Below are 230,686 nucleotides of genomic sequence, written 5' to 3'. Positions count from 1 at the left end.
CCCCGTTGAGGAGCCGCCCGCCCGCCTCGTATCGTGTCGATCATGGGTGCGGCGCCGGTCGCCTCCTGGCCGCCGGGCGTCGGCCGGTGACGAAGGGGGAAGCCGACGTGATCTCGCTCGTCGTGCCGGCCGCCTGTGCCCGGCCGGTCATCGGCGTGCCGCCGGCACGTCTGTCCTCCGCGCGGGTGACGCGCTGGACTCCCGTTGCCGCTGGGTGAGTTATCGTATGCGGGGGGTTAAAACAAACCGCATGTCCTGTTCTTTTGAGGTGGGAGGAGAGGGGTCCCGGGATGGCGAGGCAGTTACGCGCTGAACAGACCCGCGCCACGATCATCACGGCCGCCGCCGACCTGTTCGACCAACGCGGCTACGAGTCCACCAGCCTGAGCGACATCGTCGCACACGCGAAGGTCACCAAGGGCGCCCTGTACTTCCACTTCGCCGCCAAGGAGGACCTGGCCCACGCCATCCTGCAGCTCCAGTCCAGAGCCGCGCAACGGGTCGTGGCCGACGCCGAGAGCCGCGGCGGCTCCTCCCTGGAGGCCCTGATGCGGACCACGTTCGGGATCGCCCGGCTCGCCGTGGAGGATCCCGTGCCGCGTGCCGGACTCCGCCTCGCCACCGCGGACATCGCCGTACGGCCGCCGCTGCGGCATCCGTTCACCGAGTGGCTCGACTTCGCCACCCGCAAGTTCACCGGAGCCGTCAGAGAAGCCGATCTGCACGGCGATGTGGACGTCGGCGTCGTCGCCCACTCCCTCGTGTGCTTCTTCATCGGCACCCGGGTCGCCGGCCGCTCGCTCGAACCGGTCGGACGGCTGCCGCGCCGGGTCGCCGAGATGTGGCACCTCGTGATCCGGGGCCTCGTCCCGGTGCACCGGCGCCCCCGCTACGTCACCCTCGCCACGCAGCTGGAGCGGGAGGTCCGCACCGCCTGACGCCCGCGATACGGTGACGGGCATGCCCGACACCCCGTTCGCACCCGTGATCCTCGGCAACGAACCCGGCTCGTTCCCGCACAGTGTGCTGGCCGAGCGGCACCCCGCGATCATCGGGCAGGTGCGGGACGCCTTCCCGTACGGCCCCGGGCAGCACCGGGCGCTGGACGAGCTGCTGAGGAGCTGCACCGAAGGGACGATCGAGCCGCTTCCCGCCGACGCCCCGGACCGTGACCGGTGGCACGGCTGGGGCCTGGCCGGCCACACCGGGCGCCCCTGGTTCGACGCACCCTGGCTGTGGTCGGAGAGCTACTTCTACCGCCGGCTGCTCGACGCCGTCGGCTGGTTCGGCCCGGGCCCCTGGCAGGGCGTCGACCCGTTCCGCCCCTTCAAGCGCGCCGAACTCGACGCCCCCGAGACCGACGAGGAACTGGCCGCCCTGGACGGCCTGCGCGACCTGCCGGAGCAGGAGCGGGCGAAGGCCCTGCTGCACGGCTCGCTGTGGGGCAACCGCGCCGATCTCGGCTTCCGGCTCTCCGCCGCGGGCGCCGAGGCCCGGGAGGCGTCCCCCGGGCTGGTCGCCGACGACAGCGACGTCCTGTGGTCGCTGCTGCCGCCCGACGAGACGGGCACGCTCGTGCTCGTCGCCGACAACGCGGGCCGTGAACTCGTCCCCGACCTGCTGCTGATCGCCCACCTCCTCGCCGGCGGCCGGACCGCGCGGGCCGTCCTGCACGTCAAGCCGTACCCGTACTACGTCTCCGACGCCACCACCGCCGACGTGGTCGACGCTCTGCGCCGGCTGCGCACGGCCGGCGGCGCGGCCGCCGAGCACGCGCGCGTGCTCTGGTCGGCCATGGCCGACGGCCGGCTCGCCGTCCGCGCGCACCCGTTCTCCTGCGCCCCGCTGCCGTACGCCGACATGCCCGACGACCTGCGCGCCGAGTTCGCGGCGGCCACCCTGACCATCGTCAAGGGCGACCTCAACTACCGCCGCCTGGTGGGCGACCGGCGGTGGCCGCCGACCACGCCCTTCCGCCGGACGACCGCGTACTTCCCCGGACCGGTCGCCGCGCTGCGCACCCTCAAGTCCGACGTGATCACCGGCCTGTCCGCGGCCACCGAGGCCGCGCTGGTGGCGGCCGGGGAACAGAGCTGGCGGACCAGCGGCACGCACGCCCTGATCCAGGCCGACCCGTCAGGCCAGGTGCACCCGGAGTGACTTGACGCCGTTGATGAAGTTCGACACCAGCCGTCCGGCCGGTCCGGCGAGGCGCGGCGGCTCCGGCAGGACACGCAGCACCTCCTCGTGCAGCAGCCGCAGTTGCAGCCGTGCGAAGTGGGTGCCCAGACAGACGTGCGGGCCGTCGCCGAACGAGACGTGCGGATTGGGGGAGCGGGTGAGGTCGAGCCGCTCCGGCGCGGCGAAGACGCGCTCGTCCCGGTTGGCCGAGGCGTGGAACACCACCACCTTGTCACCCGCCCGGATCCGCCGGCCCGCCAGCTCGGTGTCCCGCACGGCCGTCCGGCGGAACGTCAGCACCGGCGGATGCCAGCGCAGCAGCTCGTCCCCCGCGGACGCGAGCCCGGCCTTTTTGGCGCGGAGCGTCTCGTACGCCTCCGGATGCTCCGCCAGCGCCAGCAGGCCGCCCGGGGCCGCGCCGCGCACGGTGTCGTTGCCCGCCACCGTCAGCAGGAAGAAGAACATCTCCAGCTCGGCACCGGCGAGTTCCGCCTCGTGGCCGAGGGACGTCATGATGTCGTCGGCGGGACACCGGCGCTTGAACGCGGCCAGCTGCCCGGCGTAGTCGAACATGTCCCGCAGCATCGCCGGAGACCGCGGATCGACCGGCCTGCCCGCCCCGTCCCGCACCGGCGGCCCCGCCTCGTCCGGGTCCTGGTAGCCGATGACCCGCTGGGTCCAGCGCAGCAGCAGCCGCCGGTCGCTCTCCGGGACGCCCAGCAGGTCCGCCAGGTTCAGCAGGGCGTACTCGTCGGTGACGGCGGACACCAGATCGACCGTGCCGTCGCCCTCCCGCGCCTGCGCCAGGGCGCCCGCGAGCAGCGCCCGCGCCCGCTCCCGGGCGACGGCCGCGAAGCGCTCGACACGGCCCGGCGTGAAGGCACGGCTCACCAGCCGGCGCAGACGGCCGTGGCCCGGGGGGTCCTGATTGAGCATCATCCGGCGGATGAACGGCAGGTCCTCCGGATCGGGGTCACGGATCTGGGTCGCACCGGCGTACGAGGAGTACGTTCCGGCGTCCTTCAGCACCCGCACGACGTCCACGTGCCGGGTCACCGCCCAGAACCCGGGCCCGGCCGGCCAGCCCAGCACCTCGGGCTCCTCCTGCCAGGCCACCGGATGGTGGTCGCGCAGCACGCGGTAGTCGTCGTACGGCACCCCGGCGGCGTACCGGCGCGGATCGAAGACGTCCGGCACCGGCGGCGCCTCGCGCACGCTCACGCCGGCTCGCCCCGGGCCGCCCCCGGGGCGGCGTCCGTCCCGTCCGCGTCGTCCGCCCGCAGGAAGTCCTCGACGGTACGGACCAGCTCCAGCGGGGTCTCGTCCATCGCGTAGTGGCCGGCGCCGGGCAGTACGGCGAGCCGGGCCCGCGGGTACCAGGACATCCAGGTCTGCCGCATGACCTCCGGCGACAGCGCCGGGTCGAGCTCGCCGGCCACGGCGAGCGCCGGCACCTCGCTGCCCTCGACGTCGGTGCTGAAGTCGTCCCCCGCCCAGGAGTCCAGCCAGGCCCGGAACGCCTTGGCGTCGCTGCGCTCCAGCGAGCGGTCGACCATCCGGTCCAGCCAGGCGGCGGGCCGGCGGCCCCCGGTGGTGAAGTCGATGATCGTGCGCCGGTTCTCCGCCCGGTGCGCCGCGTCCGCGAACAGCACCGCCTGCTCGCCGGCCAACGGCATGCCCGACGCGGGCACGGGCGAGACGCCGGCGATCCGGCGCAGCCGGTGCGGGGCCACGGTGAGCAGCCGCTGGGCCACCGCGCCGCCCATCGAGTGCCCGATCACCGAGAACCGCGCCCAGCCGAGCCGGTCCGCCAGCTCCACCAGGTCCACGGCCGCCTCGGCCGTCGTGTACGAGCCCGTGGCGTCCCGGGCCTCGCCGTATCCGCGCAGGTCGACCAGCGCATAGCTGAAGGAGGTGCGGTCGAGGTCCGGCAGGACGGCCGCGAAGGCGGACCGGTCGGCGAACCAGCCGTGCACGGCGAACACCTTGTGGGCGCCGTCGCCGTGCACCTCATGGGGCAGCACGAAGGAGGTCATGCCGCCTACCGTGGCCCGCGCGCGCGGGCACGGCAAGGGCGCCGACGCCACAAGTCACCACCACGGATCCACGTTTCGGGGGCGGTTCACGCGATGGTGTGATCATGTGCCGCCGGGCGGATGCGGGTCCGGAGCCGCGGGTAGAGCCCGGGCCATGACGCAGCCGTTCGAACTCCCGCACTTCTACATGCCGTATCCCGCGCGCCTCAACCCGCACCTGGACGAGGCCCGGGCCCACTCCACCCGGTGGGCCCGCGAGATGGGCATGCTGGAGGGCTCCGGGATCTGGGAGCAGGCCGACCTGGAGGCGCACGACTACGGGCTCCTGTGCTCCTACACCCACCCCGACTGCGACGGCCCCGCTCTCTCGCTGATCACCGACTGGTACGTATGGGTGTTCTTCTTCGACGACCACTTCCTCGACATGTTCAAGCGCACCCCCGACCGCGCCGCCGGAAAGGCGCACCTGGACCGTCTGCCGCTGTTCATGCCGCTCGACCCGTCGACCGCCGTGCCCGAGCCGGAGAACCCCGTCGAGGCGGGCCTGAAGGACCTGTGGGAGCGCACGGTGCCGTCGATGTCGGTGGACTGGCGCCGCCGGTTCTCCGTCGCCACCGAGCACCTGCTCAACGAGTCGATGTGGGAGCTGTCCAACATCCACGAGGGGCGGATCGCCAACCCCGTCGAATACATCGAGATGCGCCGCAAGGTGGGCGGCGCCCCCTGGTCGGCCGGGCTCGTGGAGTACGCGACCGCCGAGGTGCCCGCGTCCGTCGCCGGCACCCGGCCGCTGCGCGTCCTCATGGAGACGTTCGCCGACGCCGTCCACCTGCGCAACGACCTGTTCTCCTACCAGCGCGAGGTCGAGGACGAGGGCGAGAACAGCAACGGCGTGCTGGTCCTGGAGAAGTTCTTCGGCTGCACCACCCAGGAGGCCGCCGACACCGTCAACGACGTCCTCACCTCCCGGCTCCACCAGTTCGAGCACACCGCGCTCACCGAAGTCCCCGCCGTAGCCCTGGAGAAGGGCCTCACACCCGGCGAGGCCGCCGCCGTCGCCGCCTACACCAAGGGTCTGCAGGACTGGCAGTCCGGCGGCCACGAGTGGCACCTGCGCTCCAGCCGCTACATGAACCAGGGCGCCCGGTCCGGCTCGCCCTGGCAGTCGCCGAGCGGCCCCGGCACCTCCGCCGCCGATGTCGGCGCGCTCCTCGCCGCGGCCGCCCGGGACCGGCTGCGCGCCTACTCCCACGTGCCCCACCAGAAGGTCGGACCGTCCCGCATCCCCGATCTGCACATGCCGTACGAGCTGGGTCTCAGCCCCCACCTCGACGGGGCCCGGGGCCGCCTCCTCGACTGGTGCCACCGCATGGGCATCCTCCGGGAGGGTGTCTGGGACGAGGACAAGCTCGCCGCGTACGACCTCGCGCTGTGCTCCGCAGGACTGGACCCGGACGCCACCGCGGAGGCCCTCGACCTCAGCGCCCAGTGGCTCGCCTGGGGCACCTACGGCGACGACTACTACCCGCTGGTGTACGGCCACCGCCGGGACCTCGCCGCCGCCCGGCTGACCACGGCCCGGCTGTCGGAGTGCATGGCCGTCGAGGGTGAGCCGGCCGTCGTCGCCGGCGACGCCATGGAACGCGGACTGATCGACCTGTGGACCCGCACCACGGCCGGGATGACCGCCGGCCAGCGGCGCACCCTCAAGGCCTCCGTGGACGCCATGACCGAGAGCTGGGTCTGGGAGCTCTCCAACCAGCTGCAGAACCGCGTCCCCGACCCGGTCGACTACCTGGAGATGCGGCGCTCCACCTTCGGCTCGGACCTCACCCTCAGCCTGTGCCGGATGGGCCACGGCCCGGCGATCCCGCCCGAGGTGTACGCCAGCGGTCCGGTGCGCTCCCTGGAGAACGCCGCCATCGACTGGGCCTGCCTCGTCAACGACGTCTTCTCCTACCAGAAGGAGATCGAGTACGAGGGCGAGATCCACAACGCCGTCCTGGTCGTGCAGAACTTCTTCGGCGTGGACTACCCGGACGCGCTGCGCGTCGTCCATGACCTGATGACCCAGCGCATGGAGCAGTTCCAGCACGTGATCGCCCATGAACTGCCGGTTCTCTGCGACGACTTCGGACTGTCCGCCGACGCGCGCACGGCCGTGGGCGCCTATGTGCTGGACCTGCAGAACTGGCTGGCCGGGATCCTCCACTGGCACCGGGAGGCCGACCGCTACAAGGCGGCGTGGCTCGGCCGCCGCGCCCACGGCTTCCTGCCGGACCACCCGCCCGTCGCACCGGTCCCGGCACCCGTCGTACCGGCCCGGGCCCCCGCCGTGCCGGTCCTGGCGCGCGGCTGACGGTCGCGGAATCTCCGCGTACGGAATCGGGCCTTCAGGGAACGCCGGTGAGCCCTCGTGAGTCTTGCGGAAGGAGAGACAACGACCGCGGAACACACGGGGGTGTTCGGCCTTGACCGAGATCATCGGGCGGCTCGTCGGAGAGACCACGGCCGACAGGGCGGCGAAGAGGCCCGAGAACAACGAACTCATGCCGTACGTCGCGCCGTTGACGGTGCCGCCGGTGCTGCGGCCCGCCGCGGGCGACGTACGGTGCGAGACCGAGATAGCCCTGCGCCCGGCCCGGGTGCGTCTGCACCCGCAGTTACCGCCGACCCTGATGTGGGGCTACGACGGCCAGGTGCCGGGCCCGACCATCGAGGTACGGCGCGGACAGCGCGTCCGCATCGCCTGGACCAACCGCATCCCGAAGGACGGCGAGTACCCGGTCACCGCCGTGGAGGTGCCGCGGCGCACGGACGGCCGCCCGCAGGCCACCACCGAACCCGGCCGCGAAGGCGTCGAGCCGAACAAGGACGTCGCCGCCCTGCCCGCCTGGGTGGTGACCCATCTGCACGGCGCGCAGACCGGCGGCGGCAACGACGGCTGGACGGACAACGGCGTGGGCCCGGCGACGCCCAGCTGTCGGAGTACCCGAACGACCACCGGGCGGTCCAGTGGTGGTACCACGACCACGCGATGAACATCACCCGGTGGAACGTGATGACGGGCCTGTACGGCACCTACCTCGTCCGTGACGACGAGGAGGACGCCCTCCGGCTGCCCTCCGGGGACCGGGAGATCCCGCTGCTCGTCGCCGACCGGCGGCAGTGACGGCGGTCTGCTGCCGCGCCCCTTGCCGGTCGACTTCGACGGGGAACTTGCCCGTCCTGACCACCGCGCCGGCCGAGCGCTTCGACCTGCTGGCCGACTTCCGCCGGCTGGCCGGCCGTACCCTGCGGCTGGTGAACAAGGGCGCCAACCAGCCCGCGGGAGTGCCCGATCCGGCCGGTGACGTGGCGTATCCGGCCGTGCCGGAGTTCCGTGTCGGGGAGGGCTGCGGGGAGGAGGACACCTTCGAACTGCCCGAGGTGCTCTCCGGGTCCTTCCGCCGCCTCACCCACGACATCCCGCACGCCACCGTCTGATCCTGCTCACCCCGCCCGCCACCAAGGGCGGCGGGGGTCATGCGGAGATCTGGGAGATGGCCGAGGTCGCGGACCGGGAGGGCCTCCGGCTCCCGGCCGACGGCATCGTCCAGATCACCGGACCCGACGGCACCACGAAGACGTACCGGCGCACCGCGCGCACGTTCAACGACGGGCTCGGCTTCACCATCGGCGAGGGCAGCCACGAGCCGTGGAGCTTCCTCGACCTCGCGCCCATCGAGCACCCGATGCACATCCACCTGGCCGACTTCCAGCTGCTCGGCCGATACAAGGACGTCTTCCGGGTGCCGGGGAGCCAGCAGCTGCGGATCATGGGCCGCTTCGACGGCGCGTACGGCCGGTTCATGTACCACTGCCATCTGCTGGAGCACGAGGACATGGGCATGATGCGGCCCTTCGTCGTCATGCCGCCCGAGGCCCTGAAGTTCGACCACGGCGCGGCGCACGGCGGCCACGGCGGAGGCCACAGGGCCTGACACACCGCACGCGACGGACGCGGCCGACGCGGTCCGGCCGGAACACCGGGGCCGGGCGCCGGAGTGGTTCGGCCGGCCGGACGCGACCCTCCCGGCCGTGCCCGGCCGCGGCCGGTCGCGTGCCTCCCGTGCGCACGCGGCGTGCCGAGGTGCCGGAGGGAGCCGGTGGGGGGCGGGATCGCGCCGTGCCGCCCTTCATGGCTACCCTCCGCCACCCTCCGGCCAGTCTCACCCTTTCGTGTCTCGTCGCGGCCCCCCGCCCCGGGTAGAGCACCAGCCGGAGGCGAGCGAACCATGGAACAGACAGCGTTGCGTCCCAAGCCGATGCCCGGTCAGGACCGACGGGACGACGACACCCCCGGCCCCGCCCGCCGCCCGCACGCCGCACGCCGGCGCGGGCGGCGGCTGCGGACCCTGCTGTTCGCCCTGTGCACCGCCACCGTGCTGGTGCTCTCGGGCGTCGGCGTCGGCACGGTCGGCGCCACGGTGATCGGCCTGAGCAGGCTCGCCGAACTGAGACGCCAGGCCCCGCCGTCCGCCCCCGCCGCCAAGACCCCGCCCTCGGCCGCCCCGGACCCCGGCCGGGCCCCGCACGGCATGACCCTCGGTCTGGAGGTCGTCGACGCCGAGAAGCCGGGCGCGCTCGTGGTGGGCGTGCACGTACCCGGATCCGGTTACACGGCGGGCCTGATCCGCGGGGACGTCGTGCTCCAGTTCGGCTCGGCCCGCGTCGACACCGCGGCCGACCTGGTCCGGGCCGTCACCCGGGCCCGCCCCGGAGAGGCGGTGCTCCTCACCGTGCGCCACAGCGAGGGCGGCTACCAGCAGTTGACGGTGACCCCCGCCGTGGCGGTCTGACCGGGCGGGAGCCGCCCCCGGCGTCCGGCCCCGTGAACACCATGAAACCCGCTGGTCACCCTCCGTCGCACGCGTCATCATGGGCCCAGCCGAAGCCCTGCTCCGCGGCCCGCGGTACGCCTGTCCGGGGGACCGGCTCGCGTGGCTCCGCCCGGGCGGGCAGGATGCTGCCCGAGACGCCATCGCCCCGTTTGCCGACCCGCGCCCGGAGGCCCGGATGACCGGTACCACGCCCGCGCCCTTCACCGCCGCCGACCACAGGGCCCGCATGGAGCGCGCCGTGCGCTCCGCCGCCGACGCCGGCCTCGCCGGACTGCTCGTGGCCCCGGGGCCGGACATGGTGTGGCTCACCGGCTACACACCCACCGCGGTCACGGAACGGCTGACCGTACTGGTCCTCGCCCCGGGCCGCGACCCGGTGCTCGTCGTGCCCGCCCTGGAGGCCCCCGACGCCGAGCACGCGGCCGGCGCCGCCGCGCTGACCCTGCGCGACTGGACCGACGGCAAGGACCCCTACGCCGTCACCGCAGGCCTCCTCGACGGCCGCGGCCGGTACGGCATCAGCGACAACGCCTGGGCCATGCACCTGCTGGGCCTCCAGCGGGCCCTGCCGGAGACGTCGTACGCCGCCCTCACCGACGCCCTGCCCATGCTCCGCGCGGTCAAGGACGCGGCCGAGGTGGAACTCCTGGCAGCCGCGGGCGCGGCCGCCGACCAGGCGTTCGAGGCGATCCGCAAGGTTCCCTTCGCCGGCCGCCGCGAGTCCGACGTCGGCCACGACCTCGCCGGCCTGCTGACCCGCTTCGGCCACTCCCAGGTCGACTTCACCATCGTCGGCTCCGGCCCCAACGGCGCCAACCCCCACCACGAGGTCGGCGACCGCGTCATCCGGACCGGCGACATGGTCGTCCTCGACTTCGGCGGACTGAAGGACGGCTACGGCTCCGACACCACGCGCACGGTCCACGTCGGCGAGCCGACCGAGGAGGAGCGCCGGGTCCACGACCTCGTGCGCGCCGCCCAGGAGGCAGGCTTCCGGGCCGTACGCCCGGGCGTGGCCTGCCAGGAGGTCGACCGCGCCGCCCGCGCGGTGATCACCGACGCCGGGTACGGCGCGTACTTCATCCACCGCACCGGGCACGGCATCGGCGTCACCACGCACGAGCCGCCGTACATGATCGAGGGCGAGGAGCTGCCGCTCGTGCCCGGCATGTGCTTCTCCGTGGAGCCCGGCGTCTATCTGCCCGGCCGCTTCGGGGTGCGTATCGAGGACATCGTCACGGTCACCGAGGACGGCGGGCGCCGCCTCAACAACACCACCCGTGAGATGGTCATAGTGGACTGAGAGAACCAGGGAGCCCCATCCTCGACACCCACCGGAACGGCGACGCTCGACCCATGACCCAGGCACCGACCCCCACCGTGGACACCGTCCGCCGACTGGTCCGCTCGCTGCTCAAGGAGGGCGGCGACGGCACCGGCGGACCCGAAGTGCGGCCCGTGACGGAGGACCGCGAGCACACCTGGTGGATCGGCGGCCGCCATGTGCTGCGCCTGGCGCCCGACCGCGAGGCGTCCGTGCGCCGCCGCCGCGAACTGCGGCTGCGCGACCTGGTCCGCCCGCATCTGCCCGTCGCCGTCCCGACCAGCGTCGCACACGGCGACTGGGCGCCCGGTCTCGCCTACACCCTCGACACCAGGGTGCCCGGCGGCACGGCCGACGAGTACGACGTCTCCGCCGTCGGCGAGGCCGATCTCGCCGGGCTGCTCGGCGGGCTGCGCGCGGTCCCCGCCCGCCAGGCCGAGACGCTCGGCGTGCCGCGCACCGCGCCGCGCTCGCTGGAGGCGCTGCGCCGGATGGCCGTGCACGCGGCCGAACGGCTCGCCGCCGCCGACGAGTTCGACGCCGCCCGGCTGCACCAGCTCACCCCGCCCGGCGCGGCCCAGCTCGCCGCGCAGCCCGGCACCGCCGTCCTCACCCACCACGGGCTGACCGGCGCCCACGTGGTGGTCAGCGACGACGGCCGGGTGCGGGGCATCCTGGACTGGACCGCGGCGGCCCTCGGCGACCCCGCCGAGGACATCGCCGGGCTCGCGGTCGCCGTCGGCTCCCCGGCCGCGGTCCGCGCCGCCACCCTCGCCGGCTACGGCGCCCGTCCCTGCCTGCGCGGCCTGTGGCTCGCCCGCTGCGACACCGTCATCCGCCTCACCGACCGCCTGGAGGGCCGCACGGACGGCCCGCTGCCCCTGCTGCGCACCCAGCTCCGGCGCGTGTGGGAGCCGATCCTGCTGGAACGGGTGACCGACTTCAAGGAAGACGACCCGGAGCCGTAGCGGAAGCCGCCCCGGATCCGCGGCGCCCGCCGCCCGGACACCGCCCCCGCGCGGCACCCCGGACACCGCCCACGGCTCCAGGACCGTATGCGGTCGCCGGGTGGCGGCTTCAAGGCCGCACCTGATATCTGGGGGGCCAGGCCGCACCTGGTGTCCGTGGGCGGTTGCAGGGCCGCAACTCCCGGCCGCACGCGGTACCGGACGGCGGTCGTGGGCCGCGGGCGGTACCGGGTGCGGTTTTCCGGGGGATCGCCGGGGTGGTCGGGTCAGGGCTGGGCCAGCACCACGCAGGACTCGCCGGGGACCAGGAGCAGTCCGTCCGCGCCCGGTGCCGTGACCGGGTCCCAGGCGGCCAGGACCTCCACGCGGCCGGTGCCCAGCGGGATCGCCGCCGGCTCCTTGCCGAGGTTCACCGCCACCCGTACGTCCCCGCGCCGGAAGGCCAGCCAGCGGGCCTCCTCGTCGTAGGCCACCTTCGTGTCGGCCAGGTCCGGGTCGGTGAGGTCGGGCTGCGCGCGGCGCAGCGCCACCAGCCGCCGGTACCAGGCCAGCACGCGCGCGTGGGGCTCGCGTTCCGGCTCCGACCAGTCCAGGCAGGACCGCTCCCGGGTCGCCGGGTCCTGCGGGTCCGGCACCTCCTCCTCGGCCCAGCCGTGCGCCGCGAACTCCCGCCGCCTGCCCTGCCGGACCGCCTCGGCCAGCCCGGGGTCGGTGTGGTCGGTGAAGAACTGCCAGGGCGTGCCCGCCGCCCACTCCTCGCCCATGAACAGCATCGGTGTGAACGGCGCGGTCAGCGTCAGCGTGGCCGCGCAGGCCAGCAGACCGGGGGAGAGGTGCGCGGCGAGCCGGTCGCCCTGGGCGCGGTTGCCGACCTGGTCGTGGGTCTGGCTGTAGCCGAGCAGCCGGTGCCCGGCCACGCGCGCGCGGTCCAGCGGCCGGCCGTGACGGCGGCCCCGGAAGCCGGAGTACGTGCCGTCGTGGAAGTAGCCGCCGGTGAGGGTCTTGGTGAGCGCCGCGAACGGCTCCCGCGCGAAGTCGGCGTAGTAGCCCTGGGACTCACCGGTCAGCGTGGTGTGCAGCGCGTGGTGGAAGTCGTCGTTCCACTGCGCGTGCAGCCCGATGCCGTGCTCCGCGCGCGGGGTGATGAACCGCGGGTTGTTCATGTCCGACTCGGCGATCAGGAACAGCGGCCGGCCCACTTCGCCGGCCAGGCCGTCCACGGCCGCTGACAGCTCCTCCAGGAAGTGGCACGCACGCGTGTCGTACAGCGCGTGCACCGCGTCCAGCCGCAGCCCGTCGATCCGGTAGTCCCGCAGCCACGCCAGCGCGCTGCCGAGCAGGAACGCGCGCACCTCGTCCGAACCCGGCGCGTCCAGGTTCACCGCCGATCCCCACGGCGTCCGGTGCGTGTCCGTGAAGTACGGTCCGAACGCGGGCAGATGGTTCCCGGACGGCCCCAAGTGGTTGTGCACGACGTCCAGGACGACACCCAGCCCGAGTCCGTGCGCCCGGTCGACGAAGCGCTTCAGTGCCTCGGGGCCGCCGTACGGCTCGTGCACCGCCCACAGCGACACGCCCTCGTATCCCCAGCCGTGCCGCCCCGGGAAGGGGCACACCGGCATCAACTGCACATGTGTCACTCCCAGTTCCACCAGGTGGTCCAGCCGGTCCGCGGCGGCGTCCAGGGTGCCCTCGCGGGTGTACGTGCCCACGTGCAGTTCGTACAGCACCGCACCCGGCAGCCCGCGCCCCGCCCAGCGGGCGCGCCACTCGTGACGCCCGTGGTCCACGACCGCGCTCAGCCCGTCCGGGCCGTCCGGCTGGCGGCGCGAGCGCGGGTCGGGGCGCACGGGACCGTCGTCCAGCGCGAAACCGTACCGTGCGCCGTGCTCCGCCTCCGCCTCACCCGTCCACCACCCCGCGCGCGCGGGGTCGCGCGCCAACGCGCGCGTCGCGCCCTCGCAATGGAGCGTCACTCGTTCTGCCTGCGGTGCCCACACCTCGAACTGCACGGACGGTTCCCCTTCGTCTGCTCACCGTGATGTCCCGCCCCACCATCGTGCCGCTCCGGACGATCAATCCGCCTTCGAATTCGCCCTTTGACGGCAGGTGTCGCGGAAGTACCCGCACACGGGCACCGGTTCCGCGTTTTCTGGACACCCGGGGTTCACTGCCCGACAATCACCTGCGTGACGTCGTCCTTCGAGTTCTCCACCTATCCCGCGCGCCTGTCCGACGCGGAGCGTGACAAGGCGCTGCGGGTGCTGCGCGACGGCGTCGCCCTGGGCCGGCTCTCGCACGACACGTTCGTGCGCCGGATGGAACTGGCGCTCGCCGCCCGCCGCTCCGACGAACTGGCCGCCCTCGTCGCCGACCTGCCCCAGGAGAACCGCTTCTCCCGCGCGGTCCTCGGCACCGTCGAGGCCGTCTCCGGGTTCACCGTACGGCTGCGCCGCGCCTGGCAGGCCGAGCGGCTGCCCAAGCTGCTGCTGCCGCACCCGGCGCACACCCACCCGCTGCGCATAGGCCGCGATCCCGCGAACGGGCTGCGCCTGAACCACGAGACCGTCTCCCGGGTGCACGCCGAACTCCGCCGGCAGGGCGGGCTGTGGGTGCTCAGGGACCTGGGTTCGACCAACGGCACCACCGTCAACGGCCGCCGGGTGACCGGCGCGGTCGTCGTCCGCGAGGGCGACCAGATCGCCTTCGGCAGGATGGCGTTCCGGCTCTCGGCGAGCTGAGCGCTCCGCGGACCGGTTGCCGGCAAGGGAGCCCGCGGCCGACCCGGTTCGAACAGATGCCCGGTGGTGCGCGAATGCCGTCCCGATCGGGTGAGCGGCACTGCGGAAGGCGGCCCCGCGTGCCGATGCAAGGGCCATGACCCACATCACCAGAACGGCAGCGGCGGCCGGCGCCCTGCTGGCCGCCGCCGGACTCCTGACGGCGGGCCCGGCCCGCGCGGCCTCCCCCGACAACCAGCAGGGCAACTGGCTGTATTTGACGGTCACCCGGGGTGACGCCCGGACCGGCGTCACCCACGGCGCGCTGCTGTTGTGCGACCCGCCCCGGGGGCACGCGCACGCGGCCCAGGCCTGCGGCGAACTGGCGGACGTGCAAGGTGACATCGACCGCATCCCGGCCGCGGACGTCTTCTGTCCGATGATCTTCGCGCCGGTGACGACCCACGCGCGCGGTCGGTGGAACGGCCGGTCGGTCGACTTCACGGAGACGTACACCAGCGTGTGCGTCATGAACGCGCGCACGGGACACGTCTTCGCCCTGGACGGCTGACCGGCGGCCACGACCGGGCGGCCCGCACCGGTCCGGCGCCGGTTCCGCCACCCCGTCAGGACGCCTGCTCCCGCGCCTGATGTGCCGCCACCAGCACCGTCCGCGACTGGTGCTCCACCTGGTGCTCCAACGGCACCCAGCGGGCCCTGAACCGCTGGGCGAACGCGTCGCACCAGGTGGAGACGAGCTGTTCCAGGCGCGGTGCCGCCCGGTCGTCCGCCTCCCGCAGCACCCGGAGCAGCATCGCCGCGGCCCGCAGCGGCAGCCGCCGTCCGAAGGCGTCCACGCTGCCGACGTACGCCATCGTGGTGCCCGCCGGAGCAGTGTGGATCCAGTCCTCGGCCAGGCCCGGAATCAGCTCCAGTGCCCACCGCGCGGCCCGCAGCAGGGGCCCGTCCGCGCCGTCCAGCCGGGGCAGCGCCTCGGCGAGGATCCGCTCCACCTCCCGCGCGTCCCGCAGCAGCCGGGCGGACAGGCGCCGCATGGCCGCCGCCGGTGCCGGGTGCGGTGCGGGGTCGTCCACCAGGTCGCTGGCCCACATCGGCACCTCCACCACGGCCGTCAGACCGCCGTACCGGTGCGCGTGGTACCAGGTGCTGTGCCGGGCGTCGTCCGGCATGCTCGGGTAGGCCACGCCCGTCTCCGGGCCCGGCATCACGTGCACGCCGGGACCGGAGGCCGGCCAGCCCGCCGCGTCCGAGGCCCCCGTCTCCACCGGGATGTGCAGCTCCGCCGCGGACTTGGCGAACGGCTCGGCGAGGCCCGGCACGTCTTTGGTCAGCTGCACCCAGCTGCCGCCGAGGTCGGTGCCGTGCAGGGTCACCTGGAGGTACGGGCGCAACTCGTCGATCACGCCGGTCAGCGCCCGGGTCTCGGGCGGCAGCCGGTCCGGCGGCAGCACCGACGGTGACCACTCCGGCTGCTCGGCGCCCGTCGGCCGGTAGAAGCCGAGGTGGTAGTCGAGGAGGCTGCGCGGCGCGGGGGTCACGTGCAGACTCGCGCCGTCCGGGTCCGCGCACAGCAGGAAGTGCCAGGAGGTGCCCGTCCGCAACTCCCGGTCGACCAGCACACGTTCGGCGAGCGCCCGCAGGGTGGAACCGCCCGTCGGCTCGTTGGCGTGGGCGCCGGCGACCACCAGTACCGCACGGCGGGCGTGGCCCACCGACAGCAGGTGCAGGGGTCTTCCCGCGCGCGAGACGCCCACCTGGCGCAGCGCGCACAGCCCGGGTTCCCGGCCGGCCAATGCCCTCGCCGAGGCCACCAGTTCGGGAACGCTGGGATAGCGCAGCTCCGGCAGTGGACCCACCCCCGACTCGTCCGCCCGGCTTCGCCCTCCCAGTCCCGCACGGGACGGGTGAACTGTCAAGCAGTCGGCGGGGGAGGCTCCCGGGGGCGCCCGGACGCAAGGCCCCGCGGCCGCCCGGGCCACTGCGTGCCACAGACACACTGCTGATGCGGTCCGCGTCCCCCGAGAGCCGCCACCACCACGCCCGGACCGGACTCCCCACCGTCCACGCTCACGGCACCACCGCCCCCCCCACGACCTCGGCGCGACCGACGGACCCGGCACCACCGCACCCGCCTGAGGCCTCCCCGCCGCGCCCGCACACGGAGCCGTCCCCTCCGCACCGGCCTCCACGCGCTGCACGGACCCGGCACCACCGCACCCGCCTGCGGCCTCCCCGCCGCGCCCGCACACGGCCCTGTCCCGCCCGCACCGGCCTCCACGCGGTGCACGAGCGCGGCACCACCGACCCGCGCCTACCCGCCGCCTCGGCGCGGGCGGTGGGCGGCCCGTCTCCTCAGTCGTCCGCGAGCCGCTCCAGCAGCACCGCCGGCTGCCGGTCGAAGAGGTCCGCCACGGGCACATGGCCGGCGAACTCCCGTTCCGGGGCGAGCGCGTCCGTCCAGCGGCCCGGCGGCAGCGTCAGCCGCGTCTCCCGCCAGCCGCCCGCCTCCGCCAGCCGCAGCGACAGCCGGGTCACCGCCGTGACCACCTCGGCCGAGCGCGCGAACGCCAGGCAGTGCCCGGCCGCCGGCCCCTCGGCGTGCAGCGGCTCGTACGACGCCTCCGCGCCGAAGGCCTCCGGGCGCCGGGCGCGCAGCCGCAGCGCCGCCACCGTCAGGGCGTCCTTCTCGCCGGGCGTCTCGGGCGGGAACGCCACAGGACGCCGGTTGTCCGGGTCCACCAGCGCCCGGTACTCACCCTCCGTGCCCTGGTACACGTCCGGCACCCCCGGCATCGTCAGATGGACCAGCGCGGTACCGAGGACGTTGGCCCGCACGTGCGGCTCCAGGGCCTTGCGGAACGCGGCCACGCGCTCGCCCGGCGGCCCGCACGGCCCGGCGGCGACGAAGGCCGCCACCGCCTCCTCGTACGGCGGCTCCTGCTCCGTCCAGCTGGTGTACATGCCCGCCTCGCGCACATGCTTCAGCAGTGCTCCCCGGACACGTTCCTCCTCCGCCGCCCCCAGGCCGAACACCGTCTGCCAGGCCGCCCAGGCCAGCTGCCCGTCCGGCACACCCTCCTCGGCCAGGGTCACCTCGGCGAGCAGCTTCGTCCAGGCGTCCGGGCACTCGGTGAGCACGCCCAGCGCGGCCCGCACATCGGCGCTGCGCTTGGTGTCGTGCGTGGTGACGACCGTGCCGGTGAGCGGCCAGTCGCGCTGCACACGCGCGCAGTACGCGTGGAAGTCCTCCGGGAACACGCCGGGGCTGCCCGGGTCGCCGCCCACCTCGGCCGCCGACAGCAGCGGCACATAGCGGTAGAACGCCGTGTCCTCCACCGACTTGGCCCGCAGCGCCGACGCGGTCTGCGCGAACCGGGTGCGGAACTCCACCCGGTCGGCGTGGTCCGGCGCCGACGCGTCGCCGGGCGGCTCGATCAGCAGCCGGCGCACGATGCCGACGGCCTCGGCCTCCTGCGGCACCACGAAGGCCAGCCGGGCCTCCGCGGCCGCCTCCTCGGTGATCACGGCCGAGGCGTCACCGGACGCGTACGGCCGGTAGACCCGCATCCGGACCAGCAGCTCCTCCACGGCCGTCCGCAGCGCCCAGGGCGCCCGGTCGCGCAGCGAGAGGTCGGGCGAGGCGGCGCACAGCCGGGCGGCCACCCGGGTGAGCCGGTCGGTCTCGGTGGCCAGCTCGTGGGTGAGCACCTTGTACGCGGCCCGCCGGACCGTGGCCTCCCAGTTGCCGCCCCGGTCCGTCTGCGGCGCGGCGAACGCCCGGTACCTCCCCAGCAGTTCGTACGCCCCCGTCCGGTCCGTGAACAGGCCGTCGACGTGCCGCAGGGCGTCGTACCCCGTGGTGCCCGCGACGGGCCAGGAGGCCGGCAGCCGCTCGCCGTCGGCGAGGATCTTCTCCACCACCGTCCAGCGCCCGCCGGTCGCCTCGTGCAGCCGCGCGAGATAGCCGTCGGGGTCGGCGAGGCCGTCCGGATGGTCGATGCGCAGCCCGTCGATCACGCCGTCCGCCAGCAGCCGCAGGATCGTGCCGTGGGTGGCGTCGAACACCGCGGGATCCTCCACCCGCACCCCGATCAGCTCCGAGATGCTGAAGAACCGCCGGTAGTTCAGCTCGGTGCGGGCCAGCCGCCACCACACCGGGCGGTACCACTGGGCGTCCAGCAGTTCCGGCAGCGGCAGGTGCCCGGTGCCCGCGCGGAGCGGGAAGGCGTGGTCGTGGTAGCGCAGCACATCGCCGTCGACCACCAGGTGGGCCCGCTCCGAGCCGATCGGGCCGCCGAGGACCGGCAGCAGGATCCGGCCGCCCTGCGCCTCCCAGTCGATGTCGAACCAGCGCGCGTACGGCGACCCGGGGCCCTCGCGCAGCACCTCCCACAGGGCCGCGTTGTGCCGGGGCGCCAGCGCCATGTGGTTCGGCACGAGGTCCACCACGAGGCCGAGACCGTGCTCCCGGGCGGTGCGCGCGAGCGCGCGCAGCCCCTCCTCACCGCCGAGTTCCCCGCGCACGCGCGAGTGGTCCACCACGTCGTAGCCGTGCGCGGAGCCCGGTACGGCCTCCAGGACCGGGGACAGGTGCAGATGCGAGACGCCGAGCGACGCCAGGTACGGTACGGCCGCTTCGGCGGCGGCGAACGGGAACGCGGGCTGGAGCTGCAGCCGGTAGGTGGCCGTGGGCACCCCCGGTCCGGATCGCGCAGAAGTCATGGGAACCTACGTACCCCGCTCACCGTCTTTCGTGTCATCCACACCTGCCCGGATCGCACACGCGTGTCTACGTTCGAGCGATGGGGACGACGGGGAAGCCGGGCCGGCCGCGCACGGGGGACACCTACCGGCAGGTGATCGGCCTGACCGGGCCGCTGCTGCCGTGCGTGTCGTTCCTGGGGCGGTTGCCGACGGCCACCATCGAGTTCGGCAGCGTGCTGCTCGTCGCCCGCACGAGCGGCTCCCTCGGCACGGCCGGTCTGACCGGCGGCGCGCTCGCGCTCGGACAGGTGGTGTGCGGGCCGCTGGTGGGGCGGCTCGCGGACCGGTACGGCCAGCGGACGGTGGTGCTCGCCTTCTCGCTCGCCAACGCCCTCGCCGTGGCCGCGCTCGTCACCGGCGCGCTCGCCGGGCTGCCGGCGCCCGCCCTGGCCTTCCTGGGCGCCGCCGCGGGGGCCACCGTGCCGCTCGTCGGCGCGCTGGCGCGCACCCGCCTGGTCGCCCTCGCCCGCCGCGCGGGCGCCCCCGAGGAGACGGTCGGCGTAGCGCTCTCCTTCGAGAGCAGCCTGGACGAACTGTCCTTCGTCCTCGGCCCGGCCCTCGTCGGCCTGGCCGCGGTACTCGCCCATCCGGCCTACGCCATGGGCGCCGCGGCGGTGCTGGTGGCGGTCTGCGGCAGCGCCTTCGCCCTGCACCCCACGGCCCGCCTGGCCGCACCCGTGCGGGAAGAGCCCGGCCCGGCCCGGGCCCGGCCCCCCATGCCGCGGTGCGTGCCCGCCCTGCTCACCGCGCCGGCGCTGCAGGGCGCGATGTTCGGCGCCTGCCAGGCCGGCATCGCGGCGCTCACCGCCCGGCTGGGGCAGGAGGACCAGGCCGGGCTCGTGTATGCCGCGATGGGGGTGATGAGCGCCGTGGCGGGGTTCGCCATGGCCGCCGTACCGGACCGCGTCGGCGCCCGCACGCGCTGGCGGCTGGCGACCGGAGCCGCCCTCGCGCTGTCGCTGCCCCTGCTCGGCACGACCGGTCTCACCGGCCTGTACGCCGTCGTCACTGTCCTCGGCAGCGCCTACGCCCCGCACCTGATCACCGTGTTCGGCCTGCTGGAGCGGGCGGTCGCGCCGTCCCGGCTGGCCGAGACGATGGGGGCGGCCACCAGCGCCGTCGTCGGCGGCCAGGCCCTGGCGGTCGCCGTCTGCGGACGCCTCGCCGAGTCCCACGGCCCCGTGGCGGCCTTCGCGGCGGCGAGCACGGTGGCCGGACTCGCCTTCGCCCTCGCCCTGACCGTGCGCCCCACGCCATACCGGGACCACCTCGAACGCGCCCACCACGCGCGCGTGCCCGACGGCCGGCCCGGATAGGGCCTCTCGGCCTGATCGGGCCGGCCCGATCAGGCCGAGAGGCCCTATCCGGACGACAGACCCCGGGGCCGGCCCCGCCGTGGCCGCGCGTGCTCCCGGCGGGGCGGCCGTCCCCGCGTCACGCCGGGCGCTGCAGCACGGTCAGGCTGCGGTCCGGCAGGGTGAGCCGGTCGCCCGCGTCGACCTTCGCGCCCGTCCCCGGCGGCACCCCCTCCGCACGGGCCGTGTCGACGACCACCTGCCACTGCCGGCCGTGGTCGACCGGCACCACGAAGTCCAGCGGTTCGGGCGAGGCGTTGAACATCAGCAGGAAGGAGTCGTCGGACATGCGCTCCCCGCGCGGACCGGGCTCGGAGATGGCGTTGCCGTTCAGGAACACCGTCAGCGCCGAGACCTGTGCGGAGTTCCAGTCGGTCATCTCGCCACCCTCCGGAGTGAACCAGGCGATGTCGGACAGCTCGTCATGGGTGCCCTCCACCGGACGGCCGTGGAAGAAGCGGCGCCGGCGGAAGACGGGGTGGTCGCGCCGCAGCCACACCATCGCGCGCGTGAACTCCAGCAGCTCACTGTCGCCTTCGGACCACCGGATCCACGACAGTTCGTTGTCCTGGCAATAGGCGTTGTTGTTGCCGCGCTGGGTGCGCGCGAACTCGTCGCCGTGACTGATCATCGGCACGCCCTGGGACAGCATCAGCGTGGCGACGAAGTTCCGCATCTGACGGGCGCGCAGCCGCAGCACCTCCGGGTCGTCGCTCTCGCCCTCCGCCCCGCAGTTCCAGGACCGGTTGTGGCTCTCGCCGTCCCGGTTGTCCTCCCCGTTGGCCGTGTTGCGCTTGTCGTTGTACGCGACGAGGTCGTGCAGCGTGAAGCCGTCGTGGCAGGTGACGAAGTTGATGGAGGCGAGCGGCCGGCGGCCGTCGTCCTGGTAGAGGTCGGAGGAGCCGGTCAGCCGGGAGGCGAACTCCGCGAGCGCGCGCGGCTCGCCCCGCCACAGGTCCCGGACCGTGTCGCGGTACTTGCCGTTCCACTCGGTCCACAGCGGCGGGAAGTTGCCCACCTGGTAGCCGCCCTCGCCGACGTCCCAGGGCTCAGCGATCAGCTTCACCTGGGAGACCACCGGGTCCTGCTGCACCAGGTCGAAGAACGACGACAGCCGGTCCACCTCGTGGAACTGCCGGGCCAGGGTGGCCGCGAGGTCGAAGCGGAAGCCGTCGACGTGCATCTCGGTGACCCAGTACCGCAGCGAGTCCATGATCAGCTGGAGCACGTGCGGGGACCGCATGAGCAGCGAGTTGCCGGTGCCCGTGGTGTCCATGTAGTAGCGCGGATCGTCGGTGAGCCGGTAGTACGACGGGTTGTCGATGCCCTTGAAGGACAGCGTCGGGCCGAGGTGGTTGCCCTCCGCCGTGTGGTTGTAGACGACGTCCAGGATGACCTCGATGCCGGCCTCGTGCAGCGCCCGGACCGCCGACTTGAACTCCAGCACCTGCTGGCCGCGGTCGCCCCAGGAGGCGTACGCGTTGTGCGGGGCGAAGAAGCCGATCGTGTTGTAGCCCCAGTAGTTGTTCAGGCCCATGTCGACCAGCCGGTGGTCGTTGACGAACTGGTGCACGGGCATCAGCTCCAGCGCCGTCACCCCGAGCTTGGTCAGGTGTTCGATGACGGCCGGATGGGCGAGCCCCGCGTAGGTGCCGCGCAGCTCCTCGGGCAGCTCCGGGTGACACATGGTCAGGCCCTTGACGTGGGCCTCGTAGATCACCGTGTGGTGGTAGTCGGTGCGCGGCGGACGGTCGTCGCCCCAGTCGAAGTACGGGTTGATCACCACGGAGGTCATGGTGTGCGGCGCCGAGTCCAGGTCGTTGCGCCGCTCGGGCGCGCCGAAGTGGTAGCCGTACACTTCCTCGCCCCACCGGACCTGCCCGCTGACCGCCTTCGCGTACGGGTCCAGCAGCAGCTTCGCCGAGTTGCAGCGCAGTCCGCGGCCGGGGTCGTACGGGCCGTGCACCCGGAACCCGTACCGCTGTCCCGGCATCACCCCCGGCAGGTACGCGTGCCGCACGAACGCGTCGCTCTCGCGCAGTTCCACCGCCGTCTCCGAGCCGTCGTCGTGCAGCAGACACAGCTCTACTCGGTCCGCGGCCTCCGTGAAGACCGCGAAGTTGGTGCCGGCGCCGTCATAGGTGGCGCCGAGCGGATACGCCTCTCCAGGCCAGACCTGCATGGATACGACTCTCCCAGGTGTGCCGTGCGCCGGGGGCCGCGTCGGCCCCGAGTCTTGTCCGAAAGTGACGCAACCTCCCCTGCCTTACGTGCCTCTTACCCACCGACCGGTGCGCACGGCGGTTCTGGTACCCGCCGTGCGCCGAACCAGTGGGGCAGAACGTACTCCCGGGGAGCAGGGGGAGTAGGGGGAAGATGTGCGTGACACAGTCCACCGCCATCTGGGCAAAGTGCTGACCGGCGCGGCCATCGCGGCAGCGGCGACGGCCGCCATGGTCGCGGTCACGCTGCCGGGCACGGCGGGCGCGGACGAGACCGGAGGGGCGGCCGGCGGAACACGGGCCGCGGGGCAGGCCGGACCGGGACAGGACGCGGCACCGCCCGGCGTCGTGGAGGAGGCACCCGCCGAGGAGAAACAGGGCACGGGCCGCGACCCGCTCACCGGCGACGAGGCGCTGCGGGTCGAGAAGATCGCCGCGGCCGGGCAGTTGTCGGTCACGGGCCGGGACGTCGAGGGAGACCGCGGACCGCAGCGGCTGAGCGTCGACCTCGCCGAACCCGAGGCCGCCGAGGCGGACGACCCGGACGCGCCGCGCCGGGCCGACGTGACCTTCTACGACTACCGGAACGACACACTCGTCACCAAGACCGTCAACCTGAGCACGGGGAAGGTCGAGCGGACGGGCACCCAGCGCGGCGTCCAGCCGCCGCCGAGCCGCGCGGAGAACGCCGAGGCGGCCCGGATCCTGATCGCCGCCCCGCTGGGCGCGGGCCTGAAGGCGGACTACAAGGACGCCACCGGCAAGGAACTCACCTCGCCGGACCAGCTGGAGCTGACCGGCGGGATCTACCAGGCCGCTCCGGGCGCCCAGCCCGCGGTGCTCGACGACTGCGGAGTCCACCGGTGCGTGCGGCTGTTCTCCAAGGTCCGCAGCGGACCGTGGATCGACACCAGGGACCTGGTGATCGACCTCAGCACCCGCAAGGCCGCCGCCCTCGACCGCGGCTGACCGGCCGCCGCCCGCCTTCCACATCCGTACCTCCGGCAAGGAGTCATCTCTTCATGCCCGAAAAGAACCTTCCCGGCGGCGCCCGGCCGCGAGCCGTCGGCCGCGCCGCCCGCAAGACCGCGGTCGTCGGACTCTCCCTGGCCGCGCTGGCCGCCGGCGTGACCACCGCCGCGGGTCCGGCCGCGGCCGGACCGCGGACCGCCCCCGCGCCGGCCCCCGGCTGCAGCGCCGCGTACAAGATCGAGCAGAAGCTGACCTCCGGCACGACCTGGCGGATGTGCTGGCGCTACGACAGCAAGGCCGGCCTCGTCCTGGAGAACGTCTCCTACCAGCCCAAGGGCGAGACCAAGCCGATCAAGGTCCTGAACAGCGCCAGGCTCGGTCAGATCCACGTCCCCTACGACGACGGCAAGCACGAGTACTACGACCTGACGGGCCAGAACTTCGCCCAGGAACTGCAGGAGCTGCAGCCCGCCGAGTGCCCCGGCGGCACCATCAAGTCCGTCAAGGTCCCGGACGGGGACCCGAGCCACCCGAACGTCAAGGGCCTGTGCACCACCACCCGTTCGCGGGGCCACGCCTACCGCATGCACGACTTCCAGTCGGACAAGGTGTACCAGCAGCAGGGCAAGGACCTGCTGGTCTACACGGTCAACCAGGTCGGCTGGTACGAGTACATCACCGAGTGGCGCTTCCAGGACGACGGCACCGTCAACATGAACATCGGCGCGACCGGCAGCCTCTCCTGGGACGACTACAACGCCCAGGACGGCCGCGGCTGGCCCATCGGCAAGGGTGCCAGGGACTACGCCACCAGCCACAGCCACAACGTCTTCTGGCGGCTCGACTTCGGCCTCGACGGCTCGTCCAAGGGGAGGGTCGAGCAGTACGACTCGACGGTCAGCGCCCCCGCCGGACGGCAGGAGGGCCCGACCGCGAAGACCACCCGCACCAAGGTCGCCAAGGAGTTCGCGGGCGACTACAAGACCTACCGCTGGTGGCGGATGGTCAGCGCGGCAGGCAAGAACAAGGACGGGCACGCCCGTTCGTACGAGCTGGTCCCCGGGCCCACCACCAAGTACCCGGGCCGCAGCTTCACCAAGCACGACCTGTACGTGACCGAGTACGACAAGTGCGAGCTGTTCGCCAGCTACAACCCGACCTGCACCGGCGGCCACCCGAACTCCGTGGACAAGTGGGTGGGCGGCCAGACCCTCACCCACCCCGTGGTCTGGGTGAACGTGGGCTTCCACCACATCGCCCGGGACGAGGACCAGCAGCCCATGCCCGTGCACTGGCAGGGCTTCTCCATCGCCCCCCGGGACGTCACCGCTATGAATCCGCTCACTCCCAAGGACCTTGCATGGCAGAACGGGCACTGGGAATGGCGTAGTTGAGCCGAGAGGTCGGGAAACCGACCTGTCCATCCGGCTGCACCGCCGACCGCTTGCGGAGTACCCTTCCTTGATCGTTGAGACGGGAACGGCCCGGGGGGCGGAAGGCGGTGCACGGGTGGGCTCGGGAGGGCTGGAGCTGCCTCCTGGTGACGACGGTCACGAGGGGAACTCCACAGACGTCCCGCCCGGCGCGGTGTCCCTGGCCCGGCCGATGGACGCGGGTTCCATCGGTCCGGAGCTGGACTGGGACGCCGACGCCTGGCGCGAGGTGCACACCCGCGCCCAGCGGGCCGGCCGGGCCTATATCTGGCTGAATCTCGTCGAACAGCGGCTGCGCGCGGTCGTGGCCGCCGTGCTGCGGCCCATCTACGAACCCGTGCACGGCGACGAGTGGGTGGTGGCCGCGGCCGGCCCGGCCGGGCAGGAGTGGGTGCAGCGCGCGGTCGCCGTCCGCGAAGTCAGCCGCCGCAAGGGCTACTTGCTCGACCCGGCCGACGACAACGTGCTCAGCTTCCTCACCCTGCCCCAGCTGCGCGAGCTGGTGGTGCAGCACTGGCCCTGCTTCGAACCGTACTTCGACGAGCGCCGGGACCTCGAACTCGCCCTGGACGAGCTGGAGGTGACCCGCAACGTCGTCTCCCGCAACCGGGCCCTGTCGCAGGCGGTGCTCGGCCAGGCCGAGCGGGCCTCCGCCAGGCTGCTGGAGATGCTCGGCGCCGGCGGTGACGTGCCCTCGGCGCGCCGACTGCCCGTCGACGCGGTCGAGGACCTGGTCGGCGACCGGTACGCCGACGTCGTCGCCGTCCACGCCGACCGGGTGCGTCTCATGCGCCAGTTCCCGGCCGAGGACATCTTCGGCGGCGCCCGCCGCCTCGACGCCATCGGCATCGGACTCAACCTGCTGGTGCAGAACTTCTCCGGCCGCCGTCTGGTCCGGCTCGCCGAGTCCGGCTGCCGGGTCCGGCTGCTCTTCCTCAACCCGGCCTCCAGCTCGGTGAAGCGCCGCGAGCGCGAACTCGGGATGAAACGGGGCGAACTGAGCCGTTCGGTCGAGATGAACATCCTGCACATGCGCCGGGTGCGGTCCCGGCTGCGCGACCCGGGCGCCTTTGAGATCCAGGTGTACGACGAGACGCCCCGCTTCACCGCCTATCTGGTGGACGGCGACGGCTCCGACGGGATCGCCGTCGTGCAGTCCTATCTGCGCGGGGCGCGGGGGATGGAGTCGCCGGTCCTGGTGCTGCGCAACGGCAGCCGCCTGGTCAAGTCGGACGATGTGGGGGAAGCCGGGCTCTTCCCGACATACCGTGAGGAATTCGAGCTGGCCTGGGTGGATTCGCGCCCGGTGTCCTGAACGGTCGGCACCGGGAAGCGGAATGCCCTCGTCGGATTGTCAGTGCCGCGTGCGATGGTGGAGGCCACTGGGGGAAAGCACCACCAAGAAGGGGGGCCGCCCATGGGCTGGCACCGGGAGCTGCTGATCGGCTTCGACCTGGAGACGACCGGGACCGATCCGCGGGAGGCGCGCATCGTCACGGGTGCCGTGATCGAGGTCAGGGCCGGTGAGCCCATGGGGCGCCGGGAGTGGCTGGCCGATCCGGGCGTGGAGATCCCGGCCGGCGCGGTCGCGGTCCACGGCATCAGCAACGAACGCGCGGCGGCCGAGGGCCGCCCGGCCGACCAGGTGGCCGACGCCATCGCCGGCGTCCTGGCGTCCTACTGGACGGCGGGTGTCCCGGTCGTCGCCTACAACGCGGCCTTCGACCTCACCCTGCTCTCCGCGGAACTGCGCCGGTACGGCCTGCCGTCCCTCTCCGACCGGCTGGGCGGCGCCCACCCGGCCCCGGTCATCGACCCGTACACCATCGACCGCCGGGTGGACCGCTACCGCCGCGGCAAGCGGAACCTGGAGGCGGTCTGCGCCGAGTACGGCATAGTCCTCGACGCGGCCCACAACGCCACCGCCGACGCCCTCGCCGCCGCGCGGCTCGCGTCCGCGATAGCCGAGCGCCACCCCAAGATCGCGTCCCTGGGTCCGGCGGAGCTTCATCAGCGGCAGATCCGGTGGTACGCCGAGTGGGCGGCGGACTTCCAGGCGTTCCTGAGGCGCAAGGGGGATGCCGAGGCGGTGGTGGACGGCGTGTGGCCCCTGCGGGGGCTGACCGAGAATCAGCCCGCGTGACACGGGCGGCCGTCGTCGGCCGAGCCCGCGCGAACCACGGTCCGCTCCCGGCCGTGGCCGCGTGAACTCCGGGCCGATTCCGGCCGTGGGCGCGTGCACCGCGGGTCGTTCCTGGTGGCGACCGTGTGGACGGGAAACCCTCAGAACGGGTACCACCGCACCTCCTCGTCGCCGTCCCGCAGCGACGCCACCCGGCGGCCGAACTCCGCCAGCGCCTTCGGGTTGCTCGGCGCGTGCTGGCCCACCCATGCGCAGCTGGCCGTCTCCCGGGCGCCCCGCAGCACCGCACAGCCCTCCCACTCCCGGACGTCCCAGCCGTACGCCTCGGTGAAGGACGCGTACGCCTCGGCCGGCAGCCCGTACCGGTCGCGGGAGAGGGCCATCACCACCAGATCGTGCTCGCGCAGGTCGGCGGAGAAGGTCTCCAGGTCGACCAGGACCGGCCCGTCCGGCCCGATGTGCACATTGCGGGGCAGCGCGTCGCCATGGATCGGTCCCGGCGTCAGACGCGGCGTCAGCGCCGCCGCCCGGGCGGCGAAGCCGTCGCGCCGCTCACGGAGATAGGCCGCGTCCGCCGGGTCGATCGCGTCGCCCGCGAGCCGCAGCCAGCGTTCCACACCGCCCAGCAGTTCCCGGGGCGGCAGGGCGAAGGGGGGAGAGGGGAGCGCGTGCACGATCCGCAGCAACCGCGCCAGGTCCCGCGGTTCGGCCGGACGTACCGGGTCGGGCAGCCGGTGCCACACGGTCACCGGGTGCCCCTCGACCAGCCGCGGCTTCGGTTCGGCCGCCCGCACCGCCGGTACGTCCGCCTCGGCCAGCCATCCGGCGATGGCCAGCTCGCGCTCGGCCCGCGCCAGCAGCTCGGCGTCCCGGCCCACCTTCACCACCAGCTCACCGGCGGCGAACACCGCGTTCTCGCCGAGGGCCAGGAGCCGCGCCTCACCGGCCGGTCCGGGCAGCACCTCCGCCGCGGCCAGTACGTCCCGCGCGCGTGCCTCGTCCATCGTCGTGCCTCCGTGCCGTCTTCCCGTGCCGTCTTCAAGCGCCGTCCGCGGACCCGCCGCCGGAGCCGGGCTTGGACCCCGTGCGGCCAGTCTCGCATTCGTACAGGTCGGCCGCCGTGCGCGGTCCCTTGACGGGGCACCGGCCCTTTACGACCATGAACACGCCAACCGGAGCAGGCAAAGGGGCTGATTCCGTGACAGCAGTGGCCGGAGCACGGCCGTCATCGGCCGGGCCGCGACGACCGGCCGGGCGCCGGATCGCCGATCGCGGTGCCTGGTTCCTCGTCCTGCCCGCCCTCGTCCCGATCCTCGTGCTCAGCGTCGGCCCGCTGCTCTACGGCATCCTGCTGGCCTTCACCGACGCCCAGTCCGGCCGGACGGCCGCCACCCGCTGGACCGGCGCCCTCAACTTCCAGGACCTCCTGCACGACACCCTGTTCTGGGAGTCGTTCCGGATCGGACTGGTCTGGGCGGTCGGCGTGACCGTGCCCCAGTTCCTGCTCGCGCTCGGCCTGGCCCTCCTGCTCGACCAGGACCTGAGGCTGCGCGGCCTGGCCCGGGCCCTCGCGATCGTGCCCTGGGCGATGCCCGAGGTCGTCGTCGGCATCATGTGGCGGCTCGTCTACAACCCGGACGCGGGCGTCCTCAACGAGACCCTGCGCGACCTCGGCCTCGGCGACGGACGGGACTGGCTGAGCGGCCTGGCCACCGCGCTGCCCGCGGTGATCGTCGTCGGCGTCTGGGCGGGCCTGCCACAGACCACCGTCGCCCTGCTCGCCGGCCTGCAGAACGTCCCGCGCGAACTTCACGAGGCGGCCGCGGTCGACGGCGCCGGTGCCTGGCGCCGCTTCCGCACGGTCACCTGGCCCGCGCTCAGACCGGTGGCCCTCTCCATCACCGCGCTCAACCTCATCTGGAACCTCAACTCCTTCGCCCTCGTCTATGTGCTCACGAGCGGCGGACCCGGCGGAAAGACCCGGCTGCCGATGCTCTTCGCCTACGAGGAGGCCTTCCGCTACGGCCAGTTCGGCTACGCGGCGGCGATGGGCTGCGTGCTCGTCGCGGTGGTCTCGGTCCTGCTCGCGGTGTTCCTGGCCGGCCGGCTGCGGGGCGGTGACGAGGCATGAGGACCCGCCGCACGGTCCGCGCCGGCCAGTACGCCGCGCTGCTCGCCTATCTGCTCTTCCTGGTCTTCCCGCTCCTGTGGCTGCTGTCCACCGCGCTCAAGTCCCCGCGCGAGCTGGGCAGCCTGCACCCGGACTGGATCCCGCGCCACCCCACCCTGGCCAACGTCCGGCAGGCCTTCGACGAACAGCCGCTGGCCCAGGCCGCCCTCAACTCCCTGCTGGTGGCGCTCGGCACCGCCGTCGTCGCCGTGGCGCTCGCCACCCCGATGGCCTACGTCATGGCCCGGCACCGCGGCCGGCTCGCCCGGGCCGCCACCGGCTGGGTGGTGGTCAGCCAGGCGTTCCCCTTCGTTCTGGTGATCATCCCGCTGTTCCTGGTGCTGAAGAACCTGCGGCTGATCGACTCCCTGCTCGGACTGGTGCTGGTGTACGTCGTGTGGGCGCTGCCGTTCGCGTTGTGGATGCTCACCGGTCATGTCCGGGCGGTGCCGGCCGAGCTGGAGGAGGCGGCGGCCGTCGACGGGGCCGGACGCCTGAGGACCCTCGTGTCGGTGACGGCGCCGCTGCTCGCCCCCGGCATCGCGGCGACGGCCCTGTTCGCCTTCGTCACCGCGTGGAACGAGTTCTTCTTCGCGCTGGTGCTGCTCAAGAGCCCGGACAGACAGACCCTCCCGGTCGTCCTCACCCACTTCATCGGAGCCGAGGGCGTGGCCGACCTCGGCCCGCTGGCCGCGGCCGCGTTCCTCGCCACCCTGCCCTCCGTGGCCGTCTTCGCACTGGTCCAGCGGCGGATCACGGGCGGCCTGGTCGCCGGGGCGGTGAAGAGCTGATGCGGACCCTCGCCAAGGTGCTCGCGGTACTGCTGCTCCTCGCGGGCTGCTCGTCACCCGGCCACCGCGACGGCGGCCCGGTCACCCTGCGCTTCCAGTCCCTGGCCTGGCAGCAGGAGTCCGTCGCCGCCAACAAGGAGCTGGTGCGGGAATGGAACGCCGGCCACCCGGACGTCAAGGTCGAGTACGTGCAGGGAAGCTGGGACAGCGTGCACGACCAGCTGCTCACCTCCTTCGAGGGCGGTGAGGCCCCGGACGTCGTCCACGACGCCTCCGACGACCTCGCCGACTTCGCCTACGGCGGCTACCTCGCCGACCTGACCGGCCTGCTGCCCGCCCGGCTCAGGTCCGACATCCCGCCCGGCAGCTGGCGGACGGCCACCTTCGGGCACGGCGTCTACGGCGTGCCGTTCCTCCAGGAGCCCCGGGTGCTGATCGCGAACGCGGACCTGCTGCGCGCGGCGAAGGTGCGCGTACCGACCCCCCGGCACCCGTGGAGCTGGGCGGAGTTCCGGGAGGTCGCCAAGCGGCTCAGCGGGCCCGGGAGGTACGGGGTGGCCTGGCCGCTGAAGGAGCCCGTCTCCGCCACGCTGAACCTGTCCCTGTCGGCGGGCGGCCGGCTCTTCCACCGGGGCGCGGACGGCAAGGTCACCGTGCGCTTCACCGAGGGCGACGCGGTGGTGCCCCGCACCGTCCACGACCAGGTCGCCGTCGACCACAGCGCCCCCGCCTCGACGCTCGGCAGCGGTGGCTCGGACACCCTGCCCGGCTTCTTCGCCGGCCGGTACGCCATGGTCCCGCTGGGCTTCTCCTATCGCCAGCAGATCGCGCAGCAGGCCCCCGAGGGCTTCCACTGGCAGGTGCTGCCGGCCCCGGCGGGCGCCGAGGGGCTCACCCAGGGCGTCAGCCCGCAGACGCTGTCGGTCTCCGCCGACTGTCCGCACAAGAAGGAGGCCGTCGCGTTCATCGACTTCCTGCTCCGGCCGGAGAACATGGTCCGCCTCGCCCTCGGCGACTGGATGCTGCCCACCGGCACCCAGGCCCTGAAGGACCCGGCCCTGCACGCCGCCGGGAACGGCTGGGCCACCGGCACCGCACTCGCCTCCCGGCTGCGCCCGGCGCCCGCGCAGTCGGTGCGCGGCTACCCGGAATGGAAGGACAAGGTGGCCACCCCGGCCTACCAGGAGTACTACAGCGGCGCGATCGGTCTCCCCGAACTGCGCGGACGCCTCGAACGGGACGGCAATCTCGTCCTGGCCCGCTACCAGCGCTGAGCGGTGTCGCGCCGCGACGGCGCCGGACACCGGTCAATTAATTAGACGATACGTATCGTCTCGTCTAACCTCGGCGTCATGAACCCCGCGACCCGGCCTGCCCATATCGCCATGTTCTCCATCGCCGCCCACGGCCATGTGAACCCCAGCCTGGAAGTGATCCGGGAACTCGTCGCCCGGGGGCACCGGGTCACGTACGCCGTCCCGCCCGTCTTCGCGGACAAGGTGGCGGCCACCGGGGCCCGGCCCGTGCCCTACACCTCGGTCCTGCCGGGACCCGACGCCGACCCGGAGGCCTGGGGGAACACCCTGCTGGACAACGTGGAGCCGTTCCTGGAGGACGCGATCCAGGCGCTGCCCCAGCTCATCGCGGCCTACGCCGACGACACGCCGGACCTCGTCCTGCACGACATCGCCTCCTACCCCGCCCGGGTCCTGGCCCACCGCTGGGGCGTCCCGGCGGTCTCCCTCTCCCCGAACCTCGTCGCCTGGGAGGGCTACGAGGAGGAGGTCGCCGAGCCCATGTGGCGGGAGCCGAAGCGGACCGAGCGCGGCCGGGCCTACTACGCCCGGTTCGCGGCATGGCTCGCGGAGAACGGCATCACCCAGCACCCGGACCCCTTCGCCGGCCGCCCGGAGCGCTCCCTGGTGCTCATCCCGAAGGCACTCCAGCCGAACGCCGACCGGGTGGACGAACGCGTCCACACCTTCGTCGGCGCCTGCCAGGGCGACCGCGCGGACCAGGGGGACTGGCAGCGGCCCGCCGGTGCCGAGAAGGTCGTGCTGGTCTCGCTCGGCTCGGCCTTCACCAAGCAGCCCGCCTTCTACCGCGCCTGTGTGCGCGCCTTCGGGGACCTGCCCGGCTGGCACACGGTGCTGCAGGTCGGCCAACACGTGACCCGCGCCGATCTGGGCGAGGTGCCGGACGACGTCGAGGTGCGCAACTGGGTGCCGCAGCTGGCGATCCTGCGGCAGGCCGACCTGTTCGTCACGCACGCGGGGGCCGGCGGCAGCCAGGAGGGCCTGGCCACCGCGACGCCGATGATCGCCGTACCGCAGGCCGCGGATCAGTTCGGCAACGCCGATGTGCTCCAGGCGCTCGGCGTCGCCCGGCACCTGCCCACCGAGGAGGCCACCGAGGGCCGCCTCCGCGAGGCCGCCCTCGCCCTGGTGGACGACCCCGATGTGGCCCGCCGGCTCAAGGAGATCCAGACGGGGATGGCCCAGGAGGGCGGCACCCGGCGGGCGGCCGACCTCATCGAGGCCGAACTGCCGGGCCGCGACCGGAGTTAGGGGGCTTCGTTTGGATCAGCCCGGGTCCGCGACGCCCGGCCCGGCACTCCCCCAGCCTTCGGCCGGGGGTACCCCCACGCCGCGTTGTCGGACCACCCGAGTACGCCCAGTACGCGGATGGTCCTCCGCCTTGCGATGCTCCCCCACTGCCTGAACGGCGTGGGAGGTACCCCCATCACCGGACGCCGCGGCCTGATCCGACCTGATCCAAACGAAACCCCCTAGGGCCGTCGGAGGCACGTTCCCGTACGACGCGAACGCGCCGAGGGCCCGCCGGTTCCCCGCAGGGAGCCGACGGGCCCTCGGCCGACGGCCGGAATCATACGGGCAGTCGCTCGCCGCGCTCCGGCAGCGGCGTCGCGGCCGGCTCCGGCGCCTCGTCGTGCGTCAGGTCGGGCAGCCGGTGCAGCCACTTCGGCAGGTACCAGTTGCGCTCGCCGAGCAGCGCCATCACCGCCGGCAGCAGCACCCCGCGGATGATGGTCGCGTCGATGAGCACCGCCGCGGCCAGGCCGACGCCCATCTGCTTCATCGACTGCATGGACAGCGTGCCGAAGATGGCGAACACGGCGACCATGATGACCGCGGCGCTGGTGACGACGCCGGCGGTGGTGACCACGCCGTGCCGGATCGCATCCTTCGTCGTGCGTCCGCGCATCCGGGCCTCACGGATCCGGGAGACCACGAACACGTGGTAGTCCATGGACAGTCCGAACAGGATCACGAAGAGGAACAGCGGCAGCCAGGTGACGATCGCGCCCACCCCCTCCGCGCCCACCAGCGAGGCACCCCAGCCGTGCTGGAAGACGGCGACGAGGATGCCGTAGGCGGCGGCCACCGACAGCAGGTTGAGCACGATCGACGTGATCGCGACCGTCAGCGAGCGGAACGACAGCAGCATCAGCAGGAAGGCGAAGACGACCACGAAGGCGAAGACCGGGAGGACCGAGCCCATCAGCTGGTCGTTGAAGTCGTGGTTGCCCGCGACCTGACCGGTGACCGGCGCCTGGACGCCCTCGACCTTGCCGAGCGTGGCCGGCCGGACCTCGTCACGCAGCTTCTGCAGGCTCTTCGTCGCCTCGTCCAGGTCGGAGCCGCCGACCAGCGGCACGGAGACCAGGGCGACGTCCTGCGCTTCGTACAGTTTGATGTCGACCGGGCCGCGCGAGGCGCCCGAGGCGACCGCCTCCTTCTTGAAGCCGGCCAGTGCCCGACGGACCCCGGGGGCGTCGATGTCCTTGGCCTTGACGACGACCTGGGCCGGCTCGCTGCCGCCCGGGAAGGCGTCGTTGAGGTGGTCGTACGTCTGCACGATGGGCAGCGAGTCGCCGAACTCCTGGTCCAGGGTGAGCTGCTGGGTCTTCATGCCGAGGGCGGGGGCGGCGATGGCCAGCAGCGCGCCGGACGCCACGACGACCGAGACCAGCGGCTTGGCCAGCACGCCCCGCAGCACGGCCGTCCAGAACCGGCTGTCCGAGTCCGCGCCCTGCTTGCGGCGCCTGCGCCCCAGGAACGGGAGGCGGCCCTTCTCGACCCGCTCACCGAGCAGCGAGAGCAGGGCGGGGAGCACGGTCACCGAACCGACCATCGCGACCGCCACGACCATCAGCGAGGCCAGACCCATCGCCTCGAACTCGGCGAGGCCGGTGAACAGCATGCCCGCCATCGCCACGCACACCGTGACACCGGAGACGACGATCGCCCGGCCACTGGTGGCGGCGGCGATCCTGAGGGCCGTGCCCGCGTCCCGTCCGGCGGCCCGTTCCTCGCGCTCGCGGCGCAGGTAGAACAGGCAGTAGTCGACGCCGACGGCCATACCGACCAGCAGCATCACGGAGTTGGCGGTGTCGCTCATCGGCTGGAGGTGGCTGACCAGGCCCATCAGGCCCATCGTCGCCATGATCGCGGTGATCGCGAGGGCCACCGGCAGCAGCGCGGCCACCAGCGCGCCGAACGCGATCAGCAGGATGCCGAGCGCCACCGGCACCGCCGAGTACTCGGCCTTCTGGAAGTCGTCCCCGAAGGCGTCCTTGTACTGCTTCTGCATGCTGGCGCCGCCGATCTCCTCGATCCGCAGCGAGTCGTGCTTCTTCTGCACCCCGGCGACGGCGTCCAGCACCGGCTCGATCCGGTCGGCGGCGGTCTCCGCGTCACCGCGCAGCTCGAACTGGACCAGCGCGCTGCGGCCGTCCCGGGAGATGGTGTGCGTGTCGTACGGCGAGGTGACCGCGGTGACCTTCCCGGTGCCCTCGACGGCCTTGACGACCTCGGCGACGGCCGCGCGGAACTCCGTGCCGGTGGCCTTGACGGCGCCGTCCTCCGACTGGACCAGGACGGTCTCCGAGGCCGGCTCCTCGATGCCCGCGTCGTCGATGATCTTGGCGGCGGTGTGCGTCTCGCCCTTGAGCTGGTCGCCCTCGTTCACGTCCGCCCGGCCCGCGGCCGAGCCCAGCCCCATGGCCAGGACGACGAACAGCACCCATATACCGACGGCCGCCCAGCGGTGCCGGGCGCTCCAGCCGCCGGCGCGTGCGGCCAGCCCTCGCACCCGCACCTCTGTGTTCCCCATGACGGGCGTGCCCCCCTCGTGTGCGGTGGCGGCCCCCTGCCGCCACGTCCGCGCTTGTTCGCATTCGACGGTAGGTGCCGGACAAGGGCATCTCGTCGTACTGACCGGTGAAGTGCGCGGCGCCCGGATCATCGCCGGGGAGGACAGTGGCCCCTTACACCTATCGCCGCTTCTCGGGGGTGCGCCTCAGGGGGAGGGGCGCGGGGCGGGCCGGGACCCGGAACGCCGGTGTCCGTTCCGACCGACAGAGATCCGCTTTGTCATTACGAAACTTTGTTGAACAAGTCACAGGCGCGTGTAGAGGTTGCTCCGGGCCGGGCCCATCGGCCAGAGTTTCGCGCAGCCCGCCACGGTGCGGGCGCGGCCGTCGTGCCCGCCCCCACGGGGCACGACGGCCGCTCTAGGGTGGCCGGATGACCACCTATGCGGCGCTGCTGCGCGGAATCAACGTCGGCGGCAGCAAGAAGCTCCCCATGGCCGAACTGCGCACACTCGTGACCGGCCTCGGCCACACCGGTGTCCGCACCCATCTCCAGAGCGGCCAGGCCGTCTTCACCGCCGGCCACGGCGACGAGGAGTCCCTGGCGGCGGAGCTGGCCGCGGCGATCGAGGAGCGCTTCGGCTTCAGCGTGGACGTGCTCGTGCGCGACCACGCGTACCTGAGGAAGGTCGCCGAGGCCTGCCCGTTCCCGGCCGCCGGCCTGGCGCCGAAGCAACTGCACGTCACCTACTTCTCCGCGCCCGTCACCCCCGACCGGTTCGCGGAGATCGACCAGGCCGCCCACCTCCCGGAGGAGTTCCGGCTCGGGGACCGTTGCCTGTACCTGTACGCCCCGGACGGAGTCGGCCGCTCCAAGCTCGCCGAGGCGCTGGCCCGGCCCCGGACGACCAAGGGGCTCATCGCCACGAGCCGGAACTGGAACACCGTGCTCAAGCTGGTCGAGCTGACGGCTCCGGAAGCGTGACGGCCCGGGCTGACGTTGTGACGTCTTCGCCGCCGGCCGGATCGGCGGGCGGTCAAACCCCGTCGTGATGACGGAAGTCGGTGTCCGGTGGCCGCGGGGGAGGCGCCGGCCGTGGGCCCTGCCCCGAGGGCGGGGGGTGACCCGTGAGCACCGAGGAGCGGTGTGCGAGGCTCTCCGTCATGCGCTACGTCATGATCGGGGCCGGAGCGGTCGGGGGCACCGTCGGCGGTCGGCTGGCCCAGGCCGGCCGTGAGGTCGTCCTGGTCGCCCGTGGCCGGCATCTGGCCGCCCTCCACGAGCACGGGCTCCGACTGCGGGTACCCGAGGGCGAGTTGACGCACCGGCTGCCCGTCGTCGACGGGCCGGGCCCGCTCGGCGAGCTGCGCGCCGACGACGTCCTCGTCCTCGCCGTGAAGACCCAGGACACCGTGGCCGCCCTGGAGACCTGGGCCGACGTGCCCGTCGCCGGCGGCGGCACGGCGGCCGAACGGCTGCCGCTCGTCTGTCTGCAGAACGGCGTGGAGAGCGGCCGGCTGGCGCTGCGCCGCTTCCGGCACGTCTACGGCGTCTGCGTCTGGCTGCCCTCGGCCTTCGTGGAACCCGGTGTCGTCTCCGCCGCCGGCGCCCCGCTCACCGGCATCCTCACCCTCGGCCGCGTCCCGCACGGCACCGACGACACCGCCCGCCGGATCGCCGCCGACCTCGCCGACGCGCGCTTCGAGGCGCCCGTCGTGCCCGACGTGGCCCGCTGGCAGTACGCCAAGCTGCTCGCGAACCTCGGCAACGCCCTCGAAGCGGTCAGCGGACCCGTGGCGAGCGACGACGCCCTCGCCCTGCTCGCACGGGTACGGGCCGAGGGCGAGGCCGTACTCGACGCCGCCGGGATCCCGTACGCCGGCCCGGCGGAGGAACGCGCGGCCCGCGGCGACAAGGTCACCCTGGTCCCGCTGGACGGCAGCCCGCGCGGCGGCGGCTCCTCCTGGCAGTCGCTCGTCCGGGGCACCGGCACCATCGAGGCGGACTACCTCAACGGCGAGATCGTCCTGCTGGGCCGGCTGCACGGGGTCCCGACCCCGCTGAACGAACTGCTGCAACACCTCGCCGACCGGTTCGCGCGCGAACGCCGGGAAGCCGGCTCCCTGCCGGTCGCCGAACTGGTCCGGCTGGCCGACGAGGCCGTACGGCAGGGCGGTTGACCCTCCGCCCACCCCGGCGTCGGGAGACCTCCGACACCGGGCACAGCACGAGCACACACACGACGGGGGACACGATGGACGACTTCACGAGCGACGCGGGACAACGGCTGGCCGCACGGTTCGAGGCGGACCGGCCGCACCTCGCGGCCGTGGCGTACCGGCTGCTCGGCTCGGCCGCCGAGGCCGACGACGCGCTGCAGGAGGCCTGGCTGCGCGCCCGGCAGGCGGACATCACGGCCGTCGTCAATCTCACCGGCTGGCTGACCACCGTGGTGACCCGGGTCTGCCTGAACCTGCTGCGCGCCCGCCGCAACCGGCGCGAGGAGTTCCTCGACGCCTACGACACGGGGTACGAGCCCCGGACGGAGGCCGGCACCGAGTCCGGTGACCCCGCCCGCGAGGCGCTGCTGGCCGACCAGGTCGGCGTGGCGCTGCTCGTCGTCCTCGACACGCTGAGCCCGGCCGAGCGGGTCGCCTTCGTGCTGCACGACATGTTCGCGGTGCCCTTCGACGACATCGCCCCGCTGATCGAGAAGACCCCGGCCGCCACCCGGCAGCTGGCCAGCCGCGCCCGCCGCCGGGTGCAGGGCAGGCCCGCCGCGCCCGACGCCGACGCCGGCCGTCGTCACCGGGCCGTCGAGGCGTTCCTGGCCGCGACCCGCGGCGGTGACTTCACGGCACTGGTCGCGCTGCTCGCTCCGGACGTGGTGCTGCACGCCGACGCGCTGGTCGTGCCCACGCCCGAACCGATCACCGTCCACGGGGCCGAGACCGTCGCGCGCGGCGCCATGGCGGCCGTGGCCCGCGCCCGGTTCACCGGACCCGCGCTGCTCGACGGCCGGATCGGCCTGGTCATGGCGCCGGCGGGGCGGCCGCGCGTGCTGCTGGCCTTCGCCTTCGGCGCCGACGACCGGATCACCCGGATCGACATCATGGCGGAGCCGGAACGCCTGCGCGGCACCGAGATCGGCGTCGTGGACACCGGACACGGGCCGGGTGAGGAGCGGGAACCGGACCACGAATCGCGGCGCCGACCGGACCGGGACTCCGTACCACCGGCGCACTAGGGTCGTGGCCATGACGCCCAGCGGCACCGACACGGTCCCGGTCACCGGCACCGGGACTGCCGAAGTCGCCGCTGTCGTCAGGGCGTTGACCGAACGTCCCCGCCTCTTCGACGGGAATGGCCGATAACCGCCCCTGCCGGACTCCGACTTCGCCTCCCGTGTGACACGTGGGCCGTCTCCGGCGCAGAACGGAAAGGCCGCAGCGGTCCGACGTCACAGGGGAACGCCGGACCGCTGCGGCCGATACCACACCACCCTCCCCGGCCGGGCCGGCTCACCGAACCTCGCGCGGATTCCGCGGGGGCGTCCCTAGGGTGAAGCGCGCGGACGGCCGGAGGGGACGGATGAGGGCGACGGGCACACCAGTACGTGAGGCGCGCGTGCCGTGCCTCGCCGCCGACGCGGCCGCCCGTACGCTCCGCACCGGCATCCGGGCGGCGGTCAACGGACACCGCTCACCCGGATGGGTGGCGATTTTCGGCCCTCCTGCCCTTCGCCGGCGAAGCCGCCTGCTCTACGCGGTCCGTCGCCGGGGACAACGGGTCCGCCGGGCCGCACCGGCCGGCCACCGGCGGCCACCCGGCCTCGGTAACGTCAGCGCTCCCAGTGACTTCGGCGCCCGTCGGGCAACTCCCCGCAGGGCGTCCCGAAGCCGTATCCCCCAGCCATCCGACGGCTCCTCCGGCCCGGACTCGAGCCGCCGGCCCAGAAGCGAGGACAGGAATGAGCACCTACCCCTTCGGAGACGTCAACGGCCCCGCCGAACACGGCGGCGGACGGCGGCGGAGCACCTATGCGACCTTGGACCTGGAGGCGCTCATGGACGTCGCCGACCGGCTCACCGAGACGCTGCGCGCCGAGTATCCGCAGCTCGTGAACAGCGGCGAGATCATCCAGGGTGAGCTGGCACAGTCCGCCGAGGACGGGCTGCCGCCCAACCGGGGCCGGATCCGCTCCGCGCTGGAGATCATCGCCATCGCGGCGTCGGCCGGCACCGGCAGCCTCGCCTACACCCGGCACCTCACCACCGCACTCGGCCTGTGAGCGGCCGGAGGCCCGCCACCGCGGGACGCCGCAGCCCCTGAAACCGGGGAAGCGGTCACCGACAGCCGCTGCGGCCGCACCCGCCGGGCCCCGCACGCCCGGCGCCCCGCGGCGGCGGTCCACCGCCACGGGACACACCCGTACGGCGGGCGGTGACGGGCAGCCGGTCACGGTACGACGGGCGGACACGGGCGGTCCGTCACGGTACGACGGGCAGGTAGGGGCAGCCGGTCACGCGCCCAGTGCCGCAAGCGCCGGCCGCCGGGCCCCGTCGTACCGCTCCAGCAGCAGCCGCGCGACCTCAGGTGCCGCACCCAGCACCTCGGCCAGCACATCCGCCCCGGCAGCGCCGCTCGCGATGCGGTCCGGCAGGAAGCCCGGAGCGAGCACATAGGGCGCCACGGCGACCCGCTCGCAGCCGAGCCGCCGCAGTTCGCGCACCGCGTCCTCGGTGCGCGGCAGAGATGCGGAGGCGAACGCGGGCCGCACGGCACACCAACCGGTGTGCCACCACTCCCGCGCGATTCTTGCGATCACCGCGATCGCCTCCGGGTCGGAGGACCCCGCCGAGGCCAGCACGACCCCGGTCGAGGACTTGTCGGCGGGCGTCAACCCCGCTTCGAACAGGCGCCGTTCCAGCGCGGCCAGCAGCAGCGGGGACGGGCCGAGCACATCCGCCTGCCGGATCCGCAGCCGCGCCGGGGCGTCCCGCAGCACGGCCGGGATGTCGGCCTTGGCGTGGAACGCGCGGGTCAGCAGCAGCGGCAGGGCGACGACGTCCCGCACGCCCTCCGCCGCCAGCGACTCCAGGACGCCGTGCACCGACGGGACGTTGAAGTCCAGGAAGCCGGTCTCCACCCGCAGGCCCGGCCGCAGCGACCGCACCCGCTCCACGAGACCGTGCACGGTCGCCGCATGCCGCGGATCACGGCTGCCGTGGGCGATGACGAGAAGGACCGGGCCGCGCATGTCAGCTCACCAGCAGGCCGCGGCTGCGCAGCACCCACCGCTCCAGCGGGCTGAAGATCAGCAGGTCGATGGCGATACCGACGAACAGGATGAGCAGGATCGCCTCGAACACCATGGCCATGTCGCTGGCGGTGCGCCCGTTCTCCAGCAGCTGGCCCAGGCCCACGCCCAGGTCGGGGAACTGGGCGATGATCTCCGCGGCCATCAGCGAACGCCAGGAGAAGGCCCAGCCCTGCTTCATGCCCGCCACATAGCCGGGCAGCGCGGCCGGCAGGGTGACGTGCCAGGTGCCCTTCAGACCGGTCGCGCCCATGGTGCGGCCCGCGCGCAGGAACAGCGGCGGCACCTGGTCCACGCCGGACACCAGACCGTTGGCGATCGACGGTACGGCGCCGAGCAGGATCACCGTGTACATCATCGAGTTGTTCAGGCCGAACCACACCACCGCGGGCGGCACCCACGCCACCGACGGCAGCGACTGCAGACCGGACAGGATCGGGCCGATGGCCGCGCGCACGAACCGCACCCGCCCCACCAGCAGGCCCAGCGGGGTGCCGATCAGCAGCGCGAGGCCGAAGCCGAGCAGACCGCGCGAGACACTGGTCCAGATGTAGCCGAGGAGCTTGCCCTCCACCCAGTCGTTGCGGAAGGCGTCCCAGACCGCCGACGGCGAGGGCAGCTTCGTCGGGTCGTCGACGATCTTCAGGCTGATCAGGCCCTGCCAGACCACCAGCACCACGACGATCGCGGTGATCGGCGGCACGATCTTGTCGACGAGGGTCCTGCGCAGCGGCGTACGTCCCGACTGCGCGGTCTCCAGCGCGTCGAGGCCCGCCTCCACGCTCCCCGTCGTGGGGGCGGTCGTCGTCTCAGTGCTGGCCATGGCGGCGGATCTCCCCACGCAGTACTTCGGTGATCTCGAGGGACAGCTCCGCCACCGGAGCGTCCTCGATGCGGCGCGGCTGCGGAATCTCGACCTCCCACTCGCGGGCCACCCGGCCCGGGCGGGAGGACAGCAGGACGACACGCTGCGCCAGCCGAACCGCCTCGCGCACGTTGTGCGTCACGAACAGCACGGACAGGCCGGTCTCGGCCCAGATCCGGGTCAGCTCGTCGTGCAGCACGTCCCGGGTGATGGCGTCCAGCGCCGCGAACGGCTCGTCCATCAGGAGCAGGCCGCTCTCCTGGGCGAGCGCGCGCGCCAGCGCCACGCGCTGGCGCATACCGCCCGACAGCTCGTGGACGCGCTTGCCGTGCGCGCCCTTGAGCCGGACGAGTTCCAGCAGCTCCTCGGCCTTGTCGCGCCGCTCGGGCTTGGGCACCCCCCGCAGTTTCAGGGCGAGTTCGATGTTCTTGCCCGCGGTCAGCCACGGGAAGAGCGCGTGTTCCTGGAACATCAGGGCGGGCCGGCCGTCGGTGCTGATGGACCCGGCGGTGGGCAGGTCGAGGCCCGCCACCAGGTTCAGCAACGTCGACTTGCCGCAGCCCGAGGCCCCCAGGAGGGTGACGAACTCGCCGGGCGCGACATCGAGGCTGATGTCGTCCAGGACGAGCTGCTGCCCGGCCGGTCCGGTGAAGGACTTCGAGACATGCTCGAGGCGTGCGGCGTACTCGACCGACGGAGCGGCCTTGGTGAGAGTCGGGGCCATGGTCGTCACCTCCTGGGAACTCATCGGGGCTTGGGTCAGCTGGTGCCGAGGCCGGCGGCGTCGACCGGGGTCGCGCCCTGGGACTTGAGGACCTTGTTGAGGATCGTCAGGTCGTAGATGCCCTTGAGGTTCGGCTTCTCCAGCAGACCGGCCTTGACCGCGTGCGCCGCCTCGGTGCCGAGGGTGGCCGCCAGCGGGTCGTCGGTGAACTGGATGGACTTCCAGGCCGGGTCGAGGACGCCGGCCGGCAGCGCCTTCCCGGAGTCCGCCTCCAGCTGCTTGTTCGCCGCCGCCTTCGCCTCGTCCGGGTGGGCGTTGATCCACTTGTTGGCCTCGACCGAGGCCCGCAGCACCGCCTCGACGGCCTTCGGGTGCTCCTTGAGGAAGGCCTGCCGCACGATGATGTTCGTGATCACGAACTTCTTGTCCGGCCACAGCGTGGACTCGTCCAGCAGCACCTTGCCGCCCTCGGCGATCAGCTTGGACGCGGTCGGCTCCGGCACCCAGGCGCCGTCGACCGAACCGGCCTTGAAGGCGTCCGGCGTCACCTTGTTGTCGCTGCGGACGACCGTGACGTCACCCTTGCCGCTCTGCGCGTCCACGTCCCAGCCCTGTTCGGCGGCCCAGTTGAGGAACGCCACGTCCTGCGTGTTGCCCAGCTGGGGGGTGGCGATCCGCTTGCCCTCGACATCCTTGAGGGAGGTGATCTTCTTCGGGTTCACGACCAGCTTCACACCGCCGGACGCCGAACCACCGATGATCTTCAGGCTCTTGCCGTTCGACTTGGTGTAGCCGTTGATCGACGGGGACGGGCCGATCCAGCCGATGTCGATGGAGCCGGAGTTGAGGGCCTCGATCTCGGACGGACCCGCGTTGAAGATCGCGGGCCGGACCTTGGTGGCGCCCAGTTCCTTCTGGAAGAAGCCCTTCTGGACACCGACCAGGGCGGTGCCGTGGGTCAGGTTCCCGAAGTAGCCGATCTTGACGGAGTCGAGGCCGTCGGTCTTCTCGGCCCCGTCGGCGATCTTGGCGGCACCGTCGCTCTTGGCCTCGGAGCCGTAGCCGCAGGCGGCGAGGGTGAGCAGCGGGAGCGCGGCGAGCGCGGCCACGCCGCGGCGGAGCACGGTGGAGCGGTTGGCAGGCACGGGAGGGTTTCCTCTCGTTGGCCCGGCGGTCACGGGTTTCAGGCCGTGGCCGGGAGATCGGCAGGTCTGCGTTTACGGCGGTGGGGGGTGAGGGCGCGCAGGCAGTGCGCGTACGTCAGCACGCACATCGCGCCACTCCGCCCTGCCCGCTGCCGAGCGCACCGCTGCCTACGCGGCCGCCCTCCTTCGCGAACGTGGCGTAAAAGTCCGTGGAGTTCATGCTCAGAAGTCCCATCCGTCGTCTTCGGCCTCGTCCTTGACGGGCTCGGGGGACGCGAACGACTCGCCGACCATGCCCGCGGTGAGCGTGGTGCCGTCGGCGGGATCGATCAGGATGAAGGAGCCCGTGCGGCGCGAGTCGGAGTAGGAGTCGACCGGGAGCGGCTCGGCGGTCCGGATCTTCACCCGGCCGATGTCGTTGGCGACGAGCTGCCCCGGGTGCGGGTGCAGGGAGAGGTCGTCGAGCGTGAGGCGGGACGGGATGTCCCGCACGATCGCCTTGACCGTGCGCGTGCCGTGCTTGAGCAGCACCCGGTGGCCGACGGTGAGCGGGGCGTCGGCGACATGGCAGACGGTCGCCTCCACGTCCTGTGTGGTGGCCGGGGCGTCCTTCGTCGGCACGATCAGGTCACCGCGCGAGACGTCGATGTCGTCCTCCAGCAGGAGCGTCACCGACTGCGCCGTCCACGCGACGTCGACCGGCTCGCCCAGCAGGTCGATGCCCGCGACCCGCGTGGTCCGCCCGGAGGGCAGGACGGTGACCTGCTCGCCGACCCGGAAGGTGCCGGCCGCGATCTGGCCCGCGTAACCCCGGTAGTCCGGGTGCTCGGCGGTCTGCGGCCGGATCACGTACTGCACGGGCAGCCGCGCGTGGCAGTGCGCCAGGTCGTGGCTGACCGGCACGGTCTCCAGGTGCTCCAGCACGGTCGGACCGCCGTACCAGTCCATGTTCGCCGACGGTTCCACCACGTTGTCACCGGCCAGTGCCGAGATCGGGACGGCGGTCACCTCGGGGACGCCCAGCTCGGTCGCGTACGCCGTGAACTCCTCGGCGATGGCGGCGAAGACGTGCTCCTCGTATCCGACGAGGTCCATCTTGTTCACGGCGAGGACGACGTGCGGGACGCGCAGCAGGGCCGCGATGGCCGCGTGCCGGCGGGTCTGCTCGACCACGCCGTTGCGGGCGTCGACCAGGATGACGGTGAGCTCGGCGGTGGAGGCGCCGGTGACCATGTTGCGGGTGTACTGCACATGGCCCGGGGTGTCGGCCAGGATGAACCGGCGCCGGGGAGTGGCGAAGTACCGGTACGCCACGTCGATCGTGATGCCCTGTTCCCGCTCGGCGCGCAGGCCGTCGGTGAGCAGGGCGAGGTCCGGGGCGTCCTGGCCGCGGTTGGCGGAGGCGCGCTCCACGGCCTCCAGCTGGTCGACGAGGACCGACTTGGAGTCGTGCAGCAGCCGCCCGACGAGGGTGGACTTGCCGTCGTCGACGGAGCCGGCGGTGGCGAACCGCAGCAGAGTGGTGGCCGAGAGCGCCTCGGTCGTGGTCGTGCTCATGCTTAGAAGTACCCCTCGCGCTTGCGGTCTTCCATCGCGGCCTCGGAGAGCTTGTCGTCGGCGCGGGTGGCGCCGCGCTCGGTGAGCCGGGACGCGGCGATCTCGGCGATGACCTTCTCGATCGTGTCGGCGTCGGAGTCGACGGCACCGGTGCAGGACATGTCGCCGACGGTGCGGTAGCGCACCTGCCGCTTCTCGACGGTCTCGTCGTCCTTCGCGCCGCCCCACTCGCCGGCGGTCAGCCACATGCCGCTGCGCCGGAACACCTCGCGCTCGTGCGCGTAGTAGATCTGCGGCAGCTCGATGTCCTCACGGGCGATGTACTGCCAGACGTCCAGCTCGGTCCAGTTGGACAGCGGGAAGACGCGGACGTGCTCGCCGGGGGCGTGGCGGCCGTTGTACAGGTTCCACAGCTCGGGGCGCTGACGGCGCGGGTCCCACTGGGAGAACTCGTCGCGCAGCGAGAAGACGCGCTCCTTGGCGCGGGCCTTCTCCTCGTCGCGGCGGCCGCCGCCGAAGACCGCGTCGAACCTCTCGCTCTGGATCTTCTCCGTCAGCGGGAGGGTCTGGAGCGGGTTGCGGGTGCCGTCGGGACGCTCCCTGAGCACACCGCGGTCGATGTAGTCCTGGACGGAGGCCACATGGAGGCGCAGCCCATGTGCGGCGGCCACACGGTCGCGGTACTCAAGAACCTCGGGGAAGTTGTGTCCGGTGTCCACATGCAGCAGGGAGAAGGGCACCGCCGCCGGGGCGAACGCCTTCAGCGCGAGGTGCAGCATGACGATGGAGTCCTTGCCCCCGGAGAACAGGATCACCGGGTTCTCGAACTCGCCCGCCACCTCGCGGAAGATGTGCACCGCCTCCGACTCCAGCGCGTCCAGGTGCGACAGGGCGTACGGGCTCTCCGTGCCGTCCTCCGCCTTGACGACCGTGGTCATGCCAGTCCCCTCTCGCTCAGCAGCGCGTACACCGACGCCGCGGATTCCTGGACCGTCTGGTGCTGCGACTCGATCCGCAGATCGGGCGTCTCCGGCTCCTCGTACGGGTCGTCGACGCCGGTGAGCCCGGTCAGCTCACCCGCGGCCTGCTTGGCGTACAGCCCCTTCACATCGCGCACGCTGCACACCTCGACCGGGGTCGCCACATGGATCTCCAGGTACGGCGTCCCGTTCTCCTCGTGCCGCTTGCGGACCGCGTCCCGGCTGTCCGTGTACGGCGCGATCACCGGCACCAGCGCCTTGACGCCGTTGCGGGCCAGCAGTTCGGCCACGAAGCCGATGCGCTGCACGTTGGTGTGCCGGTCCTCGCGGGAGAAGCCGAGGCCGGCCGAGATGAACTCGCGGATCTCGTCGCCGTCGAGCACCTCGACGCGGTGGCCCTCGGCGCGCAGCCGGTCCGCCAGCCCGTACGCGATGGTGGTCTTGCCGGCGCTCGGCAGACCCGTGAGCCAGACGGTGGCTCCGGTCGTCACGTCGTTCTCCTGAATCTGGTCGTTCGTCATCCGTGCAGCCCGCACTCGGTCTTGGCGCGGCCGGCCCAGCGGCCCGCCCGCGCGTCCTCGCCCTCCAGGACCCTGCGGGTGCACGGGGCGCAGCCGACGGAGGCGTAGCCGTCCATCAGCAGCGGGTTGGTGAGCACGCCGTGTTCGGTGACGTACGCGTCCACGTCGTCCTGGGTCCAGCGGGCGATCGGGGAGATCTTGACCTTCCGCCGCTTCTCGTCCCAGCCGACGACCGGGGTGTTCGCCCGGGTCGGGGACTCGTCGCGGCGCAGGCCCGTCGCCCACGCCCGGTAGTCCTTGAGGCCTTCTTCCAGCGGCCGCACCTTGCGCAGCGCGCAGCACAGGTCCGGGTCTCGGTCGTGCAGCTTCGGGCCGTGCTCCGCGTCCTGCTCGGCGACCGTCTGCCGGGGCGTGAGGGTGATGACGTTGACGTCCATCACGGCCTCCACGGCGTCCCGGGTGCCGATGGTCTCCGGGAAGTGGTAGCCGGTGTCCAGGAAGACGACGTCCACGCCCTTCAGCACCCGCGAGGCGAGGTGGGCGACCACGGCGTCCTCCATGGAGGAGGTGACGCAGAACTTGCTGCCGAAGGTGTCCACCGCCCACTGGAGGATCTCCAGCGCGGAGGCGTCCTCCAGATCGCGGCCCGCCTGCTCGGCGAGCGCCTTCAACTCGTCGGTCGTACGCTCTTCCTGAGCGGTCGTCATATTCGCTCGTCCCCTCCGTCGTCGGCTCGCTTCAGCCCCCGGGCCAGCAGACCCAGGAACTTCAGCTGGAAGGCGCGGTTGCACGCCCCGCACTCCCAGGCGCCGTGGCCCTGCTCGTTCGGACGCAGGTCCTCGTCGCCGCAGTAGGGGCAGTGGAACGGCGCGGCACGCTCGCTCACGACAGCGCCTCCTCGGAGGCACGCGCGGCCCAGGTGGCGAACCGCTCGCCGTCCTCGCGCTCCGCCTGGAAGCGCTTCAGTACCCGCTCGATGTAGTCGGGCAGTTCGTCGGAGGTCACCTTCAGACCGCGCACCTTGCGGCCGAAGGCCGCCTCCAGACCGAGCGCGCCGCCGAGGTGCACCTGGTAGCCCTCGACCTGCCGGCCCTGGTCGTCGAGGACCAGCTGGCCCTTGAGGCCGATGTCCGCGACCTGGATGCGGGCGCAGGCGTTCGGGCAGCCGTTCAGGTTGATGGTGATCGGCTCGTCGAAGTCCGGCAGGCGGCGCTCGAGTTCGTCGATGAGCTGCGATCCGCGCTGCTTGGTCTCCACGATGGCGAGCTTGCAGAACTCGATGCCGGTGCAGGCCATGGTGCCGCGCCGGAAGGAGGACGGCCGGGCGGTGAGGTCCAGCGCCTCCAGACCCTCGACCAGCGCGTCGACCTGGTCCTGCTCGACATCGAGGACGATCATCTTCTGCTCGACCGTGGTGCGGACCCGGCCCGAGCCGTGCGCCTCGGCGAGGTCGGCGACCTTCGTCAGCGTGGCGCCGTCGACCCGGCCGACCCGCGGCGCGAAGCCGACGTAGAAGCGGCCGTCCTGCTGCCGGTGCACACCGATGTGGTCGCGCCACTGCTGGACGGGCTGCTCGGGGGCGGGTCCGTCGATCAGCCTGCGCCCGCCCAGGTACTCGTCCTCCAGCACCTGGCGGAACTTCTCCGGGCCCCAGTCGGCGACCAGGAACTTCAGCCGGGCCCGGTTGCGCAGCCGGCGGTAGCCGTAGTCACGGAAGATGGAGATGACGCCCTCGTAGACGTCCGGGACCTCGTCGATCGGCACCCAGGTGCCCAGCCGCACGCCGAGCTTGGGGTTGGTGGACAGGCCGCCGCCGACCCACACGTCGAAGCCCGGCCCGTGCTCGGGGTGCCGTACGCCGACGAACGCGACGTCGTTGATCTCGTGCACGACGTCGAGCAGCGGCGATCCCGAGATGGCCGTCTTGAACTTGCGCGGGAGGTTCGAGTACGCCGGGTTGTTCAGGACACGGCGCTTCATCTCCTCCAGCGCCGGCGTGGCGTCGATGATCTCGTCCTCGGCGATGCCCGCCACCGGGGAGCCGATCATCACACGCGGGGTGTCACCGCAGGCGGTGACCGTGGACAGGCCGACGGCCTCCAGCCGGTTCCAGATCTCGGGCACGTCCTCGATCCGGATCCAGTGGTACTGGACGTTCTGCCGGTCGGTGATGTCCGCGGTGCCGCGCGCGAACTCCTGCGAGATCTCGCCGATCACCCGCAGCTGTCGGGTGGTCAGCGCCCCGCCGTCGATGCGGACCCGCAGCATGAAGTAGCTGTCGTCCAGCTCCTCCGGCTCCAGGATCGCGGTCTTGCCGCCGTCGATCCCGGGCTTGCGCTGGGTGTAGAGCCCCCACCAGCGCATCCGGCCGCGCAGGTCGTTCGGGTCGATCGAGTCGAACCCGCGCTTGGAGTAGATCGTCTCAATGCGTGTCCGCACATTGAGACCGTCGTCGTCCTTCTTGAACTGCTCGTTGCCGTTGAGGGGCGTGAAGTGGCCGGCGGCCCACTGGCCCTCGCCGCGGTGACGGCTCACCTTGCGGCGGGGCGCGGAGGCAGCGGGGTTCTGCGGGTTGGCGGCCATGGTTCTACGTCCTTCGGGACCGATGGGAATCAGCTCTGACCTGCACAGAAGCGCGCACGCTGGCAGGCGTGCGCGTCATCGCGCAAGAGGAATGGGGTGCGGGGGGCGCGGCGGTGCTGGGGGCGTCAGCTCACCGGACAGATGGCGCTGGACATGCGGCCGAGGTCGACGTGCCGCCGACTCACCAAGGCAATTCCAGTTCCAGACATGACGGAAGCGTGTCACGGCGATCTGGACACAGTCCAGCTTCGTCCATCATGCGGACGCCCTTGTCCCGAAGTGTGGAACAAGGGTGTCGTCGCTCACATGCGGTGCCGGGAGGGTTGTCCCCGGCGGTTCAGGCGGGGTATGCCCCGGGCCACGGCCCGGGCGTCGCCACCTCGGGCTCCGGCTCCACCTTGGTGTCGAACAGGGTGAAGCCGCGCCGCTGGTAGTTGGCCATCGCGTGCTCGCCGTCCTTGCTGCACGTGTGCAGCCACACCCGCTTGGTCGGCGTCAGTCCGGGCCAGCGCTCGGCCAGGTCCCAGGCGCGGGCCGTGCCGTACGACAGCAGGTGGCCGCCGATGCGCCGGCCGCGGAAGGCGGGGACCAGGCCGAAGTAGACGATCTCGACCACCCCCGCGTCCTGCGGCTCCAGCTCGGCATAGCCGGCCGGGGTGCCCCGGTCGTAGGCCACCCAGGTCTCCACACCGGGCCGGTCCAGGAACTCCTGCCACCGCGCGTACGTCCAGCCCAGCCGGTCGGTCCAGCGGATGTCGCCGCCGACCGAGGCGTACAGGAACCGGCTGAACTCGGGGGAGGGCACCTCGGCGCGGACGATCCGGACCTCGCCGTCGGGGGCGGCGGCGGGCAGGAGATCGGCCGGGGAGGTCTGCTCGAGGGACCAGGTGGTGACAGGGACGCTGCTCATGCGGGCCAGGGAACCATCCCGCCGCCCGCTCTGTCGATCGACCGGGTCACGCCCGGGCCCTCAGTCCAGGGAACGGTCGAGATCGGCCAGGGGCAGCGTGAACAGCATGCGGTCCGAGAGGGACCAGACCTCCCCGGTCTCCTCCCGGTAGGAGAGGGAGCCCGCCTCCCGGGCCCAGCAGCGGTCCGAGGCGTCGGCGCCGCAGTGGACCGCCCGGGCGTCCGCGGTGTTCTGCCGCCACAGTCCGCCGTGACCGCCCCCCGCATCCGGCAGCCGTCCCACATACCAGGACGGCCGGTCCGCCCCGGCCCTCCGGTACGACAGCACGCCCCGGATCCCGGACGCCCGCGTCCCGTACGCCTCCACCGCGTCCGCCCGCCCTGCGGCGTCCGTGGCGAGCGGTCCGGGGCGCGCCGGATCGGTGCTGAAGGCGTACCGCCACAGCCGGGCGCGCCGGTCCTCGCCCGGCGCGGTCCACTCCGCGGCGACCAGGCTGCCGGATGCCGTACCGCGGTCCACGGCGAGCGCGCCGGGGCAGGGCGGTCCCGAGGGGGCGCAGCGGCCGGAGGTGAAGCGGTAGGAGCCGACCGCGGGCAGCACGAACCCGTAGCCGTCGGCGGACCAGCCGCCGGGCACCCGGCCGATCGCGGGTGCGTCGACCGTGGTGCGCTGGATGCGGTCGAGGTCGTAGACGTACAGCGCGTCGGCGCTGCCGGCGGTCGTGGTGACCAGCAGCTTGTCCCGGTACCGGACCATGCCGGAGACACCGGAGGCCAGGCCCCGGTAGTCCCGGCCGCCGTCGACCGGCACCACCAGCAGGACCCACCGGTAGTCGAGGTGCGCGGGATCGTCCGCGTCGACGAACGCGACCCGCGCGAGGCCCCGCTCGCCGGGGCGGCCGGTGGTGGTGCTGTGGGTCCAGCCGGCGAGGACCACCCGGTGCGTGCCCGGGACGTCGCCGTCGGCGTCCCCGGAGGCGGTCACCGAGGCGGGCCGCCAGGCGTCGGCGGCGGTGTCGGCCGGATCCCAGCAGTACGCGCGGGCGGCGGCCGGATCGACGGGCAGGGACGCCCGGTCGTCGGCGGAGCAGTCGGCGGCCGCGCGCAGGCTGCGGTCGGCGCTCTGCAGCACGGTGTCCACGCCGACCGGACGGCCCATCGCGCCGGCGAGCCGGTCCAGCGCGCGGGCGGGGGCCATGTGCTCCTGGAGCCGCAGCCGGCCGGTGTCCGCCGGGGAGGTCAGCGGCTTGAGCGCGCCCGGGTCCTCCGTGACCCCGGCCTGGGAGGCGCTGATCAGCGTGGCGGCGGCGGTGAGCGCCAGCGCGGTACCGGCCAGGACGGCGCGCAGTGCCGCGCCCCGTCTGCGCCGGCGGTGTCTGCCGCGATGCTTCATCTCTCCTCCAGAGGGCGGGCCAACTGCGCCTCTCGGTCCGTACGTTGACGCGAGGAACAGGTGGGGCGGCCCGTACGGGATGCTACGGCAGGAACGGGCCGGACAGGGGCAGGTCCCCGCAGACGGGCGGAAGACGTGCGGCCGCGGCCGGGGCGGGCGGGGCGCCCGGGGAACGGGCCGGCCGGGCTCAGGGCGACCCCGTCCGGGCGCCCTGAGCGGCATTCCGTTTCCGGGTCACCGCGGGCGCCGTCGACTGGGGGAGCAGGTCGCGGAAATCATCTGGAAGGATTACTTCAACTTCCGTATCGTCACAGAAACGATACGGCCGATGCTGCAGAAGTTCCCCGAGGTACCGCCGGATTCTCGACATCTCCGCCCGTACGGTCACCGTTCTGGAAGGATCGCCGAACAGGTCCTCGGCCAGCCCCGCAGCCCCGCGCCCGGCGGGGTGTTCGGCGAGCAGGAACAGCAACTCGGCGTGTCGCGGACTGAGTTCCCGGGACCAGGAGCCCGTCGAGGCGGCGACCGTCACCATGCACCGGTCCGGCCGGACGAGATCCAGCACGATCCGGCGCCTGGCCGCGGCGAGCGGTTCGTCGTCCGCGCGCAGCAGCCAGCCACCGGCCAGCGGTTCCACCGCGCACGAGCCGAGCGTGGGCAGCCACCGACGGCCCGGCGCCAGCGACTTGGGCAGCGTCACGCGCCGTACGTACGGCATCCCGGTCACGGCCGCCGCCCAGCCGTTCCGGTCCACCACCACGGCCCGCCCCGCCAACCGGGCCAGCACCGGCGCCGCGACCGTCCGCAGCCGCTCCAGTGAGACCAGGTGCCGTTCCCGCAGCCGGGCCTCGGCCAGCTTGGCCACCGAGTCCACCCAGGCGAGGGTGGCCGGATGCATGGTCTCCAGGGGGCCGCTGACATCCACCACACCGAGCAGCCGGCCGTCCCGCGGATCGGTGATCGGTGCGCCCGAACAGGTCCAGGACGTCTGCGACCGTACGAAGTGCTCGGCCGCGAACACCTGCACGGGCCGCCGGACCACGGCCGGAGTGCCCACCCCATTGGTTCCGACGACGTCTTCCCGCCAGTCCGCGCCGAGTTCGAAGCCGAGGCCGTCGGCCTTGCGCAGCACCGGAGGCGACCCCTCCCGCCACAGCACGCGCCCGTCGGCGTCCGCCACGACCATGATGTGCTGGGCGACGTCGGCGACCGAAAGCAGCCCCTCCCGCAGCACCGGCAGCACGTGCCGCAGCGGTGACTCCTCCCGCCGGCGGCGCACCTCGTCGGAGGGCAACAACCCGGACCTGCGGTCGCGTTCGGGGTCGACACCGCTGCGCAGCATCCGCCCCCACGACTGCTCGATCACCGGCCGGGGCGTGATCCGCGCACGTTGTCCGGCGAGCGTGGCCTCGCGCATCTCGCTCAGTACCCGCGCCGCCTGCGCCGCGTCCACGGCGGCCAGGCGCGCCACTTTCATCGGCGGGTTCCCCACTGCGGTCCTCCCGGAAAGGATGTCGAACACACATGTCAAGCCGTCCGGGCGGCGGTTTCCGGTCCGACTCTCCCTCTCATACTGCCGTTCCGGGCATGGCGGAGGCACAAACTCCGCGCATGTGCCCCCATAAGTTGCAACCCCCTGCAACCCTGGTGAACCGCCGGAAGGTGGCTGAGACTTGACTACGACGCCTCGCGCGTCCGCGGGCTCAACGGGCCCAGACGGTGGGGGTGGTGCCGTGTCGGCGCAGCACCACCCCCTGCCGCAGGCGGATTTCGCCCAGGTGCGCGGCAGGGGATGCGGCCAGGGGGCGCCGGCGTCCGCCGGTCGTCGGCAGCCGACCACGCTCACTCGGCCGACCGCGTTCACTGGGCGGAGCCGCCGGTCGGCAAAGCCGCCCTTGAGCGGTCCCTCGCGTCCGGTGTCAGAACTCCGGCCGTGCCCGGTCCACCACCGGCCCCAGGTCCAGGCCGGCCGGCAGGGTGCCGAAGGACGCGCCGTGATCACCGCCCAGACGGGAGGCGCAGAACGCGTCGGCGACCTCCGACGGCGCGTGCCGCACCAGCAAGGAGCCCTGCAGCGCCAGCGCCAGCCGCTCCACCAGCCGCCGCGCCCGCCCCTCGATACCGTCCAGGTCGGCGAGTTGCGTGAACAGGTCCTTCACCGCCCGGTCCAGCCGGTGGTCGGCGCCGTGCGCCCGGCCGATCTCGGTGAGACAGGCGTCCAGCGCGCCCGGCTCCCGCTGCAGGGCCCGGAGCACGTCCAGCGCCTGCACGTTCCCGGCACCCTCCCAGATCGAGTTCAGCGGTGACTCCCGCACCAGCCGGGGCAGCCCGGACTCCTCGACGTAGCCGTTGCCGCCCAGGCACTCGGCGGCCTCCACGGCCAGCGGCGCACACCGCTTGGTGATCCAGTACTTGGCGGCCGGCACCGCGAGCCGCAGGAAGGCGCGTTCCTGCTCGCCGTCGTCGTCACAGGCCGCGGCCAGCCGCAGCGCGAGCGCGGTCGCCGCCTCCGACTCCAGCGCGAGGTCGGCGAGGACGTTGCGCATCAGCGGCTTGTCGGCCAGCTTCCCGCCGAAGGCCTCCCGGTACGTGCAGTGGTGCACCGCCTGGGCCACCGCCTGCCGCATCAGTCCCGCCGAGCCGAGCGCGCAGTCCAGCCGGGTCGCGGAGACCATCCCGATGATCGTGCGCACCCCGCGGCCCTCCTCGCCGACCCGGCGCGCCCACGTGCCGTCGAACTCGACCTCGGCGGAGGCGTTGGCGCGGTTGCCCAGCTTGTCCTTCAGCCGCTGGACCAGGAAGACGTTGCGGCCGCCGTCGGGCAGGACCCGCGGGACCAGGAAGCAGGTGAGCCCGCCCGGGGCCTGCGCGAGCACCAGGAACGCGTCCGACATGGGCGCCGAGCAGAACCACTTGTGCCCGGTCAGCAGGTACGTGCCCGCCTCCGCGAGGGGCAGCGCCCGCGTGGTGCCGGCGCGCACGTCGCTACCGCCCTGCTTCTCGGTCATGCCCATCCCGAACAGCGCGCCGGGCTTCTGCCCGGGCGGCCGCAGCTCCCGGTCGTAGACCGTGGAGGCCAGCCGGGGCTCCCACTCGGCGGCCAGCTCCGGATCGGCGCGCAGCGCGGGCACGGCCGCGTGCGTCATCGACAGCGGACAGCAGGTGCCCGCCTCGACCTGGGTCCAGACCAGGAACCCGGCCGCCCGGCGCACATGGCCGGAGGGGCGCGTCCAGGCGCCGGTCAGTCCGGCCGACACACCCTTGCCGAGCAGCCGGTGCCAGGCCGGATGGAACTCGACCTCGTCGATCCGGTGGCCGTACCGGTCGTGGCTGCGCAGCCGCGGCGGGTGCTCGTCCGCCTGCACCGCCCACTCGTGCAGCTGCTCCGAACCCGCGGCCCGGCCGAGCGCGGACAGCTCCGCGCGGACCTCGTCCAGGACGTCGGCGCCGGTGTACCGGTCGACGGCCTCGGCGAGGGCGTGGTCGGCGGTGAAGACGTCGTAGCCGACCAGCGGGGGCGGCTGGTTCGTCACGGTGTGGGTGGGGGTGCCTGCCATGATGGGGAACCTACCCGGGAAGGCGGTGGTGATGGCCTCCAGAGTGGCACAGCACCGCCCCGGAGCGCGCCGGATCCGGGGTCCCGGACAGGGCGGGGCCGGGACCCGGGCCCCGCAAGGTGAGGGCGGTCCCGTGCTGCGGATACCTTTGGGTCGTGCAGCCAGCAAGTGAAACCCCCGAGCAGCCGGCCGGCCGGCTCCACCGGGCCAGAGCCCTCTACCGGAACGTCTCCAAGCGCAGGACCGCCTGGCTGTTGCTCAAGGACACCGTCAACTCCTGCATGGAGTACCGCATCCTGGGCCTGGCGGCCGAGGCGGCGTTCTTCACTCTGCTGTCCGTGCCGCCGCTGCTGCTGAGCCTGATCGGACTGCTCGGCTACGTCGACGACTGGACCGGCGCCGACACCATCCACAGCCTGGAGAGCAACCTCCTGGAGGCCTCCCGCACGGTGCTGTCCGACAAGGGCGTCAAGGACATCGCCGAGCCCATCCTGCACGACGTGATGCGGGGCGGCCGGCCCGACGTCATCTCCATCGGCTTCCTGTTCGCGCTGTGGTCGGGCTCGCGCGCGGTGAACGTCTTCATCGACACCATCACCGTCATGTACGGACTCGACGGGGTCCGGGGCATCGTCAAGACCCGGATCATGGCCTTCCTGCTGTTCATCGTGGCGCTGCTGATCGGCTCGGTGGCGCTGCCGCTGATGGTGGCCGGGCCGGACGCGGTGGTCCGGATCGTGCCCTGGTCGGCGACGGTCGTGCAGGTCCTGTACTGGCCGGTCGTGATCGTCCTGTCCATCGTCTTCCTGACGACGCTGTACCACGTCTCGGTGCCGGTCCGCTCTCCCTGGATCGAGGACGTGCCCGGCGCGCTGGTGGCCCTGGCGATGTGGGTCCTCGGCAGCTTCCTGCTCCGCATCTACCTCACGAACACCATCGAGGGCGCCACGATCTACGGCTCCCTCGCCGCCGCCGTCGCCGTGCTGCTGTGGATCGGGGTGTCCGCCTTCGCCGTGCTCGTCGGCGCGGCGGTGAACGCGGCCATCGACCGGGTCTGGCCGGCCGCGGCGACGGCCGCCGCGCGCGAGGCCAATGAGCGGGTGCGGCACGCGCAGGTCGCCGAGTACGTCGCCCGTGCCGCGGCGGCCCGCGAGACCGATCCCGACGACCCCGACATGCCGTCCGAGTTCCCCGAGCGCTGGTCCCGCTTCCTCCCCCCGGAGGATGTGACGGCCCGCCTCCGCACCCACGCGAAAAACCCTCACCACACGCACAGGGCCACCGGCGGCAACGGCAGGAACGAGGGCCAGGGGGGCGGTGGCGGGCGTCCTGGAGGGGACAGCGGAGGCCCCGGGGGCGCCGGCGGAGGTGCCGGGAGCACGGGGAGCGGCGGGGGCCATGGGCGCCACCGGGCCGACGGCGGTGGTGGCGGCGGTGAGGGCGGGGGCGGCTACGGCGGCTACGAGGACAACGGCGGCTTCGGGGACAGCGGCGGCTACGGGGACAGCGGCGGATACGGGGGTGGCGGCGGCTTCGGGGGTGGCGGTAACCATGGGGGTGGCGGCGGCTTCGGGGGCGGTGGCGGCTATGGGAGTTCTGGTGGCTATGGCGGCCACAGTGGCTACGGGGACAGCGGGGGCGCGAGGCATCCGGAGCTGTGAGGGGTACGGCCGACTCGGCTTCCAGGAGAGTCGAAGGGAGCCGAGGAGGAACGTGTCGGCGGTCGCGGCTTCCATAGCACCGGGTGCCGGGGTGGGCGCGGTGCCGGGGCGGCCCGCAGAACGGCACCGCTCGTGCTGACGGCGGCACTCGCCTGACGGCGGGACCGGTGGTGGCTGTGTTCGAGCGACGGCGGCCCGGTGGCGGCCGCGCACGTTCGACGGCGCGCTCGGCTGGCGGTGCGCCCGCTCGACGGCAGCGCTTGCCCGCCGTGCCCTCGCGCGACGTCCGGCCCGGCCGACGGCTTCCCACCTCCACCCACCCTCGGGCCCCTCTCGGCGGCTGTCTCCTTCGCCCTCGGGTCCGTGCGCTCTCGGTGGCTGCCCGCCTTCGCCTTCGGGTCCGTCCCCCCTCGGCGGCCGCCCGTCTCCACCCTCGGTCTGGGCCCCTCGGTAGAGAACGCCTCGGTGTCTGTCGCGGCATACCCGCCACGGCACCCCCGCCCAGTCGGCGCTCGCGCCCGAGCTGGCCGGGGAATGCGGACACCGCCACCGCAGGCACCCCGACCGGCCCGGTCCCGCGTCTCAGCTGACCGCCACCGACGCCCCCGGTCCGGTCCCGCGGCTCGCTTCGCGGCCACCGCCGCCCACCCCGTCCGGTCCCATGCCCGAGCCTGCCGGGAGTGCGTCGCACCCGCGCCGTGGATGTCGCGGGCGACGTAGGCTGGCCCCCGTGTACGCGGAGCGGGCGTCGCGGCTGACCGGCGCGGTCGTGTGGACGAACTCCCCGACCGGCACCGGTACCGGGCCCGTGCTGCCCGACGGCTGCATGGACCTGCTGTGGAGCGAGGGCCGGCTGCTGGTCGCGGGTCCCGACACCCGCCCCTACGTCCCCGAGGGCCAGGCCCGTTCCTGGGCGGGCGTTCGCTTCTTCCCCGGCACCGCGCCCGCCCTGCTCGGCGTGCCGGCGCACGAGCTGCGCGACCTCCGGGTGGAGCTGGCGGACCTCTGGCCCGCGGACCGGGTCCGGCGGCTGTCCGACCGGATCGCGGCGGCCCCCGCCCCGGCAACGGCGCTGGAGGACATCGCCCTGGACCGGGCGGCGGAGGCGGGAGACCCGGACCCGGTGCTGCGCCGGCTGGTTGCGTGCCTGGACGCGGGCCGCGCGGTGTCCGCGACGGCCACCGAACTCGGCCTGGGGGAGCGCCGCTTGCATCGGCTCTGCCTGACCGCGTTCGGCTACGGGCCGAAGACCCTGGCCCGCATCCTGCGCCTGCAGCGGGCCCTGGCCCTGGCCCGCTCCGGGACGCCGTACGCCGAGACGGCGGTCCGCGCGGGCTACGCGGACCAGCCCCATCTGGCGCGGGAGGTGCGGGAGCTGGCCGGAATGCCGCTCCGGGAGCTACTCGCCGGGCGCGGGTAGCGGGGCGAACAGGTCGACCCCGTTGCCGTCGGGGTCGTGCACGGTGGCGTACCGCTGCCCCCAGAAGGCGTCCCACGGCTTGAGCTCCCCGTGGTGGCCGGCGGCCACCAGCTCCTCGTACCGGGCGTCGACCTCGGCGGGGGAGTCGCAGCGGAAGGCGAGCGCGATCCGTCCCGTGCCGGTGGGCGGCTGCCATCCCGGATGGAAGGAGCGGACGGTCTGCTCGGTGTCCAGGGCGAGTACCAGCCCGCCGGGCAACTCGGCCTCGACATGCGGCTGGTCCCCGGCCCCCGGCGGAAAGACCAGCCCGAGACGGCGGTAGAAGGCGAGGGAGGCGGCCAGATCGGAGGTGACCAGGCCGATCACGGCGATGTGTACGGTCATGCGGCAACCGTAGGCAGCCGTGGGTCAGCCGGTCTTGAAGGAATCGGACACCTGCGGCGAACGCCGGCCCGGTTCCGCGCGGCCCGCGCGGCGGCCCGGACGGGACGCCGCGAGGTGCTCCACGAGGACGAAGGTCACGCTGATCAGCAGCGACCAGGCGCCGAACTTCGCCAGCGGCACCGGCTGCCAGCCGGTGAGCTGCTGCGGGTAGCTCCAGGCGCCCGCATAGGTCGCCGCGTTCTCGGCGACCCACAGGAAGAAGCCGATCAGGACGAAGCCGACGGCGAGCGGCATGCGGTAGCGGTGGGCGCCGACGCTGAAGCCCACCCAGGTCCCGGCGGTCGCGGCGGTCATGGCCACGGCGAGCGGCCAGCGCAGGTCCGGTATCCAGTGGTGGGTGAAGAAGTTGAGGTAGACGGCGGCGGCCACCAGGGTCGTGACGGTGGCGCGGTAGCGCGTGTAGCGCAGCCGCATCAGCCGCCGGGCCCGGCAGACGTAACTGGCGACCGCCGCGTACATGAAGCCGCCGTACAACGGCACCCCGGCGATCTTGGTGAGCGCGTCCTCCGGGTAACTCCAGGAGCCCAGGTGCACCTTGACCAGCTCGAACAGCAGTCCCACCACATGGCACACCGCGATCACGGCCGTGTCCCGCCGGGTCTCCCAGCCCGCCCGGCGGGCGACGACGGTGAGCAGTACGCCGTAGACCAGGACCAGGTCGTAGCGGGCCACGGGCAGCGGCGGCAGCAGCCGGGAGGCGCCGATCCCGGCCAGCAGCGCGACGGCGAAGGCGCAGGCACGGGCCTGGACCACCCCGAACCGCACCAGCTGCCCGGCCCAGTGCCGAAGCCCCCTCGTGCCGGACGCCTCCTCGTGACGCATGCCCCCTCCTTCGCGTGACGGCGAGATCCTGATCGTAGAGGCAGAATTGAACACGTTCAAAGCCCTGGCTCGCCCGTGCCCCACCCGCACCGGCAGGCGGGGTGGGGCACGGCCGCCCGTATCCGTACCGGCCCGTCGCCTCGGATGCGGGCGCGAAGAAGGGACGCCCGGCGGAGCCCGCTCCCACGCGGAAGACCGCGTACTGCCCGCGTACTGCCCGTGTGCCGCCGGCGGGCAGGGCTCCGCCACCGGCCCGGCCCGGCCGGCGCGGTAGGGCGGGCGTCGCCCGATGCCGTGTGGGACGCGGCTGACACGCGGCCGCGAGGGAGCCGTCCGGGGCTCAGCCGAAGGTGACCGGACCGTTCGGGGTGGTCACGGTGAAGGAGAGGGCGGCCGGTCCGGTGGTGAGCGTCAGCGCGGTGCCCAGGGCCGCCAGCAGGCGGTGCGCCTCCTCCGGGTCGGGCGCCGAGGCCGACACCGCCAGCAGCGGAGTGACCGGCAGCCCCGAGGCGGCCGGATGCCGGGAGTCGCCCCAGTCGATGAGGAACGGCACCACGCCCGACGCCTCCCCGGGACCGGCGTCGGTCAGCCGCCACCGCAGCAGGGTGCCGTCGGGCCTGCGCCGGCTCATCGGCCGTACCGGACCCGGATCGTGGCCCTGTTCCCGGGCCCGGGCGATCGTCGCGTCGAGGTCGGGCGGGCTGATCGCCCAGGTCGGCACCGCGGGCCCGGCCAGGCGGTCGACGCCGAACGGCCGCGGCCCTGCGTGCTCGGACTGCTCCGGATCGGGCCCGACGATCTCCAGATAGCTCCGGCCGCCGAGACCGACCAGATGGTTGCGCGTACCCAGCCCGACGTGCGCCCCGCCGGGCGCCGGCGTGACCCCGGTCCGCCGCGCGAATTCGGCGACCGTCTCCGCCAAGTCGGGTGTGGCGAGGACGAGATGGTCCAGAAGCGGCGGAATGGCGTTCATCGCGCGAGAGGTTACGGGATCGGACCGGTTCGCGGAACGCCCTGCGGCACTATGGGCGCATGATCCGTGCCGTACGCGCCCTGCCGCTGCTCCTGCTCCTGCCCGCACTGCTCACGGCGTGCGGTGCCGAGAAGGCGGACGCCGGCGGCGGCAGGGCGGCTGCCGGCGGCGGGAAGACGCCGGCCGGGGGCGTCCGGGAGTCGGCGTCCGCCGGTGTGGAGGCCTCCGAACTCGACGGTCGTCTGCGCGCGTTGGGCATCGCGCCGGAACTCGTCTACGTCACCGACGCACCGGGATTCACGCTCGCGCAGCAGTCCGTGGGGGTGAGCGGGGACGACGGCTTCTCCGTCTCGTACTGGGCCGAGAACGGTGCCGTGCTGCACCTCTACGCGGAGCGGGGCAGCGCCGCCGACTGCCCTCCGGGCTATGTGTGCCGGGAGCCGGTGAAGGGCCGCGTGGTGCGGGTCGGCGGTGAGAAGGTGGCGGCCGACGTGGTCCGCGGGGCCGCGGACGCCGTCCACCGCCCCTCGCCGGCCGAGCTCGCCGGCTTCCTGCCGCCGGCTCCTACGGCGACGGCCCCTGTGGTGCGCGGCGACCTCCCCTCGTACGGCGACGGAGCGCCGGACAACGGCGTGGGCGAGGGCGGCTGAGCCGCCGTCCGCCGATGGCCGGACCGTGGGTGCGGCGAGCAGGGTACGGAAGGGGGACGTGTGTTCTACGGGCCCCCTGGGCGCGCCGCCGGCGCCCACCGTGACGTGGTCTTCCCGGCTCACCTGAACGGGCGGCTCATCTGGGCGTCCCGGCTCACCGAGTGACGTTTCTGCGGTGAACCGGTTCCGCCATTGAGGTGAGTAAAGCTCGCGTAGCAGGAAGGTCACGTGAACTCCTAGGGATGCTCTTGTCTTGGCAAAGGGCGCCGAGGCGCGAGGACCACCCGTCCCGCGTCACCCACCCACAGGAGGAGCCGGACCTTGACTTACGGTAAGAAGCTGCGCGAAAGCATCGCCGGGCCCGGGACCACACCGCTGATCGGCGTGTACGACATGTATTCGGCCTCGATCGCGGCCAAGCACTACGACGGGATGTTCGTATCGGGCTTCGGCTTCGCGGCCTCGTACTACGGACTGCCGGACATCGGATTCATCGCCTGGCCCGACATGGTGGCCTTCGTCCAGCGGCTGCGCGGCGCGTTCCCGCACCACCACCTGCTGGTGGACATCGACGACGGGTACGTCGACCCCGAGGTCGCCTGTCACGTCGTCGAGGGGCTGGAACGCATCGGCGCGTCGGGCGTGATCCTGGAGGACCAGAAGCGGCCCCGGCGCTGCGGCCACGCCGACGGCAAGCAGGTGCTGCCGCTGGAGGAGTACCTGGAGAAGCTGCACAAGGTCCTGGAGACCCGTCAGGACCTCGTCGTCGTCGCCCGTACCGACGCGACCGACGAGCACGACATCCTGCACCGGGCCAAGACGCTGGCCGCCACCGACGCCGACGTGGTGCTGGTCGACGGGGTGCGCAGCATCGAATGGATCAAGCGGATCAAGGATGTCGTCGGAGACAAGCCGCTGCTGTTCAACCAGATCGCGGGCGGCAAGTCGCCCCGCCTGTCCCTCGGCGAACTGTCCGGCCTCGGCGTGGACGTCGCCATCTACAGCACCCCCTGTCTGTTCGCCGCGCACGAGGCGATGGACTCCGCGCTCGCCGACCTGAAGGCGGCCGACGGCCGGCTGGCGGAGGTGGACCCCGCGAGCGGCATCGGCGTGAAGGCGTCCACCACCCTGCTGGAGCGCAACATCGCCCGCGGCCGGCTCAGCCCCGAGGGCGTGGGCGTGTGACCGGTGCCGCACCCCGGCTCGGCATCGTCGCCGCGGTCGCCGCGGCGCTCCTCGGCGCCGGTGCCGCACCCGTGGTCGCGAACGGGAGCCTGGTCACCGTGATCGACAACTCGCGGACCGGTACCGACAACTCGGAGCGGGACGCGGTCGTCGAGATCGACCGCTCGGGCAACGCGCAGACCGGCAGCGGCACCGCCGGAAGCGACCACGACGGCAGCGCCGTGGACGTGGTCGAGGCCATCGTCGGCGCCGCCGACCGGGACGAGGAGGACTGAGGGACGACCGGACAGGACGACGGCCGGGCACCCCCTGGGGGAGGTGTCCGGCCGTCACCGTGCCGCGGGCCCACGGTGACGTCAGTCCTCCCCGAGGTCGGGACGGCCGTTCTCGTCGACCTCGACGTCCTCCTTCGGGTCGTGCTCGTCGGCGGGCGAGGCCACGGTGGCGCGCTGCTGTCCGGGAGCCAGGACGTGGCTGGAGGCGTGTGCCGTGCCGTAGGCGGTGACCAGGGCGGCCGCGGCCGCGGCGAGGGTCGCGGCGGTACGCGTGGTGTGCTTCATGCCCGGCGAACGATCCCGTGCGCAGCAGGTCACCGGCAGCCGCCCGAACGCGCCGCCCGCATCACGCAGAAGGAACCGCGCGCTCGGTGAGCAGGCCGCGCGGAGGCCCGGGGACCCGCCGTGACGCCGTCCCGGTCCGGCCCCGGGCACCCTCACCGGCGACACGGCCGCGTACGTCCGGCCCCTCGGCCGCGTCACGTCGAGCCCCGCACCGCCCCGGCCCGGGTCCGGCGCCCGGCGTGCGCCGAATGGCCCACCCCGGAGCCCGTGCACCGGAATACCTCCGGGCCGTGTGGTGCTCTGAAGGGACACTGCACGCGCGCGGCGAAGGGCTGGTGGGCGATGACGGCGGACCAGACGGGCCCCGTGGCGAGAACGCCCCACGGGGCCGTACGCGGCCGGTACGAGCGGGGCATCGCGGTCTTCCGGGGCATCCCGTACGCCGCCCCGCCCTTCGGCCCCCTGCGGTTCCGTCCGCCGGAGCCGCCCGAGCCCTGGGCCGGGGTGCGCGACGCCGGCGCCTTCGGGCCGACCGTGCCGAAACCGCCGTACTCCGAGGCGTTCGCCCAGTACCTGTCCGACCCGGTCGTCCCCGGCGACGACTGCCTCAACCTCAACGTATGGACCCCCGAACCGGGGCCGGGCGCCCGCCTGCCGGTGCTGGTCTGGCTGCACGGCGGCGCGCTGACCAGGGGCTCCTCGGCGGTCCCCGTCTACGACGGCAGCGCCTTCGCGCGCGACGGGGTCGTCTGCGTCTCGGTCAACTACCGGCTGGGCGTGGAGGGCTACGGGCTGTTCCCCGACGCTCCCCCGAACCCCGGCCTGCGGGACCAGCTCGCCGCCCTGCTCTGGGTGTACGAATCCATCGAGGCCTTCGGCGGCGACCCCGGCCGGATCACCCTGTGCGGCCAGTCGGCCGGGGCCATCAGCGCCGGCGTCCTGCTCGCCGCGCCCCGGACCCAGGGGCTGATCCGACGGGCGGTGCTGCAGAGCGGCGCGCCCGAGGTCCTGGACCGCGAGAAGGTACGGCGGATGGTGCGCCGGATGGCCGCCCGGCTGAAGATCCCCGCCACCGCCGAGGCGTTCGCCGCCGTCGACCGCGAACTGCTGCTGCGCACCCAGGCCGAGGCCGGCCGGCTCAGCAGCCCGGTGCTCGGCGGACCCGCGTTCGGCATCGTCGTGGACGGCGACCTCGTACCCGGCGACCCGCTGAAGGCGCTGACCGAAGGCGCCGCCGCCCGGGACGCCGAGCTGCTCCTGGGCTGGACCCGGGACGAGTACCGGCTGTGGCTGGTGCCCGGCGGGCTGCTGGAGCGTGTCGACCGCCTCGGCGCCGTCGCCCTGGCCGGCGCCATGGCGCGCTGTCACGCCGGCCACGACGTACCGCGCGGCTACCGCACCCTGCGCCCGGGCGCCGGGACCGCCGAGATCGTCGGCCAGATGGTCACCGACCACCTGCTGCGGGTGCCCCTGCACCGGCTCGCCGACGCCCGCCCCGGTGCCTCCTACGTGTACGAGTTCGCGTGGCCGTCCGGCCTCCCCGGCCTCGGCGCCTGCCACGCCCTGGAACTGGGGTTCGTCTTCGGCACCGGGGACGCGCCCGAGTCGAAGAAGCTGGCCGGTGAGGACGCCCCGCAGGAGCTGTGCGACGCGATGCACGCCGCCTGGGTGCGGTTCGTGACGACCGGGGACCCCGGCTGGGCGGCATGGGACGCCCGCCGCCCGGTACGGATCTTCGACGACGGCGGTCCGGGCCTCGCGTACGGTCCCCGGGACGCGGAAGTCGCCCTCTGGACGGCCGCGCCCGGCCTCCCGGAACCCCCGCACACCGCCGTGCCCCGCGCCCCCGGCGCCGAACTGGCCGCCGCGATGCGCAGGCTGCGCCGCTCGGTGGGCGCCCTGCGCCGCTGAGCCGGACGGACGCTATCCGACCGCGCCCGCGATCGCGGCGATCGCCTCCGGCCCCACCCGGCAGCACCCCCCGATCAGCCGGGCTCCCGCCTCCCGCCACGCGGCGACCTGCGCGGCGCCGAACGTCGTACGCCCCCGCCAGGCGCGCGCCCCGGCGTCCCAGGTCTCGCCGCTGTTGGGGTAGACCACGACCGGTCTGCCGGTGACCCGTGCCGCGATCTCCACGGCCGGTCCGGCGTCCTGCGGCGCACAGCAGTTCACACCGACCGCGATCACCTCGTCCGCGTCGGCGGCGAGCGCGAAAGCCTCCTCCAGGGGCTGCCCCGCCCGCGTCCGCCCGCCGTCGACCGTGTACGACAGCCAGACCGGCACCCCCAGCCCGCGGACCGCCCGCAGCAGTGCGGTGGCCTCGTCGGCGTCGGGGACGGTCTCCAGTGCCAGCACGTCCGGAGCGGCGGCGGCGAGCGCCTCGATCCGGGGCCGGTGGAACCGCTCCAGCTCGGCCACGCTCAGCCCGTACCGGCCCCGGTACTCGGAGCCGTCCGCGAGCATCGCCCCGTACGGTCCGACCGAGGCCGCCACCCACAGCGGGCGGCCGATGCCCGCACCGGCCGCCCGCCGGGCCGCCGCGCGGGCCAGTTCCACGCTCAGGGCCAGCAGCCGCGCGGCTTCCGCCCGGCCGGTGCCTCGCTTCTCGAAGCCCTCGAACGTGGCCTGGTAGCTGGCCGTGATCGCCACGCTCGCGCCCGCGAGGAAGTAGGCGAGGTGGGCCTCGGTGACGGCCTCGGGCCGCTCGGCGAGCAGCCGTGCCGACCACAGCTCGTCGCTCAGGTCGTGCCCGGCCGACTCCAGTTGGTTGGACAGGCCGCCGTCGAGCACGACCGTCCCGGCGGCGAGGGCGTCGGCGAGGCTGGGGAGGGTGTCGCTGGTCATGTCCTGACGCTAGCCGAAGCGGAGCACGCCGGGTCCCCGCGTGGGAGGTGAGCGCCCGGACGAACCCGGCGCGTCCACCGCCGGCTCGTCGCGGTCGTCACGGACACCCGGGAACTGCTCGTCCGGCGTCTGGTGCCGAGGCGCGGGATGCGGGTGGGATGGACCACCGGGGCGCCGGGACCGTGACCGGGGCGCTCCGGGTTCCGTCAGGAAGGACAGCCACCCGCCGTGATCGAACTGCCCGCCGACGACCGCGCGTCGAGCCCGTACACCGGCTACACCCGCGCCCACTGGGAGGCCGCCGCCGACGCCCTGCTCGCCGCCGTCGAGCCGTACGCCACCCCCGACCGCGCCCTCTACCACCTGCCCGGCGGCCGGCCGAGCCGCTCCGGCCGGCTCTCCGACGGCCTGGAAGGGTACGCCCGCACGCTGCTGCTGGCCGCGTTCCGCCGGGACGAGGCCGCGCTCGGCCGGTACGCCGAGGGCCTCGCGGCCGGCCCCGGCGGTGTCTGGCCGCGGATCACGGACCGCGGCCAGCCGCTGGTCGAGGCCGCCTCCGTCGCGCTCGCCCTGCGGCTGACCCGGCCGCTGCTGTGGGACCGCCTGGACGACACGGTGCGCGGGCGGACCGCCGCCTGGCTGGCGGACGCGCTCACCGCCGAGCCCTGGCCGTGCAACTGGGAGCTGTTCCCGGTCACCGTCGGCGGTTTCCTCGCGGAGATCGGCCACCGCGAGGAGGCCGCCCGCGCGGCGATCGACCGCGGACTGGAGCGGGTCGAGGGCTGGTATTCCAGGATCCGCCACGTGACCATCGACTGCGCCGACGCCTACGCCCTGGGCCGTTTCTGGTCCCAGGTGCTGGGCCAGCCCCTGCACGAGGACGACCACCCGGGTGATGAGATGGCCCTGATCGAGGGCTCGGGCCTGCTCTTCGTCACCGTGCCGGACGCCAAGACCGTCAAGAACCGGATCCACCTCGACCTTCAGCCGCAGGAGCACAGCCGCGACGAGGAGGTCGACCGGCTGCTCGCCCTCGGCGCCACCCTGGTCGACGACCGGCGCAACGCCGACGGCACCGGCTGGGCCGTCCTCGCCGATCCGGAGGGCAACGAGTTCTGTGTGGAGCGCGGCGAGGCCGAGCGCGCGGAGCGGCCGGGCGGCGCCGACGGTTCGGCGGACGCCGAAACGACCGGGGCATAGCGTGGCGGTATGACCGCAGAGCCCGCCCCCCTCTCCTTCGCCGGCCTCCACCACCGTCCGGGGGAGCCGCTGCTCCTGCCCAACGCCTGGGACCACGCCTCGGCCGCCGCCCTCGCCGCCCGGGGCTTCCCGGCGATCGCCACGACGAGCCTGGCGGTGGCGGCGGCCGTCGGCCTGCCCGACGGAGAGGCCGCGACCCGCGAGCACACCGTCCGTCTCGCCCTGACCCTCGGCTCCGGGCCGTACCTCCTTTCGGTGGACGCCGAGGACGGCTTCAGCGACGACCCGGACGACGTCGCCGAGCTGGCCCGGGAGCTGTGGGCCGTCGGCGCCGTCGGCATCAACCTGGAGGACGGCCTGGGCCCGGCCGGCCGGCACGCGGCGAAGATCGCGGCCGTGAAGGCGGCCGTACCCGGCCTGTTCGTCAACGCCCGCACGGACACCCACTGGGCGGGCGACGGCGACGAGAAGGACACGCTGCGCCGGCTCGACGCCTACCAGGAAGCGGGCGCCGACGGGGTGTTCGTGCCGGGCGTGACCGACCCGGAGCGCATCGCGGCCCTCGTCCGGCACACCGACGCTCCCCTCAACGTGCTGTACTCGCCGGCCGGACCCGCGCTCGACCGCCTCGCCGACCTCGGCGTGCGCCGCGTCAGCCTCGGCTCGCTGCTGTACCGGCGGGCGCTCGGCGCGGCCCTGGACGCGGTGGCCGACATCGCCGCCGGGCGCGTCCCGGGCCGCGGTACGACCCCCTCCTACGCCGACGTCCGGGCGCTGGAACGCAGCGTCTCGGTGAGCACGTCGGCGAACTCCACCGGGTGATCCACCGTACCGAGATGCCCGCCCGGGAACGCGACGCGGGCGCTGTCCAGCCGCTCGGCGAGCGCCTCGGCCGTGCGGTGCAGGAGCTGCCCGCGCGAATCGGTGCCGTAGGCGAGGGTGAGCCGGCCCGGGGGCGGGGTGACAGCGGGGACGTACGCGCTGAACGGGCGCAGCACGCGGGCCAGGAAGACGCCGAACGGCGTGGCGGAGCCGCCCTCGGCGGGTGGCCGCCCGGGCCCGTCCAGCTGCTCGATCAGCTCGGCCCGCCGCGCCTCCCCGTCCGGCAGGACCGTGACGCACGGCGGCTCGTGCGCGACCACGTGTGCCAGCCGCCCGGGATACCGGGCCAGCAGGTCCAGCACGGCGACGGCACCGGAGCTGGTGCCGAAGACGTACGCCGACTCGCCCGCGGGCAGCACCGCCTCCAGCACCCGCCGCGCCCCCTCGCTCCAGTCCGCCGGCCGCTGCTCGGGCACCGGCTGCCCGAGCCGGCCGTGCGCGAGGCCCAGCGGGTCGTACGTCACCACGGTGAAGTGCTCCGCCAGCCGTTCGGTCAGTGGTCCGAGGCCCATCGGATGTCCGGACCCGCCCGGCTGGAGCAGCAGCACGGGACCATGGCCCGTCACGTCGTGGTGCAGGGTGTCAGTCATCGCTCTTCCGCTCCCGGGGCCAGTGTTCGAGGGTGATGTGCAGGGCGTCGACCGCCTTGTCCCAGGAGGCCCGTACGTCCCGGTCCGCGCCGAAGCCGCCCGCGCCCTCCAGCACGCAGTAGCCGTGGAACGTGCTGCGCAGCAGACGCACCGCGTCCGTCAGGTCCGGTTCCGTCAGGCCGTACGCGCGCAGCATGCCGTAGGTGATCTCGGCGGTGCGGCGCAGCGCGGGGGAGTCCGCGATCAGGGCCTGGTCGACGCGGATCTGGGTGGCCGCGTACCGGCCCGGATGCTCCAGGGCGTACTCCCGGTAGGCGCCGGCGAACGCCGTGAGCGCCTCCTTGCCCGCGCGGCCGGCCACGGCCGCCGCGATGCGGTCGATCAGCTCGCCGCCCGCGTGCAGCGCCAGCCGGGTGCGCAGGTCCTGGAGGCTGCGGATGTGCGAGTACAGGCTCGCGTCCTTGACCCCGAAGCGGCGGGCCAGCGCGGAGACGCTGAGGTGGTCGAAGCCGACCTCGTCCGCGAGCTCCGCGGCGGCCGCCACCAGCCGCTCGGCACTCAGTCCCGCCCGGGCCACACGCCCACCTCCTTGGATGCCTAGGGGAAATCCTAGAGCATCTAGGAAAGGGCGGGGTGCGTGCGAACGGCCTACGGCGTGGCGGGCGCGGAGAACACGAACGAGAACTCCGCCGGTTCGGCCCGCAGGTGGTACCGGGGCAGTGGGGCCGGACCGCAGGACTGGGAACCGATGCCGTGCTGGCCGTGGTCGAGGTTGACCCAGACCGTGTCGCCCGGCACCAGGTCGGTGCGGTGGGCCGCCGCGTCCAGCTGCTCGGTGGTCCAGCGGCGGGCGGTGAGCCAGAACGCGGGCTCGCCCTCGACGCGCAGACCGCCCAGCTCCGCCCAGCGGACGTCGATGCGGGCGCCGTTCTCCTGCGGACGGACGTACGGCGTCTGCAAGCCCTCCACGGTGGACCGCCACCGGCCGACCACCGACGCCGTCCTGGTGTCCGGATACGCCTCACCCGGACCACCGCCGTACCACTCCACTCCGTCGACCGCCGGCAGTCCGAAGCGGATGCCGAGCCGGGGGAGGGGGACGGTCCAGTCACCCTCCGGGACGGTGCCGACGGTCAGCCGCAGCCGGTCGCCGTCCGACGTCCAGCGGTACACCGCCGACAGCCCCGTCTCCCGGGCGGCGGCCGCCACCCTGGTGCGGACCGTGAGCGCGTCCTCGCCCATCTCCACCGCGTCCAGCCGATGCCGCATCCGGTGCAGGCCCAGCTTGCGCCAGAGCGGGCCGTGGCGGAGGTCGCTCTGCCAGTCGGCGCCGTCGTCGTTGTCCGTGGTGGCCCGCCACACGTCAAGCCGCAGACCGGAGACGGCGACGTCACCGACGGCCCGCAGGGCTCCGGTGCGGGCGTCGAAGACGCCGGGGCCGAGGGTGATCACCCCGTCGCCGGCCACCGGCCGGGCGGTCGCCGTGACGTGCGGCGTGCGGCGCTCCGCCGCCGGGATCTGGCCCCAGGCGACCACATGGCCCTTCGGCGCCCACGGGGTGTCGCCCGCGAGCACGGCACGGACCGTCCAGAGCGCCTCGCCGGCCGGTGCGCCGGGCGGCGGCTCGGGCAGTTCGAGGTCGGCGGACGCGCCGGGTGCCAGCGCCGGCACCGCCAGGGTGCCGGAGTCCGCCGCCTCGCCCTCGACCTCGTACGACCACGTGAAGGCCAGCGCCGACAGGTCCGCGAAGTCGTGCTTGTTGGTGACGCGGACCGTGCCGTCCGTGCCGTCACCCGAGATGCCGACGGGCTCGATCACCTTCTTGTACTCGGTCAGGCCGGGGGAGGGCCGGCGGTCCGGGAAGAGCAGGCCGTCGCAGACGAAGTTGCCGTCGTGCAGCTCCTCGCCGAAGTCACCGCCGTACGCGTAGCCCAGCTCGGGATGGGCGATGCCGTGGTCGATCCACTCCCAGACGAAGCCGCCCTGGAGCCGCTCGTGGGTCTCGAAGAGCCGCTGGTAGTCGGCGAGTCCGCCGGGGCCGTTGCCCATGGCGTGCCCGTACTCGCAGAGGATGAGCGGAAGCTGACGCCGTTTGTGCGTCCCGCCGTCCAGGCGGCGGCCGATCCGCTCGACCTCGGCGTGGCCGGCGTACATGCGGGAGTACACGTCCGTGTCGCGGCAGCCGGGGTCGCCCTCGTAGTGCAGCGGCCGCGAGGGGTCCCGGCCGTGGATCCATCCGGCCATCGCCGTCAGGCCCCGGCCGGTCCCGGCCTCGTTGCCGAGGGACCAGATCACTACCGACGGGTGGTTCTTGTCCCGTTCCACCATGCGGGCCGCGCGGTCGAGCAGGGCCGGGGTCCAGCGGTCGTCGTCGACGGGGTTGTCCCGCCAGCCCTGCTCGGTGAAGCCGTGCGTCTCCAGATCGCACTCGTCGATCACCCACAGGCCCAGCTCGTCGCACAGGCCCAGGAAGGCCGGGTGCGGCGGGTAGTGGGAGGTGCGGACGGCGTTGATGTTGTGCCGCTTCATCAGCAGCACGTCCTCGCGCATGGTGGCGAGGTCGAGCGCCCGGCCCCGCTCGGGGTGCCACTCGTGCCGGTTGACGCCCTTGAAGAGCACCGGGCGGCCGTTCACCTTGATCAGGCCGTCCGACAGCTCCACCGTACGGAAGCCGACGCGCAGCGGCACCCGTTCGCCCTCGGTGGCCAACACGCCGTCGTACAGCCTCGGCGTCTCCGCGGACCACGGCTCGACCGGCACCGTCACCGGCTCGCCGGTCGCGACGTCGATGCCGAGGTCCGGCACGGTCACCCGGCCGGCCACGTCCGAGTCGACCCGCAGGGTGCCCGCACCGGCGGTGTGGTCGTACGAGGCGTGCACGAAGAAGTCCAGGACACCGCCCGCCGGCCGGTGCAGCAGGGTGACGTCCCGGAAGATGCCCGGCAGCCACCACTGGTCCTGGTCCTCCAGGTACGAGCCCGCCGACCACTGGTGCACCCGGACCGCCAGGACGTTGCCGCCCGGCCGCAGCAGATGTCCGACCGCGAACTCGTGCGGCAGCCGGGAGCCCTTGAACTCACCGAGGTCCGTGCCGTTCAGCCAGACCCGGGCGCAGGACTCCACGCCGTCGAAACGGAGCACGGTGCCACCGTCCGCGGGCCAGTCGCCGGGCAGGTCGAAGAGGCGCAGGTGGTCGCCGGTGGGGTTCTCGGTCGGCACCCGGGGCGGGTCCACCGGGAACGGATAGAGGTGGTTGGTGTAGACGGGGGAGCCGTGCCCCTGGAGCACCCAGTGGCCGGGGACCGAGACCTCGGCCCAGCCGCCGGCGTCGTACCCCGGCGTCGCGAAGGAGTCGTCCTCGGCGTCGGCCGTGTCCGACAGCCGGAAGCGCCAGCCGCCGTTCAGGGAGAGGGACATGGCGTCGCAGGACGCGTACCAGGCGCGGGGCGGCAGTGCCCCGGAGCCCGGCGAGACGTCCTCGACGTACTGCGTGGAGGTCCGGAACGACACGGGTCTCATCCCTTCCGTCGTCATGAAGGCGGTGCGGTGCGGCTCCTCGCGGTGGCGGAGCGTCTGGGTGTCCGCCGGCCCGCCGACCGCAGCGCCCCCTCCAGCGCGAACGTCGCCGCGCCGAGGGACACCGGGTCGGTGGGGATGGGCGTGAGGACGATCTCGGTCGCGGCCAGCGGACGGCGCAGCGCGTGCCGGGCGACCGCCCGGCGGACCTCCGCGAGCAGCGGCTCGCCCAGCCGGGCGGCCACCCAGCTGCTGAGGACGACCACTTCCGGGTTGAGGAGGTTGATCAGGTCGGAGATGCCGGCGCCGAGATAACGGGCCGTCTCGCGGACGGTCTTGACGGCGACCGGGTCGTCCTCGGCCACCGCGCGGGCCAGCGCGTCGATGGTGGCGGTCTGGTCCCCGGGGTGCAACAGGGGCGAGCCCGGGCTGAGTTCGCGCAGGTTCTGCATGATGCCGGGCGCCCCGACATACGTCTCCACACAGCCGTGGCCGCCGCAGTGGCACAGCCGCCCGTCCAGCACGAGCGTGGTGTGTCCCCACTCGCCGGCGCTGTTGCTCACGCCCCGGTGCAGCCCGCCGCCGAGGGCCAGGCCGGCGCCGACCCCGGTGCCGAGGTTGACCACCACGGCGTCCCCGCGGCCCCGCGCCGCCCCGAACCACAGCTCCGCCACGACGCAGGCGCGCAGCGGATTGTCCAGGTACAGCGGGTGGGCGATGTGCCCGGCGAGCAGATCGAGCAACGGAACGTCGTGCCAGTCCAGATTGGGCGCGTACTCGGCGACACCGCTGTCCCGGTCCACCTGGCCCGGCACGCTCACCCCGACGCCGAGCACCCGGGCCGCCTCGACGCCGGCCTGCGCGACCACCGAGCCGACCCCGGCGGCGACATGCCCGACCACCTGCTCGGGGAGGCTCTCACCGGGCCGCAGGTCCTCGTCGGCCCGGGCCAGCACGTTCAACGCCAGGTCGAACAGCTCGACATGGACGTAGGTCTCCGCGATGTCCACACCGATCAGCGCGCCGCCCGACGGGTCGACGGCGACCAGCCCGCGGGGGCGGCCTCCGGCCGAGTCCTCGAACCCCACCTCGGTGATCAGGCCCAGGTCCAGCAGCTCGCCGACGAGCGTCGCCACCGTGGCCAGGCTCAGCCCGGTGGCCACCGCCAGCTCCTGACGGGACGTGGGAGACTCGGCGATGATCTGGCGCAGCACCTCGTAGCGGTTCGCGGTGCGGATGTCACGTGATGTGGGCTTCACGCGGCGGCCCCTCCCGTCCGGTACAGACCGGGCCGGGGCGGCACCGGCCCCGGCACGGGCGCCAGGCTAGGGGCCGGAACGGCTTTCGACAAGGGTTGGGAAAGGGGCCGTAGGAAGTCGCTCCCGCGAGCCCGGTCAGTCGCCGAGAAGGTCCCGGACGAAGGCGTTGGTGAACGTGCCCCCGGGATCCAGGGAGCGGACCAGCGCCCGGAAGCCGACGAGCCGGGCGTACCGTCCCCGCAGTACCACCGAGGGGACCGCGTACACCTTCCCCCAGTGCGGGCGCGGGTCGAACGGCTCCAGCACCTCCTCCAGCCGCCGCACCACCGGCCCCACCGCCGCCTCGTCCCGCACCCAGGTGAAGTGCAGCGCGACCGAGTCCCGCCCGTGGGCGGGACTGAGCCACTGCGCGTCCGCGGCGACCGTACGCACCTCGCAGACCTGCAGCACACTCGCGACCGTCTCCCGGACGCCGTCGATCGCGTGCAGCGCGTCGACCGCCGCCGGCCGCGGCAGCAGGTACTCCGACTGGATCTCCTCGCCGCTGCTGGGGGTGAACTCCGCCCGGAAGTGCGGCAGCCGCTCGTGCCACGGCCCCGGCACGCCCAGCTGCTCGGTGCAGTTCCGCTCGGGCATGCCCGGCACCGGGTGCAGCGGCCGGGCCGCGGGCACCGCCCACGGGAAGTCCGTCGCCGGCCGGTCCGTGCGCCGCTTGACCCACACCTGTCCGAACCCCGGCTGCCGCCAGTCGGTGAACAGGCTCACGCTGTACCCCGCGGCCGCGACGGCCCCGAAGTCCAGCCCCGCCAGCGGCAGCCCGGTGTACACCCGCTGTTCCACCTCGTACGCCGGCTCCAGGCCGAGCGTGAGGGCGGTGACGACACCCAGCGCGCCGAGCGAGGTCACGGCACCGCCGAACCGCTCGTCGTCCCGGCCGATCGTCACCGTCGAGCCGTCCGCGACGGTCAGCTCCACCTCCCGGACCGCCGACGCCAGCGGAGCGTTGCCGACGCCCGAGCCGTGCGTGCCGGTCGCCACCGAACCGGCCACCGAGATGTGCGGCAGCGAGGCCATGTTGGGCAGGGCGAGGCCGTGCGCGTGCACGGTGCGGGCCAGCTCGGCGTACCGGACCCCGCCCGCCACCCGGACCGTGCGCGCCGCGGTGTCGACCTCGGCCGTGCGCGGCAGGCCGGCGGTGGACAGCAGGACACCGTCCGGCCCCGGGTCGGCGATCCGGTTGAAGGAGTGCCCGCTGCCCAGCACCCGCACCCGGGCACGGCCCGCCACCAGCGCCGCGAGTTCCTCCGTCGTGCGCGGCCGGTGCATCTCCCGCGCCGTGTACGTGACGGTCCGCGCCCAGTTGGTGAACGTGCCCGCGCCGTCCTCGGTCCCCTCGCCCGCTGCCTCGGTCATCCGTGCGTCCCTTCCGGCGGGTTGCGTGTCCGTTGACCCTCTCATTCCGCGCGGCCTACCGTGGAGAGCGGTTGCTGTCCGCGCGTCACCGAGCCGGAAGGTCCCTTCCTTGAGCGAGCGTCCCCGGGCGTTGTTCGCCATGACGCCCCAGAACGTGCCGCTCGTCTTCCCGCCGGATCTGCTGGCCCGGCTGCACCGGTGCGTAGAAATCGATTCCACTCTGGTGGCGCACGACTTCACCGAGCCCCGCGTCCTCGGAGCCCTCGCCGGCACCGAGATCCTGATCACCGGCTGGGGCTGTCCCCGCCTGGACCCGGACGTCCTGGACGCGGCCCCGCGACTGCGCGCCGTGCTGCACGCGGCCGGCTCGGTCAAGGGACTCACCGGGCCCGGGGTGTGGCAGCGGGGCATCGCCGTCTCCTCGGCCGCCGACGCCAACGCCGTGCCCGTCGCCGAGTACACGCTCGCCATGATCCTGCTGGCCGGCAAGGACGTCTTCGCGCTGCGCGACCGCCTGCGCGACCGGCGCGCCTTCCCCTACGACGGCATCCTCCCCGGCGTCGGCAACCACGGCCGCCGCGTCGGCGTCGTCGGCGCCTCCCGGATCGGACGCCGCCTGATCGGACTGCTCCGCCCCCACGACCTCGCGGTCACACTCGCCGACCCCTACGCGGACGCGGCGGAGGCCGCCCGGCTCGGCGTGGCGCTGCTGCCGCTGGACGAGCTGCTGCGCTCCTCCGACGTCGTCAGCCTGCACGCCCCGCAGACCGCCGAGACCCGCCGTCTCATCGGTGCCCGCGAACTCGCCCTGATGCCCGACGGGGCCGTACTGATCAACACCGCGCGCGGTGCCCTGGTCGACCACGAGGCGCTCGTCGCGGAACTGCGCACCGGGCGGCTGAGCGCCGTACTGGACGTGACCGACCCCGAGCCGCTGCCCGCCGACTCCCCGCTGTACGACCTGCCGAACGCCTTCGTCACCCCGCATCTGGCCGGCTCGCAGGGCAACGAGGTGGCCCGCCTCGGCCGCGTCGTGGTGGAGGAGGCCGAGCGGCTGGCGGCCGGGCACGGCCTGCTGCACGCCGTCGACCACGCGTCCCTGGAACGAACGGCCTGAGCCCCCGGAGCGGGCCCGCGCCCCCCTTTCCGGCCGCACCCGGCGCCGCCGTACCGGCGCCCCTCGCGCGGCGTGCGGGGACCCGGCACGGTTCGCCCGGTGATGGGGGCATACGGTGAGGGTCGTACGCCTGAGCCGGGAGGAGACAGACGGATGGGCAGTCGTACCGCGCTGGTCGAGGATCTGATGGAGCGGTTCCCGCAGGTGCCACGGGAGGCCGTCTTCAAAGAAGACCTGCTGCGGGGCGGTGTCGCCTTCGACAAGTCCGCCCTGAGCGACAACGAGAACGGGGACGTCAAGCCGAAGTCGTACTTCATCTTCTCCTTCGACCACGGCACCCTGCCCGAGCTGGGCGAGGCCGCGCTGCGCCGGCCCCCGGAGGAGATCATCCTGACGGGCGGGCCGTACGACCTGAGGCGCACGGTCGTCTCCGTGCGGGTGAACCCCGCCTCGCCCTACCGGGTCGCCGCCGACGACGAGGGGCTGCTCGGCCTGTACCTCGACGGCACGCGCATCGCCGACGTCGGGGTGCCGCCGATGCCCGAGTACTACCGGCACACCCTCTCCAACGGGAAGTCCGTGATGGAGGTCGCGCCGACCATCCAGTGGGGCTACCTGATCTACCTGACCGTCTTCCGGGTCTGCCAGTACTTCGGCGCCAAGGAGGAGTGCCAGTACTGCGACATCAACCACAACTGGCGCCAGCACAAGGCGGCCGGGCGGCCGTACACCGGCGTCAAGGACGTGGACGAGGTCCTGGAGGCGCTGGAGATCATCGACCGGTACGACACCCAGAAGGCGTCCACCGCCTACACCCTCACCGGCGGCGCGATCACGTCGAAGGTGGCGGGCCGGGACGAGGCCGACTTCTACGGCCACTACGCCAAGGCCATCGAGGAGCGCTTCCCGGGCCGCTGGATCGGCAAGGTCGTGGCGCAGGCGCTGCCCAAGCCGGACGTGCAGCGGTTCAAGGACTACGGCGTGCAGATCTACCACCCCAACTTCGAGGTGTGGGACCGCCGGCTGTTCGAGCTGTACTGCCCCGGCAAGGAGCGGTACGTCGGCCGCGACGAGTGGCACCGCCGGATCCTGGACTCCGCCGACGTGTTCGGCGCGCGCAACGTCATCCCCAACTTCGTGGCGGGCGTGGAGATGGCCGAGCCCTTCGGCTTCACCACCGTCGACGAGGCCATCGCCTCCACCACGGAGGGCCTGCGCTTCTTCATGTCCCACGGCATCACGCCCCGGTTCACCACCTGGTGCCCGGAGCCCACCACCCCGCTCGGCAAGGCCAACCCGCAGGGCGCGCCGCTGGAGTACCACATCCGGCTGCTCCAGGCCTACCGGCAGACGATGGACGACTTCGGCCTGTCCTCCCCGCCCGGCTACGGCCCGCCCGGCCCCGGCCGCGCCGTGTTCTCCGTCAGCTCCTTCATGGACAGCCTTCCCGAGGACGCGCCGGCAAAGGAGCCGGGCGGTGCGGCGGACGGATCCGCGGAGGTGCCGGCGCGGGCGTGATCCGGCCCCGGTGGCCGGCCCGGCGGTGAGCCGAACCGCGTCCGCGTCCGTATCAGAGGCCGGAGTTGCGGGTCCCTCGTCACGCGCGTCCGGGCCGCCACCGTCGGTAACCGGATGTGAACAGGCCGCTTGTCAGTTGTGTCGAGGACGTGAAAGGCTCTGTGCCCTGCCGCGAGGTTCCCGTAACTCCCCTTTTCTCTTTGGTGAGTTGACCTCGCTCGTGGATGCAGGAGTTTCATGTCCGACCTGCCGACCGTCCAGGACGACACCGAGGCGGCGCTGTTCTCGGAGTGCTGGGACGCGGTGCTCTCGTACGCGGACCTGTGCACCTCAGGATCGCTGATGGCCCATCAGCTGGCCACGGAGGCGTTCACCCTCGGCATGCGCGAGGTCCGCGCCGCCGCGAGCACCCATGTGCGCGGCGCCGGCCGCCGCACCGCACGGCTGCCGACGATCCCCGCCCTGCTCACCGCCGTGCGCAACACCGCGGCCGACTGGGAGGCCGGCGGCCGTGGGCACCGGCTCGACCCCGACCTGCGGCTGTGGCTCAACTCCCCGGGAGCCGCCCGGTTCTCCGGACCGCCACTGGAGCGCCCGGTCGCGCTGCGCGGCCTGCGGGACATGCAGGAGGCGGACGCCGCGCTGCTGTGGCTGGCCGAGGTGGAGGCGCTCCCGCTGCCGACCGTGGCCCGCCGGCTCGGCCTGGACCCGGCCGGCGCCGCCGGCGAACTCGACCAGGTCCGCACCCTGTTCCGGGACCGCTGCCACCGCGCCCACCTCGACTCCCCGATGGACGCGCACTGCCGCAGCTACGCCCGCCTGCTGGACGCGGTCACCCGCTCACCCACCGCCGAGACCCCCGACGACCTCTCCCGGCACCTCGCCACCTGCGTGCGGTGCGCCGAGGCGGCCGCCTGCCTGCGCCTGCACGGCGGCGGACTGCCCGCCGCGCTGGCCGGCGGCGTCATCGGCTGGGGCGGCCTCGCCTACCTGGAGCGGCGCCGCCGCGCCACCGAGGTCCGCTTCGGCGCGGGCCGCCCCGATCCCGGCACCGCCGATCCCGAGGAGGGCACCGGCCGCAGCCGGGCACTGCGCGGCGGGCTGCTCGCCACCGCGGTCCTGCTGTCGGCGCTGGCCCTCGGGGTCTCGCTGATGCCGTTCGGCGGCTCCGGCGAAGAGACCGCCGCCGCCCGCGACGACCGGCAGCCGGTCGCCGACCCGGAATTCTCCCGCGCCGCGGCCCGCCCCACCCGGACCGGCTCACCCTCCGCCCGGCCTTCCGCGACCCGCACCGCGCGGACGCCCGCCCGGACACAGCCCGACCCCGAACCCCAGGGCACCTCCTCCGCCACCCACCGCGCCACGCCCACCGGCGCCCCCGCCACCACCGAGCCGGCCGGCTGCCGGGTCGCCTACGACCTGTCGGACCAGTGGCCCGACGGCTTCCAGGCCACCGTCACCGTCACCACCGACCGGGCCCTCACCGGCTGGCAGGTGGCCTGGACCTTCCGCGACGGCCAGCGGGTCGGCCAGATGTGGGACGCCACCGTCCACCAGAACGGCTCCCGCGTCACCGCCACCGCCGCCGACTACGACAGGGACGTCGCCGCCCACGGCACCCTCTCCTTCGGCTTCCTCGGTACCTGGGGGGACGAGAACCGCACCCCGTACGGCTTCACCCTCAACGGAGCGCCCTGCACCCTGGGTTGAGGCCGGAGACGGCGGGCGTCCGGGGCGGGCGGGACGCGCGGAAGGGCACGCGGACGGACACGCGGAAAATATGTTGACCCACGGACCCGGCACCGGGATACAGTTGCCGGGCACGCCGAGGTGGTGTGCGGACGCGCGAGCGAGAACGAGGAGGTGTCGACCGATGGCTGTCACTGTGCTGGGCGCTGCCCTCATCCAGGAACTCATCAAGTCCACCTCCGTGGCCACCGGCTGAACCCACCGCGCACCGAACGCGCCTGCCCGGGGCCACCCTTGTGAAGGGTCTCCCTTGACTTCCACCTCTGCTGTGTCCTCCGCGCTCGCTCCCTACGGCTGGGACGAGTCCTGGGCCGAGGCGTTCGCCCCGCACGCCGCCGACGGGCTGCTGCCCGGCCGGGTGATCCGGGTCGACCGCGGCCAGTGCGACGTCGTCACCGCGGACGGGACCGTCCGCGCGGACACCGAGTACGTCGTGCCCCGTGACCCGATGAAGGTCGTGTGCACGGGGGACTGGGTCGCCGTCGACCCCGAGGGCGATCCGCGGTACGTGCGCACGTATCTGCCGCGCCGCACCGCCTTCGTCCGCTCCACCTCCTCCAAGCGGTCCGACGGGCAGGTCCTCGCCGCCAACGTCGACCACGCCGTCATCGCCGTCTCCCTCGCCGTGGAACTCGACCTCGGCCGCGTGGAACGCTTCCTCGCCCTCGCCTGGGAGTCCGGCGCCCAGCCCGTCGTCGTCCTCACCAAGGCCGACCTCGTGCCCGACCCGGTCACCCTCGCCCACCTCGTGCAGGACGTGGAGTCCAGCGCGCCCGGCGTGCCCGTGCTCACCGTCAGCGCCCTGCACGGCGAGGGACTCGACGTGCTCGTCGCCCTCGTCGGCTCCGGGACGAGCGTGCTGCTCGGCCAGTCCGGCGCGGGCAAGTCCACCCTCGCCAACGCCCTCGTCGGCGCGGACGTCATGGACGTGCGGGCCGCCCGGGACGTCGACGGCAAGGGCCGGCACACCACGACCACCCGCAACCTGCTCGCCCTGCCCTCCGGCGGGGTGCTCATCGACACCCCCGGGCTGCGGGGCGTCGGCCTGTTCGACGCCGAGCACGGGGTCGGGCAGGTGTTCTCCGAGATCGAGGAACTGGCCGGACGGTGCCGGTTCCACGACTGCGCCCACGAGTCCGAGCCGGGCTGCGCGGTCCGCTCCGCCGTCGAGAGCGGCGAGCTTCCGGTCCGGCGGCTGGAGAGCTACCGCAAGCTCGTGCGGGAGAACCAGTGGATCGTGGCCAAGACCGACGCCCGGCTCCGGGCCGAGATCAAGAAGGACTGGAAGCGGAAGGGAGCGGAGGGGAGGGCGGCCATGGAGGCGAAGCGCGGGCGCCGGTAGCGGGCCCGCCCGCCGCCACCGGACGAGGCACACCAGTTCCACGTCCGATTTCCGCTGGCCCGGCACCGCCCCGGCGTCCCACACTGGAACACGTGAAGGACGAAGACAGCAGGTACGAGGCGGTGCGCAGCCGGGACGCGCGGTTCGACGGCGTGTTCTTCTTCGCCGTCGAGACCACCGGCATCTACTGCCGCCCGAGCTGCCCGGCCGTGACACCGAGACGGCACAACGTGCGGTTCTTCGCGACGGCCGCCGCCGCGCAGGGCTCCGGCTTCCGGGCCTGCCGGCGGTGCCGGCCGGACGCCGTACCGGGCTCGGCCGAGTGGAACGTCCGCGCGGACGTCGTCGGCCGGGCCATGCGCCTGATCGCCGACGGCGTCGTGGACCGCGAAGGCGTCGCCGGGCTCGCCACCCGGCTCGGCTACAGCGCCCGGCAGGTGCAGCGGCAGCTCACCGCCGAGCTCGGCGCCGGACCGGTGGCGCTCGCCCGCGCCCAGCGGTCGCACTCCGCGCGCGTGCTGCTCCAGACCACCGAGCTGCCCGTCACCGAGATCGCGTTCGCCTCCGGATTCGCCAGCGTGCGGCAGTTCAACGACACCATCCGGGAGGTGTACGCCGCCACGCCCACCGAGGTGCGGGCCGCCGCCCCCCGCGACCGGGCCGCCCGCCGGGCCGCGCCCGGCGCCGCGATCCCGCTCCGGCTCGCCCACCGCGGCCCCTACCAGGCCGCCCCGGTCTTCGACCAGCTCGCCGAGGAGGCCGTACCGGGTGTCGAAGAGGTGACCGGCGCCCCCGGCGCCCGCACCTACCGGCGCACCCTGCGGCTGCCGTACGGCACCGGGCTCGCCGCCGTCCAGGAACGCACCGGCACCCCGAGCGCGGGCACCGGCACCCACCCCGGCGGCTGGCTCGACGCCCGGCTGCACCTCACCGACCCCAGGGACCTCACCACCGCCGTGCAGCGGCTGCGCCGGCTGTTCGACCTCGACGCCGACCCGTACGCCGTCGACGAGCGGCTCGGCGCCGACCCCCGGCTCGCCCCGCTGGTCGCCGCCCGGCCCGGCCTGCGCTCGCCCGGCGCCGTGGACCCGCTGGAGCCCGCCGTGCACGCCCTCGTGGGACGGGCCGGGGCCGAGCGGCTGGTGCACCGGTACGGCAAGCTCCTCGACGCGCCCCACGGCGGCCTCACCCACCTCTTCCCGGAGCCCGCGGTGCTCGCCGAGGCCGAGCCCGACGGTCCGCTGGGCGCGCTCGCCGCCGCCCTCGCCGACGGCACCGTACGGCTGGATCCCGGCGCCGACCGCGACGACGCCGAGGACGCCCTGCTCGCCCTGCCCGGCATGGACCCGGCCACCGTCGCCACCGTCCGCGTCCGCGCCCTCGGCGATCCGGACGTCGCCCCGCCCGGCGCCGACGTCCCCGACGGCTGGCGGCCCTGGCGGTCGTACGGCCTCCAGCACCTGCGCGTGGCGGGGGAGCCGATCCGATGACCGTCCGCTTCACCCACCTGGACGCCCCCGTCGGGCCGCTGCTGCTCACCGCGGACGCGGACGGCGCGCTCACCTCGCTGTCCGTGCCCGGGCAGAAGGGCGGCCGGACCGTGCAGGACGGCTGGCGGCACGACCCGGGACCGTTCCGCGCGGCCGCCGACCAGCTGGCCGCCTACTTCGCCGGCGAACTGACGCAGTTCCGGCTGCCGCTGCGCGCGTCCGGCACCGAGTTCCGGCAGCGGGTGTGGGCCGCGCTGGACGAGGTGCCGTACGGCGCCACCGCCACCTACGGGGAGATCGCCGCCCGGATCGGCGCGCCCCGTGCGGCCGTTCGCGCCGTCGGCGGGGCGATCGGCGCCAACCCCCTGCTGATCCTGCGCCCTTGCCACCGCGTGATCGGGGCGAACGGGGCGATGACCGGATACGCGGGAGGACTCGACCGGAAAACCCGCCTGCTCACCCTGGAGGGCGCCCTCCCCTGAGACACCCCGGCCCGCCCGGGGTGCCGCGCACCCGCCGTCGGCCGGAGACGACACCGCCCGCCCGAGGTGCCGACCGGCGGCGGACCGCTCGCCCGGAGCGCCGCGGCGCTCGGGTCCGCCTGGCGATGGCGTTGCGCCGAGCGGGTGGACCGGCGTCGCCGTTGCGGCGCAGCGGCTCGGCCGTGTGGCACGGTCACCTCCGACGGCCACGCGGAAGGGGCGGGCACACATGGCCAAGGTCGCACGGAGCCTCGCGGTCCTCCTTCCGGCGCTGCTGCCGGGCCTCACGCTGCCGGCCGTCGCCGAGCCGGCCCCGATGCCCTGGACCGGCAGCTGGGAGACCGCGCCCTCCAGTACCGCCGCCGCGCTGCCCGGCGCCGCCGTACGCAACGTCGTCCACCTCAGCATCGGCGGCACCGCCGTCCGCGTCCGTCTCAGCAACCGGCTGGGCACCAGGCCGTTGCACCTCGGCGCGGTCACCGTCGCGCTGCGCCGGGAGGCCGGCCCCGACGCCGTACCCGGCACCCTGCGCACCGCCACCTTCCACGGCGCCCGGGAGGTGACCGTGCCGCCCGGTGAGGACACGGTCACCGACCCGGTGCCGCTGCGCGTACCGCCCGCCGCCGACCTGCTCGTCACCGTGTACACCCCCGACGACTCCGGGCCCGCCACCCACCACCGCACCGCCCTGCAGACCAGCTACCTGGCCCGGGCCGGCGCCGGCCGGGCGGCCGACGAGGACGGCGGCGCGTACACGGCGACCACCAGCCGCTGGTACTACGTCACCGGCGTCGACGTCCGCGGAGCCGCCGGCGGCAGCGTCGTCGCGTTCGGGGACTCGCTCACCGACGGCAACGGATCCACCCCCGACACCGACCGCCGCTGGCCCGACCGGCTCGCCCGGCTGCTCCGGTACCGGACCGGCGTCCTCAACGCCGGCATCTCCGGAAACCGGCTGCTGCGCGACGGCACCGGGCTGAGGGCACTGGCCCGGCTGGACGCCGACGCCCTCGGCCGGGCCGGGGTACGGGTCCTGGTCGTCTTCGAGGGCATCAACGACATCAAGGGCACCCCGGAGGCCACCGACCCCGCCGCCTTCGCGGACGCGTACCGCACCCTGGTGGCCCGTGCCCACGCCCGCGGCATCCGGGTCGTCGGCGTCACCCTCACCCCGTACGCCGGCTACGCCGCCTGGACCGCGGCCCGCGAGGCGGTACGGCTGCGGGTGAACGCCTTCATCCGGACCGGCGGCGCCTTCGACGCCGTCGCCGACGCGGACGCCGCCGTCCGCGACCCCGCCGCCCCGGCGCGCATCCTGCCCGCCTACGACCCCGGCGACCATCTGCACTTCAACGACACGGGGATGGCCGCCGTGGCCGACACCGTCCACCACGCCCTGACCCGCCACCCGCCCGGCCCCCGGGCCGCCGCACCGCTCATCCCCTCGGCACCGTCCACCACGCCCTGACCCACCGTCCGTCCGGCCCGCCCCGCCCGGCAGGCCGACCCGCTCTGTCGGCGTACCCGCGTATGCGCAGGTCAGTGCGGGTTCTCCCGGGTCACCCAGCCCCGCTCCCAGGCGTGCCAGCCCAGCTGCATCCGGGTCGTCACCCCGGCCAGCTCCATCAGCCGCCGCACCCGGCGCTGCACGGTCCGCAGGCCCACGTCGAGCTGTTTGGCCACGCTCGCGTCGGTCAGCCCCGCCAGCAGCAGCGAGAGCACCTCCAGATCGGTGGCGTCCGGGCCGTCCGGCTGATCCTCGGTCACCCCCGAGGCGCCCAGCCGCAGCGGCAGCGCCTCCCGCCACACCGACTCGAACAGCTCGGCGAGCAGCTCCAGCAGCCCGCTGGCGTGCACCACGAGCGCGGCCGGTTCCGCGCTCTTCGCGGTCAGCGGCACCATCGCCAGCGCGCGGTCGGCCACCACCAGCTTCGTCGGCACCCGGTCCACCACCCGCACCCGCTCGTCCCGGCCGAGCGCCGCCGTCAGCTCGGTCAGCCCGTGCGGCAGGTCCAGCACCGCGCGCTCCACCACCACCCGGTAGCGCACCCCGCGCCCCGCCGCCTGCTCCTCCGCCTCGTTCTCCATGCCGGACACGACCATCGGGTTGCCGGTCACCAGCGCGCACACCTCGTCGGCCGCGCCCAGTTGGAGCTGGAGGAAGCGCTGGGCGACCGCCGGGGCACCGGTCACCACCTCCACCAGGTCGTGCACCGCCGGTTCGGCCGCCGCCGCCCGGTACTCCTCCGCCAGCAGCGCCGCCGCCAGTTCCGCCTTCTCCAGTTCGTGCCGCTGCTGGGTGAGCAGGGCGCCCAGCGCCACTCCGGGCGGCGCCGCCACCCAGCGGCCCGGCCGCGCCGAGGACTGGGCCGCCAGCCCCTGCCGCTCCAGCCGGCGCAGGGCACGCTCGGCGTCCCGCTCGGCCAGCGTCAGGCGCCGCGCCAGATCGGCCACGTCGGCCGCGCCCACGGACACCAGCGCCCGGTACGCCGCCTCGTGCGTCTCGTCCAGCCCTATCGCTGCCAGCATCGCCCCGTGTCCCTCCCCGCGAACAAGCCAACCGGAAGCGGTGCGACGTGGCGGAAAGCGGCCACGGCGCAAACCCGCCGTCAACATCATCGCCGTACCGGTGGCGTGTCTGCCAAGGTGGCTGGCACCGCAAGACGCAGGGCCGTTCACATGATTGACGGCCGCGTCCTGGGAAACACGGCCACGAGCCGGCCGTACGACCGGTGCCGGCCCGGCACGGACCGGTCGCCGAATGCCGTGGCCCGGGCCCGGACGTGTGCGCGCACATGAAGGGGATTCGGGGCCGGGCCACTCCACACGTCGCCGGGCGGTCCTCCCGTGGGGGGTGGGGCCGCCCGGCGGCCAATCACCGTTCCCCGTACGGTCGTTCGAGCCTTCACTCGACACGCCGTGCGGCGGGCTCGATGTACCTGATTTTCCCGATGCCCCGTTTTCATCCGGCCCGTGCGGTGGACAATCAGGGGCATGAGCCAGCAGGGGGGAAGACCCGCCCGTCATGAGGACGAGTGGTGGGGGCAGTTGTACGACGACTCCACCCAGGACACGGGTCCCACGGCGGCGCCCGATTCCCTGGACGACCGGTTCGCCTCGGCGCGGAACGCCGTGGCGGGACGGCCGACGGAAAGCCTTCGGCCGAGGCCCCCGCAACGGGGGGCCGCCGGCGAGCCGCGCACGGAACGGGAAGCCGCCGTACCGCTCCCGGAACGGACGGCCGCCGAACCGCCCCCGGAAGGGGTGGGCGCGCAACAGGAGCCCCCGAAGCCGGTGTCCGCCGGGCCGGCGCCTCCGAGAGCGGCGGTCCCGACGCAACGGACGTCCGAGCCGCCGCCGCCCGCCGCTTTCCCTTCGCGGGCCGAGTTCGATCTCCCGGCCGATCCGGCCCCGCCGGCCGAGCCGCCGCCGCCCGCCGCATTCCCTTCGCGGGCCGAGTTTGATCCCCCGGCCGATCCGGCCCCGCCGGCCGAGCCGCCGCTGCCCGCCGCTTTCCCTTGGCAGGCCGAGTCCGATTCCGCGCCCGAGTTCGATCTCCCGGCCGAGCTCGATCCCGCGACCGATCCGGCCCCGCCGGCCGAGCCGCCGCCGCCCGCCGCATTCCCTTCGCGGGCCGAGTTCGATCCCCTGGCCGCGTTCGCCTCGCCGGCCGAGCCGCCGCTGCCCGCCGCTTTCCCTTGGCAGGCCGAGTCCGATTCCGCGACCGAGTTCGATCTCCCGGCCGAGTTCGATCCCCCGGCCGCGTTCGCCCCGCCGGCCCAGCCGCTTTCGCCCGCCGAGCCCGCTTCTCCCGACGAGGCCCTTGCGCCCGGGCGGGCCGTGTCGCCCGGGCAGCCGCCGGAGGACCCGGCAGCCCTGGTGTCTCCGGCCCCCGCGGTGCCTGTCGAGGCCGCCGAGCCCCCCGTGCCCGGCCGGTACGCCTCCCGGGAGACCGCCGCGCCCGCCGCCTCCTCCGGTGCCGTCGACTACCTCGGTTCCGGGCCCCCCACCTACGACCCCGAGCCCACCGCCCTCCCGCTCGCCGATCCGGACGGGCTCGGTGAGCTGGTCCCGGACACCGTCCTGGACGGCGCCCGGTACGGGGCGTGCACGCTGCGGGCCCTGTCGCTGCGCGGGGACTCGGCCCGCTACCGGGGTGAGCCGCGCCGGGACTCGCTGCTCACCGCGCGGTTCGGGTCGGGGGAGCAGGCGCTGGTGCTGGTCGCCATGGCGACGGGGACGCGCGGCGCCCCGGGCGCGCACCTGGCGGCCGCCGAGGCGTGCCGCTGGATCGCGCGGGCGGTCGGCCGCAGCCATCAGCGGCTGGTGGCGGACATCCGGGCGGCCCGGCGCGGCGACCTGAAATCGGGCCTGCACCGCCTGACCGACCGCAGCCTCGGCAGGCTCCGGGCGAGCGCCGCCGAACAGGGCGTCGCCGCCGAGGGCTACACGGCGAGCCTGCGCTGTCTGCTGCTGCCCGCCGACCCGGACTGCCGTACGCGGGTGTTCTTCGGCGTGGGCGACGGCGGGCTGTTCCGGCTGCGGGACGGCGCCTGGCAGGACATGGAGCCGTACCCGTCGTCCGACGGCGGCGGCGCCCTCATCGACGACCCCGGCTCCCCGGCCGATCGGACCGCCGAGGGCGACCGGCTGACGGCGGACCTCGGCATCCCGGCCCCGCCGAGTCCCTTCGAGCCCGCCCCGGACTCGGAGCCGGATCCGCCCCGTGAGCCGTTCCGGTTCCGCGCCTCGGTAGCCCGGCCGGGTGACGCCCTGGTGATGTGCACGGCAGGCCTGGCCGACCCGCTGCGCGGTGAGCCCGCCCTCTGCGCCTACCTGGCCCGACGCTGGTCCGGCCGTACCCCGCCCGGCCTCGCCGGGTTCCTCGCCGACACCCAGGTGCGGGTGAAGGGCTACGCCGACGACCGTACGGCGGCGGCCGTGTGGGAGGCGTGACGGCGGCCCCTGTGACTGTATGGGTGTATGGCAAAACAGAACGTAGCCGAGCAGTTCGTCGACATCCTCGTCCGCGCCGGGGTCCGCCGCCTCTACGGTGTCGTCGGCGACAGCCTCAACCCGGTCGTGGACGCCGTCCGCCGTAACCCGGCCATCGACTGGATCCACGTCCGCCACGAGGAGACCGCCGCCTTCGCGGCCGGCGCCGAGGCCCAGATCACCGGGAGCCTGGCGGCCTGCGCCGGCTCCTGCGGTCCCGGCAACCTGCACCTGATCAACGGCCTCTACGACGCCCACCGCTCCATGGCCCCGGTGCTCGCGCTCGCCTCGCAGATCCCGTCCAGCGAGATCGGCCTCGGCTACTTCCAGGAGACCCACCCGGACCGGCTGTTCCAGGAGTGCAGCCACTACAGCGAGCTCATCTCCAGCCCGAAGCAGATGCCCCGGCTGCTGCAGACCGCCATCCAGCACGCGGTCGGGCAGCGCGGGGTGAGCGTGGTCTCCCTGCCCGGGGACATCGCAGCCGAGCCCGCCCCGGAGAAGGCCCCGCAGAGCGCGCTCGTCACCTCCCGGCCCACCGTGCGGCCCGGTGACGCCGAGATCGACCGGCTGGTGGAGATGATCAACGGGGCCGGCAAGGTCACCCTGTTCTGCGGCAGCGGAACGGCCGGCGCGCACGCCGAGGTGATGGAGTTCGCGGGCAAGATCAAGTCACCGGTGGGCCATGCCCTGCGCGGCAAGGAGTTCATCCAGTACGACAACGAGTTCGATGTCGGTATGAGCGGGCTGCTCGGCTACGGCGCCGCCTACGAGGCCACCCACGAGTGCGATCTGCTGATCCTGCTCGGCACCGACTTCCCGTACAACGCCTTCCTGCCGGACGACGTGCAGATCGCCCAGGTCGACGTGCGGCCCGAGGTGCTCGGCCGCCGCTCCCGGCTCGACCTCGCGGTGTGGGGCGACGTGCGCGAGACGCTGCGCTGCCTGATCCCGCGGGTGAAGGAGAAGACCAGCCGGCGATTCCTCGACCGGATGCTGAAGAAGCACGCCGACGCGCTGGAGGGCGTGGTCAAGGCGTACACCCGCAAGGTCGACAAGCACATTCCGATCCATCCCGAGTACGTGGCCGCCGTCCTGGACGAAGTGGCCGCCGACGACGCCGTGTTCACCGTGGACACCGGTATGTGCAACGTGTGGGCCGCGCGCTACATCTCGCCCAACGGCCGCCGCCGGATCATCGGTTCGTTCTCGCACGGGTCGATGGCGAACGCGCTGCCGATGGCGATCGGCGCCCAGTTCACCGACCGGCGCCGGCAGGTGGTCTCCATGTCCGGGGACGGCGGATTCGCCATGCTGATGGGCGACTTCCTGACACTCGTGCAGTACGACCTGCCGGTCAAGGTGGTGCTGTTCAACAACTCCTCCCTCAGTATGGTCGAGCTGGAGATGCTGGTCGCGGGCCTGCCCTCGTACGGCACCGCCAACACCAACCCCGACTTCGCCGCCGTCGCCCGGGCCTGCGGCGCCCACGGTGTGCGGGTGGAGAAGCCCAAACAGCTCGCCGGGGCGCTCAAGGAGGCCTTCAGGCACAAGGGGCCCGCCCTGGTGGACATCGTCACCGACCCCAACGCCCTGTCCATCCCGCCGAAGATCAGCGCCGAGATGGTCACCGGGTTCGCCCTGTCGGCCTCCAAGATCGTGCTGGACGGCGGGGTCGGCCGGATGCTGCAGCTGGCCCGCTCGAACCTGCGCAACGTGCCGCGACCGTAGAGCGGAGGGGCGGATTTCGGCCAGTTTCACGGGGCGTGACGGTGGGCCGACCGCCGGTGCCGGAAGGGGCCCGGCCGCCACTGCGGGGCGTCCGTGGCGTCCAGCGGCGTCCGGGGTGCCGGAGGCGCGGTGCGACCCCGCCGCGGCGGCCCGCCGGGGCGGGGTACGGATATGGCCGAACCACCGGGCATCGGGCATACGGCAGGACTGCCCGCGAGCCCGCTGGGCAAGCATCCCCCCGTGAACGTGTTCGACCAGGAGGGGCAAGGACCGGCGGCGTGCGGGCGGGGGTCATGAAGAGGCAGGCACGAGGGGGCGGTCCCTTGACCGTAGGGGCCTTCTCGGCAGCAACGGGGGAAGAGAGCGACACCATCACGGAACACGCGCAGGGGCTCCGGCGCAGTCTGGGCCGGGCCGACCTCAAGGCGGTGCCGGAGGCCCGCCGGGCGTTGCGCGAACTGCTGCGGCACTGGGGCAAACCGGGCCGCTCGGAGATCGCCGAACTGCTCACCAGTGAACTCGTCACCAACGCGCTCGTGCACACCGACGACGACGCCGTCCTCACGGCCGTGGTGGAACCCGGCGGACTGCGCGTTGAGGTACGGGACTTCGTGGCCCGCAGACCCGAGGTGCACGTCCCGGACACGGACGACGACACCCACGGCCGGGGCCTGCTGCTGGTGCAGTCCCTGGCCGACTCCTGGGGCGTGCGGACGCACGGGGTGGGCAAGTCGGTGTGGTTCGAACTGGGCGCCGAGGCGGCATGAGCCAGGTACGGGACGGGGCGTGACCGCACCGGTCACGCCCCGTCCCGTCGCCTTCGTACCGCGGGCGGACGGTCAGCCGAACTGCTGCTCCAGGTCCTTGAGCTTGCGCTCCAGGGAGTCCAGGCGCGGCAGGGCCATGGTGTCGTCCTCGGAGGTGAGGTCGACGGTCACCGGCTCAGTCTTGCCGCGGACCGGCTGAAGGGAGGGCCGAGAGCGGACGGGCAGCTGCTCCGCGGTGGATATGGCAGGCTCCGCGGTTGCCGGGGCGGGGCCGCGCTCCACCGCCTGCACCTCGACCTGTCGTCCCCCGCCCCGGCCGGCGAAGCCGCGGTGGCCCCGGCTGATCGCCTTGAGCTGGGCCCGCTCGACGCGCTGCTGGTCGCGCCGGCGCTGCCGGGTCTCGTCCTTCTGCCGCTTGTCCTCGCGGACCTCCTCGACCGCCTCGTCGAGGCTGCGCACGCCCTCCAGGAGCATCAGCGACCAGGCACGGTAGGTCTCGCGGGGCGCCCGCACCCAGCGGACGATCCTGATCTGCGGCAGCGGCCGGGGCACCAGGCCCTGCTCGCGCAGCGCGGCCCGGCGGGTCTGCTTCAGCGCCCGGTCGAACAGTACGGCCGCCGACAGCGACATCCCGGAGAAGAACTGCGGGGCGCCGGCGTGACCCACGCCACGGGGCGCGTGCACCCAGTTGAACCAGGCCGCCGCGGCGGCGAACAGCCACACGAGTATCCGGGAGCCGAGGGCCGCGTCACCGTGGCTGGCCTCGCGGACCGCGAGGACGGAGCAGAACATCGCCGCGCCGTCCAGGCCGAACGGCACCAGGTACTGCCAGCCGTCGGTCAGCCCGAGGTTCTGTTCGCCGAAGCCGACGAGGCCGTGGAAGGACAGGGCCGCCGCCACCGCCGCACAGCAGAACAGGAGCACATAGGAGGCCGTGCCGTAGATGGCCTCCTTGCGCCTGCGGCGCTCCTCGCTGCGCTCCCACGAGTCGTCCGCGCCCGAGCTCTCCCCGGAGGATCGCTTGCCGCGCGCGAGCACCGCCACCGCCGCCAGCACGCCCAGGAGCAGAACGGCGCCCGGAAGCAGCCAGTTCAGCGATATGTCGGTCAGTCTCATCAGGGGTCCCTTGCATTGGGATAGGGCGTAACGCCCGCCATAGTGGCCCACTCCCGACGGCCCTCAAGGGGTTTCGGGGCAAGAGGCCGCCAAGGAAGGGGGAGAGGGATGCCCAGGACGGCGTTCTGCTCGAACTGCCGCGTGAGGGGCAGGAGTTGAGTTCGAATAAGACTACCCGTACGAGTGGTTCCGCGGAAAGTTCCCGCGACGCGTGAGGAAGGTGTGAATCACCTGTTCGGGAGCCGGTGCGTGCCGGGCGGTCCGGCGGCGGTGATCCTAGTGGACTCCGGGTGTGCGGGCGGCCGTTGTCCGCATCTGACGACCACTCAAGCGGCGGCAGCGGCAGCGAGTTTGGTGATCCGGTCGCCGTCGCACGTACGGGGACACGTCGCGCAGGTGTCCTCCGGGCGAACGGTGTAGAACATGCAGCAGCTCGCCCGGTCCCGGGTGGGCAGCGGCGAACCGTCCGGACCCGTCAGCACCCGGAACCCGGCGGACCCGGTGTACGGCAGGGTCGCCCCCGGCAGCAGCAGCTCCAGCTCCCGCACGGCCCGCGCCGCCTCCCGCTCGCCCAGTATCCCGGCGACGTACCACAGCCCCTCGACCAGCTCGTCGGTCGCCATGCCCCACAGCGCTCGCCCGCGCCGCCGCATCCGGGGCCCGAAGGCCGCGAGCAGCGGCTCCAGGTGCTCGGCCACGGCCGCCCGCACCTCGGCCCGCAGGGCCTCCTCGTCCGGTACGACGACGGCGCCGGGCAGCGCGGCGGCGGGGTCGCCCGGCAGGCAGGCGACGGAGAGGGGCCGGCGCACGGCCATCCGGCCGGCCGTGCGGTCGTAGGAGACGTGCGTCACGGGCAACCGGGGCACGCGGCGGTGCAGGAACCACGGGACGGTGATCAGCAGGCAGGCGGGCCAGGCGTAGCGGTGCAGGCCGAAGCTCGCGACGACGTCCGGGCGGGCCGGCCGGCCGTAGTCCCGCACCACCTGCGCCTCGTCCCAGGCCAGGAAGGCGTCCAGCTCCGCGCCGCCCGCCGCGAGCCCGGCGGCGCCCACCCAGCCCGCGCCCCGGGGTGCCGGGTCGTCCGGGCCCAGCTCCGTCACGGTGAGCCCCGGAAAGGCCGCGCGGAGGCGGTCGTACGCGGCGGTGAGCGGCGAGGCCGCAGCGGGCATGGCGGAACCACCGGTCCTTGGGCGCGTCCGTGATCGCGGACTGGGTTGCAGAGGTAAGCTTTACCTTACCCATTCGTGCAGGAGTTTGAACTGCCGCCCGGTGCGCCTATGGTGCTTGACGGACACCGACAACCCGTCGTCAATGGCCCCAAGTACCGACAAGCCGCCAGGAGGACCCGTGAAGCAGGGCGCGCAGGGCTCCCCGGGCTCCCCGGGCGCGCCGGCCGCCGCCCGGGTGCCGGAGCAGCAGCGTCCGGCGGCCGTCGGCCCGGGCCGGGAACGGGACGCCACCGTGCCCTCCGCGGCGCGCGGTGAGCATACGCACGGGGAGCGGCCGGTTCCGGGGCCGCGGGCCGAGGTGCGGCGTTCCTCGGTGCGCGGGCAGATCCTGGACGCGTTGCGCACGGCACTGGTCACCGGTGACCTGAAGCCGGGCGAGGTCTACTCGGCGCCGGTGCTCGGGGAGCGCTTCGGTGTCTCGGCGACCCCCGTCCGGGAGGCCATGCAGCAGCTCGCGCTGGAGGGCGCCGTCGAGGTCGTGCCCAACCGGGGCTTCCGGGTGATCGAGCGGGGCGCGCGGGAGCTGGCCGAGCTGGCGGAGGTGCGCGCGCTCATCGAGGTGCCGGTGATGCTGCGGCTCGCGCGTACGGTGCCGGCCGAGCGGTGGGCCGAGCTGCGGCCGCTCGCCGAGGAGACGGTGCGCGCGGCGGCCGCGGGCTGCCCGGCGACGTACGCGGAGTCCGACCGCTCCTTCCACCGGGCGGTGCTCGCCCTGTCGGGCAACGCACAGCTGGTCCGGATCGCCGAGGACCTCCATCGCCGGTCCCAGTGGCCACCGGTCCGCCACGGCCGGGCCGGCCTGGTCGCGGACGCGGCCGAACACCTGGCCCTGCTGGACGCGTTGACCGCGGGCGACCTGGAGGTCGTGCGGGAACTGGTGACGGAGCACTTCACGGGCGCGCCCTGAGCGCCTGCGGTTAGGGCCGCCCCCACCGGCCCCCACCCGGCCACGACGTATCCGTGCCGCAAGCCGCCGATGCCCTGAAGCCGGCAGCCCCGCAACTCCCCAGGGGCGCGGGGAACTGCGCGATCAGCCCCCACGGGCCCGCACCCGGCCACGACGTACCCGTGCCGCAAGCCGCCGACGCCCTGAAGCCGGCAGCCCCGCAACTCCCCAGGGGCGCGGGGAACTGCGCGACCAGCCCCCACGGGCCCGCACCCGGCCACGACGTATCCGTGCCGCAAGCCGCCGGTGCCATGAAGCCGACGGCCCCGCAACTCCCCAGGGGCGCGGGGAACTGCGCGATCAGCCCCCACGGGCCCGCACCCGGCCACGACGTATCCGTGCCGCAAGCCGCCGACGCCCTGAAGCCGGCAGCCCCGCAACTCCCCAGGGGCGCGGGGAACTGCGCGACCAGCCCCCACCGGCCCGCACCCGGCCACCACGTGCCCGCGCCCGCACCCGCGCCCGGGCACGGCGCGGCGCACCCGCCCGCTACGCCGTCGCCGCCCCCGGTGTCGGCGGGGTCAGCTGGCGGGCCAGCCAGGTCGGTACGCCCCCCAGCAGCCGGAACAGGCGCCGTGCCTCCTCCCGGAGCCGGGACGCCTCCGGCTCGTCCTCCGTGTCGGCCAGGGACGCCAGCGCCGGGGCCGTACCCACCAGGTAGCCCAACTCCTCCCGGATCCGCAGCGATTCGGCGAAGCCGTGCCGCGCGTCGGCCAGCTCACCGTCCCGCAGCGAGAGTCCGGCCAGATGGCGCCAGGTGAAGGACAGCAGGAGGGGGTCGGCGTGCGCGGCGGCACCCGCGTGGGCGCGGTGGTACGCGGCGCGGGCCGCCTGCGGGGAGCGGGCCAGGTTCTCGGCGATCAGCCCCCGGCGGAAGTCCAGCAGGGCCCTGCCCGGCGCCCCCGGAGGGATCAGCGCCGCCGCCCGCCCGAGCGCGGCCCGCGCCTCGTCGGCGCGGTCCCGGACGCCGTGCAGGGTGGCCGTGTACGCCAGCTGGCCCCGCTCGCAGGCGGCCGCCCCACGCTCCTCGTCGCCGTGCGCGAGGGCCTCCGCCGTCCGCAGCGCGTCCTCCGCCTCCTGCCAGCCCCGCTCGGTGTACAGACACCGTTCGACCAGCAGGGCGGCCCGCTGCAGCGCCGGCGCGGGCCGGTCGGGCGGCAGCAGCGCCGCCGCGTCGGCCCAGCAGGCCCTGCTGCGCAACCGCCATACCGCGGTCTGGACAGGATCGTCATCGGTCGTTCCATTACCAGACATGGCGGTATACGCCACGTTGCCCTCCCCATGCGCGCCATCGAGCTGTTGAGTGGTGGCGGCATTCCAGCACCAATCGCGGGGCGGGGCCAAGAGGATGGGTGAAAAATTTCACAAAGTAGTGGGGCTCGGCCGTGACCTCGTCCGGCCGCCGCGCGCCCCCGCTGACCTCAGCTCATGCGCAGGGCCAGGAAGAAGTCCAGCTTGTCCTCCAGCCGGGAGAGGTCCCGTCCCGTCAACTGCTCGATCCTGCCGACCCGGTAGCGCAACGTGTTGACGTGCAGGTGGAGCCGGGTGGCGCAGCGCGTCCAGGAGCCGTCGCAGTCGAGGAACGCCTCCAGGGTCGGGATCAGCTCGGCCCGGTGCCGGCGGTCGTAGTCCGTCAGCGGATCCAGCAGGCGGGCCGTGAAGGCGCGCCGGACGTCGTCGGGGACGAACGGCAGCAGCAGGACGTGCGAGGCCAGCTCCTGGTGGCCGGCGGCGCAGACCCGGCCGGTGCGGGCGGCGGCGACCCGGCGGGCGTGCCGGGCCTCCTCCAGGGCACCGCGCAGGCCCTCCGCGGAGTGCACGGCCGCGCTGACGCCCAGGGTGAGCCGGCCGTCGTCGTTCAGGCCGGCCGACAGCGGCTCCCGGACCGACTGCAGCAGCGCGTCGGCGAGCAGGCCGGCCTCCGAGCCGTCGTGCTCGGAGGAGACCGCGGGCAGCGGGACCAGGGCGATCGCCTCGTCGCCGGTGTGCGCGACGGCTATCCGGTCGGACGGCTCGGGGCCGGTCGCCAGCGGGTCGACCAGCACTTCCTCCAGCAGGGACTGGGCGACCGGTCCGCCCTCGACCTGCTCGCCCTCCCACTCCACGCGGGCCACCACGACCTGCCAGTGCGGGGCCGCCCCGAGCCCGGGCAGCAGCACCGGCGCCGCCACCCGCAGGCGGGCGGCGATCTCGGCGGGCGCGGCGCCCGTCTGCACCAGTTCCAGCACCTCCTGGGCGAGCCGCCGCCGGACCGTGCGGGCCGCGTCCCGGCGGTCCCGTTCGACGGCGATCAGCTGGGTGACGCCCTGGAGCAGGTCCAGGCGCTCCCCGGGCCAGTCGCCCGCGTCCGCCTCCACGGCCAGCAGCCAGTCCGACAGGACCGACTGGCGCACATCGCGGGGGGCCTGCGGGGCCCGGCCGGAGGAGCGGATCGGGAACAGGGAGTACGTGGTGCCGTTCAGCAGGACCCGGTGCGGGCCGCGACGGCCGGTGCGGGTGGCCGCCAGGTGCTCGGCGGCGAGCCGGGCACAGGTGTCGGCGGGCAGCGCCGGACCCGCCCCCTCGGAGCCGGCGATCAGCCGGCCGGTGGGGGAGAGCACCCAGGCCCGCAGGTCCAGGTCGGAGCCGAGCAGGTCGAGGACCACGTCCGGGCCGCCGCCCGCGGGCCCCGAGGTCATCATCCGCCGGTGCCGGTCCACGACCGCGGCCAGGTCGCCGGCGCGCTCGCCGGAGACCTGCCGGACGACGTGCTCGGTGATCGTCGCGAACGCCACCGACTCGTGCACCGCGAACAGCGGCAGCCGGTGCCGGGCGCAGGCCAGCACCAGGTCGTCCGGCACATCGCCCAGCTCGGCCTCGCCGGCCGCGAGGGCCGCCACCCCGGCCTGCACCAGGATCCGGACGAACGGCTCGGAGTCGTGGGCGTCCCGGCGCCAGGCCAGGCCCGTCAGTACCAGCTCGCCGCCGGAGAGGTAGCGGCTCGGGTCGCGCAGGTCGGTCGTCATGACCCCGCGTACCGAGCGGTCCAGCTCGTCCTCGCCGCCGAGCAGCCGCAGGCCCAGCGCGTCGGTGTCCAGCAGTGCGCGCAGCCGCATCTCGTCGCCGCCGTTCTTTGTCTCGAAACCTACGATGGATCATGGAGGGTGAGGCGGGAGCCAGCCGGAACCGGACGCCCGGGGGCGCGAAGGGCGTTCTCCGGGCTGTTTCCCGCGTTTCCCCAGGAAATCGGAGAGGTTACCGAAGACCTCCGTTCATACGAATCTACAAGATGCCCGCCCTGGCCAGCCAACTCCTTCATGGTTTCGGTGACTGACCCCGCCGGAGGACAGGGCGGTGTACTGAGTCCACTCCGCGTTAACAGGACATGAACGAGCCGGGCCTGCCGCTTACGGATTGGCTCAATCTGCACGACCACCAGACGTAGAAGAGAGCCGGTCATGGACTTCCTTCGCCCCGCCAGCTGGGATGAGGCGCTCGCCGCTAAGGCCGAGCACCCCACCGCTGTGCCGATTGCGGGAGGCACCGACGTGATGGTCGAGATCAACTTCGACCGTCGCCGGCCCGAGTACCTGCTCGACCTCAACCGCGTCGCGGACCTCTACGAGTGGGAGGTCGGCACGGACACCGTGCGGCTGGGGGCGTCCGTCCCGTACTCCAAGATCATGGAAAGTCTCCGTGCCGAGCTGCCGGGCCTGGCGCTCGCCTCGCACACGGTCGCCTCCCCGCAGATCCGCAACCGCGGCGGTGTCGGCGGCAACCTCGGCACGGCCTCGCCCGCCGGCGACGCCCACCCCGCCCTGCTCGCGGCCGGCGCCGAGGTCGAGGTGGCGTCGGCGGCCCGGGGCACCCGGCTGATCCCGATCGACGAGTTCTACACGGGCGTCAAGCGCAACGCGCTCCGCCCCGACGAGCTGATCCGCGCCGTCCACGTCAAGAAGGCCGACGGCCCGCAGCAGTACGCGAAGGTCGGCACCCGCAACGCGATGGTCATCGCCGTGTGCGCCTTCGGTCTCGCCCTGCACCCCGGGACGCGGACCGTGCGCACCGGCATCGGCTCGGCCGCCCCCACCCCGGTGCGGGCCACGGCCGCCGAGGAGTTCCTGGCCGCGGCCCTGGAGGAGGGCGGCTTCTGGGACAACGGAAAGATCATCACCCCGGCGGCCGCCAAGCGGTTCGCCGACCTGTGCGCGGCCGCCTGCAACCCGATCGACGACGTCCGGGGCACCGCGAGCTACCGCCGGCACGCCGTCGGCGTCATGGCCCGCCGGACGCTCACCTGGACCTGGGAGTCGTACCGCGGCGCCCGCCGCACCACCGAGGGAGCTGCGTGATGCGTGTCAACCTCACCGTCAACGGTCGCCCGCAGGAAGCCGACGACGTCTGGGAGGGCGAGTCCCTGCTGTACGTACTGCGGGAGCGCCTCGGTCTGCCGGGCTCCAAGAACGCCTGCGAGCAGGGCGAGTGCGGTTCCTGCACCGTCCGCCTGGACGGCGTCCCGGTCTGCGCCTGCCTGGTCGCGGCCGGCCAGGCCGAGGGCCGCGAGGTCGTGACCGTCGAGGGCCTCGCGGACCACGCCAGGGAGCGCTCCAGGAGCGGCTGCGCCACCGGCGTCCGCGGCACCCCGCTCGACGAGGCCAGGGCATGGCAGGCCGAGGGGCCCGACGCGCAGGCCGCCGAGGGCTCCGGGCTCTCCCCGGTCCAGCAGGCCTTCATCGACGCCGGCGCCGTCCAGTGCGGCTTCTGCACCCCCGGTCTGCTCGTCGCCTCCGACGAGCTGCTGGAGCGCAACCCCGACCCGAGCGACGCCGACATCCGTGAGGCGCTGTCCGGCAACCTGTGCCGCTGCACGGGCTACGAGAAGATCATGGACGCGGTCCGCCTGGCCGCCGCCCGCCGGTCCGAGGGGGTCTGACATGCAGGCCGACGGTGCTCCTACGAAGATCACACAGGGCGCGCGGACCAAGGGCGGCATCGGGGAGTCCACGCTCCGCCCGGACGGCACCCTCAAGGTCACCGGCGAGTTCGCGTACTCGTCCGACATGTGGCACGAGGACATGCTGTGGGGCCAGATCCTGCGCTCCACCGTCGCGCACGCCGAGATCGTCTCGATCGACACCGGCGAGGCCCTCGCGACGCCCGGCGTCCACGCCGTCATGACGTACGACGACCTGCCCACCGACGTGACGCACTACGGCCTGGAGATCCAGGACACCCCGGTCCTCGCGCACGGCAAGGTGCGCCACCACGGCGAGCCGGTCGCCCTCGTCGCCGCCGACCACCCGGAGACGGCCCGCCGCGCCGCCGCGAAGATCAAGGTCGAGTACCGCGAACTCCCGGTGATCACCGACGAGGCCTCCGCGACCGCCCCGGACGCGGTCCTCGTCCACGAGAACCGCCACGACCTCCCGCAGTCTCAACTTCGTTCGACCGGGGGGACCCCCGTCGCCGGGCACGTCCCGCACCCGAACATCGTGCACCGCCAGCCGATCGTCCGCGGCGACGCGGACGAGGCCGCCCGGCGGGCGGACGTGATCGTCAAGGGCGAGTACACCTTCGGCATGCAGGACCAGGCCTTCCTCGGCCCCGAGTCCGGCCTCGCCGTGCCCGAGGAGGACGGCGGCGTCCACCTCTACATCGCCACCCAGTGGCTCCACTCCGACCTGCGCCAGATCGCGCCCGTCCTCGGCCTGCCCGAGGAGAAGGTGCGGATGACGCTGGCCGGCGTCGGCGGCGCGTTCGGCGGCCGCGAGGACCTGTCGATGCAGATCCACGCCTGCCTGCTCGCGCTGCGCACCGGCAAGCCGGTGAAGATCGTCTACAACCGGTTCGAGTCCTTCTTCGGGCACGTCCACCGGCACCCGGCGAAGCTCTCCTACGAGCACGGCGCCACCAGGGACGGCAAACTCACGCACATGAGGTGCCGGATCGTCCTGGACGGCGGCGCCTACGCCTCCGCCTCCCCGGCGGTCGTCGGCAACGCCTCCTCGCTGTCGGTCGGCCCCTACGCGGTGGACCACGTCGACATCGAGGCCCTCGCCCTCTACACCAACAACCCGCCCTGCGGCGCCATGCGCGGCTTCGGCGCGGTCCAGGCGTGCTTCGCCTACGAGGCGCAGATGGACAAGCTGGCGAAGAAGCTGGGCATGGACCCGGTGGAGTTCCGGCGGCTGAACGCGATGGAGCAGGGGACCCTCATGCCGACGGGCCAGCCCGTCGACTCCCCGGCCCCGGTCGCCGAACTCCTGCGCCGGGTCAAGGCGATGCCGCTGCCGCCGGAGCGCCAGTGGGAGTCCAGCGAGGGCCCCGACGTACGCCAGCTGCCCGGCGGTCTGTCCAACACCACGCACGGCGAGGGCGTCGTACGGGGTGTCGGCTACGCGGTCGGCATCAAGAACGTCGGCTTCTCCGAGGGCTTCGACGACTACTCCACCGCCAGGGTGCGCATGGAGGTCGTGGGCGGTGAGCCGGTCGCGACCGTGCACACCGCGATGGCGGAGGTCGGCCAGGGCGGGGTCACCGTCCACGCGCAGATCGCCCGCACCGAACTGGGCGTCACCCGGGTCACGATCAACCCGGCGGACACCCGGGTCGGTTCCGCGGGCTCCACCTCGGCCTCTCGGCAGACGTACGTCACCGGCGGCGCCGTGAAGAACGCCTGCGAGCTGGTCCGCGAGAAGGTCCTGGCGATCGGGCGCCGCAAGTTCGGCTCCCACCACCCGGCCTGGGCCACCGCCGAACTCCTCCTGGAAAGCGGCAAGGTCGTCACCGACGGCGGCGAGATCCTCGCCGACCTCGCCGACGTGCTGGAGGACGAGGCCGTGGAGATCGAGGCGGAGTGGCGGCACCGGCCGACCGAGGCCTTCGACCGGCGCACCGGCCAGGGCAACGGGCACGTCCAGTACTCCTTCGCCGCCCACCGCGCGGTCGTCGAGGTCGACACCGAACTCGGCCTGGTGAAGGTCGTCGAACTGGCCTGCGCCCAGGACGTCGGCAAGGCGCTCAACCCGCTCTCCGTCGTCGGCCAGATCCAGGGCGGTACGACCCAGGGCCTGGGCATGGCGGTGATGGAGGAGATCATCGTCGACCCGAAGACCGCCAAGGTCAGGAACCCGTCCTTCACGGACTACCTGATCCCCACGATCCTCGACACGCCGACCATCCCGGTCGACGTGCTCGAACTCGCCGACGACCACGCCCCGTACGGGCTGCGCGGCGTCGGCGAGGCCCCGACCCTGTCGTCCACCCCGGCCGTCCTCGCGGCGATCCGGGACGCGACCGGGCTGGAGCTCGACCGCACTCCGGTACGGCCCGAGCACCTCACGGGAACCGCGTAACACCACCAAGCTCTCCGGGCGGCGCAGGGAACGTCACACACTCCGCCGCGTCGCCCGGAGGAACCCCCCTTCGAGTTCCGCTCCGCTCGCGGTCCTCGAAGAAGTACCAGGAAATTCGTTCGTCTCGGGCCGTCCCCCGGGTCGTCCATTCCCAAATCCCGCGGCCGTCAGGTCGGCTCGCGGGTGCCCCTGTGAACCTTGGGAGATGGCACCATGACCCAGCAGTCAGTGGAGCCCAGGACCGCAGCCGACGACGCCGGCGATGGCAGCCGCGTCCCGGCCGGGCGGTCCTGGCTCGACCGGTACTTCCACATATCCAGAAGAGGATCCACGGTCGCGCGTGAGGTGCGCGGCGGCATCACCACCTTCATGGCGATGGCCTACATCCTCCTGCTCAACCCCCTCATCCTGTCCGGCAAGGACGCGGCGGGGGACACGCTCGGCCAGAAGGCGCTGATCACCGCGACCGCGTTCGCGGCGGCCTTCACCACCCTGCTGATGGGCTTCGTCGGCAAGGTGCCGCTCGCCCTCGCCGCCGGCCTCTCCGTCTCCGGTGTCCTGTCCTCGCAGGTCGCCCCGGAGATGACCTGGCCGCAGGCCATGGGCATGTGCGTGATGTACGGCGTGGTCATCATGCTGCTGGTCGTCACCGGCCTACGTGAGATGATCATGAACGCGATCCCGCTCGCGCTCAAGCACGGCATCACCATGGGCATCGGCCTGTTCATCGCCCTCATCGGCTTCTACAAGTCCGGCTTCGTGCACCAGGGCAAGGCCACGCCGCTCGCCCTCGGTCCCGCCGGTGAACTCGCCGGCTGGCCGGTGCTGCTCTTCGCCGGCACCCTGCTGCTGATCTTCATGCTGCAGGCCCGGAACGTCCCCGGCGCCATCCTCATCGGCATCGTCTCGGGCACGGTCGTCGCCGCCGTCCTCAACGGGCTCGGCGTCATCGACCCCGAGCAGTGGGCCAACGGCGCTCCGCAACTGCACGGCGGCGCGGTCTCGATGCCCGACTTCTCGCTCTTCGGAGACGTGGAGTTCGGCGGCTGGGGCCAGGTCGGCGCGATGACCGTCGGCATGATCGTCTTCACCCTGGTGCTCGCCGGGTTCTTCGACGCCATGGCCACCATCATCGGCGTCGGCACCGAGGCGAACCTCGCCGACGACAAGGGCCGGATGCCGGGCCTGTCCAAGGCGCTGTTCATCGACGGCGCCGGCGGCGCGATCGGCGGCGTGGCGGGCGGCTCCGGCCAGACCGTGTTCATCGAGTCGGCCACCGGCGTCGGCGAGGGAGCGCGTACGGGCCTGGCCTCCGTCGTGACGGGCCTGTTCTTCGCGGCCTGTCTGTTCTTCACCCCGGTCACCGCGATCGTCCCGCAGGAGGTCGCCTCCGCCGCCCTGGTCGTCATCGGCGCCATGATGCTGATGAACGCCCGGCACGTGGACTGGGCCGACCGCGCGACCGCCATCCCGGTGTTCCTGACCGTCGTCCTGATGCCGTTCACGTACACCATCACCACCGGTGTCGCCGCGGGCGTCATCTCCTACGTCGCCATCAAGGCGGGCCAGGGCAAGGCACGCGAGATCGGCGCCTTCATGTGGGGACTCACGGTCGTGTTCCTCGTGTACTTCGCCCTCCATCCCATCGAGGCCTGGCTGGGCGTGCACTAGCCGCGCCCACGCCGTGTACGAGCTGTGCCGGCCGGCGCCCGGGGACGGGAAGACCGTCCTGGACCGCTGCGGCACAGCGACGAGGATGCCTTCGCCCCGGGCTCACCTGTGGCGGCGTCATCGGCATCCTCGTCACACCGGTCCGGGCGGACGGTCCCGCCCGGCCGGTGTTCGCGGCCGCGCCGGCCGCCGCCGCCCGTGGGGAGGCGGCGGCGGCCGCGCGGATCGCCGAGGGTCCGGCACCGCTGCGGGGCCGGGCCCTCCTCGTGCGCCCCGACGGGTCGTACGACGGCGGCTCCGGCGCCCGCCCCGAGGGCGGGCCGGGCCGGTGGCCGGCGCCGGTGCCGGGAAAAGCGGTTGCCGGACGGGGCCGTCCCCGTGCTTGCATGAGGCCATGGTTTCCCCCGACCGGCTGGCGGCCTTCGCCGCCCTCTCCCTCCTGCTGATCGTGGTGCCCGGCCCCAGCGTCCTGTTCGTGATCGGACGGGCCCTGGCCCACGGCCGCCGCGCCGCGCTGACCACCGTCGTCGGCAACACGCTCGGCGCGTACCTGCTCGTCGTGGCCGTGGCGCTCGGCATCGGTTCGGTCGTCGAGCGCTCGGTCCTCGTCTTCACCGCCCTGAAGCTCGCGGGCGCCGCCTACCTCGTGTACCTCGGCGTCAAGGCGTGGCGGCGGCGCGGCTCGCTGCGGGAGGCGGTCGCCGCATCCGGCGGCCCCGCGCACGGCGGCCTGCGCACCCTCTGGGAGGGCTTCGCGGTCGGCGTGGCCAACCCCAAGACGATGGTGTTCTTCGCCGCCGTGCTGCCCCAGTTCGTGGACCGGGAGCAGGGGCACGTCCCGGCACAGATGCTGCTGCTCGGGATGGTCTTCAACGGCATCGCGGTGATCTGCGACGGCGTCTGGGGACTGGCCGCCTCCGCCGCCCGGGACTGGTTCGCCGGCTCGCCCCGGCGGCTGGCCGCGGTCGGCGGAGCGGGCGGGCTGACGATGATCGGCCTGGGCGTGACGGTCGCCATGACGGGCCGCACGGACTGAAAGGCCGAGCCGCCGGCGCCGGTCAGGGCCGCCTGAGCAGCCGGTTCGCGGCCCGGCCGAACACGAGGCGGGACGTGTGTTCGACCACGCCGTCGAAGGCCCGGGGCAGGAAGCGGACCCGCAGTTCCTCCCGCCACACCACCCGGCTGCGGCCTCCGGGCCCCGGCCGGACCTCGATCTCCGCCCAGCCCTGGATCAGCCGCCCCCGCTTCTCCAGCCGGCACAGGCCGCCCTCGCCGCCGGCCGGCGGGTGCCAGACCGTCACCTCCATGACGTCGTCGAGGGTGAGCGGGCCGACACCGGAGCGGGCCACCAGGCGGGTGCCCTCGCGGGTCGGCGGGGGCGTGAGGACCCTGATCCGGGTCAGCGGGACCGCGTCGGCGTGGCGGGGCCAGTCCGTGAGCCGGCGCCACGCCTCGTCGAGCGGAAGCGGGGCCGTACGTTCCAAAGAGAAGGTGGGCACGGCACGATCGTAGGCAATGGGGCCCGGTCACCGGCGTGTTCGCCACTCCCCGTCGCCCCGCTCGCGTAGCGGGTGTCCATGAGGAGACGTATTCTGAAACAGCCGGTGCGCGGGGCGGCGCCACGGCCCTCCTCCTTCTAGGCTTCCTGCCACGGGCCGGGCATTCCGCCCGCCTCCCGGGGGAGTTGATCCTATGCCGTTGAAGAACTACGGCGTCCTGCTCGCCCGCGCCGTCGACACCCGGCGCGAGGGTGCGAGGGAGACACCGCACTACCAGATCCACCTCACCGACGACCACGGCACCCATTACCGGGCCGCGGTCAATGTGCTCTCGCAGGAGCACCCCTCCGAGCTGCTCTACCTGGTCGCCGACGATTTCCGGCATCCGCTGACCGCCCGTCTGGAGGGGCTGCCGAGCGGCTGGAACACCTTGCCGGCCGGTCCGGGCGGCCCGAACCTGGACTTCGTGCGCGGCAACCTGTTCGACCCGGCGGGGATGCGCACGCTCCCGCCGGACGTCGCGGGCCCCGACAACGACCTCGCCGACCTCCTCGACCACTATGTACGGCGCGCCGTCGACGACCCCGAGGCCCGGGTGTACCTCTTCGGGGCCCGCTTCGGTCCCGAACCCGCGGTCAAGGACAAGGTGTTCGGGTTCCTGCCGGGGAACGGCGTGCACGACATCCACATGAACCAGGGCAACAGTCACCGGTTCCGCGGCGACGACGGCGTCTGGCAGGACGGCGGGCTTCTCCTGCACTTCCCGGGGCAGTCCCGCTGGGTCGGCATCTTCCTGGCCTTCCAGAGCCAGTCCTGGCACACCGACGACACCACCGGGCACACCCTGGACGACGTCGACGGCACCCGGCCCACGCCGACCGCACGGCCCGTGCGGATCGTCGCGGCGCTGGTCAATCCCAAGGGTCCCGCCCCCGAGGCGGAGACGGTGACCCTCCTCAACGCCTCGCCGGACCCGGTGGACCTGACCGGGTGGCGTGTCGTCGGCCGCCTGGGCCTCGGGGCGCCGGTCCCGGCCACGGCCCCGCTCGCGGCCGGTTCCTGCCTCACCGTGCCCCTCGGCACGGACGCCCAACTCGGCAACCACGGCGGCGAGATCACCCTGCTCGACGCGGCCGGCCTGAAGGTGCACGGTGTGTCCTACACCGGTGACGAGGCCGCCCGCGAGGGATGGACGGTGGTGTTCTGAGGGATACGGCGCGCGGTCACGTCAGGGGCGGTACACCTTGCCGGGCTCGGCCTCGCCGGGCGCCAGCAGCTGAGGGACCGTCACGAAGACGTAGCCGCGCGCCTTCAGCGCGTCGATGATGCCGGGCACGGCCGGCACGGTTCCGGCGTAGAGGTCGTGCAGCAGGATGATCCCGTCCCGGGACGACTGGTCGAGGACGCGCTTGGTGATGAGCGCCGAGTCGTCGGTCGTGTAGTCCTTGGCGGTCACGCTCCACAGCACCTCCGCCAGGCCCAGCTCCTTGCAGATCTCGTGCACGTTGGCGTCGGTGCGGCCCTGCGGCGGCCGCATCAGCGTCGGCTTGCGGCCGGTGAGCCGCTCTATCGCGTCGTTGGGCCGCTTCAGCTCCTCGCGTATCTGCGCGTCCGATATGCGGGTGAGGATCTGGTGGTCCCAGGTGTGGCTGGCGACCTCGTGGCCCTCCGCCGCCATCCGCTTGACCAGCTCCGGGTACTTCTCGATGTGCCCCTTGCCGAGCAGGAAGAACGTCGCCGGGACCCTCTTCTCCTTGAGGATGTCGAGCAGGCGCGCCGAGTTCTCGCTGGGCCCCGCGTCGAAGGTGAGCGCGATGCACTTGGCCTCGCGGCAGTCGACGGTGCCGAACCGGGCCGGCGCCCCGTGCGCCGCCTCGGCGCGCGCGGTGCTCGGCGCCGTCGTGTCGACCTGGGCGCAGCCGGAGAGGGCGAGCGTCAGGCAGGCCGCGGCGGACGCGATGGCCCAGCCGCGCAACCTTCGGGCCGTTGCGCGCATCTTCCTGGGCGCGTGCTGCGGCATCGGGAGCGTGTCGGTCAATGGAGGCATGCGGGGACTATACACCGCGTGTATAGTCCGGCAGTTCGAATCCCTCTGAGTGGCCGTGCGGGAGAGCACCATGGAGGGAGGGGGCCCGGACACCCCGGCGGAAGGACCACCCATGCGCTTCCGGGACCGCGCCGAAGCCGGCCGGGCACTCGCCGGACTGCTGAGCGGCCTGCGTGAGCGGGGCGACCTCGCCGGCCCGCTCCTCGTCCTCGCCCTGCCCCGCGGTGGGGTCGCCGTCGCCGAGCCCGTCGCCAGGGCCCTCGGTGCCCCGCTCGACGTGCTCGTCGTCCGCAAGATCGGCGCCCCGCACCACCAGGAGTTCGCCGTCGGCGCGCTCGCCGCGGACGATCCGCCGCTCTTCGACGCCGACAGCCTCGGCCACCTCGGCCTCACCGAGGACTCCCTCGCCGCGGCCGTGGACCGCGAGCGGGAGGAACTGCGCCGCCGCGAGCGGCGCTACCGCGGTGACCGCCCGCCACCGGACCTGAAGGGCCGCACGGTGATCGTGGTCGACGACGGCCTGGCCACCGGCGCCACCGCCCGCGCCGCCCTGCGCCACATCCGGCGCCGCGGACCCGCCCGCCTCGTCCTCGCCGTACCGGTCGGCGCCCCGGACTCCCTGGACTCGCTCGCCACGGAGGCCGACACGGTCGTCTGCCCGCACCGCCCGGCCGCCTTCGCCGCGGTGGGCCAGTGGTACGACGACTTCGAGCAGCTCAGCGACGCCCAGGTGGTCACCGCCCTGCGGAACACCTGACGCCACCACCGCCCATGACATGACGCCGGTCCACCCGTGACCGGAGCGGCCGGCCGCCGACGGGAAGCCGCCGGACACCGGCCGGTGACCGTCCGGCACGGACCCGGGACCGCACGGATGCCAGGCCGCACGGCTGCCGGCCAGGGGCGCCTCTCACCGCTCGGCGGACGCGAAGGCGGCGGCCGGACATGCCCGGTCTCTCGTCATCGGGCACGGCCCCTCGGGCCCTCACGGTGGCTCCCTCTCGGGCCGGAGTGCCGCCGTCCGCTCACCCCGGCCGGCCGCCGAGTCGCTTCCCGTGCCGGGGTTCCTCTGTGCCCACGGCCCCTCGGTCGGTCACAGTCCCGTGCACACCAGTAGTACCGGACCGGTACTCGGAGTAACCTCACAACCATGACGCGCACGGGGGAGCGAGTCGGAACGGCGCGGTTACGGACACCGGCCTGGATCGCGCGCATCGAGACGCCGGACGGGCTGGTCCTCGGCGCGGGCGTACTGCTCGCGCCCGAACGGGTGCTCACCGCAGGCCATGTCGTCAGCCCGGGCCACCCCTACACCGTCCGCCTGGTCGCCGTTCCCGACCTGGGCGCCGTGGCCGCCACCGTCAGCCCCGACGAGCACGTGCCCCAGCGCGAGCACCTCGGCGACCGCGGCGGCGACCTCGCCCTGCTGCGCCTGGCCGCACCGCTGCCCGCCGAACACACCACCCGGCTCTACCGGCTGGCCGCCCCGCACGGCCCCGTCAGCATGTACGGCTTCCCGGCCGGCGACGACGGCGGCCGCTGGCACGGCGCCACGCTGGTCGCCGCCCGCGGCCGGGACAGCCAGGTGCAGCTGCGCCCGGCCACCCCCGGCGAACTCGCCGCCCCCGGCTTCAGCGGCGGCGGTGTCGTCGACCACGCCACCGACCAGGTCATCGGCATCGTCCTCAGCGTCGACGAGGGCCCGGGCTCCGCCTTCAGCTACATGAGCCCCACCGAGACCATCCTCAGCCACCTGCCCCAGGTCGCCGCCTGGACCGACGGCGCCGAGGCCGTCGACCCCCGCCTGCGCACCGGCACCGGCGCCGCCGCCGGCCGGCTCGACGTCCCCTTCGCCACCGAACTCGCCTCCTGGTTCCGCGGCGAGGGCTGGCCCGTCCTCGTCACCGTGGTCCCCGCCCGCGGCGACCGCGCCTGGACCCTGCAGCGGGCCGTCACCCTCGCCGACCGCGAGCTGCGCACCCACCGCAACACCAGCGCCTTCAGCCACGACCCGCCCGAGACCGTGCCCCCCGCGGGCGGCCACGACCTCGCCCTGGACGTCGACGGGCTGACGGCCGCGGAGGTCATGGACCGGATCGCCGAACGCCTCGGCATCCGCGACGACCCCCGGCCCGAACGGCTCGGCACCCTGCGCCTCCCGCTCGCCGCCGTGCTCGTCGCCGTCGACCGTGCGGCCGACCCCGACGCCCTGCTCGGCCTGCTGGACCGGCTCGCCGGACAGGGCGCCCGGCTGCTGCTGGCGTTCCGGCACCCGGGCGAGCGCGCCGCCCGGGCCGCGGAGACCCTCGTACACCGGCCGCTGCGCGACCGCTGGGCCCGGCTGCGCGCCGAACTCGACCGGATCACCGGGGAACTGGGACCGGCGCTCGACGCCCGCCGGGATCGCGTGCTGCCCCGCCCCGGCGCCCGGCCCCTGCTCGACCGGGCCGAAGCCGGGGTCCGGCGCAGCCAGATGCTGCGCGCCTGGCTGGCCCACGCCCCCGACCAGGAGCGCGCACCCGGCCGCGCCGACGCGCTGTTCACCTTCGAGGACGCCGTCGGCCGCCGCCGCCGGCGCCTGGAGGAGGCCATCGGCATGCTCGACGCCCGGCTGCGCCGCCGCGAGGAACTCCTCGGCCGGGTCGGCGCGGAATGGCCGCTGTGCCGGCAACGGGCCGCCGCACAGGGCGACCGGGTCATGGCCGCGTACCGGCTCTACGAGGAAGCCGCGTCGCTGCTGCGGCACACCCCCTGCGACATCGAACGGGCCGAGGCCGCCGTCGAGCGGTTCGTCGGCTTCTGCTCCGGCACCGCGGACGAAGAGGAGGGCGCGTCATGACCTCGTGCGTCCGGCCCGGCTGCGCGGGCCGCATCATGCGCACCGGCTACTGCGACACCTGCGGCCACCGGCACGCCGAGCCGCGCACCGAACCGCCGGCCGGGCCCCCGGCCGGCACCGCCGAGGAGCCCCCCGGCCCGGCGGCCGTGCACGCCGTCGCCGGAGTCGGCGAACTCGACCAGCACGGACTGGTCGTGCTGCCCGAGGTCCCCGTCCCCGACGACGTGCTCGTCGAGGATCCCCGCCTGCTCACCGGCGGCCGCCGCTGCGGCGCCGACGGCTGCAGCATGACCATCGGCGTCGGCTACGGCGGCCAGCCCGCCCGCGCCACCGGCCGCTGCCCCCGCTGCGGCACCCCCTACTCGCTGATGCCCCAACTCGTCACCGGCGAGGTCGTCGCGGACCACTACAAGGTGCTCGGCTGCCTCGCCCACGGCGGCCTCGGCTGGATACACCTCGCCGAGGACACCCGCGCCGACGGCCACCGGGTCGTCCTCAAGGGCCAGATCAACGTCAACGACGCGCTCGCCCGCCGCACCGCCGTGGAGGAGCGCCGCTCCCTCACCGACCTGCACCACCCCGACATCGTCCGCATCATCACCTACGCCGAACACCGCGCGCCGGGCCGCGCCGCCGCCGGTTACCTGGTCATGGACTACATCGGCGGACGCTCCCTGCAACAGCTCTTCGACGCCGACGACGTCGAACGGATCTTCCACGGCCGCCCCCGCCTCGACCACGTCCTCACCTACGGCTGCAAGATCCTCGGCGCCCTGCAGTACATGCACGAACGCGGCCTGCTCTACTGCGACATGAAGCCGTCCAACGTCATCCACTTCGGCCGGGCCGTCAAGGTCATCGACCTCGGCGCCGTCCGCGCCGCCGGCGACCGCACCTCCGCCTACGTCTACACGCCCGGCTTCGCCCCGCCCAAGGACGAGATCGAGCAGCGCGGCTGGCACGTCGACAGCGACCTCTACACCGTCGGCATGACCCTCCAGGCCCTGGCCCGCGGCACCGAACCCGCCCGCGGCCTCGCCCCCGACTCCTTCCGCCGCATCGTGGCCCGTGCCACCCACGCCGAACCCCGGGCCCGCTTCCGCTCGGCCGCCGAGATGTCCCGCCAGCTCTGGGAGGTGCTGAGGGAGTTCCGCTCGCTGCAGTTCGGCGAGCAGCTGCCGGAGGCCTCCACCCGGTTCCGTCCGTCCGGCGCCCGCCTCGACGCGGGCCTCGGCGCGATCCCCGCCCTGGACCACTGGACCGGCCGCCTGGGCGGGCGGCCCCCCGGTCTCGACGTCTCCCCGCCCGCCGCCGCCGAGGTGGCCGGCGCCCTGCCCGAGCCGGTCCCGGACCCCGACGACGGCGCCGCCCTGCTGCTGGACTCCTTCCCGCCCGACGCCCCCGACCGGGTCGCCCGCCAGTGGCCCCGCGAGTCCCGCCTCGGCACCCCCGAGACCGCGCTGTGGCTGTGCCGCGCCTACCTCAGGAAGGGCGAGCGGCAGGCGGCGCAGAGCTGGCTCGCCGAGGCCGAGACCCAGCTCGGCGAACGCGCCGCCGCCCACGACTGGCGCATCGCCTGGCACCGCGGCGTGCTGCACCTCAGCAAGGGCGAGGTGGACCTGGCCGGCGCCCGCTTCGACGCCGTCCACCAGGCCCTGCCCGGCGAGTACGTGCCCAAACTGGCCCTCGGCTACTGCGCCGAACACACCGACGGCACCCGCCCGGGCCGGGCCATGCGGTACTACGAGGCCGTCTGGCGACGGGACTCCGCGCACACCGCCGCCGCCTTCGGCCTGGCCCGCGGCCACCTGGCCCGCGGCGACCGGGATGCCGCCGTCCACGTCCTCGACGAGGTCCCCGCCACCTCCCGGCACCACGACGCCGCCCGCGTCGCGGCCGTACGCATCCGTGCCGGTGTCCTGCACGGCGGCCCGCCCACCCCGGCCGGCCTGCGGGACGCGGCCCGGCGGCTGCCCGAACTGCGCCTGGACGGCGGCGCGGCGGACGGCGAGTCCCGGGCCCGGCTGGTCGCCGAGGTGCGCGACAACGCCCTGCACAGCCGGCCGCCGCAGGGCTGGGGGCCGGACTTCCCGGCCGGTGACCTGCTCGGACCCGGCGACGAGGACAGCCTGCGCACCCGTCTTGAGCACTCCTTCCGGCAGCTGGCCGCGCAGGCCCGCACCGCCGGGGAGCACGGCCGGCTGCTCGACCTGGCCCATGCGGTCCGGCCGATGACCACCTTCTGACCACATCCACGATCCCGGGGGAGAGGCGGCGATGACCGTGGCCGAGGAGACCGAGGTGACCCTCGCGGTCGGCCAGCAGAAGGACCTGCCCGCCGTGCCGGACGCGGCCGGGCGGCACACCGACCGGGAGATGCACGCCATCCTGGAGATCGGGGTCCGCGGCCCGGACGGCGCCGGGCACGCCGGCGCGCCCGCGCCCGGCACCGGGCCCGCGCTCGCCGAGGTGCTGATCGTCGACACCTCCCGCTCGATGCTCCACCCGGCGGCGAAACTGCACGCGGCCAAGGACGCCACCGTCGCGGCGGTCCGGATGCTGCCCGACGGCACCGCCTTCGCCGTGCTCTCCGGGCGGTTCGAGGCCGGCGTGGTCCACCCGGGTCCCGGCCGGCCGGTGCTCGCCGTCGCCGGGCCCGGCGAGCGCGAGGCCGCCGAGCGGGCCGTACGCATCCTGGACGCGGACGGCGGCACCGCCATCGGCGCCTGGCTCGAACTCGCCCGGCGGCTGCTCAAGGACCATCCCGCTCCGGTCAAGCACGTCCTGCTGCTGACCGACGGACGCAATGAGCACGACGACCGCTCCCGCCGGCCGCTGGAGACCGTTCTCGACGCCTGCGCGGGCCAGTTCGTCTGCGACGCCTGGGGGATCGGCGACGACTGGGACGCGGAACTGCTGCTGAACATCACCCGGCGGCTGCACGGCCGGGCCCGGGCCGTCCGCGTGGAGTCGGAACTCACCGCCGCCTACGAGGAGCTGATGACCGGCCTGCTGGGCACGTCGGTGCCCGAGCTGCGGATCAGGCTGACACCCACCCCCGGCACGGTGATCCGGCAGGTCAAGCAGGTGGTGCCGAACGAGCAGGAGCTGCAGCCCGTCCCGGCGGGCCCCGGGGGGCGCGCCGCGGAGTACGTCACCCGTGCCTGGGGCGACGAGGTACGGCACTTCCAGGTCGTCCTGACCGCCGACCCGACCGGCCGGGAGAGGGGCGAGGACCTCCAGCTGGCGGCCGTGGAGATCGTCGTACCCGACGTACGGCGTCCGGTGCGGCTGCCCGCACCGCAGCCCGTCCTGGTGCGCTGGACCGACAACCCGCTCGACGCCTCCCGGCAGTACCCCGGGGTCCGCCGGCACGAGCTGTACCAGCAGGCGAGCGCCGCCGTCGCCAAGGCCTACCGGGCCTGGCTGCGCGGCACGGACGGCCGGGACACGGCGGACCTCGCACTCTCCCGGGCGCTCGCGCTGGCCGCCGAACTGGCCGACACCCAGCTGCTCGGCGCGCTCCGGCGGATCGAGGCCGCTCCGGGCACCGGACGGGTCCGCTCCGGCCTCAAGGACGTCGACTGGCAGCACCTGATCCTCTCCAGCGCCCTGGCGACCCCGCCGGACCAGGCCGCGCCCGCACCGCCGGCACCGGACCAGGGCCGGGCGGGGGCCTCCGCCCGGACCGGTGCCGGTGCCCTCGGGCCGTCCGCGGACGGAACCGCCGGCCCACCCGGGTCCGCCCCGCCCGGTTCCGCCGGGCCGGCCGTCCCCGTCCGTCCCGACGGGCTGGTCGAGTGCCCGGACTGCAAGTGGCTCGGCCCGGCCGACTCCCTCTACTGCGGGGGCGACTGCGGTCGGCCGCTGAGGGAGCCGTCCGCATGAACACCCCCAGCGGCGCGCACCCCGGACAGCTCCCGGGCCACGGTCCTGCCTCCGTGCCGCGCCCGGGAGGCCGTCCCGCGGACCGGCGTGCCCCCGGCCGGTGGTCCCGTCGCCTCGGCGTGCTGCTCGACCGGCTCTCCGGCGCCGGCCCGGGTCCGGGGGAGGGCGGCAGTACGACCGCCCGCGACCTCGCCGTCCGCCACCGCCTGCTGCTGGCCCTGTCGGCCCTGCTCACGCTGTCCCTGTTCGTGTCCTACCAGGGCGTGCACGACGACGTGAACCCGCTGCGCACCTCCAGCGCCCCGGCCGTCCTGTCCCTCGACACCGCGCTGTACGCGCTCGGCCAGGCCCAGCGGGACGCCGGCGCGCCGGCCCCGACCAGCGACTTCCAGAAGCAGATCTCCGTCGCCGCGCAGAGTCTCGCGGCCGCCGCCGCCGACGACGACATCGGCGGACCGGCGGGCCGCCAGGCCCTGCAGACGGTCGCCGGGCTGATCACCGTCTACTCCGTCAAGGTCCAGCAGTCCCAGCTCCAGCCCGACGGAAGCGTGCTGCGCGAGGCCTACCTCAGCTACGCCACCAGCATCCTGACGGAGAAGGGCTCCGGGATACAGGCCCGCCTGACGGCCCTGCAGCGCCAGCAGCGAGCCGCGGTGAACCGGCAGACCTCGTTCGGCCCGCTGCTGTGGTCCGCCTGGAGCGCGACCCTGCTGCTCACTCTCGCCCTCACCGCGGCGCTCCTGGAGACCCAGCGCTTCCTGCGCCACCGCTTCCGGCGCCGCTACAACCGCCAGCTCCTGGCCGCCACGGTCGTGTCGCTCGCCGGCGTCGGCATCGCCGTGCTGTTCACCGTGTGGACCCACCAGGGGATGGCGGACACCCGTACGCTGCTCGACCGCCCGCTGCCCGGGCGGCAGATCCCCGACGCGGGGCGGCGCACCGCCTCGTACCTGGCCGACACCGGCTTCCGCGCGGCGGCGGCGGTGTGGATCCTGATAGGAGGCGTCCTGCTCATGGCACTGGCCGAGACGGGCCTGCGGCGGCACATCGACGACTACCGGTTCAGGCCCCGGTGAGCGCGCACCCCGGCGGCCCCCCGACGGCCGTCCCCGGCACCCGGTCCCGCCCCGCCCGCCGCCTGGCCCGCACCGTCACCGTGGTCGCGAGCTGCCTGGCCCTCCTGGCGGCGGCCGTCGTGGTGGGCGTACGCGCCCTCGGGCAGGAGCCGACCGTCACCCTGCTGGCCAACTGGACCGGCGAGGACGAGCAGCACTTCCGCAGGGCGGTCATCGAGCCGTTCGAGCGGAAGTACCACATCCACGTCGACTACCAGGGCAGCAACGCCGAGAGCCAGGTCCTCGGCGCGGACGTCGAGGCCGGTACACCGCCCGACGTGGTGGTGCTCACCGGCCCCGGCGAACTCGCCGAGTACGCCCGCCAGAAACACCTCGTCGCCCTCGACCAACTGGTGCGCCGAGAGGATTTCGGCACCTCCTGGGCCACACCGCTCGCGGACGGGCACGTGTACTGGTTCCCGCTCAAGGCCGATCTGAAGAGCATCGTCTGGTACCCGGCCGACGTGGGCGGACGGCAGCTCGGCCAGGCGGTGCACCGGCCCGACCGGTGGTGCCTCGGCATGGGCTCCGGCGCCACCAGCGGCTGGCCGGGCACCGACTGGATCGAGGACATCCTGCTCCAGCGGTACGGCCCGGACGTCTACGAGCGGTGGGTGCGCGGCGATCTGTCCTGGCGGTCGAAGCAGGTGAAGGAGGCGTGGACCGTCTGGCGCGACCTGGTCGGCGCCGGCGGCGACCCGGAACTGGTGCGGCGGGCCCTGAAGACGCCGTACCGGTCGGCGTCGGAGCCGGTCGCCGCGACCCCGCGGGGCTGCATGCTGGAGCACCAGGCGTCGTTCATCCGCAACCAGCCCGCCTGGCAGCACGCCGACGGCCGCTACGTGCCCTCCGCCCAGCTGATCTTCGGTGCCCCCGCCCCCCGCGCCTGGGAGGTCTCCGGCGACCTGGTCGCCCTGCTCCACGACACCCCGCAGGCGAAGAAGCTGATCGGGCACCTCGCCTCCGCCGACGCCCAACGCGCCTGGACCGCCGAGGAGTCCGGCTTCTCCGTGCATGCCGGCGTCGAACCCGCCTCCGGAGGCGCCGCGGCCTGGCACCGTTCACTCGCGCTCGCCCTCCGCGACAAGCGGACGCCGCACTGCTTCGACGCCTCCGACTCCATGCCGCCGGCGGTCCGCGACGCGTTCGCCGAGGCGACGATCGAATTCCTCGCCCACCCCGACCACTTGGACGCGCTGCTGCGCTCCCTGGACACGCTCAGCGCCACCCGTGGCCTGACCTGGCTGCCGTCGGTGTGCGACGGTACGTCGTAGATTCTTCAACTTCCCGATGCCTGCGGGCTCGCGGCCGGCCGACGAGGAGTGGGAGCGGGGCGAGCGGAGTAAAATGGGTCAGGTCCTGGGCGATCTGCCGATCACACACCGCGCATCACCGAACATGCGCCGTAATGGAACGAACATCCCCTAGGCAGTAGCGATGAACCCGTCCGTCGATCCAGAGGGCGGCGCATCCCGAGGCCGCCCGCCCGTTCCTCCTCCGCCGCCCACGCGGCCCGTCCGGCCCCCGCCCGATCCGGCGCGGGCCCAGGCTCCCCTCCCGGGCATACCGCAGCCGGCTTCCCGCGCGGGAGCACCCCCTCGCTTCTCCTTCGACGTCACGCGGTACCTGTGCGCCGCGATGCACACCGACATCGGGCTCGCCCGCAAGGCGGTGACCCGCATCGTGCACGAACCGCGCCGCGCCGCGGCGTCCTCACCCGGCGTGGACCTCGGCTGCGTGCTGCGGCACGCGGTCGCCGCTCACGACCGACAGCGGCGACGCGACGTCGCGCTGCTCCTCCTGCTGATCCTCATAGTGGTCACCCTGCCCCTCACCTTCGGCGCCTCCCTGATCCTCGGACTGCTCGCCGGATGGGCGCTCGTGGCCGCCGAGCTGGTGACCGCGCACTACCATGTCGCCGCCCGGCAGCTGAAGCGCGAGAACTTCGATCCCAGGCAGGCCCCCCGGCCCCCGACGGCCAAGGACGCCGCACGGCTCCAGGCGATCGAACTGCGTGACCGTGGCAACGTCGTGATCTCCTCGCGCTACGAACCCTTCGTCGGGCACGGCGTGATCTACAGAACCTGGTCGTTCGCCCTGAACACCGGACGCCCCGAGAGCGGCAAGCACGTCATCCCGTTCACCGTCCACGAACTCAACACCTACCTCTCCGCCCGGGTCGCGGCGCTCAAGCTGCCCGGTATGAGCATCGCCGACGTACTCCTGGTCAACGGAGCCGACCTGCTGACAGGAGTCGACGACCGCACGCGCGCCGAGGTGCTGCCCAACATGGCCGGACCACCCGGGGCGCAGGTCTCGGACGCGCTCCTTCGCGAACTGCGCGAGGACGGCAAGGGCCGGGCACGCCCCTATCTGGCGATCCGGGTCGCCGGGTGGAGCGGCGAACTCGTCAGCACCCTGTTCCTGAGGTGCGCGCTGCTCTCCGACGGTGACACGGCGTTCATCGAGGGGAGCAACTGTCTGCTCGCGCCCGTGCGGAGGAAGTACCAGACCGTGGACAGGCTGCTGGACTCACCCACCTTCCGGCAGTGGTGCCGGATCGTCGGCGAGGCGGGCATACGCACCCCGATCCTGCTGGTCAACGCCCCCTTCGCGGTCCTCGCAGAGCTCTTCGCGCCGCTGATCAGACGCCACCAGCAGGCCCGGCAGGAACGTTGGATCCGGCTGCGCTCCTTCGACTACGGCGCGGAGTTCAGCCTCCGCGAGGAGGCGAGCGACTGGCTCTACTACCGGTACTTCCAGTCGCTGGACCGGGAGTTGTACGCCAAGACGATCGAGCACCGCGTCCTGGACGCCCTCGTGCAGTTCCTCGAGGACCACGACATCGACTCCAGCGACCTGATCCAGCGCCAGACCACCATCTACAACTCCGGTCTCTTCGCGGGCCGCAACATCTCCATCAAGGGCTCCAGCGTGCGTGCCGGAGGTGGCGGCCAGTGGAACAACCCCCAGCCCCTGAAGCAGAAGTGACGCGATGACCGATCACCCACCGCACGGAGCACCGGGACCAGGCCGGCACATCAGCGGTATCCAGGCCGGCCGGGACGTGCGGATCGAGCGGAGCACGGTCGCCCTGGGCCACGCCACCGTGACCGCCGCCATGACGCCGGCCGAGCACGCGGCGGCCGTCGCCGAGCTGCGCACCGCGGTCGACCTGCTGCTGGACGAGCTCCGCCGCGACGAGGAGAGCTACGAGGACGGCGCGGGACTGGTCGAAGCCGCCGAGCAGGTGCGCACGGAACTCTCCCGCGACGAGCCGCGCCGCAACGTCCTCCTGCGCTGGCTCGGCTTCCTCGCCCCCGGCGTCCACATGACCGCCGCGCTCGCCGCGGACGTGACGGCGATCCAGCAGGGCGTAACCGCCTTGTTCTGAACGGCCCACCGCCCGGCCTCGCCGGCCGGGGCCCGGTCGCCCCGGCCGGCCGAGCGACGCGCGGCCGCAGTCGCGGACAGCCACTGTCCGCAAGTGGCGTTAGCGTGCGGGGCATGACCAACAGCAGCGCGCAGCAGAGCAGTTCCCCCGCCGGCGACGCGACGAGCGCGACGGCCGCCCCGGTCCTGGACGTCCGCGCCCTGAACCGCGCCACCCTCGCCCGTCAGCTCCTGCTGCACCGCTCCACGCGGTCCGTCCGGGACGCCGTCGTCCACCTCGTCGGCCTCCAGGCACAGAACACCCGGCCCCCGTACCACGCCCTCGCCGCCCGCCTGGACGGTTTCGCGCCGGAGCAGCTCTCCGCGCTCATGACCCGCAGGGAGGTGGCCCGGATCGTCACCCTGCGCTCCACGATCCACACCCACACCGCCGACGACTGCCTCGCCCTGACGCCCCTGGTCCAGCCGGCCCGCGACCGCGAACTGGGCACCTTCCGCACGGGGCTGACCGGCGTCGACCTGGACCGGCTCGCGGCCGTCGCCCGCGAACTGGTCGAGGCCGCGCCGCGCACCCCGGCCCAGCTGCGCGAGGCGCTGGGGGCCGAGTGGCCGGACGCCGACCCGCGGGCCCTCGCGGTCGCCGCCCGCTGCACGCTGCCGCTCGTCCAGGTGACCCCGCGCGGCCTGTGGGAGGAGAGCGGCCAGGCCGCGCTGACCACCGCCGAGCACTGGCTGGGCCGGCCGGCCGAACCGGCCCCGGAGCCCGAGTCCGTGGTGCTGCGCTATCTGGCCGCCTTCGGCCCCGCCTCCGTGCGGGACATGCAGACCTGGGCCGGCCTCACCCGTCTGCGGGCCGCGTTCGAACGGCTGCGTCCGCGGCTGGTGACCTTCCGCGACCCCGCGGGCGTGGAACTCTTCGACCTCCCCGACGCCCCGCGCCCCGACCCGGACACCCCGGCCCCGCCCCGCTTCCTGCCCGAGTTCGACAACCTGCTGCTCTCCCACGCGGACCGTTCCCGCGTGATACCGCCCGCACTCCACGGCCGCAACTGGCGGGGCAACCAGGCGTACCGCACCCTCCTGGTCGACGGCTTCCTGGCGGGGCTGTGGAAACTCGACGCCGACGCCCTGGTCGTCGAACCGTTCGGCGAGCTGACGAGGGCCCGGCGCGAGGAGGTGACGGCGGAGGGGGAGCGGATGCTGCGCGTGCTGTACCCGGGGGCGTCGTACGACATCCGGTTCGGGGAGGTCGTGCCGCGGTGACCGTGTGAAAGGCCGGAGCCCGGAAGGGGTGCGCGGACACTGGATCGGGGGCGTTGCGGGCCGCTCGTGGTGGCCCGCAACGCCCCCTGGTCGTCACCCGAGGGGTACTCGGGAAATCTTCCGGGTCACGAGTTGACCTGTGTGGTCACCAGGTCCGAGAAGGTGGTCAGCCGGGTGTAGACACCCGGGTAACCGGCCTCCGCGCACCCCTCGCCCCAGGAAGTGATCCCTGCCAGGACGCCCCCGATGAGCAGGGGACCGCCGCTGTCGCCCTGGCAGGTGTCAACGCCACCGGACGTGTATCCGGCGCAAACCATGTCGGACTGGACGAAGTCCGAACCGTAGGAGGAGCGGCAGCTGGAGTCGGACACGACCGGGACGGTCGCGGTCCGCAGCTGGTTGGAGGAGCCGCCGTTCTCCGAGGTGGTGCCCCAGCCGAGGATCCGGGCCGTGCTGCCGGCCGCGTAGACGCCCGTCTGGGAGGAGGAGACGTACTTCGCCGTGGTGTACGGCATCGAGGTCGACAGCGTCAGCACGGCCACGTCGTCGCCGTTCGTGGCGTCCGTGTACTCCGGGTTGATCCAGATCTTGCTGACCCGGCTCACCGTGCCGTTGGTGCCGTTCAGGTACGTCCGGCCACCGACCACGCGGACGCTGCTCGTGCTCTCCCCGACCATGCAGTGGGCGGCCGTCACCACCTTCTTGGGCGCCACCAGGGTGCCGCCGCAGAACTGGTTCTGGGACGCGTCCGTGATCTGCATCATGAACGGGTACGCGGTCGTCGTGGTGGTCGTACCGCCGACGATGGGCTGCGGGGCGGCACTCGCCGTGGGGGAGGCGAGCAGCGCGGTCGCCGCGGCGGCGGCGGTGGCCACCAGGGTCGCGGCGGTCTTTCTGGCACGTCTGGGCCCGAACATGAGTCTCCTCAGTGGAGGTTGCACCGGTGGGGGTCGCGCGGGTGTGGGGGTGTGGCACGGGGGTCGCGGGACCGACCCCCGTGTGCCCGGGCGAGCGGCACGCCCTTTACGCTAGGACCCGGACCCTCGGCTCCCAATGAGGGAACCCCCTAGGGGGTTGGGTGAGGGAAAACCCTCGGTCCGGCTCAGTTAACAAGAGCGGCGCTCAGTGTGCCCGCCGACCTGCCGCCAATCGGACGATGTCCACCCGCGATCGGATCCCCAGCTTGCGGTAGACCCGGGTCAGGGTCGCCTCCACCGTCTTCACGCTGATGAACAGCCGGGCCGCTATCTCCCGGTTGGTGGCACCCTCCATGACCAGCGCGGCGACCTGACGCTCCATCGCGGCGAGCGATTCCAGGGCGTCCAGTGCCGCCGGCGCGGCAGGCGCCGGTTCCGGTTCGGGGGCGGTGAGGACGTCGTCCACCTGGCGCAGCCAGGGCAGCGCCCGGCAGCGGCGGAACAGCCGGGTGGCCTCGTCGACGGCCGCCGAGGCCGCGCTCGCCCGGGCCCCGGGGGTGACCGGCTCCGTGGCGGGAACCCGGCCGTGCTCGGCCCTGCGGACCTCCGCGCGCTCGGCCTCCCGCCAGGGCCGGGCCCCTTCGGCGGTGTGCCCGCACCGCAGCCGGGCCAGCGCGAACGCGGCCCGCGCCTCCTCCAGGCCGTAGCCGAGCTTGCCGAGCCGGTCCTGAGCGGACGTCAGCTGGGCCACGGCGGCCTCCAGGCCCCCCTGGGCGGCGCGCACCAGGGCCTCGGACCGGTCGAGCACGGCGAGGACGCTCTCCCGGCCCAGCCGCAGCGCGTGGTTCCGGCTGACGTCGATGACGTCCTGCGCCTCGGCGGGTTCACCGATCCGGACGAGCGCCTCGGCGAGGTCGCCCTGCCAGCGGCCCCGGGCCGGGTCGGTGATGCCGAGCCCCAGCTCCAGGCTGCGCACCCGGCGCAGCGAGCGCACGGTGCCGGCCGGGTCGCCGGCCACCAGCTGTGCGTACCCGAGCGCGCCCAGCGCCCGGGAGAGGTACATCTGGTCGCCGTCCTCCTCGGCGTGCTCCACCGCCTCCCGGGCGAGTGCCAGCGCCCGGTCCACATCGCCGCCGGAGGCCTCCGCTAGCGAGGTGAGCATCGCCGAGGCGGTCTCGCCGATGCCCGAGTCCCGGGCCAGCCGCAGGCTCTCGCGGGCCAGGTCGAGGGCGCGCCCGCAGTGCCCGGCGCGCAGTTCGGTCTCGGCGAGGCCGCGCAGGAAGTGCACCTCGCTCTCCACCGAGCCGCGCCGGCGGACCTCGCGCAGCAGCGCGGTGACCGTGGTCCGGGCCTCGGCCAGCTGGTCGCCCATGACCAGCCAGCGGAACCGGGCGCTGCCCGCGCCGTTGTGATGCCAGGCCACCCTGGGGTCCTGGGGCTGCCTCAGGGCCCGCTTGATGGTGCGGGGCGCCTCCGGATGGCCCATCAGGGTCTCGGTCTGTGCCTGGAAGGCGAGGGCGAGCAGCTCGGTGCGGCGGTCCGTGCCGCGCGCGGCCAGTTCGGCGGCGTGCGCGGCGGCCGCCCGGGCCTCGGTGAAGTCGCCCTCCACGATCAGCGCCCGCCAGGCCAGCTGGTAGTGGACCAGGGCCAGCAGCCGGGGGTCGTCGCCGGCGTCGGCGAGGGCCTGCGGGAAGACGGCGTCGACCTCGGCCATGGTGTGGCCGGCGGTGTCGATGACGATGATCCAGGCCCGCACCCGGTCGGCGGGCACGGTCGCCAGGGTCAGCACCTCGCGGGCGATGTCCCGGGCCAGATCGACCTCGCCGGCGGTGATCGCGTCCTCGGCGGCGGTCAGCCGGCGCTCCTGCCGGCCCGGGTTGTCGTCGGCGGGGGTGTGCCGGGCGGCGAGCAGCCCCAGCTGGGCGGCGACCGACGGGGCCCCGCGGTCCCGGGCGAGGGCCGCGGCCCCGGCGAGCCGGGCGGCGACCTCCGGATCGGTGCCGGTGGTGGCCAGAGCCAGGTGCCGGGCCCGTTCGATCGGGTCGGAGGCGGCGGTGGACAGCGCCGCGTGCGCGGCCCGCCGTTCGTGCGCGGGCGCCTCCGCGTACAGCGCGGCCGAGATCAGCGGGTGCGCGAACCGTACGGCCGGGGCGTCGGGCTCGGTGGCCAGCAGACCGAGTTCGGCGGCCTGTGCGCACTCGGCCTCGGCGTTGTCCCGGCCGGCCGCGTGCAGCAGCGCCGGGGTGGGGCGGGCGCCGGCGCTGGCCACCAGCAGGGTGCGGCGGGCCTCCACCGAGAGCATGTCCAGGCGGCTGAGGACCAGGGCGCGCAGCGAGGTCGGCACCGGCAGCGGTTCGCCCGGCCGGGGCGGGGTGGGGCTGTCGGCGAGGGCGCGGCCGAGTTCCAGGGCGAACAGCGGGTTGCCGGCGCTGGTGCGGTGGATCTCGCGGACCGTGGAGCGGGGCAGGCCGCCGTGGCCGCGGTGGTCGAGCAGCTCGGCGACCTGGGCGCGGGAGAGCGGGCCCAGCCGGACCGCGAGGGTGCCCGGCGGGCAGGCGCGCAGGTGGCGGTCGTACTCCTGGCTCTCCTGCCCCTCCGTGCGGACCGCGCACAGCAGTTGGACGGGGGTGCCCTCCAGGCGCCGGGCGGCGAAGCCGAGGAGTTCGGCGCTGGCCGGGTCCAGCCACTGCAGGTCGTCGGCGACGACGAGGACCGGGCCGTGGGCGGCGAGCGCGCGCAGCGCGGAGAGCACCGCCAGGCGCAGGGCCAGGCCGTCGCGCTGGAGGCTGGACTCGCCGCGGCCGGTGAGCGCCGACTCCAGGGCGGTGCGCTGGGCGGCGGGCAGGTGCGCGGAGACGTCGTCGAGGACCAGGCCGAGGAGGTCGGCGAGGGCGAGGAACGGCAGGTGGGATTCGGACTCGGTCGCCGAGCAGCGCAACACGGTACGCGCGGTGGCGCCGTATTCCTCGGCCAATGCCCGCAGGACGGTGGATTTCCCTATTCCGGCGGGTCCGTGGAGCAGCACACTGCCCCCGGAGGCGAGTTGCTCACGGGCGCCGGCGAACAGCTCCTCGCGGCCGATGACCAGGTCGGGGCGGCACCTGGCAGGCTCCTGGAAGTCCCGTCGCACGGTCACCGCTCCCCTCGTGTGTCGTGTCCGGACCAAATTCTAGGCAACGATCCTTGAAATTCGGACGGAAGCCGTGGTGAGGGAAATAACAAACGGTCAAGCAGAGGGAAATTCAAAGCGACACCGGATGAATGGGAAGGTTTCCTCACCGCCGCCTGGCTACGGCAGCAGTCCCGCCCCGCGGGCCGCGGTCACCGCCTCCCCTCGTGTGTGCGCGCCCAGCTTCCGCATCGCCGAACGCAGGTATCCCTTGACCGTCTCCGCGCCGATGCCCAGCCGCTCGGCCACCGCCGCGTTGGTGGCACCCGCCGCCACCCAGGACAACACGTCGAGCTCGCGTGGCGCCAGGGTCACGCCCCCGGCTCGTGGCGGCGCGGTCAGCAGCCCGCACGCCGCCAGCAGTTCGGCCCGCACTTCCGGATCACCTATCCGGGGCGCCAGTGCCCGCAGCGCCGCGTGCGCCTCGCGCACCTGTTCCCAGGCGGCACCCCGGCCGGCGGGGGCCGGCTCCGGGCGGGCCGCCGCCAGCAGCCCCCGCGCCTCGTCCCGCACCACCAGCGCCTGCTCCACGTCCCGTGCCACCGCCATCGCCGCGTCCAGCGTGCGGTCGCCGAACGGCTGGGCCGAACGCAGCGCGCCGTACAGCACCCCGCGCACCCGGCGCCGGACCACGACCGGCACCGCGAGCACCGCGTGGATGCCCTCGGCGGCCACCGGCACGTCGTACTCGTGGCTGATCCGCCGCGAACGCGAGTAGTCCGGCACCGCGCACGGCCGGGCCAGTGCCACCGCCTTGCCGCCGAGCCCGTTGCCGGAGGTCACCGCGAGCGAGCGCAGCGCGGCCGTGGTCGTGCCGCTCAGCTCACTGATGCGGATCTGCGGCCGGCCGGACTCCACCAGGCCGCCGAAGGCGACGGGCAGCCCCGTCGCGCGCCGCAGCCGGGCCAGCGCACCCCCGATCTCCACCGCCCCCACCGCGTCTGCCGTCACCCGCTCGTCCCTTCGGTCGTCCACACCCCCGTTCGGGGGTAGTGAGACCTGCATCACGGATTAGACGATGCCAGAGAGCCGCCCGGCAATGGCCGGGAACATGGGAGGACGCTGATGACGACGGCGACGGATGCCTTCAGGAACGCCCGGGACTTCCTGCTGGACCACCGCGAGGACTATGCCACCGCCTACGAGGGCTTCCGCTGGCCCCGGCCCGAGCACTTCAACTGGGCGCTGGACTGGTTCGACGTGATCGCCGACGGCAACGACCGTACGGCGCTGCACATCGTCGAGGAGGACGGCGCCGAGACCCGGCTGTCCTTCGCGGAGCTGTCCGAACGCTCCAACCGGGTCGCCCGGTGGCTGCGCGACCGCGGGGTCGCCGCCGAGGACCGCGTCCTGGTCATGCTCGGCAACCAGGCCGAGCTCTGGGAGACCGCGCTGGCCGCGATGAAGCTGCGCGCGGTGGTCATCCCGGCCACCCCGCTGCTCGGCCCGGCGGACCTGCGCGACCGGGTGGACCGGGGCCGGGTGAAGCATGTGATCGCCCGCGCGGAGGACACCGCCAAGTTCGCCGACGTGCCCGGCGCCTACACCCGGATCTCCGTCGGCGGCCTGCCGGAGGAGGGCTGGGAGCCGTACGAGGACGCCTACGCGGCGCCCGCCGACTTCGTCCCGGACGGCCCGACCCTGGCCGACGACCCGCTGATGCTCTACTTCACCTCGGGGACGACCGCCCGCCCCAAGCTGGTCGAGCACACCCACACCTCGTACCCGATCGGCCATCTGGCCACCATGTACTGGATCGGCCTCAGGCCGGGCGACGTGCACCTGAACATCTCCTCGCCCGGCTGGGCCAAGCACGCCTGGTCCAACCTGTTCGCCCCGTGGAACGCGGGGGCGACCGTCTTCCTGTTCAACTACACCCGCTTCGACGCGTCCCGGCTGATGGCCGAGATGGACCGGGCCGGGGTCACCACCTTCTGCGCGCCGCCGACCGTGTGGCGGATGCTCATCCAGGCCGACCTCACCCGGCTCCAGTCCCCGCCCCGCGAGGTCGTGGCCGCCGGCGAGCCGCTCAACCCCGAGGTCATCGAGCAGGTCCGGCGGGCCTGGGGCAGGACCGTCCGGGACGGCTTCGGCCAGACCGAGACCGCCGTGCAGGTCTCCAACAGCCCCGGTCAGCCGCTGAAGACCGGCTCCATGGGCCGCCCCAGCCCCGGATTCCGGGTGGAACTCCTGGACCCGGTGTCCGGCGCGCCCGGCGTCACCGAGGGCGAGATCGCCCTCGACCTCGCCGAACGCCCGGTCGGCCTGATGACCGGCTATCACGGCGACCCCGACCGTACGGCGGAGGCCATGGCCGGCGGCTACTACCGCACGGGGGACATCGCGACCAGGGACGAAGAGGGCTATCTGACCTATATCGGCCGAAGTGACGATGTGTTCAAGGCCTCCGACTACAAGGTGAGCCCGTTCGAGCTGGAGAGCGTGCTGCTGGAGCACGAGGCGGTGGCCGAGGCCGCCGTCGTGCCCGCCCCGGACGAGCTGCGGCTCGCCGTGCCCAAGGCCTACGTCGTCCTCGCCGAGGGCTGGGAGCCCGGCCCCGGCACCGCGAAGGCCATCTTCGAGCACTCCCGCGAGACACTCGCCCCCTACAAGCGCATCCGCCGGCTGGAGTTCGGCGCCCTGCCCAAGACCGTGTCCGGCAAGATCCGCCGCATCGAGCTGCGCGAGGCCACGGCCGCCGGCTCGCGGAACGAGTACCGCGAGGAGGACTTCCGGTGACCGCACAGCCGTCGTACAGCCACGGGACGGGAGCCACCGCGCTCCTCGGGGACACCATCGGCGCCAACCTGGACCGGGCCGTCGCGGCCTGGCCGGACCGTGAGGCGCTCGTCGACGTGCCGTCCGGACGACGCTGGACGTACGCGGAGTTCGCCGCCGACGTCGACCGGCTGGCGTGCGCGCTGCTCGCGAGCGGCGTGGCCCAGGGCGACCGGGTGGGCATCTGGGCGGTCAACTGCGCCGAGTGGGTGCTCGTGCAGTACGCCACCGCCCGCGTCGGCGCCGTCATGGTCAACATCAATCCGGCCTACCGCACCCACGAGGTGGAGTTCGTCCTCAACCAGGCGGGCATCTCCCTGCTGTTCGCCTCCCTCGGCCACAAGTCGAGCGACTACCGGGCGATGGTCGAGGAGGTGCGCGGCAGCTGCCCGGAGCTGAAGGAGACCGTCTACATCGGGGATCCGGGGTGGGCGGCGTTCACCGCGCGCGGTGCGGACACCCCGCGGGACGAACTGCGGGCCCGTGAGGCGTCGTTGTCCTGCGACGACCCCATCAACATCCAGTACACCTCGGGCACCACCGGCTTCCCCAAGGGCGCCACCCTCTCCCACCACAACATCCTCAACAACGGCTATTTCGTGGGAGAGCTGATCTCCTACACCGAGCAGGACCGGATCTGCCTGCCGGTGCCCTTCTACCACTGCTTCGGCATGGTGATGGGCAACCTGGCGGCCACCTCGCACGGCGCCTGCATGGTCGTCCCGGCCCCGTCCTTCGAGCCGAGGGCCACCCTGGAGGCGGTGCAACGGGAACGCTGCACCTCCCTGTACGGCGTCCCGACGATGTTCATCGCCGAGCTGAACCTCCCGGACTTCGCCTCCTACGACCTCTCCACCCTGCGCACCGGCATCATGGCGGGCTCGCCCTGCCCGGTGGAGGTGATGAAGCGGGTGGTCGCCGAGATGCACATGGAGGAGGTCTCCATCTGCTACGGCATGACGGAGACCTCACCGGTGTCGCTCCAGACGCGCATCGACGACGACCTGGAGCACCGCACGGGCACGGTCGGCCGCGTGCTGCCGCACATCGAGGTCAAGGTGGTCGACCCGGCCACCGGCGTCACCCGGGCCCGCGGTGACGCGGGCGAGCTGTGCACGCGCGGGTACAGCGTGATGCTCGGCTACTGGAACGAGCCGGAGAAGACGGCCGAGGCGATCGACGCGGGCCGCTGGATGCACACCGGGGACCTCGCGGTGATGCGCGAGGACGGCTACGTCGAGATCGTCGGCCGCATCAAGGACATGATCATCCGGGGCGGCGAGAACATCTACCCGCGCGAGGTCGAGGAGTTCCTCTACACCCATCCGAAGATCGCGGACGTCCAGGTCGTCGGCGTGCCCCACGAGCGCTACGGCGAGGAGGTCCTCGCCTGCGTCGTCCCGCGCGACCCGGCCGACCCGCTCACCCTGGAGGAGCTGCGCGCCTACTGCGACGGACGGCTGGCCCACTACAAGGTGCCCAGCCGCCTCCGGCTCCTGGAGTCCTTCCCGATGACCGTCTCGGGGAAGGTGCGCAAGGTGGAGCTGCGGCAGCGGTACGGCAGCCCGGAGGCACCGCCCGGGCGCTGACCGTCGTCACTGGACCAGTTCGAGGTGCGGGTGGTCCGCGGAGACCGGGCAGACATGGAGCTGCAGATCGTAGCCCCGGGCGAGGACGATCCGGGTGTAGTTCGCCGGGGGGACACCGGTGGCCGGGCCAGGGCGGCCTCCCGGCGGCGGGCACCACCTTCGGGTACGCGGCGAGGTAGTCGTCGCCTCACCTTCTCAGTCGGCCGTGGCGTCCAGCGCCACGGCCGACGCGTTGACGGGACGCGGTACTCCCGTCGGGCCGAGCACGAAGAGCGGAACCTCCAGCGAGTCGGCACGGACGCGGGCCTCCTCCGCGTAACCGGCCAGCGAGAAGTACACGCACCCGGCGGACTCCGCCATCGCCGTCAGCCACAGGCACTCCACGTCCCGCGGCGCGGCCGGCCGTACGCTCGGGTCCACCTGGGCGAGCAGCCCCCGGGCGGCGAGTCCGATGCCGTTCGGCGGCCGCTGGTCGGCGCGGCGGATGTCGCGGTAGCCGAGCCAGCGCAGATAGAGCGCGGTGGTGGTGACGGCGTCGCGGGCGGTGCGGATCACGCGCGGCTGGAACGGCGGCCGGCGCCCGCCCGGACCGGACGCGTCGCCGGGTCCCCGTGAGCGGTCGCCCGGCCCGGAGGCCTTGCCGGGCCGCCGTGTGCCGTCGGCCGGTGACCGGCCGACGGTCCGTGCGGTGACCGGATCCGCCGGGGCGGCCATCCCCTGCCCCCGCCCCTGCCCCTGGCCGGGTCCCGTTCCCGCGGAGCCGTCGGACCGTCGCGGCGCCACCGGGACCCGCAGCACCGTGCCGCACGGGCAGCCCAGTTCCGGGCGCGGCCAGTGACCCGGACGCCCGCAGGCGGCGCACGCCACGGTGAGCCACTCGTCGTCCCAGGCGCGGTGCTCCGCCACCGCCGGTTCGGCCGCCGGATCCAGTCGCGGGGCGATCGGCGCCCCGCACACGCACGGATACGCCGGCGCGGTGTAGACGTGTGCGCGCCGGCAGACCGGACAGCGCACCTGCACGCTCTCGGGCATGGCCCCACTCCAAGGCATCGCGTCGGGACGGCGCTCCCCATGGTGCTCCTCCGAGGCCGCTCCTGTCCGGCGCTTCCCGCTGTCCGGACCGCTCTTGACGACCTACGTCCGCCCCCCTACATTGCTTCCAGATAGTAGAAAGTAAGTTCCGCATTACGGAAACGTAGCGGATTTTGACAATCGGGAGACTGTGCTCACCGCGGGGCGCGACGGGAGTACGCATCCGAGAAGCCGAAGCAGGAGTACTCGATGGCTCGTATGACCGCTGCCCGCGCGGCAGTTGAGATCCTCAAGCGCGAGGGCGTCACGGACGCCTTCGGTGTGCCGGGCGCGGCGATCAACCCGTTCTACAAGGCCCTCAAAGAGGGTGGCGGCATCGGCCACACCCTCGCCCGCCACGTCGAGGGCGCCTCGCACATGGCCGAGGGCTACACCCGCACCACCCCGGGCAACATCGGCGTCTGCATCGGCACCTCCGGCCCGGCCGGCACCGACATGATCACCGGTCTGTACTCGGCCATCGGCGACTCCATCCCGATCCTGTGCATCACGGGCCAGGCGCCCACCAGCGTGATACACAAGGAGGACTTCCAGGCCGTCGACATCGCCTCGATCGCCAAGCCGGTCACGAAGATGGCGGTCACCGTCCTGGAGGCCGCGCAGGTCCCCGGCGTCTTCCAGCAGGCGTTCCACCTGATGCGCTCCGGCCGTCCCGGCCCGGTCCTCATCGACCTGCCGATCGACGTCCAGCTCACCGAGATCGAGTTCGACCCGGAGACGTACGAGCCGCTCCCGGTCTACAAGCCGGCCGCGACCCGCGCCCAGATCGAGAAGGCCATCTCCTTCCTGCTCGCCTCCGAGCGCCCGGTCATCGTCGCGGGCGGCGGCGTCATCGGCGCCGACGCCTCCGACCTGCTGGTCGAGTTCGCCGAGCTGACCCAGACCCCGGTCGTCCCCACCCTGATGGGCTGGGGCGCGCTGGCCGACGACCACGAGCTGAACGCCGGCATGGTCGGCGTCCAGACCTCGCACCGGTACGGCAACGCCAACTTCCTGGAGTCGGACTTCGTCCTCGGCATCGGCAACCGCTGGGCCAACCGCCACACCGGCTACAAGCTCGACGTCTACCGGGGCGAGCGCAAGTTCGTCCACGTCGACATCGAGCCCACCCAGATCGGCAAGATCTTCCCGCCGGACTACGGGGTCGTCTCCGACGCCAAGGCCGCGCTGGAGCTGTTCGTCGAGGTGGCCAAGGAGCTGAAGGCCGCGGGCAAGCTGCCCGACCGCACCGACTGGGTCGCCTCCACCCAGGAGCGCAAGGCCACCCTGCTGCGCCGTACCCACTTCGACAACGTGCCGATGAAGCCGCAGCGCGTGTACGAGGAGATGAACAAGGCCTTCGGCCCGGACACCCGGTACGTCACCACGATCGGCCTCTCCCAGATCGCCGGCGCGCAGATGCTGCACGTCTACAAGCCGCGCCACTGGATCAACTGCGGCCAGGCCGGCCCGCTCGGCTGGACCATCCCGGCCGCGATCGGCGTCGCCAAGGCCGACCCGGAGGCCCCGGTCGTCGCGCTCTCCGGCGACTACGACTTCCAGTTCATGATCGAGGAACTGGCGGTCGCCGCCCAGCACAAGATCCCCTACGTCCACGTGCTGGTGAACAACGCCTACCTGGGCCTGATCCGCCAGGCGCAGATCGGCCTGGACATCAACTTCCAGGTCAACCTGGAGTTTGAGAACATCAACACTCCTGAGCTGGGCGTCTACGGCGTGGACCACGTCAAGGTCGCCGAGGGCCTGGGCTGCAAGGCCATCCGGGTCACCGAGCCGGACCAGCTGGGCGCGGCCTTCGAGCAGGCGAAGAAGCTGGCCGCCGAGTACCAGGTGCCGGTCGTCGTCGAGGCGATCCTGGAGCGGATCACCAACATCTCGATGAGCCGCACCATGGACATCAGCGACATCTCCGAGTTCGAGGACCTGGCCACCGAGCCCGGCCACGCGCCGACGTCGATCAAGACGCTGAAGGTCTGAGGCACCTGACAGGACAGGGGCGGCCCACCCGGGGGAGGGGCCGCCCCTTCGTCATGCCCGCACCCCGTCCCCGGGGGGCCCTCAGCCGTATCCGCCGCCTCCGCAACCGCCGCCGTGGCCGTGGCCGCCGCCGTAGCCGTGTCCGCCGTGGTCGTGCCCGCCGCTCCCGGTCCCGTGGTCGTGCCCGCCGCCCCCGGTCCCGCGGTCGTCGCCGTCCCAGCCGTGCGCGGCCTCGTCGTCGTAGAGGCGGCGGAAGTCGGCGCCCCGGCCGAACGGGAACAGGCCCTCGTCCGCGAGCGACCCCGGTCCGGTGAGCCCCGCCTCACGCGCGAAGCGCGGCACCGACACGGTCAGGGCCCGCTCGCCGTACAGCGCGACGGCGAGCAGCAGCTCCTCCTCGGGCAGGCCGTCGGACCCCTCGGGGAGCGGACGGTGCTCGCGCAGCGCCGCCAGGAGGCGGCGGGCGGCCCGGGTGCGGCCGGGCGGCAGTGCGCGCAGCAGCCCCTCCGCCGCCAGCTCGGCCCGCATCCGGGCCAGGGCCCGCCGCACCACCGCGCGGCCGGGCAGCTCCCGCGGTCCGGCGGGCCGGTAGAGGCCGGTGCGGACCGCCTTCTCCAGCGGATGCCGGAAGGTCCCGGCGCCGCCCCCGGCGGTCCTGCGCAGCGTGCCCGGCCGGCCCGCCTCGACCAGGCCGCGCAGGTGCAGTCCCAGCACGGCGACGGTCACGGCGGCGCGGTCACCCGCGCGCAGGAGCGCGATCGCGCACGGGTCCTGCGGCTGCGGAATCGACGTCGTACGGCCCATGAGACACCCCCGAGCGGGGCCCGCCGCCCCCGTGCCTGCGGGCCCCGTGTGCCGATACTGTGCCCTGGCCCGGGGGCCGCCGAAGCCTCCGCGGCGGTGTTCAGAGGTTCATTTGAGGGTTGCGCGGCCGAACTACGACCGCTGCCGTACGCGCCGTCGTCACAGCTCGTGCTCCGACAGCCCGGGCCAGTCGTCCGGGCCGCCGCCGTGCCACTCGATCAGGTCGCTCTCCTCCACCTCGATCCGGTCCAGGTCGGCGAGCCGCAGGATCTCCACGACGTCGTCCAGATGCGAGGCGATCCCCAGCATCACGTCCCCCTCGGTGACGCGCCGGGAGCCGTCCAGGGCCGGGGGATGGACCACGATGTGCGGGTAATGGGTCGGATTCACCATGGGATCAGCGTCCTGCCGATGCGGCCGCCGCGCACGCCGGAGCCGGAACGACGCGAAGCGCCCCCCTGACCAGGGGGGCGCTTCGGTGTCACGTGGTAGCCGTCCGACGGCGCGAGGCTGGGCGCGACAGGTCGTTCGCGCCGCCGGACGGGGCGGGTGGCCCCCCCCGGAGGGGGCTGGCTGGGACCGTGGCGGGTGCGATGGAGCCGGGTCCCCCTTCCCTCTGGTCGAGAAGGGGACTCGGTCCTTCACCACCGCACTGGCTCGCACGCCGCCACGGTCCTCGCCCTGCCCGCGCCCACCGCCGTACGACCACCCCTCATCCGGGCCGTCCGGCGGCTTGCGCGGGCCGCGTTGCGGAGATCATGACCTCCCGTCAGATTCCCAACGCTGCTTGCGGTCTCCTGGAGCTCAGTCCTCGCGCAGGGCGCGGACCGCCTCCTCCACGCGCTTGCCGTACTCGGGGTCGGCGGCGTGGAAGTGGGCCAGGTTCTTTTCGATCACGTCGTCGCGGGAGACCTGCGAGAGGCCGCCGGCGATGTTCGCGATCAGACGGGACTTCTCCTCCTGCGACATCAGGCGGTACAGCTCGCCCGCCTGGAAGAAGTGGTCGTCCTTGGTGTGGAGCGGGGCCTCGTGGTTGCCCGTGTGGCCGGCGACCGCGAGCGGGGCCGACAGCGGGCGGCCGGTCTCCACCGGGCCGTCGTAGGAGTTCGGCTCGTAGTTCTTGGCGCCGCGGCCCTGGCCGTTGACCGCCATGAGGCCGTCACGGCCGTAGTTCTGGGCACCGCCCGGAACCGCCTTCGGGGCGTTCACGGCGAGCAGGGTGTGGTTGACACCGAGGCGGTAGCGGTGGGCGTCCGCGTAGGCGAACAGGCGGCCCTGGAGCATCTTGTCGGGGGAGGGGCCGATGCCCGGAACGAAGTTGTTCGGGGAGAACGCGGCCTGCTCGACCTCGGCGAAGACGTTGTCCGGGTTGCGGTCCAGCACCAGGCGGCCGACCCGCTGCAGCGGGTAGTCCTTGTGCGGCCACACCTTGGTCAGGTCGAACGGGTTGAAGCGGTAGTCCGCCGCCTCGGCCGCCGGCATGATCTGGACGTACAGGGTCCAGGACGGGTGCACGCCCCGCTCGATCGCCTGCAGCAGGTCCGTCTGGTGGGAGTTGGCGTCCTTGCCCACGAGCTCGGCGGCCTGGTCCGCGGACAGGCAGCGGATGCCCTGGTTCGTCTTGAAGTGGTACTTGACGAAGAAGGCCTCGCCCTGGGCGTTCGTCCACTGGTAGGTGTGCGAGCCGTAGCCGTTCATGTGGCGGTACGACGCCGGGATGCCGCGGTCACCCATGAGCCAGGTCACCTGGTGCGTGGCCTCGGGGGCGTGCGCCCAGAAGTCCCAGACGTTGTCCGGCTCCTGCTTGCCGGTGAACGGGTCCCGCTTCTGCGAGTGGATGAAGTCGGGGAACTTGATCGGGTCCTTGATGAAGAACACCGGGGTGTTGTTGCCGACGAGGTCGTAGTTGCCCTCTTCGGTGTAGAACTTCACCGCGAAGCCGCGCGGGTCACGGACGGCGTCGGCGCCGCCGAGGGAGTCGGCGACCGTGGAGAAGCGCAGGAACACCTCGGTGCGCTTGCCGATCTCGCTCAGGAAGTCGGCGTGGGTGAAGCCGGTGACGTCGTCCGTCACCTCGAAGTGACCGTAAGCGCCGGAACCACGGGCGTGCACCACGCGCTCCGGGATGCGCTCCCGGTTGAAGCGCGCGAGCTTCTCCAGGAGGTGCTGGTCCTGGATCAGCAGCGGGCCTCCGACGCCGGCGGAGGCGGAGTTCTGGTTGTCGGCGACCGGGGCGCCGGACTCTGTCGTGAGCACGCGCTTCGACATCGTGGACCTTCCGTGCGGGTGTCAGCGGAAACCTGTTTCCGCTTTGTGGAGCCTAGAAGTGGGGAATCTGGGCGTCAACAGTTTGTTGAAGTAGATTCCGGGCCGCGGCGACGCCTGGGCGCGACAGGACAGGTGTCAGCGGCGCCGCGGCCCGGAAGTCTGGGAGGGGCCGTCAGACCTGGGCGCCGGACAGGCGCTCCACGGCCCGCAGCAGGGCCGAGTGGTCCAGGCCGCCGTCGCCCTGGGCGCGCAGCGAGGCCACCAGCTGGGCGACCACGGCGCCGACCGGCAGGGCCGCGCCCACGTTGCGGGCGGCGTCGGTGACGATGCCCATGTCCTTGTGGTGCAGGTCGATGCGGAAGCCCGGCTTGAAGTCGCGGTTCAGGAAGTTGTCCTTCTTGCGCGTCAGCACGGTGGAGCCGGCCAGGCCGCCGTTGAGGACGTCCAGCGCGGCCTGCAGGTTTACGCCCGACTTCTCCAGGAAGACCACGGCCTCGGCGCACGCCTGGATGTTCACGGCGACGATCAGCTGGTTGGCGGCCTTCACGGTCTGGCCCGAGCCGTGCGGGCCGCACAGCACGATGGTCTTGCCGAGGGCGTCGAAGACCGGCTTGGCCTGGTCGAAGTCGGCCTGGTCACCGCCGACCATGATCGACAGCACCGCCTCGACGGCGCCGGCCTCACCGCCGGACACCGGGGCGTCGAGCACCCGGATGCCCTTCCCCCGGGCGTTCTTCGCCAGGTCGACGGAGGTCTGCGGGGTGATCGAGGACATGTCGATCAGCAGGGCGCCCTGCTTGGCGTTGTCCAGGATGCCGTCGGGGCCGTAGGCGATGGCCTCGACCTGCGGGGACGCGGGCACCATGGTGATCACCACGTCGGCGTCGCGCACGGCCTCGGCGATCGAGGCGGCGGCCGAGCCGCCGGCGGCGGCCAGCCGGTCCAGCTTCTCCTGCTCCAGGGTGAACCCGGTGACCTGGTAGCCCGCCTTGATCAGGTTCTCGGACATGGGGGAGCCCATGATGCCGAGGCCGATCCAGGCGATCTTGGGGAGGGTGTTGCTCATCAGGGGTGCCTCTCTGAACTGCGGCGATACGTCTGCGAATGGGCGCGCGGCGGAACCGGCCCGTCCGGTGTCCGGGGACGAGGCCGGCGGCCGTCACGGGGGTCCGGGGGTCCGGGGGCGGAGCCTGCCGGGGAGCCGCCTCAGCGAGCGGTGCGGGCCTCGGCCGGCAGCCAGTCGAACGCCTCGGCGCTCGGGCGGTCGCCGGGCTTGTACTCGAGGCCGACCCAGCCGTCGTAACCGGCCTTGCTCAGCTGGTCGAGCAGCTCCTCCAGCGGGAGCGAACCCGTCCCGGGGGCGCCGCGGCCGGGGTTGTCGGCGATCTGCACGTGCCCGGTCTTCGCCGCGTAGCTCTCGATCACCGAGGGCAGGTCCTCGCCGTTCATGGACAGGTGGTAGAGGTCCATCAGGAACTTGGCGTTCCCGAGGCCCGTCGCCGCGTTGACCTTGTCCACGATCTCGATCGCCTTGGGCGCGCTCACGATCGGGCACTTCGGCGACTCGGGCCGGTTGAGGGCCTCGATCAGGACGGTCCCGCCGACCCGGCCGACGGCCCGTGCCGCGAGTACCAGGTTCTCCAGGGCGAGCGCGTCCTGCTCGGCCGGGTCCACGCCCTCGACGCGGTTGCCGTACAGGGCGTTGAACGTCGTGCAGCCGAGGGACCCGGCGAAGGCGATGGCCACATCGATGTTGGCGCGGAACTTCTCCGACTCCTCACCGGGGACCGACAGGGCGCCGCGGTCCGGGCCCGGCAGCTGTCCGGCGTAGAAGTTCAGACCCGTGAGCCGGACGCCCGCGTCCTCGATCGCCTTCTTCAGGGCGTCGAGCTCGGACTGCTCGGGGGTGGGGGAGTCGATCCAGGGCCACCACAGCTCGACCGCGGAGAAGCCCGCCGCGGCGGCGGCCGCGGGGCGCTCCAGGAGCGGGAGTTCCGTGAAGAGGATCGACAGGTTGACGTTGAAGCGCTGGTCTGCGAATCCCATTCGGGCCGCGCTCCCTTCCGTGGTTGTGTTTCCGTAATGCGGAAGTTCGTTTCTGCGTAATGGAAGATTGCCGTCGGGTGTCGGCGCTTGTCAAGGGGGGGTCCGTCACCGGCCGCCCGAAAAGCCGTGCCGGGCGTTAGGTTGAGCGCGTGCGATTGAGAGTGGAGTTCACGACCGAACCCTTCGACCTGGACGAGGCGCCCGCGCACGCCCTGGTGGCGCGGGAGGTCATCGAGACGGCCGAGCTGGACGCCGTCGACGTCGGCCCCTTCGGCAACACGGCCGAAGGGGGCGCCGGCCGCGTGCTCACCGCGGTGGACGCGCTGCTGCGCAAGAGCCTGGAGGCCGGCGCCACCCGGGTCTCGCTCCAGGTCAACGTGATCGACGACGTGAGCGACGACGTGACCGGGGAGGGCGATAGGTGACCGGGGACGAGCCCTTCATCACGGCGGTGAAGCCGCTGGTCGACGCCATGGGCGCGGCGATGATCCCGCCCGACGAGGCCGGCCCCGAGGACGTCGTCCTCGCCTGGGAGGGCGTCGACGTCGTCGCCGTCCGCCTGCCCCAGCTCGCCGACTCCCTCGACCACATCCTGGCCGCCATGGAGCGCAAGGAGGGCCGGCCGCTGGCCGACCTGGACCGCAGGGCCAAGCAGGAGGTCGTACGGATCCTGGAGGCGCGCGGCGCCTTCGCCGTGCGGCACGGCGTGGAGACCGTCGCCGGCGCGCTCGGCGTCAGCCGTTTCACGGTCTACAACTACCTCAACCGGGAGAAGGGCGCATAGCGCTCCGCGAGTGGCGACGCGCGCCGCAGCGGGCGCCATGGGCTCTCCTCCCGCCCCGCCGCGCCGTCGCGGCCGGCCGGGTCGGCGCGGCGGGGCCGTGGGCCGGTCCCGCGTCGCCGGGGGTGCTGTCACTCCCGGATGCGCGGGCCGGTCGCGCGGAATTTTCAACAAAGTGTTGACGGGATGTTTCCGAGGGCGTTAGCTATCGGCAGCCCGTTCAGCACGACGGCCCACCATGGCCACGGAGGCTCCCGTGACTTCGACTTCCACGCCCCCGGGCCTGTCCCGGTTCAACGACCTGGAGGAGCGCGCGGCCTCCGCCGCCCTCCACGAGGCGTGCGCCTCCAGCGAGTGGACCCGGCGGCTGCTCGCCGCCCGCCCCTACACCTCCCCGGAGGACCTCTACGCCGCCAGCGACGCCGCCATGGCCGAGCTGACCACCGGGGACCTTCAGGAGGCGATGGCCGGGCACCCGCCGATCGGGCGCCCCAAGCCCGGTGACCCGACCTCCGCGCGGGAGCAGGCCGGCATGGCCGGCGCCGCCGAGGACCTCAAGGCGGAAATGCTCGAACTGAACCTGGCCTACCAGGAGAAGTTCGGCCATGTCTTCCTCATCTGCGCGACCGGCCGGACCGGCGAGCAGATGCGCGACGCGGTCAGGGAGCGGATCGGGAACTCGCCGGAGCAGGAGCGGGAGATCGTCCGCACCGAGCTGGGCAAGATCAATCGCATCCGACTGGCCCGACTCGTCGAAGAGGACGCCTGACACCATGAGCACCAGCACCACCGCCTCCGTGTCCACGCACATCCTGGACACCTCGATCGGCCGCCCCGCCGAGGGCGTCGCCGTCCATCTCTCCGCCCGCTCGGGACGGGATGCGGACTGGCGGGCGCTCGGCGGCTCCGCGACCGACGCCGACGGCCGGTGCAAGGACCTGCCGGCACTGCCGGAGGGGACGACCCACGTTCGGCTCGACTTCACCGTGGAGCCGTACTTCGAGAAGAAGCAAGCCGATGCGCAGCAGGACGCCCCCGCGAATCGGGACAGCGGACCTGGTGTGTTCTTCCCGGAGGTGGCGATCACGTTCGCCGTCGTACCGGGCGAGCACTACCACGTACCGCTGCTGCTCAACCCGTTCGGCTACTCCGTTTACCGAGGGAGCTAGCTAATGCCGACCATCCTGGGACAGAACCAGTACGGCAAGGCCGAGAACCGAGTCGTAAAGATCACGCGGGACGGCGCGACGCACCACATCAAGGACCTCAACGTGTCCGTGGCGCTGAGCGGCGACCTGGAAGAGGTCCACTACTCCGGCTCGAACGCCAACTGCCTGCCGACCGACACCACCAAGAACACGGTGTACGCGTTCGCCAAGGAGTACGGCATCGAGTCCGCCGAGCAGTTCGGCATCCACCTCGCCCGCCACTTCGTCACCTCGCAGGAGCCGATCCACCGCGCCCGGATCCGGATCGAGGAGTACGCCTGGGAGCGGATCGAGACCTCCGACGCCAACTCCAAGTTCATCGGCGCCGACGAGGTCAAGCACTCCTTCGTCCGCAAGGGCCAGGAGATCCGCGTCACCCAGATCACCTACGACGGTGAGAAGTGGGAGGTGCTCTCCGGCCTGAAGGACCTGGTCGTGATGAACTCGACCAACTCCGAGTTCTGGGGCTACATCAAGGACAAGTACACCACCCTCCAGGAGGCGTACGACCGCATCCTGGCGACCCAGGTGTCCGGCCGCTGGCGGTTCAACTGGACCGACGACGAGCAGAAGATGCCCAACTGGGAGAAGTCCTACGAGCAGGTCAAGAAGCACATGCTCCAGGCCTTCGCCGAGACTTACTCCCTCTCGCTGCAGCAGACGCTGTACCAGATGGGCTCGCGCATCATCAACAACCGCAGCGAGATCGACGAGGTCCGCTTCTCGCTGCCGAACAAGCACCACTTCCTGGTGGACCTGGAGCCGTTCGGACTCAAGAACGACAACGAGGTCTACTACGCGGCCGACCGCCCCTACGGCCTCATCGAGGCCACCATCCTGCGGGACGGCTGTGAGGCCCGTATCCCGGTCGACATGACCAACCTCTGACGCGGGACGCGCGCCCCCGGCCCGGCCACCAGGGCCGGGGGCGCGCCACACCGGAGGGAACCACATGGCACAGCCTGCGAAGGGGTCCGCCACAGCCCCCTGTTCCACCCCGCCGGTGCACACCGAGGACGCCGTCACGTCCGTGCACCCGGTGGACGAGAAGCTCCACTTCTCGCGGCTCGTCCCCGCCGCGCTCCAGCACATCGCCGCGATGTACGCGGGCGTTGTCACTCCTCCGCTCATCATCGGCCAGGCCTGCGGACTCGACATCGCGGCCCGCACCCGGCTGATCGCCGCGAGCCTGCTCATCGCCGGCGTCGCGACCATCCTGCAGACCATCGGCGTCAAGGGCCTCGTCGGCAACCGGCTGCCCTTCGTCAACGCGGCCTCCTCCGCCGGCATCGCCCCGATCCTCGCCATCGCCGAGACCAACGGCAAAGGCCACCAACTCCCCGCCATCTACGGCGCGGTGATGGTCGCCGGCGCCTTCTGCCTGGCGCTCGGCCCGTTCTTCGGCCGGCTGCTCCGCTTCTTCCCGCCTCTGGTCACCGGCGTCGTCATCACCCTGATCGGCGTCACGCTGATGCCGGTCCCGGTGAGCTGGGCCCAGGGCGGCGACAAGACGGCCGCCGACTTCGGCGCGATGCGGTACCTCGCGCTCGCCGGGTTCACCCTCGCCGTCATCCTGCTGTTCCAGCGCTTCGGCAAGGGCTTCGTCAAGCAGGTCGCCCTGCTGTTCGGGCTGCTCATCGGCACCCTGGCCGCCATCCCCTTCGGCATGGCCGACTTCAGCGGCCTGCGGTCGGCGCCCGTCGCCGCGCTGCCCACCCCCTTCGCTTTCGGCGCCCCCGAGTTCCAGCCCGCGGCCATCCTCTCGCTGTGCATCGTGATGCTGGTGCTGATGACCGAGTCGAGCGCCGGCATGCTCGCCCTCGGCGAGATCTGCGACCGCCGCGCCGACGCGCGGACCATCACCCGCGGCCTGCGCACCGACGGAATCGCCACCCTGCTCGGACCCGTCTTCGGCGGTTTCCCCACCTCGGCCTTCGCCCAGAACGTCGGCGTCGTCTCCCTCACCCGGGTGCGCAGCCGGTACGTCGTCGCCGTCGCCGGCGGCAGCCTGCTGGTCCTCGGCGCCTTCCCGGTCCTCGGCGCGGTCGTCTCCCTGGTCCCCATGCCGGTCCTCGGCGGCGCGGGCATCGTGCTCTTCGGCTCGATCGCCGTCAGCGGCATCCGTACGCTGTCGGAGGCGGGCCTGGACGACAGCTCCAACATCATCCTGGTGGCGGTCGCCCTCGGCGCCGGCATCATCCCGCTGGCCGCGCCCACCTTCTACGCCGGCTTCCCGGCCTGGGCGCAGACCGTGCTCGGCTCGGGAATCAGCGCGGGCGCGCTGGTCGCCGTGGTGCTCAACCTCTTCTTCCATCATCTCGGCACCCGGAGCGGCAGGCCGGTTCCGGCACTCGAATCCTCCTAGGGTCCTGCCGTGCCCTCCCCGTGGGCACCCTCCGGCCCACGGGCCGCCACCGAAGACAAGGAAGCACCATGGCACCATCGGCAGACCAGCGCATCGTCATCGAGAACTGTGCGATCGCGACCGTGGACGCGGGCGACACCGAGTACGCCTCCGGGTACCTCGTGCTGGCAGGCAACCGGATCGAGTCGCTCGGCGCGGGCGACGCCCCCGAGGGGCTGGAGAACGTGGTGCGCCGGATCGACGGACGCGGCCATCTGGCCACGCCCGGTCTGGTCAACACCCACCACCACTTCTACCAGTGGATCACCCGGGGCCTGGCCACCGACCACAACCTGTTCAACTGGCTCGTCGCGCTCTACCCCATCTGGGCCCGCGTCGACGAGCGGATGACGTACACGGCCGCACAGGGATCCCTCGCCATGATGGCCCGCGGCGGAGTCACCACCGCCATGGACCACCACTACGTCTTCCCGCGGGGCTCCGGTGACCTGTCCGGCTCGATCATCCGGGCCGCCGCCGAGACGGGTGTCCGCTTCACGCTGGCCCGTGGTTCCATGGACCGCAGCGAGAAGGACGGCGGACTGCCGCCGGACTTCGCCGTCGAGACGCTGGAGGGCGCGCTCGCCGCGACCGAGGAGACCGTCAAGAAGCACCACGACGCCTCCTTCGACGCCATGACCCAGGTGGCGGTGGCCCCCTGCTCCCCGTTCTCCGTCTCCACCGAACTGCTCCGCCAGGGTGCCGAGCTGGCCCGCAGGCTGGGCGTGCGGCTGCACACCCACGGTTCGGAGACCGTGGAGGAGGAGAAGTTCTGCCACGAGCTGTTCGGCATGGGCCCGACCGACTACTTCGAGTCGACGGGCTGGCTCGGTGAGGACGTGTGGATGGCGCACTGCGTCCACATGAACGACTCCGACATCACCGCCTTCGCCCGCACGAAGACCGGTGTCGCCCACTGTCCGTCGTCCAACGCCCGCCTCGCCGCCGGTATCGCCCGCGTCCCCGACATGCTGCGGGCCGGTGTCCCGGTCGGCCTCGGCGTCGACGGCACCGCCTCCAACGAGTCCGGCGAACTCCACACCGAACTGCGCAACGCCCTGCTGATCAACCGCCTCGGCGCGCACCGCGAGGCCGCGCTCAACGCCCGCCAGGCGCTGCGGCTCGGCACCCACGGCGGCGCCCAGGTCCTCGGCCGGGCCGCGCAGATCGGCTCGCTGGAGCCCGGAAAGCTGGCCGACGTGGTGCTGTGGAAGATGGACACCCTCGCCCACGCCTCGATCGCCGACCCGGTGACCGCGCTGGTCTTCGGAGCGGCGGCCCCGGTCACCGCGTCCTTCGTCAACGGCCGGCAGATCGTCGAGAACGGCCGCCTGCTCACCGTCGACGAGGACGCCTTGGCCACCACCACCCGTGAGGAGGCCCAGCGCCTCGCCCGGATCGCCGCGCAGCGCTGATCCGCCCCGGGAACACCACAGACTCCGGCCGGGAGGGACGGCTCCCGGCCGGGACCGTGGATCCGAGCGGGATCCACGGAAGCCGTCTCCGGAGCGCGCACCCGCGCGCTCCGGAGAAGGTCACCCCCACACCGCTCGCCCACCGCTCAGGTCCCCACCCCCGTCACGGTCCCGCACGATCACACGCACCACCTCCCTGAAACCCACGTCGACGACGACGTGTCACCCGCCCGGAGGAGCCGCCGTGGCCGCCCATCCAGTTGACGAAAAACTCCCCGCCCTGAAAATGGCGACCAGCGGTCTGCAGCACGTGGCCGCCATGTACGCAGGAGTCGTCGCCCCGCCACTCATCGTCGGCGCGGCCATCGGCCTGTCCGCCACCGACCTGACCTTTCTGACCGGCGCCTGTCTGTTCACCGCCGGCCTCGCCACCTTCCTCCAGACCCTGGGGTTCTGGAAGATCGGTGCCCGGCTGCCGTTCGTCAACGGCGTCACCTTCGCCGGGGTCGCCCCCATGACCGCGGTCGTCGCCTCGACCGACGACAAGTCCGACGCCTTGCCGATCATCTTCGGCGCGGTCATCGTGGCCGGTCTCCTGGGCTTCCTCGCCGCCCCCTTCTTCAGTAAGGCGATACGTTTCTTCCCGCCGGTTGTCACCGGTTCGGTCATCACCCTGATCGGTGTGTCCCTGCTGCCGGTCGCCTTCGGCTGGGCCCAGGGCCCCGACCCCGCGGCCGACGACTACGGTTCGACGACGTATCTCACCCTGGCCGGCGTCACCCTGCTGATCGTCCTGCTGCTGCGCCGCTTCACCCGGGGCTTCGTCAAGCAGATCGCCGTCCTCCTCGGCCTGGTCCTCGGCACGCTCGTGGCGATACCTTTCGACGCCACGGACTTCAGCCCGGTCGCCCACGCCGACGTGGTCGGTTTTCCCACGCCGTTCCACTTCGGCGCCCCGCAGTTCCAGGTGGCCGCGATCCTCTCGTTGTGTGTGGTGATGGTGGTCTCGATGACCGAGTCGACCGCCGACATGCTGGCGCTCGGTGAGATCGTCGAACGCCCCGCGGACGAGAAGACCATCGCGGCCGGCCTGCGCGCCGACACCCTCGGCTCCGCGCTCAGCCCGCTGTTCAACGGCTTCATGTGCAGCGCCTTCGCCCAGAACATCGGCCTGGTCGCGATGACGCGCATCCGGAGCCGGTACGTCGTCGCGACCGGCGGCGGCTTCCTGGTCCTGATGGGCCTGTGCCCGATGGCCGCCTCGCTCATCGCGGTCGTGCCCCGGCCGGTCCTCGGCGGCGCCGGCGTGGTGCTGTTCGGATCGGTCGCCGCGAGCGGCATCCAGACCCTGGTCCGGGCCGGACTGGACCGGGACAACAACGTCCTGATCGTGGCCGTGTCCCTCGCGGTCGGCATCATCCCGATCACCGCGCCGGGGTTCTACCACGCGTTCCCCGAGACCGCGAAGATCGTCCTGGACTCGGGCATCTCCACGGGCTGCGTCACGGCCGTGGTGCTCAACCTCCTCTTCAACCACATCGGCAAGGGCGGCGAGGCCCAGGACGTCACCCATCCGATGGAGGCGGGACAGGAGATCGCCTCCGTCTACTGAGACGTCGTCCCGGACACACGAGGCCGGGGGTCACGGGGCCGAACCCGTGACCCCCGGCCGGCGCGTCTCATGACCGGACAGCCCCTCGCCGCCGCCCGCGGCGGCGGCCCGGCCTCCGTCACGCGTCCGGGGGCAGATGCCCGCACCCGGACTCAGCCGCGGCCGCCGGCCCGGCACGGGGTGACCGCGGGCAGCCGGCCGGAGAAGTACGACCGCGGCGGTACGCCCATCAGGGAGCGGAAGTCGGACGTCATGTGGGCCTGGTCGAAGTACCCGGTGGACGCGGCGAGTTCCGACCACGGAGTGTCCGGGGCCCCGGTGACGACCGCGCGGACCCGGTCGATGCGGGCGTACTGCTTGGGGGAGACCCCGACGCCCTCGGCGAACAGATAGCGCAACTGGCGCTCACTCACCGCGAGTTCCCGGGCGACCTCACGGACCTGCGCGGGCGTCCGGTCCGTGCGGACCGAGAGCGCGGCCACCCCGGCGCGCAGCAGCGCCGCGCGTCCCGGGTCCACGGCCGTCGACAGCAGCCCGGGGAGGGACTGTTCGAGACGGGGCACCGCCTCCCGGGGATCCAGCCACCGCAGCTCCTCCGCGAGCCGGCGAGGTGTCGGGCCCGGCAGCTCGTGCAGCGGTACCACCCGGCCCACCAGCTCCGCGGCCGGCACCCCCAGCAGGGGACGCACCGTGCCCGGCAGCAGGCCCAGCTCCACACAGGTCGACTCCGCCTTGCCCAGGTGGTACGAGGCCCGCACCCGCGGCCCGACCGCCAGCACGTCGCGGTGCCCGTCCGCCGTCACGCGGAGCACCACCCGCGTCACCGCGTCGGGCAGGCGCACGAGCGCTTCCTCCGGCGGGTCGGCGTAGGCGGCGGTCCGTACCCCCGCTATCCAGGGACGCAGCCCCTCGGGTGTGTGCAGGGTCTGCTCGGCGATGGGCTTCGGCATCCCTTCACGGTAACGGCACCGACGGGCCCCGCGGGCGGGACGGCCGTGCCGGAATCTACAAGATCCCGGCGGCCCGGGGAGGCCATCGTGGAGCCATGATCCTGGTGACGGGTGCCACGGGCACCATCGGAAGCGAAGTGGTACGACAGCTCGCCGCACGCGGCGAGAAGGTGCGGGCGCTGACCCGCGACCCCGCGAAGGCCGCGGTGCCGGCCGGAGTGGAGGTGGTGCGCGGGGACTACGCGGAGCCGGACTCCCTCGACGCGCCGATGGACGGCGTGACGGCCGCGTTCCTCGTCGGGGTCCCCGGCCCGGCCCCGAACCGCGACCGGGTCCTGGTCGCCGCGGCCCGCGCGGCGGGAGTACGCCGGCTGGTGAAGCTCTCCGCCATCGGGACCGGCGACCCCGAGACCGGCCCGTTCGGTCTGTGGCACGTGGAGGGCGAGCGGGCCGTGCGGGAGAGCGGGGCCGACTGGACGGTCCTCAGGCCCTCGACGTTCGCCTCCAACACGCTGACCTGGGTCCAGGCTCTCCGGGCGGGCGAGCCGGTGCCCAACATGACGGGGGACGGGGCGTCCGGGGTGATCGACCCGCGTGACGTGGCCGCGGTGGCCGTGCGGGCCCTGCTGGACAGCCGGTACGCGGGCCGCACGTACACCCTGACCGGGCCCGAGGCGATCAGCGTCCCGGAGCAGGCGGCCGTGCTCGCCTCGGTCCTGGGCCGCCCCGTCCCCACGCGGGACCTCTCGACCGACGAGACCCGCGACTTCCTCCGGACCGCCTGGGGCCTCGACGCCGCGGGGGCGGAGGGCGTCCTGGCGGGCCTGGCCCATGTCCGCCGGGGCGGGAACGCGACGGTCACCGAGGACGTGCCCGAGGTGCTGGGCAGAACGGCACGGACCTACCGGGCATGGGCGGCGGACCACCGGGGGGCCTTCGAAGCGGGTTGACCCACCGGGCCCACGGCAGCCCACCCGCACCGCCCACGCGGCCCCCGGCCGTCGCGGTCCCCTCCCACGCGGCCCCCGGCCGTCGCGGCCCCCTCCCGCGCGGCCTACAGGCCGAACAGGCCGAGGTCGGTGGCCAGTTCCTTGAACACCTCACGCGGATCGGCGACCAGCCTGCGCTCGGCCAGGTTCATGATGCCGCCCACCGCGGTGACCTCGGCCGCCAGGGAGCCGCCGGCCTTGCGTATCTCCTGCCGGATCCGGAAGGTCTTGCCGGTGCCCCACTCGAAGACGCACGTGACGTCGACCTCGTCACCGGCGAGCAGTTCCCGCCGGTAGCGGATGGTCGTCTCCAGCGCCACCGGGCCGACCCCCCGGCCGACCAGCCGGGCCTGGCTGATCCCGGCCTCCTGGAGCAGCGACCAGCGGGCGTGCTCGGCGTAGTTGAGGTACACCGCCTGGTTGAGGTGTCCCTGGGTGTCGGTCTCGTAGCCGCGGACGGTCACACGGACGGAAAACGGTTCGGTCACTGCTCGTCCTTCTCACGTTCGGTTCTGACGGACGACCGATCTTGACACGCCGGTCACACCCGGCGCGGCGAGGCCAGCAGATACCGGGCCCTCGTCCGAGGCTCGGTGTACTCGCCGACCTGCCAGCCGGCCCGCTCCAGCGTGGCCGCGCAGGCCGTCAGCGTCTCCGCGTCCGGCGCGTGGACCGCGACGGCCTCCGGCTGCGGGGTCGCCCGGACCCGGTACCCGTCCGCGTCCCCGCCCGCCGGACGGTGGCCGGCCGCCTCCAGCGCGAGCGCCGCGGCCCGCACCAGATGCGCCCGCTCCCACCCGCACGGCCGGTCCGCGGCACCGTCGGGATTCGTCATCCGGCGCAGCTCCAGCAACCCCTGCCAGGCGCCGTGCACCTCGCGCCGCCGGGCCGGACCGGGCCCCGGCGGCTTCTCCTCGCCGCCGACGCGGGCCGCGAACACCCCCGTGTCCGGCGTGTCCGGTGCGGGCTCCGCCGGCGCCCCGGGCACCGCCTCCCGTATCCGGTGGCCCGCCGGGGTGAGGAAGTGGTCGTGCGGTGGCCGGGGGTGCCGGAAGGCGAGCCCCCGTCTCACCAGTGCCGTGAGCTGGTGCTCCGTGCCGTGCAGCCGGCCGGTGACCGGATCGGCGGTCTCGATCAGCCGTCGCTGCGCGGCGGTCGGCGGTCGGGTCACGGGATGCTCCTTCCGGCACTGTCACTCGGCGGGACCGCCGGACGGGCGGCCCGCTCGCAGCGTACGGCCCGGGTCCGACAACGCCCCCTACTCCGGGGGCCGGATGTTCCATCCCGACACCACCGGTCGCCCGTGCTCGGTACCGAGGCGGCACAGCGTCCCCGTCGCCAGCTGGAACAGGGCCCCGTGCTGGGGCGCGAGGCCCAGCCGGCGGGCGGTGAGGACACGGAGGAAGTGGCCGTGGGCGATCAGCACGACGACGCCCTCCGTGTTCGCGAGGGCGGCGTCGGCCTTGGCCAGCATCCGGTCGGCGCGCTCCCCGACCTGCTCCGCGGTCTCGCCCGGGTGGTCCGGCGGACCGGGTGCGACGCCGTCCGTGAAGAGGAACCAGCCGGGCCGGCTCCGCTGGATCTCCGGCGTGGTCACGCCCTCGTACCCGCCGTAGTCCCACTCCCGCAGGTCGGTGTCGACCCGCGCGTCCGGGATCCCGATGAGCTGGGCGGTCTCCCGGGCCCGCTGCAGGGGGCTGACGAAGGCGGCCCCGATGCGGTGCGAGCGGATCAGCGGGACCAGCCCGCGCGCCTCCGCCCGCCCGTGCTCGGTGAGGGGCACGTCGGTCCAGCCGGTGTGCCGCCCGGACCGCGACCACTCGGTCTCCCCGTGCCGGACGAGAAAGAGGTCACCCATGAGGGCACGGTGACACAGGACCGCCCCCGCCCGCAGAACGGACTGCGCCGGACGGCCGCCCCCGCCCGCAGAACGGACTGTGCCGGACGGCCGTCTCCGCCCGCAGAACGGACTCCGTTGGACGCCCCCCCGGCCGGGGGGCGGACCGGGCCGGACGGCCGTCTCCCGCAGCCGGGGCGGACGGTGCCCGACGGCCGGCTTCGTCCGCCGCCGGGCGGCCGGGCCCCGCCCGCACGGGGCGCGGGGCGTCATGGCGGCGCGTCCCGGACGCGTGGGGGATCAGGTGCCGGGGTGGACCAGTGTGTGCTCGGTGCCGAGGGTCTTGGCGCCCGTGTCGGCGTACAGGGTGGTCTCCCCGTCGGACCAGCGCACGACCAGGTCGTTGCCGGAGCCGTCGTGGCGCAGGCCACCGGCCGTCAGCACCTGCGCGTGCGTCCAGAGGCTGTTCGGGCCGATGATCCGGGTCCTGGTGCCGAGCCCCGCGGCCGAGGTGCCCGCGTAGGTGTCCAGCGCGCCGTCGGACCAGCGCACCAGCAGGTCCCCGGCGGCCGTGCCGCCGAAGTCGCCGCCGGTCAGCAGGGCGGCCTTGGTCCAGGTGGCGTTCGCCGCGAGGAGCCGGGTGCCGGCGCCGAAGCCCCCGGCGCCGGCCTCGGGGTACAGGGTGAGCGAGCCGTCGGCCCAGCGGACCAGCAGGGCGGTGCCGCCGTCGGCCCGGAACGGTCCGGAGGTGACCTGGGCGGCGTTCTTCCACGCGGACCGGGGTGCCGCCATCCGGATCTCCCGGCCCAGGCCGGTGGGGCCGGGCTGCGGGTAGAGGGTGACCTCGCCGTCGGACCAGCGCACCAGCAGGCCGGACCGGTCGGCGCCGCCGAAGGTGCCGCCGGTGAGCGTCCGGGCGTGGGTCCAGACGGAGTTGGCCTTCTGCAGCTGCCTCTCGGCCCCGAAGCCGCCCCTGCCGTCGCCGGGGTGCAGGGTGACCGCGCCGTCGGACCAGACCACGAGCAGATCGCCGTGCCCGTCGCCGGTGTAGTCGCCCGAGGCCATGAGCGTGGTCTTGCGCCAGCGTCCCGCGCCACCGGCCAGCGCGCCCTTCAGCCCCCGGTACGGCGGCAGATCGGCGGGCGGGGCCTGGTCGGCGACGGCGTAGGCGAGGAGGTTCGCGGCGTCCGCGCCGAACGCGGTGGCGTAGCTGATGTAGTCGACGTTCGCGTCGTTGCCGCCGCCGTTGTAGCCGCCGAGGTTGCCGATGACGTGCCCGGTGCGGGCGTCGTCCTTGTAGTCGGTGATCCACGGGCTGCCGGACACCCCGCCGTAGTAGCCGCCGCAGGTCATCGACAGCTGCCGGTAGCCGCGCAGTTGCGTCGTCGGGACGGTGCACTTGACGGCGCGTCCGGCGCTGTTGTGCCGGTAGGAGGGGTAGCCGACGACGGTGACGCCCCGGCGGGTGTAGCCCGAGGGCCGGGTGAAGGTCAGTCCGCCGCCCACGGCGTCCTGCAGGGACGCGCCGCGCTGGTTGGCGGAGACCCGGGCGAACGCGGTGTCCAGGTCGGAGGAGACACCCTTGGTGGTCGAGGACCCCTGGTCGGGCTTGTACCGGGGATCGATGAAGATCCGCTGGATGTGGAAGATGCCGTACGGCTGCCGGTCGGGGGCCGCGCCCTTGACGAACTTCGGGACGAAGATGTAGTCGCTCTTCATGCTCAGCGCGCAGTGGGCCGCCGTGAGCACGATGTTGCGGGCGCGGGTGTCGATCACGCTGCCCGTGCAGTGCCAGGTGGTGCCGCCCGGCCCGTCGGAGCCGAAGAACGTCCCGACCAGCCGGGTCCCCTTGAACAGGGTGCCCTTCGGGCGGGCCGTCACCGCGGCCGACGCCCCCGGCGCCGACGGCGTGTGCCGCACCGCGTCCAGCGGCCGGGACTCGGCCATGCGCTCCGCGGTCCAGAACCGCGCGGCCTGCCGCGCCTCCTGCCCCGTGACGGGCGCGGGCGGCACGGGACCGGGCTGCCCCGGATCGGCCTGCGCGGCCGGCACCGCGACTCCGAGCAGTGCCGCGCACGCCACGGCGACGGCCGCACGACGTCTTCCGTCCGAGAACGGTCGTCCGTACGAGAACACTGAAGCTCCCCCTGGTCATCGGCTGGAACCGGCCCCGGGGGCGGTGGTGCGGCGCCGGTCGGTCGCGCACACCGGCGGCTGGTGTGCCCGCCCCGTCTCGTGCGGGGCCCCCGGTCGTTGCGGGGGTGATCTTCGCACGAATGAGCGAAACGGGCCACATGGGCCGGAGGCGCTATTGCCGGTACCCGCCGAGGAACCTGCCGATCCGGCCGATCGCCGCCTCCAGGTCGTCCGCGTACGGCAGGGTCAGGATGCGGAAGTGGTCGGGAGAGGGCCAGTTGAAGCCGGTGCCCTGGACCACCTGGATCTTCTCGCGCAGCAGGAGGTCCAGGACGAACTTCTCGTCGTCGTGGATCTTGTGCACCTTGGGGTCGATGCGCGGGAACGCGTACAGCGCGCCCTTGGGTTTGACGCAGGACACGCCGGGGATCTCGTTGAGCTTCTCCCAGGCCACGGACCGCTGTTCGTGCAGCCGGCCGCCGGGCCGGGTGAGTTCGCGGACGGACTGGCGTCCGCCGAGGGCGGCCTGGATGGCGTACTGGGCGGGCGCGTTGGCGCACAGCCGCATGGAGGCCAGCATGGTCAGGCCCTCCAGGTAGTCCCTGGCGTGCTGCTTCGGGCCGGTGACCACCAGCCAGCCGGAGCGGAAGCCCGCCACCCGGTAGGTCTTCGACAGGCCGCAGAAGGTCAGGACGACCAGGTCGGGCGCGAGCGCGGCGGCCGAGTGGTGGACGGCGTCGTCGTACAGGATCTGGTCGTAGATCTCGTCGGCGAGCACCATCAGGCCGTGCCGGCGGGCCAGGTCGAGAATGCCCTCGACGACCTCCTTCGGGTAGACCGCGCCGGTCGGGTTGTTGGGGTTGATGATGACCACGGCCTTGGTGCGGTCGGTGATCTTCGACGCCATGTCGGCCAGGTCCGGGTTCCAGTCGGCCTGTTCGTCGCACAGGTAGTGCACGGCCTTGCCGCCGGCCAGGGTGGTGACGGCCGTCCACAGGGGGAAGTCCGGCGCGGGGATGAGGATCTCGTCGCCGTCCTCGATCAGGGCCTGGACGGCCATGGAGACCAGCTCCGAGACGCCGTTGCCCAAGTAGATGTCGTCGACGTCCACTTCGAGGCCCAGGTTCTGGTAGCGCTGGGCGACCGCGCGGCGGGCGGAGAGCACGCCGCGGGAGTCCGTGTAGCCGTGCGCCTGCGGCAGCATCCGGATCATGTCCTGGAGGATCTCCTCCGGCGCCTCGAAGCCGAAGGCCGCGGGATTGCCGGTGTTCAGGCGGAGCACGCTGTGCCCCGCCTCCTCCAGCGCGTTGGCGTGCTCGATCACCGGGCCGCGGATCTCGTAGCACACCTCGCTGAGCTTGTTGGACTGCCGGAACTCCATGGGCCCCTCCGGAAACTCGGTTACTTGGTTTTACCAAGCGAGAGCTTGGAAAGTCCAACAACATGTCTAGACTGCGTCGCATGCCACCTCGCCGAAGCTACGACCAGTACTGCTCCGCAGCCCGCGCCCTCGATCTCGTCGGCGACCGCTGGACCCTGCTGATCGTCCGGGAGCTGCTCGCCGGTCCCCGCCGCTACACGGACCTGCACGCGGATCTGCCCGGCGTGAGCACGGACGTACTCGCCTCACGGCTGAAGGACATGGAACGGGACGGCCTCACGACCAGACGCCGGCTGCCGCCGCCGGGAGCCGCGTACGTGTATGAACTGACGGCGCGCGGACGGGAGTTGCTGCCCGTGCTGCAGGCGCTGGGCAGCTGGGGCGAGCGGGAGCTGGCCGAGCGCAGGCCCACCGACGCCGTGCGGGCGCACTGGTTCGCCCTTCCGCTGCTGCGCGCCCTGGACGGCGAGGGCGTCGTCGAAGTGAGCCTGGAGGAAGGCGTCTTCCACCTTCGCGTGGGCGCGCCGGAGGGGCCGGTGTACGGCGACGGGCCCGCACCCGGCGAGGCGGACGCGCGGCTGACGATGGACGCACGGACCTGTGAGGGAGTGGCCCGGGGCGAGTTGCGCCTGTCCGACGCGGTACGCGACGGGCGGGTGACGGTGACCGGGGACGGCACGCTCGCCAAGACGCTGCGGGAGGCGTGAGAGGCCCGCGCGTGGGAGGCGTCAGGGGCCGGGGCGTCGGAGGCGTGAGAGGCCCGCGCGCGGAAGGACGGGAGGCCCGCCGGTGAGCGGGCCTCCCTGCGCGGTCATGCCTGAGGCGGTACGCCGGCCGGCCGTCCCGACCCCCGGGTCAGCGCATACCCGCCGATCCCGGCGAGCGCCGCGAGCGCGCCGCCGATCGCGGTCCACACCCAGCGGTCGGACCACCAGCCGGAGGACCAGCCGTCGTCCGAGCCGAAGCTCGACAGCACCGCGGTCTTCGAACCGTCCTCGTCGGCGTCGGCCTTGACGGCGATCCCGGGGACCAGCGGCTTGCCCAGCGAGCCGTCCACCGCCGCCGCGCCGCCGATGTCCTTGGAGCCGACGCGCACTTCGGCGCCGACCGGCTGGCCGAGGTCGGAGGCGCCGAGGTCCACCACCGTGAGCCGGACGTAGTACGTGCCCGGCAGCGGGTCGTCGGCCCACGGCTCCGACCAGCCGCGCACCGTGCGCAGCACACAGGCCAGCTCGACCGAGGAGGCGCCCTGCGCGGCGGTGCGGGTCGTCGCGCCGTACTGGCAGGACTGACGGCGCCGCAGCCCGTCGTACACGTCGAGCTGCCAGGTCTGCGAGCCGTGCGTGTCCGGGAGCTTCACCGTCGCCTCGACGGTGGGGCGCTGCCCGGTGTCCGCGGGGAAGGACCAGTACAGGTAGTCGCCGGTGGAGCCGGAGGCGGTGGCCCGCTGTCCCTGCTCGATCTCCGCCGCCGTACGGAACGAGGTGCCCGCCTGGGTGGGCGCCTTGCCGTCGTCGGAGGCGCTCGGGGAGGGCGAGGAGTCGGCCGCGGCCGGCCCGGCGGCCAGCCCCAGCGCCAGCAGCGTGGCGCCCAGCACTCGTGTGATCCGCATCAGTTCGTCCTCCAGACCGCGACCCGCCAGCGCGACAGCCAGCCCCACAGCAGACCCGCCAGGAAGCCGATCAGCACCAGTGCGCCGAGCAGCCACCAGCCACGGCCGAGACCGAAGGCGGCCACGTCGTGGTGTCCCGACGGCCCGTCGACCACGTCGACGGTCAGTTCCAGCGGCAGACCCGGGGTGGTCTTGACCCCCGAGGCCACCGAGAACGACTGGGTGACCTGCAGACACACGGTCTCCGCGGTCGCCGTGTCGTCGTCGCTCTCCTGCTTCGGATAGCGCAGACCGGTGGAGATGACGTCCGTGCGGCCGGTACCGGCGGCCTCGCCGCGCACGATCTCCCGCCCGTGGACCGTCACCGCCCGCAGCAGCACACCGTAGTTCGGGCCGACGGCCCGGTCGTCCGCGACGCTCACCGAGGCGCGCAGCTCCTGGCCGGGCTCGACGTCCACCTTGTACCAGCGCTGCTGCCCGAACTCCTCACGGTCGGTGTAGAGACCCGACTTGAGCGCCGGCGCCTTCTCGCACCGGTCCGCGCCCGACGTGGCCACCGGTGTCACCACCGGATCGGCCGCCCGGTCGACCAGCTGGCCGACCCGGTCCGACAGTTCCTCCTTGTGCCGGACGTCGGTGTAGGTGCCGCCGGTCGCGTCCGCGATGCAGCTGAGCTGGGCGCGGGTCTTGGCGTCCGGCACCAGGCCGAGGGTGTCGATGGTCAGCCCGATGCCCTTGGCCGCTATCTCGCGGGCCACCTCACACGGGTCGAGCGGCTGGCAGGTGTCCTGACCGTCACTGATCAGGACGATGCGACGGGTACCGGAACCGCCGTTGAGGTCGTCCGCCGCCTTCAGCAGCGCGGGCCCGATCGGGGTCCAGCCGGTCGGCGCCAGGGTCGCCACGGCCGTCTTCGCGTCGGTCCGGTTCAGCGGGCCGACCGGGTAGAGCTGCGCGGTGTCCTTGCAGCCCTCCTTGCGGTCGTTGCCGTGGTAGTTGGCGCCGAGCGTACGGATGCCGAGCTCGACCTCCTCCGGGGTCGCGTCCAGCACCTCGTTGAACGCCTGCTTCGCCGCGGCCATCCGGGTGCCGCCGTCGATGTCACGGGTGCGCATGGAACCGCTGACGTCCAGCACCAGTTCGACCTTCGGGGCGGCCTGTTCCGTCTCGTCGGCGACCGCTCCGGCGGGGAACGCGAGCCCGGCCGTCAGGGCGGCGAGCAGAGCGCAGACGCCCGCCGCCAGCCGTTGTCTTCTGATCATCGCCGGATCCTATTGATCAGATCCGCCGGACTCCAAAACTCGGACTCCAGAACTCGGACTCCAGAACTCGGACTCCGGAACTCGGACGCCGGAACCGGACCCCGCAAACGCCGGGTGACCGTCCCCGCCCCGACATGACGCGAAATCACCCGGTCGCCGGGAACCGGAAGGCGCGAGGATGGGGCAGGGTCGTCCAGATGTCCCCGCTGTGGCCGGGCGAGAGCCGCATCAGGGTCAGCGCCTTCGCCGGCAGCGGGTCCGCGCGCAGCGCGGCCAGGTCCGGGGTGGGGGGAAGGTCCGGCACGACGGCGTCGAGGGCGGCGGCCAGCGCCGGACCCGAGCCCGCCGTGCCGGCCAGCGCGCCCGCCACCAGGGAGCCGAACAGCTTGCGGCGCAGGGCGGTCTCGTCGTCGGTGATCAGACGGCCCGTGAGGGCGGGCGGGGTGATGCGGTGACGGGCCAGCCGGGCGGGACTGATCCGGATGTCGGCGAGGTCGCGGTAGACCAGGCGCAGCGGGGTGCCGTCGGACGACAGGATCACCAGGAGGTTCTGGCCGTGCGCCTCCAGGGCCACCCCGAGATCCAGCAGGCGCAGGCCCACCGTGAGCGCCAGCCGGGTGAACGCGCCCAGCCAGGAGGGGGAGTCCGGCAGGGACGTGGTGGCGAGAGCGGCCACCGGCAGCACGTGTTCGCCCGGAGCGGCGTACACCTCCGGCGACTCCCGCAGCAGCGCGGCCAGGTCGGAGGAGTGGGCCGTGACCGCCCCCAGCGTGCGGGTGATGTGCAGCAGACCGCCGGTGCGCGCGGCCAGGTCCTCGGCGAAGGCGGACAGCGGCGCCGCGGCCCGCACCGAGTAGCCGGAGATGTCCCGTACCGACGAGGTCAGCCGGGCGCTGAGCGCGGTCTTCACATGCGGGCCGCCGGGCAGCGCCAGGGTGCGCAGCGACATCAGCGGACGGGCCGGGCGCCACGCGTCGTACGGCCGGCGGAGCACATGAGCGGCCTGCCATGGATGCACCGGCACCAACAGCCGGTCACCCGACCGGAGTTCCGCCGGCCAGTCGCCGGACAGCAGGCAGTCGGCGGCCGGTACCGGCACCGTGCCCAGTTCGACCACGGGGCCGTGCTCCGGGCCGTACGCCAGCTGGTCCGCCACCGAGAAACCGGGCCGGGAGCGGCAGTTCGGATGGAACGGGTGCCCGTCGACCACCCGCTGCTCCCACTCCCAGTCCTTCCCCCAGCCTTCGGCCGGGGGGACCCCCACCGGCCACTCCTTCGGGTGATCGGCGGCCGCCCGGGACAGCGCCAGCGAGGCCGTGCTTCCGGCCAGTTCCGCCGCGAAGGCGGAGCCGTGCGGCACCCCGAGCGCGTCCGTCAGGCGCGCCGGATCGTCGTACCGCTCCCGGTCCAGGCGCACCGCGGTGACGTAGGCGCCGGTGGCGTACGGGTCCGCGGGCGGCCCGTGCAGGGTCCGGCCGTCGGCGAGGCGCAGGGCGAGGCCGTCCGCCGCCGGCACCCGGCCGGTGAGCCACGGCAACGGCTCATGGGCCAGCGCCCGCCACAGCCGGGTCAGCACGGCGGCGCGGGCACCGGGCAGCTCCGCCGCGTACCGGGGCAGCAGAGCGGGCCGGACGGCGGCCAGCTCCTCGGCGATCTCGGCCTCGGCGATGGGGGGACGGTGCACGGCAGGGCTCCTCGGGTACGCGGGCACGGCACGATAGTCGGGGACCGCCGGGGACGACAGCCATACTGATCATCACCGGCCCCGGACGGCGCACCCGGTGTGCGCGGGGACGACCGCGGGCCCTGGACGACGGACGAAGACGACCGCGGGCCCTGGACGACGGACGAAGACGACCGCGGGCCCTGGACGACGGACGAAATGGAACGCGTGGACCTCACACCCCCCACCGGCGAGGTCGGCCGCCGCGCCGACGCGTACGCGGCGGCGCCCCTGCTCAACTGCCTGCTGCGGGAGGTGGCCGAAGCGCTCCCGGGCGCCGCCGGGGACCGCCGTGTCCACCGGCTGCCGGACGGGCGCCTGCTGCGGGTGCGCGCCGGGCGCCGTCCGGCGGACCCCGAGCTGTACACGGCCGGGGCCTGGCGCCGCGTCGGCCACCCGGAGCTGGTCAAACTGGTCGCCGAGGTGCTGCGCCGGCACACCGGGCTGCCCGGCGGCGACCTGCCCGCCGAGATGATCGACAGCCGGGACACGGTCGCCGCCCTGCTCACGGCCCGCGCCCGCGCCACCGCGCCCGAGGACCCCTATCTGCGCTCCGAGCAGTCCCTGCTCACCGGCCATCCGTACCACCCGGCCCCCAAGGCGCGCGGCGGCGGACCGGTCGCCTCCTGGCTGCCGTACGCGCCCGAGGCGCACGCCCGCTTCCCGCTGGTGCTGCTCGGCGTCCGCGAGGACCAGGTGGCCGAGGAGGGCGACACCGGGGCCCTGGACACGCTCGGCGCGGCCCCGCCCGGCTACCGGCTGCTGCCCGCCCACCCCTGGCAGCTCGACCTCACCGCCCACGACCTCGCCCCCGCGTTCGCCGACGGCCGGCTGCTCAGGCTCGGCACGACCGCCTTCGACACCTGGCCCACGGCCGCGGTCCGCACGGTGTACGAGCCGCGCCGCGATCTGTTCCTGAAGTTCAGCCTGGACGTCCGCATCACCAACGACATCCGCCGGCTGTGGCGCCACGACCTGCGGAAACTGCGTCGTACGGATATCGCCGCCGGGCGCGCGCTGGCGGCGGCCGGCCCGCCCGCGGCCTGGCTGAGCGACCGCGGCTACCGCACCGCCGCGTTCGCCTTCGAGGAGCTGGCGGTGCTCGTCCGGGACGGGCTGCGCGGCCACCTGGTGCCGGGCGCCACGCCGCTGCTCGCGGCGGGTCTCGCCGAGGGCTTCGAGGGCAGCCCGCTGGCCGCCACGGCCGATCCGGCCGGCTGGTGGGAGGCATATCTGCGGCAGGTCGTACCGCCCGTCCTGGCCGCGTTCGACGACCACGGGGTGGTCCTGGAGGCCCATCTGCAGAACACCCTCGTCGCCGTGGACGCGGCCGGCATGCCCGTGCAGGCCCTGTTCCGGGACGCCGAGGGCGCCAAACTGCTGCCGGACGTCACGCGGGCCGCCGGCTGGGAGCGGCTGGTGTACTGCCTGGTCGTCAACCACCTCACCGAGATCGCCGGCGCCCTCGCCGAGCGCCGTCCGGGCCTGGACCCGTGGCCCGCCGCCCGCCGCGAACTCGCCCGCCACGACCTCCCCGAGATCCCCGCCCTCCTCACCGCACCCACCCTGCCCGGCAAGACCAACCTGCTGCTGCGCTGGACAGCAGCGGCCGGCGCGGACGCCCGCTACCTCCCCCTGCCGAACCCCCTACGAGCCGACTGACACGCCCCGCCGGGGCGCGGGGAACTGCGCGAGGAGCCCGACGGCGCCGCGGGGAACGCGACCGGGCACGTCGGCCGCGAGGCCCCCGTGCCCCATCGCGACGCTCCGGGCGATATGCGCCTACCCTGGCCGGTGTGCTGCGCGACGTGACTGCTGTTCGATACGTGACCCCGCTGCGGTCCGGCGGCTCCGTGCCCGGAGTCCTGGAGGCCGACGACCTCGGTACCTACGTCGTGAAGTTCACCGGCTCCGCGCAGGGCCACAAGGCACTGGTCGCCGAGATCATCGTCGGCGAACTGGCCCGCGCACTCGGCCTCCGCTTCCCGGAACTCGTCCTCGTCCACTTCGACCCCGCCGTGGCGGCCGCGGAGCCGCACCAGGAGGTGCGCGAGCTGCACAGCGCCAGCGCGGGCGTCAACCTCGGCATGGACTATCTCCCGGGCGCCCGGGACTTCACCCCGGACATCGCCAGGACCTTCCCCGTGGACCCCCTGGAGGCCGGCCGGATCGTCTGGCTGGACGCCCTCACCGTCAACGTCGACCGTACGGTGCACAGCTCCAACCTGATGGTGTGGCCCACGTTCGGCACCACGCCCCCGCGGCTGTGGCTCATCGACCACGGTGCCGCCCTGGTCTTCCACCACCGCTGGGACACCACCGCCCCGGGCCGCAGCTACGACTTCCGGCACCACGCCCTCGGCCACTACGGCCCCGACGTCCGCGCGGCCGACGCCGAACTGGCGCCCCTGGTGACCGAGGAACTGCTGCGCCGGATCGTCGCCGAGGTACCGGACGCCTGGCTCGCCGAGGACGCCGGGTTCGCCACGCCCGACGACGTCCGTGACGCCTACGTCGGCTACCTGCTGGACCGTGTCCGGCTCTCCCCCGAGTGGCTCCCCACCGACTTCCCGAGCAGGGAGGAGCTCGCGGCCGAGGAGGCCGCCCGCGCGGCGAAGACCGAGGCGGGCCGTCCGGACTGGCTGAAGCGGGTCCCCGACCTGCACGGCAAGCCGGCGGCGGAACGGGACTGGTCGGCACACCTCGGGTGACCGGGCCTCCCGGAGCCCACGGCAACCGGCGCAACCCGCATACGGCCGAGCGGCCCGGGGAAGGCTCCCGGGCCGCTCGGTGAGATCCTCGTACGGGTCAGCCCTTGAGCTGCTGGTACGCCGGCAGCGTGAGGAAGTCGGCGTAGTCCTCGTCCAGGGACACCTTCAGCAGCAGGTCGTGCGCCTCCTGCCAGTGGCCGGCCGCGAAGGCCTGCTCGCCGATCTCCTTGCGGATGGCGTCGAGTTCCTCGGCGGCGACCTTGCGGGCCAGCTCCGGCGTGGCCCTGTCACCGTTCTCGAACTCGACGCCGGCGTTGATCCACTGCCAGATCTGCGAGCGGGAGATCTCGGCGGTGGCCGCGTCCTCCATCAGGTTGAAGATGGCGACCGCGCCGAGCCCGCGCAGCCAGGCCTCGATGTAACGGATGCCCACCTGGACGGCGTTGACCAGGCCGTTGTACGTCGGCTTGGCGTCCAGCGAGTCGATCGCGATCAGCTCGGCGGCCTCGACGCGGACGTCCTCGCGCAGCCGGTCCTTCTGGTTGGGCTTGTCGCCGAGGACCCGGTCGAAGGACTCCATGGCGATCGGCACCAGGTCGGGGTGGGCGACCCAGGAGCCGTCGAAGCCGTCGTTCGCCTCACGGTCCTTGTCGGCACGGACCTTCTCGAAGGCCACCTTGTTCACCTCGGCGTCGCGCCGGGACGGGATGAAGGCCGCCATGCCGCCGATCGCGTGCGCGCCGCGCTTGTGGCAGGTGCGGACGAGGAGTTCGGTGTACGCCCGCATGAACGGGGCGGTCATCGTCACCGCGTTGCGGTCCGGCAGGACGAACCTGGCCCCGCCGTCACGGAAGTTCTTCACGATGGAGAACAGGTAGTCCCAGCGGCCGGCGTTCAGCCCGGCGGCGTGGTCGCGCAGTTCGTAGAGGATCTCCTCCATCTCGTACGCGGCCGTGATCGTCTCGATCAGGACGGTCGCGCGGACGGTGCCCTGCGGGATGCCGACGTAGTCCTGCGCGAAGACGAACACGTCGTTCCACAGCCGGGCTTCGAGGTGCGACTCGGTCTTGGGCAGGTAGAAGTACGGGCCCTTGCCGAGGTCGAGCAGCCGCTGGGCGTTGTGGAAGAAGTACAGGCCGAAGTCGACGAAGGCGCCCGGCACCGGTGTGCCGTCGGCGTCGACCAGGTGACGCTCGTCCAGGTGCCAGCCGCGCGGGCGCATGACGACGGTCGCCAGCTCCTCGTTCGGCCGCAGGGCGTAGGACTTGCCGGTGCGCTCGTCGGTGAAGTCGATGTCCCGGCCGTAGGCGTCGATCAGGTTGGCCTGGCCGAGGACGACGTTCTCCCAGGTGGGCGCGGAGGCGTCCTCGAAGTCGGCGAGCCAGACCCGCGCTCCCGAGTTGAGCGCGTTGATGGTCATCTTGCGGTCGGTGGGGCCGGTGATCTCGACGCGCCGGTCGTTCAGCGCGGCCGGGGCCGGGGCGACCCTCCAGGAGTCGTCCGCGCGGATCGCGGCCGTCTCGGGCAGGAAGTCGAGCGTGGAGGTGCGGGCGATCTCGGCGCGGCGCTCGGCCCGGCGGGCCAGGAGTTCGTCACGGCGCGGGGTGAACCGCCGGTGCAGCTCCGCCACGAAGGCGAGCGCAGCGTCCGTGAGGACCTTCTCCTGCCGGGGCAGGGGCTCGGCGTCGACGATGGCCAGCGGGGACGGCGCTGGTGCGGACATGAGCTGTCACTTCCTTCAGCGGTGGCACCGGGTGCCAAGTGGCACGAATAGGACAGTGAGCGCCCACTGTGCGGTCGGACGCTTCTGAACAGTGGATACTAGTTTCCTCATCGTGGAACTTCAATGGTTTGTTGATGTCGAGATTCTCTGAGTCGAGGCAAGGTGGCGCTCGGTGCCACCCCGTTCACTCAAGGTGGCTCAGGTCGGCCTCGGTGTCGATGTCGTACGGCGCGGCGACGTCCCCGCACTCCACGAGCCGGATCCGCGCCTCGTGCGCCATGAGGTAGGCCCGCGCCCCGCGGTCTCCCACGGCCGTCTCCGCGATGCCCGCCCAGTGCGCGGCACCGAACAGCACGGGATGTCCGCGCACCCCGTCGTAGGCGGCCGACGCCAGCGATTTCTCGTCCTCGTAGGCGCCGAGTACCCGGGACACCGCGGCCGGTCCGATGCCGGGCTGGTCGACCAGGGCGACGAGGGCCGCGCGCACTCCCGTACCGGCGAGCGAGGCCAGGCCCGCGCGTAGCGAGGAGCCCATGCCCTGCGCCCAGTCCGGGTTGTCCACCAGGACGCAGCCGTCCAGCCCGGCGCGCTCGCGCACCTCGTCCGACCTGGCACCCAGCACCACATGGATCCGCCCGCACCCCGCCGCGCGCAACACGTCGACCGCGTGTTCGACCAGGAGCCGGCCCCGGTGTGTCAGCAGTGCCTTGGGCCGCCCGCCGAGCCTTCTGCCCCCGCCGGCGGCGAGCAGCAGCCCCGCGACATCCCCCCGCAGATCCTGGTTGTCCGTCATGGGTCCTGCATACCCGACGGCGGCGGAACCGGCCGTTTTTCCGGCCCGATTCCCTTGGGCTGAATTTCGGTCCGCGCTGTGGCGCTCCCGCACGGGGTGGCGTTTACTGACCCGCGCACGACGGCGTGCCCAGGGGAGGGCTGTGTTGCGGAGCTTGGGGCAGAGGCCAGTGACCGGCAGCGACGAGGATCCGAGGGTGGCGGAACTGCGGATCGCGGTGTCCCGGCTGCGCCGCGAACTCGCCGCGTTACCGGCGGATTTCCCCGACCGGGCGATAGCCGAGGACGAACTGGCGGCGCTGGCCGCGATGGCCGCCGGCGGCCTGCCGGAGATCCCGCGCCTGCGCAGTTCCCTGTTACTGATCGCCGGCGCGATCGGATCGGTCAGCGCTCTGGCGCGTGGCCTCGGAGGCGTGCGGGAGGCGGTCGAACTGTTCGGCCGGCCGCCCGGGCCGGGGTGAGTGCGCCGACACGGGGCGCGGCGAACCGTACGCGCGGCCACGACGGACCGGTGACCGGGGCACGCCTCCGGGTTCCTCCGCCGGGGCGCCCGACCGCCGGACGCTCTCCGGACCCGTCTTCCCGGGTGCCCGGCCGCAGCAAGCCCCCGGACTCTTCCCGGGTGCCCGGTCGCGGTGCGCCCGCGGAGTCATCCAGGTGTCCTGCCGCCCTGTGCCCCCGGGCTCTTCCTGGGAGCCCGCTCGGCGCACGCCGCCCCTCGGGTCCCGCTGCTGCCTAGGCGCCCGAACTCGCCAGTGCCTCGGACAGTTCGCGGGCGATCTGCTGCAGCACCGGCACGATCTTGTCGGTCGCGGCCTCGGTCACCCGGCCGGCCGGCCCGGAGATGGAGATCGCCGCCGCCGTGGGGCTGTCCGGGACGCACACGGCGAGACACCGGACCCCGATCTCCTGCTCGTTGTCGTCGACGGCGTACCCGGCCTGCCGTACGTCCTCCAGCGCGGCGAGGAAACCCTCCGGCGTGACGATGGTCTTCTCCGTCGCGGCCGGCATCCCCGTGCGGGCCAGCAGGGCCCGCACCTCCTCGTCCGGCACCCCGGCCAGCAGGGCCTTGCCCACACCGGTCGAGTGCGGCAGCACCCGCCGGCCCACCTCCGTGAACATGCGCATCGAGTGCTTCGAGGGCACCTGGGCGACGTACACGATCTCGTCGCCGTCGAGCAGCGCCATGTTCGCCGTCTCGCCGGTCTCCTCCACCAGCCGGGCCAGGTACGGCCGCGCCCAGGTGCCGAGCAGCCGGGACGCGGACTCGCCCAGCCGGATCAGCCGGGGGCCGAGCGCGTACCGCCGGTTGGCCTGCTGTCGCACATAGCCGCAGGCGACCAGCGTGCGCATCAGCCGGTGGATGGTCGGCAGGGGCAGCCCGCTGGTCGCGGACAGTTCGCTCAGACCCACCTCACCGCCCGCGTCCGCCATCCGCTCGAGCAGGTCGAAGGCGCGCTCCAGGGACTGCACCCCGCCGGCGGCGGAGGGCTTCGCGGAGTCGGTGGTGCTGGCGCTGGACGTCGGCACGGCGCGTTCCTTTCGGGGCTGGCAGGAGGGCAGAAGCCTACCCGGCAGCCGGTTGACTCCCTGCTTGTACGTAGCTACGTTCTGCGTGACGGAATTCTAATTCCGCTTTGTGGAAATGTCCAGAGGGTGCCCTCCCTCGGCCCGGTCCGGAAGTGTGCCTCTTGACGGCCGGGAAGCGGGAGTGAAGACTCCTTCAACAGAACGTTGAATTCCGTTACGAGGTGTACATCCCGTTTCCTGGATGAACAACGGCGGTAGAGAGAGGGGTTCGGGTGTCCGACGCTGAACTGGTGCTGCGCTCGACGCGCGTGATCACTCCGGAAGGGACGCGGCCCGCCACGGTCACGGTGTCCGCCGGGAAGATCACGGCCGTCCTGCCGTACGACGCCGAGGTTCCGGCCGCGGCGCGGCTGGAGGACGTCGGCGACCACGTCCTGCTGCCCGGCCTGGTCGACACCCACGTACACGTCAACGACCCCGGCCGCACCGAGTGGGAGGGCTTCTGGACCGCCACCCGGGCGGCGGCGGCCGGCGGCATCACCACTCTGGTGGACATGCCCCTCAACTCCCTGCCGCCGACCACCACGGTCGACCACCTGCGGGTCAAGCAGGACGTGGCGCGGGACAAGGCGCACATCGACGTCGGCTTCTGGGGCGGTGCCCTGCCCGACAACGTCAAGGACCTGCGCCCGCTGCACGACGCCGGTGTCTTCGGCTTCAAGTGCTTCCTGTCCCCGTCCGGCGTGGACGAGTTCCCGCACCTGGACCAGGACGGGCTCGCCCGGTCCATGGCGGAGATCGCCGGGTTCGACGGGCTGCTCATCGTGCACGCCGAGGACCCGCACCACCTGGCCGCCGCCCCCCAGCACGGGGGCCCGAAGTACGCCGACTTCCTCGCCTCCCGCCCGCGCGACGCCGAGGACACGGCCATCGCGAGCCTCGTCGCACAGGCCCGGCGGCTGAACGCCCGCGTGCACGTGCTGCACCTGTCCTCCAGCGATGCCCTGCCCCTGATCCGCGCCGCCCGCGCCGAGGGTGTCCGCCTCACCGTGGAGACCTGCCCGCACTACCTCACCCTCACCGCCGAGGAGGTCCCGGACGGCGCCAGCGAGTTCAAGTGCTGCCCGCCCATCCGTGAGGCCGGCAACCAGGACCTGTTGTGGGAGGCGCTGGCCGACGGCACCATCGACTGTGTGGTCACCGACCACTCGCCCTCCACGGCCGACCTCAAGACCGACGACTTCGCCACCGCCTGGGGCGGCATCTCCGGCCTCCAGCTCAGCCTGTCCGCCGTCTGGACCGAGGCCCGCAAGCGCGGCCACGGCCTGGAGGACGTGGTCCGCTGGATGTCCACGCGGACCGCCGCGCTGGTGGGCCTCGGACAGAAGGGCGCCATCGAGGCCGGCCGCGACGCCGACTTCGCGGTGCTCGCCCCCGACGAGACCTTCACCGTCGACCCGGCCGGCCTCCAGCACCGCAACCGGGTCACCGCCTACGCCGGCAGGACCCTGTACGGCGTCGTCAAGTCCACCTGGCTGCGCGGCGAACGCATCGTCGCCGACGGCGGGTTCACCGAGCCGAAGGGCACGCTGCTCAGCCGCCCCCAGTGAGCCTCCCCCCGCCCTCGGCCCCGGCCGGGCGGGGGACCCCATCCCGCATCCGCAACCGGCCGACTCCGGAAAGGACCCCCTGATCACCGTGACGGCGATACCGAGCTTCACCGGCGACGCGAACCCCTACGGAGGCGGCGACCCGTACGCGGACTACCGCACCGCCGACTTCCCCTTCACCCAGTACGCCAACCTCGCCGACCGGCAGCTCGGCGCCGGTGTCGTCGCCGCCAACGACGAGTTCTTCGCCCAGCGGGAGAACCTGCTGGTGCCCGAGCGGGCCGAGTTCGACCCCGAGCACTTCGGCCACAAGGGCAAGATCATGGACGGCTGGGAGACCCGCCGCCGGCGCGGCGCCTCCGCCGCCCACCCGTGGCCGACCGCCGAGGACCACGACTGGGCGCTGGTCCGCCTCGGCGCGCCCGGCGTGATCCGCGGGATCGTCGTCGACACCGCCCACTTCCGCGGCAACTACCCGCAGGCGGTCTCGGTCGAGGGTGCCTCCGTACCCGGCTCGCCCTCGCCCGAGGAACTGCTCTCCGACGACGTGAAGTGGACCACCCTGGTGCCGCGCACCCCGGTCGGCGGGCACGCGGCGAACGGCTTCGCCGTCTCGGCCGAGCAGCGCTTCACCCACCTGCGGATCAACCAGCACCCCGACGGCGGTATCGCCCGGCTGCGCGTGTACGGCGAGGTCGTGCCGGACCCCGAGTGGCTCGCGGTCCTCGGCACCTTCGACGTGGTCGCCCTGGAGAACGGCGGCCAGGTCGAGGACGCCTCCAACCTCTTCTACTCCCCGGCCACCAACACCATCCAGCCGGGCCGCTCCCGCAAGATGGACGACGGCTGGGAGACCCGTCGCCGCCGTGACCAGGGCAACGACTGGATCCGCTACCGGCTCGTCGCCCAGTCCCTGATCCGGGCGATCGAGATCGACACGGCCTACCTGAAGGGCAACAGCGCCGGCTGGGCCTCGGTCTCCGTCAAGGACGGCGAGGACGGCGAGTGGACCGAGGTCCTCCCGCGCACCCGCCTCCAGCCCGACACCGCCCACCGCTTCGTCCTGCCCGAGCCGGCGGTCGGCACCCACGCGCGGATCGACATCTTCCCCGACGGCGGCATCTCCCGGCTGCGCCTGTTCGGCTCCCTGAGCGAGCAGGGCGCGAGCGGTCTCACGGCCCGCCACCAGGAGCTGGGCGGCTGATCCCCGCCCACGCGCGCGTGGGGCGCCCCGGCCGGGACAGCACCGGGGCGCCCCGCGCGTCACTCGCGGCGAACCTCGTCCGCCGTAGCGGAACTCTTCCGTCCACCTCTGGCGTTGTCTCCCACGTGACCCTTCAGCAAGAGATCGTCGGCAACGCCATGCAGATGGCGGTCGTCAACCTGCACCCCGGCCAGACCGTGTACTGCGAGGCCGGGAAGTTCCTGTTCAAGACGACGAACGTGACCATGGAGACCCGCCTGTCCGGCCCGTCGGGCAATGGCGAGGGCGGCCGGCAGAGCGGCTCGGGCGGTGGCATGGGCGGCATGCTGCGCCAGGCCATGGGCACCGCCATGCAGGTCGGCCAGCGCATGCTCGCCGGTGAGTCACTGGCCTTCCAGTACTTCACCGCCCAGGGCGGCGAGGGCACGGTCGGTTTCGCGGGCGTGCTCCCCGGTGAGATGCGTGCCCTGGAGCTCGACGGCACGCGCGCGTGGTTCGCCGAGAAGGACGCCTTCGTGGCCGCCGAGTCCAGCGTCGAATTCGGCATCGCCTTCACCGGCGGCCGGACCGGCATGAGCGGCGGCGAGGGTTTCGTCCTGGAGAAGTTCACCGGCCGCGGCACGGTGATCATCGCCGGGGCGGGCAACTTCATCGACCTGAACCCGGCGGACTTCGGCGGCCGCATCGAGGTCGACACCGGCTGCGTGGTCGCCTTCGAGGAGGGCATCCAGTACGGAGTCCAGCGCGTCGGCGGCCTCAACCGCCAGGGGATCATGAACGCCGTCTTCGGCGGCGAGGGACTGTCCCTGGCCACCCTGGAGGGCAACGGCCGGGTGATCCTGCAGTCCCTCACCATCGAGGGCCTGGCCAACGCCCTGAAGAAGGCCCAGGGCGGCGACAAGCAGGGCCCGACCGGCGGACTGTTCTCGACACACGCCGGCTGAGCCCGGCGTCCCCGTCCGTCCGTGCGACCCGGCGGGCCGCCCCGGAGGCCCGGCCGCACTCGGGGCCGGACCTCCGGCGGGTCGCGCCGCTCCTCGGGCTGATCCGTGGGGGGGGGAATCAGCAGCCGTAGTCGATCAGGTCGAACGAGGCGTAGTGATCCGCCGTGTAGTAGTCCTCCCGGCGCTCCTCACCGGTGACGACGCGGCGCGCGCCGCGGGTGGGGGAGCCCGGCGTGATCACGGTGTACTCGTGGTAGTAGCCGCTGGACCGGCTGGGCAGGACGCCTTCGCGGTTCGAGAAGACGGTCCCGTCCTGCGAGTACGGGTAGGGACCGCCCTGTTCGATCAGCTTCAGGGTGTCGTGGGCCTGGGAGGGCAGGGCGCCGTAGCAGACGCTGCCGACGGACTCGGCGGCCGCGTCCGCCGTGGTGGCGGAGACGGTGCCGCCCACGAGGAGGGCGGACAGAAGAGCGGCTGCTGCTCCGATGCGTGTTGCGCGTGGGGGGAATCTCATGGCCCTCATGGTGACGCGCGTAGAGCATGGCATGTCAATGACAATCGTTCAGGGTTTCCCGGTGCGTCCGATGAATTCGCCAGTGGTTCACCCGAGCCCCATCATCCCCACGCGGTCCCCACAAATGCCCCGGCTCAGCCCGGCCCTCCGACGCTCTCCGCGGCGGCGAACAGAGCGAACGCGAGCACCACGAGCGCGATGCTCGCGTAGATCTCGTAGCCGTCCAGGAATCCGATCCGCTGCACGAAACCCACGTGCCAGTCCGTGAATTCATGCACGAGACCCAGCGCGCCCTGCACCAGGGCGATGAATCCGAGAAACTCCAGTACCTGCTTCACACCACGACTCTCACGGCGCGGCACCCCCCGGCGCATCGGCCGCGGGGCGAGCGCGCGGCGCCGAAAGACCGCGGCCGCGCCGGCGGGCGGCGCCGAAAGTTGACGGCGGTGCGACTTTCGTCGGTGATCCCGGGCGATCGGTCGGCGATCCGGGCGCAGGGCGGCGGCGGCGCGCGTTCCCCGCGTAGATTGCCGACCGTGAGCGATGACGAGCAGGCGCCGGCGCCGAAGGAGTTCGCGGGCCGCCGGTGGCTGTTCCCGTCCGCGCTGGTGCACGAGCTGGACCCGGACGCCGGGGCCCCGGGCCGGCGGCCCCGGCGCACCGCGCGCGACTGGGTCGTCGACTTCTTCTGCTTCCTCCTGGCCGTCGGCATCGGCCTGGCGGCGGCCCAGTCCCTGTCCGAGGAGACCGGCCTGCCGCGCTCCCTCGCCATCCTCGACCAGACGCTGGGCGCCCTCTCCTGCGGCGCGGTCTGGCTGCGGCGCCGGTGGCCGGTCGGGCTCGCCGTCGCGATGATCCCGGTGGGCCTGCTGTCCAACAGCTCGGGCGGCGCGTCGATGGTCGCCCTGTTCACGCTCGCCGTGCACCGGCCCTTCCGGTACGTCGCCTGGATCGGCGGCGCAGGCCTCGCCCTCATCCCGTTCTTCTTCTGGGTGCGGCCCGATCCCGACCTGCCCTACCTCGGCGTCGTCGTCTTCACCGCGCTGCTCACCGTGTCGATCACCGGCTGGGGCATGTTCGTCCGCTCCAAGCGGATGCTGATGCTCAGCCTCAGGGACCGCGCGCACCGGGCGGAGACCGAGGCGCGGCTGCGGGCCGAGCAGGCGCAGCGCCTGGCCCGGGAGGCCATCGCCCGCGAGATGCACGACGTGCTCGCCCACCGGCTCACCCTGCTCAGCGTGCACGCGGGCGCCCTGGAGTTCCGGCCGGACGCGCCCCGCGAGGAGATCGCGCGGGCCGCCGGGGTGATCCGGGAGAGCGCCCACGAGGCCCTGCAGGATCTGCGCGAGATCATCGGCGTACTGCGGGCCGGCGAGTCCGACGAGTCGTCCGGCGGGCGCCCCCAGCCGACGCTGGCCGCGCTGGCCGCGCTCGTCGCCGAGAGCCGCGAGGCCGGCATGGAGGTCGCCCTCGACCACCGCGTCGCCGACCCGGCCGCCGTCCCCGCCTCCGTCGGCCGCACCGCCTACCGCATCGCCCAGGAGGCGCTGACCAACGCCCGCAAGCACGCCCCCGGCACCGAGGTCACGGTCCGCCTCACCGGCAACCCCGGCGACGGCCTGACGGTCACCGTCGCCAACCCCGCGCCGCCCGCCGAGATCCCACCCGTGCCCGGCTCCGGCCAGGGCCTGATCGGCCTCACGGAACGGGCCACGCTGGCGGGGGGACGCCTGGAGCACGGCACGCGTCCCGACGGGGGGTTCGAGGTACGGGGGTGGCTGCCGTGGCCGCGGCACTGAAGGACGCCGTCCCCGCCCGCCCGCACCCCCGCCCGGCACCCGTACGCGTGCCTCCCGCCGCCGGCCGTTTCCGCCACCCCCCGCTCCCCGCTCATGATTACGTGACCCCATGACAGCGACGCCGATCAGACTCCTCCTCGTGGACGACGACCCCCTGGTACGCGCCGGCCTGGCCCTGATGATCGGCGGGGCCGAGGACATCGAGGTGGTCGGGGAGGCCGCCGACGGCGCCGAGGCCGACGAACTCGTGCGGCGGACCCGGCCGGACGTCGTCCTGATGGACATCCGGATGCCGTCGGTGGACGGGATCACCGCGACCCGGCGGCTGCGCGCCCGGCCGGACGCCCCGCAGGTCGTGGTGCTCACCACCTTCCACGCCGACGAACAGGTGCTGCACGCCCTGCGCGCCGGCGCCGCCGGCTTCGTACTGAAGGACACCCCGCCCGCGGAGATCGTCGACGCCGTGCGCCGGGTCGCGGCCGGCGACCCGGTCCTGTCGCCCGCCGTCACCCGCCAGTTGATGCGGCACGCGGCCGGTACCGCCGCCGACGACCGGCAGACCCGCGCGCGCGAACGGCTCGCCGTCCTCAACGACCGTGAACGCGAGGTCGCCGTCGCCGTCGGCCGCGGTCTCGCCAACGCCGGGATCGCCGCCGCGCTCTTCATCAGCGTGGCCACCGTCAAGGCCCACGTCTCGCGCATCCTCGCCAAGCTCGGCCTCGACAACCGGGTCCAGATCGCCCTGCTCGCCTACGACGCGGGGCTGTTGGAGGACGGCGGCGACGGGCACTAGCCGGACGCCCCGCGCGTTGGAGGGGTGACGGCCGACGGCCGCGGCCTCGGGGCAGTCCCAAGGGGAGGACATGGAACGAGTGATCGACCTGACGGAATCGGCCGACGCACTGCGCCGGGACCCGCATCCGGTGTACGCGCGCCTGCGCGAACAGGGCCCCGTCCACCGGGTCCGGCTCGCCATGCCGGGCGGAGACTGGGAGACCTGGCTGATCGTGGGGTATGAGGAGGCCCGCGCCGCCCTCGCCGACCAGCGGCTGGCCAAGGACATCGCCAAGATCGGCGACCCCCCGCTGGACGAGCAGCTGCTCGGCAAGTACCTGCTGGTCGCCGACCCACCACAGCACACGCGTCTGCGCGGCCTCGTCACGCGGGCCTTCACCGCGCGCCGGGTCGAGCGGCTGCGCCCGCGGATCCAGCAGATCACCGACGGCCTGCTCGACGAGATGCTCCCGCACGGCCGCGCCGACCTCATCGGCTCCCTCGCCTACCCGCTGCCGCTCACGGTCATCTGCGAGCTGCTCGGCGTGCCCGAGATGGACCGCACGGAGTTCCGGAAGATCTCCACCGAGGTGGTCGCGCCGACCGACGCCGACGCCGAGCACGCCGCGATCGTCCGCCTCGCCGAGTACCTCACCGAGCTGATCGAGGACAAGCGCCGCGCCGGTCCCACGGACGATCTGCTCAGCGACCTGATCCGCACCACCTCCGAGGACGGCGACCGGCTCTCCGCGCGCGAACTGCGGGGCATGGCCTTCCTGCTGCTCATCGCGGGCCACGAGACCACGGTCAACCTCATCGGCAACGCCGTGCTCGCCCTGCTCACCCACCCCGCGCAACTGGCGGCCCTGCGCGCCGACATGACCCTCCTCGACGCAGCGGTGGAGGAGACGCTGCGCTGGGAGGGCCCCGTGGAGAACGCCACCTTCCGGTACGCCGCCGAGCCGCTGGAGATCGCGGGCGCCGAGATCGGGCAGGGCGGCCATGTGCTGATCGGCCTCACCGCCGCCCAGCGCGACGGCGCCCGGTACACCGACCCGGACCGCTTCGACATCCGCCGCGACACCCGCGGTCACCTCGCCTTCGGCCACGGCATCCACTACTGCCTGGGCGCACCCCTGGCCCGGCTGGAGGGCGGCATCGCGCTCGGCACCCTCCTGGAGCGTGCCCCCGGCCTCGCCCTGGACGGCGAGCCGGGGGAGTGGCTGCCGGGCATGCTGATGAGAGGCGTGCGGAGCCTGCCGGTGCGCTGGTAGCGGGCGGGGCGGGCCATCGCCGGGAGCGGTGGTGGCCGTCAGCCCTGCGGCGGTCGGGCCCCGTCCGGGAGCTCCGTGAGCGCCACCGGCCGCCGGTCGCGGCGGGAGATCTCGCAGGCCTCGGCGATGCGCAGCGCCTGCAACGCCTCCGGGCCGTCGCACGGGTTGGGCCGCTCGCCGCGCACCACCTCCACGAAGGCGTTCAGCTCGGCCTCGTAGGCGGGCCCGAACCGTTCGAAGAACCCCGCCCACGGCTTGTCCGCGGGTGGCGGCCCGGTCGGCTCGGTGGACGCGAGGGGCGTACGGTCGTCCAGGCCCACCACCACCGTGTCCCGCTCCCCGGCCAGCTCCATGCGGACGTCGTAGCCGGCCCCGTTCAGCCGGGTCGCCGTCGCCGTCGCCAGGGTGCCGTCGTCCAGCGTGAGCAGTGCCGCGCCCGTGTCCACGTCACCGGCGTCGCGGAACATCGCGGGACCCGCGTCGGAGCCGGTGGCGTACACGTCGGTCACCTCACGGCCCGTCACCCACCGCAGCACGTCGAAGTCGTGGATCAGCGTGTCCCGGAACAGCCCACCGGACAGCGGCAGCCACTCGGCCGGGGGCGGGGACTGGTCGCAGGTCATGGCCCGTACGGTGTGCAGCCTGCCGAGCCGGCCCGAGGTCACGGCCTCCCGGGCGCCCGCGTAGCCCGCGTCGAACCGCCGCTGGAAGCCCATCTGCAGGACCGTCCCGGCGGCTTCGACCTCGGCGAGCGCGTGCAGCGTGCCCGGCAGGTCCAGCGCGATGGGCTTCTCGCAGAAGACCGGCAGGCCCGAGCGGGCCGCCCGGCCGATCAGTTCGGCGTGGGCCGCCGTGGCCGTGGTGATCACCATCGCGTCCACGCCCCACTTGAAGATCTCGTCCACGCCCGGCGCCGCCGTCTCGCCCAGCCGGTGCGCCAGTGCCTGCGCCCGCGCCGGGTCCGCGTCGGTCAGGATCAGGGAGCCGACCTCGCGGTGGCGGCTGAGCGTCCTCGCGTGAAGGGTGCCGATGCGGCCCGTTCCGATGACCCCGATGCGCATGGAAACAAAGTGAGGGCGGACCCCGTACCCTGTCAATGCGTATGTCCGGACAACCGGACTACACAACTTCCCGTCAACCGGGCACGGGGCTACGCTCGGCCCGTGCCGAAACCAGATGTGGACCCGACCGTGTCGCTCGACCTCCGTGTGGACCGTAGCTCCCCGGTGCCGTTGTACTTCCAGCTCTCCCAGCAGCTGGAGGCCGCCATCGAGCACGGCACCCTCACCCCCGGCAGCCTGCTGGGCAACGAGATCGAGCTGGCCGCCCGGCTCGGCCTGTCCCGGCCGACCGTCCGCCAGGCCATCCAGTCCCTCGTCGACAAGGGGCTGCTGGTCCGGCGCCGCGGCGTGGGGACGCAGGTCGTGCACAGCCAGGTCAAGCGTCCGCTGGAGCTGAGCAGCCTCTACGACGACCTGGAGGCGGCCGGCCAGCGTCCCGCGACCAAGGTGCTGGTCAACACGATGGTCCCGGCGTCCCCCGCGGTCGCCGCCGCGCTGGGCGTCACCGAGGGCGGCGACGTCCACCGCATCGAACGGCTCCGCCTCGCGCACGGCGAGCCGATGGCCTACCTGATCAACCATCTGCCGCCGGGCCTGCTCGACCTGGGCACCGACCAGCTGGAGGCCACCGGCCTGTACCGGCTGATGCGGTCCGCGGGGATCACCCTGCACAGCGCCCGCCAGTCCATCGGTGCCCGTGGCGCCACGGCCGCCGAGGCCGAGCGGCTCGCCGAGGCGGAGGGGGCCCCGCTGCTCACCATGCAGCGCACGACCTTCGACGACACCGGCCGCGCGGTCGAGTTCGGTGACCACACCTACCGTCCGAGCCGCTACTCCTTCGAGTTCCAGCTGCTCGTCCGGCCCTGAGGGAACCCCCGGGCCCTCCTCGCACCGTGCGGATGTCTTTCGTCGCAATGTCCGGACAATATGACCGGTGTGGGGTCCCCCGGTCGTGTCATGCGTGTTCCCCGTGTTCGATACTGAAGCGTTTGGGGCTGGTGAGGTCACCGCCGGTAGGCACCGACGGGTGAGGTCGCCCGCCCCTTACGCACGTCGGTACAGAGCAAGAGCACGGCAAGAAGGGCACGGCCTCGTGGCACGGTTTCGGACCTGGGTAGGCATAGCGCTGGCGGGGGCACTCTCCGTGTCCCTGGCGGCGTGCAGCAGCACCGGAGGCAAGCGGGCGGAGGACGCCCGCAAGGCCGCGGCCGCCCAGGGCAGGGCGGCGGTGAACACCCCGCGCTGGACCATCGCGATGATCACCCACTCGGGGGACGGCGACACCTTCTGGGACATCGTGCAGAGCGGCGCCGAGCAGGCCGCGGTCAAGGACAACATCAAGTTCCTGTACTCGCACGACGACGAGGCCCAGCAGCAGGCCCAGCTGGTGGACGCGGCCGTGGACAAGAAGGTCGACGGCATCATCGTCACCCTCGCCAAGCCGGACGCCATGAAGGCCGCCGTGGCCCGCGCCGAAAAGGCCGGCATCCCGGTGATCACGGTGAACTCCGGCTCCGAGGAGTCCAAGGCGTTCGGCGCCCTCACCCACATCGGGCAGGACGAGACCATCGCCGGCCAGGCGGTCGGCGAGGAGCTGAACGAGCGCGGCCGGAAGAAGGTCCTGTGCGTGCTGCACGAGCAGGGCAACGTCGGCCATGAGCAGCGCTGCGACGGTGTCGCCGAGACCTTCCACGGCACCCTGCGCAAGCTCTATGTCAACGGCACCAACATGCCGGACGTGCAGTCCGCGATCGAGGCCAAGCTCCAGGCCGACCCCTCCGTCGACTCCGTCGTCACCCTCGGCGCGCCCTACGCCGACACCGCCGCGAAGGCGAAGGCGGACGCGGGCAGCAAGGCCGAGATCGACACCTTCGACCTGAACGCCAAGGTCGCGGCCGCGCTGAAGGACGGCACCCTCGGCTTCGCCGTGGACCAGCAGCCGTACCTCCAGGGCTACCAGGCCGTCGACCTGCTGTGGCTGTACAAGTACAACGGCGACGTCCTCGGCGGCGGCAAGCCGGTCCTGACCGGCCCGCAGATCATCACCAAGGACCAGGCCGGCGCGCTGGCGGAGTACACCGATCGGGGCACCCGATGACCGCCGCCCCGAACCGCACCGATGCCGAGACGGCCGACGGCGAGGCGGCCGACGCCAAGACGGCCGGCGGGACCGTCGACGACGGGACCGCCGGTCACGGGACGGCTGACTACGGGACGGCCGACGAAAGGATTCTGCAGACCTCGGCGACGCGGAAACTGCTCGCCCGCCCGGAACTGGGCTCGGTCGTCGGCGCCCTGGCCGTCCTCGTCTTCTTCGCCTTCGCCGCCGACGGATTCCTGCGCGCCTCCAGCCTCAGCACGGTCCTGTACGCCTCCTCGGCCATCGGCATCATGGCCGTACCCGTGGCCCTGCTGATGATCGGCGGCGAGTTCGACCTGTCGGCCGGCGTCCTCGTGACGTCCTCCGCGCTGATCTCGTCGATGTTCAGCTACCAGATGACGGCGAACACCTGGGTCGGCGTGGGCGTCTCGCTGCTGGTCACCCTCGCCGTCGGCGCCTTCAACGGCTTCGTGCTCACCCGCACCAAGCTGCCCAGCTTCATCGTGACGCTCGGCACCTTCCTGATGCTGACCGGCATGAACCTCGGCTTCACCAAGCTGATCGACGGCACGGTCTCCACCAAGACCATCGGCGACATGGAGGGCTTCGCGAGCGCCCACGCCGTCTTCGCCTCGACGCTGACCCTCGGCGGCGTCGACATCAAGGTCACCATCCTGTGGTGGCTGGGCCTGGTCGCCCTGGCCTCCTGGATCCTGCTGCGCACCCGCACCGGCAACTGGATCTTCGCCGTCGGCGGCAACGAGGACGCGGCCCGCGCGGTCGGTGTCCCGGTCGCGGCGACCAAGACCGGCCTCTACATGGGTGTCGCGTTCGGCGCCTGGATCTCCGGCCAGCACCTGCTCTTCTCCTTCGACGCCGTCCAGTCCGGCGAGGGCGTCGGCAACGAGCTGATCTACATCATCGCGGCCGTCATCGGCGGCTGCCTGATCACCGGCGGCTACGGCAGCGCGGTCGGCTCGGCCGTCGGCGCACTGCTCTTCGGCATGACCAGCAAGGGCATCGTCTTCGCCGAGTGGAACCCCGACTGGTTCAAGTTCTTCCTCGGAGCGATGCTGCTCCTCGCGACCCTGCTCAACGCCTGGGTCCGCAAGCGCGCGGAGGCCGTGAAATGACCGAGACCGAGACGCGCACGGCCCTGGTGGAGCTGTCCGGCGTCGGCAAGCGCTACGGCAGCGTCCGGGCCCTGGAGGGAGTCTCCCTCCAGGTCCACGCGGGCGAGATCACCTGTGTCCTCGGCGACAACGGCGCGGGCAAGTCGACGCTGATCAAGACGATCGCGGGCCTGCACCAGCACGACGCCGGCACCCTGCGCATCGACGGCGAGGAGACCCGCCTCGCCTCCCCGCGCGAGGCCCTGGACCGGGGCATCGCCACGGTCTACCAGGACCTGGCCGTCGTCCCCCTGATGCCGGTCTGGCGCAACTTCTTCCTCGGCTCCGAGCCCCGTACCGGCGTCGGCCCCTTCAAGCGCCTGGACACCGGCCTGATGCGCCGCACCACCCGCGAGGCGCTGCTGCGCATGGGCATCGACCTGCGGGACGTCGACCAGCCCATCGGCACCCTCTCCGGCGGCGAACGCCAGTGCGTGGCGATCGCCCGCGCGGTCCACTTCGGCGCCAAGGTCCTGATCCTGGACGAGCCGACGGCGGCACTGGGAGTGAAGCAGTCCGGTGTGGTCCTCAAATACGTGGCCGCGGCACGGGACGAGGGCCTGGGCGTTGTTCTGATCACCCACAACCCGCATCACGCGTATCTGGTGGGCGACAGGTTCGTGCTCCTGAGGAGGGGCACGATGGTGGGCCATCACACACGGGACGAGATCACCCTGGACGAGCTGACGAAGCAGATGGCGGGGGGAGCGGACCTGGACGCTCTGGTACACGAACTGCAGCGCACCTGAGGGGCGCGGAGCGGTGCGCGGGTGCGGCTCCGCCGCGTGGGCGCGACGAGCCGCGGGGCGCCCGCCCCCCGGCAACGGTCGCGCATCCGCCACTCCCGCCCCGCACCGCACCCACCCCCGCGGTGAGGCAGAATCGAGCCCGATGAGCACCTACCGCGACCTCACCGCCCCCATCGGCTCCCGCCGGGCCCCAGTGCTCCGCACGGTCGGCACCAAGGAGCGCCGGTCACACCTGACCGCGCCCCGTGTCCCCACCGTCGGCATCGACATCGGCGGCACCAAGGTCATGGCGGGCGTCGTGGACGCCGACGGCAACATCCTGGAGAAGCTCCGCACGGAGACCCCGGACAAGTCCAAGAGCCCCAAGGTCGTCGAGGACACCATCGTCGAGCTGGTCCTGGACCTGTCCGACCGGCACGACGTGCACGCGGTCGGCATCGGCGCGGCCGGCTGGGTCGACGCCGACCGCAACCGCGTCCTGTTCGCCCCCCACCTGTCCTGGCGCAACGAACCGCTGCGCGACCGCCTCGCCGGCCGGCTCTCCGTGCCGGTCCTGGTGGACAACGACGCCAACACCGCCGCCTGGGCGGAGTGGCGTTTCGGCGCCGGCCGCGGCGAGGACCACCTCGTCATGATCACCCTCGGCACCGGAATCGGCGGCGCCATCCTGGAGGACGGCCAGGTCAAGCGGGGCAAGTTCGGCGTCGCCGGCGAGTTCGGCCATATGCAGGTCGTGCCCGGCGGCCACCGCTGCCCGTGCGGCAACCGCGGCTGCTGGGAGCAGTACAGCTCCGGCAACGCCCTGGTCCGCGAGGCGCGCGAGCTGGCCGCCGCCGACTCCCCGGTGGCCTACGGGATCATCGAGCACGTCAAGGGCAACATCGGTGACATCACCGGCCCGCTGATCACCGAGCTGGCCCGCGACGGCGACGCGATGTGCGTGGAACTGCTCCAGGACATCGGCCAGTGGCTCGGCGTCGGCATCGCCAACCTCGCGGCGGCCCTCGACCCGTCCTGCTTCGTGATCGGCGGCGGCGTCAGCGCCGCCGACGACCTGCTCATCGGCCCGGCCAGGGACGCCTTCAAACGCCACCTCACCGGCCGCGGCTACCGGCCCGAGGCCCGCATCACCCGCGCCCAGCTCGGCCCCGAGGCGGGCATGGTGGGCGCCGCCGACCTGGCCCGGCTGGTCGCCCGCCGGTTCCGCCGGGCCAAGCGGCGCCGGGTGGAGCGCCACGAGCGCTACGAGCGGTACGTCCAGGGCCGCCGCGACCGGGACAGCGCATGACGCCGTCGCTGCCGCACCAGGGCGGCCCGCCGGACGAGCGGGACCGGTCCGCCGAGAACCCGCGCCACAAGGCGAGGCGCCGGGCGCTGACCCTGCTGATCATCGTCCTGCTCATCGGCGTCCCGGCCGGCTACCTGGTGATCTCCGCGAACCAGAGCCGCGACAGCGGCAAGGACAAGGAGGCGAAGTACTCCGCCACCGGCCTCACCCCCGGCTGGCCGTCCAAGGTGCAGCGCCGCCTCTACCAGGTGCCGGTCCCGCTTCCCGCCGACGACATCGCCTACTACGAGACGAACAACTGGAAGACCAGCCGCCTCTACGTCCAGTTCCGCACCAACCCGGCCGGCCTGGACAGCTTCCTGGAGGCCATGGGCTTGCGCCGGGAGCAGCTGCGGAAGGACTACATCGCGGTCGGCGAGCGGGACCGCAAGGTCAGCGGCTGGACCTTCGGCGGCCAGGGTTCCTGGTGGGGCCTGACCCACGAGCAGAAGAACCCGGCGCCCACCCAGGACGTCGTCGTCGACCTGTCCGACCCGCAGAACCCGACGGTGTTCGCGGTCTCCCGCACGGTCCCGTGAACCGGGGCTCCGAGCGGGCCTCGGAGCCGGTTGTCAGACCCCGCCCGTAGAGTCGAAGACGTCTGATCCGACACACGGGCGGGAGGTGGCAGGACGTATGAGCGGCACGACGGCGGTGGCCGAGCGCACGGGAGGCTCCCCGGAGACGGAGACCGGGCACCCGGTCCCGGTGCGCCTCGCGTCCGTCTACCTGCCCGCACCCCTGCCGCGCGAGGGCCGCCTCGCCTTCTGGGACCCCGAGGGCGACCCGCTGCCCCCGGTTCTCGCCGGCGGCCCGGAGGAACTGACGGTCGTACGACGCCATGGCGCCGGTGTGCGCCGCCGGCAGGTGCCCGCGCTGACCCTGCCGCTCGCCGAGGCCCTGCCGCTGCTGGTCCGCGCCCGGCACGACCCGGCCGCCCACCCGGCCACCGCCTGCTGGGGCGCCGCCGCCCTGCACGCGCTGCGCCTCGTCGCCCGCGGCCGGCTGCTGCCCGGCCTGACCCCGGACGGTCACGACGCCTGGCGGGCCGGCCCGCTGGAGCCCGACGACATCGCCCACCTGCGCGCGATCGCCGCCGCCCTGCCGCCCGAGGGCCACGCCGTGCCCCTCCCCGGCCCGGGCGCGCTCCGGCTGCCCGAGCCCGAGGCCCTGGTCCGCTCCTTCCTGGACGCGGTCGCCGACACCCTGCCGCGCACCCCTGCGGCCCCCCACACCTGCGGCCGGCCCTTCGCCGCCCGCGAGCCGCAGAGCCTGCCCGACGCCCACGAGTGGGCGGCCGAGGTCGCCGCCGGAATGGACGCGGGCGTCCGCGTCTCGCTCCGCCTGGACCTGTCCGCGTACGACGTCTTCGACGCCGGCGCGGGGGGCGGGGCCCGCGCCGGCGGAGCCGCCGTCGTGCAGGTACACAGTCTCGCCGACCCCACCCTGGTGGCCGACGCGGCGGCCCTGTGGGCAGGGGAGGCCGACACGGCGTTCGGGCCCCGCGCGCGCGTGGACGCGGCCCTCGCCGTCCGGCGCGCCGCCCGGGTGTGGGCCCCGCTGGACCGCCTCGCCGAGCAGGACGTCCCCGACGTCCTCGCCCTGTCCGAGGAGGAGCTGGGCGAGCTGCTCGGGGTGGCGGCGAGCCGGCTGGCCGCCGCCGGGGTCGCCGTCCACTGGCCCCGGGACCTCGCCCGCGACCTGACCGCCACCGCCGTGGTCCGCCCGGCACCCGGCTCGGCGACCGACGGGACCGGCTTCTTCGAGAGCGAGGACCTGCTCCGGTTCCGCTGGCAGCTCGCGCTCGGCGGCGATCCCCTCGACGAGGCCGAGATGGACGCCCTCGCCGAGGCCCACCGCCCCGTCGTACGGCTCCGGGACCGCTGGGTGCTGGTCGACCCCGCACTGGTCCGCAAGGCCCGCAAGCGCGAGCTGGGCCTGCTCGACCCGGTCGACGCGCTGTCCGTGGCGCTGACCGGCGAGGCCGAGGTCGACGGCGAGAGCGTCGAGGTCGTCCCCGTCGGCGCGCTGGCCGCCCTCCGCGACCGGCTCACCGCCGGTCTGCGCCCCGCGGCCGCGCCCCCCGCTCTGGCCGCCACCCTCCGCGACTACCAGCTGCGCGGGCTGGCCTGGCTCGACCTGATGACCTCGCTCGGCCTCGGCGGCTGCCTCGCCGACGACATGGGCCTCGGCAAGACCGTCACCCTCATCGCCCTGCACCTGAAACGGGCCCGCACCGAACCCACGCTCGTGGTCTGCCCGGCCTCCCTCCTCGGCAACTGGCAGCGGGAGATCACCAGGTTCGCGCCCGGCGTCCCCGTCCGCCGCTTCCACGGCCAGAACCGCACCCTGGAGGGCATCGACGGCGGCTTCGTCCTCACCACGTACGGCACCATGCGCTCCACCGCGGCCCGCCTCGCCGAGCAGCCCTGGGGCATGGTCGTCGCCGACGAGGCCCAGCACGTGAAGAACCCCTACTCCGCCACCGCCAAGGCGCTGCGCACCATCCCGGCCCCCGCACGCGTGGCGCTCACCGGCACCCCGGTGGAGAACAACCTCTCCGAACTGTGGGCCCTGCTCGACTGGACCACCCCCGGACTCCTCGGCCCGCTGAAGTCCTTCCGCGCACGGCACGCCCGCGCGGTGGAGAACGGCGAGGACGCGGAGGCCGTGGAGCGCCTGTCCCGGCTGGTCCGGCCGTTCCTGCTGCGCCGCAAGAAGTCCGACCCGGGCATCGTGCCCGAGCTGCCGCCCAAGACCGAGACGGACCACCCGGTGCCGCTCACCCGGGAACAGGCCGCGCTGTACGAGGCGGTGGTGCGCGAGTCGATGCTGGCGATCGAGACGGCCGAGGGCATGGCCCGGCGCGGCCTGGTCCTGAAACTGCTCGGTGCCCTGAAGCAGATCTGCGACCACCCGGCGCTGTATCTGAAGGAGGACGCGCGCGCCGACCGGCTCGCCGCCCGCTCCGGCAAACTCGCCCTCCTGGACGAGCTGCTGGACACCCTGCTCGCCGAGGACGGCTCGGCGCTCGTCTTCACGCAGTACGTCGGCATGGCCCGCCTCCTCACCGCCCACCTGTCCGCCCGGGCGATCCCCGTCGACCTGCTGCACGGCGGCACCCCGGTCCCGGAACGCGAGCGCATGGTCGACCGCTTCCAGAACGGCGAGACCCCGGTCCTCGTCCTCTCCCTGAAGGCCGCCGGCACGGGCCTGAACCTCACCCGCGCGGGTCATGTCGTCCACTTCGACCGCTGGTGGAACCCGGCCGTCGAGGAGCAGGCCACGGACCGCGCCTACCGCATCGGCCAGACCCAGCCCGTCCAGGTCCACCGCCTGATCACCGAGGGCACGGTGGAGGACCGCATCGCCGAGATGCTCGCCGCCAAGCGCGCCCTGGCCGACGCGATCCTCGGCTCCGGCGAGGCGGCGCTGACCGAGCTGACCGACCGTGAGCTGTCCGATCTCGTCTCCCTGCGGAGGACGTCATGACGGACACCGGCCGGCCCCGCCCCGGCGACGCCGCCCGCCGGGCCCTACGAGCGGCCCGCGAACAAGCCGAGGCCGAACGGGATGCCACGGCGCGGAACGCGACGGAGGACCCGGCACGCGGTACGGCCGAGGACACCGCGCGGGATACGGCGCGGGGTGCGACGCAGGACACGGCTCGGGGTACGGCCGAGGGTGCGGCTCGGAGTACGGCCGAGGGTGCGGCTCGGGGTACGGCCGAGGGCACTCCCGCCGACCCGGCCGAGGGCACGGCGGCCGACCCGGCCGGGGCGCCGCGGGGTTGCGCCGACGACGGCACGGGCCGGCCCGCGGGCACGGAGCCCAGGCCCGGCGACGCGGCCAGGGCGGCACTCAAGGGTGCCTCCGGCGACGACGGGGAGAGCGGCCCGGAAGACGCCGGTGCCGCCGGCGCCGGTTCCGGCCCCTCGGTGGGGCGACGGCCCGGTGACGCGGCTCGGGAGGCGCTGCGTGCGGCCCGGCGGGAGGCGTCGCGCGCGGAGGCCGCCGAGCCCCGGCGCGAGCGGCGGGCGTCCGCGCGTCCCGGTGCCGCCGCACCGCGCGCCTCGTCGGTACCCGGTCAGGAAACCGAGCGGGTCAAGGCCGCGCAGGACATGCGGCGCTACCTGGCGACCGCCTTCCGCATGCCCACCTGGGCCGGCACCCCCGACGAGCCGGAAGACCCCGCACACCCCACGCCCCCGCCCGCACCCCCCGAGCCGGCCCCTGAGACACCGACGCCCTCGCCCTCGGCACGCGCGTCCGCCTCCCCGTCGCCCGACGCTCCCGGGGCTGCCCCGTCGGCTCCGGCCGCCGCTTCCTCCGCATCCGCGTCCGCCTCCTCGCCGACGGGGCCCTCGCCCGGAGTCCCCGGGCCTGCCCTCTCGGCTTCGGTCCCCACGCCGTCGGCACCCGTGTCCGTCCCCCCGGAAACCGGGCCGTCGGCGGAAGCCCCCGTACCCGCTCGCACCTCAGGCTCCTCGGGTCGGGCCCCCGGCTCCTCGGGGCAGGCTGACGCTTCCGCCGCGCGTGTGGCGGTGCGTTCCGGTTCCGGCGGTGCGCAGGTGCCCGCGACCATGGCCACGCCGCACCGCGACGGTGAACTCCGGCGTACCTTCCCGGCGTTCGCGGCCAGAGAGGCCGGCGGTGCGGGTGAGGCGTTCGCCGGGACCTGGTGGGGCAACGCCTGGGTCGGTGCGCTGGAACAGGGCGCGCTGGACCCCAAACGGCTGGCGCGCGGCCGCGGTTACGCGGACCAGGGGCATGTGGACGCCATCACCGTCACGCCCGGACTGGTGCTGGCGTACGTGCGGGGCAGCCGCCCGCGTCCGTACCGCGTACAGGTACGGGTGCGGACGCTGCGGGACGAGGACTGGGAGCGGTTCCTGGACACCGCGGCCGACCGGCCGGGCCACATCGCGGCGCTGCTCGACAAGGAGCTGCCCCACTCCCTCGCCGACGGCGGTGTCCCCCTGCTGCCCGGCCCCGGCGACCTCGCCCCGCAGTGCAGCTGTCCCGACTCCGGCCACCCCTGCAAGCACGCCGCGGCCCTCTGCTACCAGACGGCCCGTCTGCTCGACGCCGACCCCTTCGTGCTGCTCCTGCTGCGCGGCCGGGGCGAGAAGGACCTGCTCGACGCGCTGTCCCGGCGCAGCGCCGCCCACGCGGCCCGCGCCGCGCGGGAACGGCAGCCGCACGACCTGCCCGGAGTGCGGGCCACCGACGCCCTGATGCCCCGGCAACTCCCGCCGCTGCCCACGCCGTTGCCGGTTCCTCCGCACCACGGGCAGCCCCCGGTGTACCCGTCGGCACCCGGCGGCCCGGACCCCTTCGCGCTGGACCAGCTGGCGACCGATGCCGCCGCCCGTGCCCACGTCCTGCTCGGCACCGGACGCGACCCGGTCGGCGAGCTGACCCTGTGGCAGGACGCGGTCCGGCTGGCCGCGGCCCGCCCCGGTTCCGGTCTGACCGCGGCCACCCGCACCCTGTACGCCACGCTCGCCGACGCGGTCGGCCGTACCCCGGCCGCTCTCGCGCGTGCCGTCGCGGCCTGGCGGCAGGGCGGCCTCACGGGGCTGGCCGTCCTGGAGGAGCCGTGGGACCCGCCGGCCGGCCGGTTCGACCGGGCCCGTCCCCTGCTGCTCGCCGCCGACCTGCCCGCGTTCCGCCCCTGGCGCAACCGCCTCACCCACCCGCACGGCCATGTCCAGCTCCGGCTGGGGCACGACGGCCTGTGGTACGCCTACGAGTCGGAGCCCGGCCAGGACGACTGGTGGCCGCGCGGCACACCGGACCTCGATCCGGTGGGCGCGTTGACGGGTCTCGGCATACCGGACGAGCTCTGACACCGGCGGCGGGACACCGCGCCACGGAGCGCCCGCACCCCGGCGGCCCACCGACGGGCCGGCACCGGTGCCGGCCCGTCGGTGTGATCAGCAGGGCCGCGCGTACCTGTTGCGGGGATGCGGCAGGCCCAGCCGGGTGCGGAGGGTCCCGGTGCCGTACGCGGTGCGGAACGCGTTCCGCCGGCGCAGCTCGGGCACCAGCCGGCGGGTGATCGCCGTGAGGTCGTGCGGCACCGCGCCGGGGCGCAGCCGGAAGCCGTCGAGCCCGGCGGCGCGCCAGTCGAGCAGCAGGTCGGCCAGCTCACCGGAACCGCCCGTGAAGATCAGGGCGTCCGAGGTGTACGTGGCGCCGTCGAGGTCGTCCAGGCGTTCCTTGCGGCGGATGGCGGCGCCGGGCTCGTCGTCCAGGAAGACGACCAGTTCGGCGAACCTGCGCAGCGGCCGGGCCCGTTCGTCCCTGCCCACCCGGTCGACGGCCTCGTCCACCTGCGCGAGTATCGCCTCGGTGCCCGCGCGGTCGCGTGGCGTGACGAGGACGACGTCGCTGCCGCGGGCCGCGAACTCGTACGGCGTCGAGGCGTGCGCGAGGCTCGCCACCAGCGGCTGTCCCTGGGGCGGGCGCGGTGTGATGGACGGCCCCTTGACGCTGAAGTACGCGCCCTCGAAGTCGATGTGATGCAGCTTGGCACCGTCGAGGAAGCGGCCCGTGGCCGTGTCCCGGATCTCCGCGTCGTCCTCCCAGCTGTCCCACAGCCGCCGGGCCACCTCCACCACGTCGGTCGCCTCCGCGAACAGCGGGCGCAGCCGTTCGGCGATGAGTTCGGGGTCGCGGACATCGTCGTCGGTCAGTTGCGGGGTCGTGCGGCGGCCGAAGTGGCCGGCGTCGGCGGCGCGTGGGGCGATCTGCGGACGCAAGCCCGCGCGGCCCCTGCTGGCATGGTCGAGGGTGGCGATGCCCACGGCGACGTGGAACGGCTCGGTGTGGGTGACGTTGACCGTGGGGACCAGGCCGATGTGTGTGGTGAGCGGGGCGAGGTGGGCCGCGAGCAGTACCGCGTCCAGCCTGCCCCTGACCTGGTCGGTCCGGTCGTCGGGACGGTGCGGTGCGGCCGACTGGGGGCCGAGGGCGTCCTCGAGGGTGACGAAGTCGAGGAGTCCGCGTTCGGCCTCCGTGACCAGCCGCGTCCAGTAGGCGGCGGTGAACAGCGCGCCGGGGACGGCGTCGTGGGACCGCCAGGCGGCGGGATGCCAGCCGGCGCCGTCGAGGGCCACGGCGAGGTGCAGCGGGCCGTCGCTCATGATGCCTCCCGCGTGTTCCCGGAACTGCGTCCGGTGTCCGTCGGGCGGCGCAGCCCGAGGTGGTCCCGCAGTGTCGTCCCCGTGTAGTCCGGCCGGTGGACCCCCTTCTCCTGCAGCAGCGGCACCACCCGGTCGACGAAGTCGTCCAGGCCGCCGGGCGTCAGATGGGTCGCGAAGACGAAGCCGTCCGCGCCGTCGGTCTGCACGAAGTGGTCGACGGCGTCGGCGACGGTGTGCGGGCTGCCGACGAAGGTCTGCCCGCCGTGGACCGCGATGACCAGTTCCCGGATGCTCAGCCCGCGTTCCCCGGCGAGGGCGCGCCAGCGCCGGGCGGTCTCGGCCCGGCCCGTACGGAACACGGAATGCCCCTTCAGGACCAGCGAATCGGGCTCCGGGTCGATCTCCGGCAGCGGCCCGTCCGGGTCGTACGCGGACAGGTCGCGGCCCCAGACGGCCTCCAGGTGGGCGATCGCGGTCTGCGGGCTCACCTGGGCCCGGGTGATCTCGTCGGCGTAGGCCACGGCCTCCTCGTCGGTGTCGGCGACGACCACGGTGGCCGTGGGCATGATCCGCAGGTCGGCAGGGGAGCGGCCGTACCGGGCGAGCCGGCCCTTGACGTCCCGGTAGAAGGCGCGGGCCTCGTCGAGGCGGTTGTACTTGCTGAAGACGACCTCGGCGTCCGACGCCGCGAACTCGCGTCCCGCGTCGGACTCCCCGGACTGGATGATCACCGGGTGACCCTGCGGGCCGGGCGGGGTCGTGAAGCGTCCCGAGATGTCGAAGTGGGTCCCGCGGTGGGCGAACTCACCGGCGCCCGGACGGACGAACTGCCCGGACACGGGGTCGGCGCGCAGGTCCGGCCCGGCCCAGCTGTCCCACAGCTCACGCGTCGTGGCCAGGAACTCGGCGGCGCGGGTGTAGCGGTCGGCCTCGGCGAGGAAGCCGCCACGGCGGAAGTTCTCACCGGTGAAGGAGTCGAAGCTGGTCACCACGTTCCAGGCGGCACGCCCGCCGCTGAGGTGGTCCAGGGTCGCGAGCCGGCGCGCCACCTCGTACGGCTCGTTGAAGGTGGCGTTGACGGTGGCGGCGACCCCGAGATGCGTGGTGACGGCGGCCACCGTGCTGAGCATCGTCAGGTTGTCCGGGCGGCCCGCCACGTCCAGTTCGTAGAGGCGGCCCTTGTGCTCGCGCAGCCGCAGCCCCTCGGCGAGGAAGAAGAAGTCGAACCTGCCGCGCTCCGCCGTCCGCGCGAGGTGCACGAAGGAGTCGACGGCGATCTGGCTCCCCGAGCGCGGGTCCGGCCAGACGGTGACGTTGTGGATGCCCGGCAGCTGCGCGGCGAGGTGGATCTGTTTCGTCATGTGCCGCTCACTCCTCGGGTGGCGAACTCGATAAGGGCATGTCTCACCAAGGCGGGGCTCCCTCGGAAGCGTCGGAAACAGGGCGTCGGGAAACGACGTACAGGAGATGCGGACGCCGGGAGACGAGGACGTCGGCAATCGGGCAATCGGGGATCCGGAGATTCAGGACGCCGGGAATCGGCGCCGGGAATCGAGGTCGTAGGGGAACGGCGACATCGGAATCACCGATGTCGGGAATCGGCGACGCGGGGAATCGGCCGTGCCGGGGATCAGGGACTCCGGGCACGGGACGTCTCAGCCGGCGGACGCCTCGGGCATCTGCCCCACGTGCCCCATGCGGTAGCCGACCCCGCGCACCGTGATGATCCACCGGCTGGAGCCGAGTTTCGCCCGCAGGCTGCTCACGTGCGTGTCGATGGTGCGGCTGGTCCGCACCCAGTTGCTGCCCCAGACCCTGGCCATCAGCTCCTTGCGGGAGACGACGGAATCGGGCCGGGCGGCAAGGGTGTAGAGCAGTTCGAACTCCGTGGCCGTGACGTCGACGAGCCGGTCGCGCAGGCGCACCTCCCGGGTCCGCGGATCGATGTGCAGCGGCCGGAGCGAGATGCTGTCCGCGCCTGCGGCCTGCGGCCGGGTGCGCCGCAGTACCGCCTCGATCCGTGCCCCTATCTCCCGCGGGCTCCACGTCCTCAGCACACAGTCGTCCGCCCCCGCCTTGAGCGCGAGGACCCGCTCCAGTTCGTTGTCCCGGTGCGTGCAGGCGATCACCGGAATGTCGCTCTCGGCGCGCAGCGTGCGGCACACCTCCAGTCCGTCGATGTCCGGCAGGTCCAGGGAGAGCAGCACCAGATCGGCGTCGTGGTACGTGCGCAGCATCCGCGCTCCTCTGTCGACGGTGTGGGCGGCGTACCCCTGCCGGCGCAGCTCGCCCGCCGTACTCTCGGCCGCGCCGGCGTCCGGCTCCACGACCAGCACTCTCTTCACGCCCCCAGGCCTTTCGCTCCGGCGTCCGCGTAGTGGGCCGTGGTCCCGGCGTGCGCCACGGGCAGCGGTACGGCCGGCGCGGAGCCCGCGCCGGGAGTGCCGTACAGGCGCTGGTAGGCGTACGCGGCCGAGACCATGGTCATATGGTGGTGCCAGCCGGGGAAGGAGCGGCCCTCGAAGTCGAGCACGCCGAATCCCTCCCGCACCGTGGCGACCGTCGCGAGGGCGGTGGACTGGCTCCGGGCCAGGGTCAGGACCTCCTCCACGCCGCGGCTCATCAGACTGGTGATCCAGTACCTGGGGGGCTGCGCGCCGTCGGCGGAAGGCAGTTCCAGGACCTGGTAGGTACGCGAGACGCCGTCCTTGCCGGCCCCGCGCTGCGACAGGCGTACCGGTCCGCCGTACACATTGACCCGGACCGCCCTCGAACCGCCGTGCTCCGTCTGGCGCATCAGGACGTGCGGCTGCCGGGCATGCGGCTCCTCCATCAGTTCCCCCACGGTGATCACCCGCGGTGCGGGGCGGCCGATGAGGACGATCTGTCTCGACTCCACCTCGCACACGAAGTCCAGTCCCCGGCGGGCGAGTCCGGCCATGACACCGCTCGCGTCGTCGCACCGCCGGGTGAGGTTGAGGACCCAGGGCGCGTCGGGCAACCGGGTGTGCGCGGCGACCCCGGCGGCGAAGCCGATGACGTACGCACCCACGGGACGCCCGGTCTCCTCCTCCGGTATGCGCGCACGGCGCCTGCGCAGGTCGTCCCAGTCCCACTCGCCGTCGAGCACGAGGCTCCAGTCGACCGGGAAGCACCGGGTGCCCGTCGACAGGAACAGTCCCAGAGCGCGCTGGCAGTTGATGGTGCGTCCGGTCGCCTGGTCGAGACGACGGTGCACCCCCACCGAGTGCTCGCCCTGTTTCGGGATGAGGAGATCGGCGCACGTCCAGGCGTACGCCGGTCCGCCCGCCGCGACCGTCCCGGCGAGTGCGCAGCGCACCGGCTGCCAGTTCCAGGGACTGCCGTTGATGAACTGGTGCAGTCCGTGCGCCGCTCCGGCCGGCAGCAATCCGGCCTCGGCCATGCGCCGCGGTGTCTTCTTGCCGGGTGTGTGGAGGAGTCCCCACAGATATTCCCGCGCCCAACGGCGTTGTTCCGCGCGGTGCAGTGAATTGAATACTTTCTCGACGAACATGTGTAAGCGCTCGCGCTCCCCAGCCGCGACGCGCACCTCCCATGACGACATGTTTAACTACGCCCCCTCGCAGTCGTGTCGCCTCGTCGTGTCGACGTGCGGACAGTCGTACGAGGGACAAAGCTACCGGCTTGTCCGCCGATTTCACGGTGCGCCCGGTCACTTTGACATTTCGCCCGCTGACCAGCGGATTCGCGCTCGGGAGAGATCTCCGGCCGGCAGCGGATCCCCCGCCGTGGAAAGCCTTTTCCCGGACCGGGGACCGCCGTGAGAAGAACCCTTTCCGCTGGTCACACGACCCCACCGGGATCCGCGGCCGCTGACGGCGACGGCCGGCGAGGGCCGTCCGGAAGAGAGCCCCCGGGGAGCCGGGGGACTGTGAACATCACGTTGCGTGCCGGGGAGCACGGGGCGAGCCGCGTACCGCGGGACCGTGCCGCCGGCGGTGGCGGACCTACGCGCCGGGGCGCCGGGACGGGAAGCCGTGACGCCGGGCGGCGAGCACGACGGCGAGCACCGGCAGCAGGAGCAGCAGCACCGTCCAGGGGAAGGAACCGCTGCCGGTCACCTCCAGCAGCACACCGCCCAGCACGCCGCCGCCGGCCATCGCCACGTTCCACAGCGTGACGAGCATCGCCTGGGCGGCGTCGGCGTGGTCGCCTCCCGCGTCGCCGACGGCGGTCTGCAGCAGCGTGGGCAGCCCGCCCCAGCCCAGCCCCCACAGGGCGGCGGCGACGTACACCGGCGCGCCGCCGTCGCCGGTCACCGCGAGCAGGGTGGCGGCGGCCGCCACCAGCAGGGTGGCGGCGACGGTCAGCGCGCGCAGCCGGCGGTGGATGCGGGCCCCCACGACCCAGATGCCGGCGAGCGAGGTGACACCGAAGACGAGCAGGACCAGATCGGTGCGGTCGCCCATCCCCAGGTCGTCCAGGAACGTGGCGATGTAGGCGTACAGCACCGTGTGGGCCAGCACGAACAGGAGCGTGACGAAGAGCACCGGGCGCACGCCCGGCACCCCCAGCGCTCGCAGCATGAGCGGACGTTCACCGCTCGGCCGGCCCGGGTGGTCGGGCACCGCGGCGACGATCCACCCCAGCAGCACCACCGTGAGCGCCGTCATCGCCAGGAACGCCACCCGCCAGCCGAGGGCCTGGCCGAGGAAGGTCCCGGCGGGCACGCCGAGCGAGAGCGCCACCGGAATGCCCGCCATGGCGATCGCGATGGCCCGGCCCTGCAGGGGAACCGGCGTCATCCGCCGCGCGTAGCCGGCGAGCAGCGCCCACGCCACTCCGGCGGCGACACCGGCGACGAAACGGGCCGCCATCGTCAGTCCGTAGACGGACGACAGGGCCGTCACCGTGTTGGCCGCGGCGAATCCCGCCACGGCGGTGAGCAGCAGCCGCTTGCGCCGCCAGCCGGCGGTGGCCGCCGTCAGCGGGATCGCGGTGAGCGCGGTGCCGATCGCGTAGACGGTGACCGTCTGCCCGGTCGCGGACTCGCTCACCCGGAGGTCGTGGCTCATCCCGGGCAGCAGGCCCGCGGGGAGCGTCTCGGTGAGGCTGGTGACGAACACCGCGGTGGCGAGGGCGAGCAGCGCCGCCAGCGGCAGTCCCCGCCGCCGCTCCCCGCTGTCCTGCCGCGGGGGCGGCGCGGTGCCGGGCTCCGTGCCGGGGGCGGCGGCCGTGTCGGAGGCGGCAGCCGTGTCGGGTGAGAGGCTCATGGGGGTGTTCTCCGTATCTCCTGAAGTGCGCTGCCGGGCACGCCCTGGGAGGCGGGGCCGTCCGGCGACCTCACTGTGCGCGCGGCCGCTTCGGGAATGCTTCGGGAATCCTTGGGGAACGCTTCGGAGCCGATGACCGAACAGGTGGGCGCCTTGCCGGAGGGGTAGGTTGAGCGCATGCGGTTTGGGGTGCTCGGACCACTCGCGGTGTGGGACGACGAAGGGGAGCCGGTGCGGGTCCCCGAGACCAAGGTGCGGGCGCTGCTCGCGGATCTCCTCGCGCAGGACGGCGGCCCTGTCTCCGCGGACCGGCTCATCCACGACCTCTGGGGCGACAGCCTCCCCGGCAATCCGGCGGGTGCTCTGCAGGCCAAGGTCTCCCAGCTGCGCCGGGTCGTCGGCCGCGAGCGGCTGCTGCGGCAGCCGCCCGGTTACCGGCTGCGGCTCGGCTCCGCCGACGAGGTCGACGCCGCGCGGTTCGGCGGCCTCCTCGCCGAGGCGCGCTCCACCGCGGACCCGCGGGCGCGGGCGGCGCTGCTCACCGAGGCCCTCAAGCTGTGGCGGGGGCCGGCGTACGCGGACTTCGCCGACGAGGAGTTCGTACGGGCGGCCGGGGAGTGCCTGGCGGAGGAGCGGCTGGCCGCGCTGGAGGAACGCGCCGAGGCGCGGCTGGCGGCGGGGGAGCACCGGCTGCTCGCCGGCGAGCTGGCCGCGCTCGTGTCCGGGCATCCCCTGCGGGAGCGGCTGCGCGCCGTGCAGATGCGGGCGCTGTACCGGGCGGGTCACCAGGGTGAGGCGCTCGCGTCGTACGACGATCTGCGCACCCGGCTCGCCCGGGAGCTGGGGGTCGGCCCCGGACCCGCACTGAGCGCGCTCCACCGGGCGATGCTCCGTCAGGACCCGGCGCTGGACGCCGACACCCAGCCCCCGGCCGCGTCGTCCGACGGGGTACCGCCGCACCCGGCACCCTCGCCGCACCCCATGACCGCCCCGGCGCCTCCGGCATCCCCCGCGCCTCCGGCATCCTCTGCGCCTCCGACAGCCTCTGCGCCTCTGGCATCCCCCACGCCCTCGACGGCCTCCCCGCCCCCGACATCCCCCGCGCCCCCGACGCCCTCTGCGTCGCTCTCTGCGCCCCCGGCGCCCTCTGCGCCCGCCGGACTCCCCGTGCCCCTGACCGCTCTCATCGGCCGCGATCAGGCCCTCGGCCGGCTCTCCCGGCTCCTCGGCCGCGAGCGGCTGGTCACGCTCACCGGTCCCGGCGGCGTCGGGAAGACCCGCCTGGCCGTGGCCGCCGCGCGGGACGTCGCCTCCGGCGGCGCGGCCGGACTTGCCGACGGGGCCTGGTTCGTCGAGTTCGCGGGGGTCCGCACCGCCACCGCCACCGCCGACGCCCTCGCCGGGATCGTCGCCGCGACGCTCGGCCTGCGGGACGACGCTCCCTCCGCCCCGCCCGCCGTGTCCCCCGTGGCCACCTCTCCCGTGCACCGGCTGACCGCCGCCCTGCGCGACCGCGACACCCTGCTCGTACTGGACAACTGCGAACACGTCGTCGAGGCCGCCGCCGAACTGGTCGGCCGGCTCCTGCGCGGCGCGCCCCGGCTGCGCGTCCTGACCACCAGCCAGGAACCGCTCGCCCTGGCCGGCGAGAGCGTCTTCCTGGTCGAACCGCTCCACACCCCCGACGCCGTCCGCCTGTTCACCGAACGGGCCGCCGCCTGCGCGCCCGGCTTCCGGCTCGGCTCCGACGACCCCGACGGCGCCGCTGCGGACCCGGGATCCGACCGGGCCGCCGTGGCCGAGATCTGCCGCCGCCTGGACGGCATCCCGCTCGCCCTGGAGCTGGCGGCCTCCCGGGTGCGCGCCCTGGGCGTACGGGAGCTGGCCGCACGCCTCGGTGACCGGTTCCGGGTGCTGACCTCCGGACAGCGCGGCGCGCCCGCCCGCCAGCAGACCCTGCGCGCCGTGATCGACTGGAGCTGGGAGCTGCTGGACGCGCCCGAACGCGCCGTGCTCGGCCGCCTCGCCGTGCACAGTGACGGCTGCGGCCTCGACGCGGCGGAGGCGGTGTGCGCGGGCGACGGCGTGCCGGCCGGCGCGGTCCTCGACCTCGTCACCCGGCTCGTCGACAAGTCCCTGGTCGTCGTCACGGACGGCCCCACGGGCCCCCGCTACCGCCTCCTGGAGTCGGTCGCCGCGTACGCCGTCGAACGGCTGCGCGAGACGGCCGGCGAACCCGCGGCCCGGGAGCGCCACCTGCGCCACCACCTCACGCTCGCCGAACGCGCCGAGCGGCGGCTGCGCGGCCCCCTCCAACGGGACTGGCTCACCCGCCTGGACACCGAGGCCGGCAACCTGCGCGCCGCCCTCGACGAGGCGGTACGACGGGCCGCCGCCGGACGCGGCGAGGAGGCCGTACGGCTCGCCACCGCCCTGTCCTGGTGGTGGCTGCTGCGCGGCCGCCTCACCGAGGGCCGCCGCGCCCTGGCCGCCGTCCTCGCGGCCACCGCACCCGACCCCGACCCCGAACTCACCTTGCTGCACGGGGCGTTCGTGCTGCTCACCGGCGAGCGCACGGTGCCCGCCGGTGCCGACGCCGTACCCGATCCGGTGCGCCGCGCCCGGGCACTGTGGCTGAACGCCCACGGGATGTTCGGCGTCGGCGACCTGGACGGCGCCCGCGCCTGGAACACCCGTGCCCTCGCCCATTTCGAGGCCGCGGACGACCGGTGGGGCATCGCCGCCGCGCTCGGGGTACGGGCGGCGCTCGCCCTGGTCCGCGGCGACCTGGACGGACTGGCCCGCGACGGACGGCGCAGCCGGGCCCTCTTCCGTGAACTGGGCGACCGCTGGGGCGAACTGCAGACCGTCTCACCGCTCGCCGCGCTCGCCGAGATCAAGGGGGAGTACGCGCAGGCGGCGCACCGCCAGCACGAAGGGCTGCAGATGGCCCGGGAACTGTGCCTGCGGGCCGAGGTCTCGGCCCGGCTGTCCGGGCTGGGCCGCCTCGCGCTGCTCGCCCGTGACTTCGACCGCGCCCGCGACCTGCACGAACAGGCCCGCCGCCTGGCCGTCGAACAGGGCTACAAGTACGGCGAGATCCACGCCGACATGGGCCTCGCCCTCGGCGCCCGGCGCTCCGGTGACATCGACGCGGCCGAGGCGCACCTGCTGCGCATCCGCGCCGACCACGCCGACGTCTCCTCCGCGGCCGGCGACCACCTGCTCCACGCCGAACTCGGCTTCATCGCCGAACTCCGCGGCGATGCCGCCGAGTCCGCCGCCCACCAGCTGCGCGGCCTGCGGATCGCCCGCTCCCTCGGCGAGCCGCGCGCCCTCGCCCTCTCCCTGGAAGGGCTCGCCGGTACGGCCACCCTGTGCGGACACCGGTCCGGTGCCGTCTGCGCGGCCCTGCTGCTCGGCGCCGCCCACGCCGCCCGCCGCAGCGTGGGCGCGCCCCTGCCGCCCGCCGAGCGCGGCGACGTCGACCGCGTCACCGCGGCGGCACGGGCGGTGCTGGGCGTGCGGGCCTTCGAGGAGTCGTTCGAGCGTGGCGCGCGGCTGAGCCCCGACGAAGCGGAGCGGCACGCGCGCGCCGCGCTGGCCGCCCTGGTGGACGAGGCGGCGTGACCCGGTCCGCGGCGACGGCGACGGCTCAGTGACCCGGCGGGCGGCCGCCGCTGCCGGTGAGCGGGGCGGCCTCCAGGCCCGTCGACGCGGTGTCGATGATGTCGTCCAGGACGTCACGCGAGCGGACCAGGTCGGCGATCAACCGGTCGAGACGTTCACGTTCGGCGGTGAGCTCGTCGACCAGCCGGGGGGTCGCGCTGTCACTCGGTGAGCCGTCACCGTCCCGCATGCAGGGGAGCAGCTGCGCGATCTTCTTGCTGTTCAGGCCCGCGGCGTACAGGGCCTGGATGCGGATGACCCGGTCGACGGCCCACTCGCCGTAGTCGCGGTGGCCACCCGGGGTGCGCTCGGCGCTGAGCAGACCCTGCGCCTCGTAGTAGCGCAGCGACCGCTCGCTCACCCCGCTGCGCCGGGCCAGTTCACCGATCCGCATCTCCCACCCGACCCCTCCACGCGAGGACTTGAATCTGACGCCGGTGTCAACTTCTAGCGTAGCGGTCGAGGAACATCGAGTCGTTTACGGAGGAAGCAGCGATGAGTGACCTGACCGGCAAGGTGGCGCTGGTGACCGGCGGCAGCCGCGGTATCGGGGCGGCGATCGCGAAGCGGCTGGCCGACGCGGGCGCAGCGGTCGCGCTGACCTACGTCCAGGCCGAGGACCAGGCGCGCGAGGTCGCCAAGCGGATCGAGGCGGACGGCGGCAGGGCCGCGGTCGTCCGGGCCGACCTGACCCGTCCCGACGACGCGGCGGAGGCCGTGGAGCAGACGGTGCGGGAGCTGGGCGGCATCGACATCCTGGTGAACAACGCCGGCTTCCTCTCCTACGGTCCGCTGGACGAGGTGACCGTCGAGCACCTGGACCAGGTGCTCGCCGTGGACGTCCGCTCGGTGTTCCTGGCCGCCCAGGCCGCCGCCCGCCACATGGGGGACGGCGGCCGGATCATCAGCGTCGGCTCATGCTTCAACGGGCGTGTCCCCGCCGGGAACTTCGTCCTCCAGGCGACGGCCAAGACCGCGCTCATCGGGCTGACCAAGGGCCTCGCCCGGGAGCTGGGACCGCGCGGGATCACCGCCACCGTCGTGGACCCCGGGCCGATCGACACCGACATGAACCCGGCCGACGGCGACTCCGCCGACTGGCAGCGCTCCCTCACCGCCCTCGGACGCTACGGAGAGGCCGAGGACATCGCCGCCGCGGTGGCCTATCTGGCGGGTCCGGGCGGCCGTTACATCACCGGCACCGCCCTCGCCGTCGACGGTGGGTACACCGCCTGACCTCACCCCCCGAAGTCGCCCCGTCGACCGGGTGAAACGGCCCGCCGCATTCCGCGGCGGGCCGTTTCGGCTTGCCGGACGGGGGACGAAGCCGTTTCCGGAATTCATTCCGAGCCTGAATTATTCGCACGGCTTGCCCGGCGTGACATTCCCTGACAGCCCTTGACACAGCTCTGACAGAGGGCGCAGGGCTTCTTTGCAGAGCGTCGCGCAGCATGTTCGAGGCAGCGTAAATCCAGCGCGGAGCCCGCGAAAAGCAGGCTCCCGGCAAGGAGGGAACGCAATGGCTGATCCGGAGAACGACGGGAGCCTTCCGGGGCTTCCCCAGCTGTCCGACGCGACCCTGCGCGACTCCGCCCACATGGGAGGCGTCGAATTCGGCCCCAAGGACGCCGCGGTCATCGCGGACCTGCTGGTGCGCACCGGGATCGACCTGGTCGAGGTGGGCATGGTGTCCGGCCCGGACTCCAAGGACGCCGACCTGGTCCTCGCCACGCACGAGGCGATCGGCCCCGAGCGCAGCATGACGCTCCTGGTGGTGCGCGACCGCGAGCAGGTCGCGAAGGCCCTCGACGAGGCCGAGCGGCTGGGCGTGCGGCACATCATGTACTCCATCCCGACCTCCGAGCAGCACGCCGGGCTGAAGCTGGGCTCGCCGAGCGCGAAGTTCCTCCAGGTGCTGGCGCGTTCGGCCATCTCGCAGGCGAAGGACCGCGGCTTCCACGTCACCTTCAGCGGCGAGGACGGCGCCCGCACCCCCAAGGAGCGGCTGATTCCCTACGTCGCCGCCGGCTTCGAGGCCGGGGCCGACCGGTTCCGGCTCGCGGAGACCGTCGCCTACCTGTCGCCCTGGCAGATGGAGGAGGTGATCTCCGGGCTCACCGCGATCGACGGTTCCGAGATCGAGATCCACTCGCACAACATGCTCGGCATGGCCGTCGCCAACTCCCTGGCCGCCGTCCGCGCGGGAGCGCGCTGGATCTCGGCGACCGTCGGCGGCATCGGCGAGCGGGGCGGCAACGCGCCCCTGGCCGAGCTGCTCACCTCGCTGCGCGTCATCCACGGCGACACCCGGTTCGACCTGACCCACCTCACGGAGCTGTCCCGGGCCGCCCTCCGGGGCGCCGGCCTCGGCGACGCCTTCCAGTCCGGCCCGACGACCCCGCACGCCTTCGCCTACGAGCTGCCGGGCCAGCTCAGCAACCCGGAGGCGTACGAGACGCTGCCGGCCGAGCTGGTCGGCAACAGCCGTGAGCTGCGCGTCCGTACCCGGCTCACCCCGGCGCTCGTCAAGTGGGCGCTCGCCGGCTCGGACATCGCCGTGGACGTCGAGGCGTTCACCGCCTGGCTGATCGAACGCCAGGAGCTCGCCGGACGCCCGGTGCTGGACCAGGAGGCGGTCCGCAAGGCCGCCATCGACTTCCAGGCCGCCTGAGCACGATCCCGCACCGGGACCGTCCCCGCACCTCGTCCTTACCGCACCGGGACCGTCCCCGCACCTCCTTCTTCATTCCGCACCCGCCGTATTCATCACCTGATCGGAGTCGTTCCATGAGCACCGCTGTCCTCACCGGCTCGTGCCCCGAGTGCGAGACCGACCTGACCGTGCCCGAGATGGTCGTGGGCGAGACCCTGTCCTGCCCCGAGTGCATGCTCACGCTGCGGATCGAGGGCATCGAGAACGGCCGGCTGGGCCTGCAGATGGTCGAGGTCCAGCTGCGCGACTGGGGCCAGTGACATGGCCGGCCGCGTAGCAGTCGTCGCCGACCGCGTCGGCTGGGAGGAACGCCGGCTGATCGAGACCGGCCCGGACCTCGGCGTGCGTTTCGACTGGGTCAACGACGAGTCCCTGTGCGCCGGTCACCGGGACGCCGAGTCGCTCAAGGGCTACGACGCCGTCATGGTGCGCAGCCGCAGCTACACCCGGGGCGGCCTGATCGCCACCCTCGCCGAGGCCGACGGCTTCCGGGTCCTCAACTCCGCCCAGGCGATCCACTCCTGCGAGAACAAGCTCGTCCTGCGCGCCGTGCTGCGCGAGGCCGGGGTTCCCGTCCCGGACTTCCGGCTCGCCCTGTCCCGCAAGGACTTCGAGCGCGCGCTCGGCGAACTGGGCGTCCCCGTCGTGCTCAAGCCGGTCTACGGCGGCATGGGCAAGCGCGTCACCCTGGTCCGCGACTCCGACCTGGCGCAGTCCGTGTACGACTACGTCGAGGACCTCGGACACGCCTTCGAGCAGGCCTGCCTGGTGGAGCCCTACCTCGGCGGCGGCTCGATCCGCTGCCTGGTCGTCGGCCGGGACATCGTCGCCGCCGCCGAGTTCGAGAGCGCGGGCACCGACTGGCGCAGCAACGCGGCCCTGGGCAGCCAGAGCCGGGCGCTGGCGCACGACCCCGAGGTGCAGAAGATCGTGGACGGTGTCGTCGACCGCCTCGGCAGCGGCATCTACGGCGTCGACCTGTTCAAGACCGGATCCGGCTACCTCGTCAACGAGGTCAACCACGCCCCCGCCTGGCGCGGAGTGGCATCGACGACCGGGACCGACATCGCGTCGGTCGTCGTCCGTTACGTCCAGGAGACTCTCGAATGATCCGTGTGGGAATCGTCGGCGCGTCCGGACTCGCCGGCGGCGAACTCATCCGACTGGTCAGCCAGCACCCGGAGCTGGAACTCACTTTCCTGGGCGGCGACTCCAGCGCCGGCCGCCGGCCCGCCGAACTGCACCCGGGCCTCCGCCTCGACCTGGGCCTGACCGTCGAGCCCGTCACGGCCGACCGGGTGGCCGAGAAGTGCGACGTGGTGTTCCTGGCCACGCCCGCCCCGGTGTCCGCGCGGCTCGCCGCCGAGCTGGCCGACCGCGTGCCGTGCGTGACCGACCTCAGCGGCGCCTTCCGCATCCGCACCCCCGAGCTCCACCGGCGCTGGTACGCCAAGGCCGAGCGCGCCACCGAACTGGCGGACCGGTTCGTCTACGGCGTACCCGAACTCGTCGGCGACCAGCTGGTGGACGCCGCGCTGATCTCGGTGCCCGGCTGCTACGCCACCGCCATCACCCTCGGCCTCGCCCCGCTGACCCTCGGTCTCGGCCTGCATCTGCGCACGGTCGTGGTGGACGGCAAGAGCGGCTCCAGCGGCGGCGGCCTGCAACTGCGCGTGCCGGACCTGCACCCGCTGCGCAACGGCGCCATCGCGCCCTACGCCCCCACCGGGCACCGGCACGCCGCCGAGGTCGGCGACTTCCTCCGGCGCAGCAAGCCGGGCAGCGTCGGTTCCCTGGCCATGTCGGCGTACGGGGTGTCGCACGTGCGCGGACTGCTCGCCAGCTCCTACGTGTACACCGACGACCCGGTCGACCAGCGGACGCTCCAGCGCGCGTACTTCCGGTTCTACAAGGAGCACCCCTTCGTCCGGGTGCGCCGGCACGACGAGACGCTGATCCCGGTGCCCGATCCGCAGGCCGTGCTCGGCTCCAACTACTGCGACGTGACCGCCATGCACGACCCGGACGGGGGCCGCATCGTCGTCCTCGCCGCCCTGGACAACCTGGTCAAGGGCGCCGCCGGGCAGGCCGTGCAGGCCGTCAACAAGCGGTTCCGGCTGCCCGAGGAGACGGGCCTGACCATGCAGCCGGTGATGCCCGCATGACCGGCATCCAGCACGCCCCGACCGTGGTCAAGCTCGGCGGGAGCTGCCTGGCCGACCTCGACGGTTCCTGGTGGGACGACCTCGCCCGGCACGGCCGGGAACGCCCGCTGGTCCTCGTGCACGGCTGGTCCAAGCCGCTGAAGGCGCTCAGCCCCCGCTACAGCGAGCCGTCGGCGATCCTGCGCGACCGCTACGGCAACCAGAGCCGCTGGACCACACCCGAGGTCATCGCCGACATCAAGACCGTCAGCGCCGACCTGGGCGCGGAGGTCCTGCGCCGGCTGGAGCGGCGTGACATCACCGCGGAGCGGCTGCTCGGCAGCGACGGCCTGGTCGCCGCCGGCGAGGGCGAGCGCTGGTGGTGGAAGGACAAGCGACTGGTCGAACTGGAGAACCTCGTCGGCCCCATCACCGGGGTGGACCCGGCGCCGCTGGCGAAGCTCAGGCCCGGCCACGCCCACCTGGTCACGCCCCTGGCCCGCGACAGCGCGGGCCGGGAGGTCAACACCGACGCCGACCGGGCCGCCGCCGCCATCGCCGGGGCCACCGGCGCCACCGACCTGATCCTCGTCACCGACGTCGCGCACCTGCTGATCGACGGCCAACCGGTGCGCGAGATCACCGCGGAGGCGGCGGCCGAGTTCCGCGACAAGGGCGCCACCGGAGGCATGCGCAAGAAGCTGCGCGCCGCCGGCGAGGCCCTGGACCGGGGCGTGGAGCGGGTCGTCATCGGCAGCGCACCCGTCTCGGACCTGCTCGCCGCCCGCACCGGCACCGTCATCACCCGAACCTGAGGAGCACAACCGTGGCGAAAACTCGTGTGCTGGTCGTCAACAACAAGACACTGTCGCTGCCTCAGCTCCGGGGCCGTTTCGAGACGCTGGGCTCGGACACCGACACCGTCGACGCGGCCTCCGTACCGTCCCGGCTCGACGGCCGCTACCAGGCGATCGTCCTCAGCGGCACCAAGGTGCGCGCCTACGACCAGGACTACTACAAGCCGCTCGTCGACCTCGTCATGACCTCCGACGTCCCGGTCTTCGGGATCTGCGGCGGCATGCAGATCCTCGCCGTCGCCGCCGGGGGCCGGCTGGCGGAGGGCCCCCAGCGGGTCGGCGGCTACGAGGTCCAGGTCGACAAGGACGAGCCGCTCTTCACCCATGTGAAGCCGACGGTGACGGTGTTCCACCGGCACACCCTCTACCTCCGCGAGGCGCCGGAGGGCTTCCGCTCCATCGGCCGCTCCGAACACGCCCCCGTGGAGTTCCTGCGCTCCGACGACGGCCGCATCCACGGCTCGCAGGCCCACCTGGAGTTCCGCGGCGACGGCCTGGAGATCCTCCGCGGCTTCGCCCAGCTCTACCAGTGAGCGGACTCTCGCGGACCGTCACCCACTTCGACGACTGGAGTACTTGGCAATGAGTGATGCAGAGAACACACAGGATCCCGCGCTCGTCGTCCACCTGAACGGCAGCGGCGGCACCATCAGGAGCTGGGTGGTCATCGACACGCTGGTCGACGGCCTGGCGATGGGCGGCGTCCGGATGACCCCCGGCGTCACCGTGGAGGAAGTCGCGGGCCTGGCCCGCGACATGACCCAGAAGTTCACCCTGGCGGGCCTGCGCATCGGCGGCGCCAAGGGCGGCATCGTCTCCGACGGTGGCGACCGCGAGCAGACCTTCCGCACCTTCGGACGCACCGTCAAGCCGCTGCTGCATGGCGGCATCCACCTCGGCATCGACATGGGCGTCACCCCCGCCGACCGGGCCGTGTTCTTCGACGAGGCCGGCTACGACCCGCGGTACCGCCCGGGGGCCCCGGACATGCCCGTCGACTGGCGCACCTACTACGAGCCGCTCATCGACGTCACCGGGCACGGCGTCGGCGTCGCCGCGGTCACCGCGCTGGAGGCGAGCGGCCGCGGCGAGGCCGCCCGGGTCGTGGTGCAGGGCTTCGGCGCCGTGGGCCGCGCCGTCGCGCGGTTCCTGGAGGACCGCGGCCATGTCGTCGTGGGCGTCGCCGACGTGCAGGGCACCATCAGCGCCGACCGGCTGCCGGTCGCCGAACTCATCGCCGTCACGGACGAGTTCGGCCGCATCGACCGCTCCCGGCTGCCGCAGCACGTCACCACCACCAGCACGCCGGACGCCTGGCTCGACATCGACGCCGACGTGCTGGTCCTCGCCGCCCAGAAGCACGCGCTGAACGCCGAGAACGCCCACCGGCTGCGCGCCGGCCTGGTCGTCGAGGGCGCCAACCTCGCCTCCGACGCCGAGGCGCGGGAGAAGGCGCGGGCGGCCGGCGCCACGCTGGTACCGGGTGTCATCGCCAACATCGGCGGGGCCGGCGCCGCCGCCCTCGCCGTCACCCGGGTCGTCCCCTTCGAACTGGCCGCCGACGCCCGCAAGGCGTGGGTCTTCGACTGGATCGGCGACCGGGTACGGGAGAACACCCGGGCCCTGCTGGAGATCGCCGCCGCGCGCGCCGGCGACCCGCTGCCCGAACTGCTCGATGTCCGACGTGGAGAACTCCGATGACGACCGGCTACGCCCCGGCCGCGGCCCCGGCCGCGGTGCCCGCCCCCGACCGCGCGGCCGAGTACCGGTCGTGCGGCTGGTGGCGGGACGAGACCTTCCTCGACGACCTGCGCCGGCAGGCCCGGATACGCCCGCGCAAGCTGGCCGTCGCCGGCCGCCGCCTCGACGAGGCCCGCACCGACACCCTCGACTACGCCGAACTCTCCCTGCTGACGGACCGGTTCGCCGGCGCCCTGCTGGAACTGGGCGTGCGGCGCGGGGACGTCGTCGCGGTCCAGCTGCCCAACCGGTGGGAGATGGTGCCGCTGATGTACGCCTGTATGGCCGTCGGCGCCGTCATCTGCCCCATCGCGCCGGAGTGCCAGGAGGCCGAACTGAGCCACCGCCTCCAGCTCACCGGCGCCCGGGTGTGCGTCACCCTCGCCGAGTGGCAGGACCACCCGCTCGCCGCGAGCATCACCGCGCTGCGGCCCCAACTGGCAGTGGAACACGTGGTCGTGGTCGGCGGCCGGGGCCCCGAGGGCACCGTCGACTTCCACGACCACTTCGTCGCGGTGCCCTGGGAGGAGGAGCACCTCGACGACCTGGAGGGCCGCGAACTCGGTCCCGACGAACCGTTCGTGATCCTCTTCACCTCCGGTACGACCGGCTTCTCCAAGGGCGTCGTGCACAGCCAGAACACCGTCCACTCGGGCGTGCGGGGCTACGTCGACACCTTCCTGCTCCGCGACGACCTGGTGGCGGTCGTCACCACGCCGCTGGTGCACTACTCGGGGTTCGGCCAGGGCATCCTCGCGGGGGTGATGCTCGGCGGAACCGTCGCCTTCCAGGACGGGCGCAACCACACCAGCCTGCTCGACCTGGCCGAGCGGTACGGGGCCACGCTGCTGTACGGGCCGCCGGCGACGCTCTTCGGGGTGGCCGCGGCCCAGCGCGCCGACCGGCACGAGGTGCCCAGCCTGCGCCACACCGTCACCGGGGCGGCGCCGGTCCTCCAGGAGCTGGTGGACGAGCTGCGCGACACGTTCGACACCACCACCTACTCGGTGTGGGGCATGTCCGAGTTCGGGCCCATCACCATCAGCCGGCTGGACTACGACCAGGACTGGTCCGCGCACAGCCACGGCCGGCCCATCGACGCGATGCAGATCCGCATCGACCTGTGCGACAACCCGGACAAGCGGGCCGAGGTGGGCAGGCTGCGGGTACGGGGCGCGTCCCGGGCCCTCGGCTACTTCCGCAACCAGGACGCCTTCGACGCCGAGCTGACCGCCGACGGCTGGTTCGACACCGGGGACGTGGCGCGTGCGGACGGCCGCGGCGGCATCCGGGTGCTGGGCCGGGCCAAGGACGCGATCCTGCGTGACGGGGCCGTGGTCCCCATGGCGGAGCTGGAGGCGATCCTCGCCGCGCACCCGAAGATCGCCGAGGCGACGCTGGTGGGCCCGCACGGACGGACCGACGACCCGGTCGTGGCCGTCGTCGTACCGCGCGGCGGCGCCCGGCCCACGCTCCGGGAGATCCGCGAGCACCTGCGGGAACGCGGCCAGGACCCGCGCTTCCTGCCGGACCGGCTGGACCTCGTGGACACCCTGCCCAAGACCCTGACGGGCAAGGTCAGGAAGGCCGAACTCCGCCGACGCCTCGGCGGAGACTGAGCCCCCTCGCCGCCCATGCGCCCGCCACGGCCGTCCGAGCCGTGGCGGGCACAGCCGTACCCGCACCCCGGCGACGCCTGGCCGAGTGCCCTTCGCCTTCCCGTCCCGCCGGGGGTCTCCTTCCTGGGGTGTTCCTCCACCGGGCGCGCGACCCTCGCCGCCGTCACCGGCCGCCGCCGTGACGCCCGGCCGGACGCTTTCCCCCCCGGTGCCCGGTGCCCGGTGCCTTGCCGCTCGGTACGCGCCCGGCGCCCGCCGGTGTCCGGCACGTGCGCACACGACAGCGCGGCGGCACCGCCCCGGGGCGGTGCCGCCGCGCTCTTGTACGGGTCCGGTCCGCTACGCCGGTTCGGACTCCGGCCGCGGGAAACCGTGCTGTTCGGGGGCCGCGGCTCCGTACCGGACCTCGTTCGCCAGCACGACGCCGTGGCTGGACACGTCGAGGACCATGCGGTCGCCGTTCTCGATCCGGAAACCGTCGTGATAGGTGGCCTTGTCGGCGCCCAGGAAGAGGTAGTTGACCAGGCCCGGCCGGCGCAGCAGCGGATGCCGGAACAGGTAGTCGGCCATGTCCGGGATCCGGTGGAACAGGGAGTCGGCGCCGCACGAGAAGTCGCCCCGCCACGCCTGGCCGCCGTCGCGTTCGATGGTGACGGTGCCCGTCACCGTCTCCGGCGGGGTGCCGAGGAACAGCCAGGGCGCGATGGACGTCTCGCACAGCTTGGCGTACGGCGTCCACGCCCACGGGTTCTTCAGGTGGAGGCCGATGTCGTTCAGGTCGTTGCCGAAGGTGTACCCGGCGTAGTGCGGGACGCCCTGCTCGTCGTTGGCGTACACCAGCACGACCTCGGGCTCCTCCAGCAGCCAGACCGGGTCGGACTGGGTGGTCAGCGGCTCGTCAGGCAACCGCAGCCACGAACCGAAGCCCTTGATGTAGTAGTTCGGCGGGGTGAACTCCTCGTCGGGCTCCGGGGCGCGGTCGAACTTGGATCGATGAGTCCCCATGAAGCCGTTGACCAGCGAGTTGTTGGAGGCGGTCGGCAGCAGCGGGGGGAGGAACCTCAGGCCGGGGTCGCCGAGCGCCACCTCGATGCGCTCGCCGTCCCCGGGCAGGGCGGCGCCCAGGTCCTCGGGACCCCGGCCGGCGACGAGGGCCGCCCGCAACTGTCCGTCGGCCACCGGGAACAGGGTGAGGGTGCTGCCGGTCGCCGGAATGCCGTGGCCCGCGTACCGGCGGCCCTGGTACTCGCACTCGAAGATGATGGACATGGCTGTCAGGGGTCTCCTCAGGAATCGGCGGATGTTTCGGTGGGTGCGCGGCGGGGGTCCGTCGCCCCGGGCGGCCCGTCAGCTCGGGCCGGCCGGACGCCGGGCAGGGAAGCCGTGCGCGCGGGCCGCGAGCACGACGGCGAGGACGGGGACCAGGAGGATCAGCACGGTCCAGGGGAAGGCGTCGGCGCCGACGCCGTCGAGGAGGAGGCCGCCGGCGACGCCTCCGGCGGCCATCGCGACGTTCCACAGGGTCACCAGGATGGCCTGGGCGGCGTCGGCCGACTCGCCTCCGGCCTGACCGGCGGCGGTCTGCAGCAGGGTCGGCACCCCGCCCCAGCCCAGCCCCCACAGGGCGACGGCGACGTACACCAGGGCGTCGGTGCCGGAGAAGACGCCCATGACGGCGACGGCGACGGCCACCAGCAGGGTGGCGGCGACGGTCAGGGTGCGCAGGTGGGCGTGGATGCAGGTGCCGACGGCCCAGATGCTGACCAGGCAGGCGACGCCGAAGACGAGCAGGGCCGCGTCCACCTGGCCGCCCATGCCGGCGTGGTCGAGGAAGGCGGCGATGTAGGCGTAGAGGATCGTGTGGGCCAGGACGAAGACCAGGGTGACGACCAGCACCGGCGTCACACCGGGCACGCGCAGGGTGCCGCGCACGGGGATCGTGCCCGCGGTGCGCCGGCCCGGGTGGTCGGGCGCGACCACCGTGATCCACCCCAGCAGCACCACGGTCAGGGCGGTCATGGCGAGGAAGGCGGCCTGCCAGGACACCACCCGGCCGAGAAAGGCGCCGGCCGGGACACCCAGGGACAGGGCGACGGGGATGCCGGCCATGGCGATGGCCATGGCCCGGCCCTCCTGGTGGGGCGCCACCATACGGCGGGCGTAGCCGGCCAGCAGGGCCCAGGCCAGCCCGGCGGCGACGCCCGCGACGAACCGGGCGACCAGGGTGAGCGGGTAGTTGACCGAGAGCGCGGTGACGGTGTTGGCGACGGCGAAGCCGGCCATGGTGGTCAGCAGCAGGCGCTTGCGGTCCCACCCGGCGGTGGCCGCGGACAGCGGGATGGCCGTGAGCACCGTCCCGAGCGCGTAGACGGTCACCGTCTGCCCGGTGGCCGACTCGCCGGTGTGCAGACTGGCGCTCATGTCGGGCAGCAGTCCGGCGGGCAGGGTCTCGGTGAGGCTGGTGATGAACACCGCGACGGCCAGCGCGAGCAGGGCCGCCAGCGGCAGCTTGGGGTCCGCGGCGGACGTCGCGTCGGACGGCGGGAGCGAAGGGGCGGCGGTGCCGGTGGACGGCTCGGCGCTTGTCATGACGATGCTGAACCTTCGGTGTGAGGGTCGGGCCGGACGGGGAGGGCGGATCAGGAGCCGGTGACCGGGGAACCGGTGAGATCGGCCAGCGCGGCGCCGATCTGCTCCAGGTTCCGGCGGATCCACGGCAGTTCGAGCGGGTCAGGGGCCGCGAGCGCGGTGGTGCGCTGCTCGTCGTCCTCGCCGTACAGGCGGCTGGTCGCGGCCCGGATCCGCAGCGGGTCGCCGGGCTCGCCGAAGGCGCCGGCCGGGAGCACCCCGATGCCGTGCCGCTCGCCGAGGAACCGCACCAGTCCCTCGCCGCCGTGCACGTCGTGGGTGTGGGCCAGCCGGTCCCGCAGCGGCCCGAAGTCCGGGTAGAGGTAGCAGGTGGCGCGCACCGGAGCGAGGTCCGCCCCGGCGCCGGTGAAGCGGCCGGCGACGGCCCGCACCACCCTCTCGTGCAGCGCGCGGCAGGCCGCGACGTGCGCGGCGATCTCCGGTGGCTCGCCGAACGCGTACGCCGCCGCGGCCTGCACGGGCGCCGGCGGGCTGGACCAGATCTGGCTCGCGACCGGGACGAGGCGGCCGTGCAGAGAACGTCCCGTATCGCTGTCGGGCAGCCTGGCCACTCCGGTGCGCCAGCCTCCGACCGCCAGGTTCTTGGTGAGCCCGGTGGTGACGACGGTGCGTTCCGGGGCGTGCCGGGCCGGGGACTCGGCGGGCACCGAGGTGTCCCAGACGAGGTCGCAGTAGATCTCGTCGGAGACGATCACGAGGTCGAGTTCCCGTGCCGCGTCCGCGAGGCGGCGTACCGTGCCGGGCGAGGCGACGGTGCCCGTCGGGTTGTCCGGGAGCGTCACCACCACGCACCGGGGATCCCGGCCGGCGGCCCGCGCCGCGGCCACGGCGGTGCGCAGCCGTTCCGGGTCGGGCACCCCGCCCTGGCCCGGAGCGGTCGCCACGGGGACGGGGTGCGCGCCCGCGAGCCGGGCCTGAGCGGCGTAGCTGACCCAACCGGGTACGGGTACGACCACGTCCCCGCCGATGGCGAGCAGCAGCGCGAACAACAGGGGTTTGCTGCCCGGTCCGGCGACGACGAGTCCCGGATCGGTCCCGAGGCCGCGCCGGCCCCAGTACCCGGCGGCCGAGGCGCGCAGCGCGTGGCTTCCGGGCACGGGCCCGTAGGCGTTGAGGCCCGCCGCGGCGGCGAGTCGCCGGCGCAGCGCGGGAAGCACGGGCAGCCCGATCTCCCCGCCGGCCATGGGCAGGACCTGCTCCCCGGCCCGACGCCTGCGGGCCAGGACCTCGTCGGCGGCCAGGGTGGCCGACATGGGAACGGGCGGGGCACCGGTCATGGCTGTCACTGGCCCCAGTCGCGCAGCTGGACCTCGACCATCTCCAGGGTCAGCGCGCCGTCCTCGACGCCCTCGACGCGGAGGGTGAGCATGCACTCGGGGCAGGACAGGGTCTCGCCCTGGACGACCGGCGGCACGGTCAGTTCGGTCTCGCACTCGGGGCAGGCGCCGGTGAGGGTGGCGCTGGACATGGGCCGACTCCGTTCGCTGGGGTTCGGGATGCGGTCCCCTACTTTCCACCGGAATACGGGAACGAGTAAGTGCCGTGCCGTCAAATGTCTGTAGGGGATTGTCAAGGAATGTCAAGACGGAAAGGAGTTGCAAGAATGGCGTGCTGCCGCGTCAAGGTGCGTGTAATACGCCCGCCGATGCCGCCCACGCCCTCTAATCTGCGGCCATGGACATTTTCCCGCTGCCCCGTCTCGGCCTTGTCGTTCCTCCCGAAAACCCCATAGCCGAGCCGGAGTTCCACCGTCTGATCGGCTCCGAGATGAATGTGTACACCTCCCGTTTCCCGCTGACCCCGGGAATGGGAGTGAAGGAGACGATGGAGAGCTACAACGAGGTGCTGCCGGAAACGCTGGCCGCCTTCGGGCGTATGCGTCTGGACGCTGCCGTGGTGGCGTGCAACGCCTCGCACTACCTGCTGAATCCACAGGGCGACCGCGCCTTCGTCGCCGAACTGTCGGAACGTCTCGGCTTTCCCGTCCAGTCGTCCACGCAGGCGATCCTCGCCGTGTGCGAGGAGTTCGGGACGACCCGCCTGACGCTCGTCTCGCCGTACTGGCCGTGGCTCACGGAGACCTCCCGCTCCTTCTGGGAGCAGGCCGGCCTCAAGGTCGACACCGTCGTCCTCGCCCCGGCCGTGCCGGGCCGGGCGGCAGAGGAGCACGAGTTCGACCCCTACCGCGTGACGACCAGGACGCTCCTGACGCAGGTACGCGAGGCCGGTCTGCCGGACGAAGGGGTCGTGCTGTTCACCGGCACCGGCATGGGCACGCTCACCGCCCTGGCCGAACTCGACCGGGAGTTCGGCCGGAGCACGCTCCTGACGTCGAATCTCGCCTCGGCCTGGTGGGCGAGGCGCACGGTGGGGGCAGCCGGCGCCGAGGTGCATCCCCTCCTGGAACGGCTGGAGCGCGGTGCGGGGCGCTGAGCCCCGCCCCGCGGCGAGGCCTCGCCGGCACCCGTTGCGCCTCGTCGCGCGACCGGCCTTCCCCTCTTCCTGAACCGCACCATCCCGATCCGCACCCCACCCGCAAGGAGACGCCGTGGCCACCCTCAGCCGAACGCAGCCGTCCGATTCCCTCGTGGCCGTGGTGAGCGGCGGCGCGTCCGGAATCGGCGCGGCCGCCGCCGCCGCGCTCATCGCCCGGGGCGTGCGCGTCGCCGCCCTGGACCTCGACTCCGGTCAGGTCGCCGCCCCCGCCGTCGGTATCGCCTGCGACGTCTCCGACGACGCCTCCGTGCGCGCCGCCGTCGACGAGGTCGTCGCGCGCTTCGGCCGCATCGACATCGTCGTCAACAACGCCGGCATCGCCGCCCAGGGCGACGTCAGCGCAAACGACGACGACGAATGGCGGCGTGTGCTGGACGTTAACGTCATCGGTATGGTGCGCCTGGCCCGTGCGGCCCTGCCCCACCTGCGCAAGTCGCCCGCCGCCGCGATCGTCAACACCTGCTCCAGCTTCGCCCTGACCGGGGTGCCGCGGCGGGTGCTCTACTCGACGTCCAAGGGTGCCGTCCACGCCATGACGCTGGCGATGGCCGCCGACCACGTCCGGGAGGGCATCCGGGTCAACGCCGTGGCCCCCGGTGCCGTCGACACGCCCTGGATCCAGCGCATGCTGGCGCGGACGCCCGACCCGGAGGCGGCGCGGGACGCGCTGAACGACCGTCATCCCCTGGGCCGTACGGCGCGGCCCGAGGAGGTCGGCGAGGCCATCGCCTATCTGGCCACGCCGGCGTCCTCCGCCACCACCGGCACGGTCCTCTCCGTCGACGGCGGCATACACACCTTGCGCCTGTAGGCCGCCGGCTCACCCGGCACGGCTTCCGGCAACTGTGCTTCCACGAACCCGGGTTCACGGTGCGGAGGGGAAGGGCGGCGGCCGGACGGCTCCTGCGGGCCGACGGAGTCCACCGCCGGCGCGAGCCGTGGCCGGCCGCCCGCGGGCTCAGGCCACGGCCGGGTGCGTGGTCACCGCGCACTCGAAGGCGAGCTCGCCGTCCTGTTCGACGGTCACGCGGACGCGGCCGTCGCCGAGCGACTCGGCCGTGACCCAGGACGGGGCGTCCAGCTCCGCGTACCGGTGAAAGGCCGCGTCGATGCCCGTGGCGAGGACCGGCGCCGGGCCGAGGTGGTGCTGGGCCGCCTGGCGGGCCGCCTCCAGGAGCAGCATGCCGGGAGCGTGGTCGTTCGGGTGGTCGAAGATGATCGGATGCAGGGTGTGCACCCGCAGCTGCCAGCGGCCGTCGTCGCCGCGGGGCGAGAGCACCACGTCGTGCGGGCGGTCCCGGCCGACGAGTTCGGGACGCAGCGGCGGCGGCATCTCGACCGCGTCGGCCATCGCCTGCCCGGCGTCCGCGTAGGCGCCGCGCAGCCGCCGGTACAGCGCCCCGCTGTGTGAACTGAACGTGGTCGACGCGGTGGCGAGGGGGAGCCCGTCACACGTGGCGGTCACCTCCATCCGCAGCCCGCGCAGCACGCCGCCCCGCTGCTCGATGTCCGAGCAGCGGATGCGCAGTTCGAGCTCGGCGGGCACGGTCCCGGCGCGCAGTGCCCCCGGTTCGAGAGAGACCCGCAGGTCGCGCCATATCTGCTTGTGGTCCATGGGGGCGCCGTAGACGGCGTGGGACAGCAGCGGGACGGTCTGCCGCAGCGTCTCGCTGAACAGCAACGGGTCGTGGAAGCCCGCGGCGGGGCCGTAGAACGAGTGGGCCCGCGGCCACTGGGCCGTCACGGTGCAGGTGTTCGCGTCGGTCTGCCGCCACCCGGTGAGGAACACCTCGGTGACCGCCGCGCGGTGGACGTACTCCTTGGGAACGGTCGTCGTCAATGTGGTCAGTCCCACGGGTGTCGTAGCGGGCAGTGCCGCCCGGAAGTCCCTGACCATGCTGTCGATGGGCGCAAACGTAGTCATGTGCCTCTCCCCCTGGGCAGTTGATGACGGTGAGCTGCCGGAACACGGGCCGAGCCGGAGCGGGCTCGGATGGAGCGCTGAACGAGTGAGCGGTGCGCGACGGGCAGCATCGTACGGACTGACCGGTTTTTTTTCCAGCCTTCCTTGACTCGGCGGCGGACGCGTGCCTTACGCCCTCCCGCACACCCCCACGGGCCCTGGGCGGCAGTGCCGCCCCGCACGGAACGGACCCGGCCGGTTCCCTCCGAATGTGCGCCGTCCCACCCCGACTCCGCAAGTTCGCATGGCAATTGCTACAACTTTACGAAGCTCCGCACGGCCTTCCGTTTCCTCCGCCTCGCCGCGTCCGGTGGCCCGGAACGAGGCCGTGGCGCGAGGCCGACGGCCGATTCCGCGAGGGCACCCGATGTGATCTTGCGGACACTCCGCGCGGGCGAGACGTCCCGGTGACCGAGACGTCGAACCATGGTCCATGGACTATTCGGCGGGGAGCGTGTGAAGATCTGGACCGGTCATCAGGTTTACCGGTCGCCGTCCGCGTCTCGCGCGCGGCGACCGTCCGAAGGGGAGAGGACATCCATGACCGAGCAGCTCGGCAGGATCCGCATGGCCGCGCTCAACATCGACGGCGTCCTGCTGAACGACACGTTCAGCCCCGTCATCCACCACTTCGTGACCAGCCGGGGCGGCACGTACTCCGCCGATCTGGAGCGCCGGATCTTCTCCCAGCCGCAGGTGGTCGCGGGCCGGGTGCTCGCGGAGACGTGCGGGCTGTCGACCACCCCGATGGAGACGATCGCCCTCTACCTGCGGGAGCGGGAGAGCTATCTCGCGGACCACCCGGTGCGCATCCTCGACGGCGCCGTGGACCTGCTGCGCAGGCTCCGCGCGCTGGGGCTGCGGACCGTCTGCTACGGCGGGCTCGACGCCTCGCACTTCCAGCGGTTCCTGGGCCACCTGGACGGCCTGTTCGACGAGCCCCGGTACGTGTGCACCAACGACATCCGCCCCGGCCTGCGCGAGATCGCGGTCGACGTCGCCGGACTCGCCTGTGACGAGGTGCTGTTCATCGACGACGTGGCCCGGGTCGCCGAGGCGGCCAGGGAACTGGGCGTCCCCTTCGTCGGACACCCCAGCGACTTCGCGCACGGCCACCAGCGACAGCTCATGACGGAGGCCGGAGTCCGCCATCTCGTCGGCTCCCTCGACGAGATCGACGACCGGCTGCTGCGGACGATCGACGCAGAGACGGAGGCGGGCACGCTCTGGGACCGGGCGGCGGGGAAGGCCCTGGCATGACCTACGGCGCGGGGATGCTGGCCGGCCGGGTCATGCTGGTCACGGGTGCCAGCAGCGGCATCGGCGCGGCGACGGCCCGGGTGGCCGCGCGGCACGGTGCCGCCCTGGTGCTGATGGCCCGGCGCGCCCCGCGACTGGAGGAACTGGCCGCCGAGTTGAGGGACAAGGGCGCCGAAGTCGCCTGCTCCGGCGGCGACGTCACCCGCTCCGACGACGTGGAGCGGGCGGTGCGGCTCGCCGTCGACCGGTACGGCAGGCTCGACGCCGCGTTCAACAACGCCGGCACGACGACCGAACCGGCCCTCCTGCACGAGACGGACGACGCCGACTACGACACGGTGCTCGATGTGAACCTCCGTGGTGTCTGGCTCTGTATGAAACACGAGATCAGGGCCATGCTGGCGGCCGGTACGGGCGGCGCGATCGTCAACAACAGCAGTATCGCCGGGGTCCGTGCCACCTCGGCCGGGGCTCCCTACGTGGCCGCCAAGCACGCCGTGCTCGGCCTGACCAAGGCGGCCGCCGCGCAGTACGCGGAGCACGGCGTCCGGGTGAACGCGCTCGCCACCGGCCTGACCCGCTCGGAGATGTCCGAGAGCCTCTTCGCCCGGGACCCCGCGGCGGAGGAGCGGATGCGCCGCCGCAACCCTCAGGGCAGGGTGGCCGATCCGGAGGAGGTCGGCCAGGTCGCCGTGTGGCTCTGCAGCGACCAGGCCAGCTTTGTCACCGGTGCCACCATGGCCGTGGACGGGGGCGCCGGAGCGTGGTGACCTTCGGGTGCGAACACCCGGGGTCACCAGGCTTACAAGATTGATAAAGTACCTGCCATCTGGTTTCTTTTCCCCGGCGTGCTCTCGTGCGGCGGGGATCGGGTATTCGCGTCAGCAAGGGGGGTGCCCTGGCGCGGACGAGAGGACGAACTCATGGCACAGCAGTTGCGCGCGATCCGGACCCGCGGCGCGATCCTGCACGCGGCGGCGGAGGTCTTCGCGCAGCACGGCTACCACGGTGCCAGCATCGCGCAGATCCTCGAGAAGGCTCAGGTCACCAGGGGCGCCCTGTACTTCCACTTCGCGTCCAAGGAGCAGTTGGTGCAGGGCATCTTCGCCCAGCAGGTGACGGAACAGGGCTATCCGGTGCGCACCTACAAGCTCCAGGAACTGGTCGACGAGGCGATGGCGCTGGCCTGTCGCCTGCCCCAGGAGATCATGCTGCGGGCCGGCGCCAAACTGGCCATGGAGCCACAGCTCCAGGAACTGGCGGACGGTGGTCCGTGGGAGGCGTGGGCGCAGCGGTTCGCCTCGATGGTGGACGCCGCCAAGAGGCACGGCGAGGTCTACCCGCACGTGGCCCCCGGCGACCTGGGCCGGTTCCTGGTCAGCTCCTGGATCGGCGCCCAGGTCGTGTCGGAGGTGACATCCGACTGGACGGACCTGGAGGGGCGCATCTCGTCCCTCTTCGCCTACACGCTGCCCAGCGTCGCACTGCCCGCGATCTTCGCCCAGCTGGAATTCGGCCCGGACCGCGGGACCCGGGTGCTGGCCGAGATGCGGGCCGATCAGGAGGAGCCGAGGCTGGTGGCCGAACGGACGCGCTGAACGGGCCGTTCGGACGGAGGGGGCGCGCGGTCCGCACCGGCTCGCCGTCCGCTCCGGCCTGCCCGCCTCGCCGGCGGCGGGCGGCCCTCGCCCGGATCGAGGGGCGATGCGCACCGGAGCCCCTGGCGTCAGGTGCCCGTCGGTGCGAGCGTGCCGGGATCTGTTCACCGACTTCTTCCGCACCGCCGGCGCCACCCCCGGCTACGCCCGTCAGCTGCTGCGCTCCCGGGAGCTGTACCGCCACCTGAAGAGCGCCGGGCTCACCGGGGTGCGCCAGCGGACCGTCCTCATCGAGCACCACGCGCCCCTGCCGGACGCCGCCCGGGAGTTCTGCGCGATGGCCTGCGCGCAGCTCGCCCGTCAGGCCCTCGACCTGGGCCTGAGCGCCGAGGGGCAGCGCTTCGCCGACCCCGCCGGCCCCCGCCACCCGCTCGACGACGCCGACGCCTGCATCAGCGAGGGCAACGTCCTCGCCGTCGGCACGGTGTGACGCGGTACGCCGAGCGCCGGCCCCGCCCCGCCGGGACGCTCCCGGCGGGGCCCGGGTCTCCGTCGCGACCGGCCGCGTGGAACTTGCCGTAGTTTTCAGCAAGTTCTTGCTGCGGCGGGAGGCTGCTGATTGACTCGGCTGATCGCGACGGCCCGAGAGGAAACCGATGACCTCCGACACCGACGTCCTGGTCCTGGGCGGGGCGGGCGTGGACACCGTCGTCCACGTCCCCGAACTGCCGCTCGCCTTCGCCGACAGCTACATGATCCGGCCGGGCATCACCGCCCGCGCCGGACAGAGCGGCGACTTCGTCGCCCTCGGCCTCACCGCCCTGGGATTGCGCACCCACCACCTCGACATGATCGGTGACGACACCGAGGGCGACCTGGTCCGCGCCCTCCACCGCGACCACGGCATCCCCCTCACCGCGATCCCGCAGCCCGCGGGCACCAAGCGCGCGGTCAACCTCGTCGGCCCCGACGGGCGGCGGCTGTCCCTCTACGACGACACCCGCTCGACCGCGTCGGACCGGCTGCCCGAGGCGACGGTGCGCGAGCTCGCCGCCGCGAGCCGCCACGCCCACGTCGTCATCACCCCTCCCTGCGCGCAGGCGCTGCCCCTGCTCCGCGAGGCCGGTCTCACCCTCTCCACCGACCTGCACGACTGGGACGGCGCCGACCCGTACCACGAGCCGTTCGCCCTGGAGGCGGACCTCGTCTTCCTGTCCGCCACCGCCCTGGCCGACCCGGAGCGCACCCTGCGCGACATCGCCGCCCGCGGCCGGGCCCGGATCGTCGTGGCCACCGCCGGTGCGCAGGGCGCCCATCTGCTGGCGGACGGCGAGCTGATCCACGTACCGCCCGCGGAGCCCCCGGCCCCGGTGGTGGACTCCAACGGCGCGGGCGACGCCTTCGCCTCCGGCTTCCTGTTCGGCTGGCTGAACGGCGAGGACCCGCGGCGCTGCGCCCGGTACGGAGCGATCGCCGGAGCCCACGCCTGCACCGTCCCCTCCACCCGCACCGACGTCATCACCCGGACCGAACTCCTCGCCCGCGCGGCGCGACCGGAGTCCCCGGCCGCCACGCCGGCCGCGGTGGAAGAGGGCGACCGAGCCCTGATCCCCGGCCTGGACTGACCGGTCCCGCAGCGGCCGGTCCCGCAGCGGCCGGCCCTGCCGCGGCCGGCCTCCGCCGGCGCCCGGCGCACGCACGCCGGCCTCGGAGGACTTCCAGGGCCACGGGGCGCCCGGAAAACACCGGGCGCCCCGGCGTCACGGCTTCCTCGCCCCCGGCCTCGCCCTCGTCGTCGGATGCCGGCGCAGCGACGGTTCCTGGGCCAGCACCGCCCCGATGGTCACCGCGAAGGTGATCGCGGCGGACACCACGATCAGCCACGACAGCAGGACGAGGACCAGGCCGAGGGAGCCGTACTCCGCGAGGGACCGGTTGAGCGCCCCCGGCATGTACAGCCGTGCGGTCAGGCTGAGCGCGGTCAGGGCGGCCGAGGTCAGCAGCGCGCCCGGCAGGAGAGGCAGCCAGCCGACGCGGCCGGCCAGCAACAGGTGCTGCGTCCACAGCCAGACCCCGATGCCCACCAGGAAGACGAGCGGGGTACCGAGCCAGAGCCCGACGCCGAAACCCTCGCGGACCGGGCCCTGCACCAGGACGACCACCACCAGCGCGAGCAGCCAGACCACCCAGCGCCAGGCGGCGATCCGGGCGCCGGCCTTCGGCAGCCGCCAGGCGCGCTCGCAGACCCGGCTCATGGCACGGCTGAAACTGGTCGCGGAGATCAGGACGATCGCCAGACCGATGATCCCGGTCGTGTCCTTGAGGCTGCCGTCGGCGGACGGCGTGAGGACCTGCTGCACCTGCTGCTCGGCCGGCCCCGTCAGGCCGAACAGGGAGCGCAACGAGTCGGAGAGCTGGTCGCGGACGCCGCGCGGAGCGAACGCGGCGATGGCGAACAACAGGGGGACGCAGGCCAGGAACGCCTGAGCCGCCAGTCGGGTGGCCGCGTCCAGGAGGTTCGCGGAGAGCAGGCGGGCCGCCAGCTCGGCGAGCACCGGGAATCGCCGTTCGGCGCCGGCACGCAGACCCTTCAGCCGCGCGGTCCAGGCCATACCGCCTCCCGACCGGTGCGCTGCCCCGCCGGCGGACAGCCCTCGTCGTACGACAGTCAAAGCGGTCCACCGCGGAGGAGGCGAGCCGGGCTGGACCGATCGGGCGCCCGGACGCCGCCGCGACGCGGGACGCGCTCCGCGACCGTCCGCCGGGCCGCCCCCCCCGGCACGCGGCGGAGGACCGGCACGCGGCGGAGGACCCCTCGTACGCCCGGCATGTGCCGCATCCGTCCGTGACGTGGGCGAGCCGAACGGCCCACTCCCGCTCGCGCGTCCGCCCCGTCGCGGTTGGGCTTGCGGGAGGGGGACCGATCGACTGGGAGGTCACGGGTGGCGGACGGCGGCGCACACGCGGACGAGCCTGCGGAACAGGCCTCGATGCGGGAACTGCGGGCACGGGTCGCGGCCCTCGAGAGCCAACGGACCCGGCCGCCCCGGCACCGCGTCAAGTCCTCCCTCGCCGCGGTGCTCATCGTCCTCGGCTGTCTCCTCGCCCCGCTCTCCGTCGTCGCCGCGTGGGCCGCCGACCAGCTGGACGACACCGACCGCTACGTGGCCACGGTCGCCCCGCTCGCCTCGAACCCCGATGTGCAGAACGCCGTCGCGAACCGGGCCACGGACGCGCTGATGAGCCGCATCGACCTGCCCGCCCTGCTCGCGGACGTGGCCCCGCAGGACCGGCCCCGCCTGCAGAAGGCGCTGGGCGGCCGGCTCGGTGACGCGATCGAAGGGGCCGTCCGCAGCTTCGTCCACGACCAGGCGCAAAGGATCGTCGCGTCGGACGCCTTCAAGACCGTCTGGACCGACGCCAACCGCGACATCCACCGCTCCCTCGACAAGGCCCTCACCGGAAGCGGCGGCGGCGCGGTGCAACTCAAGAACGACGCCGTCACGCTCGATCTGGCTCCCGTGCTGGGCCGGCTCAAGCAGCGGCTCGTCGACGCGGGGATCGGCGCCGCCGGGCACATCCCCGAGGTGCACACCGACCTGACCCTCGTGCGGTCCGACCAGATCGGCAAGATCAAGACGTACGTCCGGCTCCTGCAGCTCGCCGGGAACTGGCTGCCGGTGCTGGCCGTCGTCCTGGTGGCCGCGGGTGTGCTGCTCTCGGTCCGGCGTCGCCGGGCCCTGGTCGCGGGCTGCCTCGGTGTCGCCGTCACCACCGGGCTCCTCGGTATCGGACTGCGGATCTTCCGCGTGCTCTACCTCGACCGCCTGCCCGCCGACGTCTCCCCGGGGGCCGCCGGTGCCGTCTACGACGCGCTGACCCACTTCCTGCAGACCACCGTGCGCATGGTCGTGGCCCTCGCCGTGATCATCGCCCTGGCCGCCTGGCTGAGCGGTCCGGGCAGATACGCCGGGCTCGTGCGACGGCTGTGGACCTCGGGCATCGGCGCGGTGCGCGCCACCGCCGACCGGGCCGGGCTGCGCACCGGCCCGGTCGGCCCCTTCGTGCGCCGGTACCGCACCTGGATCACCTGGATCCTGGTCGTCGCCGCGTTGCTGGTCTACCTGCTGTGGTCGTACCCCACCGGCTGGGTGGTGGTCGGCATCGCCCTGTGCCTGCTGTTCCTGCTGGCCGTCGTCGAGTTCCTGGCGGCGGAACCGTCCGCGGTGGAGGAGGGCGTCCGGGCACCCGCCTGACGGCCCTCACCCTCGTCCGGCCGCTCGCGGCGCACGAGCGGGAGCCTCCCGGCAGCCGGCGCCCCACCACCGCGACGAACCCCTGCGGCACCTGACGGTGCCCGACGTTCTCCGCGTTCGGCGTGCGTGGTCCATGAGCTGGTACGAGGTCGCGGTGCTGTCCAGCAGACTGATCAGACGCTGGTAAGTGTCGTGGCCGGGCATGACGTCTCTTCCTCTTGCTTGCCGATGCGGTGCGTGCGCTCGATTGCCTGTCCCCAGTACGTTCCGACCACCATGAGAGCGGCGCCGAGCGCGGTGACCGCGGTGAACCGTTCGCCACCCAGGCCGATGCCGAACGCGACGGCCCAGACCGGCTCGGTGCCCAGCAGCAGGCTGGCCCGGCTCGCAGAGCTGCGTTGCACCGCCCAGGTCTGGGCGAGGAAGGCGAACACACTGCACAGCAGCGCCAGATGGAGGAGCTGGGTCCAGACTGCGGCATCGGTACGGCCCAGCGCCGGCAGGCCGCTGACGGCGGCGGGCACGGAGAAGAGAGCGGTGCCGACGACCGTCTGGATCGCCGTGGCATGCAGGGGTCGCACCTTCCGGCTGCGGGTGAGCCGGCCCACGAGCGTGACGTGGGCCGCGCGGACCACCGCGGCGGCGAGCATGAGCACGTCGCCCGTCCGGGGGGAGTGGAAGCCGCTGCCGGAGACGAGCAGCCCGACGGCCAGCAGACACAAGCCGGTGGCGGCGAAGAAGCGCGGCGGTGGCCCGGACCTGCCGGCCGTGCGGTCCATGAGCGGGGTGAGCACGATGGTCAGGCTGATGATCAGGCCGGCGTTGGCCGCGCTGGTGTGCGCGACGCCGTAGGTCTCCAGCACCAGCACAGCCGCCTGCGTGATCCCGAGCACCGTTCCGACACGGACTTCGTCGCGTGTGTACCGCCTGTTCCGGCGGCGGGCGGCGACGAGAGCGAGGCAGGCGATCGCCGAGAGCAGGTAGCGCGCGAACAGCACGACCAGGACGGGGAGCGCGGACGTGGCCGTCTTCGCGGCGAGGTAGCTGGAGCCCCAGACGACGGCGACCAGGAGAAGCACTGCGTCAGTGCGGCGGACTTGAAGCACGACCCCCACGCTGCACCGCGTGAACCTTTAAGCCAAGAGCGGGCTTCTTCACATACGATTCAGTTTCACTACACTGAAGCGTGAACGAACGCCAACTGCGCATCCTGCGGGAACTGGGTGAGCTGGGAAGCGTCACCGCCGTGGCCGAGGCACTGCTGATGACGCCCTCGGCGGTCTCGCAGCAGCTGCGACTGCTGCAACGTTCGATCCCCGTCCCCCTCACCGAGCGTGAGGGACGGCGGCTGGTGCTGACGGATGCGGGGCAGGCCCTGGCCGCAGCGGCGATCGAGGTGGCGACGGCACTGGCCAGGGCACGGCATGTCATCGACGACTTCATCGACCAGCCGGACGCGGAGGTGGGGGTGGCGGCCTTCCACAGCGCGGCATCGGCCTTCTTCCCGCTTCTCATCCGCTGGCGGGCCGCCACCCCTGGCTGCCCTCGTCTCTCGCTCGCGGACGAGGATGTCGCGCGGGACGTATTCCCCCGATTGACCAGGGACTATGACCTCGTGCTCGCGCACCACCTCGACCATGAGCCCCCATGGCCCGACACGGTGTCCTCGATCACTCTGTTGCGCGAACCACTGGACATCGCCATGCCGGCCGACCACCCGCTGGCCGCCAAGCAGCACGTCACTCCCCATGATGTCGCGGACCAGCCCTGGATCACCGTGCACGACGGCTTCCCGCTCATGTCCACCGTCGACGCCATCGCGGCCGCCGCCAACCGGCGGCTCGACATCGTGCATCGCATCAACGAATTCGCTGTGGTCGCCGAGACGGTCGCGGCCGGAGGCGGCCTGGCCTTGATGCCACGCTGGACGACACGTCCGCATCCCGCGGTGGTCCTCAGGCCACTCAGGGGCGTGCATGCCCGGCGCCACATCGATGTGCTGCATCGTCCCGAACGCATGGCACGACGAGCCGTACGCATGACCTTCGGCGAACTGCGCCGCGCGGCCGTGACGATCAAGAACCGAGACACCGTTGAGGTCTGAAACGGGTGAGCCTCGTCGGGCGCACTCGCCGTCAGACCGTGCTGTTGTCCGAAGGAACCAGGAGGCGTTTCCGGTCGGTGCGGCCGTCGGCTGGGTCAGGAAGTGAGGCTGCTCAGCGCGGCTTCGGCCAGTTCAGGCCACTGAGCGGCGTACGTGTGAGGGACGGCGACCCAGTCCTTGAAGGGGCGGTGATTGCCGGACGGGTCGAAGAGTTCAGCCCCCTGGAGGGCGAGGGCTTCGGCGTGGGCGGGGGTGCCGTCCCCGAGTTTGAAGGCGAGGCGGTCGTCCTTGAGGCAGGCGAAGGCCTTGCCATGGGCCTTGAGGGCGCGCTTGCCGAACATGGCGCCGGAGATGGCGCCGCGGTGGGCGAGGTCGGCCGCGATGTCGTCGAAGAGTTCATCGGGGGTCATGAGTGGGGTCCTTTTTCGGGTGGGGTCAGCTGATCGCGTCGGCGGAGAAAGTAACCGCGTTCGGCCTGATCGCCGACCACAGGCCGGTGCGGGTTCGTGTCCGGCGACTGCTTCGGTGGTATGCGGCTGAGATGGCGCAGGAAACCGGCGGGCGGCGGGCAGCAGGTGGAGTCGGCCGCCGGCTGTCCATTGTCGAGAATACGCAGGCCGACGTCGGGCCCAGAACACCGCCTGCTCCGTCACGACGTCCCGCGACTCGACCGGCGTGGTCGTGACGGTCACCGCGGGTTCGGAAAGGCGCGGTCGATCCCGGCGCGACCCTCCAGGTCTGCCTGGACAACGGCCCTCGATGACGGGCGGGCGGTGCCGCTGGTGGCGGTTCTGGCGGCACCGCCACGGGGTACGCGCTCGGGTCGTACCCGTCCTGCCCACTACGCACTCTCTGCGAGTCGAACAGGGCCGTGGCAGGACAGCCTTCACGCGGGCCAGTACGAGCACCGCGCTCCGGTGTGCACCGTGAGCCGCAGGTGCTCGCCGATCACGGCGTCGGCTGTCGCAATCCGGTCCAGTGCCCGGCGGATGGCCTTGCTCACGGCGATCCGGGAGCGCTCCTCGCCTTCGGGGAAGCGGCGGGCGCGTCCGCTGAGGCCCGTGGCACCCGCCAGTTGACTCACCAGCCAGTCGTGTTCACCTTGGACGGCGGCGGCGCGTTCGTGGTCGCCGGCCGCCTTCGACTCGTCCAGTTCGGCGCGCAGCCGGGCCAGGCGCCTGCGATACTCCTGCGTCGCCACGCGGTCCAGGACGGGCTGTTCGGACAGGGGTGAATGCTCGGTGGCCTTGGTCAGCGCGGTCAGCCCCGTCACGAGGTCGACGGCTCGTATCTCCTGGCGCGGGTTGGCGATCAGCACTGCCAGATGGAGCATCCCCACGCTGTGCTCCACCACGGCGCTGCAGGGCCAGGTTCTGCCTCACCGCGGCCCGCAGGTGGTCCACGGCCCGATCGACGTCTCCCGTGGTCAACGAAGCAACGACCAAAGCGTGTTGAGCCGAGCCGAAGCAGGCGACGGCGAGGCTGCCCGCCATGGGCAGGTGTTGATACGGGCTCAACAGCTCGTAGAGCCGTGCCGCCGTAGCGGCGTCGTCGAGGAGATAGGCCGCCTCCGCGACGCCGTGCATGGTCGTCCACGGCGCCCAGCGTCGGGGAGTTGACGAGATCACCGAGTAGCGGCCCAAGCTCGACCACCCGTCCCTGATACCAGCGGATCGTCACCAGATGTGAGGCTTGCCATACCGAGGCGTTGACATCCCCGGCGACCTGCCCTCGCTCGGTACAGACCTCGGCCAGGGCCTCGGCCTGTTCGAGGCGGCCCGCTCGGACGGCGAGCATCACCTCGATCGCACTGACGACGAAGCCCACCGCGAGATGGTTCTGCTCGGCCAGCAGGCAGCGTAGTTCGGCCAGGCAGCGTTCTGCGTGCGGGTCACCGGCGAGGAACATGTCGACGCCTCGGCACCAGCAAGGGCCCTCCCGCGGCGCCGGCGGCAGGTCCCGAAAGGCGGGCGAGGCCCGCAAGCTCGCCGAGGCTCGCAGGACCGCCCTCGTGCATCGCAACGGCTGAGAGCCGTTGCCCTGGCAGCCTGGCCACGGGATCGACAACCCTCGGCCCGATCCGAAGCCGTCCTGTGTGCCTCACCTACGAAGTCAACGCCTTTGGCCGCGAGAGGGAGGCCCGCCGAAACGGAGCAGGATGATGTTGCCGGCGTCTCGCACTGCGCCCGGCATGACAAGCTGTGCTTGCCCACCCCCCCCGAACCCAGGAGGTCACCATGACCGCAGAGCCCGTATCTACGGAAGGTTCGGAGCCGGCTGCCCCCGAGACGTCCCCTCTGGAGCCGGACAGCGACGGCAACTACGACCTCAAGCGCAAGTTCCGCGAAGCCCTGGCGCGCAAGCGCGGTGTGCAGGCGGATGCCGCTGATATGGCCGCCAAGTCCGATGCGTCAAAGGTGCGTTCGGCGCACGGCCCGGCTGCGAGCCAGCGGTCGTTCAGGCGCAAGAGCGGCGGCTGAGTCGATGAGTCCCGCGATCTAACCGCTTCACCGGCACTCGCGCTATCCAGTCGCGCGTACCGTGCAGTGGCCCGCGACGTGCGCATGCCCGTGCGCGCGTCGCGGGCGGGGCATAGCCGGGGGACTCGTCTGGGGGAATGGCCCAGATGCGGTTGGCTCGGGTCGGTGGCGCCGCCGAACTGGAATTCCGGGATGAGGGCACTGCCTTGTCCGAGGGTACGCGGCCGGTGTTGCGCACCTTGCGTGCCCCTGTACCGCTGTCAAACGACTGCGGCTGTCGTCAGTTCCTCGCCGTCCGGGCCTGAGGCTCGTACGGCGGGCCCCCAGCACCGTCTCTCCCATGAAGGCATGGCTGAAGACCAGCTGCACCACCTGCCGCAGGACGCGTTCCCGCTGGTGAAGGTCGTCGAGGGTCGGCTACTGATCCATCAGCTGGGCTTTCTTCGTGATCACGGCGTTGCCGCGCCAGGATGCTGCTGCCTCCACCGAGCTGATCGACGCTCTGGTCCTCGATGGTCTCCGTATGGCCGCTCCCGCGCGTGTGCCGGAACGTGACGCTTACCGGCGCCCGCTGGGCGTGCCCCCAATACTTCCCGAAACGCTACGCCCGGCTGGGTCCAATATCTGTGCCCGCGAGCTGAGATTTCAACGGGACAGGCAGACAGATTCTCTATCGCATTAAGTGGGGGTGGGATTCTTCACCGTACACAGGCCGCTGCGGCGTGCTACTGTCGATGTCAGTTGCAGTTGTGGTTCCCAAACTTCAAGTGCCCTCCGGGCGGCGCCTGCGCCACTGGAAGCACTTTTGTTATCCGGTCTTTTTCCGGGCGGGGTGATCATCGCGGCGACACGGGGTCCGCGCAGTGCGGATCCCGATGGACTGCCCCAAAGGAGAAATGACATGGCTGCTGGTACCGTGAAGTGGTTCAACGCGGAAAAGGGCTTCGGCTTCATCGAGCAGGACGGTGGCGGCGCTGATGTATTCGCCCACTACTCGAACATTGCCGCCCAGGGCTTCCGCGAGCTGCTGGAGGGCCAGAAGGTGACCTTCGACATCGCGCAGGGCCAGAAGGGCCCGACGGCCGAGAACATCGTTCTCGCCTGACGCCGACTGTCGCGTAGTCGTAGCTGGGGCCCGCGTCCTTCGGGGTGCGGGCCCCAGCTACTCGCATTTTCCCGCAGTGGTTTCGCCTGCGGACGACAACCAGGAAACCCGTAGGCTCGCCGCATACGGGGCATCCTTCAGGGGTGCACGCATCCCTTCATGGCTTCATCGTGGCGGACGCCCGAACGTTGCGTCCGCTTCGCGCCACTCATTCCAGCTCCTGTGTCGCACGGATTTTTCGTCCGTCAGATTCGCTTTCGTATTCCATCGGTCCATTCTTGCAATTCTCTGTGCTGCTGATCGCTGCGGGAATTCCTTGATATGTGCCGCATCGAGGAAGGTTCCGCATGAACCGCACACGCACGAACGACCGCTTCACCCGCACCCGTAACGGCAGTACCGACTCCGGCAGGGGTGGCAGCCGATTCGGTTCGTCGGCCAGGAGCCGCTCCGGCGGGCCGGGCCGTTCCGGTGGTTACGGCCGCCGGCCCGCCGCGGTCCAGGGGGAGTTCGCGCTGCCCAGGACGATCACTCCCGCGCTCCCCGCCGCGGAGGGCTTCGCCGATCTCGACATGCCCCGGGCGCTGCTGGGCGCGCTCAGCTCGCAAGGCGTGACCGTACCCTTCCCGATCCAGGCCGCGACCCTGCCGAATTCCCTCGCCGGCCGCGACGTACTGGGCCGTGGCCGCACCGGCTCCGGCAAGACCCTCGCATTCGGGCTGGCGTTGCTGGCCCGTACGGCCGGGCAGCGCGCCGAGGCCAGGCAGCCGCTGGGGCTGGTCCTCGTACCCACGCGTGAGCTGGCGCAGCAGGTCACCGACGCGCTCGCCCCGTACGCCCGCTCCGTGAGGCTGCGGCTGGCCACGGTGGTGGGCGGAATGCCGATCGGCCGGCAGGCGAGCGCGCTGCGCGGTGGCGCCGAGGTCGTCGTCGCCACACCGGGACGCCTCAAAGACCTCATCGACCGCGGCGACTGCCGGCTGGACCAGGTTTCCGTCACTGTCCTCGACGAGGCCGACCAGATGGCCGACATGGGCTTCATGCCGCAGGTCACCGCCCTTCTCGACCAGGTCCGCCCCGAAGGCCAGCGCATGCTGTTCTCCGCCACTCTCGACCGCAACGTCGACCTGCTCGTGCGCCGCTACCTCAGTGACCCCGTCGTGCACTCCGTCGACCCCTCGGCCGGCGCGGTCACCACGATGGAGCACCACGTGCTCCACGTTCACGGCGCCGACAAGCACACGGCAACCACCCAGATCGCCGCACGCGACGGCCGCGTGATCATGTTCCTCGACACCAAGCACGCCGTCGACGGCCTCACCGAGCACCTCCTGAACAGCGGGGTACGGGCCGCCGCCCTGCACGGCGGGAAGTCACAGCCACAGCGCACCCGCACGTTGGCACAGTTCAAGACCGGACACGTCAACGTGCTGGTAGCGACCAACGTCGCGGCGCGCGGCATCCACGTCGACAGCCTCGACCTCGTCGTCAATGTCGATCCGCCGACCGACCCCAAGGACTACCTCCACCGCGGCGGCCGTACCGCCCGCGCGGGAGAGTCCGGCAGCGTCGTCACCCTCGTCACCCCGAACCAGCGCCGCAGCATGACCCGCCTCATGGCAGCGGCCGGCATCGTCCCGCAGACCACCCAGGTCCGCGCCGGCGAAGAGGCCCTGCACCGCATCACCGGCGCCCAGGCCCCCTCCGGCATCCCGGTCGTCATCACCGCACCGGTGGTCGAACGCCCCAAGAAGCGTGGCGCCACCTCACGCGGCCGACGCCGCCCCGCCTCGGCGGCCCGCCGCGCGGCCGTACGGCAGTCCACCGCCGGTGCGGCGGCATAGAACCTTGGTGATCAGGAAGCCGGCCCAACTTCGCAGGAGGCACCCTTTGACGCTGGACCAGACGCAGTTCCGCTCAACACGTGCCAACGCCGTGCAGACGGCGGCCGATCCCGCGGACGCGGCCGGACCGCAGGTCTGGGAGGACATGACCGTGGAGGTGGCACTGTCCGTGATGGCCGCCGCCCGTACAGGTCATCTGGTCGTCTGCGACGAGGACGGCTCGCACACCGGCCTGGTCACCCGGGCCGGGCTCATGGCCGTTCGTGATGGTTCCGCGTACACGGACCGGATCCGCCTGCGTGACATCGCCGACGGCATCGGGCCCTTCGCCTCGCCGCCGGCCACGAGGGCCGAAGCCGAGCGTGCGATGCGCTGCCGGCGGCTCGGGGCCGCGCCCGTGGTCGAGGGACACGGCAGCGCTCTGGGCGTCGTCGCCCTCTCTCGCTGAACCGCCCTCACCCCCACCCGGCCCTCGTCTTCTCTTCTTCCTGGAGGCATCATGCGCTGTGTCATCGCCCGCTTCCCGTTCGACCTGACCAAGAGCGGCGTGGTGGAATCGATGAAGGGCGTCACACCCGAGCTGGTCACCGGAGAGTTCGTCATCATCGGACGACGCCACTACCCCGCCAAGCAGGTCGGCCAGGTCATCACCCGCCAGGACCGCCGCGATTTCAGCACCGGCGAAGTCCTCAGGGCCATGACCCAACTCGGCTTCACCTGCCGCCCCCGCCCTACCGCCGCGTCTGCGCCCCTGGCCGACCCGTACGAGCCGGCTTCCGCAACGCCCGGCACTCCACCTGTCCGCCTGACTTACGGACAGGTGTGAGCCGAACAGAGCAGTGAGGCCCCACCGGCGTGGGCGAATCCCAGGGGTCGTAGCAACACCCGCGGTGAGTTGATCAAGCTGCGAGCAGATTGTGCACGCGCTCGGCCGGAGTCTCCCGGTCGAGCGTTTTGCCGTGGCAGATCTGCTCAGAGCTCCACCGCCTGGTCACGTGGTCCGGGGGACGTCCCGCAGCGCGGAGTCCGCCGATCTTGCCAGGCTTGGGGCGCGGTCTGCGGGCGTCCGTGCGGCGCCGGGCGACGTGGGGACGGTAGTACCGGCCGCTGTTGGGCATAAGCGTGCGGTGGGTGGAGGAACTGCGGCCAGGCTCGGCCGCGGTGGCCCGGACAGACGCCTTCTCCCGGAGCCGGTCAGCGATGTGGATGCGGTCGGCCTGGGTGAGGTAGCGCGACGGGCCGACGGGTTCCTCAGGGCGAGCCGGGGGTTGGGGGTGCTTGCCAGGGCAGCCCCGTGTCCACGATGGGCGGGGCTGCCTTGTATCTCCCGGATGCCTGCCGCACGCAGAGCCAACGCTTGCCGGTGCGGCGGTCGATGCCGACGATCCGGCAGGCTTCCGTGTTCCCTGTTGCAAGCTCCACGAGCCGAAGGTATTCCTCCCGCTCACGGTCCGACTTCCTGGGCCCCTGAGGCCGCCGGTCCTTCCGGATCTCGAAGTCCCTCGCACCCCTTGAACTGGGGTGTTGCGACGACCACTGGAACGGAAGCGCGCCGGTGGGGCCCCACTGTGTGCCGTGGGTCAGTGGTCGGAGTAGCTGAAGTCGCCCACGGTCCAGGCACCGACGTCCTCGATCGCGACGCGGTACATCCCGCCTGTCTCCGGGATCCCCACCGTACCCTGCAGGATCCGGGCGACGTGGAAATGCAGATGCGTGGGCGGTCCGTCCCTCCTCGCGGGGGTGTCGAAGACGGCGGAGAACTCGCCCAGGTCGGCGGAGTCCGTCAGCACCTCAGACACCCTCTGCCTCCACATGGCTTCCGGAGCCAGCCGACCGGTGATGACAGCACCACTGGTGACCACGGTCAGGGACATCTGATTGCTCTGCCCGGACTCCACAAGGGCGGCTGTCGCAACTAGTAGCTCGTCAGGTTTCGGCATGGGATCGGATTCTATGCACCGGCCCGCCCGGGCGGCTTGGACGGTGGCACAACCGAGCGGGACGGGCGGATACGGCTCCCCTTCGAGGCGCCCTGTGCCCCGCCCGCCAACCCACCCGAGCCACCGTGCTCGCCGTAGGGGGCACGGGAAGCTCCGCTGGCGGCTCTGGGTCTCATCCGTGCGTCGGACCTGCGCTGCGGACGGCCCGCAGTATTCGCAGATCGGCCCAGCGGGAGACCTCATCGTCGAGCCGCAGCAAATCTATGCTCGCTGGAGTAGACATTCGATGTCTTCATGATTATGGTTTCTCTCGTAGCCAAGATCGAGCAAGGCCCGGCAGACACGAACTGCCGGGCAGCAGTCCACGTATGACGGTGCGGTGGTGGAGTTTCGAAGCCAGGTTGTCGTACGACGGCGACGGGACTGACGACCGGACCGGGTGGCCTGAAGTGACGAGGGGCCGCCGTGAGCAGGACCGCAGTAGACGCGGTTGCAGTACCAGCAGTATGCAGTCCCTGTTTGCAAGTGATTGGTTCCGAGGGAAGAACGGAGGAGTCGAGCACCATCAGGATCGCCCGGGCGGGAGAACACGAGCCCGGGTACCGCAGGACATCGATAGGTAGGTGGTCTCCGGTCACGCATCCGCGATCCCCGCACCCCCGTCGGAGTTTCAGACGGCTGGGCGGAAACAGAAGGCCGACGCAGCACTAGGGTCGGCAGATGGTGTTGTATTTCCTTCGGGGCCTTGGCGCCAAATGGCGCCAAGGCCCCTCCACGCGTTCCACAGAGAGGTGAGATGACAGCAGACGAGTCGCTAAGCCGTCTTGACGACGACGACTACCCCGCCTTCACGATGGGCCGGGCTGCCGAGTTGCTCGGTACCACTCCAGGCTTTCTCCGCGCCATCGGCGAAGCGCGACTGATCACACCGCTGCGCTCCGAGGGCGGACACCGCCGCTACTCCCGCTACCAACTGCGCATCGCGGCCCGCGCGCGTGAGCTCGTCGACCAGGGCACCCCGATCGAGGCCGCATGCCGGATCATCATCCTCGAAGACCAGCTCGAAGAAGCCCAGCGCATCAACGCCGAATACCGGCGCACCGGCGGATCGTCCAGTCCATCGGCCGCAGCCTGAGGTGAGCGGGCCCGCCGGTATCGGCGGGCTGTCACACCCGCGCGTGGCCAGGCTGCGGCGCGCAGAGATGATCCTCGTGTCCGAACGGCTCCACCGTCAGTAGACGGCGAGGGAGATGGCGATGTAGTGCGCGGTGAAGGCCGCCACGGTCAAGGCGTGGAACACCTCGTGGAAGCCGAACCAGCGGGGCGAGGGGTCGGGGCGTTGGACGGCGTAGACCACCGCGCCCGCGCTGTAGAGGAGACCGCCGGTCACAGTCAGGGTGACCACGGCCGCACCGCCGGTGTGCAGGAAGTCAGGCAGGTAACGCACCGGTGCCCACCCCAGGGCCAGGTAGCAGGGGGTGTACAGCCAGCGGGGAGCGTTGACCCACAGCACGCGGAAGGCGATACCGGTCAGCGCGCCCGTCCATACGATCCACAGCAGCAGGGTTCGCCGGTCAGGAGGGAGGAGGAGCACGGCCAGAGGGGTGCAGGTCCCGGCGATGATCAGGAAGATGTTGGCGTGGTCGAGGCGACGCAGGACGGCCTCGCCCATCGGCCCCCAGGTGCCCAGGTGGTAGACGGCGCTCGTCCCGAACAGCAGGCAGGCGGTGACGGAGTACACGGTGCAGGCCAGGGCCGCCTGCTGGGTCCGGGCCAGGCAGACGAGGACGATGCCGGCGCTCACCGAGGCAGGGACCATCGCGGCATGAAGCCAGCCACGCAGCTTCGGCTTGACCGGCTCGACCAGGTCGGCCGCCCACTCGACCAGGTCGGCAACCGGGTGAAACTCCTCCCCGGTATTGCCATGATGTGATCCGCCGGGGAGACCGGCTACGGCGTCCCCAGAAACAATTTCCCGTCCTGTCTCGTTCTTCTGGGCATCATCGGCAACCATCCGATCATGCTAAGGGCCTGCCCGTGACAGCGTCCGTCGAGGTCGGTCTCGCCACCAACTGGGCCTGCGGAAGCCGTGTAAGCCGGCTGGCCATGGGAAGGACCAAGGTTCCCGAGCGCGTATCTCCGCCCGCCTACGCCCAAGGACCGCCGATGCTTCCCGAGTTCCCCTCCCGCGCATCCGCCCCCCTCGCTGATCAGCTGGAACGGAGATTGGGGCTGCCCTCACAGTTCGAAGCCGGCCGTTTTGACCTGGAGCGCGTCGCCGGCATAGCGGTCCTCGCGGCGGCCCACTCCGATGGCTACGCGGCCACCGCGCATCTCCTCGGACTGCTGGCTGCGCTCCCCGCCCCCACCGACGCGGGAGAACGCTTCTGGTCGAACCTGTGGAGATCCTCGGGCACCGCCTACCTGCTGCCGACCAATATCAAGGACTTGGTGCTGCGTTCGCTGGCCGGAGAGGGAACCGGTCTGGCCGGACAGATCCTCTCGGCCGTAGACGAGATGACGCCTCCCCAGCGCGTTGCGGCCGCAGAGGTGATCGGCCAGGCGCTCGCCGAGTCCGACCACCTCCCTGATCTCAAGACACAGGTCATCGGCGAACTTTGGCTCCGGGACCTGGAACTCACCGCCTGGCGCGTCCTTCACGCGGACCACAAGTCGCCCGATGCGGCCGGACGTGACGCCTTCATCGAAGCATGGACGCGTGTCTGACCCCGTCCGAGCCGGCACACACAAGCATCCGAATGATTCGGGACGTTCGAGCATTGACCTGTGATCGAACGAATCCGGGCACGACTCGGACGGTGGTGGTGGGAGGTGTCGGTCAGTTGGTCGTTGACGTGAGGACGGGTTCGTAATGGCACGGCTGCGACCCGTGGGCGCACGGGCTCGCCGTACCGTCCTGGTTCCTGGGCCCGACGGTGACACCGTGTTGACCTGCGCACAGGGGGCCGGTGACGCCGCCTACGATCCGTACCTGCGGGGCAGCGGCTTGACAGCCGCCCTCGCGGAGCCGTCTCGATACCGCCGGTACCTCGGTCTCGCCGTAGCCGAGTTCGTCAAGGCGATGGACTTCGCCCGCACTATCAAGAAGGCCATCCCCCACCAGCGCGTGATCTTCACCGGCCATGAGATGAAGCGTCTGGGACGCGGCGCTGCCGAACTGCTGACCATTGCCGAGGACCTGCCCACGAGATCCAGCTCGAACTCCTCATCGGCCCCCTCAAGGGCGTGTACGACCCCTCGCGGCACGGCGCCGCGCTGTTCGCTTTCTTCGTCGGCATGGCGGAGTCCGAGCGGGAGTACATCCGGGAGAAGTCCCTCGAAGGACAGGCGTCCGCCCGCGAGCGCGGCCGTCAAGGCGGACGCCCGAAGGTCGTCGACGACGACATGGCCACCTACGCCCGTAGCCTGCGCGCCAACGGGGTGCCCGTCCCGCAGATCGCGAGCAAGCTCGTCATCACCTCGGGCAAGAACAAGGGCGAAACCCCTCGGTCACCACCGTCTACCGCATCCTCGTCGAAGACGATGACACATGAACCCTGGTCGGTGACCACCAAGCCGCCTGTCAGAATCGGGCCGGTGACCACTGCCGACGCCGCCCGCAGCACCCTGCTCCGCAGGGGCTTCGCCCTGGAGTACGCCACGCTCGCCTGGAACGTCGTCGGGATCGTGGTGCTCGCCCTCGCGGCGATCTCCGCCAGGTCCGTGGCGCTGGCCGGGTTCGGCCTGGACTCCCTGATCGAAATCGGTGCCTCAACCGTGGTGATCTGGGAACTGTCCGGGACCGGCGAGGCCCGCCAGCGCCGCGCGCTGAAGCTGATCGGTATCGGCTTCGCGCTCCTCGCCGTCTATCTGGTGGTGCAATCCACCTGGGTGCTGGCCGCCGACTACCGCCCCCGCCACTCACCGCTGGGAATCGGATGGACGGCCATCACCGTGGCCGTGATGTTCGCCCTCGCTGCGGGCAAAGCCCGCACCGGCACCGCGCTGGACAACCCGGTCCTCAAGGCCGAGGGCCGGGTGACACTCATCGACGGGCTGCTGGCCGCCACAGTCCTGCTCGGCCTGGTCCTCAACGCCGCCTTCGGCTTCTGGTGGGCCGACCCCGCCGCGGGGTACGTGCTCGTCTACTACGCCATCCGCGAGGTACGGGAGATCTTCGCCGCCCAGCACTGACCAACCTCCCCCTCACATACAAAGGGCCTCCTTAGCGTTCAATCCAGCAGCGTGACCGGCGGGACCCCAAGGTGGCGCCCCGGTCAGGACGGCCGGGTCATTCCGTTCAGGCGGACGACGACCATGGCGATGTCGTCGCCTGCCCCGCCGGTGAGGTGGAGGCGGGCGAGGAGGGCGTCGGCGAGGTGTTCCGGGCCGAAGTCGGTGCAGGTGGCGCGGGTGGAGATCAGGCGGATCAGGCCGGTGTCGATGTCCTCATCGCGGCGTTCGATCAAGCCGTCGGTGTAGAGGATGAGGGTGTCGCCGGGGCGGTACGTCGCGTCGGATGCTGGCCTGGCACCCGGACACGGCTCGTCGCACGGACGGCGATCGGGCACCCCAACACCGCTTCGAGGTCTTCGCGCGTCACCCCGCCCGGCCGCAGGATGCTCGGGATCTCCCCGGTGGCGTCGACGATGGTCGACTCCACCCCGACCTCACAGGGGCCGCCGTCCAGCACGAAGTCGACCGCCTCGCCGAGCTCAGCACGGACATGGTCCGCCGTAGTGGGGCTAACCGAGCCGAAGCGGTTGGCGGACGGCGCCGTGACACCGCCGCCGAAGGCCGACAGAAACGCGAGCGCGACGGGGTGATCAGGCACACGCACGGCCACCGTCTCCAAGCCACCCGTCGCTTCCAGGGGCACCGGTTGCCCACGCCCCAGGATCAGGGTGAGGGGCCCCGGCCAGAAGTGGCCAGCCAGGAGGCGGGCCGCCTGGGGCACGTCCTGGACCCAGTCGTCCAGCTGTTTCGCGCCGGCGGTGTGGACGATCAGCGGGTGGGAAGGCGGACGTCGCTTGACTTGGAAGATGCGCGAGACGGCGGCGGGGTCCTCGGCATTGGTCCCCTGGCCCGTTTGGCGCGTACCTCGGCGGCCCGGGGGCGGCGGAGGCCTCAATGATCAATCTCAGCGCCAACGGCTGTACAGATGTAACGGCCGGTCTCCATGGCGGTCATGCGCTGTCACCCCACCCTGGATCGGTTTTGTGCCTCGAGGCTCAGCATGTGGTCGCCGAGCCGGGAAGCAACCCGGGACAGCACTCTTCCGAGTGTATCTCCGGAAGAACTCCAGGCGCTGACCATGGAGAAAATTTGTCGTGACGACAGTAGACATTCGCCCGTTGCAGGGTTACTGTCTTTGTCGTACCCAGGAAGATCGAAGTGGGCACGGCAGACACGAACTGCCGTGCCGGCAGGTTAAGCAGGACACGGCCCAAGTGGGTCGTGAGCGGTACCCGCGGTATCCAGCAGTACCACCGAGTAACCGAAGGTAAGGAGCGAGACGCCATCAGGATCGCCCGGGCGAGGAAGCAGTCCGCCCGGGTACCGCAGGCCCCGGATTGGAAGGTGGTCCCCGGTCACGCATCCGCGATCCCCGCAGTCCCGCCCTCCCAGGCGGACCCTGCGGACGTACAAGGCCGGCGTAGTTCGCCGGTAGATGGTGTTGAAAGCTCGGGGCCCGGGTGCCAGTACGGCGCCCGGGCCCCCCGACGCGTCCCCCGGAAGAAGAGGTCTATGCCCCCTGGCAGTTTCCGCGCCGTCACCCCTCTCGATGACGACGACTTCCCCGCCTACACCATGGGCCGGGCCGCCGACATGCTCGGCACCACCCCCGCCTTCCTGCGCGCCCTCGGCGAACACCGCCTGATCACACCTTTGCGCTCCGAAGGCGGCCACCGCCGCTACTCCCGCTACCAGCTGCGCATCGCTGCCCGTGCCCGCGAACTCGTCGACCAGGGCACCCCCATCGAAGCTGCCTGCCGCATCATCGTCCTCGAAGACCAACTCGAAGAAGCGCAGCGCATCAACGAGCAAATGCGCACACAAGGCCCCGAGCCGCAGTCGAAGACCTCAGCCTGACCGGACGCCGGCACGAAGACACGGACGACGCTCCCGGCCCGCCACCGACTGGACCCCACCATCGGCCCCTGAAACGAGCGCCCCTGACTCCCGCAGGGCAAGGACCCCGGCGATCACCACGCTGGGGTCCGTCTCTGTCCGAGACGGTTCCACCAGTCCCGGGCCGGAGCCCTGCCAGCACGCCGGTTGCCCATCGGCGGCCTGCCAGGCCCAGTGAGGCACACGCCTGGCGTGTCGACGTCCGTGCCGTCCCGCGCGCCTGGCACGATGGTTCTCATGCAGCCGCTGCCGGCTCCCTACCCCGCCGACCTCATTCCCGGCGCGACGGGCATGGCGCCTTCAAAGCGTCGTACCGGCAGGCCAAGTAGCAGGACGCCGTCTTCGTCGCCATCGAGTCTCTGGGCGAGCACTGGACGGTGAAGGCCGACACGATCACCGCCCCGCAGCACGCCGTCGCCGACTCGGTCGACGCCATCCGCGCCGCGGTCATCCAGATGATCCGCGCCGGCGAGATCCGCTCGGACTCCTCCGCGGGGCCGGTCTACTTCGTACTGCACGACGTGGCAGACGAGAGCCGGGCCCGCGAACTCGCAGCCGCCCTGCATGCCGCCCCGTACGGAAACCTGGCTCCGCTCGCCCGCGCGATGCCTACCGCATCCTGACCAGCCGCCTTCAGGACTCCAACATCATCTCGTGGCGGCTTCTGAGCTCACCTTGGCTGGACCCCGCCTTGACCCCTCCCTGTCCGGCCGCCGGCGTCATCAGATCGTCCCCGGACACCGTTGTGGTGCCCAGCCCCTGTCGGGAGGAGGTAATGATCACCCTGTCCCGCTCTCCGGGTACCGTCAGGGTATGAGTCATCCGCACCCCGAGCTGAAAGCCGCGCCGCCCCTTCCCGAAGGAGGGCTGCG

The 230,686-nt window shown here is 73.1% G+C and carries 196 protein-coding genes and 7 pseudogenes; 118 read left to right on the top strand and 85 right to left on the bottom strand.

The annotated features are described in order from the left end of the window. Positions 1-290 precede the first annotated feature (290 nt). Both FHS34_RS31330 and FHS34_RS31325 read left to right on the top strand, forming a co-directional pair. Positions 291-938, top strand: a complete 648-nt coding sequence (locus FHS34_RS31330; protein ID WP_184971689.1) for a ScbR family autoregulator-binding transcription factor — start codon at positions 291-293, stop codon at positions 936-938. A 22-nt stretch (positions 939-960) separates the two neighbouring features. Beyond that, positions 961-2,160 (top strand): damage-control phosphatase ARMT1 family protein, encoded by a 1,200-nt coding sequence (locus tag FHS34_RS31325; RefSeq protein ID WP_184971687.1) that lies wholly within the window; start codon positions 961-963, stop codon positions 2,158-2,160. Here FHS34_RS31325 and FHS34_RS31320 read toward each other — a convergent pair. Together FHS34_RS31320 and FHS34_RS31315 are read right to left on the bottom strand one after the other, a co-directional pair. Beyond that, positions 2,137-3,402: a cytochrome P450 gene (locus tag FHS34_RS31320; RefSeq protein ID WP_184971685.1), complete on the bottom strand. Its 1,266-nt coding sequence runs from the start codon at positions 3,400-3,402 to the stop codon at positions 2,137-2,139. The two genes, FHS34_RS31325 and FHS34_RS31320, sit on opposite strands and share 24 nt — an antisense overlap. Further along, a complete protein-coding gene (locus FHS34_RS31315) occupies positions 3,399-4,217 on the bottom strand; it encodes an alpha/beta fold hydrolase (protein WP_184971683.1) in 819 nt (272 codons plus the stop codon). The genes FHS34_RS31320 and FHS34_RS31315 overlap by 4 nt, the downstream gene beginning before the upstream one ends. Before the next feature lie 154 nt (positions 4,218-4,371). On the opposite strand from FHS34_RS31315, the gene cyc2 reads away from it, so the two are divergent. From cyc2 to FHS34_RS31290, 5 genes and pseudogenes are all read left to right on the top strand, one after another. Further along, a complete protein-coding gene (gene cyc2 / locus FHS34_RS31310; protein ID WP_184971681.1) occupies positions 4,372-6,576 on the top strand; it encodes a germacradienol/geosmin synthase Cyc2 in 2,205 nt (734 codons plus the stop codon). A 112-nt stretch (positions 6,577-6,688) separates the two neighbouring features. Then, positions 6,689-8,200, top strand: a pseudogene (locus FHS34_RS31305) (multicopper oxidase domain-containing protein). Between the two features lie 294 nt (positions 8,201-8,494). Next, positions 8,495-9,058 carry a PDZ domain-containing protein gene (locus FHS34_RS31300; RefSeq protein ID WP_184971678.1) on the top strand — a complete coding sequence of 188 codons (564 nt, stop codon included), beginning with the start codon at positions 8,495-8,497 and terminating at the stop codon, positions 9,056-9,058. Positions 9,059-9,275: 217 nt separating this feature from the next. Continuing rightward, positions 9,276-10,403: an aminopeptidase P family protein gene (locus FHS34_RS31295; RefSeq protein ID WP_184971676.1), complete on the top strand. Its 1,128-nt coding sequence runs from the start codon at positions 9,276-9,278 to the stop codon at positions 10,401-10,403. A 53-nt stretch (positions 10,404-10,456) separates the two neighbouring features. Next, positions 10,457-11,392 (top strand): phosphotransferase family protein, encoded by a 936-nt coding sequence (locus tag FHS34_RS31290; RefSeq protein WP_184971674.1) that lies wholly within the window; start codon positions 10,457-10,459, stop codon positions 11,390-11,392. Positions 11,393-11,658: 266 nt separating this feature from the next. Here the strand turns inward: FHS34_RS31290 and treZ are convergent, their stop codons facing one another. Beyond that, complete coding sequence (gene treZ, locus FHS34_RS31285) at positions 11,659-13,404, bottom strand: malto-oligosyltrehalose trehalohydrolase (RefSeq protein ID WP_184971672.1); 1,746 nt, start codon at positions 13,402-13,404, stop codon at positions 11,659-11,661. A gap of 177 nt (positions 13,405-13,581) precedes the next feature. Between treZ and FHS34_RS31280 the strand changes: the two genes are divergently transcribed. After that, positions 13,582-14,133 (top strand): FHA domain-containing protein, encoded by a 552-nt coding sequence (locus tag FHS34_RS31280; protein WP_184971670.1) that lies wholly within the window; start codon positions 13,582-13,584, stop codon positions 14,131-14,133. Positions 14,134-14,269: 136 nt separating this feature from the next. After that, positions 14,270-14,683, top strand: a complete 414-nt coding sequence (locus tag FHS34_RS31275) for an SSI family serine proteinase inhibitor (RefSeq protein ID WP_184971668.1) — start codon at positions 14,270-14,272, stop codon at positions 14,681-14,683. A gap of 55 nt (positions 14,684-14,738) precedes the next feature. Here FHS34_RS31275 and FHS34_RS31270 read toward each other — a convergent pair whose 3' ends face one another. Continuing rightward, a complete protein-coding gene (locus FHS34_RS31270) occupies positions 14,739-15,989 on the bottom strand; it encodes a M14 family zinc carboxypeptidase (RefSeq protein WP_184971666.1) in 1,251 nt (416 codons plus the stop codon). A gap of 496 nt (positions 15,990-16,485) precedes the next feature. Next, positions 16,486-18,855 carry a malto-oligosyltrehalose synthase gene (gene treY, locus FHS34_RS31265; RefSeq protein ID WP_221509701.1) on the bottom strand — a complete coding sequence of 790 codons (2,370 nt, stop codon included), beginning with the start codon at positions 18,853-18,855 and terminating at the stop codon, positions 16,486-16,488. Positions 18,856-18,935: 80 nt separating this feature from the next. Between treY and FHS34_RS31260 the strand changes: the two genes are divergently transcribed. Then, positions 18,936-20,213, top strand: coding sequence for an MFS transporter (locus FHS34_RS31260; RefSeq protein ID WP_184971664.1), 1,278 nt, complete (start codon positions 18,936-18,938; stop codon positions 20,211-20,213). 118 nt (positions 20,214-20,331) lie between these two features. Here FHS34_RS31260 and glgX read toward each other — a convergent pair whose 3' ends face one another. After that, positions 20,332-22,434 (bottom strand): glycogen debranching protein GlgX, encoded by a 2,103-nt coding sequence (gene glgX, locus FHS34_RS31255; RefSeq protein ID WP_184971662.1) that lies wholly within the window; start codon positions 22,432-22,434, stop codon positions 20,332-20,334. A gap of 196 nt (positions 22,435-22,630) precedes the next feature. Between glgX and FHS34_RS31250 the strand changes: the two genes are divergently transcribed. From FHS34_RS31250 to FHS34_RS31235, 4 genes are all read left to right on the top strand, one after another. After that, entirely contained in the window at positions 22,631-23,443 is an 813-nt protein-coding gene (locus FHS34_RS31250) for a Tat pathway signal sequence domain protein (RefSeq protein ID WP_184971660.1), read from the top strand. 53 nt (positions 23,444-23,496) lie between these two features. Beyond that, entirely contained in the window at positions 23,497-24,840 is a 1,344-nt protein-coding gene (locus FHS34_RS31245) for a copper amine oxidase (protein WP_184971658.1), read from the top strand. 115 nt (positions 24,841-24,955) lie between these two features. Then, complete coding sequence (locus tag FHS34_RS31240) at positions 24,956-26,194, top strand: DUF5919 domain-containing protein (protein WP_184971656.1); 1,239 nt, start codon at positions 24,956-24,958, stop codon at positions 26,192-26,194. Between the two features lie 102 nt (positions 26,195-26,296). Continuing rightward, on the top strand, positions 26,297-27,022 hold the full coding sequence (locus FHS34_RS31235) for a 3'-5' exonuclease (RefSeq protein ID WP_184971654.1): 726 nt from the start codon (positions 26,297-26,299) through the stop codon (positions 27,020-27,022). 140 nt (positions 27,023-27,162) lie between these two features. Here the strand turns inward: FHS34_RS31235 and FHS34_RS31230 are convergent, their stop codons facing one another. After that, positions 27,163-28,026, bottom strand: a complete 864-nt coding sequence (locus FHS34_RS31230) for a phosphotransferase enzyme family protein (protein WP_184971652.1) — start codon at positions 28,024-28,026, stop codon at positions 27,163-27,165. A gap of 155 nt (positions 28,027-28,181) precedes the next feature. Here FHS34_RS31230 and FHS34_RS31225 point away from each other — a divergent pair, with 155 nt between their 5' ends. From FHS34_RS31225 to mgt, 4 genes are all read left to right on the top strand, one after another. Further along, entirely contained in the window at positions 28,182-29,153 is a 972-nt protein-coding gene (locus FHS34_RS31225; protein WP_372478607.1) for a carbohydrate ABC transporter permease, read from the top strand. Continuing rightward, on the top strand, positions 29,150-29,983 hold the full coding sequence (locus tag FHS34_RS31220; protein ID WP_184971650.1) for a carbohydrate ABC transporter permease: 834 nt from the start codon (positions 29,150-29,152) through the stop codon (positions 29,981-29,983). Before FHS34_RS31225 ends, FHS34_RS31220 begins: the two co-directional genes overlap by 4 nt. After that, positions 29,983-31,257, top strand: coding sequence for an ABC transporter substrate-binding protein (locus FHS34_RS31215; RefSeq protein ID WP_184971648.1), 1,275 nt, complete (start codon positions 29,983-29,985; stop codon positions 31,255-31,257). Before FHS34_RS31220 ends, FHS34_RS31215 begins: the two co-directional genes overlap by 1 nt. Before the next feature lie 78 nt (positions 31,258-31,335). After that, positions 31,336-32,550 carry a macrolide-inactivating glycosyltransferase gene (mgt, locus tag FHS34_RS31210; RefSeq protein WP_184971646.1) on the top strand — a complete coding sequence of 405 codons (1,215 nt, stop codon included), beginning with the start codon at positions 31,336-31,338 and terminating at the stop codon, positions 32,548-32,550. Between the two features lie 319 nt (positions 32,551-32,869). Here the strand turns inward: mgt and FHS34_RS31205 are convergent, their stop codons facing one another. Beyond that, positions 32,870-35,119, bottom strand: coding sequence for an MMPL family transporter (locus FHS34_RS31205; protein ID WP_184971644.1), 2,250 nt, complete (start codon positions 35,117-35,119; stop codon positions 32,870-32,872). Positions 35,120-35,532: 413 nt separating this feature from the next. Here FHS34_RS31205 and FHS34_RS31200 point away from each other — a divergent pair, with 413 nt between their 5' ends. The 4 genes from FHS34_RS31200 (at position 35,533) to FHS34_RS31185 (ending at position 39,391) form a co-directional block, all read left to right on the top strand. Beyond that, positions 35,533-36,084, top strand: coding sequence for a DUF1697 domain-containing protein (locus FHS34_RS31200; protein ID WP_184971642.1), 552 nt, complete (start codon positions 35,533-35,535; stop codon positions 36,082-36,084). A gap of 179 nt (positions 36,085-36,263) precedes the next feature. Next, positions 36,264-37,280 carry a ketopantoate reductase family protein gene (locus FHS34_RS31195; RefSeq protein ID WP_184971640.1) on the top strand — a complete coding sequence of 339 codons (1,017 nt, stop codon included), beginning with the start codon at positions 36,264-36,266 and terminating at the stop codon, positions 37,278-37,280. A gap of 74 nt (positions 37,281-37,354) precedes the next feature. After that, positions 37,355-38,347, top strand: a complete 993-nt coding sequence (locus tag FHS34_RS31190) for a sigma-70 family RNA polymerase sigma factor (RefSeq protein ID WP_184971638.1) — start codon at positions 37,355-37,357, stop codon at positions 38,345-38,347. Positions 38,348-39,070: 723 nt separating this feature from the next. Further along, positions 39,071-39,391, top strand: a complete 321-nt coding sequence (locus FHS34_RS31185) for a hypothetical protein (protein WP_184971636.1) — start codon at positions 39,071-39,073, stop codon at positions 39,389-39,391. A 231-nt stretch (positions 39,392-39,622) separates the two neighbouring features. Here FHS34_RS31185 and FHS34_RS31180 read toward each other — a convergent pair whose 3' ends face one another. From FHS34_RS31180 to FHS34_RS31115, 15 genes are all read right to left on the bottom strand, one after another. Next, positions 39,623-40,360, bottom strand: coding sequence for a sirohydrochlorin chelatase (locus tag FHS34_RS31180; RefSeq protein WP_184971634.1), 738 nt, complete (start codon positions 40,358-40,360; stop codon positions 39,623-39,625). A gap of 1 nt (position 40,361) precedes the next feature. Continuing rightward, positions 40,362-41,243: an ABC transporter permease gene (locus tag FHS34_RS31175; protein ID WP_184971632.1), complete on the bottom strand. Its 882-nt coding sequence runs from the start codon at positions 41,241-41,243 to the stop codon at positions 40,362-40,364. Continuing rightward, positions 41,230-42,033 carry an ABC transporter ATP-binding protein gene (locus FHS34_RS31170; RefSeq protein ID WP_184971630.1) on the bottom strand — a complete coding sequence of 268 codons (804 nt, stop codon included), beginning with the start codon at positions 42,031-42,033 and terminating at the stop codon, positions 41,230-41,232. The genes FHS34_RS31175 and FHS34_RS31170 overlap by 14 nt, the downstream gene beginning before the upstream one ends. Before the next feature lie 11 nt (positions 42,034-42,044). Beyond that, the gene (locus FHS34_RS31165) at positions 42,045-43,154 is read right to left on the bottom strand and encodes an aliphatic sulfonate ABC transporter substrate-binding protein (RefSeq protein WP_184971628.1); all 1,110 of its coding nucleotides are present in this window, start codon (positions 43,152-43,154) and stop codon (positions 42,045-42,047) included. Between the two features lie 222 nt (positions 43,155-43,376). Next, complete coding sequence (locus FHS34_RS31160; protein ID WP_184971626.1) at positions 43,377-44,711, bottom strand: sulfate adenylyltransferase subunit 1; 1,335 nt, start codon at positions 44,709-44,711, stop codon at positions 43,377-43,379. Positions 44,712-44,713: 2 nt separating this feature from the next. Continuing rightward, a complete protein-coding gene (gene cysD / locus FHS34_RS31155) occupies positions 44,714-45,649 on the bottom strand; it encodes a sulfate adenylyltransferase subunit CysD (protein WP_184971624.1) in 936 nt (311 codons plus the stop codon). Further along, the gene (cysC, locus tag FHS34_RS31150; protein WP_308288321.1) at positions 45,646-46,182 is read right to left on the bottom strand and encodes an adenylyl-sulfate kinase; all 537 of its coding nucleotides are present in this window, start codon (positions 46,180-46,182) and stop codon (positions 45,646-45,648) included. Before cysC ends, cysD begins: the two co-directional genes overlap by 4 nt. A 26-nt stretch (positions 46,183-46,208) precedes the next feature. After that, complete coding sequence (locus tag FHS34_RS31145) at positions 46,209-46,919, bottom strand: phosphoadenylyl-sulfate reductase (RefSeq protein ID WP_184971619.1); 711 nt, start codon at positions 46,917-46,919, stop codon at positions 46,209-46,211. After that, on the bottom strand, positions 46,916-47,098 hold the full coding sequence (locus FHS34_RS31140; protein ID WP_184971617.1) for a hypothetical protein: 183 nt from the start codon (positions 47,096-47,098) through the stop codon (positions 46,916-46,918). Before FHS34_RS31140 ends, FHS34_RS31145 begins: the two co-directional genes overlap by 4 nt. Next, positions 47,095-48,795 carry a nitrite/sulfite reductase gene (locus FHS34_RS31135; RefSeq protein WP_184971615.1) on the bottom strand — a complete coding sequence of 567 codons (1,701 nt, stop codon included), beginning with the start codon at positions 48,793-48,795 and terminating at the stop codon, positions 47,095-47,097. Before FHS34_RS31135 ends, FHS34_RS31140 begins: the two co-directional genes overlap by 4 nt. Before the next feature lie 125 nt (positions 48,796-48,920). After that, complete coding sequence (locus tag FHS34_RS43870; RefSeq protein WP_309474722.1) at positions 48,921-49,004, bottom strand: putative leader peptide; 84 nt, start codon at positions 49,002-49,004, stop codon at positions 48,921-48,923. A 128-nt stretch (positions 49,005-49,132) separates the two neighbouring features. Beyond that, a complete protein-coding gene (locus tag FHS34_RS31130) occupies positions 49,133-49,705 on the bottom strand; it encodes a GNAT family N-acetyltransferase (RefSeq protein WP_184971613.1) in 573 nt (190 codons plus the stop codon). Positions 49,706-49,765: 60 nt separating this feature from the next. Beyond that, on the bottom strand, positions 49,766-51,097 hold the full coding sequence (locus FHS34_RS31125; protein WP_184971611.1) for a hypothetical protein: 1,332 nt from the start codon (positions 51,095-51,097) through the stop codon (positions 49,766-49,768). Positions 51,098-51,284: 187 nt separating this feature from the next. Continuing rightward, positions 51,285-52,574, bottom strand: a complete 1,290-nt coding sequence (locus FHS34_RS31120) for a GAF domain-containing protein (protein WP_184971609.1) — start codon at positions 52,572-52,574, stop codon at positions 51,285-51,287. Positions 52,575-53,016: 442 nt separating this feature from the next. Next, positions 53,017-54,654: an acyl-CoA dehydrogenase family protein gene (locus FHS34_RS31115; RefSeq protein ID WP_184971607.1), complete on the bottom strand. Its 1,638-nt coding sequence runs from the start codon at positions 54,652-54,654 to the stop codon at positions 53,017-53,019. 155 nt (positions 54,655-54,809) lie between these two features. Here FHS34_RS31115 and FHS34_RS31110 point away from each other — a divergent pair. Together FHS34_RS31110 and FHS34_RS31105 are read left to right on the top strand one after the other, a co-directional pair. Further along, positions 54,810-55,940 (top strand): annotated as a pseudogene (locus tag FHS34_RS31110) (YihY/virulence factor BrkB family protein); the annotation flags it as partial. 1,105 nt (positions 55,941-57,045) lie between these two features. Then, positions 57,046-57,735, top strand: coding sequence for a helix-turn-helix domain-containing protein (locus tag FHS34_RS31105; protein ID WP_184971605.1), 690 nt, complete (start codon positions 57,046-57,048; stop codon positions 57,733-57,735). On the opposite strand, the gene FHS34_RS31100 is transcribed toward FHS34_RS31105, so the two are convergent. The 3 genes from FHS34_RS31100 to FHS34_RS31090 all read right to left on the bottom strand — a co-directional run bounded on the left by FHS34_RS31100 (position 57,715) and on the right by FHS34_RS31090 (position 59,974). Continuing rightward, positions 57,715-58,119, bottom strand: a complete 405-nt coding sequence (locus tag FHS34_RS31100; protein ID WP_184971603.1) for a VOC family protein — start codon at positions 58,117-58,119, stop codon at positions 57,715-57,717. The genes FHS34_RS31105 and FHS34_RS31100 overlap by 21 nt on opposite strands. 24 nt (positions 58,120-58,143) lie before the next feature. Beyond that, on the bottom strand, positions 58,144-59,001 hold the full coding sequence (locus tag FHS34_RS31095) for a DUF817 domain-containing protein (protein WP_184971602.1): 858 nt from the start codon (positions 58,999-59,001) through the stop codon (positions 58,144-58,146). A 340-nt stretch (positions 59,002-59,341) separates the two neighbouring features. Then, positions 59,342-59,974: a VOC family protein gene (locus FHS34_RS31090; protein ID WP_184971600.1), complete on the bottom strand. Its 633-nt coding sequence runs from the start codon at positions 59,972-59,974 to the stop codon at positions 59,342-59,344. A 59-nt stretch (positions 59,975-60,033) separates the two neighbouring features. On the opposite strand from FHS34_RS31090, the gene FHS34_RS31085 reads away from it, so the two are divergent. The 3 genes from FHS34_RS31085 to FHS34_RS31075 all read left to right on the top strand — a co-directional run bounded on the left by FHS34_RS31085 (position 60,034) and on the right by FHS34_RS31075 (position 62,084). Continuing rightward, the gene (locus FHS34_RS31085) at positions 60,034-60,624 is read left to right on the top strand and encodes a membrane lipoprotein (RefSeq protein WP_184971598.1); all 591 of its coding nucleotides are present in this window, start codon (positions 60,034-60,036) and stop codon (positions 60,622-60,624) included. Positions 60,625-60,945: 321 nt separating this feature from the next. Beyond that, positions 60,946-61,809 carry an isocitrate lyase/PEP mutase family protein gene (locus FHS34_RS31080; protein ID WP_184971596.1) on the top strand — a complete coding sequence of 288 codons (864 nt, stop codon included), beginning with the start codon at positions 60,946-60,948 and terminating at the stop codon, positions 61,807-61,809. After that, a complete protein-coding gene (locus tag FHS34_RS31075) occupies positions 61,806-62,084 on the top strand; it encodes a hypothetical protein (protein ID WP_225817680.1) in 279 nt (92 codons plus the stop codon). The genes FHS34_RS31080 and FHS34_RS31075 overlap by 4 nt, the downstream gene beginning before the upstream one ends. A gap of 81 nt (positions 62,085-62,165) precedes the next feature. On the opposite strand, the gene FHS34_RS31070 is transcribed toward FHS34_RS31075, so the two are convergent. Further along, entirely contained in the window at positions 62,166-62,369 is a 204-nt protein-coding gene (locus FHS34_RS31070; RefSeq protein ID WP_184971594.1) for a hypothetical protein, read from the bottom strand. Between the two features lie 342 nt (positions 62,370-62,711). On the opposite strand from FHS34_RS31070, the gene FHS34_RS31065 reads away from it, so the two are divergent. After that, positions 62,712-64,280, top strand: coding sequence for a carboxylesterase/lipase family protein (locus FHS34_RS31065; RefSeq protein ID WP_184971592.1), 1,569 nt, complete (start codon positions 62,712-62,714; stop codon positions 64,278-64,280). A gap of 12 nt (positions 64,281-64,292) precedes the next feature. Here the strand turns inward: FHS34_RS31065 and mmuM are convergent, their stop codons facing one another. Next, the gene (mmuM, locus tag FHS34_RS31060) at positions 64,293-65,213 is read right to left on the bottom strand and encodes a homocysteine S-methyltransferase (protein ID WP_184971590.1); all 921 of its coding nucleotides are present in this window, start codon (positions 65,211-65,213) and stop codon (positions 64,293-64,295) included. Positions 65,214-65,444: 231 nt separating this feature from the next. Here mmuM and FHS34_RS31055 point away from each other — a divergent pair. From FHS34_RS31055 to FHS34_RS31045, 3 genes and pseudogenes are all read left to right on the top strand, one after another. After that, positions 65,445-66,002 (top strand): annotated as a pseudogene (locus tag FHS34_RS31055) (DUF2264 domain-containing protein); the annotation flags it as partial. Positions 66,003-66,017: 15 nt separating this feature from the next. Beyond that, on the top strand, positions 66,018-66,413 hold the full coding sequence (locus FHS34_RS31050) for a VOC family protein (RefSeq protein WP_184971821.1): 396 nt from the start codon (positions 66,018-66,020) through the stop codon (positions 66,411-66,413). Positions 66,414-66,422: 9 nt separating this feature from the next. After that, a complete protein-coding gene (locus FHS34_RS31045) occupies positions 66,423-67,235 on the top strand; it encodes an isocitrate lyase/PEP mutase family protein (RefSeq protein WP_184971587.1) in 813 nt (270 codons plus the stop codon). On the opposite strand, the gene FHS34_RS31040 is transcribed toward FHS34_RS31045, so the two are convergent. From FHS34_RS31040 to FHS34_RS31020, 5 genes are all read right to left on the bottom strand, one after another. Continuing rightward, the gene (locus tag FHS34_RS31040) at positions 67,169-67,885 is read right to left on the bottom strand and encodes an alpha/beta fold hydrolase (RefSeq protein WP_184971585.1); all 717 of its coding nucleotides are present in this window, start codon (positions 67,883-67,885) and stop codon (positions 67,169-67,171) included. The genes FHS34_RS31045 and FHS34_RS31040 overlap by 67 nt on opposite strands. Further along, a complete protein-coding gene (locus FHS34_RS31035; RefSeq protein ID WP_184971583.1) occupies positions 67,878-68,462 on the bottom strand; it encodes a TetR/AcrR family transcriptional regulator in 585 nt (194 codons plus the stop codon). The genes FHS34_RS31040 and FHS34_RS31035 overlap by 8 nt, the downstream gene beginning before the upstream one ends. 71 nt (positions 68,463-68,533) lie before the next feature. Continuing rightward, complete coding sequence (locus FHS34_RS31030; protein ID WP_184971581.1) at positions 68,534-71,395, bottom strand: glycoside hydrolase family 2 TIM barrel-domain containing protein; 2,862 nt, start codon at positions 71,393-71,395, stop codon at positions 68,534-68,536. A 20-nt stretch (positions 71,396-71,415) separates the two neighbouring features. Next, positions 71,416-72,660, bottom strand: a complete 1,245-nt coding sequence (locus tag FHS34_RS31025; protein WP_184971580.1) for an ROK family transcriptional regulator — start codon at positions 72,658-72,660, stop codon at positions 71,416-71,418. A 135-nt stretch (positions 72,661-72,795) separates the two neighbouring features. Further along, the gene (locus FHS34_RS31020; RefSeq protein WP_184971577.1) at positions 72,796-74,073 is read right to left on the bottom strand and encodes an FAD-binding protein; all 1,278 of its coding nucleotides are present in this window, start codon (positions 74,071-74,073) and stop codon (positions 72,796-72,798) included. Between the two features lie 109 nt (positions 74,074-74,182). Here FHS34_RS31020 and FHS34_RS31015 point away from each other — a divergent pair, with 109 nt between their 5' ends. The 7 genes from FHS34_RS31015 to FHS34_RS30985 all read left to right on the top strand — a co-directional run bounded on the left by FHS34_RS31015 (position 74,183) and on the right by FHS34_RS30985 (position 83,239). Further along, entirely contained in the window at positions 74,183-75,190 is a 1,008-nt protein-coding gene (locus tag FHS34_RS31015; RefSeq protein ID WP_184971575.1) for a hydroxyacid dehydrogenase, read from the top strand. Between the two features lie 153 nt (positions 75,191-75,343). After that, positions 75,344-76,708 (top strand): radical SAM protein, encoded by a 1,365-nt coding sequence (locus FHS34_RS31010; protein WP_184971573.1) that lies wholly within the window; start codon positions 75,344-75,346, stop codon positions 76,706-76,708. Positions 76,709-76,945: 237 nt separating this feature from the next. Next, positions 76,946-78,418 (top strand): cellulose-binding domain-containing protein, encoded by a 1,473-nt coding sequence (locus FHS34_RS31005; RefSeq protein WP_184971571.1) that lies wholly within the window; start codon positions 76,946-76,948, stop codon positions 78,416-78,418. A 289-nt stretch (positions 78,419-78,707) separates the two neighbouring features. Then, positions 78,708-79,799, top strand: coding sequence for a ribosome small subunit-dependent GTPase A (gene rsgA, locus FHS34_RS31000; RefSeq protein ID WP_184971569.1), 1,092 nt, complete (start codon positions 78,708-78,710; stop codon positions 79,797-79,799). A 92-nt stretch (positions 79,800-79,891) separates the two neighbouring features. Continuing rightward, the gene (locus tag FHS34_RS30995; RefSeq protein ID WP_184971567.1) at positions 79,892-81,289 is read left to right on the top strand and encodes a DNA-3-methyladenine glycosylase 2 family protein; all 1,398 of its coding nucleotides are present in this window, start codon (positions 79,892-79,894) and stop codon (positions 81,287-81,289) included. Beyond that, positions 81,286-81,771, top strand: a complete 486-nt coding sequence (locus tag FHS34_RS30990) for a methylated-DNA--[protein]-cysteine S-methyltransferase (protein ID WP_184971565.1) — start codon at positions 81,286-81,288, stop codon at positions 81,769-81,771. The genes FHS34_RS30995 and FHS34_RS30990 overlap by 4 nt, the downstream gene beginning before the upstream one ends. Positions 81,772-82,000: 229 nt before the next feature. Further along, positions 82,001-83,239, top strand: a complete 1,239-nt coding sequence (locus FHS34_RS30985) for a GDSL-type esterase/lipase family protein (RefSeq protein ID WP_184971563.1) — start codon at positions 82,001-82,003, stop codon at positions 83,237-83,239. Positions 83,240-83,310: 71 nt separating this feature from the next. Here FHS34_RS30985 and FHS34_RS30980 read toward each other — a convergent pair whose 3' ends face one another. Beyond that, entirely contained in the window at positions 83,311-84,300 is a 990-nt protein-coding gene (locus FHS34_RS30980; protein ID WP_184971561.1) for a TrmB family transcriptional regulator, read from the bottom strand. Between the two features lie 1,350 nt (positions 84,301-85,650). Between FHS34_RS30980 and FHS34_RS43865 the strand changes: the two genes are divergently transcribed. The 3 genes from FHS34_RS43865 to FHS34_RS30965 all read left to right on the top strand — a co-directional run bounded on the left by FHS34_RS43865 (position 85,651) and on the right by FHS34_RS30965 (position 89,264). After that, complete coding sequence (locus FHS34_RS43865; protein ID WP_308288322.1) at positions 85,651-86,727, top strand: protein phosphatase 2C domain-containing protein; 1,077 nt, start codon at positions 85,651-85,653, stop codon at positions 86,725-86,727. Between the two features lie 27 nt (positions 86,728-86,754). Then, positions 86,755-88,497, top strand: coding sequence for a pyruvate dehydrogenase (locus FHS34_RS30970; protein WP_184971557.1), 1,743 nt, complete (start codon positions 86,755-86,757; stop codon positions 88,495-88,497). A 323-nt stretch (positions 88,498-88,820) separates the two neighbouring features. Next, complete coding sequence (locus FHS34_RS30965) at positions 88,821-89,264, top strand: ATP-binding protein (protein ID WP_225817682.1); 444 nt, start codon at positions 88,821-88,823, stop codon at positions 89,262-89,264. A 72-nt stretch (positions 89,265-89,336) separates the two neighbouring features. On the opposite strand, the gene FHS34_RS30960 is transcribed toward FHS34_RS30965, so the two are convergent. Together FHS34_RS30960 and FHS34_RS30955 are read right to left on the bottom strand one after the other, a co-directional pair. Continuing rightward, a complete protein-coding gene (locus tag FHS34_RS30960) occupies positions 89,337-90,380 on the bottom strand; it encodes a DUF2637 domain-containing protein (protein ID WP_184971553.1) in 1,044 nt (347 codons plus the stop codon). Positions 90,381-90,706: 326 nt separating this feature from the next. Continuing rightward, entirely contained in the window at positions 90,707-91,549 is an 843-nt protein-coding gene (locus FHS34_RS30955; RefSeq protein ID WP_184971551.1) for a (2Fe-2S)-binding protein, read from the bottom strand. A 178-nt stretch (positions 91,550-91,727) separates the two neighbouring features. Here FHS34_RS30955 and FHS34_RS30950 point away from each other — a divergent pair, with 178 nt between their 5' ends. Then, complete coding sequence (locus FHS34_RS30950; protein ID WP_225817683.1) at positions 91,728-92,516, top strand: GntR family transcriptional regulator; 789 nt, start codon at positions 91,728-91,730, stop codon at positions 92,514-92,516. A gap of 528 nt (positions 92,517-93,044) precedes the next feature. Here the strand turns inward: FHS34_RS30950 and FHS34_RS30945 are convergent. After that, entirely contained in the window at positions 93,045-93,809 is a 765-nt protein-coding gene (locus FHS34_RS30945; RefSeq protein ID WP_184971547.1) for a hypothetical protein, read from the bottom strand. 167 nt (positions 93,810-93,976) lie between these two features. Continuing rightward, positions 93,977-95,650, bottom strand: coding sequence for a PucR family transcriptional regulator (locus tag FHS34_RS30940; protein ID WP_184971545.1), 1,674 nt, complete (start codon positions 95,648-95,650; stop codon positions 93,977-93,979). Between the two features lie 342 nt (positions 95,651-95,992). Between FHS34_RS30940 and FHS34_RS30935 the strand changes: the two genes are divergently transcribed. The 6 genes and pseudogenes from FHS34_RS30935 to FHS34_RS30910 all read left to right on the top strand — a co-directional run bounded on the left by FHS34_RS30935 (position 95,993) and on the right by FHS34_RS30910 (position 102,596). Further along, positions 95,993-96,886, top strand: coding sequence for an FAD binding domain-containing protein (locus FHS34_RS30935; protein WP_184971543.1), 894 nt, complete (start codon positions 95,993-95,995; stop codon positions 96,884-96,886). Continuing rightward, positions 96,886-97,467: a (2Fe-2S)-binding protein gene (locus tag FHS34_RS30930; protein WP_184971541.1), complete on the top strand. Its 582-nt coding sequence runs from the start codon at positions 96,886-96,888 to the stop codon at positions 97,465-97,467. Before FHS34_RS30935 ends, FHS34_RS30930 begins: the two co-directional genes overlap by 1 nt. A 1-nt stretch (position 97,468) precedes the next feature. Beyond that, positions 97,469-99,889, top strand: coding sequence for a xanthine dehydrogenase family protein molybdopterin-binding subunit (locus FHS34_RS30925; RefSeq protein ID WP_184971539.1), 2,421 nt, complete (start codon positions 97,469-97,471; stop codon positions 99,887-99,889). A gap of 213 nt (positions 99,890-100,102) precedes the next feature. Beyond that, positions 100,103-101,560: an NCS2 family permease gene (locus tag FHS34_RS30920; protein ID WP_184971537.1), complete on the top strand. Its 1,458-nt coding sequence runs from the start codon at positions 100,103-100,105 to the stop codon at positions 101,558-101,560. Between the two features lie 10 nt (positions 101,561-101,570). Continuing rightward, positions 101,571-102,014, top strand: a pseudogene (locus tag FHS34_RS30915) (XdhC/CoxI family protein); the annotation flags it as partial. After that, positions 102,009-102,596 (top strand): LysE family translocator, encoded by a 588-nt coding sequence (locus FHS34_RS30910; RefSeq protein WP_376773121.1) that lies wholly within the window; start codon positions 102,009-102,011, stop codon positions 102,594-102,596. The pseudogene FHS34_RS30915 and the gene FHS34_RS30910, both read left to right, overlap by 6 nt. Before the next feature lie 22 nt (positions 102,597-102,618). Here FHS34_RS30910 and FHS34_RS30905 read toward each other — a convergent pair whose 3' ends face one another. Continuing rightward, positions 102,619-103,059 carry an SRPBCC family protein gene (locus FHS34_RS30905; RefSeq protein WP_184971534.1) on the bottom strand — a complete coding sequence of 147 codons (441 nt, stop codon included), beginning with the start codon at positions 103,057-103,059 and terminating at the stop codon, positions 102,619-102,621. Between the two features lie 193 nt (positions 103,060-103,252). Between FHS34_RS30905 and FHS34_RS30900 the strand changes: the two genes are divergently transcribed. After that, complete coding sequence (locus FHS34_RS30900) at positions 103,253-104,266, top strand: DUF2278 family protein (protein WP_184971532.1); 1,014 nt, start codon at positions 103,253-103,255, stop codon at positions 104,264-104,266. A 21-nt stretch (positions 104,267-104,287) separates the two neighbouring features. Here the strand turns inward: FHS34_RS30900 and FHS34_RS30895 are convergent, their stop codons facing one another. Further along, a complete protein-coding gene (locus FHS34_RS30895) occupies positions 104,288-105,055 on the bottom strand; it encodes a polysaccharide deacetylase family protein (RefSeq protein ID WP_184971819.1) in 768 nt (255 codons plus the stop codon). 163 nt (positions 105,056-105,218) lie between these two features. On the opposite strand from FHS34_RS30895, the gene FHS34_RS30890 reads away from it, so the two are divergent. The 9 genes from FHS34_RS30890 (at position 105,219) to FHS34_RS30850 (ending at position 117,604) form a co-directional block, all read left to right on the top strand. Further along, entirely contained in the window at positions 105,219-105,863 is a 645-nt protein-coding gene (locus FHS34_RS30890) for a phosphoribosyltransferase (RefSeq protein WP_184971530.1), read from the top strand. A 393-nt stretch (positions 105,864-106,256) separates the two neighbouring features. Continuing rightward, entirely contained in the window at positions 106,257-107,945 is a 1,689-nt protein-coding gene (locus FHS34_RS43540; RefSeq protein WP_184971528.1) for a trypsin-like peptidase domain-containing protein, read from the top strand. Then, complete coding sequence (locus FHS34_RS30880; protein ID WP_184971526.1) at positions 107,942-110,191, top strand: serine/threonine-protein kinase; 2,250 nt, start codon at positions 107,942-107,944, stop codon at positions 110,189-110,191. Before FHS34_RS43540 ends, FHS34_RS30880 begins: the two co-directional genes overlap by 4 nt. A 31-nt stretch (positions 110,192-110,222) precedes the next feature. Next, the gene (locus FHS34_RS30875) at positions 110,223-111,833 is read left to right on the top strand and encodes a vWA domain-containing protein (RefSeq protein ID WP_184971524.1); all 1,611 of its coding nucleotides are present in this window, start codon (positions 110,223-110,225) and stop codon (positions 111,831-111,833) included. Further along, positions 111,830-112,909 carry a GlnX family signal transduction membrane protein gene (locus tag FHS34_RS30870; protein ID WP_225817684.1) on the top strand — a complete coding sequence of 360 codons (1,080 nt, stop codon included), beginning with the start codon at positions 111,830-111,832 and terminating at the stop codon, positions 112,907-112,909. The genes FHS34_RS30875 and FHS34_RS30870 overlap by 4 nt, the downstream gene beginning before the upstream one ends. Continuing rightward, a complete protein-coding gene (locus tag FHS34_RS30865; RefSeq protein ID WP_184971522.1) occupies positions 112,906-114,222 on the top strand; it encodes an ABC transporter substrate-binding protein in 1,317 nt (438 codons plus the stop codon). The genes FHS34_RS30870 and FHS34_RS30865 overlap by 4 nt, the downstream gene beginning before the upstream one ends. Positions 114,223-114,586: 364 nt before the next feature. Then, positions 114,587-115,939 carry an AbeC-like domain-containing protein gene (locus tag FHS34_RS30860; RefSeq protein WP_221509697.1) on the top strand — a complete coding sequence of 451 codons (1,353 nt, stop codon included), beginning with the start codon at positions 114,587-114,589 and terminating at the stop codon, positions 115,937-115,939. A gap of 4 nt (positions 115,940-115,943) precedes the next feature. Next, positions 115,944-116,342, top strand: a complete 399-nt coding sequence (locus tag FHS34_RS30855) for a hypothetical protein (RefSeq protein ID WP_184971520.1) — start codon at positions 115,944-115,946, stop codon at positions 116,340-116,342. Positions 116,343-116,455: 113 nt separating this feature from the next. Beyond that, positions 116,456-117,604, top strand: coding sequence for a winged helix DNA-binding domain-containing protein (locus FHS34_RS30850; RefSeq protein ID WP_184971519.1), 1,149 nt, complete (start codon positions 116,456-116,458; stop codon positions 117,602-117,604). A 125-nt stretch (positions 117,605-117,729) separates the two neighbouring features. On the opposite strand, the gene FHS34_RS30845 is transcribed toward FHS34_RS30850, so the two are convergent. The 3 genes from FHS34_RS30845 to FHS34_RS30835 form a co-directional block, all read right to left on the bottom strand. Continuing rightward, positions 117,730-118,521 (bottom strand): S1 family peptidase, encoded by a 792-nt coding sequence (locus FHS34_RS30845; protein WP_184971517.1) that lies wholly within the window; start codon positions 118,519-118,521, stop codon positions 117,730-117,732. A gap of 205 nt (positions 118,522-118,726) precedes the next feature. Beyond that, a complete protein-coding gene (locus FHS34_RS30840; RefSeq protein WP_184971514.1) occupies positions 118,727-121,657 on the bottom strand; it encodes a helix-turn-helix transcriptional regulator in 2,931 nt (976 codons plus the stop codon). 153 nt (positions 121,658-121,810) lie between these two features. After that, positions 121,811-122,641 (bottom strand): helix-turn-helix transcriptional regulator, encoded by an 831-nt coding sequence (locus tag FHS34_RS30835; RefSeq protein WP_184971512.1) that lies wholly within the window; start codon positions 122,639-122,641, stop codon positions 121,811-121,813. Between the two features lie 114 nt (positions 122,642-122,755). On the opposite strand from FHS34_RS30835, the gene FHS34_RS30830 reads away from it, so the two are divergent. Together FHS34_RS30830 and FHS34_RS30825 are read left to right on the top strand one after the other, a co-directional pair. Then, positions 122,756-124,429 carry an AMP-binding protein gene (locus FHS34_RS30830; RefSeq protein ID WP_184971510.1) on the top strand — a complete coding sequence of 558 codons (1,674 nt, stop codon included), beginning with the start codon at positions 122,756-122,758 and terminating at the stop codon, positions 124,427-124,429. Next, complete coding sequence (locus FHS34_RS30825; protein ID WP_184971508.1) at positions 124,426-126,057, top strand: AMP-binding protein; 1,632 nt, start codon at positions 124,426-124,428, stop codon at positions 126,055-126,057. The genes FHS34_RS30830 and FHS34_RS30825 overlap by 4 nt, the downstream gene beginning before the upstream one ends. A 195-nt stretch (positions 126,058-126,252) precedes the next feature. Here the strand turns inward: FHS34_RS30825 and FHS34_RS30820 are convergent, their stop codons facing one another. Beyond that, positions 126,253-127,089 (bottom strand): hypothetical protein, encoded by an 837-nt coding sequence (locus FHS34_RS30820; RefSeq protein WP_184971506.1) that lies wholly within the window; start codon positions 127,087-127,089, stop codon positions 126,253-126,255. A 249-nt stretch (positions 127,090-127,338) separates the two neighbouring features. Between FHS34_RS30820 and gcl the strand changes: the two genes are divergently transcribed. After that, the gene (gene gcl, locus FHS34_RS30815) at positions 127,339-129,126 is read left to right on the top strand and encodes a glyoxylate carboligase (RefSeq protein WP_184971504.1); all 1,788 of its coding nucleotides are present in this window, start codon (positions 127,339-127,341) and stop codon (positions 129,124-129,126) included. Positions 129,127-129,207: 81 nt separating this feature from the next. Here gcl and FHS34_RS30810 read toward each other — a convergent pair whose 3' ends face one another. The 5 genes from FHS34_RS30810 to FHS34_RS30790 form a co-directional block, all read right to left on the bottom strand. Next, complete coding sequence (locus FHS34_RS30810; RefSeq protein ID WP_184971502.1) at positions 129,208-129,930, bottom strand: TIGR04222 domain-containing membrane protein; 723 nt, start codon at positions 129,928-129,930, stop codon at positions 129,208-129,210. 159 nt (positions 129,931-130,089) lie between these two features. Further along, positions 130,090-130,323 (bottom strand): hypothetical protein, encoded by a 234-nt coding sequence (locus FHS34_RS30805; RefSeq protein WP_184971500.1) that lies wholly within the window; start codon positions 130,321-130,323, stop codon positions 130,090-130,092. Between the two features lie 411 nt (positions 130,324-130,734). Continuing rightward, positions 130,735-132,198: a catalase gene (locus FHS34_RS30800; RefSeq protein ID WP_184971499.1), complete on the bottom strand. Its 1,464-nt coding sequence runs from the start codon at positions 132,196-132,198 to the stop codon at positions 130,735-130,737. Between the two features lie 172 nt (positions 132,199-132,370). Continuing rightward, positions 132,371-133,264, bottom strand: coding sequence for a 2-hydroxy-3-oxopropionate reductase (locus tag FHS34_RS30795; protein WP_184971496.1), 894 nt, complete (start codon positions 133,262-133,264; stop codon positions 132,371-132,373). A gap of 140 nt (positions 133,265-133,404) precedes the next feature. Continuing rightward, entirely contained in the window at positions 133,405-134,244 is an 840-nt protein-coding gene (locus FHS34_RS30790) for a TIM barrel protein (RefSeq protein WP_184971494.1), read from the bottom strand. Between the two features lie 149 nt (positions 134,245-134,393). Between FHS34_RS30790 and FHS34_RS30785 the strand changes: the two genes are divergently transcribed. The 8 genes from FHS34_RS30785 (at position 134,394) to FHS34_RS30750 (ending at position 141,664) form a co-directional block, all read left to right on the top strand. Then, the gene (locus FHS34_RS30785) at positions 134,394-134,669 is read left to right on the top strand and encodes a hypothetical protein (protein WP_184971492.1); all 276 of its coding nucleotides are present in this window, start codon (positions 134,394-134,396) and stop codon (positions 134,667-134,669) included. 47 nt (positions 134,670-134,716) lie between these two features. Further along, positions 134,717-135,028, top strand: coding sequence for a helix-turn-helix domain-containing protein (locus FHS34_RS30780; protein ID WP_221509720.1), 312 nt, complete (start codon positions 134,717-134,719; stop codon positions 135,026-135,028). A gap of 253 nt (positions 135,029-135,281) precedes the next feature. Next, entirely contained in the window at positions 135,282-135,794 is a 513-nt protein-coding gene (gene uraD, locus FHS34_RS30775; RefSeq protein WP_184971488.1) for a 2-oxo-4-hydroxy-4-carboxy-5-ureidoimidazoline decarboxylase, read from the top strand. A 4-nt stretch (positions 135,795-135,798) separates the two neighbouring features. Then, complete coding sequence (gene uraH / locus FHS34_RS30770) at positions 135,799-136,194, top strand: hydroxyisourate hydrolase (RefSeq protein WP_184971486.1); 396 nt, start codon at positions 135,799-135,801, stop codon at positions 136,192-136,194. 3 nt (positions 136,195-136,197) lie between these two features. After that, the gene (gene pucL / locus FHS34_RS30765; RefSeq protein WP_184971484.1) at positions 136,198-137,121 is read left to right on the top strand and encodes a factor-independent urate hydroxylase; all 924 of its coding nucleotides are present in this window, start codon (positions 136,198-136,200) and stop codon (positions 137,119-137,121) included. Positions 137,122-137,185: 64 nt separating this feature from the next. Continuing rightward, the gene (locus FHS34_RS30760; RefSeq protein ID WP_184971482.1) at positions 137,186-138,598 is read left to right on the top strand and encodes a nucleobase:cation symporter-2 family protein; all 1,413 of its coding nucleotides are present in this window, start codon (positions 137,186-137,188) and stop codon (positions 138,596-138,598) included. A 68-nt stretch (positions 138,599-138,666) separates the two neighbouring features. Beyond that, on the top strand, positions 138,667-140,052 hold the full coding sequence (locus FHS34_RS30755) for an 8-oxoguanine deaminase (protein WP_184971480.1): 1,386 nt from the start codon (positions 138,667-138,669) through the stop codon (positions 140,050-140,052). 244 nt (positions 140,053-140,296) lie between these two features. After that, positions 140,297-141,664 (top strand): nucleobase:cation symporter-2 family protein, encoded by a 1,368-nt coding sequence (locus FHS34_RS30750; RefSeq protein ID WP_184971478.1) that lies wholly within the window; start codon positions 140,297-140,299, stop codon positions 141,662-141,664. 152 nt (positions 141,665-141,816) lie between these two features. On the opposite strand, the gene FHS34_RS30745 is transcribed toward FHS34_RS30750, so the two are convergent. Continuing rightward, positions 141,817-142,614 carry an AraC family transcriptional regulator gene (locus FHS34_RS30745; protein ID WP_184971476.1) on the bottom strand — a complete coding sequence of 266 codons (798 nt, stop codon included), beginning with the start codon at positions 142,612-142,614 and terminating at the stop codon, positions 141,817-141,819. 95 nt (positions 142,615-142,709) lie between these two features. Between FHS34_RS30745 and FHS34_RS30740 the strand changes: the two genes are divergently transcribed. After that, positions 142,710-143,564: an NAD(P)H-binding protein gene (locus FHS34_RS30740; protein ID WP_184971474.1), complete on the top strand. Its 855-nt coding sequence runs from the start codon at positions 142,710-142,712 to the stop codon at positions 143,562-143,564. 104 nt (positions 143,565-143,668) lie between these two features. Here the strand turns inward: FHS34_RS30740 and FHS34_RS30735 are convergent, their stop codons facing one another. The 5 genes from FHS34_RS30735 to FHS34_RS30715 form a co-directional block, all read right to left on the bottom strand. Next, positions 143,669-144,091, bottom strand: a complete 423-nt coding sequence (locus FHS34_RS30735) for an acyl-CoA thioesterase (protein WP_184971472.1) — start codon at positions 144,089-144,091, stop codon at positions 143,669-143,671. Between the two features lie 53 nt (positions 144,092-144,144). After that, positions 144,145-144,774 carry a hypothetical protein gene (locus FHS34_RS30730; protein WP_184971470.1) on the bottom strand — a complete coding sequence of 210 codons (630 nt, stop codon included), beginning with the start codon at positions 144,772-144,774 and terminating at the stop codon, positions 144,145-144,147. Between the two features lie 87 nt (positions 144,775-144,861). Beyond that, positions 144,862-145,461, bottom strand: coding sequence for a histidine phosphatase family protein (locus FHS34_RS30725; protein ID WP_184971468.1), 600 nt, complete (start codon positions 145,459-145,461; stop codon positions 144,862-144,864). Positions 145,462-145,740: 279 nt separating this feature from the next. Then, on the bottom strand, positions 145,741-147,576 hold the full coding sequence (locus FHS34_RS30720) for a trypsin-like serine peptidase (RefSeq protein ID WP_225817685.1): 1,836 nt from the start codon (positions 147,574-147,576) through the stop codon (positions 145,741-145,743). Between the two features lie 172 nt (positions 147,577-147,748). Further along, complete coding sequence (locus FHS34_RS30715) at positions 147,749-148,957, bottom strand: pyridoxal phosphate-dependent aminotransferase (protein ID WP_184971466.1); 1,209 nt, start codon at positions 148,955-148,957, stop codon at positions 147,749-147,751. Positions 148,958-149,037: 80 nt separating this feature from the next. On the opposite strand from FHS34_RS30715, the gene FHS34_RS30710 reads away from it, so the two are divergent. After that, the gene (locus FHS34_RS30710) at positions 149,038-149,664 is read left to right on the top strand and encodes a winged helix-turn-helix transcriptional regulator (protein WP_184971464.1); all 627 of its coding nucleotides are present in this window, start codon (positions 149,038-149,040) and stop codon (positions 149,662-149,664) included. Positions 149,665-149,768: 104 nt separating this feature from the next. Here the strand turns inward: FHS34_RS30710 and FHS34_RS30705 are convergent, their stop codons facing one another. The 3 genes from FHS34_RS30705 to FHS34_RS30695 form a co-directional block, all read right to left on the bottom strand. Then, on the bottom strand, positions 149,769-150,569 hold the full coding sequence (locus FHS34_RS30705; protein WP_184971462.1) for a hypothetical protein: 801 nt from the start codon (positions 150,567-150,569) through the stop codon (positions 149,769-149,771). Next, positions 150,569-151,831 (bottom strand): VWA domain-containing protein, encoded by a 1,263-nt coding sequence (locus FHS34_RS30700; RefSeq protein ID WP_184971460.1) that lies wholly within the window; start codon positions 151,829-151,831, stop codon positions 150,569-150,571. The genes FHS34_RS30705 and FHS34_RS30700 overlap by 1 nt, the downstream gene beginning before the upstream one ends. Positions 151,832-151,976: 145 nt before the next feature. Beyond that, positions 151,977-153,515, bottom strand: coding sequence for an IucA/IucC family protein (locus FHS34_RS30695; protein WP_184971458.1), 1,539 nt, complete (start codon positions 153,513-153,515; stop codon positions 151,977-151,979). 198 nt (positions 153,516-153,713) lie between these two features. On the opposite strand from FHS34_RS30695, the gene FHS34_RS30690 reads away from it, so the two are divergent. Both FHS34_RS30690 and FHS34_RS30685 read left to right on the top strand, forming a co-directional pair. Continuing rightward, positions 153,714-155,216: an IucA/IucC family protein gene (locus tag FHS34_RS30690; protein ID WP_184971455.1), complete on the top strand. Its 1,503-nt coding sequence runs from the start codon at positions 153,714-153,716 to the stop codon at positions 155,214-155,216. Between the two features lie 134 nt (positions 155,217-155,350). After that, the gene (locus FHS34_RS30685) at positions 155,351-156,265 is read left to right on the top strand and encodes a HipA family kinase (RefSeq protein ID WP_184971453.1); all 915 of its coding nucleotides are present in this window, start codon (positions 155,351-155,353) and stop codon (positions 156,263-156,265) included. A gap of 97 nt (positions 156,266-156,362) precedes the next feature. Here FHS34_RS30685 and aceB read toward each other — a convergent pair whose 3' ends face one another. Together aceB and FHS34_RS30675 are read right to left on the bottom strand one after the other, a co-directional pair. Then, entirely contained in the window at positions 156,363-157,988 is a 1,626-nt protein-coding gene (gene aceB / locus FHS34_RS30680) for a malate synthase A (RefSeq protein WP_184971450.1), read from the bottom strand. 184 nt (positions 157,989-158,172) lie between these two features. Further along, on the bottom strand, positions 158,173-158,781 hold the full coding sequence (locus FHS34_RS30675; RefSeq protein WP_184971448.1) for a nucleotidyltransferase family protein: 609 nt from the start codon (positions 158,779-158,781) through the stop codon (positions 158,173-158,175). 142 nt (positions 158,782-158,923) lie between these two features. On the opposite strand from FHS34_RS30675, the gene FHS34_RS30670 reads away from it, so the two are divergent. Continuing rightward, on the top strand, positions 158,924-159,241 hold the full coding sequence (locus tag FHS34_RS30670) for a DUF5955 family protein (RefSeq protein WP_184971445.1): 318 nt from the start codon (positions 158,924-158,926) through the stop codon (positions 159,239-159,241). A 274-nt stretch (positions 159,242-159,515) separates the two neighbouring features. On the opposite strand, the gene FHS34_RS30665 is transcribed toward FHS34_RS30670, so the two are convergent. Then, positions 159,516-160,310, bottom strand: coding sequence for an IclR family transcriptional regulator (locus tag FHS34_RS30665; protein ID WP_184971443.1), 795 nt, complete (start codon positions 160,308-160,310; stop codon positions 159,516-159,518). A gap of 272 nt (positions 160,311-160,582) precedes the next feature. Between FHS34_RS30665 and allB the strand changes: the two genes are divergently transcribed. The 3 genes from allB (at position 160,583) to FHS34_RS30650 (ending at position 164,068) form a co-directional block, all read left to right on the top strand. Beyond that, complete coding sequence (gene allB / locus FHS34_RS30660) at positions 160,583-161,920, top strand: allantoinase AllB (RefSeq protein ID WP_184971441.1); 1,338 nt, start codon at positions 160,583-160,585, stop codon at positions 161,918-161,920. An 88-nt stretch (positions 161,921-162,008) separates the two neighbouring features. Further along, on the top strand, positions 162,009-163,124 hold the full coding sequence (gene alc, locus FHS34_RS30655) for an allantoicase (protein ID WP_184971440.1): 1,116 nt from the start codon (positions 162,009-162,011) through the stop codon (positions 163,122-163,124). A 125-nt stretch (positions 163,125-163,249) separates the two neighbouring features. Beyond that, the gene (locus FHS34_RS30650) at positions 163,250-164,068 is read left to right on the top strand and encodes an AIM24 family protein (protein ID WP_184971437.1); all 819 of its coding nucleotides are present in this window, start codon (positions 163,250-163,252) and stop codon (positions 164,066-164,068) included. A 118-nt stretch (positions 164,069-164,186) separates the two neighbouring features. Here the strand turns inward: FHS34_RS30650 and FHS34_RS30645 are convergent, their stop codons facing one another. Further along, complete coding sequence (locus tag FHS34_RS30645) at positions 164,187-164,582, bottom strand: guanyl-specific ribonuclease (protein ID WP_184971435.1); 396 nt, start codon at positions 164,580-164,582, stop codon at positions 164,187-164,189. A 134-nt stretch (positions 164,583-164,716) separates the two neighbouring features. Then, positions 164,717-164,920 carry a hypothetical protein gene (locus FHS34_RS30640; protein WP_184971433.1) on the bottom strand — a complete coding sequence of 68 codons (204 nt, stop codon included), beginning with the start codon at positions 164,918-164,920 and terminating at the stop codon, positions 164,717-164,719. A gap of 189 nt (positions 164,921-165,109) precedes the next feature. On the opposite strand from FHS34_RS30640, the gene FHS34_RS30635 reads away from it, so the two are divergent. The 3 genes from FHS34_RS30635 to FHS34_RS30625 all read left to right on the top strand — a co-directional run bounded on the left by FHS34_RS30635 (position 165,110) and on the right by FHS34_RS30625 (position 168,429). After that, complete coding sequence (locus tag FHS34_RS30635) at positions 165,110-166,381, top strand: sensor histidine kinase (protein ID WP_225817686.1); 1,272 nt, start codon at positions 165,110-165,112, stop codon at positions 166,379-166,381. A 109-nt stretch (positions 166,382-166,490) separates the two neighbouring features. Then, a complete protein-coding gene (locus FHS34_RS30630; RefSeq protein ID WP_184971429.1) occupies positions 166,491-167,174 on the top strand; it encodes a response regulator in 684 nt (227 codons plus the stop codon). A 70-nt stretch (positions 167,175-167,244) separates the two neighbouring features. Beyond that, positions 167,245-168,429, top strand: a complete 1,185-nt coding sequence (locus tag FHS34_RS30625; RefSeq protein WP_184971427.1) for a cytochrome P450 family protein — start codon at positions 167,245-167,247, stop codon at positions 168,427-168,429. A gap of 38 nt (positions 168,430-168,467) precedes the next feature. Here FHS34_RS30625 and FHS34_RS30620 read toward each other — a convergent pair whose 3' ends face one another. Continuing rightward, positions 168,468-169,490 carry a Gfo/Idh/MocA family protein gene (locus tag FHS34_RS30620; protein ID WP_184971425.1) on the bottom strand — a complete coding sequence of 341 codons (1,023 nt, stop codon included), beginning with the start codon at positions 169,488-169,490 and terminating at the stop codon, positions 168,468-168,470. A 129-nt stretch (positions 169,491-169,619) separates the two neighbouring features. Here FHS34_RS30620 and FHS34_RS30615 point away from each other — a divergent pair, with 129 nt between their 5' ends. The 8 genes from FHS34_RS30615 to FHS34_RS42800 all read left to right on the top strand — a co-directional run bounded on the left by FHS34_RS30615 (position 169,620) and on the right by FHS34_RS42800 (position 180,691). Beyond that, the gene (locus tag FHS34_RS30615; protein ID WP_184971811.1) at positions 169,620-170,357 is read left to right on the top strand and encodes a GntR family transcriptional regulator; all 738 of its coding nucleotides are present in this window, start codon (positions 169,620-169,622) and stop codon (positions 170,355-170,357) included. A gap of 226 nt (positions 170,358-170,583) precedes the next feature. Continuing rightward, positions 170,584-171,588 (top strand): sugar ABC transporter substrate-binding protein, encoded by a 1,005-nt coding sequence (locus FHS34_RS30610; RefSeq protein WP_184971423.1) that lies wholly within the window; start codon positions 170,584-170,586, stop codon positions 171,586-171,588. Beyond that, the gene (locus tag FHS34_RS30605) at positions 171,585-172,724 is read left to right on the top strand and encodes an ABC transporter permease (protein ID WP_225817687.1); all 1,140 of its coding nucleotides are present in this window, start codon (positions 171,585-171,587) and stop codon (positions 172,722-172,724) included. Before FHS34_RS30610 ends, FHS34_RS30605 begins: the two co-directional genes overlap by 4 nt. Continuing rightward, positions 172,721-173,512, top strand: coding sequence for an ATP-binding cassette domain-containing protein (locus tag FHS34_RS30600; RefSeq protein ID WP_184971421.1), 792 nt, complete (start codon positions 172,721-172,723; stop codon positions 173,510-173,512). The genes FHS34_RS30605 and FHS34_RS30600 overlap by 4 nt, the downstream gene beginning before the upstream one ends. Before the next feature lie 142 nt (positions 173,513-173,654). Next, positions 173,655-174,800, top strand: a complete 1,146-nt coding sequence (locus FHS34_RS30595; protein ID WP_184971419.1) for an ROK family glucokinase — start codon at positions 173,655-173,657, stop codon at positions 174,798-174,800. Further along, the gene (locus FHS34_RS30590; RefSeq protein ID WP_184971417.1) at positions 174,797-175,378 is read left to right on the top strand and encodes a sugar kinase; all 582 of its coding nucleotides are present in this window, start codon (positions 174,797-174,799) and stop codon (positions 175,376-175,378) included. Before FHS34_RS30595 ends, FHS34_RS30590 begins: the two co-directional genes overlap by 4 nt. Before the next feature lie 97 nt (positions 175,379-175,475). After that, a complete protein-coding gene (locus tag FHS34_RS30585; RefSeq protein ID WP_184971415.1) occupies positions 175,476-178,331 on the top strand; it encodes an SCO1167/SCO6262 family helicase in 2,856 nt (951 codons plus the stop codon). A gap of 446 nt (positions 178,332-178,777) precedes the next feature. Next, positions 178,778-180,691 (top strand): SWIM zinc finger family protein, encoded by a 1,914-nt coding sequence (locus FHS34_RS42800; RefSeq protein WP_443732467.1) that lies wholly within the window; start codon positions 178,778-178,780, stop codon positions 180,689-180,691. 87 nt (positions 180,692-180,778) lie between these two features. Here the strand turns inward: FHS34_RS42800 and FHS34_RS30575 are convergent, their stop codons facing one another. From FHS34_RS30575 to FHS34_RS30555, 5 genes are all read right to left on the bottom strand, one after another. Next, positions 180,779-181,990: an LLM class flavin-dependent oxidoreductase gene (locus FHS34_RS30575; RefSeq protein ID WP_184971411.1), complete on the bottom strand. Its 1,212-nt coding sequence runs from the start codon at positions 181,988-181,990 to the stop codon at positions 180,779-180,781. Then, on the bottom strand, positions 181,987-183,351 hold the full coding sequence (locus tag FHS34_RS30570) for an NtaA/DmoA family FMN-dependent monooxygenase (protein ID WP_184971409.1): 1,365 nt from the start codon (positions 183,349-183,351) through the stop codon (positions 181,987-181,989). The genes FHS34_RS30575 and FHS34_RS30570 overlap by 4 nt, the downstream gene beginning before the upstream one ends. Before the next feature lie 294 nt (positions 183,352-183,645). After that, positions 183,646-184,335, bottom strand: coding sequence for a response regulator transcription factor (locus FHS34_RS30565; RefSeq protein WP_184971407.1), 690 nt, complete (start codon positions 184,333-184,335; stop codon positions 183,646-183,648). After that, the gene (locus FHS34_RS30560) at positions 184,332-185,576 is read right to left on the bottom strand and encodes an IS701 family transposase (protein WP_308288323.1); all 1,245 of its coding nucleotides are present in this window, start codon (positions 185,574-185,576) and stop codon (positions 184,332-184,334) included. Before FHS34_RS30560 ends, FHS34_RS30565 begins: the two co-directional genes overlap by 4 nt. A gap of 403 nt (positions 185,577-185,979) precedes the next feature. Then, positions 185,980-187,245 (bottom strand): MFS transporter, encoded by a 1,266-nt coding sequence (locus tag FHS34_RS30555; RefSeq protein ID WP_184971403.1) that lies wholly within the window; start codon positions 187,243-187,245, stop codon positions 185,980-185,982. Positions 187,246-187,422: 177 nt separating this feature from the next. Here FHS34_RS30555 and FHS34_RS30550 point away from each other — a divergent pair, with 177 nt between their 5' ends. Continuing rightward, positions 187,423-190,875, top strand: coding sequence for an AfsR/SARP family transcriptional regulator (locus FHS34_RS30550; protein ID WP_184971401.1), 3,453 nt, complete (start codon positions 187,423-187,425; stop codon positions 190,873-190,875). 25 nt (positions 190,876-190,900) lie between these two features. On the opposite strand, the gene FHS34_RS30545 is transcribed toward FHS34_RS30550, so the two are convergent. Further along, positions 190,901-191,308, bottom strand: coding sequence for a MerR family transcriptional regulator (locus FHS34_RS30545; protein WP_184971399.1), 408 nt, complete (start codon positions 191,306-191,308; stop codon positions 190,901-190,903). A 101-nt stretch (positions 191,309-191,409) separates the two neighbouring features. Here FHS34_RS30545 and FHS34_RS30540 point away from each other — a divergent pair, with 101 nt between their 5' ends. From FHS34_RS30540 to FHS34_RS30500, 9 genes are all read left to right on the top strand, one after another. Next, positions 191,410-192,150 (top strand): SDR family NAD(P)-dependent oxidoreductase, encoded by a 741-nt coding sequence (locus FHS34_RS30540; RefSeq protein ID WP_184971397.1) that lies wholly within the window; start codon positions 191,410-191,412, stop codon positions 192,148-192,150. A 283-nt stretch (positions 192,151-192,433) separates the two neighbouring features. Then, positions 192,434-193,585, top strand: coding sequence for a LeuA family protein (locus FHS34_RS30535; protein ID WP_184971395.1), 1,152 nt, complete (start codon positions 192,434-192,436; stop codon positions 193,583-193,585). Between the two features lie 116 nt (positions 193,586-193,701). Next, a complete protein-coding gene (locus tag FHS34_RS30530) occupies positions 193,702-193,887 on the top strand; it encodes a lysine biosynthesis protein LysW (RefSeq protein ID WP_184971393.1) in 186 nt (61 codons plus the stop codon). A gap of 1 nt (position 193,888) precedes the next feature. Continuing rightward, complete coding sequence (locus tag FHS34_RS30525; protein WP_184971391.1) at positions 193,889-194,737, top strand: ATP-grasp domain-containing protein; 849 nt, start codon at positions 193,889-193,891, stop codon at positions 194,735-194,737. Continuing rightward, on the top strand, positions 194,734-195,792 hold the full coding sequence (argC, locus tag FHS34_RS30520) for an N-acetyl-gamma-glutamyl-phosphate reductase (RefSeq protein WP_184971389.1): 1,059 nt from the start codon (positions 194,734-194,736) through the stop codon (positions 195,790-195,792). Before FHS34_RS30525 ends, argC begins: the two co-directional genes overlap by 4 nt. Then, positions 195,789-196,586: an amino acid kinase family protein gene (locus FHS34_RS30515; protein ID WP_184971387.1), complete on the top strand. Its 798-nt coding sequence runs from the start codon at positions 195,789-195,791 to the stop codon at positions 196,584-196,586. The genes argC and FHS34_RS30515 overlap by 4 nt, the downstream gene beginning before the upstream one ends. Positions 196,587-196,597: 11 nt before the next feature. Then, positions 196,598-197,161, top strand: a complete 564-nt coding sequence (locus FHS34_RS30510; RefSeq protein WP_184971385.1) for a type 1 glutamine amidotransferase — start codon at positions 196,598-196,600, stop codon at positions 197,159-197,161. Between the two features lie 49 nt (positions 197,162-197,210). Beyond that, positions 197,211-198,329 (top strand): Glu/Leu/Phe/Val dehydrogenase dimerization domain-containing protein, encoded by a 1,119-nt coding sequence (locus FHS34_RS30505; protein WP_184971382.1) that lies wholly within the window; start codon positions 197,211-197,213, stop codon positions 198,327-198,329. Continuing rightward, a complete protein-coding gene (locus FHS34_RS30500) occupies positions 198,326-199,987 on the top strand; it encodes an AMP-binding protein (protein ID WP_184971381.1) in 1,662 nt (553 codons plus the stop codon). Before FHS34_RS30505 ends, FHS34_RS30500 begins: the two co-directional genes overlap by 4 nt. Before the next feature lie 339 nt (positions 199,988-200,326). Here the strand turns inward: FHS34_RS30500 and FHS34_RS30495 are convergent, their stop codons facing one another. The 4 genes from FHS34_RS30495 to FHS34_RS30480 all read right to left on the bottom strand — a co-directional run bounded on the left by FHS34_RS30495 (position 200,327) and on the right by FHS34_RS30480 (position 204,104). Beyond that, a complete protein-coding gene (locus tag FHS34_RS30495) occupies positions 200,327-201,256 on the bottom strand; it encodes a fumarylacetoacetate (FAA) hydrolase (RefSeq protein WP_184971379.1) in 930 nt (309 codons plus the stop codon). Between the two features lie 78 nt (positions 201,257-201,334). Further along, complete coding sequence (locus tag FHS34_RS30490; RefSeq protein WP_184971377.1) at positions 201,335-202,576, bottom strand: MFS transporter; 1,242 nt, start codon at positions 202,574-202,576, stop codon at positions 201,335-201,337. A 50-nt stretch (positions 202,577-202,626) separates the two neighbouring features. Next, the gene (locus FHS34_RS30485) at positions 202,627-203,913 is read right to left on the bottom strand and encodes a pyridoxal phosphate-dependent aminotransferase (protein WP_225817689.1); all 1,287 of its coding nucleotides are present in this window, start codon (positions 203,911-203,913) and stop codon (positions 202,627-202,629) included. 5 nt (positions 203,914-203,918) lie between these two features. Beyond that, the gene (locus FHS34_RS30480) at positions 203,919-204,104 is read right to left on the bottom strand and encodes a lysine biosynthesis protein LysW (RefSeq protein ID WP_184971375.1); all 186 of its coding nucleotides are present in this window, start codon (positions 204,102-204,104) and stop codon (positions 203,919-203,921) included. Positions 204,105-204,310: 206 nt separating this feature from the next. Here FHS34_RS30480 and FHS34_RS30475 point away from each other — a divergent pair, with 206 nt between their 5' ends. After that, positions 204,311-205,069 (top strand): maleate cis-trans isomerase family protein, encoded by a 759-nt coding sequence (locus FHS34_RS30475; protein WP_184971373.1) that lies wholly within the window; start codon positions 204,311-204,313, stop codon positions 205,067-205,069. 115 nt (positions 205,070-205,184) lie between these two features. Further along, positions 205,185-205,943, top strand: a complete 759-nt coding sequence (locus FHS34_RS30470) for an SDR family NAD(P)-dependent oxidoreductase (RefSeq protein ID WP_184971371.1) — start codon at positions 205,185-205,187, stop codon at positions 205,941-205,943. 147 nt (positions 205,944-206,090) lie between these two features. Here the strand turns inward: FHS34_RS30470 and FHS34_RS30465 are convergent, their stop codons facing one another. Then, positions 206,091-207,056 carry a ScbA/BarX family gamma-butyrolactone biosynthesis protein gene (locus FHS34_RS30465; protein ID WP_225817690.1) on the bottom strand — a complete coding sequence of 322 codons (966 nt, stop codon included), beginning with the start codon at positions 207,054-207,056 and terminating at the stop codon, positions 206,091-206,093. A gap of 579 nt (positions 207,057-207,635) precedes the next feature. Between FHS34_RS30465 and FHS34_RS30460 the strand changes: the two genes are divergently transcribed. The 5 genes from FHS34_RS30460 to FHS34_RS30440 all read left to right on the top strand — a co-directional run bounded on the left by FHS34_RS30460 (position 207,636) and on the right by FHS34_RS30440 (position 211,578). Next, a complete protein-coding gene (locus tag FHS34_RS30460; RefSeq protein WP_184971349.1) occupies positions 207,636-208,355 on the top strand; it encodes an HAD family phosphatase in 720 nt (239 codons plus the stop codon). Continuing rightward, complete coding sequence (locus FHS34_RS30455; protein ID WP_184971348.1) at positions 208,352-209,125, top strand: SDR family NAD(P)-dependent oxidoreductase; 774 nt, start codon at positions 208,352-208,354, stop codon at positions 209,123-209,125. The genes FHS34_RS30460 and FHS34_RS30455 overlap by 4 nt, the downstream gene beginning before the upstream one ends. A 153-nt stretch (positions 209,126-209,278) precedes the next feature. Continuing rightward, entirely contained in the window at positions 209,279-209,953 is a 675-nt protein-coding gene (locus FHS34_RS30450) for a ScbR family autoregulator-binding transcription factor (RefSeq protein WP_184971347.1), read from the top strand. Between the two features lie 142 nt (positions 209,954-210,095). Then, a complete protein-coding gene (locus FHS34_RS30445) occupies positions 210,096-210,443 on the top strand; it encodes a hypothetical protein (protein ID WP_184971345.1) in 348 nt (115 codons plus the stop codon). Between the two features lie 166 nt (positions 210,444-210,609). Then, the gene (locus FHS34_RS30440; RefSeq protein ID WP_184971343.1) at positions 210,610-211,578 is read left to right on the top strand and encodes an adenosine kinase; all 969 of its coding nucleotides are present in this window, start codon (positions 210,610-210,612) and stop codon (positions 211,576-211,578) included. A 135-nt stretch (positions 211,579-211,713) separates the two neighbouring features. On the opposite strand, the gene FHS34_RS30435 is transcribed toward FHS34_RS30440, so the two are convergent. Then, positions 211,714-212,565 (bottom strand): YhjD/YihY/BrkB family envelope integrity protein, encoded by an 852-nt coding sequence (locus FHS34_RS30435; RefSeq protein ID WP_184971341.1) that lies wholly within the window; start codon positions 212,563-212,565, stop codon positions 211,714-211,716. Between the two features lie 330 nt (positions 212,566-212,895). Here FHS34_RS30435 and FHS34_RS30430 point away from each other — a divergent pair, with 330 nt between their 5' ends. Then, positions 212,896-214,209, top strand: a complete 1,314-nt coding sequence (locus FHS34_RS30430; protein ID WP_184971338.1) for a hypothetical protein — start codon at positions 212,896-212,898, stop codon at positions 214,207-214,209. 173 nt (positions 214,210-214,382) lie between these two features. On the opposite strand, the gene FHS34_RS30425 is transcribed toward FHS34_RS30430, so the two are convergent. Then, on the bottom strand, positions 214,383-215,315 hold the full coding sequence (locus tag FHS34_RS30425; protein ID WP_184971336.1) for a DMT family transporter: 933 nt from the start codon (positions 215,313-215,315) through the stop codon (positions 214,383-214,385). Between the two features lie 80 nt (positions 215,316-215,395). Here FHS34_RS30425 and FHS34_RS30420 point away from each other — a divergent pair, with 80 nt between their 5' ends. Next, positions 215,396-216,313 (top strand): LysR family transcriptional regulator, encoded by a 918-nt coding sequence (locus FHS34_RS30420; protein ID WP_184971334.1) that lies wholly within the window; start codon positions 215,396-215,398, stop codon positions 216,311-216,313. Between the two features lie 95 nt (positions 216,314-216,408). On the opposite strand, the gene FHS34_RS30415 is transcribed toward FHS34_RS30420, so the two are convergent. Then, complete coding sequence (locus tag FHS34_RS30415; protein ID WP_184971332.1) at positions 216,409-216,723, bottom strand: hypothetical protein; 315 nt, start codon at positions 216,721-216,723, stop codon at positions 216,409-216,411. A gap of 476 nt (positions 216,724-217,199) precedes the next feature. Then, on the bottom strand, positions 217,200-217,646 hold the full coding sequence (locus FHS34_RS30410; RefSeq protein ID WP_184971330.1) for a hypothetical protein: 447 nt from the start codon (positions 217,644-217,646) through the stop codon (positions 217,200-217,202). A gap of 359 nt (positions 217,647-218,005) precedes the next feature. On the opposite strand from FHS34_RS30410, the gene FHS34_RS30405 reads away from it, so the two are divergent. From FHS34_RS30405 to FHS34_RS30380, 6 genes are all read left to right on the top strand, one after another. Next, on the top strand, positions 218,006-218,176 hold the full coding sequence (locus tag FHS34_RS30405) for a Sec-independent protein translocase subunit TatA/TatB (RefSeq protein ID WP_184971329.1): 171 nt from the start codon (positions 218,006-218,008) through the stop codon (positions 218,174-218,176). Between the two features lie 374 nt (positions 218,177-218,550). Next, positions 218,551-218,793 (top strand): DUF5302 domain-containing protein, encoded by a 243-nt coding sequence (locus tag FHS34_RS30400; protein WP_161250346.1) that lies wholly within the window; start codon positions 218,551-218,553, stop codon positions 218,791-218,793. 901 nt (positions 218,794-219,694) lie between these two features. Then, positions 219,695-219,898: a cold-shock protein gene (locus FHS34_RS30395; RefSeq protein WP_014145516.1), complete on the top strand. Its 204-nt coding sequence runs from the start codon at positions 219,695-219,697 to the stop codon at positions 219,896-219,898. Positions 219,899-220,245: 347 nt separating this feature from the next. Then, the gene (locus FHS34_RS30390; RefSeq protein ID WP_184971327.1) at positions 220,246-221,742 is read left to right on the top strand and encodes a DEAD/DEAH box helicase; all 1,497 of its coding nucleotides are present in this window, start codon (positions 220,246-220,248) and stop codon (positions 221,740-221,742) included. Positions 221,743-221,788: 46 nt separating this feature from the next. Continuing rightward, positions 221,789-222,190, top strand: coding sequence for a CBS domain-containing protein (locus FHS34_RS30385; protein ID WP_184971325.1), 402 nt, complete (start codon positions 221,789-221,791; stop codon positions 222,188-222,190). A gap of 51 nt (positions 222,191-222,241) precedes the next feature. After that, the gene (locus tag FHS34_RS30380) at positions 222,242-222,568 is read left to right on the top strand and encodes an SCO5918 family protein (RefSeq protein ID WP_184971323.1); all 327 of its coding nucleotides are present in this window, start codon (positions 222,242-222,244) and stop codon (positions 222,566-222,568) included. Positions 222,569-222,701: 133 nt separating this feature from the next. Here the strand turns inward: FHS34_RS30380 and FHS34_RS44380 are convergent. Continuing rightward, a pseudogene (locus FHS34_RS44380) lies at positions 222,702-223,233 on the bottom strand (IS30 family transposase); the annotation flags it as partial. Between the two features lie 89 nt (positions 223,234-223,322). Continuing rightward, complete coding sequence (locus tag FHS34_RS30375) at positions 223,323-223,682, bottom strand: hypothetical protein (RefSeq protein ID WP_184971321.1); 360 nt, start codon at positions 223,680-223,682, stop codon at positions 223,323-223,325. Between the two features lie 796 nt (positions 223,683-224,478). Between FHS34_RS30375 and FHS34_RS30370 the strand changes: the two genes are divergently transcribed. Beyond that, complete coding sequence (locus FHS34_RS30370) at positions 224,479-224,817, top strand: MerR family transcriptional regulator (RefSeq protein ID WP_184971319.1); 339 nt, start codon at positions 224,479-224,481, stop codon at positions 224,815-224,817. A 96-nt stretch (positions 224,818-224,913) separates the two neighbouring features. Here the strand turns inward: FHS34_RS30370 and trhA are convergent, their stop codons facing one another. Further along, complete coding sequence (gene trhA / locus FHS34_RS30365) at positions 224,914-225,696, bottom strand: PAQR family membrane homeostasis protein TrhA (RefSeq protein ID WP_184971317.1); 783 nt, start codon at positions 225,694-225,696, stop codon at positions 224,914-224,916. Positions 225,697-225,848: 152 nt separating this feature from the next. On the opposite strand from trhA, the gene FHS34_RS30360 reads away from it, so the two are divergent. Both FHS34_RS30360 and FHS34_RS30355 read left to right on the top strand, forming a co-directional pair. Beyond that, a complete protein-coding gene (locus FHS34_RS30360; RefSeq protein ID WP_184971315.1) occupies positions 225,849-226,409 on the top strand; it encodes a hypothetical protein in 561 nt (186 codons plus the stop codon). A 519-nt stretch (positions 226,410-226,928) separates the two neighbouring features. Continuing rightward, positions 226,929-227,876, top strand: coding sequence for a cation efflux transmembrane domain-containing protein (locus FHS34_RS30355; RefSeq protein ID WP_225817691.1), 948 nt, complete (start codon positions 226,929-226,931; stop codon positions 227,874-227,876). Positions 227,877-227,959: 83 nt separating this feature from the next. Here the strand turns inward: FHS34_RS30355 and FHS34_RS30350 are convergent, their stop codons facing one another. Further along, complete coding sequence (locus FHS34_RS30350) at positions 227,960-228,151, bottom strand: hypothetical protein (protein WP_308288324.1); 192 nt, start codon at positions 228,149-228,151, stop codon at positions 227,960-227,962. A gap of 44 nt (positions 228,152-228,195) precedes the next feature. Beyond that, positions 228,196-228,813, bottom strand: a pseudogene (locus FHS34_RS30345) (L-threonylcarbamoyladenylate synthase); the annotation flags it as partial. Positions 228,814-229,430: 617 nt separating this feature from the next. Between FHS34_RS30345 and FHS34_RS30340 the strand changes: the two are divergent. Then, a complete protein-coding gene (locus tag FHS34_RS30340) occupies positions 229,431-229,775 on the top strand; it encodes a MerR family transcriptional regulator (RefSeq protein WP_184971311.1) in 345 nt (114 codons plus the stop codon). Positions 229,776-230,191: 416 nt separating this feature from the next. Next, positions 230,192-230,437, top strand: coding sequence for a hypothetical protein (locus FHS34_RS42795; protein ID WP_225817692.1), 246 nt, complete (start codon positions 230,192-230,194; stop codon positions 230,435-230,437). A gap of 10 nt (positions 230,438-230,447) precedes the next feature. Here the strand turns inward: FHS34_RS42795 and FHS34_RS42020 are convergent. After that, positions 230,448-230,686 (bottom strand): annotated as a pseudogene (locus FHS34_RS42020) (hypothetical protein); the annotation flags it as partial.

It is taken from the genome of Streptomyces echinatus (assembly GCF_014203595.1).
GTDB lineage: Bacteria > Actinomycetota > Actinomycetes > Streptomycetales > Streptomycetaceae > Streptomyces > Streptomyces echinatus.
This window is presented reverse-complemented; position numbering and strand designations above follow the sequence as displayed.

Coding starts and splice junctions, on each gene's coding strand:
- uraH (WP_184971486.1), top strand. CDS start 135,799: ATGAGCACCAGCACCACCGCCTCCGTGTCCACGCACATCCTGGACACC.
- FHS34_RS31235 (WP_184971654.1), top strand. CDS start 26,297: ATGGGCTGGCACCGGGAGCTGCTGATCGGCTTCGACCTGGAGACGACC.
- FHS34_RS30625 (WP_184971427.1), top strand. CDS start 167,245: ATGGAACGAGTGATCGACCTGACGGAATCGGCCGACGCACTGCGCCGG.
- FHS34_RS30890 (WP_184971530.1), top strand. CDS start 105,219: ATGCGCTTCCGGGACCGCGCCGAAGCCGGCCGGGCACTCGCCGGACTG.
- FHS34_RS30805 (WP_184971500.1), bottom strand. CDS start 130,323: ATGGTGAATCCGACCCATTACCCGCACATCGTGGTCCATCCCCCGGCC.
- FHS34_RS30600 (WP_184971421.1), top strand. CDS start 172,721: ATGACCGAGACCGAGACGCGCACGGCCCTGGTGGAGCTGTCCGGCGTC.
- FHS34_RS30970 (WP_184971557.1), top strand. CDS start 86,755: ATGGCAAAACAGAACGTAGCCGAGCAGTTCGTCGACATCCTCGTCCGC.
- FHS34_RS30555 (WP_184971403.1), bottom strand. CDS start 187,245: ATGAGCCTCTCACCCGACACGGCTGCCGCCTCCGACACGGCCGCCGCC.
- FHS34_RS30745 (WP_184971476.1), bottom strand. CDS start 142,614: ATGCCGAAGCCCATCGCCGAGCAGACCCTGCACACACCCGAGGGGCTG.
- FHS34_RS30725 (WP_184971468.1), bottom strand. CDS start 145,461: ATGGGTGACCTCTTTCTCGTCCGGCACGGGGAGACCGAGTGGTCGCGG.
- FHS34_RS30380 (WP_184971323.1), top strand. CDS start 222,242: ATGCGCTGTGTCATCGCCCGCTTCCCGTTCGACCTGACCAAGAGCGGC.
- FHS34_RS30690 (WP_184971455.1), top strand. CDS start 153,714: ATGGAACGCGTGGACCTCACACCCCCCACCGGCGAGGTCGGCCGCCGC.
- trhA (WP_184971317.1), bottom strand. CDS start 225,696: ATGGTTGCCGATGATGCCCAGAAGAACGAGACAGGACGGGAAATTGTT.
- FHS34_RS30870 (WP_225817684.1), top strand. CDS start 111,830: ATGAACACCCCCAGCGGCGCGCACCCCGGACAGCTCCCGGGCCACGGT.
- FHS34_RS31200 (WP_184971642.1), top strand. CDS start 35,533: ATGACCACCTATGCGGCGCTGCTGCGCGGAATCAACGTCGGCGGCAGC.
- FHS34_RS30545 (WP_184971399.1), bottom strand. CDS start 191,308: ATGCGGATCGGTGAACTGGCCCGGCGCAGCGGGGTGAGCGAGCGGTCG.
- mgt (WP_184971646.1), top strand. CDS start 31,336: ATGAACCCCGCGACCCGGCCTGCCCATATCGCCATGTTCTCCATCGCC.
- FHS34_RS31170 (WP_184971630.1), bottom strand. CDS start 42,033: ATGAGTTCCCAGGAGGTGACGACCATGGCCCCGACTCTCACCAAGGCC.
- FHS34_RS31160 (WP_184971626.1), bottom strand. CDS start 44,711: ATGAGCACGACCACGACCGAGGCGCTCTCGGCCACCACTCTGCTGCGG.
- FHS34_RS30930 (WP_184971541.1), top strand. CDS start 96,886: ATGCGTGTCAACCTCACCGTCAACGGTCGCCCGCAGGAAGCCGACGAC.
- FHS34_RS30440 (WP_184971343.1), top strand. CDS start 210,610: ATGACCTCCGACACCGACGTCCTGGTCCTGGGCGGGGCGGGCGTGGAC.
- FHS34_RS30985 (WP_184971563.1), top strand. CDS start 82,001: ATGGCCAAGGTCGCACGGAGCCTCGCGGTCCTCCTTCCGGCGCTGCTG.
- FHS34_RS30460 (WP_184971349.1), top strand. CDS start 207,636: ATGACCGAGCAGCTCGGCAGGATCCGCATGGCCGCGCTCAACATCGAC.
- FHS34_RS30370 (WP_184971319.1), top strand. CDS start 224,479: ATGACAGCAGACGAGTCGCTAAGCCGTCTTGACGACGACGACTACCCC.
- FHS34_RS30505 (WP_184971382.1), top strand. CDS start 197,211: ATGAGTGATGCAGAGAACACACAGGATCCCGCGCTCGTCGTCCACCTG.
- FHS34_RS31135 (WP_184971615.1), bottom strand. CDS start 48,795: ATGGCCGCCAACCCGCAGAACCCCGCTGCCTCCGCGCCCCGCCGCAAG.
- FHS34_RS30515 (WP_184971387.1), top strand. CDS start 195,789: ATGACCGGCATCCAGCACGCCCCGACCGTGGTCAAGCTCGGCGGGAGC.
- FHS34_RS30860 (WP_221509697.1), top strand. CDS start 114,587: ATGCACACCGACATCGGGCTCGCCCGCAAGGCGGTGACCCGCATCGTG.
- FHS34_RS30500 (WP_184971381.1), top strand. CDS start 198,326: ATGACGACCGGCTACGCCCCGGCCGCGGCCCCGGCCGCGGTGCCCGCC.
- FHS34_RS30810 (WP_184971502.1), bottom strand. CDS start 129,930: ATGGGCCGTACGACGTCGATTCCGCAGCCGCAGGACCCGTGCGCGATC.
- FHS34_RS31190 (WP_184971638.1), top strand. CDS start 37,355: ATGGACGACTTCACGAGCGACGCGGGACAACGGCTGGCCGCACGGTTC.
- FHS34_RS31130 (WP_184971613.1), bottom strand. CDS start 49,705: ATGAGCAGCGTCCCTGTCACCACCTGGTCCCTCGAGCAGACCTCCCCG.
- FHS34_RS30490 (WP_184971377.1), bottom strand. CDS start 202,576: ATGACAAGCGCCGAGCCGTCCACCGGCACCGCCGCCCCTTCGCTCCCG.
- FHS34_RS31020 (WP_184971577.1), bottom strand. CDS start 74,073: ATGACCGAGGCAGCGGGCGAGGGGACCGAGGACGGCGCGGGCACGTTC.
- FHS34_RS30480 (WP_184971375.1), bottom strand. CDS start 204,104: ATGTCCAGCGCCACCCTCACCGGCGCCTGCCCCGAGTGCGAGACCGAA.
- FHS34_RS31275 (WP_184971668.1), top strand. CDS start 14,270: ATGACCCACATCACCAGAACGGCAGCGGCGGCCGGCGCCCTGCTGGCC.
- FHS34_RS31315 (WP_184971683.1), bottom strand. CDS start 4,217: ATGACCTCCTTCGTGCTGCCCCATGAGGTGCACGGCGACGGCGCCCAC.
- FHS34_RS30465 (WP_225817690.1), bottom strand. CDS start 207,056: ATGACTACGTTTGCGCCCATCGACAGCATGGTCAGGGACTTCCGGGCG.
- FHS34_RS30560 (WP_308288323.1), bottom strand. CDS start 185,576: ATGTCGTCATGGGAGGTGCGCGTCGCGGCTGGGGAGCGCGAGCGCTTA.
- FHS34_RS30895 (WP_184971819.1), bottom strand. CDS start 105,055: ATGCGCGCAACGGCCCGAAGGTTGCGCGGCTGGGCCATCGCGTCCGCC.
- cyc2 (WP_184971681.1), top strand. CDS start 4,372: ATGACGCAGCCGTTCGAACTCCCGCACTTCTACATGCCGTATCCCGCG.
- FHS34_RS30850 (WP_184971519.1), top strand. CDS start 116,456: ATGACCAACAGCAGCGCGCAGCAGAGCAGTTCCCCCGCCGGCGACGCG.
- FHS34_RS31145 (WP_184971619.1), bottom strand. CDS start 46,919: ATGACGACCGCTCAGGAAGAGCGTACGACCGACGAGTTGAAGGCGCTC.
- FHS34_RS31205 (WP_184971644.1), bottom strand. CDS start 35,119: ATGGGGAACACAGAGGTGCGGGTGCGAGGGCTGGCCGCACGCGCCGGC.
- FHS34_RS30475 (WP_184971373.1), top strand. CDS start 204,311: ATGGACATTTTCCCGCTGCCCCGTCTCGGCCTTGTCGTTCCTCCCGAA.
- FHS34_RS30925 (WP_184971539.1), top strand. CDS start 97,469: ATGCAGGCCGACGGTGCTCCTACGAAGATCACACAGGGCGCGCGGACC.
- FHS34_RS30780 (WP_221509720.1), top strand. CDS start 134,717: ATGGGCGCGGCGATGATCCCGCCCGACGAGGCCGGCCCCGAGGACGTC.
- FHS34_RS30595 (WP_184971419.1), top strand. CDS start 173,655: ATGAGCACCTACCGCGACCTCACCGCCCCCATCGGCTCCCGCCGGGCC.
- mmuM (WP_184971590.1), bottom strand. CDS start 65,213: ATGACCAGCGACACCCTCCCCAGCCTCGCCGACGCCCTCGCCGCCGGG.
- FHS34_RS30570 (WP_184971409.1), bottom strand. CDS start 183,351: ATGACGAAACAGATCCACCTCGCCGCGCAGCTGCCGGGCATCCACAAC.
- FHS34_RS30485 (WP_225817689.1), bottom strand. CDS start 203,913: ATGACCGGTGCCCCGCCCGTTCCCATGTCGGCCACCCTGGCCGCCGAC.
- FHS34_RS31325 (WP_184971687.1), top strand. CDS start 961: ATGCCCGACACCCCGTTCGCACCCGTGATCCTCGGCAACGAACCCGGC.
- gcl (WP_184971504.1), top strand. CDS start 127,339: ATGGCTCGTATGACCGCTGCCCGCGCGGCAGTTGAGATCCTCAAGCGC.
- FHS34_RS31095 (WP_184971602.1), bottom strand. CDS start 59,001: ATGCGTCACGAGGAGGCGTCCGGCACGAGGGGGCTTCGGCACTGGGCC.
- FHS34_RS31295 (WP_184971676.1), top strand. CDS start 9,276: ATGACCGGTACCACGCCCGCGCCCTTCACCGCCGCCGACCACAGGGCC.
- FHS34_RS31175 (WP_184971632.1), bottom strand. CDS start 41,243: ATGGCCAGCACTGAGACGACGACCGCCCCCACGACGGGGAGCGTGGAG.
- FHS34_RS30920 (WP_184971537.1), top strand. CDS start 100,103: ATGACCCAGCAGTCAGTGGAGCCCAGGACCGCAGCCGACGACGCCGGC.
- FHS34_RS30340 (WP_184971311.1), top strand. CDS start 229,431: ATGCCCCCTGGCAGTTTCCGCGCCGTCACCCCTCTCGATGACGACGAC.
- FHS34_RS30710 (WP_184971464.1), top strand. CDS start 149,038: ATGCCACCTCGCCGAAGCTACGACCAGTACTGCTCCGCAGCCCGCGCC.
- FHS34_RS31085 (WP_184971598.1), top strand. CDS start 60,034: ATGATCCGTGCCGTACGCGCCCTGCCGCTGCTCCTGCTCCTGCCCGCA.
- FHS34_RS31100 (WP_184971603.1), bottom strand. CDS start 58,119: ATGACCGTACACATCGCCGTGATCGGCCTGGTCACCTCCGATCTGGCC.
- treY (WP_221509701.1), bottom strand. CDS start 18,855: ATGACTTCTGCGCGATCCGGACCGGGGGTGCCCACGGCCACCTACCGG.
- FHS34_RS31215 (WP_184971648.1), top strand. CDS start 29,983: ATGCGGACCCTCGCCAAGGTGCTCGCGGTACTGCTGCTCCTCGCGGGC.
- FHS34_RS30590 (WP_184971417.1), top strand. CDS start 174,797: ATGACGCCGTCGCTGCCGCACCAGGGCGGCCCGCCGGACGAGCGGGAC.
- FHS34_RS30760 (WP_184971482.1), top strand. CDS start 137,186: ATGGCACAGCCTGCGAAGGGGTCCGCCACAGCCCCCTGTTCCACCCCG.
- FHS34_RS31195 (WP_184971640.1), top strand. CDS start 36,264: ATGCGCTACGTCATGATCGGGGCCGGAGCGGTCGGGGGCACCGTCGGC.
- FHS34_RS30605 (WP_225817687.1), top strand. CDS start 171,585: ATGACCGCCGCCCCGAACCGCACCGATGCCGAGACGGCCGACGGCGAG.
- cysD (WP_184971624.1), bottom strand. CDS start 45,649: ATGACCACGGTCGTCAAGGCGGAGGACGGCACGGAGAGCCCGTACGCC.
- FHS34_RS30980 (WP_184971561.1), bottom strand. CDS start 84,300: ATGCTGGCAGCGATAGGGCTGGACGAGACGCACGAGGCGGCGTACCGG.
- FHS34_RS31290 (WP_184971674.1), top strand. CDS start 10,457: ATGACCCAGGCACCGACCCCCACCGTGGACACCGTCCGCCGACTGGTC.
- FHS34_RS30645 (WP_184971435.1), bottom strand. CDS start 164,582: ATGAGATTCCCCCCACGCGCAACACGCATCGGAGCAGCAGCCGCTCTT.
- FHS34_RS31090 (WP_184971600.1), bottom strand. CDS start 59,974: ATGAACGCCATTCCGCCGCTTCTGGACCATCTCGTCCTCGCCACACCC.
- FHS34_RS30960 (WP_184971553.1), bottom strand. CDS start 90,380: ATGAGACTGACCGACATATCGCTGAACTGGCTGCTTCCGGGCGCCGTT.
- FHS34_RS30830 (WP_184971510.1), top strand. CDS start 122,756: ATGACGACGGCGACGGATGCCTTCAGGAACGCCCGGGACTTCCTGCTG.
- FHS34_RS31115 (WP_184971607.1), bottom strand. CDS start 54,654: ATGGCAGGCACCCCCACCCACACCGTGACGAACCAGCCGCCCCCGCTG.
- FHS34_RS30630 (WP_184971429.1), top strand. CDS start 166,491: ATGACAGCGACGCCGATCAGACTCCTCCTCGTGGACGACGACCCCCTG.
- FHS34_RS30435 (WP_184971341.1), bottom strand. CDS start 212,565: ATGGCCTGGACCGCGCGGCTGAAGGGTCTGCGTGCCGGCGCCGAACGG.
- FHS34_RS30620 (WP_184971425.1), bottom strand. CDS start 169,490: ATGCGCATCGGGGTCATCGGAACGGGCCGCATCGGCACCCTTCACGCG.
- FHS34_RS30530 (WP_184971393.1), top strand. CDS start 193,702: ATGAGCACCGCTGTCCTCACCGGCTCGTGCCCCGAGTGCGAGACCGAC.
- FHS34_RS31180 (WP_184971634.1), bottom strand. CDS start 40,360: ATGCGCGGCCCGGTCCTTCTCGTCATCGCCCACGGCAGCCGTGATCCG.
- FHS34_RS30935 (WP_184971543.1), top strand. CDS start 95,993: ATGGACTTCCTTCGCCCCGCCAGCTGGGATGAGGCGCTCGCCGCTAAG.
- FHS34_RS30675 (WP_184971448.1), bottom strand. CDS start 158,781: ATGACGGACAACCAGGATCTGCGGGGGGATGTCGCGGGGCTGCTGCTC.
- FHS34_RS31185 (WP_184971636.1), top strand. CDS start 39,071: ATGAGCACCTACCCCTTCGGAGACGTCAACGGCCCCGCCGAACACGGC.
- FHS34_RS30755 (WP_184971480.1), top strand. CDS start 138,667: ATGGCACCATCGGCAGACCAGCGCATCGTCATCGAGAACTGTGCGATC.
- FHS34_RS30820 (WP_184971506.1), bottom strand. CDS start 127,089: ATGCCCGAGAGCGTGCAGGTGCGCTGTCCGGTCTGCCGGCGCGCACAC.
- FHS34_RS31065 (WP_184971592.1), top strand. CDS start 62,712: ATGACGGCGGACCAGACGGGCCCCGTGGCGAGAACGCCCCACGGGGCC.
- FHS34_RS30880 (WP_184971526.1), top strand. CDS start 107,942: ATGACCTCGTGCGTCCGGCCCGGCTGCGCGGGCCGCATCATGCGCACC.
- FHS34_RS31040 (WP_184971585.1), bottom strand. CDS start 67,885: ATGACTGACACCCTGCACCACGACGTGACGGGCCATGGTCCCGTGCTG.
- FHS34_RS30410 (WP_184971330.1), bottom strand. CDS start 217,646: ATGCTCCATCTGGCAGTGCTGATCGCCAACCCGCGCCAGGAGATACGA.
- FHS34_RS31330 (WP_184971689.1), top strand. CDS start 291: ATGGCGAGGCAGTTACGCGCTGAACAGACCCGCGCCACGATCATCACG.
- FHS34_RS31125 (WP_184971611.1), bottom strand. CDS start 51,097: ATGAAGCATCGCGGCAGACACCGCCGGCGCAGACGGGGCGCGGCACTG.
- FHS34_RS30375 (WP_184971321.1), bottom strand. CDS start 223,682: ATGCCGAAACCTGACGAGCTACTAGTTGCGACAGCCGCCCTTGTGGAG.
- FHS34_RS43870 (WP_309474722.1), bottom strand. CDS start 49,004: ATGTCTGGAACTGGAATTGCCTTGGTGAGTCGGCGGCACGTCGACCTC.
- FHS34_RS30790 (WP_184971494.1), bottom strand. CDS start 134,244: ATGGGATTCGCAGACCAGCGCTTCAACGTCAACCTGTCGATCCTCTTC.
- argC (WP_184971389.1), top strand. CDS start 194,734: ATGATCCGTGTGGGAATCGTCGGCGCGTCCGGACTCGCCGGCGGCGAA.
- FHS34_RS30990 (WP_184971565.1), top strand. CDS start 81,286: ATGACCGTCCGCTTCACCCACCTGGACGCCCCCGTCGGGCCGCTGCTG.
- FHS34_RS31120 (WP_184971609.1), bottom strand. CDS start 52,574: ATGAAAGTGGCGCGCCTGGCCGCCGTGGACGCGGCGCAGGCGGCGCGG.
- FHS34_RS31245 (WP_184971658.1), top strand. CDS start 23,497: ATGCCCGAAAAGAACCTTCCCGGCGGCGCCCGGCCGCGAGCCGTCGGC.
- FHS34_RS30550 (WP_184971401.1), top strand. CDS start 187,423: ATGCGGTTTGGGGTGCTCGGACCACTCGCGGTGTGGGACGACGAAGGG.
- FHS34_RS31225 (WP_372478607.1), top strand. CDS start 28,182: ATGAACACGCCAACCGGAGCAGGCAAAGGGGCTGATTCCGTGACAGCA.
- pucL (WP_184971484.1), top strand. CDS start 136,198: ATGCCGACCATCCTGGGACAGAACCAGTACGGCAAGGCCGAGAACCGA.
- aceB (WP_184971450.1), bottom strand. CDS start 157,988: ATGTCCGCACCAGCGCCGTCCCCGCTGGCCATCGTCGACGCCGAGCCC.
- FHS34_RS30875 (WP_184971524.1), top strand. CDS start 110,223: ATGACCGTGGCCGAGGAGACCGAGGTGACCCTCGCGGTCGGCCAGCAG.
- FHS34_RS30495 (WP_184971379.1), bottom strand. CDS start 201,256: ATGTCCATCATCTTCGAGTGCGAGTACCAGGGCCGCCGGTACGCGGGC.
- FHS34_RS31300 (WP_184971678.1), top strand. CDS start 8,495: ATGGAACAGACAGCGTTGCGTCCCAAGCCGATGCCCGGTCAGGACCGA.
- FHS34_RS31230 (WP_184971652.1), bottom strand. CDS start 28,026: ATGGACGAGGCACGCGCGCGGGACGTACTGGCCGCGGCGGAGGTGCTG.
- FHS34_RS31220 (WP_184971650.1), top strand. CDS start 29,150: ATGAGGACCCGCCGCACGGTCCGCGCCGGCCAGTACGCCGCGCTGCTC.
- FHS34_RS30900 (WP_184971532.1), top strand. CDS start 103,253: ATGCCGTTGAAGAACTACGGCGTCCTGCTCGCCCGCGCCGTCGACACC.
- FHS34_RS30740 (WP_184971474.1), top strand. CDS start 142,710: ATGATCCTGGTGACGGGTGCCACGGGCACCATCGGAAGCGAAGTGGTA.
- FHS34_RS31010 (WP_184971573.1), top strand. CDS start 75,344: ATGGGCAGTCGTACCGCGCTGGTCGAGGATCTGATGGAGCGGTTCCCG.
- FHS34_RS31005 (WP_184971571.1), top strand. CDS start 76,946: ATGTCCGACCTGCCGACCGTCCAGGACGACACCGAGGCGGCGCTGTTC.
- FHS34_RS30395 (WP_014145516.1), top strand. CDS start 219,695: ATGGCTGCTGGTACCGTGAAGTGGTTCAACGCGGAAAAGGGCTTCGGC.
- FHS34_RS30455 (WP_184971348.1), top strand. CDS start 208,352: ATGACCTACGGCGCGGGGATGCTGGCCGGCCGGGTCATGCTGGTCACG.
- FHS34_RS31260 (WP_184971664.1), top strand. CDS start 18,936: ATGGGGACGACGGGGAAGCCGGGCCGGCCGCGCACGGGGGACACCTAC.
- FHS34_RS30800 (WP_184971499.1), bottom strand. CDS start 132,198: ATGTCGAAGCGCGTGCTCACGACAGAGTCCGGCGCCCCGGTCGCCGAC.
- FHS34_RS30390 (WP_184971327.1), top strand. CDS start 220,246: ATGAACCGCACACGCACGAACGACCGCTTCACCCGCACCCGTAACGGC.
- FHS34_RS30845 (WP_184971517.1), bottom strand. CDS start 118,521: ATGTTCGGGCCCAGACGTGCCAGAAAGACCGCCGCGACCCTGGTGGCC.
- FHS34_RS31070 (WP_184971594.1), bottom strand. CDS start 62,369: ATGAAGCACACCACGCGTACCGCCGCGACCCTCGCCGCGGCCGCGGCC.
- FHS34_RS30705 (WP_184971462.1), bottom strand. CDS start 150,569: ATGCGGATCACACGAGTGCTGGGCGCCACGCTGCTGGCGCTGGGGCTG.
- FHS34_RS31045 (WP_184971587.1), top strand. CDS start 66,423: ATGACCGCAGAGCCCGCCCCCCTCTCCTTCGCCGGCCTCCACCACCGT.
- FHS34_RS30700 (WP_184971460.1), bottom strand. CDS start 151,831: ATGATCAGAAGACAACGGCTGGCGGCGGGCGTCTGCGCTCTGCTCGCC.
- FHS34_RS43540 (WP_184971528.1), top strand. CDS start 106,257: ATGACGCGCACGGGGGAGCGAGTCGGAACGGCGCGGTTACGGACACCG.
- FHS34_RS30945 (WP_184971547.1), bottom strand. CDS start 93,809: ATGTCTGGTAATGGAACGACCGATGACGATCCTGTCCAGACCGCGGTA.
- FHS34_RS30575 (WP_184971411.1), bottom strand. CDS start 181,990: ATGAGCGACGGCCCGCTGCACCTCGCCGTGGCCCTCGACGGCGCCGGC.
- FHS34_RS30585 (WP_184971415.1), top strand. CDS start 175,476: ATGAGCGGCACGACGGCGGTGGCCGAGCGCACGGGAGGCTCCCCGGAG.
- FHS34_RS30535 (WP_184971395.1), top strand. CDS start 192,434: ATGGCTGATCCGGAGAACGACGGGAGCCTTCCGGGGCTTCCCCAGCTG.
- FHS34_RS30855 (WP_184971520.1), top strand. CDS start 115,944: ATGACCGATCACCCACCGCACGGAGCACCGGGACCAGGCCGGCACATC.
- FHS34_RS30540 (WP_184971397.1), top strand. CDS start 191,410: ATGAGTGACCTGACCGGCAAGGTGGCGCTGGTGACCGGCGGCAGCCGC.
- FHS34_RS30525 (WP_184971391.1), top strand. CDS start 193,889: ATGGCCGGCCGCGTAGCAGTCGTCGCCGACCGCGTCGGCTGGGAGGAA.
- FHS34_RS30400 (WP_161250346.1), top strand. CDS start 218,551: ATGACCGCAGAGCCCGTATCTACGGAAGGTTCGGAGCCGGCTGCCCCC.
- FHS34_RS30940 (WP_184971545.1), bottom strand. CDS start 95,650: ATGCGGCTGCGCGCACTGCTGGACACCGACGCGCTGGGCCTGCGGCTG.
- FHS34_RS30360 (WP_184971315.1), top strand. CDS start 225,849: ATGCTTCCCGAGTTCCCCTCCCGCGCATCCGCCCCCCTCGCTGATCAG.
- FHS34_RS30715 (WP_184971466.1), bottom strand. CDS start 148,957: ATGGAGTTCCGGCAGTCCAACAAGCTCAGCGAGGTGTGCTACGAGATC.
- FHS34_RS30450 (WP_184971347.1), top strand. CDS start 209,279: ATGGCACAGCAGTTGCGCGCGATCCGGACCCGCGGCGCGATCCTGCAC.
- FHS34_RS30955 (WP_184971551.1), bottom strand. CDS start 91,549: ATGCCCGCTGCGGCCTCGCCGCTCACCGCCGCGTACGACCGCCTCCGC.
- FHS34_RS30415 (WP_184971332.1), bottom strand. CDS start 216,723: ATGACCCCCGATGAACTCTTCGACGACATCGCGGCCGACCTCGCCCAC.
- FHS34_RS30795 (WP_184971496.1), bottom strand. CDS start 133,264: ATGAGCAACACCCTCCCCAAGATCGCCTGGATCGGCCTCGGCATCATG.
- glgX (WP_184971662.1), bottom strand. CDS start 22,434: ATGCAGGTCTGGCCTGGAGAGGCGTATCCGCTCGGCGCCACCTATGAC.